The 230,686-nt window shown below is 39.0% G+C and carries 223 protein-coding genes, 1 tRNA gene, 2 other RNA genes, 1 riboswitch and 6 other annotated features (2 of these 233 only partly in view); of the genes, 36 read left to right on the top strand and 190 right to left on the bottom strand.

Features of this window, described 5'->3' with window-relative positions; genetic code table 11:
- The 5 genes from H0184_RS12930 to H0184_RS12910 all read right to left on the bottom strand — a co-directional run.
- Positions 1–685, bottom strand: the 5' portion of a protein-coding gene (locus H0184_RS12930) for a tRNA threonylcarbamoyladenosine dehydratase (protein WP_221825685.1). 83 nt of this gene lie to the left of the window's left edge; only the first 685 of its 768 coding nucleotides appear in the window; its start codon is at positions 683–685; the stop codon falls past the left edge of the window.
- 817 nt (positions 686–1,502) lie between these two features.
- Positions 1,503–1,697, bottom strand: a non-coding RNA gene (ssrS, locus tag H0184_RS12925) — 6S RNA.
- A 61-nt stretch (positions 1,698–1,758) separates the two neighbouring features.
- Positions 1,759–3,537 (bottom strand): aspartate--tRNA ligase, encoded by a 1,779-nt coding sequence (aspS, locus tag H0184_RS12920; RefSeq protein WP_221825683.1) that lies wholly within the window; start codon positions 3,535–3,537, stop codon positions 1,759–1,761.
- A 15-nt stretch (positions 3,538–3,552) separates the two neighbouring features.
- The gene (hisS, locus tag H0184_RS12915) at positions 3,553–4,824 is read right to left on the bottom strand and encodes a histidine--tRNA ligase (RefSeq protein WP_221825681.1); all 1,272 of its coding nucleotides are present in this window, start codon (positions 4,822–4,824) and stop codon (positions 3,553–3,555) included.
- Positions 4,825–4,904: 80 nt separating this feature from the next.
- Positions 4,905–5,175 (bottom strand) — a binding site (T-box leader).
- A 56-nt stretch (positions 5,176–5,231) separates the two neighbouring features.
- Positions 5,232–5,408 (bottom strand): hypothetical protein, encoded by a 177-nt coding sequence (locus H0184_RS12910; RefSeq protein WP_221825678.1) that lies wholly within the window; start codon positions 5,406–5,408, stop codon positions 5,232–5,234.
- A 166-nt stretch (positions 5,409–5,574) separates the two neighbouring features.
- Here H0184_RS12910 and H0184_RS12905 point away from each other — a divergent pair, with 166 nt between their 5' ends.
- Positions 5,575–7,317, top strand: coding sequence for an SH3 domain-containing protein (locus tag H0184_RS12905; RefSeq protein WP_221825651.1), 1,743 nt, complete (start codon positions 5,575–5,577; stop codon positions 7,315–7,317).
- 37 nt (positions 7,318–7,354) lie between these two features.
- On the opposite strand, the gene dtd is transcribed toward H0184_RS12905, so the two are convergent.
- The 6 genes from dtd to H0184_RS12875 all read right to left on the bottom strand — a co-directional run bounded on the left by dtd (position 7,355) and on the right by H0184_RS12875 (position 15,924).
- The gene (gene dtd / locus H0184_RS12900; protein WP_221825649.1) at positions 7,355–7,798 is read right to left on the bottom strand and encodes a D-aminoacyl-tRNA deacylase; all 444 of its coding nucleotides are present in this window, start codon (positions 7,796–7,798) and stop codon (positions 7,355–7,357) included.
- A gap of 11 nt (positions 7,799–7,809) precedes the next feature.
- A complete protein-coding gene (locus tag H0184_RS12895) occupies positions 7,810–10,005 on the bottom strand; it encodes a RelA/SpoT family protein (protein ID WP_221825642.1) in 2,196 nt (731 codons plus the stop codon).
- 225 nt (positions 10,006–10,230) lie between these two features.
- A complete protein-coding gene (locus H0184_RS12890; protein WP_221825641.1) occupies positions 10,231–10,743 on the bottom strand; it encodes an adenine phosphoribosyltransferase in 513 nt (170 codons plus the stop codon).
- Complete coding sequence (gene recJ, locus H0184_RS12885; RefSeq protein WP_221825630.1) at positions 10,743–13,097, bottom strand: single-stranded-DNA-specific exonuclease RecJ; 2,355 nt, start codon at positions 13,095–13,097, stop codon at positions 10,743–10,745. The genes H0184_RS12890 and recJ overlap by 1 nt, the downstream gene beginning before the upstream one ends.
- A gap of 112 nt (positions 13,098–13,209) precedes the next feature.
- A complete protein-coding gene (secDF, locus tag H0184_RS12880; protein WP_221825627.1) occupies positions 13,210–15,474 on the bottom strand; it encodes a protein translocase subunit SecDF in 2,265 nt (754 codons plus the stop codon).
- A gap of 153 nt (positions 15,475–15,627) precedes the next feature.
- Positions 15,628–15,924: a post-transcriptional regulator gene (locus tag H0184_RS12875; protein ID WP_221825624.1), complete on the bottom strand. Its 297-nt coding sequence runs from the start codon at positions 15,922–15,924 to the stop codon at positions 15,628–15,630.
- Between the two features lie 136 nt (positions 15,925–16,060).
- Between H0184_RS12875 and spoVB the strand changes: the two genes are divergently transcribed.
- The gene (gene spoVB / locus H0184_RS12870) at positions 16,061–17,614 is read left to right on the top strand and encodes a stage V sporulation protein B (RefSeq protein ID WP_221825621.1); all 1,554 of its coding nucleotides are present in this window, start codon (positions 16,061–16,063) and stop codon (positions 17,612–17,614) included.
- Positions 17,615–17,648: 34 nt separating this feature from the next.
- Here the strand turns inward: spoVB and H0184_RS12865 are convergent, their stop codons facing one another.
- Positions 17,649–18,311, bottom strand: a complete 663-nt coding sequence (locus H0184_RS12865; RefSeq protein WP_221825618.1) for a DUF421 domain-containing protein — start codon at positions 18,309–18,311, stop codon at positions 17,649–17,651.
- A gap of 126 nt (positions 18,312–18,437) precedes the next feature.
- Here H0184_RS12865 and H0184_RS12860 point away from each other — a divergent pair, with 126 nt between their 5' ends.
- On the top strand, positions 18,438–18,902 hold the full coding sequence (locus tag H0184_RS12860; RefSeq protein WP_221825615.1) for a TIGR04086 family membrane protein: 465 nt from the start codon (positions 18,438–18,440) through the stop codon (positions 18,900–18,902).
- A gap of 36 nt (positions 18,903–18,938) precedes the next feature.
- On the opposite strand, the gene yajC is transcribed toward H0184_RS12860, so the two are convergent.
- The 17 genes from yajC to nadB form a co-directional block, all read right to left on the bottom strand.
- Positions 18,939–19,238, bottom strand: a complete 300-nt coding sequence (yajC, locus tag H0184_RS12855) for a preprotein translocase subunit YajC (RefSeq protein WP_221825612.1) — start codon at positions 19,236–19,238, stop codon at positions 18,939–18,941.
- Between the two features lie 28 nt (positions 19,239–19,266).
- Positions 19,267–20,406 (bottom strand): tRNA guanosine(34) transglycosylase Tgt, encoded by a 1,140-nt coding sequence (gene tgt / locus H0184_RS12850; RefSeq protein ID WP_221825609.1) that lies wholly within the window; start codon positions 20,404–20,406, stop codon positions 19,267–19,269.
- Between the two features lie 28 nt (positions 20,407–20,434).
- Positions 20,435–21,463 (bottom strand): tRNA preQ1(34) S-adenosylmethionine ribosyltransferase-isomerase QueA, encoded by a 1,029-nt coding sequence (gene queA / locus H0184_RS12845; RefSeq protein ID WP_221825606.1) that lies wholly within the window; start codon positions 21,461–21,463, stop codon positions 20,435–20,437.
- A gap of 26 nt (positions 21,464–21,489) precedes the next feature.
- Entirely contained in the window at positions 21,490–22,491 is a 1,002-nt protein-coding gene (gene ruvB / locus H0184_RS12840) for a Holliday junction branch migration DNA helicase RuvB (RefSeq protein ID WP_221825603.1), read from the bottom strand.
- Positions 22,492–22,502: 11 nt separating this feature from the next.
- Positions 22,503–23,114, bottom strand: a complete 612-nt coding sequence (gene ruvA, locus H0184_RS12835) for a Holliday junction branch migration protein RuvA (RefSeq protein ID WP_221825602.1) — start codon at positions 23,112–23,114, stop codon at positions 22,503–22,505.
- Between the two features lie 133 nt (positions 23,115–23,247).
- On the bottom strand, positions 23,248–23,892 hold the full coding sequence (locus H0184_RS12830) for a response regulator (RefSeq protein ID WP_221825599.1): 645 nt from the start codon (positions 23,890–23,892) through the stop codon (positions 23,248–23,250).
- Between the two features lie 13 nt (positions 23,893–23,905).
- Positions 23,906–25,015, bottom strand: coding sequence for a GAF domain-containing sensor histidine kinase (locus tag H0184_RS12825; RefSeq protein ID WP_221825596.1), 1,110 nt, complete (start codon positions 25,013–25,015; stop codon positions 23,906–23,908).
- 88 nt (positions 25,016–25,103) lie between these two features.
- Positions 25,104–25,469, bottom strand: coding sequence for a VOC family protein (locus tag H0184_RS12820; RefSeq protein ID WP_221825592.1), 366 nt, complete (start codon positions 25,467–25,469; stop codon positions 25,104–25,106).
- Between the two features lie 13 nt (positions 25,470–25,482).
- Positions 25,483–26,514, bottom strand: a complete 1,032-nt coding sequence (locus tag H0184_RS12815) for an S-adenosylmethionine:tRNA ribosyltransferase-isomerase (protein ID WP_260631548.1) — start codon at positions 26,512–26,514, stop codon at positions 25,483–25,485.
- On the bottom strand, positions 26,511–27,233 hold the full coding sequence (locus H0184_RS12810; RefSeq protein WP_221825588.1) for an SDR family NAD(P)-dependent oxidoreductase: 723 nt from the start codon (positions 27,231–27,233) through the stop codon (positions 26,511–26,513). The genes H0184_RS12815 and H0184_RS12810 overlap by 4 nt, the downstream gene beginning before the upstream one ends.
- A 753-nt stretch (positions 27,234–27,986) precedes the next feature.
- The gene (locus tag H0184_RS12805) at positions 27,987–28,538 is read right to left on the bottom strand and encodes a BofC C-terminal domain-containing protein (RefSeq protein ID WP_221825586.1); all 552 of its coding nucleotides are present in this window, start codon (positions 28,536–28,538) and stop codon (positions 27,987–27,989) included.
- Positions 28,539–28,676: 138 nt separating this feature from the next.
- Positions 28,677–29,378, bottom strand: coding sequence for a YhcN/YlaJ family sporulation lipoprotein (locus H0184_RS12800; protein ID WP_221825584.1), 702 nt, complete (start codon positions 29,376–29,378; stop codon positions 28,677–28,679).
- A 103-nt stretch (positions 29,379–29,481) separates the two neighbouring features.
- Positions 29,482–30,462, bottom strand: coding sequence for an aminoglycoside phosphotransferase family protein (locus H0184_RS12795; RefSeq protein WP_260631547.1), 981 nt, complete (start codon positions 30,460–30,462; stop codon positions 29,482–29,484).
- Positions 30,446–32,506 carry a SafA/ExsA family spore coat assembly protein gene (safA, locus tag H0184_RS12790; protein ID WP_221825579.1) on the bottom strand — a complete coding sequence of 687 codons (2,061 nt, stop codon included), beginning with the start codon at positions 32,504–32,506 and terminating at the stop codon, positions 30,446–30,448. The genes H0184_RS12795 and safA overlap by 17 nt, the downstream gene beginning before the upstream one ends.
- A gap of 161 nt (positions 32,507–32,667) precedes the next feature.
- Complete coding sequence (gene nadA, locus H0184_RS12785; protein ID WP_221825572.1) at positions 32,668–33,765, bottom strand: quinolinate synthase NadA; 1,098 nt, start codon at positions 33,763–33,765, stop codon at positions 32,668–32,670.
- Between the two features lies 1 nt (position 33,766).
- On the bottom strand, positions 33,767–34,615 hold the full coding sequence (nadC, locus tag H0184_RS12780) for a carboxylating nicotinate-nucleotide diphosphorylase (RefSeq protein ID WP_221825570.1): 849 nt from the start codon (positions 34,613–34,615) through the stop codon (positions 33,767–33,769).
- Entirely contained in the window at positions 34,584–36,161 is a 1,578-nt protein-coding gene (nadB, locus tag H0184_RS12775; protein WP_221825562.1) for an L-aspartate oxidase, read from the bottom strand. The genes nadC and nadB overlap by 32 nt, the downstream gene beginning before the upstream one ends.
- A gap of 124 nt (positions 36,162–36,285) precedes the next feature.
- Between nadB and H0184_RS12770 the strand changes: the two genes are divergently transcribed.
- From H0184_RS12770 to H0184_RS12760, 3 genes are read left to right on the top strand one after another with little or no spacing between them, the layout of a single operon-like run.
- Entirely contained in the window at positions 36,286–37,416 is a 1,131-nt protein-coding gene (locus H0184_RS12770) for an IscS subfamily cysteine desulfurase (protein WP_221825559.1), read from the top strand.
- A gap of 41 nt (positions 37,417–37,457) precedes the next feature.
- Positions 37,458–37,997 (top strand): transcription repressor NadR, encoded by a 540-nt coding sequence (locus H0184_RS12765; protein WP_221825556.1) that lies wholly within the window; start codon positions 37,458–37,460, stop codon positions 37,995–37,997.
- A gap of 38 nt (positions 37,998–38,035) precedes the next feature.
- Positions 38,036–38,266 (top strand): hypothetical protein, encoded by a 231-nt coding sequence (locus tag H0184_RS12760; protein ID WP_221825543.1) that lies wholly within the window; start codon positions 38,036–38,038, stop codon positions 38,264–38,266.
- 146 nt (positions 38,267–38,412) lie between these two features.
- On the opposite strand, the gene pheA is transcribed toward H0184_RS12760, so the two are convergent.
- The 10 genes from pheA to H0184_RS12710 all read right to left on the bottom strand — a co-directional run bounded on the left by pheA (position 38,413) and on the right by H0184_RS12710 (position 46,184).
- On the bottom strand, positions 38,413–39,261 hold the full coding sequence (gene pheA / locus H0184_RS12755; RefSeq protein ID WP_221825541.1) for a prephenate dehydratase: 849 nt from the start codon (positions 39,259–39,261) through the stop codon (positions 38,413–38,415).
- A gap of 54 nt (positions 39,262–39,315) precedes the next feature.
- A complete protein-coding gene (locus tag H0184_RS12750; RefSeq protein ID WP_221825531.1) occupies positions 39,316–39,771 on the bottom strand; it encodes an ACT domain-containing protein in 456 nt (151 codons plus the stop codon).
- 82 nt (positions 39,772–39,853) lie between these two features.
- Positions 39,854–41,143: a GTPase ObgE gene (obgE, locus tag H0184_RS12745; RefSeq protein WP_221825529.1), complete on the bottom strand. Its 1,290-nt coding sequence runs from the start codon at positions 41,141–41,143 to the stop codon at positions 39,854–39,856.
- A gap of 44 nt (positions 41,144–41,187) precedes the next feature.
- Complete coding sequence (locus H0184_RS12740) at positions 41,188–41,718, bottom strand: Spo0B C-terminal domain-containing protein (protein WP_221825517.1); 531 nt, start codon at positions 41,716–41,718, stop codon at positions 41,188–41,190.
- A gap of 214 nt (positions 41,719–41,932) precedes the next feature.
- Positions 41,933–42,226, bottom strand: a complete 294-nt coding sequence (gene rpmA / locus H0184_RS12735; RefSeq protein ID WP_045523401.1) for a 50S ribosomal protein L27 — start codon at positions 42,224–42,226, stop codon at positions 41,933–41,935.
- A gap of 12 nt (positions 42,227–42,238) precedes the next feature.
- Positions 42,239–42,568 carry a ribosomal-processing cysteine protease Prp gene (locus tag H0184_RS12730; RefSeq protein WP_221825506.1) on the bottom strand — a complete coding sequence of 110 codons (330 nt, stop codon included), beginning with the start codon at positions 42,566–42,568 and terminating at the stop codon, positions 42,239–42,241.
- Between the two features lie 14 nt (positions 42,569–42,582).
- Positions 42,583–42,891, bottom strand: a complete 309-nt coding sequence (rplU, locus tag H0184_RS12725; protein WP_045523405.1) for a 50S ribosomal protein L21 — start codon at positions 42,889–42,891, stop codon at positions 42,583–42,585.
- Positions 42,892–42,903: 12 nt separating this feature from the next.
- Positions 42,904–42,985: a sequence feature (ribosomal protein L21 leader region), on the bottom strand.
- Between the two features lie 48 nt (positions 42,986–43,033).
- Entirely contained in the window at positions 43,034–44,494 is a 1,461-nt protein-coding gene (locus H0184_RS12720) for an Rne/Rng family ribonuclease (RefSeq protein ID WP_221825503.1), read from the bottom strand.
- Between the two features lie 45 nt (positions 44,495–44,539).
- Complete coding sequence (locus H0184_RS12715) at positions 44,540–45,406, bottom strand: M50 family metallopeptidase (protein WP_221825501.1); 867 nt, start codon at positions 45,404–45,406, stop codon at positions 44,540–44,542.
- Positions 45,399–46,184: a M23 family metallopeptidase gene (locus tag H0184_RS12710; protein ID WP_221825498.1), complete on the bottom strand. Its 786-nt coding sequence runs from the start codon at positions 46,182–46,184 to the stop codon at positions 45,399–45,401. The genes H0184_RS12715 and H0184_RS12710 overlap by 8 nt, the downstream gene beginning before the upstream one ends.
- A 222-nt stretch (positions 46,185–46,406) precedes the next feature.
- Here H0184_RS12710 and H0184_RS12705 point away from each other — a divergent pair, with 222 nt between their 5' ends.
- The 3 genes from H0184_RS12705 to H0184_RS12695 all read left to right on the top strand — a co-directional run bounded on the left by H0184_RS12705 (position 46,407) and on the right by H0184_RS12695 (position 49,230).
- Positions 46,407–48,212 (top strand): spermine/spermidine synthase domain-containing protein, encoded by a 1,806-nt coding sequence (locus H0184_RS12705; RefSeq protein WP_221825494.1) that lies wholly within the window; start codon positions 46,407–46,409, stop codon positions 48,210–48,212.
- Between the two features lie 161 nt (positions 48,213–48,373).
- On the top strand, positions 48,374–48,754 hold the full coding sequence (gene speD / locus H0184_RS12700; protein ID WP_221825491.1) for an adenosylmethionine decarboxylase: 381 nt from the start codon (positions 48,374–48,376) through the stop codon (positions 48,752–48,754).
- A gap of 29 nt (positions 48,755–48,783) precedes the next feature.
- Positions 48,784–49,230 carry a hypothetical protein gene (locus H0184_RS12695; protein ID WP_221825480.1) on the top strand — a complete coding sequence of 149 codons (447 nt, stop codon included), beginning with the start codon at positions 48,784–48,786 and terminating at the stop codon, positions 49,228–49,230.
- A 52-nt stretch (positions 49,231–49,282) separates the two neighbouring features.
- Here the strand turns inward: H0184_RS12695 and minD are convergent, their stop codons facing one another.
- The 18 genes from minD to H0184_RS12605 all read right to left on the bottom strand — a co-directional run bounded on the left by minD (position 49,283) and on the right by H0184_RS12605 (position 66,362).
- The gene (gene minD / locus H0184_RS12690; protein WP_221825478.1) at positions 49,283–50,086 is read right to left on the bottom strand and encodes a septum site-determining protein MinD; all 804 of its coding nucleotides are present in this window, start codon (positions 50,084–50,086) and stop codon (positions 49,283–49,285) included.
- 1 nt (position 50,087) lies between these two features.
- Positions 50,088–50,768: a septum site-determining protein MinC gene (gene minC, locus H0184_RS12685; protein ID WP_221825475.1), complete on the bottom strand. Its 681-nt coding sequence runs from the start codon at positions 50,766–50,768 to the stop codon at positions 50,088–50,090.
- Positions 50,769–50,903: 135 nt separating this feature from the next.
- Positions 50,904–51,422 (bottom strand): rod shape-determining protein MreD, encoded by a 519-nt coding sequence (mreD, locus tag H0184_RS12680; RefSeq protein ID WP_221825472.1) that lies wholly within the window; start codon positions 51,420–51,422, stop codon positions 50,904–50,906.
- Entirely contained in the window at positions 51,419–52,303 is an 885-nt protein-coding gene (gene mreC / locus H0184_RS12675; protein WP_221825470.1) for a rod shape-determining protein MreC, read from the bottom strand. Before mreC ends, mreD begins: the two co-directional genes overlap by 4 nt.
- 219 nt (positions 52,304–52,522) lie before the next feature.
- A complete protein-coding gene (locus H0184_RS12670; protein ID WP_221825466.1) occupies positions 52,523–53,545 on the bottom strand; it encodes a rod shape-determining protein in 1,023 nt (340 codons plus the stop codon).
- A 152-nt stretch (positions 53,546–53,697) separates the two neighbouring features.
- Complete coding sequence (gene radC / locus H0184_RS12665) at positions 53,698–54,387, bottom strand: RadC family protein (protein WP_221825464.1); 690 nt, start codon at positions 54,385–54,387, stop codon at positions 53,698–53,700.
- 46 nt (positions 54,388–54,433) lie between these two features.
- Positions 54,434–55,003 carry a Maf family protein gene (locus H0184_RS12660; protein WP_221825462.1) on the bottom strand — a complete coding sequence of 190 codons (570 nt, stop codon included), beginning with the start codon at positions 55,001–55,003 and terminating at the stop codon, positions 54,434–54,436.
- Positions 55,004–55,233: 230 nt separating this feature from the next.
- The gene (locus tag H0184_RS12655; protein ID WP_221825460.1) at positions 55,234–56,313 is read right to left on the bottom strand and encodes a hypothetical protein; all 1,080 of its coding nucleotides are present in this window, start codon (positions 56,311–56,313) and stop codon (positions 55,234–55,236) included.
- Positions 56,314–56,443: 130 nt separating this feature from the next.
- Positions 56,444–57,223: a pilus assembly protein PilO gene (locus H0184_RS12650; RefSeq protein ID WP_221825458.1), complete on the bottom strand. Its 780-nt coding sequence runs from the start codon at positions 57,221–57,223 to the stop codon at positions 56,444–56,446.
- On the bottom strand, positions 57,220–57,921 hold the full coding sequence (locus H0184_RS12645) for a PilN domain-containing protein (RefSeq protein ID WP_221825456.1): 702 nt from the start codon (positions 57,919–57,921) through the stop codon (positions 57,220–57,222). Before H0184_RS12645 ends, H0184_RS12650 begins: the two co-directional genes overlap by 4 nt.
- The gene (pilM, locus tag H0184_RS12640) at positions 57,921–58,913 is read right to left on the bottom strand and encodes a type IV pilus biogenesis protein PilM (protein ID WP_221825453.1); all 993 of its coding nucleotides are present in this window, start codon (positions 58,911–58,913) and stop codon (positions 57,921–57,923) included. Before pilM ends, H0184_RS12645 begins: the two co-directional genes overlap by 1 nt.
- 15 nt (positions 58,914–58,928) lie before the next feature.
- Positions 58,929–59,714, bottom strand: a complete 786-nt coding sequence (locus tag H0184_RS12635; protein WP_313771760.1) for a prepilin peptidase — start codon at positions 59,712–59,714, stop codon at positions 58,929–58,931.
- Positions 59,698–60,213 carry a prepilin-type N-terminal cleavage/methylation domain-containing protein gene (locus tag H0184_RS27990; RefSeq protein WP_221825450.1) on the bottom strand — a complete coding sequence of 172 codons (516 nt, stop codon included), beginning with the start codon at positions 60,211–60,213 and terminating at the stop codon, positions 59,698–59,700. Before H0184_RS27990 ends, H0184_RS12635 begins: the two co-directional genes overlap by 17 nt.
- A 135-nt stretch (positions 60,214–60,348) precedes the next feature.
- Positions 60,349–61,566 carry a type II secretion system F family protein gene (locus H0184_RS12625; RefSeq protein WP_221825448.1) on the bottom strand — a complete coding sequence of 406 codons (1,218 nt, stop codon included), beginning with the start codon at positions 61,564–61,566 and terminating at the stop codon, positions 60,349–60,351.
- A complete protein-coding gene (locus tag H0184_RS12620; protein ID WP_221825446.1) occupies positions 61,559–62,608 on the bottom strand; it encodes a type IV pilus twitching motility protein PilT in 1,050 nt (349 codons plus the stop codon). Before H0184_RS12620 ends, H0184_RS12625 begins: the two co-directional genes overlap by 8 nt.
- A gap of 10 nt (positions 62,609–62,618) precedes the next feature.
- Entirely contained in the window at positions 62,619–64,280 is a 1,662-nt protein-coding gene (locus H0184_RS12615; RefSeq protein ID WP_221825443.1) for a GspE/PulE family protein, read from the bottom strand.
- Positions 64,281–64,298: 18 nt separating this feature from the next.
- Positions 64,299–65,588 carry a G5 domain-containing protein gene (locus H0184_RS12610; RefSeq protein WP_221825427.1) on the bottom strand — a complete coding sequence of 430 codons (1,290 nt, stop codon included), beginning with the start codon at positions 65,586–65,588 and terminating at the stop codon, positions 64,299–64,301.
- A 15-nt stretch (positions 65,589–65,603) separates the two neighbouring features.
- Complete coding sequence (locus H0184_RS12605; RefSeq protein ID WP_221825413.1) at positions 65,604–66,362, bottom strand: hypothetical protein; 759 nt, start codon at positions 66,360–66,362, stop codon at positions 65,604–65,606.
- A 195-nt stretch (positions 66,363–66,557) separates the two neighbouring features.
- Between H0184_RS12605 and H0184_RS12600 the strand changes: the two genes are divergently transcribed.
- The 3 genes from H0184_RS12600 to H0184_RS12590 are packed head-to-tail and all read left to right on the top strand — an operon-like array spanning position 66,558 to position 68,816.
- The gene (locus tag H0184_RS12600; protein ID WP_221825410.1) at positions 66,558–67,031 is read left to right on the top strand and encodes a type IV pilus modification PilV family protein; all 474 of its coding nucleotides are present in this window, start codon (positions 66,558–66,560) and stop codon (positions 67,029–67,031) included.
- A gap of 15 nt (positions 67,032–67,046) precedes the next feature.
- Positions 67,047–67,502, top strand: a complete 456-nt coding sequence (locus H0184_RS12595) for a PulJ/GspJ family protein (protein WP_221825408.1) — start codon at positions 67,047–67,049, stop codon at positions 67,500–67,502.
- A gap of 12 nt (positions 67,503–67,514) precedes the next feature.
- Positions 67,515–68,816: a type II secretion system protein gene (locus H0184_RS12590; protein ID WP_221825407.1), complete on the top strand. Its 1,302-nt coding sequence runs from the start codon at positions 67,515–67,517 to the stop codon at positions 68,814–68,816.
- 36 nt (positions 68,817–68,852) lie between these two features.
- Here H0184_RS12590 and H0184_RS12585 read toward each other — a convergent pair whose 3' ends face one another.
- The 3 genes from H0184_RS12585 to H0184_RS12575 form a co-directional block, all read right to left on the bottom strand.
- Entirely contained in the window at positions 68,853–70,571 is a 1,719-nt protein-coding gene (locus tag H0184_RS12585) for a sensor domain-containing diguanylate cyclase (RefSeq protein WP_221825405.1), read from the bottom strand.
- 72 nt (positions 70,572–70,643) lie between these two features.
- Positions 70,644–71,966 (bottom strand): bifunctional folylpolyglutamate synthase/dihydrofolate synthase, encoded by a 1,323-nt coding sequence (locus H0184_RS12580; protein WP_221825403.1) that lies wholly within the window; start codon positions 71,964–71,966, stop codon positions 70,644–70,646.
- Positions 71,967–72,042: 76 nt separating this feature from the next.
- Positions 72,043–74,688: a valine--tRNA ligase gene (locus tag H0184_RS12575; protein WP_221825400.1), complete on the bottom strand. Its 2,646-nt coding sequence runs from the start codon at positions 74,686–74,688 to the stop codon at positions 72,043–72,045.
- A 71-nt stretch (positions 74,689–74,759) separates the two neighbouring features.
- Positions 74,760–74,994: a binding site (T-box leader), on the bottom strand.
- Between the two features lie 171 nt (positions 74,995–75,165).
- Here H0184_RS12575 and H0184_RS12570 point away from each other — a divergent pair.
- Entirely contained in the window at positions 75,166–75,363 is a 198-nt protein-coding gene (locus H0184_RS12570) for a hypothetical protein (protein ID WP_221825396.1), read from the top strand.
- 18 nt (positions 75,364–75,381) lie between these two features.
- Here the strand turns inward: H0184_RS12570 and ysxE are convergent, their stop codons facing one another.
- The 9 genes from ysxE to hemA all read right to left on the bottom strand — a co-directional run bounded on the left by ysxE (position 75,382) and on the right by hemA (position 84,742).
- On the bottom strand, positions 75,382–76,419 hold the full coding sequence (gene ysxE / locus H0184_RS12565; RefSeq protein WP_221825391.1) for a spore coat protein YsxE: 1,038 nt from the start codon (positions 76,417–76,419) through the stop codon (positions 75,382–75,384).
- An 84-nt stretch (positions 76,420–76,503) separates the two neighbouring features.
- Positions 76,504–77,631 carry a stage VI sporulation protein D gene (spoVID, locus tag H0184_RS12560; RefSeq protein WP_221825387.1) on the bottom strand — a complete coding sequence of 376 codons (1,128 nt, stop codon included), beginning with the start codon at positions 77,629–77,631 and terminating at the stop codon, positions 76,504–76,506.
- A gap of 261 nt (positions 77,632–77,892) precedes the next feature.
- Positions 77,893–78,015, bottom strand: a complete 123-nt coding sequence (locus H0184_RS27670) for a hypothetical protein (RefSeq protein ID WP_260631545.1) — start codon at positions 78,013–78,015, stop codon at positions 77,893–77,895.
- Between the two features lie 305 nt (positions 78,016–78,320).
- Entirely contained in the window at positions 78,321–79,607 is a 1,287-nt protein-coding gene (gene hemL, locus H0184_RS12555; protein WP_221825384.1) for a glutamate-1-semialdehyde 2,1-aminomutase, read from the bottom strand.
- A 26-nt stretch (positions 79,608–79,633) separates the two neighbouring features.
- Positions 79,634–80,614 carry a porphobilinogen synthase gene (gene hemB / locus H0184_RS12550; protein ID WP_221825381.1) on the bottom strand — a complete coding sequence of 327 codons (981 nt, stop codon included), beginning with the start codon at positions 80,612–80,614 and terminating at the stop codon, positions 79,634–79,636.
- 219 nt (positions 80,615–80,833) lie between these two features.
- Positions 80,834–81,607, bottom strand: a complete 774-nt coding sequence (locus H0184_RS12545) for a uroporphyrinogen-III synthase (RefSeq protein WP_221825378.1) — start codon at positions 81,605–81,607, stop codon at positions 80,834–80,836.
- On the bottom strand, positions 81,601–82,539 hold the full coding sequence (gene hemC, locus H0184_RS12540) for a hydroxymethylbilane synthase (protein ID WP_221825374.1): 939 nt from the start codon (positions 82,537–82,539) through the stop codon (positions 81,601–81,603). The genes H0184_RS12545 and hemC overlap by 7 nt, the downstream gene beginning before the upstream one ends.
- A 15-nt stretch (positions 82,540–82,554) precedes the next feature.
- The gene (locus tag H0184_RS12535; protein ID WP_221825371.1) at positions 82,555–83,388 is read right to left on the bottom strand and encodes a cytochrome C assembly family protein; all 834 of its coding nucleotides are present in this window, start codon (positions 83,386–83,388) and stop codon (positions 82,555–82,557) included.
- A 13-nt stretch (positions 83,389–83,401) separates the two neighbouring features.
- Positions 83,402–84,742 (bottom strand): glutamyl-tRNA reductase, encoded by a 1,341-nt coding sequence (hemA, locus tag H0184_RS12530; RefSeq protein ID WP_221825359.1) that lies wholly within the window; start codon positions 84,740–84,742, stop codon positions 83,402–83,404.
- A gap of 271 nt (positions 84,743–85,013) precedes the next feature.
- Here hemA and H0184_RS12525 point away from each other — a divergent pair, with 271 nt between their 5' ends.
- Complete coding sequence (locus tag H0184_RS12525; protein WP_221825356.1) at positions 85,014–85,502, top strand: LiaI-LiaF-like domain-containing protein; 489 nt, start codon at positions 85,014–85,016, stop codon at positions 85,500–85,502.
- Positions 85,503–85,756: 254 nt separating this feature from the next.
- Here the strand turns inward: H0184_RS12525 and yihA are convergent, their stop codons facing one another.
- The 6 genes from yihA to H0184_RS12495 all read right to left on the bottom strand — a co-directional run bounded on the left by yihA (position 85,757) and on the right by H0184_RS12495 (position 95,011).
- Positions 85,757–86,338, bottom strand: coding sequence for a ribosome biogenesis GTP-binding protein YihA/YsxC (gene yihA, locus H0184_RS12520; protein WP_221825354.1), 582 nt, complete (start codon positions 86,336–86,338; stop codon positions 85,757–85,759).
- Positions 86,335–88,662: an endopeptidase La gene (gene lon, locus H0184_RS12515; protein WP_221825343.1), complete on the bottom strand. Its 2,328-nt coding sequence runs from the start codon at positions 88,660–88,662 to the stop codon at positions 86,335–86,337. Before lon ends, yihA begins: the two co-directional genes overlap by 4 nt.
- 239 nt (positions 88,663–88,901) lie before the next feature.
- Complete coding sequence (lonB, locus tag H0184_RS12510) at positions 88,902–90,569, bottom strand: ATP-dependent protease LonB (RefSeq protein WP_221825340.1); 1,668 nt, start codon at positions 90,567–90,569, stop codon at positions 88,902–88,904.
- A gap of 161 nt (positions 90,570–90,730) precedes the next feature.
- The gene (gene clpX / locus H0184_RS12505) at positions 90,731–91,990 is read right to left on the bottom strand and encodes an ATP-dependent protease ATP-binding subunit ClpX (RefSeq protein ID WP_221825337.1); all 1,260 of its coding nucleotides are present in this window, start codon (positions 91,988–91,990) and stop codon (positions 90,731–90,733) included.
- A 540-nt stretch (positions 91,991–92,530) separates the two neighbouring features.
- Positions 92,531–93,808: a trigger factor gene (gene tig, locus H0184_RS12500; protein WP_221825334.1), complete on the bottom strand. Its 1,278-nt coding sequence runs from the start codon at positions 93,806–93,808 to the stop codon at positions 92,531–92,533.
- Between the two features lie 165 nt (positions 93,809–93,973).
- Entirely contained in the window at positions 93,974–95,011 is a 1,038-nt protein-coding gene (locus H0184_RS12495) for a tetratricopeptide repeat protein (protein WP_221825326.1), read from the bottom strand.
- Between the two features lie 225 nt (positions 95,012–95,236).
- On the opposite strand from H0184_RS12495, the gene H0184_RS12490 reads away from it, so the two are divergent.
- A complete protein-coding gene (locus H0184_RS12490; RefSeq protein WP_221825316.1) occupies positions 95,237–96,190 on the top strand; it encodes a phosphatidylinositol-specific phospholipase C/glycerophosphodiester phosphodiesterase family protein in 954 nt (317 codons plus the stop codon).
- Positions 96,191–96,449: 259 nt separating this feature from the next.
- Here H0184_RS12490 and H0184_RS12485 read toward each other — a convergent pair.
- From H0184_RS12485 to H0184_RS12425, 13 genes are all read right to left on the bottom strand, one after another.
- Positions 96,450–96,526, bottom strand: a tRNA-Arg gene (locus H0184_RS12485).
- A 565-nt stretch (positions 96,527–97,091) separates the two neighbouring features.
- The gene (locus tag H0184_RS12480; RefSeq protein ID WP_221825313.1) at positions 97,092–97,610 is read right to left on the bottom strand and encodes a metallophosphoesterase; all 519 of its coding nucleotides are present in this window, start codon (positions 97,608–97,610) and stop codon (positions 97,092–97,094) included.
- Between the two features lie 2 nt (positions 97,611–97,612).
- Positions 97,613–98,221, bottom strand: coding sequence for an XTP/dITP diphosphatase (locus H0184_RS12475; RefSeq protein WP_221825310.1), 609 nt, complete (start codon positions 98,219–98,221; stop codon positions 97,613–97,615).
- Between the two features lie 14 nt (positions 98,222–98,235).
- Complete coding sequence (gene rph, locus H0184_RS12470) at positions 98,236–98,988, bottom strand: ribonuclease PH (protein ID WP_221825308.1); 753 nt, start codon at positions 98,986–98,988, stop codon at positions 98,236–98,238.
- A 128-nt stretch (positions 98,989–99,116) separates the two neighbouring features.
- Positions 99,117–100,163, bottom strand: coding sequence for a GerMN domain-containing protein (locus H0184_RS12465; protein ID WP_221825305.1), 1,047 nt, complete (start codon positions 100,161–100,163; stop codon positions 99,117–99,119).
- A 136-nt stretch (positions 100,164–100,299) separates the two neighbouring features.
- The gene (gene racE / locus H0184_RS12460; RefSeq protein WP_221825301.1) at positions 100,300–101,094 is read right to left on the bottom strand and encodes a glutamate racemase; all 795 of its coding nucleotides are present in this window, start codon (positions 101,092–101,094) and stop codon (positions 100,300–100,302) included.
- A 17-nt stretch (positions 101,095–101,111) separates the two neighbouring features.
- Entirely contained in the window at positions 101,112–101,561 is a 450-nt protein-coding gene (locus H0184_RS12455) for a MarR family winged helix-turn-helix transcriptional regulator (protein WP_221825300.1), read from the bottom strand.
- A gap of 109 nt (positions 101,562–101,670) precedes the next feature.
- Positions 101,671–102,534 (bottom strand): aldose epimerase family protein, encoded by an 864-nt coding sequence (locus tag H0184_RS12450; RefSeq protein ID WP_221825297.1) that lies wholly within the window; start codon positions 102,532–102,534, stop codon positions 101,671–101,673.
- 123 nt (positions 102,535–102,657) lie between these two features.
- A complete protein-coding gene (gerE, locus tag H0184_RS12445) occupies positions 102,658–102,882 on the bottom strand; it encodes a spore germination transcription factor GerE (RefSeq protein ID WP_009796032.1) in 225 nt (74 codons plus the stop codon).
- 161 nt (positions 102,883–103,043) lie between these two features.
- A complete protein-coding gene (locus H0184_RS12440) occupies positions 103,044–103,628 on the bottom strand; it encodes a class D sortase (protein WP_313771759.1) in 585 nt (194 codons plus the stop codon).
- 284 nt (positions 103,629–103,912) lie between these two features.
- Entirely contained in the window at positions 103,913–104,674 is a 762-nt protein-coding gene (gene sdhB / locus H0184_RS12435) for a succinate dehydrogenase iron-sulfur subunit (protein WP_221825294.1), read from the bottom strand.
- A 6-nt stretch (positions 104,675–104,680) separates the two neighbouring features.
- Positions 104,681–106,438 carry a succinate dehydrogenase flavoprotein subunit gene (sdhA, locus tag H0184_RS12430; RefSeq protein ID WP_221825292.1) on the bottom strand — a complete coding sequence of 586 codons (1,758 nt, stop codon included), beginning with the start codon at positions 106,436–106,438 and terminating at the stop codon, positions 104,681–104,683.
- A gap of 63 nt (positions 106,439–106,501) precedes the next feature.
- Positions 106,502–107,110 carry a succinate dehydrogenase cytochrome b558 subunit gene (locus H0184_RS12425; RefSeq protein ID WP_221825289.1) on the bottom strand — a complete coding sequence of 203 codons (609 nt, stop codon included), beginning with the start codon at positions 107,108–107,110 and terminating at the stop codon, positions 106,502–106,504.
- A gap of 436 nt (positions 107,111–107,546) precedes the next feature.
- On the opposite strand from H0184_RS12425, the gene H0184_RS12420 reads away from it, so the two are divergent.
- A complete protein-coding gene (locus H0184_RS12420; protein WP_221825286.1) occupies positions 107,547–107,999 on the top strand; it encodes a YslB family protein in 453 nt (150 codons plus the stop codon).
- Positions 108,000–108,047: 48 nt separating this feature from the next.
- Here the strand turns inward: H0184_RS12420 and H0184_RS12415 are convergent, their stop codons facing one another.
- From H0184_RS12415 to zapA, 13 genes are all read right to left on the bottom strand, one after another.
- Positions 108,048–109,271, bottom strand: a complete 1,224-nt coding sequence (locus H0184_RS12415) for an aspartate kinase (RefSeq protein WP_221825283.1) — start codon at positions 109,269–109,271, stop codon at positions 108,048–108,050.
- Between the two features lie 404 nt (positions 109,272–109,675).
- Positions 109,676–109,855: riboswitch (Lysine riboswitch) on the bottom strand.
- A gap of 70 nt (positions 109,856–109,925) precedes the next feature.
- The gene (uvrC, locus tag H0184_RS12410; protein ID WP_221825280.1) at positions 109,926–111,698 is read right to left on the bottom strand and encodes an excinuclease ABC subunit UvrC; all 1,773 of its coding nucleotides are present in this window, start codon (positions 111,696–111,698) and stop codon (positions 109,926–109,928) included.
- Between the two features lie 383 nt (positions 111,699–112,081).
- Positions 112,082–112,396, bottom strand: coding sequence for a thioredoxin (gene trxA, locus H0184_RS12405; protein ID WP_221825277.1), 315 nt, complete (start codon positions 112,394–112,396; stop codon positions 112,082–112,084).
- A gap of 171 nt (positions 112,397–112,567) precedes the next feature.
- The gene (locus H0184_RS12400; RefSeq protein WP_221825274.1) at positions 112,568–113,545 is read right to left on the bottom strand and encodes an electron transfer flavoprotein subunit alpha/FixB family protein; all 978 of its coding nucleotides are present in this window, start codon (positions 113,543–113,545) and stop codon (positions 112,568–112,570) included.
- A 60-nt stretch (positions 113,546–113,605) separates the two neighbouring features.
- Entirely contained in the window at positions 113,606–114,379 is a 774-nt protein-coding gene (locus H0184_RS12395) for an electron transfer flavoprotein subunit beta/FixA family protein (protein WP_221825272.1), read from the bottom strand.
- An 88-nt stretch (positions 114,380–114,467) separates the two neighbouring features.
- Complete coding sequence (locus tag H0184_RS12390) at positions 114,468–115,241, bottom strand: enoyl-CoA hydratase (protein ID WP_221825265.1); 774 nt, start codon at positions 115,239–115,241, stop codon at positions 114,468–114,470.
- A 29-nt stretch (positions 115,242–115,270) separates the two neighbouring features.
- On the bottom strand, positions 115,271–115,855 hold the full coding sequence (locus tag H0184_RS12385) for a TetR/AcrR family transcriptional regulator (protein WP_221825262.1): 585 nt from the start codon (positions 115,853–115,855) through the stop codon (positions 115,271–115,273).
- 191 nt (positions 115,856–116,046) lie between these two features.
- Positions 116,047–117,750 carry a long-chain-fatty-acid--CoA ligase gene (locus H0184_RS12380; RefSeq protein ID WP_221825259.1) on the bottom strand — a complete coding sequence of 568 codons (1,704 nt, stop codon included), beginning with the start codon at positions 117,748–117,750 and terminating at the stop codon, positions 116,047–116,049.
- A 239-nt stretch (positions 117,751–117,989) separates the two neighbouring features.
- The gene (locus H0184_RS12375) at positions 117,990–118,397 is read right to left on the bottom strand and encodes a DUF350 domain-containing protein (RefSeq protein WP_221825256.1); all 408 of its coding nucleotides are present in this window, start codon (positions 118,395–118,397) and stop codon (positions 117,990–117,992) included.
- A 19-nt stretch (positions 118,398–118,416) separates the two neighbouring features.
- Complete coding sequence (locus H0184_RS12370; RefSeq protein WP_221825246.1) at positions 118,417–120,774, bottom strand: endonuclease MutS2; 2,358 nt, start codon at positions 120,772–120,774, stop codon at positions 118,417–118,419.
- Between the two features lie 13 nt (positions 120,775–120,787).
- Positions 120,788–122,509: a DNA polymerase/3'-5' exonuclease PolX gene (polX, locus tag H0184_RS12365; RefSeq protein ID WP_221825243.1), complete on the bottom strand. Its 1,722-nt coding sequence runs from the start codon at positions 122,507–122,509 to the stop codon at positions 120,788–120,790.
- 140 nt (positions 122,510–122,649) lie between these two features.
- Positions 122,650–123,204, bottom strand: coding sequence for a CvpA family protein (locus H0184_RS12360; RefSeq protein WP_221825240.1), 555 nt, complete (start codon positions 123,202–123,204; stop codon positions 122,650–122,652).
- A 7-nt stretch (positions 123,205–123,211) separates the two neighbouring features.
- Positions 123,212–123,472 carry a cell division protein ZapA gene (gene zapA / locus H0184_RS12355; protein ID WP_221825237.1) on the bottom strand — a complete coding sequence of 87 codons (261 nt, stop codon included), beginning with the start codon at positions 123,470–123,472 and terminating at the stop codon, positions 123,212–123,214.
- A gap of 134 nt (positions 123,473–123,606) precedes the next feature.
- Between zapA and rnhC the strand changes: the two genes are divergently transcribed.
- Positions 123,607–124,542: a ribonuclease HIII gene (gene rnhC / locus H0184_RS12350; protein ID WP_221825234.1), complete on the top strand. Its 936-nt coding sequence runs from the start codon at positions 123,607–123,609 to the stop codon at positions 124,540–124,542.
- Between the two features lie 848 nt (positions 124,543–125,390).
- On the opposite strand, the gene pheT is transcribed toward rnhC, so the two are convergent.
- From pheT to H0184_RS12335, 3 genes are all read right to left on the bottom strand, one after another.
- A complete protein-coding gene (gene pheT, locus H0184_RS12345) occupies positions 125,391–127,805 on the bottom strand; it encodes a phenylalanine--tRNA ligase subunit beta (protein WP_221825231.1) in 2,415 nt (804 codons plus the stop codon).
- Positions 127,806–127,817: 12 nt separating this feature from the next.
- A complete protein-coding gene (pheS, locus tag H0184_RS12340; RefSeq protein WP_221825227.1) occupies positions 127,818–128,855 on the bottom strand; it encodes a phenylalanine--tRNA ligase subunit alpha in 1,038 nt (345 codons plus the stop codon).
- A 71-nt stretch (positions 128,856–128,926) separates the two neighbouring features.
- Positions 128,927–129,169 (bottom strand) — a binding site (T-box leader).
- Positions 129,170–129,230: 61 nt separating this feature from the next.
- Complete coding sequence (locus tag H0184_RS12335; RefSeq protein ID WP_221825217.1) at positions 129,231–129,980, bottom strand: TrmH family RNA methyltransferase; 750 nt, start codon at positions 129,978–129,980, stop codon at positions 129,231–129,233.
- 112 nt (positions 129,981–130,092) lie between these two features.
- On the opposite strand from H0184_RS12335, the gene sspI reads away from it, so the two are divergent.
- The gene (gene sspI / locus H0184_RS12330) at positions 130,093–130,299 is read left to right on the top strand and encodes a small acid-soluble spore protein SspI (RefSeq protein WP_221825923.1); all 207 of its coding nucleotides are present in this window, start codon (positions 130,093–130,095) and stop codon (positions 130,297–130,299) included.
- 174 nt (positions 130,300–130,473) lie between these two features.
- Here the strand turns inward: sspI and H0184_RS12325 are convergent, their stop codons facing one another.
- From H0184_RS12325 to dut, 5 genes are all read right to left on the bottom strand, one after another.
- Positions 130,474–131,559, bottom strand: a complete 1,086-nt coding sequence (locus H0184_RS12325; RefSeq protein WP_221825213.1) for a M42 family metallopeptidase — start codon at positions 131,557–131,559, stop codon at positions 130,474–130,476.
- A 62-nt stretch (positions 131,560–131,621) separates the two neighbouring features.
- Positions 131,622–131,684: a hypothetical protein gene (locus H0184_RS28090; protein ID WP_396953596.1), complete on the bottom strand. Its 63-nt coding sequence runs from the start codon at positions 131,682–131,684 to the stop codon at positions 131,622–131,624.
- 12 nt (positions 131,685–131,696) lie between these two features.
- Entirely contained in the window at positions 131,697–131,981 is a 285-nt protein-coding gene (locus H0184_RS12320; RefSeq protein WP_221825211.1) for a hypothetical protein, read from the bottom strand.
- Positions 131,981–132,280 carry a DUF2089 family protein gene (locus H0184_RS12315; protein WP_221825209.1) on the bottom strand — a complete coding sequence of 100 codons (300 nt, stop codon included), beginning with the start codon at positions 132,278–132,280 and terminating at the stop codon, positions 131,981–131,983. Before H0184_RS12315 ends, H0184_RS12320 begins: the two co-directional genes overlap by 1 nt.
- 174 nt (positions 132,281–132,454) lie before the next feature.
- Positions 132,455–132,889, bottom strand: coding sequence for a dUTP diphosphatase (dut, locus tag H0184_RS12310; protein ID WP_221825207.1), 435 nt, complete (start codon positions 132,887–132,889; stop codon positions 132,455–132,457).
- A 177-nt stretch (positions 132,890–133,066) separates the two neighbouring features.
- Here dut and H0184_RS12305 point away from each other — a divergent pair, with 177 nt between their 5' ends.
- Positions 133,067–133,447, top strand: a complete 381-nt coding sequence (locus H0184_RS12305) for a sigma-w pathway protein ysdB (protein ID WP_221825205.1) — start codon at positions 133,067–133,069, stop codon at positions 133,445–133,447.
- 4 nt (positions 133,448–133,451) lie between these two features.
- On the opposite strand, the gene H0184_RS12300 is transcribed toward H0184_RS12305, so the two are convergent.
- From H0184_RS12300 to H0184_RS12235, 14 genes are all read right to left on the bottom strand, one after another.
- Entirely contained in the window at positions 133,452–134,039 is a 588-nt protein-coding gene (locus H0184_RS12300) for a TVP38/TMEM64 family protein (protein WP_221825202.1), read from the bottom strand.
- 111 nt (positions 134,040–134,150) lie between these two features.
- Positions 134,151–134,414 (bottom strand): DUF1294 domain-containing protein, encoded by a 264-nt coding sequence (locus H0184_RS12295; RefSeq protein ID WP_221825200.1) that lies wholly within the window; start codon positions 134,412–134,414, stop codon positions 134,151–134,153.
- A 60-nt stretch (positions 134,415–134,474) separates the two neighbouring features.
- The gene (gene rplT / locus H0184_RS12290; protein WP_221825197.1) at positions 134,475–134,834 is read right to left on the bottom strand and encodes a 50S ribosomal protein L20; all 360 of its coding nucleotides are present in this window, start codon (positions 134,832–134,834) and stop codon (positions 134,475–134,477) included.
- A gap of 31 nt (positions 134,835–134,865) precedes the next feature.
- The gene (gene rpmI, locus H0184_RS12285) at positions 134,866–135,066 is read right to left on the bottom strand and encodes a 50S ribosomal protein L35 (RefSeq protein ID WP_034676880.1); all 201 of its coding nucleotides are present in this window, start codon (positions 135,064–135,066) and stop codon (positions 134,866–134,868) included.
- Positions 135,067–135,084: 18 nt separating this feature from the next.
- Positions 135,085–135,588: a translation initiation factor IF-3 gene (infC, locus tag H0184_RS12280; RefSeq protein WP_034676878.1), complete on the bottom strand. Its 504-nt coding sequence runs from the start codon at positions 135,586–135,588 to the stop codon at positions 135,085–135,087.
- A 74-nt stretch (positions 135,589–135,662) separates the two neighbouring features.
- Complete coding sequence (locus tag H0184_RS12275) at positions 135,663–135,857, bottom strand: hypothetical protein (RefSeq protein WP_221825191.1); 195 nt, start codon at positions 135,855–135,857, stop codon at positions 135,663–135,665.
- Positions 135,724–135,856: a sequence feature (ribosomal protein L20 leader region), on the bottom strand. (Overlaps the previous gene by 133 nt.)
- Before the next feature lie 428 nt (positions 135,858–136,285).
- A complete protein-coding gene (gene thrS / locus H0184_RS12270; RefSeq protein ID WP_221825188.1) occupies positions 136,286–138,223 on the bottom strand; it encodes a threonine--tRNA ligase in 1,938 nt (645 codons plus the stop codon).
- A gap of 411 nt (positions 138,224–138,634) precedes the next feature.
- Entirely contained in the window at positions 138,635–139,507 is an 873-nt protein-coding gene (gene ytxC / locus H0184_RS12265) for a putative sporulation protein YtxC (protein ID WP_221825182.1), read from the bottom strand.
- Between the two features lie 150 nt (positions 139,508–139,657).
- Positions 139,658–140,587, bottom strand: a complete 930-nt coding sequence (gene dnaI / locus H0184_RS12260; protein ID WP_221825176.1) for a primosomal protein DnaI — start codon at positions 140,585–140,587, stop codon at positions 139,658–139,660.
- Positions 140,588–140,600: 13 nt separating this feature from the next.
- Positions 140,601–141,989 (bottom strand): replication initiation and membrane attachment family protein, encoded by a 1,389-nt coding sequence (locus tag H0184_RS12255; RefSeq protein WP_221825165.1) that lies wholly within the window; start codon positions 141,987–141,989, stop codon positions 140,601–140,603.
- A 51-nt stretch (positions 141,990–142,040) separates the two neighbouring features.
- Entirely contained in the window at positions 142,041–142,502 is a 462-nt protein-coding gene (nrdR, locus tag H0184_RS12250) for a transcriptional regulator NrdR (RefSeq protein WP_045523558.1), read from the bottom strand.
- An 85-nt stretch (positions 142,503–142,587) separates the two neighbouring features.
- Positions 142,588–142,986, bottom strand: a complete 399-nt coding sequence (locus tag H0184_RS12245) for a hypothetical protein (RefSeq protein WP_221825163.1) — start codon at positions 142,984–142,986, stop codon at positions 142,588–142,590.
- Positions 142,987–143,093: 107 nt separating this feature from the next.
- The gene (gene speD / locus H0184_RS12240) at positions 143,094–143,468 is read right to left on the bottom strand and encodes an adenosylmethionine decarboxylase (protein WP_221825921.1); all 375 of its coding nucleotides are present in this window, start codon (positions 143,466–143,468) and stop codon (positions 143,094–143,096) included.
- 331 nt (positions 143,469–143,799) lie between these two features.
- The gene (locus tag H0184_RS12235) at positions 143,800–144,837 is read right to left on the bottom strand and encodes a glyceraldehyde-3-phosphate dehydrogenase (RefSeq protein WP_221825161.1); all 1,038 of its coding nucleotides are present in this window, start codon (positions 144,835–144,837) and stop codon (positions 143,800–143,802) included.
- Between the two features lie 196 nt (positions 144,838–145,033).
- Between H0184_RS12235 and H0184_RS12230 the strand changes: the two genes are divergently transcribed.
- The gene (locus H0184_RS12230; RefSeq protein ID WP_221825158.1) at positions 145,034–145,933 is read left to right on the top strand and encodes a nuclease-related domain-containing protein; all 900 of its coding nucleotides are present in this window, start codon (positions 145,034–145,036) and stop codon (positions 145,931–145,933) included.
- 487 nt (positions 145,934–146,420) lie between these two features.
- Here H0184_RS12230 and coaE read toward each other — a convergent pair whose 3' ends face one another.
- The 11 genes from coaE to H0184_RS12175 all read right to left on the bottom strand — a co-directional run bounded on the left by coaE (position 146,421) and on the right by H0184_RS12175 (position 158,872).
- A complete protein-coding gene (coaE, locus tag H0184_RS12225) occupies positions 146,421–147,026 on the bottom strand; it encodes a dephospho-CoA kinase (protein WP_221825155.1) in 606 nt (201 codons plus the stop codon).
- Positions 147,027–147,045: 19 nt separating this feature from the next.
- The gene (gene ytaF, locus H0184_RS12220; protein ID WP_221825153.1) at positions 147,046–147,687 is read right to left on the bottom strand and encodes a sporulation membrane protein YtaF; all 642 of its coding nucleotides are present in this window, start codon (positions 147,685–147,687) and stop codon (positions 147,046–147,048) included.
- 89 nt (positions 147,688–147,776) lie between these two features.
- Positions 147,777–148,604: a DNA-formamidopyrimidine glycosylase gene (mutM, locus tag H0184_RS12215; RefSeq protein WP_221825151.1), complete on the bottom strand. Its 828-nt coding sequence runs from the start codon at positions 148,602–148,604 to the stop codon at positions 147,777–147,779.
- A gap of 45 nt (positions 148,605–148,649) precedes the next feature.
- Entirely contained in the window at positions 148,650–151,283 is a 2,634-nt protein-coding gene (polA, locus tag H0184_RS12210; protein WP_221825141.1) for a DNA polymerase I, read from the bottom strand.
- Between the two features lie 18 nt (positions 151,284–151,301).
- Positions 151,302–153,065 carry a two-component system histidine kinase PnpS gene (pnpS, locus tag H0184_RS12205; protein WP_221825139.1) on the bottom strand — a complete coding sequence of 588 codons (1,764 nt, stop codon included), beginning with the start codon at positions 153,063–153,065 and terminating at the stop codon, positions 151,302–151,304.
- Positions 153,062–153,778 (bottom strand): response regulator transcription factor, encoded by a 717-nt coding sequence (locus H0184_RS12200; protein ID WP_221825119.1) that lies wholly within the window; start codon positions 153,776–153,778, stop codon positions 153,062–153,064. Before H0184_RS12200 ends, pnpS begins: the two co-directional genes overlap by 4 nt.
- Before the next feature lie 131 nt (positions 153,779–153,909).
- Positions 153,910–154,386: a MaoC/PaaZ C-terminal domain-containing protein gene (locus H0184_RS12195; RefSeq protein WP_221825115.1), complete on the bottom strand. Its 477-nt coding sequence runs from the start codon at positions 154,384–154,386 to the stop codon at positions 153,910–153,912.
- 76 nt (positions 154,387–154,462) lie between these two features.
- The gene (gene mdh, locus H0184_RS12190; protein WP_221825112.1) at positions 154,463–155,401 is read right to left on the bottom strand and encodes a malate dehydrogenase; all 939 of its coding nucleotides are present in this window, start codon (positions 155,399–155,401) and stop codon (positions 154,463–154,465) included.
- A gap of 111 nt (positions 155,402–155,512) precedes the next feature.
- Complete coding sequence (gene icd, locus H0184_RS12185; protein WP_221825109.1) at positions 155,513–156,781, bottom strand: NADP-dependent isocitrate dehydrogenase; 1,269 nt, start codon at positions 156,779–156,781, stop codon at positions 155,513–155,515.
- A 143-nt stretch (positions 156,782–156,924) separates the two neighbouring features.
- Positions 156,925–158,043 (bottom strand): citrate synthase, encoded by a 1,119-nt coding sequence (gene citZ, locus H0184_RS12180; protein WP_221825106.1) that lies wholly within the window; start codon positions 158,041–158,043, stop codon positions 156,925–156,927.
- 367 nt (positions 158,044–158,410) lie between these two features.
- Positions 158,411–158,872, bottom strand: a complete 462-nt coding sequence (locus tag H0184_RS12175; protein ID WP_221825103.1) for a DUF441 domain-containing protein — start codon at positions 158,870–158,872, stop codon at positions 158,411–158,413.
- Positions 158,873–158,979: 107 nt separating this feature from the next.
- Between H0184_RS12175 and ytvI the strand changes: the two genes are divergently transcribed.
- Positions 158,980–160,095 carry a sporulation integral membrane protein YtvI gene (ytvI, locus tag H0184_RS12170; RefSeq protein WP_221825099.1) on the top strand — a complete coding sequence of 372 codons (1,116 nt, stop codon included), beginning with the start codon at positions 158,980–158,982 and terminating at the stop codon, positions 160,093–160,095.
- A gap of 37 nt (positions 160,096–160,132) precedes the next feature.
- Here ytvI and H0184_RS12165 read toward each other — a convergent pair whose 3' ends face one another.
- The 8 genes from H0184_RS12165 to dnaE all read right to left on the bottom strand — a co-directional run bounded on the left by H0184_RS12165 (position 160,133) and on the right by dnaE (position 171,086).
- The gene (locus H0184_RS12165; RefSeq protein WP_221825095.1) at positions 160,133–160,519 is read right to left on the bottom strand and encodes an FxsA family protein; all 387 of its coding nucleotides are present in this window, start codon (positions 160,517–160,519) and stop codon (positions 160,133–160,135) included.
- 104 nt (positions 160,520–160,623) lie between these two features.
- Complete coding sequence (pyk, locus tag H0184_RS12160) at positions 160,624–162,387, bottom strand: pyruvate kinase (RefSeq protein WP_221825081.1); 1,764 nt, start codon at positions 162,385–162,387, stop codon at positions 160,624–160,626.
- A 34-nt stretch (positions 162,388–162,421) separates the two neighbouring features.
- Positions 162,422–163,381, bottom strand: coding sequence for a 6-phosphofructokinase (pfkA, locus tag H0184_RS12155; protein ID WP_221825078.1), 960 nt, complete (start codon positions 163,379–163,381; stop codon positions 162,422–162,424).
- A gap of 300 nt (positions 163,382–163,681) precedes the next feature.
- Complete coding sequence (gene accA / locus H0184_RS12150) at positions 163,682–164,656, bottom strand: acetyl-CoA carboxylase carboxyl transferase subunit alpha (RefSeq protein ID WP_221825071.1); 975 nt, start codon at positions 164,654–164,656, stop codon at positions 163,682–163,684.
- Positions 164,641–165,525 (bottom strand): acetyl-CoA carboxylase, carboxyltransferase subunit beta, encoded by an 885-nt coding sequence (gene accD / locus H0184_RS12145; RefSeq protein ID WP_221825061.1) that lies wholly within the window; start codon positions 165,523–165,525, stop codon positions 164,641–164,643. Before accD ends, accA begins: the two co-directional genes overlap by 16 nt.
- A gap of 202 nt (positions 165,526–165,727) precedes the next feature.
- Complete coding sequence (locus H0184_RS12140; RefSeq protein WP_313771758.1) at positions 165,728–166,351, bottom strand: FadR/GntR family transcriptional regulator; 624 nt, start codon at positions 166,349–166,351, stop codon at positions 165,728–165,730.
- Between the two features lie 7 nt (positions 166,352–166,358).
- Entirely contained in the window at positions 166,359–167,597 is a 1,239-nt protein-coding gene (gene ystJ, locus H0184_RS12135; RefSeq protein ID WP_221825051.1) for an NADP-dependent malic enzyme, read from the bottom strand.
- 126 nt (positions 167,598–167,723) lie between these two features.
- On the bottom strand, positions 167,724–171,086 hold the full coding sequence (gene dnaE, locus H0184_RS12130) for a DNA polymerase III subunit alpha (protein ID WP_221825048.1): 3,363 nt from the start codon (positions 171,084–171,086) through the stop codon (positions 167,724–167,726).
- A 227-nt stretch (positions 171,087–171,313) separates the two neighbouring features.
- Between dnaE and ytrH the strand changes: the two genes are divergently transcribed.
- Both ytrH and ytrI read left to right on the top strand, forming a co-directional pair.
- Entirely contained in the window at positions 171,314–171,649 is a 336-nt protein-coding gene (gene ytrH / locus H0184_RS12125; protein ID WP_034676826.1) for a sporulation membrane protein YtrH, read from the top strand.
- Positions 171,646–172,149: a sporulation membrane protein YtrI gene (ytrI, locus tag H0184_RS12120; RefSeq protein WP_221825046.1), complete on the top strand. Its 504-nt coding sequence runs from the start codon at positions 171,646–171,648 to the stop codon at positions 172,147–172,149. The genes ytrH and ytrI overlap by 4 nt, the downstream gene beginning before the upstream one ends.
- Positions 172,150–172,180: 31 nt before the next feature.
- Here ytrI and H0184_RS12115 read toward each other — a convergent pair whose 3' ends face one another.
- A complete protein-coding gene (locus tag H0184_RS12115) occupies positions 172,181–173,125 on the bottom strand; it encodes a DHH family phosphoesterase (RefSeq protein WP_221825043.1) in 945 nt (314 codons plus the stop codon).
- A gap of 93 nt (positions 173,126–173,218) precedes the next feature.
- On the opposite strand from H0184_RS12115, the gene H0184_RS12110 reads away from it, so the two are divergent.
- Positions 173,219–173,527 carry a YtpI family protein gene (locus tag H0184_RS12110; RefSeq protein ID WP_221825039.1) on the top strand — a complete coding sequence of 103 codons (309 nt, stop codon included), beginning with the start codon at positions 173,219–173,221 and terminating at the stop codon, positions 173,525–173,527.
- Between the two features lie 36 nt (positions 173,528–173,563).
- On the opposite strand, the gene H0184_RS12105 is transcribed toward H0184_RS12110, so the two are convergent.
- The 3 genes from H0184_RS12105 to H0184_RS12095 all read right to left on the bottom strand — a co-directional run bounded on the left by H0184_RS12105 (position 173,564) and on the right by H0184_RS12095 (position 175,992).
- Complete coding sequence (locus H0184_RS12105) at positions 173,564–174,883, bottom strand: CBS domain-containing protein (protein ID WP_221825037.1); 1,320 nt, start codon at positions 174,881–174,883, stop codon at positions 173,564–173,566.
- Positions 174,884–175,008: 125 nt separating this feature from the next.
- Positions 175,009–175,245 (bottom strand): hypothetical protein, encoded by a 237-nt coding sequence (locus H0184_RS12100; protein ID WP_221825034.1) that lies wholly within the window; start codon positions 175,243–175,245, stop codon positions 175,009–175,011.
- Positions 175,246–175,311: 66 nt separating this feature from the next.
- Positions 175,312–175,992: a metal-dependent hydrolase gene (locus H0184_RS12095; protein WP_221825031.1), complete on the bottom strand. Its 681-nt coding sequence runs from the start codon at positions 175,990–175,992 to the stop codon at positions 175,312–175,314.
- 172 nt (positions 175,993–176,164) lie between these two features.
- On the opposite strand from H0184_RS12095, the gene H0184_RS12090 reads away from it, so the two are divergent.
- Positions 176,165–177,262, top strand: coding sequence for a M24 family metallopeptidase (locus H0184_RS12090; protein WP_221825028.1), 1,098 nt, complete (start codon positions 176,165–176,167; stop codon positions 177,260–177,262).
- Positions 177,263–177,318: 56 nt separating this feature from the next.
- Positions 177,319–177,515: non-coding RNA, 6S RNA (ssrS, locus tag H0184_RS12085), on the top strand.
- Positions 177,516–177,892: 377 nt separating this feature from the next.
- Here the strand turns inward: ssrS (H0184_RS12085) and ald are convergent.
- From ald to H0184_RS12070, 3 genes are all read right to left on the bottom strand, one after another.
- Positions 177,893–179,014 (bottom strand): alanine dehydrogenase, encoded by a 1,122-nt coding sequence (gene ald, locus H0184_RS12080; RefSeq protein ID WP_221825025.1) that lies wholly within the window; start codon positions 179,012–179,014, stop codon positions 177,893–177,895.
- A 205-nt stretch (positions 179,015–179,219) separates the two neighbouring features.
- A complete protein-coding gene (locus tag H0184_RS12075; protein ID WP_221825909.1) occupies positions 179,220–179,459 on the bottom strand; it encodes a spore coat protein in 240 nt (79 codons plus the stop codon).
- Positions 179,460–179,613: 154 nt separating this feature from the next.
- Positions 179,614–179,772 (bottom strand): hypothetical protein, encoded by a 159-nt coding sequence (locus H0184_RS12070; protein ID WP_221825012.1) that lies wholly within the window; start codon positions 179,770–179,772, stop codon positions 179,614–179,616.
- A gap of 104 nt (positions 179,773–179,876) precedes the next feature.
- Between H0184_RS12070 and H0184_RS12065 the strand changes: the two genes are divergently transcribed.
- Both H0184_RS12065 and H0184_RS12060 read left to right on the top strand, forming a co-directional pair.
- Positions 179,877–180,326, top strand: a complete 450-nt coding sequence (locus H0184_RS12065; protein WP_221825010.1) for a universal stress protein — start codon at positions 179,877–179,879, stop codon at positions 180,324–180,326.
- 76 nt (positions 180,327–180,402) lie between these two features.
- On the top strand, positions 180,403–180,717 hold the full coding sequence (locus H0184_RS12060) for a hypothetical protein (RefSeq protein ID WP_221825008.1): 315 nt from the start codon (positions 180,403–180,405) through the stop codon (positions 180,715–180,717).
- 35 nt (positions 180,718–180,752) lie between these two features.
- Here H0184_RS12060 and H0184_RS12055 read toward each other — a convergent pair whose 3' ends face one another.
- From H0184_RS12055 to sppA, 9 genes are all read right to left on the bottom strand, one after another.
- On the bottom strand, positions 180,753–181,265 hold the full coding sequence (locus H0184_RS12055) for a MogA/MoaB family molybdenum cofactor biosynthesis protein (protein WP_221825004.1): 513 nt from the start codon (positions 181,263–181,265) through the stop codon (positions 180,753–180,755).
- 1 nt (position 181,266) lies between these two features.
- A complete protein-coding gene (locus H0184_RS12050; protein WP_221825002.1) occupies positions 181,267–182,103 on the bottom strand; it encodes an EcsC family protein in 837 nt (278 codons plus the stop codon).
- Between the two features lie 113 nt (positions 182,104–182,216).
- Positions 182,217–183,404 (bottom strand): acetate kinase, encoded by a 1,188-nt coding sequence (locus H0184_RS12045; RefSeq protein ID WP_221825000.1) that lies wholly within the window; start codon positions 183,402–183,404, stop codon positions 182,217–182,219.
- Positions 183,405–183,648: 244 nt separating this feature from the next.
- Positions 183,649–184,632 carry a class I SAM-dependent methyltransferase gene (locus tag H0184_RS12040; RefSeq protein ID WP_221824997.1) on the bottom strand — a complete coding sequence of 328 codons (984 nt, stop codon included), beginning with the start codon at positions 184,630–184,632 and terminating at the stop codon, positions 183,649–183,651.
- 69 nt (positions 184,633–184,701) lie between these two features.
- Positions 184,702–185,202, bottom strand: a complete 501-nt coding sequence (tpx, locus tag H0184_RS12035; RefSeq protein ID WP_221824994.1) for a thiol peroxidase — start codon at positions 185,200–185,202, stop codon at positions 184,702–184,704.
- A 169-nt stretch (positions 185,203–185,371) separates the two neighbouring features.
- On the bottom strand, positions 185,372–185,842 hold the full coding sequence (gene ytfJ / locus H0184_RS12030; protein WP_221824991.1) for a GerW family sporulation protein: 471 nt from the start codon (positions 185,840–185,842) through the stop codon (positions 185,372–185,374).
- Positions 185,843–185,861: 19 nt separating this feature from the next.
- Positions 185,862–186,563, bottom strand: coding sequence for a DUF2953 domain-containing protein (locus H0184_RS12025; RefSeq protein WP_313771757.1), 702 nt, complete (start codon positions 186,561–186,563; stop codon positions 185,862–185,864).
- Positions 186,564–186,636: 73 nt separating this feature from the next.
- Positions 186,637–187,092 carry an RDD family protein gene (locus tag H0184_RS12020; RefSeq protein ID WP_260631555.1) on the bottom strand — a complete coding sequence of 152 codons (456 nt, stop codon included), beginning with the start codon at positions 187,090–187,092 and terminating at the stop codon, positions 186,637–186,639.
- A gap of 69 nt (positions 187,093–187,161) precedes the next feature.
- A complete protein-coding gene (gene sppA, locus H0184_RS12015) occupies positions 187,162–188,172 on the bottom strand; it encodes a signal peptide peptidase SppA (protein WP_221824984.1) in 1,011 nt (336 codons plus the stop codon).
- Between the two features lie 158 nt (positions 188,173–188,330).
- Here sppA and H0184_RS12010 point away from each other — a divergent pair, with 158 nt between their 5' ends.
- Positions 188,331–189,149 carry an NAD kinase gene (locus tag H0184_RS12010; protein WP_221824982.1) on the top strand — a complete coding sequence of 273 codons (819 nt, stop codon included), beginning with the start codon at positions 188,331–188,333 and terminating at the stop codon, positions 189,147–189,149.
- Between the two features lie 45 nt (positions 189,150–189,194).
- On the opposite strand, the gene mbcS is transcribed toward H0184_RS12010, so the two are convergent.
- The 6 genes from mbcS to refZ all read right to left on the bottom strand — a co-directional run bounded on the left by mbcS (position 189,195) and on the right by refZ (position 196,500).
- A complete protein-coding gene (gene mbcS / locus H0184_RS12005; RefSeq protein WP_221824979.1) occupies positions 189,195–190,778 on the bottom strand; it encodes an acyl-CoA synthetase MbcS in 1,584 nt (527 codons plus the stop codon).
- Positions 190,779–190,933: 155 nt separating this feature from the next.
- Entirely contained in the window at positions 190,934–191,140 is a 207-nt protein-coding gene (locus H0184_RS12000; RefSeq protein WP_221824976.1) for an alpha/beta-type small acid-soluble spore protein, read from the bottom strand.
- Positions 191,141–191,422: 282 nt separating this feature from the next.
- The gene (gene thiI / locus H0184_RS11995; protein ID WP_221824973.1) at positions 191,423–192,631 is read right to left on the bottom strand and encodes a tRNA uracil 4-sulfurtransferase ThiI; all 1,209 of its coding nucleotides are present in this window, start codon (positions 192,629–192,631) and stop codon (positions 191,423–191,425) included.
- Between the two features lies 1 nt (position 192,632).
- Positions 192,633–193,775 (bottom strand): cysteine desulfurase family protein, encoded by a 1,143-nt coding sequence (locus H0184_RS11990; RefSeq protein WP_221824956.1) that lies wholly within the window; start codon positions 193,773–193,775, stop codon positions 192,633–192,635.
- Positions 193,776–193,900: 125 nt separating this feature from the next.
- Positions 193,901–195,586, bottom strand: a complete 1,686-nt coding sequence (gene ezrA / locus H0184_RS11985) for a septation ring formation regulator EzrA (RefSeq protein ID WP_221824953.1) — start codon at positions 195,584–195,586, stop codon at positions 193,901–193,903.
- A gap of 284 nt (positions 195,587–195,870) precedes the next feature.
- Positions 195,871–196,500 (bottom strand): forespore capture DNA-binding protein RefZ, encoded by a 630-nt coding sequence (gene refZ, locus H0184_RS11980; protein WP_221824951.1) that lies wholly within the window; start codon positions 196,498–196,500, stop codon positions 195,871–195,873.
- A gap of 154 nt (positions 196,501–196,654) precedes the next feature.
- On the opposite strand from refZ, the gene H0184_RS11975 reads away from it, so the two are divergent.
- Positions 196,655–197,137 carry a GAF domain-containing protein gene (locus tag H0184_RS11975; RefSeq protein ID WP_221824941.1) on the top strand — a complete coding sequence of 161 codons (483 nt, stop codon included), beginning with the start codon at positions 196,655–196,657 and terminating at the stop codon, positions 197,135–197,137.
- A 25-nt stretch (positions 197,138–197,162) separates the two neighbouring features.
- Here the strand turns inward: H0184_RS11975 and megL are convergent, their stop codons facing one another.
- Entirely contained in the window at positions 197,163–198,350 is a 1,188-nt protein-coding gene (megL, locus tag H0184_RS11970) for a methionine gamma-lyase (RefSeq protein ID WP_221824939.1), read from the bottom strand.
- A gap of 318 nt (positions 198,351–198,668) precedes the next feature.
- On the opposite strand from megL, the gene rpsD reads away from it, so the two are divergent.
- Positions 198,669–199,271, top strand: coding sequence for a 30S ribosomal protein S4 (gene rpsD / locus H0184_RS11965; RefSeq protein ID WP_221824937.1), 603 nt, complete (start codon positions 198,669–198,671; stop codon positions 199,269–199,271).
- Between the two features lie 38 nt (positions 199,272–199,309).
- Here the strand turns inward: rpsD and H0184_RS11960 are convergent, their stop codons facing one another.
- Positions 199,310–199,498, bottom strand: a complete 189-nt coding sequence (locus tag H0184_RS11960; protein ID WP_221824923.1) for a DUF6954 family protein — start codon at positions 199,496–199,498, stop codon at positions 199,310–199,312.
- A gap of 302 nt (positions 199,499–199,800) precedes the next feature.
- The gene (tyrS, locus tag H0184_RS11955; RefSeq protein ID WP_221824920.1) at positions 199,801–201,057 is read right to left on the bottom strand and encodes a tyrosine--tRNA ligase; all 1,257 of its coding nucleotides are present in this window, start codon (positions 201,055–201,057) and stop codon (positions 199,801–199,803) included.
- 50 nt (positions 201,058–201,107) lie between these two features.
- Positions 201,108–201,323: a binding site (T-box leader), on the bottom strand.
- A 144-nt stretch (positions 201,324–201,467) separates the two neighbouring features.
- Between tyrS and H0184_RS11950 the strand changes: the two genes are divergently transcribed.
- Positions 201,468–204,242: a transglycosylase domain-containing protein gene (locus tag H0184_RS11950; protein ID WP_221824907.1), complete on the top strand. Its 2,775-nt coding sequence runs from the start codon at positions 201,468–201,470 to the stop codon at positions 204,240–204,242.
- 31 nt (positions 204,243–204,273) lie between these two features.
- Here the strand turns inward: H0184_RS11950 and H0184_RS11945 are convergent, their stop codons facing one another.
- Genes H0184_RS11945 through H0184_RS11935 form a run of 3 tightly spaced genes read right to left on the bottom strand, consistent with a single transcriptional unit; the run spans position 204,274 to position 206,776 of the window.
- Positions 204,274–205,449 carry an acetoin utilization protein AcuC gene (locus H0184_RS11945; RefSeq protein WP_221824892.1) on the bottom strand — a complete coding sequence of 392 codons (1,176 nt, stop codon included), beginning with the start codon at positions 205,447–205,449 and terminating at the stop codon, positions 204,274–204,276.
- Positions 205,446–206,093: an acetoin utilization AcuB family protein gene (locus H0184_RS11940; protein ID WP_221824889.1), complete on the bottom strand. Its 648-nt coding sequence runs from the start codon at positions 206,091–206,093 to the stop codon at positions 205,446–205,448. Before H0184_RS11940 ends, H0184_RS11945 begins: the two co-directional genes overlap by 4 nt.
- Before the next feature lie 50 nt (positions 206,094–206,143).
- A complete protein-coding gene (locus H0184_RS11935; protein WP_221824884.1) occupies positions 206,144–206,776 on the bottom strand; it encodes a GNAT family N-acetyltransferase in 633 nt (210 codons plus the stop codon).
- Positions 206,777–206,977: 201 nt separating this feature from the next.
- On the opposite strand from H0184_RS11935, the gene acsA reads away from it, so the two are divergent.
- Positions 206,978–208,696, top strand: coding sequence for an acetate--CoA ligase (gene acsA / locus H0184_RS11930; protein ID WP_221824881.1), 1,719 nt, complete (start codon positions 206,978–206,980; stop codon positions 208,694–208,696).
- Positions 208,697–208,778: 82 nt separating this feature from the next.
- On the opposite strand, the gene ccpA is transcribed toward acsA, so the two are convergent.
- From ccpA to H0184_RS11905, 5 genes are all read right to left on the bottom strand, one after another.
- Positions 208,779–209,777: a catabolite control protein A gene (gene ccpA / locus H0184_RS11925; RefSeq protein WP_221824877.1), complete on the bottom strand. Its 999-nt coding sequence runs from the start codon at positions 209,775–209,777 to the stop codon at positions 208,779–208,781.
- A 217-nt stretch (positions 209,778–209,994) separates the two neighbouring features.
- A complete protein-coding gene (locus H0184_RS11920) occupies positions 209,995–211,071 on the bottom strand; it encodes a bifunctional 3-deoxy-7-phosphoheptulonate synthase/chorismate mutase (RefSeq protein WP_221824863.1) in 1,077 nt (358 codons plus the stop codon).
- 222 nt (positions 211,072–211,293) lie between these two features.
- On the bottom strand, positions 211,294–211,626 hold the full coding sequence (ytxJ, locus tag H0184_RS11915) for a bacillithiol system redox-active protein YtxJ (RefSeq protein ID WP_221824860.1): 333 nt from the start codon (positions 211,624–211,626) through the stop codon (positions 211,294–211,296).
- Between the two features lie 87 nt (positions 211,627–211,713).
- A complete protein-coding gene (locus H0184_RS11910) occupies positions 211,714–212,082 on the bottom strand; it encodes a YtxH domain-containing protein (protein WP_221824857.1) in 369 nt (122 codons plus the stop codon).
- Between the two features lie 35 nt (positions 212,083–212,117).
- Positions 212,118–212,579 (bottom strand): DUF948 domain-containing protein, encoded by a 462-nt coding sequence (locus tag H0184_RS11905; RefSeq protein ID WP_221824854.1) that lies wholly within the window; start codon positions 212,577–212,579, stop codon positions 212,118–212,120.
- Between the two features lie 217 nt (positions 212,580–212,796).
- Here H0184_RS11905 and H0184_RS11900 point away from each other — a divergent pair, with 217 nt between their 5' ends.
- Positions 212,797–213,912, top strand: coding sequence for an aminopeptidase (locus H0184_RS11900; RefSeq protein ID WP_221824851.1), 1,116 nt, complete (start codon positions 212,797–212,799; stop codon positions 213,910–213,912).
- Positions 213,913–213,953: 41 nt separating this feature from the next.
- Here the strand turns inward: H0184_RS11900 and murC are convergent, their stop codons facing one another.
- From murC to H0184_RS11865, 7 genes are all read right to left on the bottom strand, one after another.
- Positions 213,954–215,255 (bottom strand): UDP-N-acetylmuramate--L-alanine ligase, encoded by a 1,302-nt coding sequence (gene murC, locus H0184_RS11895; protein WP_221824848.1) that lies wholly within the window; start codon positions 215,253–215,255, stop codon positions 213,954–213,956.
- 364 nt (positions 215,256–215,619) lie between these two features.
- Positions 215,620–218,193: a DNA translocase FtsK gene (locus H0184_RS11890; RefSeq protein ID WP_221824846.1), complete on the bottom strand. Its 2,574-nt coding sequence runs from the start codon at positions 218,191–218,193 to the stop codon at positions 215,620–215,622.
- 113 nt (positions 218,194–218,306) lie between these two features.
- A complete protein-coding gene (locus H0184_RS11885; protein ID WP_221825906.1) occupies positions 218,307–219,098 on the bottom strand; it encodes a DUF1444 domain-containing protein in 792 nt (263 codons plus the stop codon).
- A gap of 82 nt (positions 219,099–219,180) precedes the next feature.
- Positions 219,181–219,495: a thioredoxin family protein gene (locus tag H0184_RS11880; protein WP_221824844.1), complete on the bottom strand. Its 315-nt coding sequence runs from the start codon at positions 219,493–219,495 to the stop codon at positions 219,181–219,183.
- On the bottom strand, positions 219,492–220,025 hold the full coding sequence (locus H0184_RS11875; RefSeq protein WP_221824843.1) for a hypothetical protein: 534 nt from the start codon (positions 220,023–220,025) through the stop codon (positions 219,492–219,494). Before H0184_RS11875 ends, H0184_RS11880 begins: the two co-directional genes overlap by 4 nt.
- 128 nt (positions 220,026–220,153) lie before the next feature.
- Positions 220,154–220,672: a DUF84 family protein gene (locus H0184_RS11870; protein ID WP_221824841.1), complete on the bottom strand. Its 519-nt coding sequence runs from the start codon at positions 220,670–220,672 to the stop codon at positions 220,154–220,156.
- A 59-nt stretch (positions 220,673–220,731) separates the two neighbouring features.
- The gene (locus H0184_RS11865) at positions 220,732–221,805 is read right to left on the bottom strand and encodes a M42 family metallopeptidase (protein ID WP_221824839.1); all 1,074 of its coding nucleotides are present in this window, start codon (positions 221,803–221,805) and stop codon (positions 220,732–220,734) included.
- Positions 221,806–221,971: 166 nt separating this feature from the next.
- On the opposite strand from H0184_RS11865, the gene H0184_RS11860 reads away from it, so the two are divergent.
- The gene (locus tag H0184_RS11860; protein WP_221824748.1) at positions 221,972–222,298 is read left to right on the top strand and encodes a PepSY domain-containing protein; all 327 of its coding nucleotides are present in this window, start codon (positions 221,972–221,974) and stop codon (positions 222,296–222,298) included.
- A gap of 52 nt (positions 222,299–222,350) precedes the next feature.
- On the opposite strand, the gene H0184_RS11855 is transcribed toward H0184_RS11860, so the two are convergent.
- Together H0184_RS11855 and trmB are read right to left on the bottom strand one after the other, a co-directional pair.
- Entirely contained in the window at positions 222,351–223,190 is an 840-nt protein-coding gene (locus H0184_RS11855; RefSeq protein ID WP_221824747.1) for a YtnP family quorum-quenching lactonase, read from the bottom strand.
- A gap of 78 nt (positions 223,191–223,268) precedes the next feature.
- The gene (gene trmB / locus H0184_RS11850) at positions 223,269–223,910 is read right to left on the bottom strand and encodes a tRNA (guanosine(46)-N7)-methyltransferase TrmB (protein WP_221824742.1); all 642 of its coding nucleotides are present in this window, start codon (positions 223,908–223,910) and stop codon (positions 223,269–223,271) included.
- Between the two features lie 134 nt (positions 223,911–224,044).
- Between trmB and H0184_RS11845 the strand changes: the two genes are divergently transcribed.
- Positions 224,045–224,323: a YtzH-like family protein gene (locus tag H0184_RS11845; protein ID WP_221824741.1), complete on the top strand. Its 279-nt coding sequence runs from the start codon at positions 224,045–224,047 to the stop codon at positions 224,321–224,323.
- On the opposite strand, the gene H0184_RS11840 is transcribed toward H0184_RS11845, so the two are convergent.
- The 6 genes from H0184_RS11840 to pepV form a co-directional block, all read right to left on the bottom strand.
- On the bottom strand, positions 224,324–225,097 hold the full coding sequence (locus H0184_RS11840; protein WP_221824738.1) for a phosphotransferase family protein: 774 nt from the start codon (positions 225,095–225,097) through the stop codon (positions 224,324–224,326).
- Between the two features lie 185 nt (positions 225,098–225,282).
- Entirely contained in the window at positions 225,283–227,430 is a 2,148-nt protein-coding gene (gene pulA / locus H0184_RS11835) for a type I pullulanase (RefSeq protein ID WP_221824735.1), read from the bottom strand.
- Positions 227,417–228,400 (bottom strand): diacylglycerol/lipid kinase family protein, encoded by a 984-nt coding sequence (locus H0184_RS11830; protein ID WP_221824725.1) that lies wholly within the window; start codon positions 228,398–228,400, stop codon positions 227,417–227,419. The genes pulA and H0184_RS11830 overlap by 14 nt, the downstream gene beginning before the upstream one ends.
- A 30-nt stretch (positions 228,401–228,430) precedes the next feature.
- On the bottom strand, positions 228,431–228,997 hold the full coding sequence (gene thpR, locus H0184_RS11825; RefSeq protein ID WP_221824723.1) for an RNA 2',3'-cyclic phosphodiesterase: 567 nt from the start codon (positions 228,995–228,997) through the stop codon (positions 228,431–228,433).
- A gap of 122 nt (positions 228,998–229,119) precedes the next feature.
- Entirely contained in the window at positions 229,120–229,980 is an 861-nt protein-coding gene (dat, locus tag H0184_RS11820; RefSeq protein ID WP_221824721.1) for a D-amino-acid transaminase, read from the bottom strand.
- 24 nt (positions 229,981–230,004) lie between these two features.
- Positions 230,005–230,686, bottom strand: the 3' portion of a protein-coding gene (gene pepV / locus H0184_RS11815) for a dipeptidase PepV (protein ID WP_221824719.1). 737 nt of this gene lie beyond the right edge of the window; only the last 682 of its 1,419 coding nucleotides appear in the window; its start codon lies off the right edge, out of view; it ends in the stop codon at positions 230,005–230,007.

The raw sequence follows: 230,686 nt of genomic DNA, 5'->3' as shown, positions 1-230,686 counted from the left end.
CCGATGGAACGAAGGCATTTGAGGATGGAGGCATTTGTGCTTTACGAATTGGTGCGTTCGCATTTCCAACCTCTTTCTTAACATCTTCACGAATAACAATCGGGCTTTCATCCGAAAAAACCACTGGAATCCCTTTGTGAATTCTTTCCTTACGAAGCTTCGTGCGAATTACTTTAGCAATTGGGTCAGTATGTGTCTTTGAAATATCTGCAATTTTGAAGCGAGTAGGGTCCATTTTGTTCGCTGCACCCATGCTTGAGATAATTGGGATATTTCTTTTTAGACATTCTTTCATTAGATGAATTTTATAAATAATGGTATCAGAAGCGTCTACGACGAAATCCAAGCCATAACTAAAAAATTGCTCATAGGTTTCTTCCGTATAAAACATTTTTAATGCGATAACTTCACAATCAGGATTAATATCTTTAATCCTATCTTTCATTAGTTCAGCTTTTGGTTGCCCAACGGTTGATAACAGTGCGATGAGCTGACGGTTTACGTTCGTAATATCAACTGTGTCTTTATCGACTAATATCAAACGGCCAACACCAGAGCGTGCTAGTGCTTCAGCAGCAAATGAGCCGACACCGCCAATGCCCAGTACTGCAACCGTACTGTTCTTCATGATATCTAGGCCTTCTTTGCCAATGGCAAGTTCATTACGAGAAAATTGATGCAGCATGTGGATCCTCCAGAAATTAAAATTCGACTTATCTATATCTTTTACCCTAAAAAAATATAACATACTCCCCTATAAATTCAAGTATTTCTATAGGAATTTAAGATCAGATAAAGTGGCAATATAGGAGCGTGCACAAAATCCCTTAGCTTGGAAGTGTAAATTATTTTGTGAACAAGATTAATATGCCTTATGTGTCCCGTTTTTTCCAAAGAGTCGGGCTTTTGGGCTCATGAACGCTTTATGAGACCCGTTTTTCCTGATGACACTTATTTTTGAGCTTCATGAACGCTTCATGAGACCCATTTTTTCCGATGACACTCATTTTTGGGCTTCATGAACGCTTCATGAGACCCATTTTTTCCGATGACTCTTATTTTTGGGCTTCATGAACGCTTCATGAGACCCATTTTTTCTGGTGTCATTTATTTTTGGGCTTCATGATCGCTTTATGAGACCCATTTTTTTTAATGACACTTACTTTTGGGCTTCATGAACGCTCCATGAGACCCGTTTTTCTCAATGACACTTATTTTCGGGCTTCATGAACGCCTTATGAGACCCATTTTTCCGATGACATTTATTTTTGGGCTTCATGAACGCTTCATGAGACCCGTTTTTCCTGATGCTACTTATTTTTGAGCCTCATGAACTCTTCATGGACCCATTTTTTCTGATGACACTTATTTCTGGGCTTCATGAACTCTTTATGAGACCCGTTTTTCTAACACCCCTGACACTACATTTACGGGCACAATTCAATGGTCAACATCCAGCGCAAATAAAAATAGCCTCCTGCATAGCAGGAGACTATTTTTATAAGGGTCCCAATGGTGCCGTCGGTTTAGTTCCTTCTTTTGATCCCGCCACTCTAGCAGGTGGGTGTCTTATTCCAAGTTTTTGTAAGTCCCTTTAACCGTATAGGTTGAGGCTTTTACGCAACTTGAAAACCCAGACTCCCGAAGAAATAATGTTGGTCAAAAGTTAGGTAATTCAACGAACATTTCAGGACACTTATTTGATTGACTTTATAATATCATAGATTGAAAAACCATTCAAGGTTTTATGAAAGCGTTTCATTCGTTTTTATTGGTAACATTTAGTGACAAATGAAGTTCTTTTAATTGGGCTTCAGAAACAGCACCAGGTGCATCCGTTAACAAGTCGCTTGCACTTGCCGTTTTTGGAAATGCAATGGTGTCACGCAGATTCGTACTTCCTGCCAGTAACATGACCAAACGGTCCAAACCAAGTGCAATCCCGCCATGCGGCGGTGTACCGTATTCAAAAGCATTTAACAAGAAACCAAATTGTTCTTGAGATTCTTCTGGTGTAAATCCAAGAACTTTAAACATTTTCTCCTGAACTGAACGTTCAAAAATACGTAAAGATCCGCCGCCAAGCTCATACCCATTTAAAACAAGGTCATAGGCCTGTGCGCGAACTCTAGCAGGGTCAGTGTCTAAATAAGGCAGGTCTTCTCTAACTGGCATCGTGAATGGATGATGGGCAGCATAGTAGCGGCCTTCTTCTTCCCCATACTCGAGTAACGGCCAATCAGTAATCCATAAGAAATTGAACTTGCTTTGGTCGATTAACCCTAAGTCTTTTCCAAGCTTTGAACGCAGTGCACCTAATGCATCAGCCACGACATTTTTCTTATCAGCCACGAATAGAAGCAGGTCACCCTCATTAGCATTTAATACAGATCTTAAAGCCTGTGAGTCTTCCTCTGCAAAGAACTTAGCAATCGGACCTTTTAAACCTTCTCCATCAACTTTGAGCCATGCAAGACCTTTTGCACCATATACAGATACAAATTCAGTCAGGGCGTCAATATCCTTACGAGAATACTTCTCCGCACCGCCAGTTACGTTAATAGCCTTTACTTGACCGCCATTTGCAACGGCAGCTGCAAAGACTTTAAAACCTGAATCTTTAACTACCTCGGAGAGATCTACGAGCTCAAGACCAAAACGTGTATCAGGCTTATCTGAACCAAAGCGGCTCATTGCCTCATCATAAGTCATTCTCGGGAATGGAGCCGGAATATCTAGACCTTTTACTTCCTTCATCAGCCCAGTCATCATTTTTTCCATCATTTCTAAGATATCCTCTTGACCAAGGAAACTAGTTTCAATATCAATCTGAGTAAATTCTGGCTGACGGTCAGCACGTAAGTCTTCATCACGGAAACAGCGTGCGATTTGATAGTAACGCTCAATTCCACCAAGCATTAGCAGCTGTTTGAACAACTGTGGTGATTGTGGAAGTGCATAGAACTCACCAGGATGAACACGGCTTGGTACTAGATAGTCACGCGCTCCCTCAGGAGTACTTTTCGTTAAGATCGGTGTTTCGATATCTAAGAATCCTTCAGAATCAAGGAAATCTCTAATTTGCTTAGTTACTTGATGACGCATTTTTAATGTTTCAAAAATCACTGGACGACGGAAATCTAGATAACGAAATTTAAGACGAATATCTTCTGATGCGTCCGTTTTATCCGTAATTGTAAATGGAGGTGTTTTTGCCTCATTTATAATGGTTACACTTTCTGCCTGAACTTCAATTTTCCCAGTTTTTAAATTAGGATTTATTGTTCCATCCTCACGGGCAATAACTGTTCCTTGGATATCTAAAACATACTCACTTCGAATTTTCTCAGCCGTAGCAAGAGCTTCTTTCGATACATCCGGATTAAAAACAACCTGGACGATACCTGAGCGGTCACGCAAATCGATAAAAATTAATCCGCCTAGGTCCCGGCGCTTTGAAACCCAGCCTTTAAGATTTACTTTTTCACCAATGGCTGTCTCTGGTACATCGCCACAAAAATACGTTCTCCCATACATGAAGATCCTCTCCTCTTATCTCTCAAGTTCTTGAAAATACTCTACAAATCGTGTTAACTCAATTTCCATCTGCTCACCTGTAGCCATATTTTTTAGATTAATTTTATTATTAGTAAGTTCATCATCACCGAGAACGGCAACATATTTCGCATTCAATCGGTCAGCTGCTTTAAATTGTGCTTTAATTTTTCGATTAAGATAATCTCTCTCGGCAGAAACACCAGCAAGCCTTAACTTCTGCAGAAGTCCTACTGTATAATCCTTTGCTTCTTCACCAAGGGAGGCGATATAGCAATCAATGCCCTTATTGATTTCAAGTTCAATTCCCTCAGCAGTTAATGCTGCAATGAAGCGCTCAATACTCATCGCAAATCCAATTCCCGGAGTTTCCGGTCCGCCCATTTCTTCAGCAAGACCATTATAACGACCGCCGCCGCACAATGTGGTTATGGCACCAAAGCCTTCGGCGTCACTCATTATTTCAAATGCAGTGTGATTGTAATAATCCAAGCCGCGAACCAGGTTCGGATCCACTACAAACGGTATATCCAGCTGGGTTAAGTAGTTTTGTAATTTTTCAAAATATGCCTTAGAGTCATCGTTTAGATAATCAATAATTGATGGTGCAGATTTCATTAATTCGTGATTGTGATCCTGTTTGCAGTCAAGAATTCGCAATGGATTTTTCTCCAAACGGTTTTGACAATCGTGACAAAACTCTCCGATTCTTGGTTGAAAGTGATTAATTAATGCATTGCGGTGAGCGGTTCTGCTCTCCTTATCACCAAGACTATTGATGACGAGTTTTAGCTTCTTTAAGCCCATTTCCTTGTATAAATTCATAGCAAGAGAAATAACCTCTGCATCAATCGCTGGATCGTTGCTGCCCAATGCTTCAATACCAAATTGTACAAACTGACGGAAGCGTCCTGCTTGAGGGCGTTCGTAACGGAACATCGGTCCCATATAATAAAGCTTTACAGGCTGATTTGGATAGCCAAACATCTTTTTCTCAACAAATGACCTTACCACCGCTGCTGTACCTTCTGGTCTTAGCGTAAGGCTGCGGCCGCCGCGGTCATCAAATGTGTACATTTCTTTTTGGACAATATCAGTAGTATCGCCGACGCCCCTCGCGAAGAGATCTGTGTGTTCAAAAATTGGAGTCCGAATTTCTTGATATTGATATTTTTCGCAAAGCTCTCTTGCTTTTGCTTCAATCAGCTGCCATTTTTCTACCTCTCCAGGTAGAATATCCTGCGTGCCTCTTGGAATGCTAATCGACATAACAGTATTTCCTCCTTACGGTTACTTTTTTATGTAAAACAGTCTATAAAAACAAAAAACTCCCGTCCCTTGTAATAAATACAAGGGACGAGAGTTATATTCCCGCGGTGCCACCCTAGTTGAAGGCATAAACACTCTATGCACTTCCTCTTTTACAGTTAACGCCTGCATACGTTCTTCTCCTAGTAGAGGTGGACAGAAGTGGAATTATTCCAACTAAAGTATCCTTTTTCAGAGAGAAGCCTACGGAGTGTTCATTCATTAAGTACCATGTAGAAATGCTTTCAGCCCAGGGCATTTCCTCTCTTGCCATGCTTCACCTTAATTACTATGCTCCATCATTGGTTATAGCCATGTATTTTATTTATATAATATTACGGAGCATTGAATCCAATGTCAAGAAGGAATTATGATCTTTCTAAATGTTTTTTCAACTTTCTAACATCGCCGATCGTTAATCCAAATTCGGAGGCAAGCTCAAACGTCGTATTATGCTGTTCACTTTGAATAAAATCATGAAAATCAACACCGAAAAGCCTGCTGTCCATAGATTGGACGCTATTTCCTTTATCGCTCGATCTCATCACCCATCACCTCGTATCATACTCACTATAGTTCTTATTATTTCCATTGATCGCAAAAACTTACATGTGCTTGAAGATTTTTAAAATAGTAGATATTTTACATTTAAGGAATGATTTCCTTATCCTTTTACGATAAAATGAAAGATATTACGAAGGGAGAGAGAGGATGATTAGGAGAATCTTACTTCTGATAGTTTGTCTTACGCTGTATTTTGCCGTTTTTCCCCCTCAAAATAGCGGGGTGGCTGCAAACGATTCAGTTACCATCTCAGAGGATTCGGTAAACATCCGCAGTGGTCCAAGCTTAAGCTATCAGCTTGTAAAGCAAGTAAAAAAGGGCGAAAAATATAGCATAATTAAGGAAAAGGGAGATTGGATACAAATCCAGCTTTCAGCTGCGAAAACAGGCTGGGTGGCCAACTGGGTTGTCACGAGATCCTCTAGCGGATCAACTGCCAGCAAATCTAGCAATTCAAAAAAAATGACTGCCCAAGCCAATACTGATCAGTTACGAGTGCGTTCGGGGCCAGGAATAAGCTTCCGTATCATAGGTTCCTTAAATATGGGACAAGCCGTCTCTATTCTCGAGGAAAATGAAAACTGGCTGAAAATCTCTGCAGCAATTGGCGAAGGCTGGGTTGCACGAGAATATATTGATAGTAAAACTAGTAATAGCAATAATTCAATAAAAGAAGAAAATAATAGTAAATCCATCGGAAGCGGTATTGTCACAGATACTTTAAATATTCGAAAAGAACCATCCAACACAGGTTCTGTTATCGGAAAAATATCAAAAGGGACATCCATTACTGTTTTTTCAAAAAAGAATAATTGGCTGGAAATTAAGTACTCAGGTCAACGCGCATGGGTAAGCAGTGATTTTGTTCAAATGGGGTCTCAAAGTCAGCAAAGCAGCAAAGCTGAAAGTATTGGGACAGTGACAGCCAGCAATCTCAGCGTTCGTCAAAGTTCTTCCTTAAATTCTGAAATTATCGGTTCCGTCTCTAAGGGCCAAAAGTTCACCATTCTTGAAGAAGTGAACGATTGGGTTAAAATCGAATTTCAACCTGGAAATATAGGCTGGGCGGCCGGCTGGTATTTTAATAAGGATAATGTGAAATCGAGCCAAATTGCCAAAGATAGCAAGGTAACAATCTTACATAGCGGCACCAATATTAGAAAGGACCCTACTACCCAATCGAATGTTGTTCAAAGAGCAAAAGAAGGAGAGTCCTTTCCAATTATAAGTGTCGAAAATGATTGGTATGAAATAAAATTGTCAAACGGTACAAATGGATTTATTGCAGGCTGGCTTGTAACAACTAATGGCAAAGGGCCAGGTATTGAAAAACAAGGGGCAGCTGGTCATCTAAAATATAAGACCATTGTCATTGATCCTGGGCATGGAGGGATTGACAATGGCGCGACTGGCGCAAGTGGTACACTAGAAAAAGAACTTACGCTAAGAACGGCTCAGCTTTTATCTGATAAGCTAAAAGCTGCGGGGGCAAATGTACTTCTGACACGAAGTAATGATTCGTATCTTCCGCTTCCATCCAGGGTAAGGCTGGCCAGTGTTCATCAGTCTGATGCCTTTATCAGCTTACATTATGATAGTAACCTGGACCGAAGCATACGCGGGATGACAGGCTACTACTATCATTCATATCAAAAGAAACTTGCTGAGTATGTTTATAATGGAGCCAATTCTCAGACCAGGCTAAAAAGTCGTGGTGTCCGTTCTGGTGATTACCATGTCGTTCGTGAAAATCAAAGAGCGGCAGTACTTATGGAATTGGGCTACCTAAGTAATTCAGCCGAAGAAATGACATTAAATTCTGGGCAATTTCAAGAAAATGCAGCAAGTGGAATCTATAACGGATTAGCTAGATACTTTAAAGAACAATAAAAAAATGCTTGGCAGCTATTAAAGTGCCAAGCATTTTTCATCCTTTACTCTCTACAATTAATGTCACGGGGCCATCATTGATTAATTCAACATCCATCATCGCACCAAAGATCCCTGTTTCAACCTTGATATCTTTTTTACGTAATAAAGAATTAAATCTCTCATAAAGTTGATTGGCCTGCTCCGGTCTTGCGGCTTCCATGAAATTAGGTCTTCTCCCTTTGCGGCAATCACCATACAAGGTGAATTGAGAAACAGAAAGAATTTCACCGCCAACATCTAATAATGATAAATTCATCTTTCCAGCATCGTCTTCAAAAATCCGCAAATTTGCAATTTTATCAGCCAAGAAGACTGCGTCCTCTTCTTTATCATCATGTGTCACACCGACAAGAAGGACGAGTCCCTTAGAAATCTGGCCTGTAATTTCTCCGTTTACCGTTACCTTTGCATTCTTACTGCGCTGTACCACAACTCGCATATCAAAGCTCCTTAATTCATAATCCGGCGAACGGAATAGATATCTGGTATCTGTTTAATCCGTTCAACAACCCGCTGCAGGTGACTAACGTTGTGAATGGCAATTGACATAATAATCGTCGCCATTTTATTACGGTCAGATCGCCCAGAAACAGCTGAGATATTGGTCTTTGTCTCGTTTACAGCCTGAAGGACCTCATTCAGTAAACCTCGGCGGTCATAACCGCTAATCTCAATATCCACATTATACTCTTTCCGGTCATTTAAGGAGGATTCCCACTCAACAGGAATTAACCTGGTTTGGGCGTCATTAGAATCAATATTGGTACAATCAGCTCGGTGAACAGAAACACCGCGGCCTTTAGTAATGAAACCGACAATTTCGTCTCCTGGAACAGGGTTGCAGCATCTTGATAAGCGGATTAACAAATTATCAATTCCAGCAACACGAACACCAGACTCCCTCTTTTTCGTAGATGGGAAAGATTTCATATCTGAAATGGCGTTTGTAATGGTTGCTGATTGCTCCTGATCACGCTTTTTCCGCCATTTTTCGGTTAAACGATTAGCTACCTGCAGTGCGGTAACACCATTATAGCCGACCGCTGCATACATATCGTCTTCATTGGCAAAATTAAACTTTTCAGCTACCTTTTTCAGATTATCGGCAGTTAAGATTTCTTTTAAATCAAATTCCATTGCACGGATTTCTTTTTCGACAAGTTCCTTTCCTTTATCGACATTTTCATCTCGTCGCTGCTTCTTAAAGAATGCACGAATCTTATTTTTTGCCTGTGATGTTTGTGCAAGCTTTAACCAGTCTTGACTTGGTCCATAAGAATGCTTCGATGTAAGAATTTCGATAATGTCACCTGTCTTAAGTCGATAATCCAGCGTAACCATTTTCCCGTTCACTTTTGCCCCTATCGTTTTATTACCGATTTCTGAGTGAATTCGATAAGCAAAATCAATTGGTACAGAACCGGACGGTAATTCAATCACATCTCCTTTTGGAGTAAAAACAAATACCATATCAGAGAATAAGTCAATTTTTAATGATTCCATAAATTCTTCAGCGTTCGCAGTGTCATTTTGGAATTCAAGGATTTCTCTAAACCAAGTCAGCTTTTGCTCATAAGAAGTTGTATCACTAAGAGCTTTCCCTTCTTTATACGCCCAGTGTGCCGCAATCCCGAACTCTGCAATTCTGTGCATCTCAGAAGTCCGAATTTGAACCTCTAGCGGATCACCCTTAGGACCTATCACTGTTGTATGAAGAGACTGGTACATATTAGGCTTCGGCATCGCAATATAGTCCTTAAAACGCCCAGGCATTGGCTTCCAGCAGGTATGAATGATTCCTAATACAGCATAGCAATCCTTGATACTGTTTACGACAATTCGTACAGCTAGTAAATCATAAATCTCGCTGAACTGTTTATTCTGCTGAACCATTTTACGGTAAATGCTATAGATATGTTTAGGTCTTCCATTAAGCTCCGCATTAATGGACACTTCTTTCATTCTGTCACGGACCTCGTCCATTACATCGACTAAGTATTGCTCCCGTTCTGCACGTTTCTTTTTCATCAAGTTCACAATCCGGTAATATTGCTGTGGATTTAAGTATCTTAATGCAGTATCCTCCAACTCCCACTTAATCTTAGAAATACCAAGACGATGGGCCAAAGGTGCAAAGATTTCAAGTGTTTCATTTGAAATCCGGCGCTGTTTCTCAACAGGAAGGTGCTTAAGCGTCCTCATATTATGCAAACGATCAGCAAGCTTTATCAAAATAACGCGGATATCCTGAGCCATCGCCACAAACATTTTCCTGTGGTTTTCTGCCTGCTGTTCCTCGTGTGATTTATATTTAATTTTTCCTAATTTCGTAACCCCGTCGACAAGCATGGCCACTTCGTCATTAAATTCACTCTCGATGTCCATTAAGGTGACATCTGTGTCTTCAACAACATCATGGAGAAAACCAGCGGCAACCGTTTCAGGATCCATCTCCAAATCCGCTAGAATTCCAGCAACTTGAATAGGATGAATAATGTAAGGCTCCCCAGATTTTCTATATTGTTCACGATGAGAGTGTTTTGCGAATTCGTACGCTTTTTTTACAAATTCACAATGCTCCTCGTTTAAATAGACCCTCGTCTTGTCGATGACTTGTTCGGCGGTTAGCACTTGATCGTTCGCCATAAAATCACCTTATTTTTCATCTCATATTTTTATTTATTATTAAATGTTTCACTATCTAAACAAGTTACTAATGAATGTTACTATTATCGAAAAAAAAAGCTCGGATGTAAAGGGATTGATACTTATTTTACTGTATTTTAAGAAAAAAGTGTCGAAATATAATAAAAAATAGCAATTCTCTTCTTATAACAAGAGAGCACTCAGTTACGAGTGCCCTCCTCACTATTAATAGTTCATCAACGTCATGATGTCGTAGCCTTCAAGTTTCTTACGGCCTTCGAGGTAGGTTAATTCAACTAAGAAAGCAATTCCAGCAACCACACCGCCAAGCTGTTCAACTAATTGAATCGTTGCATCAATCGTTCCGCCTGTTGCTAACAAATCATCAGTTATAAGAACTCGCTGCCCTGGTTTGATTGCGTCCTTATGAATGGTTAAAACGTCGCTTCCATATTCCAATCCGTAGCTGACTTTAACGGTTTCACGAGGAAGCTTGCCTTCCTTACGAACAGGTGCAAAGCCAATTCCAAGCGCGTACGATACAGGGCAGCCAATAATAAAGCCTCTTGCTTCTGGACCAACAATTAAATCTATTTGTTTATCTTTCGCAAAAGCTACAATTTGGTCTGTTGCGTACTTATACGCTTCCCCATCGTTCATTAATGGAGTTATATCCTTAAAAGTGATTCCTGGTTTTGGGTAATCCGGTACGATTGCTATAAATTGCTTTAAGTCCATTACTTAATTGCCTCCTCAATATTAACTGATTGCTCAATAACCTGGTCAAACCAACTCTTTAATTGCCCAAAGGACGAAAATAATAAATCTCTTTCGAGCGCATATTGAGCCTGTTTTGTTTGGTAGGTCATCGAGTCAGTTAGGTCACGCTTTTGTGATTGTTTATTCAAAGTTATAAAGCCATTGTTTATTGTAACAAAATCTAGTTCAGAAAACACCTTTGACATAAAAGTTACAGTTTCCGAAGACCAGCCGCGGTGCTTTGCAATTTCATCTCCATGACGACCTAAATCAATCGGTCCTTTTTTCAATAAGAAACCATAAAACCATTTAAAATGATCTCTGGTCGGTATGGTACTAAAGAAATCACTGTTTTCCTTTTGGAAATAAGCATAGATTCGAGCTGGTTGTTTTCCATTAAACAAGTGACAAAGCAATTCTTTTGATGGCGGCAAATCCACAAGAACGATATTAGCGTTGTGAGTATCAAATGCCATTGCTTCTGCTTCATCTTGAACAAGAATTACCTCACTTGTAAAGTCTGAATTGATTTTATCCAGCTGATCTTTGTTAAAAACAATGTATTTTCGATTTTCCTTAGGAATCGTACTCATCATTGTATGAATACGTTTAACACCCCGATGATCGAATAATTGCCATGTTTCTACAGAAACATCATGGATAAAAATTTGTGGTTTACGGATATTATTCCACTCATTAATGGCTAATTCACCAATTATCGAAATTTTTGAAGCTGGTGAAATATGGTCAACTAACTGGCCAAGCCCAAACCCAATTCCATCTAAGTTAGTCCCGTTATCATTCACCATAACCTTCAAGTGATTTTGTTCAGAACCAATCTTTCTCATTGTAGATATTTGAACATTACGAATTAAAACCTTCGGCTTAGGATTGTCCATTCCAAATGGAGCAAGAAGATTTAATTCATCTAACGATGATAGATTGATTTCATCAACCTTTATTTGGTGATCAAGCAAGGTAATGGGAACAAAATTTTCTGGCGTCAGCTGCTCATTTGCCAATTGATTTAATCTTTGACGAAGCTCTGAAACATCTTCTAAATTCAGCGTCATCCCAGCGGCCATTGGATGTCCGCCAAAGTGAGGGAGAATGTCTCGGCATTCAGATAGATTCTTAAACAAATCAAAACCTTCAATACTGCGTGCTGAGCCTTTTGCCAAGCCTTTTTCCCGGTCAAAGCTAAGGACAATGGTAGGACGGTAAAACTTTTCGACCAATCTAGAGGCAACGATACCAATAACCCCTGCATTCCAACCCTCTTTACCGATCACTAGAACAGAATTCGAATCTATTGGAAAGTTATTTTCAACTTCTTCAATGGCTTCCAGTGTAATGGTGTTGACAATTGACTGCCTTGTTTTATTTAATTCATCTATTTCTAGAGCCATACTTTCAGCTTCATAGGGATCATCACTAAGCAATAGCTCAACCGCCATATCAGCATTTTCTAATCTGCCGACAGCGTTGATTCTAGGAGCCAGCGTAAAGCCAATTGTTTCTTCGTTAATATTAAGAGGATCCACACCTGCTACTTTTAAGATAGCTCTTAAGCCTTTATTTTTAGTGACTTTTAGTTTTTCCAAGCCTTTTTTGGCTATTAGGCGGTTTTCATCCTTTAATGAAACCAAATCCGCAATGGTACCAATAACAGCTATTTCCAACAAATGCTCTGGCAGTTCACCGTAGAGGGCATGAGCTAATTTAAAGGCCACACCAACCCCGGCGAGCTCGCGGAAAGGATAGATACTATCTGGCAATTTAGGATGAATAATGGCTAAGGCTTCCGGTAAAACTGGACCTGGTTCATGGTGATCCGTGATGATTAAGTCAAGGCCAAGTTCCTTTGCGATACCTGCTTCGTGTATAGCAGAAATACCTGTATCTACTGTAATAATTAATTTTACACCTGATTCAGCCGCACTTCGAAAGGCTGGTTCATTTGGTCCATAACCTTCCGTAAAACGGTTTGGAATATAAAATTGGACATTCGCACCCAAATCCTTAAGGGTAAGCATTAATAGTGTTGTACTGCTCACACCATCTGCGTCATAATCTCCAAATATTAATATAGGTTCTTGGTTTTCTATCGCCTGCCGTATTCTATGAACGGCTGTATCCATGCCTTTTAATAGAAAAGGGTCATGAAATTGCTCTTTTCCAAATAAAAAATACCGTGCAGAATCAACGGTATCTAATCCGCGGTTGATAAGCAGCGACGCCACAAGCGGCGTTATTTTCAATTCGTTTTCGAGAGTTTTTACTAGTTGTTGATCAGATTCACGAACAATCCATCTAGTTTTCGACTTTAACATGCGTTCACCCCTCAGACTTTACTATTATACAGGAGCGATGTTTAGCTTTCAATCATTGAAATTTACCACTTGAAATAAAATAAACCGCAGAGTATTCTGCGGTTTACTAGGATTACACTTGCGGCTCGTCTGAGTACTTTCTCTTTTCTTTCACAGTCTTGATAGTACCCTTCTTCTTAAGTTCTTTTGCTTTAAGAACTACCCAAAGATTAGTAGCGACAAAGATGGATGAGTATACCCCTGCAATTAATCCAACGAGCAATGCAATGTTGAAATTCAGGATAGATTCACTTCCAAAGATAATCATTGCCACAACAGTTATTAATACTGTAAAAACTGTATTTACAGAGCGAGTTAACGTTTGACGAACACTTATATTTACAACATCTGCTATATCTTCAAAGGTTTTAAGTCGTTTCTTCTTTGTTAAGTTTTCACGCATTCTGTCGAAGGTAACGATTGTATCATTAATAGAATAACCGATAATGGTTAGGACAGCTGCAATAAAGGTTAAATCCACTTCTAGGCGTACTATACTGAAAAAGGCAACCATGATGAATGCATCGTGAAGAAGAGAAGCAATTGCTGCAACTGCCATTGCAAACTCAAAACGGATGGTAACATAAATAATGATTCCGATTGATGCAATGATTAACGCGATAATTCCATCTTTCGCTAACTCCTTACCTACAGTCGGAGAAACCGTACTAACACTTGGGTCAGTACCAAATTCATCATGAAAAGCAGATTTCAACTCTGCAATTTCATCCTTCGATAAAACCCCCTTCATCCGCGCAGAAGCAACTTCATTGTTTTCGCCGGAAAGAGTAATATCATCTATTTCAAGATTTTGCTTCTCAAAAGCATCTTTAACCTGTTCCGTTGTTAAAGATTTGTCGGATAAAACTTCAATCCGCGTACCGCTTGAAAAATCAATGGAGAGATTCAGACGGAATACAAGAATTAGGACTAATCCAATAGCAATAATGACTCCAGATATCATGAAAAATAATTTTCTTACCTTAACAAAATCATATCGATCCCATCTGGTTGGAAGGTCAAGCGTATCAAAATTTTCTGCAATGTCCTTGATAGCAGATTTCTTTACACCAAACCAGCCTGCCTTTTTGTTTAAGAATCCACTATTAACCCATAAACCTAAGAATAGGCGGGAACCAAAAACTGCTGTAATGAAACTTAATAAGATACTCACCAAAAGCATGGTGGCAAATCCTTTAATCGAGCTTGTCCCGAAGTAGAATAGTACCGCAGCTGTTAAAATCGTCGTTAGGTTTGAGTCAAGAATGGAGGTAAAAGAACCCTTACTTCCAGCTTGGAAGGCTGATTTAATTGATTTACCAACCTTAATCTCTTCTCTTATCCGTTCATAGGTAATAATGTTAGCATCAACTGCCATCCCGACCCCTAATATAAGGGCGGCAATTCCCGGTAAGGTTAGAACCCCATTCATCCAATCAAAAACAAGTAAAACTAAATAGATATAAATGGATAAAGTGATGGTTGCAATAAATCCTGGAAAACGATAGTAAACCAACATGAAAATATAAATAATTGCTATCCCAATAATACCTGCTAGGATGGTTTCATTTAATGCCTGTTCACCAAACTTAGCTCCAACGGAAGTAGAGTATACTTCGGTTAACTTTACAGGAAGCGCTCCAGCATTTAAAAGTGATGCCAGCTCTTGTGCTTCCTCTGCTGTAAAGCTCCCTACGATTGATACGGTGTTTTGATTGAAAATTTCTTTTACCGTTGGTGCAGATAAAAATTTAGGGTCTTCTTTTGTAATTTCAGTTTTGAAGGAATCCTTTCCTTCCTCGAAATCAAGCCAAATAACCAAGTAATTATTCGGTGCCATTTTCACAATTTCTTCAGTAACTTTTTTGAATTTATCAGCACTCTTTAATTTCAATGAAACACTTGGTGCTCCATTCTCATCAAAGGTTTGGCTTGCACCATTCTCCGCCAAATCGGCTCCGTCCATCATAACCCGGTCATTGGCATCACGGAAAGTTAGGTTTGCCTGCGTTGATAAGATCTCACGAGCTTCATTTTGATCCGTTACTCCGGCAAGCTGAACACGAATCCGATTTTCTCCTTCAATTTGAATATTCGGTTCACTAACACCAAGAACATTAATCCGTCTATCTAATGCCTCAGCCGTACTAGCTAACGTTTCTTTGTTAATTTCCTGACCTTTTTTTGCTGGTGTAACTTCATACAAAACTTCGAAGCCGCCTTGAAGGTCCAAACCTAGTTTAATGTCCTTTAATATACCTTTTGATGTTACACCCATTGTACTTCCTAATAGTATAACTACTAATAGGAAAGCGATAATTCTACTGCGCTTAACCATTATGTATTGTTCCTCCTTAGGGCTTAACCAAAGCACTCAAAACGAAAAAGCCTTATGTAAAAATAAATAAAATCATTGCTTTCATTATGAAATAGTTTATAAATGCTGTCAATTTATTCTAGATAGGAGATTTACAAGAAAAATGAGGTGTATTTATTTTAATAGCTCCTTCATTTCATTTTCATCTTCTAGATTAAATTCATTGTTTCTATAAGCATCAATCGTGGTAAAGTTTATGTAATCACTGACCTTAACACATAGGACATCATCAATAATTTCATAAATTCTAATATCTTCTTTAACCTTCTTCCACTTTTTTCTTGTTAAAAAACCCCAAAGCCCACTTTCTGAAACCTCGTTATAACCTAGGAGACGAAACTCCTCCAGCTTGCTTACTAATGCTGGTTTTACCTCGGTGCGAAAATGGTTGTACGCATGGTTTTTCTCCATGATGCTGCCTCCTTGGAACATTTAAGTTCCTCTCTTTGTCTCTAAAATTAATAACACCTTGTCATGCTTTGTCCACCCTTATGCATATAGATTAATTGTATATGAATTCTTCTTTTTTGAGAAGGTGGGAAGTAGTATGTCGAAGTTTTTAAAAGGGACCTTTATCCTATTAATTGCAGGATTAATCACAAGGGTCCTTGGATTTATTAACAGAATTGTCATAGCTCGAAGTATTGGTGAAGAAGGTGTCGGCCTTTATATGATGGCCTTTCCCACTTTTATCCTTGTTGTGACACTAACACAAATGGGGCTGCCCGTAGCCATTTCAAAAAATATTGCCGAGGCTGAGGCAAAAGGTAACCATCAAGAAATAAAAAAGATTCTCGTCGTTTCTCTAGCCATAACTATTTCACTTTCACTTATTTTTACACCAGCATTAATTTTATTAGCACCGATTCTCTCTACCACTCTCTTTACTGATCCAAGAACGTTTTATCCTTTAATTGCGATAGCACCTGTAGTTCCCGTTATCGCTGTTTCTTCCGTTTTGAGAGGCTATTTTCAAGGGCGGCAGAATATGCGCCCTTCTGCGATCTCACAAATATTAGAACAGCTTGTTAGAATTACCTTAATTGCGGTCATGACGAGGGCTTTCCTTCCATATGGAATTGAATATGCAGCCGCTGCAGCTATGGTTGCTGCTATTGTTGGTGAGGTTGTATCGCTAATCTACTTAATGACAGCCTTCAAATTAAAGAAGCGTTTTAAGCTTCGAAAGAAATTCTTTCAATTTGTCCATTCTGGCAAGAAAACCTTCAAAGACTTAATGGAGATTGCCCTGCCAACAATGGGAAGCCGAATGATAGGTTCTGTATCATGGTTTTTTGAACCAATCGTGGTTGCCCATAGTTTAGCCATTGCTGGTGTAGTCGCAATTGAAGCTACTAAACAATACGGATCTCTGACTGGTTTTGCTATGCCGTTATTAATGCTTCCATCCTTCATCACATACTCATTAGCAACATCGCTTGTCCCTGCCATTAGTGAAGCCAACTCACAAAATAACCATCAATTAATTGAGCACCGGCTGCAGCAGGCATTACGTTTTGCTTTTTTAAGCGGCGGTTTGTCCGTCATTGTCCTTTATGTCCTGGCAGACCCATTGATGGAGCTCATGTATGGATCAACAAAAGGCTCTTACTTTATCCGCATCATGGCCCCATTCTTTTTATTTTATTATTACCAGGGCCCGCTTCAGGCAGTATTACAAGCACTTAACCTGGCTAGAGCTGCTATGATCAATAGTTTAATCGGAGCGGTTATCAAAACGGCGGTCATCTTCGTACTTGCTTCACAGCCTGCCTTCGGGATAACTGGAGTGGCCTTAGGGATTATTGTTGGATTCGTCTTAGTAACCATGCTTCATTTTGCCACTGTACTTAAGAAAATCTCTTTTAGCTTTCATGTCCGCGAATATCTTAAAGGTGCTGTAATTATGGGAATCTCCGCATGGATCGGCTATTGGTTGTTCAACCATATCCTTCTTGGTGAGCATTTAGCGATAAGAGTCATGTCAGCTGCTTCGGGTATGAGCTTCTTCTACATTTTCTTATTAATACTCGCTGGCCTGATTAAGAAAGAAGAACTCCAAAGAATACCGATTATCCGCAATTTAATACCTATTCGATAGAAAACGAGAAGACACGCATCTGCGCGTGTCTTCTTTATTCCTCGTCCATAATATCCACAAAAAACTTGCCGTTTTCAAAGCTGCAAAAGGAAATTTGTTTTACATCGCGATATCCCATTTTCTTTAACTCCTGCCTTAGCCATAGATTGGTTTTGTTGATTCGTGTTAAATTTTCTTCTTCGATATTGCCATCAATGATTAATGGAATGGTAATATCCCCATCCTTAGGCTGACCATCACTATTATTCATTCTTTCTATAACAGATAAACTTCCAGATGATTCCAAAATAGCAAACTCAACGTCAGCGATGCTTCTTATGTCTTTTTCTCTTAATTGAGTGAGTAAATCGTCAAAATTATATCGCTGTTTCCTCATTGCCTCTTCATCAATTTTCCCACGGTTTATGATAATCGTTGGCTTACCGTCAACAAGATCACGAAACCTTTTACTCTTTAAAGAAAACTTGGCCAGCGTTATTTGGATAAGCATTAATAAAACCATAGGAACAGCCACATGAATGGAAGATACCTTCGGATTTTCGATTGCGACAATAGCTAATTCACCAATCATGACAAAAACCACAAGATCTAGAATACTTAGTTCTCCAATTTCTCTTTTACCCATTACACGGAAAATAAAGAGTATAAGTATGTAAAACATTACTGTTCTTATTACAATCGTTATGTACATTTCCACTACTGTCGCCCCTTTTCTTGCAGTCTAGATTATTGTTAGCCTTTTAGCAGTAATCCATGAAGGAATAATCTCCCAATTGATTAAAAAACTGTTAAAGTTTTAATTCTACTTTGGAGAAAGACGAATATGCTTGTACTAGGAAAGAATCTGTTTATCTTAGGTTTGAAACTTAAGGTAAGGCATCTAAAGGGGGAGAGTATTATCGAATCAAAAAGCTTTGGTACAGCGATATTGTACGGGTTAATTTTTATCTTCTTATTCGTCATCGTCAGCAGCGTTATATTTGCATCCATTCTTAGATTCACTTCTGTACGAGAAGACTCACTTCAATACGTTATAACAGCTGTATCCTTTATAGCGCTGTTTGGAGGAGGATTCTTATCGGGAGGGAAGCGCAAGCAAAAGGGTTGGTTAATCGGCGGATTAACTGGCTTAATTTATAGCTTCATTGTCTTTTTATCCCAATATTTAGGGTATGATCGACTTTTTGATATTGAACAAGTCATTTACCATGTTTGTTATACGTTAATTGCCATGATGGGCGGAATTCTAGGAGTTAATATCTCAACAAATAACTCCAGAACTGCATAGAAAAAGGAAGCCAGTGTTTTGGCTTCCTTTTTCTTCTTATTTGTCTAAAGATACTTCTGCTGCTGGAGCAGTTTTTGCAGATTCAGTTACTTCACGAATTGCATTACGGTCATATGTTAGACGGCTGCCGTCTCCACATTTAATCACGACTTTGCTTTCATCGATTGAATCAACAAAACCATGTAAACCGCCAATCGTGACAATTTTATCACCTTTTTTCAATTCGTTTTGCATCTGTTGTACAGCTTTTGTACGTTTTTGCTGCGGACGAATCAGTAGGAAATAAAATAATACAAACATTAATATTAATGGAATGATTGAACCAAGTCCTTGCATTTGTTTCCCTCCTTTCAATAATCATCTATTAGAAATTTTTCGCGTTTGGTTTGTTAAAACCATAACGTTCAAAAAACTCTTCTCGGAAATCACCAAGTCTGTCCTCGCGGATAGCCTGTCTGACCTTCTCCATTAATCTTAACAGAAAATAGAGATTATGGTAACTAGTTAATCTTATTCCAAATGTTTCATCACATTTTATTAAGTGACGAATGTATGCCCTGCTGTAATTTCGGCAAGTGTAGCAATCACAATCCGGATCAAGCGGACCGAAATCCTTTGCAAACTTAGCATTTTTCACTACTAGGCGGCCCGTGCTTGTCATCAATGTACCATTTCTAGCAATTCTTGTTGGCAGAACGCAGTCAAACATATCAATTCCACGAATTGCTCCATCAATCAAGGAATCTGGCGATCCTACTCCCATTAAGTACCGTGGTTTGTCTGCAGGTAATAATGGTGTTGTGAACTCAAGAACTCGATTCATGACATCCTTTGGCTCACCAACAGAAAGGCCGCCAACTGCGTATCCAGGGAAGTCAAGTGATACTAAGTCTTTAGCACTCTGCTTACGAAGCTCCTCAAACTCTCCACCTTGGACAATTCCAAATAATCCTTGGTCATTCGGTCTTTGATGCGCATTTAAACAACGCTCTGCCCAGCGAGAAGTTCGTTCTACGGATTTTTGCATGTATTCGTAGGTTGCTGGAAACGGCGGGCATTCATCAAATGCCATCATAATATCAGAACCTAGATCATTTTGGATTTCCATTGCTTTTTCGGGTGATAAAAATAACTTTTCACCGCTCATATGATTACGGAAATGTACGCCCTCTTCTTCAATCTTACGAAATTCACTCAAGCTGAAAACCTGGAAACCGCCAGAATCAGTTAAAATGGCACGGTCCCAGTTCATGAATTTATGAAGACCGCCAGCTTCCCTGATAATTTCATTTCCTGGACGAAGCCATAAGTGATAGGTGTTACTAAGAATAATCCCAGCACCCATCTCTTTTAAATCCTCAGGAGACATCGTTTTTACAGTAGCAAGTGTTCCTACCGGCATAAATGCAGGCGTGTCAAAAGAACCATGCGGCGTATGTACACGTCCTAAACGGGCACCTGTTTGTTTACATGTTTTTATAAATTCATAGCGAATCGCAGTCAAATTCTCTTTCTCCTTCCGTTACGTTAACCTAGATGATGAGCATCGCATCGCCAAAGCTGAAAAAGCGATAACGCTCATTTACAGCGGTAGTATAGGCATGCAAAATATTTTCTCTTCCCGCTAACGCACTTACAAGCATAATCAAAGTTGATTTAGGCAAATGGAAATTCGTTATCATTCCATCGATGGCCTTAAATTCATATCCTGGATAAATAAAAATCTTAGTCCAGCCGCTGCTTTCAATAAAGGTACCATTTTGGTCAGAAGCGATGGTTTCAAGTGTCCGGGTTGACGTAGTTCCAACGGTTATAATCCTTCCGCCATTTTGACGCACTTCATTGAGCAAACGTGCTGTCCCTTCGGTAATCATATAATACTCTGAGTGCATATCATGCTCTAGGACATCATCAACACTTACTGGCCTGAACGTCCCGAGTCCAACATGAAGCGTAATGAACGCAACATGAACACCTTTCTCTCTCACCTCATTGAGCAGCTCTTCCGTAAAATGAAGACCTGCTGTTGGGGCAGCTGCCGAACCTGGTTCACGAGCATAAACGGTTTGATATCGATCTCTGTCATCTAACTGTTCCTTAATATAAGGAGGCAATGGCATTTCACCTAGTTCATTAAGAACCTCGTAAAAAATGCCCTCATAATGAAACTCCAAAACTCGTCCGCCATGCTCTGAGGTCCCTGTACAAACAGCAGTCAGGAGTCCGTCGCCAAACTCTATTTCTGTGCCTTCTTTAATACGCTTAGCAGGCTTTACTAGCGTTTCCCACCGGTCGCCTTCCAGCTGCTTAAGTAATAATACTTCAATCTTGGCACCTGTATCCTTTTTTACACCAAAAAGGCGTGCAGGAAGTACCTTTGTATCGTTCAAGACAAGGCAATCCCCTTCACGCAGATATTCACTAATATTTTTAAAAATATCATGCTTTAATTCGCCTGTTTCCTTATTCACTGCCATTAGCCTGCTGTCAGTCCGATTTTGCAGCGGAACTTGTGCAATCAGCTCTTCAGGCAAATGAAAATCAAATAAATCTACCTTCATAAAATACATCCCTACTTATCAAAAAATTACTGTTTTGGCGGCTCCATGCCAAAATGGCGATACACTAAATCTGTGACCATTCTTCCTCTTGGTGTTCTTTGTAAAAAGCCAATTTGCAGTAAATACGGTTCGTAAACATCTTCAATTGTTTCTGATTCTTCTCCTATAGATGCCGCAATCGTATCAAGGCCCACCGGTCCGCCGCGGAATCGTTCAATGATTCCTTTTAACAGCTTATGGTCAATATGATCAAGCCCAAGTTTATCTACCTGCAAGAGCTCTAAAGACTCCCTTGCTAAAGTGATATCAATTTCACCGTTCCCTTTTACCTGCGCAAAGTCTCTTACCCTGCGAAGTAAACGGTTGGCTATTCTTGGGGTTCCCCTTGCACGTCTGGCAATCTCAGCAGCAGATTGGTCGTCTATTTTAGTTTCAAATAAATCCGCTGTTCGCAGGACGATATTTTTCAATTGGTCTTCCTTATAATACTCGAGTCTGCTCAAAACTCCAAATCTGTCACGAAGCGGAGCGGATAATGAACCTGCCCGAGTTGTAGCGCCCACAAGCGTAAACGGCGGGAGGTCCAGGCGCACAGAACGTGCACTCGGTCCTTTGCCGATCACTATATCCAGACAAAAATCCTCCATGGCGGGATATAGTACCTCTTCAATTTGTCTTGGCAGCCGGTGGATTTCATCAATAAACAAAACGTCACCCGGTTCGAGTGCGGTAAGAATAGCTGCTAAATCACCTGGCCTTTCAATAGCAGGACCAGAGGTTGTCCGGATGTTCACACCCATTTCATTGGCAATAATAACAGCAAGCGTCGTCTTTCCTAACCCTGGCGGTCCATATAGAAGAACATGGTCCAATGTTTCCTTGCGGAGTCTCGCAGCCTCAATAAATATTTCAAGACTCTTTTTTACTTGATCTTGACCAATGTATTGTTTTAAGTTTTGCGGCCTGAGGCTTTGCTCTAAGGAGATTTCGCTCTGGTCTGCTTCACTAGAAATAATTCTCTCATCCATGAATAATCACCTTATTTTAAAAGCCGCTGCAGGGCTTTTTTAATATACTGGTCGGTTGACAGCTGTTCTTTTCTTAACTCAGGTGAAATCTTTTTCACTTCTTTGTCTGAATAGCCCAGCGCCTTTAAGGCAAGGATCGCCTCTTCAAAAGCAGTATTGGTCGATTGTGCTGCCATTGGTATTGTGTCACTGTTAAATAGATTAGGAAAATAATCCGGAACGATATCCTGTAATTTCCCTTTTAAATCGAGAATCATTTGTCTAGCTGTTTTCTTGCCGACTCCTGGGAACTTAATCAGGAAGCTTTCATCTTCATTTTCGATAGCTGAAACAACCTGCTGTACTTCACCGGAAGCCAAGATGGCCAGAGCCCCCTTAGGGCCAATCCCCGAAACATTTAATAACTTAGTAAACAGCTTTTTCTCTTCTCTAGACTCAAAACCATATAACGCCATTAAATCCTCACGGACGTAATGATAGGTATAAACAGTAACATTAGTATTTATTTTACTAGAATAAATAAACGGATTCGGAGTTGAAATTTGATAACCAATCCCATTATTTTCTATTACAATATATTCAGGACCAACAAACTCCACGGTTCCTTTAAAAAATTCGTACAATCACTTTCTCTCCCTCAGCGTTTCATGTATTCCATTCTACCATATAAATTTAAAGGATTAGAAAAAGATAGCTGTGCAGGTAAAGAATAAAAATTTTCTGTCAAAAGAAATAGCGGCCTCCTCCGGCCGCCATTTACTCTACAAGTTGATTCTTTACCGCAAAAAGAGCGGCCTGGGTACGGTCTGCTAATTCAAGCTTAGATAGCAGATTAGATACATGTGTTTTTACGGTTTTTTCAGTAATGAACAGTGCTGAAGCAATTTCCTTATTGCTTTTTCCTCTAGCGATTTCCTTTAGAACATCGAGCTCTCTTTTGGTTAACTCAGAGATTAGGCTTTTATCATCACTTTTATCTTTATTTGATAAATTAGCAAGCAAATGAGAAGTGGCTTTTGGATGGAGCTGATTTTCGCCATTCACTATTTTTTTAATACAATGAATTAACTCATCAGGCTCGATGTCTTTTAATTGATAGCCCGATGCCCCTGCTTCTAACGCAGGTATAACATGATCCTGGTCAGAAAAACTCGTCAGCATCATAATTTTTATTTCCGGCATTTCACTTTTTATTATTTTGGTTGCCTGTATTCCGTCCATTTCCGGCATCACAAGATCCATAAGAATAAGTTCAGGTTTCAATGTTCGTGCGAGTTCCACCGCTTCTTTACCATTACTCGCTTCCCCAATAATTTCAATATCTCGCTGCGTTTTTAGAAAAAAGGCCAGCCCCCGTCTTACGACATGATGATCATCTGCGATTAATATAGTAATCCCCATTGTTTCTCCCCCCCTAGATTGGAATTTGTATCACAATCTCTGTTCCGCTTCCTGGTTTGCTGTTTAATAGAAAAGTACCATTTAAAGCTTCAGCTCTAGCCTTCATATTTTTTAATCCGAACGACGGCAGTTCAAAACTTTCATCATAGTAGAAACCACATCCTAGGTCTTGAATCGTCATCGTAACGGAATCATTGTTTCTGTATAAAAATAGTGACACATTTGTTGTTTGTGAATGCTTTTTACAATTTCCAAGCGCTTCCTGCCCAATTCTCCACAGTGTTTCCTCCACTTTTTCCGGAAAGCTCGAAATCCCCGTAAGTTTTACCTCAATAGTTAAACCTAACATTTCAGCATAGCTGCTTAATGCACTAATGATTCCATTTTCCAGCCCTTGTGGCTTTAACTGCCAAATAAGCGCTCTCATCTCCCCGAGTGCGTCCTGGGCAAGATTTTGTATATAGGAGAAGGTTTGCTGGACCTCTTCGTTATCTGTCATTTCTCTGCCCGCTCTAGCAGTCAGGCTTAGTGAGAAAAGCAACTGATTCACAGAATCATGCAGATCTCTTGCAAGTCTATTTCTCTCAGAAATTAAAGCCGTCTCCTGCTCTCTTTGCGTTAATTTGATTCTCTTAAGTGCTGTTCCAATTTGAAAGGCTACCGCCTCAAGCAGTGCAAGTTCGTCTTTCTGAAAATGAGTCTTATTTGGTGAACCAACATTCAACAATCCAAATCGCTCGTTTCCAGCCCTTAACGGCACCGTGGCATGATGGGTCAAACCGCCTGTGTCACCTGCATTTTCAAGAATGACATTCTCGATACGCTGACATTCGATAATGTTGACCGCCTTGTTTAATTTACCGCTGTTGTATCGACTCACACACCAGCAATCACCTTTACACATTCTTTGGTTATCGTTATGAGCCAGTGCCTGCGGCAAAGCCTCTTTTGCAGCCAGTTGATGTGCACCCTTTTCATCTATTAAAAAAATCCAGCCTGTTTGCAGTCCGGTCAGGTGGAGAAGTTTTTTTAATACCCCCGCTAAAACGGTCTTGGAATCTGTTCCTTCATTCAAGAGTTCAGCAATTTCTTTTAAAATGCCAATTTCTTCATTCCTGGACATGTCCTCTCCTCCGCACAAAAACTCTGTATCTATTAAATAAATCATAGTCGTATCACCATCATTGTGGCAAGCAGGAAAAAGCTGACGATTAATGGCCAGCTTTCTGACTTACCTGTAAATATTCGATTATTTCATTGTCAGGTCCTTCATAAAAAACAGTTTCCCAGCCATTTTGCAGCTTATAAGGTCCTTCTGAAGCAAAGATTTTATCTTCTCTAAAGCTTTTCATTATTTCTTCAACAGAGTCGACTTCGAAACATATGTGCACACCTTGGGAGACCTTTTGCTGTCCTCCAGAAATTAGCTCAAGCCGAAATTCATTCCTTGCTAAAAAAACAATATTCTCTTTATTGAATTGCAGTCTAACTTCTTCATGGAGGCCCAGATACTTTTGATAGAAGGCTGTTGATGTCTCCAAGTCTTTTACCTCAATAGCAAAATGGTGAAAGTGCATACTAGGTTCCCCTTTATAAAATTAAATTCATATCGCCAAATTCGTGCCATAGGTACTGCTGGTCAATTGCTTTTTCATACGCTTTCCATAATTTTTCCTGAGTGATGAATGCAGTCAGCATATCGAGGTGGCTTGCCTTTGGCTCATGAAAACCTGTTATAATGCCGTCAACCATTTTTAGCGGGAAGTTTTGTTTAATATAAAGATTGGTCACACCATTTAACTCACCAGTGACTTCTGCACTCTCTAGTGCTCTAACTACTGTTGTCCCCACAGCTATTACCCTTCCACCTGCAGCTTTTGTTTTTTTGATTTTTTCAATCGTTGTTTCAGATAGATGATATTCTTCGTAATTATCAGTTGGTGATGGTTCATAGTCGTCATCTAATAGATAGCTAAGTCCGGTATGAAGCTGAATAAAATCAAGTTCTATTCCTTTCTTCTGTAGAATGAACAACAGCTCCCAGCTAAAGGCTCTACCCGCTGATGGCATTTCAACAGAGCCAGGGTGGCTTGCAAAAACCGTTTGATAATAGTCCAGCTCCCATTTGTGATGGATATATTCGTAGCGAACTGGTTCCCCGAGTGCGTAAATACTGTTAAATAGGTCTGTTCCTTTTTTGGAAAAAAGAATGGTCTTTAATGGTGACCCTTTTCTTATATCAATGACCACTGCTGTTAGATCTGGCGAGAAATGCAGGATATCCCCCAATCCCACGTCTTCTGTCACAATTAATACATCCCAGGTATCTTCATTTCGGCGTCTCGCAAGCCGAATTTCGACCTCTTGTTTTACTGTTTTTGTATTTCTTAACAATGTGGCTTGGAGGATCGCAGGGACCGTTCGACTGTTGTTCATAACGACTAAATCCCCTGGTTGAAGGTAATCTGCGAGCCGAAAGAATTTATCATGGCTGACTTGACCTGTTTTTTTGTCTAGAACCATCATCTTTACATGATCTCTTCTGATTCCACGTCTTTCGGGCGGATGGGACGCGTTTAACTCAGATGGTAAATAGAAATCAAAGGCAGTAGCTGTCATCATAATCCCTCCCCTGTAAACTCTTGAGCCTCAAAACGCTGACCTGTAATTCCAACTGACTTTTCGGATGCTAAATACAAGAACACGTTGATTACATCTTCAGGTTTTGCTAATGGATAATCACAGTCTGGAACTGCTAGTCTGTGCATGTCAGTATCCATTTCCCCAGGATCGACCATATTTACTCGAAGGTTCGTTTCGCTAAGCTCATCTGCCCACGTTTCTGTGAGACCTTCAACAGCAAATTTAGAGATTCCATATGCGCCCCAGCCTGCATATCCTACATGCCCCGCTTCAGAGGTAACATTAATGATTGAGCCATGATTGCGCTGCAGCATACCTGGAATCACTCTTCTAGTTACGAGAAATGGCGAAATGGAATTGACCCTCAGCACTTCTGCAAAATCTTCTTCCGGATAGTCGAGCAATAACGGCATTGGACTCGGCCCGAGAATCGAAGCATTGTTTATCAGAACATCAATTTGACCAAAAGCTTCCTCAGTCATCGCTACAAACCGTTCTACGTCTCTTGATAATGAAATATCCGCTGTAACTGCGAGCACCTCCGCACCTAATAACTCCGCTTCTTTCTTTACTTCTAGTAAGCCCTTTGATGTTCTAGAACAAATTGCCAACCGGGCGCCCTCCTTGGCAAATGCAAGTGTTAATGCCCTGCCCAACCCTTTAGATGCACCTGTAATCATAACTACTTTATTTTTCATTTGTAATCGCTCCTTTAAGTGTTTTACTTGATGTCTTTAGCTTAAAGGATTTTGGAAATTCCTCCCTCCGAAAAAAGCTTGAACTTTATCTACAACTTTAGGATGAGAAAAGTTGTAGATGTGGAGTTTTATGGAGCTCATAAAACCTTTTGAACATGTCAAAATAGGTCTCATGATAAGGTCATGAAACCCAAATTCTTTTCATCACGCAAAAAATGGGCCTCATGAAGGGTTCATGAAGCCCAAATTCTTTTCATATACGCAAAAATGAGCCTCATGAAGGGTTCATGAAGCCCAAATCCTTTCCATACTCGCTAAAATGAGCCTCATGAAGGGTTCATGAAGCCCAAATCCTTTTCTTACACGCAAAAATGGGCCTCATAAGCCAGTCATGAAGCCCAAATCCTTTCCATACTCGCTAAAATGAGCCTCAAGAACCGGTCATGAAGCCCAAATCCTTTTCATACTCGCTAAAACGAGCCTCATGAGCCAGTCATGAAGCCCAAATCCTTTTCATACTCGCTAAAACGAGCCTCATGAGCCAGTCATGAAGCCCAAATCCTTTTCACACACGCAAAAATTGGCCTCATGCAACGTTTATGAAGCCCAAATTCTTTTCCTACTCGCTTAAACGAGCCTCATGAGCCAGTCATGAAGCCCAAACCATTTCCATATTCGCCAAAATGAGCCTCATAAAGGAGTCATGAAGCCCAAATTCTTTTCATACCCGCTAAAACGAGCCTCATGCACCGGTCATTCCCGCTTCGAATAAGGTTTAAACGTTTCCAGTACTTCTACATACCGGTCTTTTGTTTTTATAGGAATGCCTTGTATGAGCTCTTCTTGTTTTTTGCTTTCAAGCTTTCTTACATCTATCTGAAAAAAGGATTGAATGATTCGTGAACGGTCTGGGCGGCCATTGAATATCGTTAACACGCCATCTTCAGTAATGCCAAAATAACCATTCGCTTTGAGTAATGGTGAAATATCATCCATTTGTTTTCGAAATACCATTGTTGTCTCATCCATATCAACCAATTGCCATTGATCATACTTTGCCCAGAAGTTTTCAATAGACCAATATGAATCGAGGACTACTTCCTCACTTATTTCTCCATCAAGATAGATTCTTTCCAAAATGACTGTCATTTGCTGAGGTTCCGACTTTTGCTGTTCTTGATGGTTTTCCATTTTTTCAGCAGAGCCAGTTAACAGCATTCCTGGCAGACTTCCGATAGACATGAAGAGAATAACCGCAACAAAGGCTAAACCAAGCCGATACTGTGCTACCCAATTGAACCTCATGCATAATCACCTCTTAGTATTAGAGATTTAATTCTTTTTCACTACTAGTTTAGCCTTTTTTTCCCTTTTTATCCTTTTAGAAAAAATCAAAAAGAGACAAAGCCATTTTTCGGCCTTGTCTCTTCAACTATTTATTAGTTAGTGTTTACGGCTATTCGGTTCTAACAGCTGGGAATCATTGTTTCTGTTACCTTCACGGCCAAGTGCACCATCATCAATCATAACTTGAACAGATCTCCCATTTGCATATGCCTTAACCGCATTTTGAATCGCTCTTTGTGTTTCCTTAGCTCTTTTATTATTTTCTAATTTAACGGATACCATAACAGAGTTACCGTAAGTAACGGAGCGGACTTCCTGCACATTTTCAACGTCAGCTACCTTACTTTTAATTCTTTCCGTTACTCGATCCTGAGATTCTGGTTTCGTGGTAGTACCTGTATTCCCAAGCCTTTGGTTTAAATGACCATGATAATTTGCATCACTGGTGCTGAATTGATTGTCTCTTTGGAAGAAATTATGGTCATGGTTTGCGAGCGGTTTTGTCGGGTTTGGCGGGTTCCCATTTCCATCTCTTTTACGAAGCTGCTTCCTGTGCTCTTCATTATTTATCTGGTTTTCCACTCCAAGGTTGTGATCCATTAATTCAGTAAACGGACCATCATTATCACCAGGCATTCCATTGGAGCCGTTTTTATGATTTTCATCCGAATAGTAACCCACAGGCTGCCCCATATTTTTGTGATCTTTGTCCATAGCAGCACGGTCATCATTTGCGCAGCCTGACAGCCCCACGGCTAATAGGGCGGACAGAGGAATCATCCACTGTTTCAAGTTCAAGCGAAAAACCCCCTCGCTAGGATCATGAGCATAGAAAATATATGCTCATCGTTAGGTTGTGACCTTTGAGGGGTTTTCATTCTGCCAGAATAGACCATAATAGTTATTTTGTCAGCAATTTTAAAGTATCAATGAATTTTTTTCGTGAGTAAAATTGTCCAATGGTTAAGTCCATAATCTGATTATACTTGCTTTGATCTCGATACGTTCCTTCACGAATCAGCCGATTCCATTCACGAAAAATATCTGCCGGAAAGGCTAAAGCATGTAGAAATGCCTTTTCATCCAATAAATTTTCGTATTGTGAATAGCGAGAAAGCTGATCAAATGACCAATCCAGACTTGGAAGAATTCGATTAGCATACTGTAAATAATCTAAGCATGCAGGACCAATACTAATTAAATCAAAATCAATGAGATGGAGTACTCCTTTTGTATCGCGCAAAAAATTATGATGGGCTACATCCCCATGAAGAATACAATAGGGTTCATTGATAAAAAGGGAGCGGTCGTTTTCCATCCCTGTAAGTGACCAGTTAGCCCAATTAGTCAGTTCTTCTAAAATTTTTTCATTAATAAAATATTTTAAAAATGACAAATTTGAGGAAAATATCTTTCCTCTGTCCTTCCACTTTTCAATGATTATCCCTTTGGGAATCAGTGTACGATAACGTGATTCGAAGGACGAGGTGGCCAGATGGAATTGCTCTAATAGCTCAAGACCCTCCTGCCGGTTTTTCTGTGATTTAAATGAAAATGAGTTTTTATTTGGCGGAATATATTCCATACATCCAAAATATGTTCCTTCAAAAAAAAGCGGTTCTTTTATGACTGGATGGACAAATAGATAAGTTTTTGAAAATCCTTCTTTCCTGAGTGTTGCTGTAAATGCCTCCTGAAGCTTAAGCCGTTTGTTAGTATGAAACCCTTTTAGCATATAGGTATTATTATCTGTTTTTATTAAGATAACACTTTTTCGAAACGGCACCATTTCAATAATGTTTTCTTTGAACTGGGAGCGTAAATAAGAGAGGAGACGAATGAAATAATCATCGTCTCCTTTTTGTTTAAAAGTCATACTCATTGCTTTCATCTTCGTATCGCATCATTCCATCCATAGGACCCATTCCATAAGGGTTCATATACGGAGGCTGTGCAACATTTGCTGGTCCTGTATATGGTGCGCTATAGATAGGAGGTGTCGGCGGCACAAATGGCTGCTGCGGCATTGCTAGTGGTTTTGGCCCGCCGCACCCACAGTCTCCACCGGAACTAGTTGGTAAGCCGCCTTGTGCAGGAAATTGCTGTTGCATTGATGGCATTTGACCGCCTCCAAAAGGCATTCCCATATCAGGTGACTCAAAGTCTTGTGCTCCCATTACTTGCTGAGATGGCCCCATTTGAGGGTAACCAAAAGGCATTTGACCATATGGTGCACCCATTCCCGGTTGGCCAAAGTCTGGTCCCATCTGTCCTCCCATTCCTGGCTGGCCAAATCCTGGTCCCATTGGTCCTCCCATTCCTGGCTGACCGAAGCCTGGTCCCATCTGTCCTCCCATTCCTGGTTGGCCAAATCCTGGTCCCATTGGTCCTCCCATTCCTGGTTGGCCAAATTCTGGTCCCATTGGTCCTCCCATTCCTGGCTGACCGAAGCCTGGTCCCATCTGTCCTCCCATTCCTGGCTGACCGAAGCCCGGATTCATCATTGGTGCACTCATTCCTTGCATACCCTGTGTCTGCGGATCGAACCATCCTTGACTTGTTGCTGCTGGTGAGCCAAATGGCACATCTTCTGGGCTTTCATCATCAAAATAAGGCATTTGATTTTGTTGTTCAAATTCTGCTGGCATTTGATCCATTCCTGGCATTTGTCCCATTCCTGGCATTTGGCTTCCCATCGGCATTTGGCCGCCCATTGGCATTTGACCGCCCATTGGCATCTGCCCGCCCATCGGCATTTGGCCGCCCATTGGCATTTGACCGCCCATTGGCATCTGCCCGCCCATTGGCATCTGCCCGCCCATTGGCATCTGGCCGCCCATTGGCATCTGGCCGCCCATCGGCATTTGGCCGCCCATTGGCATTTGACCGCCCATTGGCATTTGACCGCCCATTGGCATTTGGCCGCCCATTGGCATTTGACCGCCCATTGGCATCTGCCCGCCCATTGGCATTTGGCTTCCCATCGGTAATTGCGGCATAAAGGATGAAGACTCATCATCATAACCATGCATCATAAATTCCGCACCTGCCACACCTGGCATTGTTCCAGGTTGATTAGGCAGCATGTTTGACATAGGGTGCATTGCAGCTCCTTGAACCTGTGGAAATGGCATAAATCCTACAGGAGGACAAGGCGGCGGCGGGCACCATTTTGGCGGCGGCGGACAAAACCCTGATCCTGGCATGATTGGTGAAACTGGTACACAATAATCTTGCGGCATTTGCTGTTGTACAGGAAGCTGGTTAGAGATTGGTGCTTCTTGGACAGGCATAACTGGATTTTCTTTTATTGGTTCTTTTATCGGTTCTTTTATTTCAGGAAGTATATTGGTTGGTTTAGGCGGCAGCTGAGGCATTTTCACCTCCATATTGTTCATATAATAGTTGTTTATATCAATTTCTGGGATGATTTGCAGGGGCATTTTTGGAGTGTAGGGTGTTTTAGGTGTTTCCATAACTGGTTCTTTTATTGGTGTTTTTACAGGCACTTCTTTCAAAGGCACTTCTTTAACAGGGATCTCTTTTACAGGTTTTTCTTTAACTGGAACCGGGATTGGTACTGGAATTGGTACTGGCTTTGCTTTTGGAACCTCTTTAATTGGCGCTTCCTTTTTTGGAGCTGGTTTAATCGGCATTTCTTTTGGTTTCTCTTTGGTAATCGGTTGCTCAGCAATCGGCATTTCTTTCTTTGAGCCTAAGTTGATTGTGGCCCCCGGCTTTGTTCCCATAGGCGCTTCTTTTTTTATATTTCCACCTGTTGTTGGGACTTTTATTTTCATACCGGGCATAATCATATCAGGGTTGCTGAGCTGTGAATTCATCTTTTTCAGCTCTTCAAAATTCACGCCGTACTTCTTGGCGATTTTCCAAAGAGTATCCCCTTTCTGTACGATATGGATCTTCACTCTGATTTCCCTCCTATGCATAAGTCCATATATTCTATGTGATGATAGGCAAAGTGCTAACATTCTTCAGAAAAACTTATGCTTTTTTTCGGAGAATTATGAGTCCGACGTATGAAAATAAAAAATAGATGCAATTTCGAAAAATCGCATCTACACTATTTTTATGCGTTTTTTAACATACGTTCAAGTGCTAATTTCGCATTTTCTGCGATATCAGCAGGAACTTTAATAGTATTATTTGTATTTTCCAGTGTATCCAAGCTCCACACTAAGTGCGGAAGGTCGATTCGATTCATCGTCAGACAAGGACACATTTGCGGGTTTAATGAAATAATTTTTTTATCTGGGTTATCCTTTATTAAACGATTAACTAGATTCATTTCAGTTCCAATCGCCCACTCAGTACCAGGCGCCGCCTTTTCAATCGCATTAATAATATAACTTGTTGAACCAGCCATATCAGATAATTCCACGACTTCACGGCGGCACTCAGGGTGAACGATGATTGTCATATTAGGATATTGACTGCGTGTTTCATGGACATTCCCAACCGTAAAGTTCTCATGAACAGAGCAGTGACCTTTCCAAAGGATGACTTTTATTTTTAAAGGATCGCCTTCGTATTCAAGTTTGTTATTAATAGGGTTCCAAACTGCCATTTCATCTAAACCAATACCTAAGTCAAACGCCGTATTACGGCCTAAATGCTGATCTGGTAAAAACAAAATCCGTTCTTTCTGGGTGAATGCCCATTTTACCATGGTCTTTGCGTTGGAGGAGGTTACACTTGCACCGCCATTAGCACCCACAAAAGATTTAATCGCCGCAGTGGAGTTAACATAGGTTAACGGAAGAATGGTGTCACCAAAGATTTCCTGCAAAATTCCCCATGCCTTTTCAGTCTGGTCTAAGTCTGCCATATCTGCCATGGAGCAGCCTGCCCGCATGTCTGGGAGAATAACCTTTTGGTTCTCATTTGTGAGAATATCAGCTGTTTCCGCCATAAAGTGAACACCACAGAATACAATGTATTCTGCTTCAGTATTTTGAGCGGATAATTGTGCAAGTTGTAGAGAATCACCTGTTGCATCCGCAAACTGGACTACTTCATCTTTTTGGTAATGATGTCCAGGAATGAAAAGTTTAGAGCCTAATTTATTTTTCACTTCAATGACTCTAGCTTCTAACTCTTCCTTCGACATTTGTTTGTATTTTTCAGGAATCATCTTATTTTTTTGCATTGTCGCTAAAATACTCATCTTATTCCTCCCCTTTGCTCCATAGGACTTTGACGCTGATATCAAGTGCTTTATATGAATGTGTTAAGAATCCGAGTGAAATATAGTCAACACCGGTATCACGATAACCAGCTAAATTCGTCAATTGGATGCCGCCTGAGGCTTCTGTTATGAATCCTTTTGGAACTAATTTAATTAATTCTCTAATTTCATCTGGTGTCCGGTTATCAAACATAATAACATCGGCACCAGCGCTGACAGCTTCCTTCACCTGTTCTTGTGTTTCAACTTCTACTTCCACCTTCACCATATGACCAGCCTTTGCCCGTACCGTTTCAACAGCATGCGAAATAGAACCTGCAAATGAAATATGATTATCCTTAATCATGATTCCATCATATAAGCCGAAGCGATGATTGTAGCCTCCACCAGTGGTAACAGCATACTTTTCAAGCATTCTTAATCCTGGCGTTGTTTTTCGCGTATCGCAAATTTTGGTATGGCCGCTATCAAGCGTATCAACCGCTTTTCTAGTAAGGGTCGCAATCCCGCTCATTCTTTGAACTAAGTTCAGTACAACTCTTTCCCCTTTAAGCAAATCAGAGATTTTCCCCGAAGCCGTTGCAAGTTTTTGGCCATATTCAATCCTTTGACCGTCCTTCACAAAAACCCGCGTTTCTATGTCCTGATTTAAAAGCTTAAAACCCGTTTTAATAATTTCTTCGCCGGAGAAGATTCCATTATCCTTCGAGAGAAAGACAATTTCCCCTTTTGTATCATTTGGAAAAATTAAATCGGATGTAATATCCTGTTCCCCAATATCTTCTATAAAAAATTGCTCAAGTAGCAAGCGCAGTTTTAATGTGTTCATGGTTACTCTCCATTCCCTGGCTATTTTTATGAATAATGTTTTTATTTAACCAATGTTGATTATCTTCTACTGGGTAATCACTTCGATAATGACCGCCGCGGCTCTCGGTCCGTTTCAAAGCAGATTCAGTAATTAGATTTGCGGTAATTATCATAAAAATCTTTGTTAACTCTTCAAACGAATAAACGTCTAGGTTATAGGCTTGGTCGACATTAAATCTGTTTAACCAAGCTTTTTGCTTTTGAAGATTAACAGCATCGCGGACAATTCCAACGCGCTCCATCATACAATCCCGTATTTCTTGTATCTCTGGTAAGAACACTTTTTCTTGTGGAATAACCGGAATACGAATTTCATTCCCAGGTGTGTTATCATACGCAGCTTCATTTAACCACGAGGATAACCTTTCACCCATATATAAACCTTCTAATAAAGAATTGCTTGCCAACCGATTCGCTCCATGTAATCCTGTGCAGGCAGCTTCACCAATTGCATATAGTCCGTTTATCGAAGTCCGTCCTGTTAAGTCCGTTTTGATTCCTCCCATTAAAAAATGACTGCCGGGAGCAACAGGGATTCTCCCCTGGGAAAATTGCAGTCCATTTACCTCGCATATCGAGGTGATAGAAGGGAAACGATCCTGAAAGTTTTCTACATTACTAATATCTAAAAATACTTGAAAGCCATTTTTGAGATATTCATAGATTTTCTGTGAAACAACATGCCTTGGTGCGAGGTCCTTTTGTGGATGTACACCTTCCATAATAGGTTTTCCGTCTTCGGTAACTAGGATGGCACCTTCTCCGCGAACAGCTTCTGAAATTAACCCTTTTGTTTCACCATTTAGATATAAAAGGGTTGGATGGAATTGAATAAACTCCATATCAACAATCTCTGCTCCGGCCCGATATGCCATAGCGATTCCATCGCCGCTGACCGTCGGGGCATTGGAGGTATAGGTGAACAATTGGCCGCATCCGCCTGTTGCTATAATCGTATTTTTGCTGTAATAGTTCTTTATCGTTCCATCCTGCGCTTTTGCTTTTACACCAATGCAGTGCTTCTCGTTATTTAAAAGTAATTCATAGGCAAAAACATTTTCATCTATGGTGACATTTTCCTTCAGTGTGCTGATAAGAAACTCAATCATATTTTTTCCTGTTGCGTCTCCGCCGCCATGAACAATGCGCTTTTCACTATGTGCCCCTTCCATTCCTAAAAGCAATTCACCGTTTTGATTTTTATCAAAAACAGATCCTTGTTCAGAAATGAACTTAATTAACCCAGGTGCAGAGTGAATGATTTCCTTGACCGCTTCTAGATTATTGTGATATCTTCCCGCCTCAAGCGTATCCGCAATATGTTTACTTGGGTGATCCTCTTCACCAATTGCCGCCGCAATACCGCCTTGCGCTAAATAAGAATTGGCAGTTCTAATTTCCCCTTTTGTGAGTATTCTCACATTTAAATCCTTATTAATAAGCGTGGCTAACTGCAGTGCAGCAATCCCACTTCCTATAATTAATACATCATCATTTGTTGTCATATTGACTCCTCCTGGATTAACAGGTGTCTTGACATATATATTTACATAGATTTAAACTAAATACAAGAAAATTTTTTCATAGCTTGCTATCAATGTTCTGAAAATACTAGTATTGGAGATTACTATGATATATTTTGATTTTGCTGCTACCACGCCGTTAGATCCAGAAGCTGCAGAGGTGTTTGTCCAGGCTTCAACTGAGTATTTTGGGAACTCCAGCTCCCTCCATGATATTGGGGGACAGTCACAGGATTTACTTGAAAACTGCCGTGAAGAGCTGGCAAATCTTTTAGGTATTAATAAAAAGGGATTGTATTTTACAAGCGGAGGTTCCGAGGGAAATTTTTTAGCACTTGAAGCACTTTTATCTGCACCTAAAAAATCAGGAAAGCACATCATTGCTGGGGTGGCCGAGCATTCTTCTATCCATGGAGTTCTAAATCGTCTAGAGGGGTACAAAATTACTTTTTTACCTTTTAATTCTTTTGGTCTCATCGATGTAGTAGAGATGCAGCGTGCCATTACACCTGAGACGGTTTTAGTAACCGTACAGCATGTTAATTCTGAAATAGGTACCATTCAACACATTGAAGAAATAGCACGTATCTGTATGGAGCAAAACATTCATTTTCACAGCGATTTTGTTCAATCTTTTGGAAAAATTGATGTGCGAAATCTTACTCAACTTGTCAGCAGTTTTACTTTTTCCGGCCATAAAATTTATGGCCCAAAAGGGGTTGGCGGTGTTTATGTCAATCCTGCTATTTCGTGGAGACCATTTTTTCCAGGTGGTTCACATGAGAAAGGTTTTAGATTCGGAACTGTAAACGTCCCTGGTATTGCGGCAATGACTACGGCCGCTCAAAAAATAAATGACGAGTTGGAACAAAATTACGATAATTATAGAGAGCTTCGCGAAGCTTTTATGGAGTCGCTTGAGCCTATTAAGGAATTTGTACGAATCCACCAAGCGGGGTCAGTATCACAGTTACCTTCCATTATTGGGATGCGGATTTCCGGTATAGAAGGCCAATGGATGATGTTAGAATGTAACCGGTATGGATTCGCGATTTCAACCGGCAGCGCCTGTCAAATTGGCATGCAATCACCGGCAAAAGTGACACAGGCTTTAGGGTTAAACCCACATGAGGCAAAAGAATTTATCCGGATCTCGTTTGGAGCAACAACCAATAGGGAAGATGTAATAAGGCTTGGGGAAACTATTGTAGATATCGTAAATAAATTTAAATCATAACTATGCTAGAATATAGGAATAGGAACATCTAGGAGGTAACTATGGCTGAGCAAAAAAAGATATTAGGCGATGAGAGGAGAGCTCTGATTCTCCAGCTCCTTAAGGACAGCCCAGTACCGCTTACAGGAAGCGAGTTAGCATCACGAACGAATGTAAGCAGACAGGTCATTGTCGGGGATATCACGCTCCTTAAAGCACGGGATGAGCCGATCATCGCAACAAGCCAAGGCTATTTATATTTTAAGCAAAACACAGGAGCGCCCACATTTGAGCGGACAATTGCCTGCAGACACACACCGGATGACACGGTAAAAGAGTTGAATTTACTCGTGGATCATGGGGTCTTAGTAAAAGATGTAAAAGTTGAGCATGCCGTTTACGGCGATTTAACAGCGTCCATCATGGTATCCAACCGCCAAGAGGTCAAGCAGTTCATGGATAATATTCTTACTACTAAAGCGACTTTATTATCTGAATTAACAGGCGGCATCCATCTTCATACGATTGCTGCACCCACTGTGCAAACCTTAGACAAAGCCGAGGAAGCTTTAAAAGAAGCTGGCTTTTTGATTGAATATTAATCATACTTAATCCTCCCTATCTGTGGGGGGATATTTTTGTGTTGATAGACATTGTCACCGTGGGTCATGGTCATGCCGGAATCCGGGCACAATCATTGTTACCTAAAATTCAGGACAGCCAGGATTTCGTGCACAATCTTATCTTCATTGTGACCCAAAATCTTGGCCACCAAGGATTTGGGTCACAATCACACCCTCATTGTTACCCAAAGTCTAGACTTTCCGGCATTTGGGTAACAATCACGACCTTATTGTTACCGGAAATTTAGGATGCGAGGGATTTGGGTTACAATCACATCCTCAATGATCCAAAATCTAGACCACCCATGATTTGGGTCACAATCACCACTCCAGCACAGAAACACCTGCCACTTAAACGCAAAAAAGTACCGAAGCAGCAGCCCGGTACTTTCCTTTACTCGATCATTTTGGATGGATAGCTTCCCAGTAAAGTGACTCCGCACCCTAGTGCCTCAAGCTCAGCCATGGCGCCTGGAATCAAGACCTCATCCAGTTTCATTTCCAGATCTATGATGAAAAAGTAATTGCCAATTCCTGTTTTCATCGGTCTAGATTCAATCTTTGATAGATTTATTTTTCGCCAAGCAAAAGCAGATAGGACCATATGCAGCGTTCCTGCTTTATCCGTTGGAAGTGTGACCATCAACGTTGTTTTATAGTGGCTGGAACCGCTAATTTCCTCAAAATCCAGTTCCTTTTCTGATAACACGAAAAAGCGGGTGTGGTTATGATTGAAATCATGAATATCATGATGAACAATACTTAAACCATATTCTTCAGCTGCTAATTCATTTGCAATCGCAGCGATATTCAATTCTGGATGGTCCATGACCATCTTAGCAGCTGCAGCCGTGGAGCTGACATTTTCATAAGGAATCCCATGTAACTTAGTATGTAAGAATTTATGGCATTGGGCAATCGCATGGGAGTGACTGTACACCTTCTGAACATTCTGCCAATTTTCTCGATTATCAGGGTGAACCATTAGATGCTGCTTGATCGGAATGGTAATCTCACCGACAATCGGTAATTGGACCACGTGGGTTAAGTAATCTACTGTAATATTAACGGTTCCTTCGAGTGTATTTTCGATTGGAACAACTGCAAGTTCGACCTTTTCACTAACAACGGCATCCATGGATTCAGGAATGGTCCGGTAAGGCTCAAGCTCAAATCCCGGAAAAACCTTTTTTACCGCTAATTCGGTAAAGGTTGCCTTTGGTCCTAAAAAACCAATTTTCATGATTTCACACACTCCCTAACAAAAAATCTCTCTCTACTGCTAAAATGGGCAAATCTAAGCGCCTGTACCAAGCACTTCTACTTTTTCAACAAATTCAAGTTTGCGTAATTCTGAGAGTAGTTCATCTATATCTGTTGAAATCTCGGTGGTATTTAGCGAGAGTGTAACATTTGCCCTTCCCTGCAGAGGAATGGTTTGATGGATCGTTAACACATTACACCCGGAAGAGGCTACTACACCAAGAAGCTTTGACAATGTGCCAGAACGATCTTCTAGATGAAAAAAGAGTGTGACTAAGCGTTCCTTCACTATCGTGGAAAATGGGAAAATAGTATCCCTATATTTATAATAGGCACTTCTACTTAAATCGACCTTTTGAACCGCATCCCAAATAGACTCCGCCTTGCCCCTCTCAAGCATTTCTTTTACATCTAAAGTTTTCTTCATGGCTTCAGGCAAGACATCTTCTCTTATTAAATAAAATTTCTTATCGAATTTTTCATTTTTCATCTCTATCCCCACCTGATTAGAAAAAGCTAAAGGCGCCTAACTGGGGCGCCTCAGCTAAATTTCTCAAAGTCCCCTTTGTTCCCTACTCAACAAATTCAAATTCAAAATCTAATAATTTGACGGTATCCCCATCTTTTGCACCTTTTTGGCGTAATGCATCATCCACACCTAAACCACGAAGCTGTCTTGAAAAACGGCGAACAGATTCTTCAGTTTGGAAGTTGGTCATCTTAAACAGTTTTTCAACCTTTTCACCTGAAATCACAAATGAACCATCAGGATCTCTTGTAATATAGAAGGCTTCCGGATCTGCCTCATGTTTGTAGAGAACACGGTTAACTCCTGTTTCCTCTTCTTCATGCTCAAGAGGGAATTCAGGGGTTTGCTCAATTTTATCTGCAATCGCAAATAATAGCTCACGTAAACCTTTTCTTGATAAAGCAGAAATTGGGAAAATCGGGAAATCTTCTTCAAGTCGTTCTTTAAATTTCTCCAGATTTTCTTCCGCATCCGGCATGTCCATTTTATTAGCAACAATGATTTGCGGACGCTCTGTTAAGCGAAGATTATACTCTTCCAGCTCTTTATTGATTGTCAGATAATCCTCATAAGGATCGCGTCCTTCTGTTGCAGCCATATCAATGACATGCACGATAACCCGTGTTCGTTCAATATGTCGTAAAAATTGATGGCCAAGTCCTACACCTTCACTTGCACCCTCAATTAAACCTGGCAGGTCTGCCATAACAAAACTTCTGTTATCTTCAGTTTCAACCATCCCAAGGTTTGGAACAATCGTAGTAAAATGATATTCAGCAATCTTTGGTTTTGCTGAAGAAACGACTGATAATAATGTTGATTTCCCAACGCTTGGGAAACCGACAAGACCAACGTCTGCAAGAAGCTTTAATTCAAGGATAACATCACGCTCTTGACCTGGTTCACCATTTTCGGCTAACTCTGGCGCTGGATTGGATGGAGTAGCAAAACGGGAATTCCCTCTTCCTCCACGTCCCCCCTTAGCAATGACTGCACGCTGGCCATTCTCAACAAGGTCAGCAATCACTTCTTTCGTTTCTGCATCCATAACGACTGTGCCTGGTGGTACCTTAACAATCATATCCTTGGCGTTTTTGCCGTGTTGATTCTTGGACATGCCATGCTCACCGCGCGGAGCTTTCCAATGGCGCTGGTAACGGAAATCCATTAAGGTACGCAAGCCTTCATTTACTTCAAACACTACATCGGCACCTTTACCGCCGTCTCCGCCAGCAGGTCCACCCATTGGAACATATTTTTCACGGCGAAACGCGACCATTCCATTACCGCCGTCTCCGCCTTTTACGTATATCTTCGTTTGATCGACAAACATGTGAATCCTCCTGATTTGACTGATGGCAAATTAGAATCTTATCCTTATACAGCAGGCATAAAGATTTCTAATCCTAATTCGCTTTCTGAGAATTCCTTGACTGCACACTGTATTTCAGAGGAGTTCAGGAATTGTTCAATCAGTTCTTTTTTTATTATTATTCCGCTAAAATCAAAAAAGAAACGAACTCCATCTGATTGCGGTTGAATTGTTATTGAAAGATGATTTTCTTGAAAGGCTTCAATACCCTGATCTAAGCAAATAAAGAAGGATGTTGTCCAATTAGACAGAATTTCATCATTTATTTCCACTGCTTCTAAATCGCTAAGAACCTCATATTCAAGTTGAAATAAATGATTCTCCCAATTTGATTTATAAAGTAATGAGGCAAATATTGGCAAATGTAAGTTCGACAGCCTTGATTCATGCTGTGCTTCGATGACAATTTCATTTATATATGCTTTCGCCCGATCAATTCTATTTAAATCCAAGTTCCCTTTGATTAGCTGCAGCCTATTCAGCCAATCATGCCGTGAGTGCCGCAGCACTTCAACGATATCCCATTCTTTGTCCATAATCGCACTCCTAGCTTAAGTGTCGAAAAAACTATTTTCTGTTAGTATATCAAAAAAGTTCAGATGAGTAAGCAATTTTGCGCGAATGTTTTCCAATTGAGGTATTATGAGGCTAATTTGGGAGATCAAATTGGAGTTTTTTAATTGGATATTTTTTCCTTTCAAGTTAAAAAAGAAAACCCTAACCAATCAGGTTAGAGTTTTCACTGAAAGCTTACGCTTCTTGAGCTGTTGGATAAACGCTCACTTTTTTACGGTCACGACCAAAGCGTTCGAATTTAACAACACCGTCGATTTTTGCAAAAAGAGTGTCGTCTCCTCCACGGCCTACGTTTTCACCTGGATAAATCTTTGTACCGCGTTGACGGTAAAGGATTGAACCACCAGTTACGAATTGACCATCTGCACGCTTAGCACCAAGGCGCTTCGCGATAGAGTCACGTCCGTTCTTTGTAGAACCTACTCCCTTTTTAGATGCAAACAACTGAAGATCTAATTTTAATAACATGTATTCCACCTCCTACTTTTTGAAGGTTATTTTTATGTGTTCTCCGTACTCTTCTTCAATCGTCTGCAATGAGACAATCATACCTTCTAGAAGAAGCTGAACTTTCTCATTTATGTCTTCCGAAAGTTTATCTGGAATAACACAGCGGAGAAAGCCATCTCCCTGTTCAATTTCTGGTGTGACACCGGTTAAGGCATGTACACCATTGATTGCGCCAATGGATACTGCGGATGCGCCTGCACAGACGATATCCTTTCCCCTATCAGCGAAGAATGCATGACCACTTATTATAAATGATTGAATGAATTCGGACTCAGAACGATTAATTGTAATAGATATCATCTATTTCCAACACCTTACGCGTTGATCGCTTCGATCACAACTTTAGTGTATGGCTGACGATGACCTTGCTTTTTACGGTTGTTTTTCTTCGCTTTGTATTTGAAAACGATGATTTTCTTAGCGCGACCTTGTTTTTCAACTTTAGCTGTAACAGTAGCACCTGCCACTAATGGGCTTCCTACTTTTACATTTTCACCGCCAACGAAAAGAACCTTATCAAATGTAACTGTTTCTCCAGCTTCAGCGTTAAGCTTCTCGATGTAGATAGCTTGACCAGCTTCTACTTTGATTTGCTTACCACCTGTTTCGATAATTGCGTACATACTTGCACCTCCTTATAAACTCAGACTCGCCATAGACAGGCGCTTATGCAAAAGCATCAGACTTAATACCTGTTACGTGCGGTTGTAGCACGGGTGCTACAAACATAACATCGATAATTCTATCATGGCATAGGCAAAAGTGTCAATACGTTTCGCCAGCTTTTTGCGCTATCTCGCCATGATTTCCGAAATGTTTAATTACATAGTAATGATGAGCAGATGGCTGAATTAAAAAATACACTTTGAACTTGAGCCATTCTTCGACCATTCCAAGATGTGGTTCGATAGCCTCTCTTACTTCTATGGTAGTTTCAATTAGTACCGCTTCTGCATCAGAATTCCTATGTTCTAACAATTCCCGCTCCAGTCGGAATGCAATCGTCTCTGCACTTAAAATTCTTCCTGTCCCTTCGCAAACATGACATTTCTCCTGAAGGGCTTCTGAAAGCGAGACCTTTGTTTTCTTCCTTGTCAGCTGCAGAATTCCAAGTGAAGTAAAGCCGATGATTTTTGTTCTTGTTTTATCCTTCTGAAACTCTTTCTCTATTGTATCCTGTATGTACCGTCTGTCCTTATCATTTTTCATATCAATAAAGTCAATCAGGACAATCCCGCCAATATCACGAAGCTTCAATTGCCGAGCAATTTCGATAGCCGCTAAAGTATTGGTTTTCACCACAGTATCCTGGTAATCGTTTTTGCCTGAAAACTTTCCAGTATTGACGTCGATAATGGTTAGGGCCTCAGTCTCATCAAAGATCAAATAAGCTCCATTATCGAGCCAGACGATACGCTTAAGTGCTTTGTCAATCTCATGCTCAATTCGATGGTGCGCGAATATGTTTTCTTTCCCATTATAATAGGTAATATTTAGACTAGGATTTTTTGATTGTATTAATTTTTTTAAGGAAAGATCATCAATAATGACTTCCCCAGATGTCATTCCAGTGATGTAATCAAGAATTAATTGTGTAAATGTATCTTTTTGATAGAGAATCCCTGGCTTTTTAAGAGATGCAGCCTTTTCTAGTAATTCTGCATATTGGCTCCGTAAACTGTTAAGTTCATTCTCCATGTCCCCCTGGGTTGCGGAAGTACTTGATGTTCGAAAAATTAACCCTTCTTCTTCACTTTTCAGTTTCATGCCAGTACTGCGGAGAGTTTCCTTTTCTTCTACAATCTTTTTAGAGACTGCCACATAGCGGCCTTGCGGCATATAAATAAAGTTGTCTCCGGGGATCTCGATAATACCTGTCACTCTGGCACCTTTAACTCCTGTCGGGTCCTTATCGACTTGTACAACTAACTTCTCCCCCTGATGAACAAAGGACGATACACTTTTCTTCTCTTTATCAATATTCCGTTCAGGTGATAAAACATATGAAGCGAGCACATCGCGATGTAAATAGGCGTTTTTCTCCTCACCTATATCGATAAATGCCGCATTCATACCAGGCAAAACCTTAGTTACGGTCCCATAATAAATATTACCGACCAAAGATCGCTGCTCTGGCCGGTCAAAAATAATTTCTTCAACTGTATGATCACGAACAAAAGCAAATCTCTTTTCTCTTGATATTGCATTAACAATTAACTTTTCCAAACCAGCATCCTCACTTTTTTACTAATTGTTTATTATTATACCCTTTTAGTAAGAAAAGAGAAGGTCGCTGATTTTATCTGTTAACCTTTTTTCAGTAAAATACGCATGAAGTAGTTCGTTTTCGTCTAACATCCCTTTTTCTTTGCCGTCACTCTCTATGATAATCGGGTGCTTGCAGCCTCTTTGAAATTTTTCTAAGACGTCAATCAGCAGGTCCTGCTCGTTCGCCTGGATTGGTTTTAGGGCCTGGAGGTCGCTTTTTTTACCATAATAGCGCTCAAGCAGGAATCTCATAAAGATATAGCGTCGCTGCTTCCATTCGTGGTAAAGCGAAAATAATAAGAAACCAACGATAATCCAAACATTTATTTGCTGGGGAGCGGCTAGGAGTGTTATAAGCGAAAAGATTCCAACGCTGAAAAAAGAAATAATTAGTGTTAACCGGTGGGCTATGGGAAATGACTTTTTCAGGGATAGGAGCATAAAAATAAGCTTCCCGCCGTCAAGCGGCCAAACCGGAAACATATTGAAGATAAAGATCATGATGTTGTAGTTGAAAAATAATAGAAACAAATTCTCAGACATCAAATCAAAGGAAAATAGTGCGTAAGCTAATGCTACCATCCAGATGTGCTGGAGCGGGCCTGCAAGTACAACAATCGCCTCTTCTTTTAAGGGACGATTTCCGTGCTCCTCCATTTCAGCCACCCCTCCAAAGGGGAGGAGGGTGATTTTTTTAATTCTCCATGAAAAAAAAGAAGCCGCAGCAGCATGCCCCATTTCATGTACAAAAATGATGCCGATTAACAGGCAAAGCTCGAGGAAATGTGCTGTAGCAATTGATATTGCGATGACAATCCATAACAGAGGATGGATATATACATGTTGTAATAACTGTATGATTCTATTCAAAGCGTATCACCTGTATTGGGTCGATAAAATCATCGCCCTTTTTTATAGCAAAATAATAGGTGCCTTTAGTTTTGTCCTCGCCTGTTGATTCTAGGGCTGTACCTACGACTGTTTCAGTTTCGATAAATTGATATAAACTAACTTTTATTTCATCAAGATTCCCGTATGTGGACTGAGTTTGATCAGCATGCTGGATTATAACAGTCTTTCCTGTGTCTTCCTTCACACCTGCAAACATGACATTTCCTTCCTTCATCGCCTCAACGGCAGCACCCTTTGTTGTTTCAATCATGATGCCCTGTCCATTTTTCTCGAAATTTTCGAGGACTTTCCCTGAAAACACAGGTATATCATGGTCTTTTTCGACTACGGTTTTATCACTTTCTTTTCCTTCCTCTGAAAAAGGCAGTAGTGCTAATGGTTTACCGAATTGATCTTCATACCATTTGGATACTGTTGCAAACTTAAAATCCTGCTCCATTGTTTTCACCACAAAGTCCTTCGCTGGAGCAAATGTTGCTGTGTTTTCCCGAAACATTATAGCAATCACAAGAAACAAAAGAGCTGATGCTAAGATTTTGAAGATGAATACTTCCTTTTTAAATAAAGGATGAATGTCGTCATCCTTGCCCGGGTCATAGGATGAATAGTTGTTAAAACCATACTTTTCATCGTCCCCCGGCCAGTTTATTTCTCTTTCAGGCCTGTTTCCAGATGACCCCATTTCTTTTTTCCTCTTTGCGATTCGTCGCCGTATTTCTTCAGGAGTAGACCGCATTATACCCACCAACCTTTAGACAGCTTTTTGTACAAGTCTATGAGGTTGTCCTCAAGAGTATGACTCTTGGAATATTTATTTAGGTTTATAGAATTTCTTTTTTGAACATCTTACGTAGTCTTTTAACTAAGCAAAACCTCCATAGATTTGTGGAAAAGCCACACACTTTTAATGCTTATCCATATAATGCCTGTAAGTAAAAATAAACAGAGGTGAATAATTTTGTCTACCAGTGACAAACATGCTTCTTTTCGCGGAGATGTTTACGATTTAATTGAGTTAGAGCAATTATTAAAGGGTCCTCACCAAGTGCTTTTTGAGGGTAAGAGTCCATACCAGGACGTGCTCTTGTTAGAAACGAAGAATATTCGATTGTACCGGAATGATCAATTAGTATGGAATAGCTTGGATGAGCGAATTTATCATGAGGCACTTGTCCACCCTGCTTTTGTTTTATCAGAAGAGCACAACCGCGTGTTGATTATAGGGGATGAATGCGGATTGGCACTGCGAGAAGTCCTTAAATATCCAGATGTCAGCCACGTTAGTCATGTATCCTTATCCCCAGAATCCCTTATAGCAGCCCAGAAAACACTGGAGATTTCCGAAAGGAACGAGAATTCGTTTTTAGATAGCCGGGTTCAAATAGTCCAGAGCAACATATATGATTTCCTTCTAACAGATCAGCACCAGTTTGACGTCATAATCGCCAATTTTCCAGAACCGGAAACAAAACAAGTAAGCAAACTATACACAAAAGAATTCCTCAAAAAATTGTCCAACCTCTTAACATATGACGGAATATTGGTTACCAATTCTGCATCGCCTGAAGACACTCCGCTGGTATTCTGGAGTATCGATAAAACACTTCAAAGTGCTTCACTTCATACCCTTAACTATCATGTCAATGTTCCTTGGTTTGGAGAATGCGGCTTTCACCTGGCCGGGAAAAAACAACTACTATGGAATGGCGGGAAAAAAATAGATGTTTATACTTCTTCACTGCCAAAAAATCTTAAAGCTTGGTTTAGCTTTTCACAGCAGTGGCGGTCGGTCAAGAAGCAAGCGATTGTCAACTCCTTAAACTCCTTACGTCTATACAAATTTTATTCAGAGAATAGCGCTCCTTCAAAAAGATCTATTCCAAATAAAGTGCAAGAGCCAGAAGACTTGAAGGAACTTTATCATCTGCTCTCTAATTCCCACCAGGTACTATATGAAGGTGGAAACAAAGGGGATCATGTAAGAGTTTTAGAGACAAGTGATGTGCGTCTATATCTAGACAAGCAGCTTCAATTTAGTTCGTTAGATGAACAAATTTATCATGAGGCTCTGGTTCATCCGGCCCTTTCCATGGTTCAAAAACGCGAACGTGTTTTGATTGCCGGGGGCGGGGATGGGTTTGCCATACGTGAGGTCCTTAAATACCCTGACGTAAAGCATATTGACTTAGTGGACCTCGATCCTTTGATGATCCACATAGCCCGCAATATACCTAAAGTGGCTTCCTTAAACGGAAGAGCTCTCCATGATAAGCGAGTATCTGTTCATCAAAAAGATATTCAGGTTTTTCAAAAAGAACAGAGTGAACCCTATGATGTCATTATTGTAGACTTACCAGATCCGGGTGATGAGATTTTGAGCAGATTGTATACGGTAGAATTCTTTAGTAAATTATCAAATCTTCTAACAGAAGATGGCATTCTAGTCTGTCAATCTCATTCGCCGGAGTATGCTCCCTTTGTATACTGGAGCATCGGATTATCACTTAAAGGGACAGGGATGTATATCAGGAGTTACCATACCGAAGTTCCTTCGTTTGGGGATTGGGGGTTTCATCTGGCATCCAAGAAACAGCTGAACCTGCAGCACAGAAAAGTATACGTCCCTAATCAAACACTGCCAGAAGACCTATCCAGCTTATTTGTCTTCCCTTCTAAGTACCGGTCTGTTCGGGAGAACACACACATGAATACCTTATCTAACCTAAAATTACATGAAATTTATCAACAAGAACTGCGAAGGTAAGAGTTCATAATATTATTTATTCCAAATTGGCTCTACACAAATTGCAAGTAGAGCCCCTTTTGGATAGGAATACTTTATTTCTATAAAACAAGGACAACCGTACAATATATTTGTCCATAAATCCCATAAGATAAAGGAAAACGGAGGGGAATGACGAGACTTTGACTAAAGAAGGAAAGCATATAATAATTGACGCTTTTGAGTGCGAGTCTGCCCATTTAAATGACATCAATTTTTTAGAAGAAATGTGTAAAAAAGCCGCTCTTGATGCAAATATGGAGATTTTATACTCTTACTTCCATCAATTTGAGCCTCAAGGTGTAACAGGGGTACTGGTTTTATCCACTTCTCATTTATCCATTCATACATGGCCCGAAGAGAGGTATGTGTCACTAGATTTTTATACTTGCGGCACACTGGAGCTTACACCTCAAGTAGACTTTCTTATAAAAGAATTGTCATCAAAGCAAGCAAAGGTATACTCCATTTCTCGAGGCGTATCATATCCTCAACTGATTAGGTGTGAAGAATTAGGCAGTTGAAATTGCCTATTTAACCAAGGTGAAAATATATGAGAACCAAAAACGTAAAGCCATTTACCTATGGATCATTATATAAACAAGACACCCCTGATGATAAAATCATTCCGCTTAGTGCTGGGAACACAATAGATTTTACAATAGCAGGGCCCTATCAAAATACTAGACCAGACATTGCAGCAAATACAATTACCGTTTACAAGTCTGGTGTATATCAAATCACAGCAGATGTATCCGTTATTTTAGAAGAAGAACAATCAGTGGTGTTCAACATAAACCGTTTGCCAGATGGTTCAGACCCACTGATTGGATCTACCTTTGACGCAAACGGGATAAGTACCGTAACAGGGATTAATGTGCAGGCTTACTTGTATGCCGGGGATGCAATTGCTATTTTTATTGCTGATACCTTCGCTCCTAGAGGGAGGCTGCCGCGATATAATCGCGCGGCTCTCACACTACATTTACTGGAATATTAATAGCTCCTCACATAGGAAAAGCCTGTCCAAGTTTAATGGACAGGCTTCTTTACTATCTAACACCGAAGAATTGTTTAATCTTACCAAACACGCTTTTGTTTTTGTCTTCTAGCGGCTGTAATGGAATAGATTCTCCGAGAATACGTCTAGCGATATTTCGGTAAGCGATGGAAGCTTTACTATTTGGATTTAAAGCAATTGGTTCGCCGTGATTAGATGCTTTGATGACTTCCTCATCATCTGCAACGATTCCGATTAACTCAATTGATAAATGTGTTGTAATTTCATCTACATCAAGCATATCGCCGGTCTTCATCATATGATTTCGAATTCGGTTGATCACTAATTTTGGTGACTCAATGGTATTCGCTTTTTCAAGTAGACCAATGATTCGATCAGCATCGCGGACAGCCGAAACTTCAGGAGTTGTTACAACAATCGCTCGGTCTGCACCAGCAATGGCATTTTGGAATCCTTGCTCAATACCTGCAGGGCAATCAATTACAATATAGTCATAGTCTTGCTTAAGTTCATTAATTAGTTTGTGCATCTGTTCTGGCGTAACAGCTGACTTATCAACCGTTTGCGCTGCTGGAAGCAAATACAATAAATCTTCGAATCTCTTATCTTTTACGAGTGCTTGATGGATTTTACATCTTCCTTCCACCACATCCACAAGATCATAAATAATTCGATTTTCAAGCCCCATAACAACATCTAAATTTCGAAGGCCAATATCCGTATCCACCAAGCATACTTTTTTGCCTTGAAGGGCCAGCGCTGTACCAATATTAGCGGAAGTCGTAGTTTTTCCTACGCCGCCCTTACCGGATGTAATTACTATTGCCTCTCCCACATTAATGTCCCCCTTCGAATCTATTTAAATTAGGCCTTAATTGTATTAAAACTTGCAATCTATCTACGATGATTTGATGGTTTTCGTCGATATAAGCACATTCCATTTCACGTTTGTCATTATTTTGAGCGTTATCAGGCGCACGGTTTAGACAATCACTTATCCTTAACTGGGAGGGCTGCATACTAGATGCAGTAATAACCGCTTGATCATTACCAAATACACCTGCATGTGCAATCCCTTTCAATGAACCCATGATAAAAATATTACCGCCTGCAATTACCGTACCACCAGGATTCACATCTCCAATGAGCAACAGGTCTCCTGGAACTTCTAATACTTGTCCAGAACGAATGATACGGGAAACGGTAACAACTTCATTTTCCGCTTTAAGCTTATCTACTTCTGCTTTTGTGACGACATTTGATTCAATTTCGCCAACCACTAAGTTCTTTTTCTGGCGAATCAGATCTTTTATTTCTTCACGCTGAGCATCATTCAAATATCGATTGCCGACATCCACTTTAACAGGTGTTGATTGACGCTCAGCTTGAGTTCTTTGATTTTCCGATAGTTTTTCATCGAGCTCCTTTTTCAGCTCGTAATAGGAACAGCTATCATCAAGATGAAGGACAATTCCATCCTTCGTACCTTTAATCGTAACATTTTGCCGCTTTTTCATGGAGAAAACTCACCTCAAATAATAAGAAACACATGCGTGCCGTAGAAATCAATACTTTCCTGCCCAAAGACACACTTCTATTATACAATTCGACACGCTTTGTGTATTCTCCTTTTTTAAAAAGAAATACAAAAATCATTCATCTCGTAAGCTTTCCACAAAACTTTCAAAATGACGTTTTAAAGGATACCCAGCAATCAATAAAAAGACTGCATTGAGAATGAGGGTAGGATAAAAACGCATCGTAATAAAGCTCTTAAATTCAAGTGTGGTGATATGAATTAAAAAGTCCATTTCATAAACACCTAACTCAAGTAAGGCAATCCCCACTAATGACACCAAAAAGGCGACAATAATATTTGTCTGCAGCACATGCATAATTTTTGAGATAAGATACGCGATGAGTGGAAAAAGGAAAAAATAAATACCGATAATCTCAATCCAGACAATATCAAATAATAATCCAAAAATAGCACCATAGATGATTCCATATTTCCTGCCAGCGTAGATGGTTAATAACAATATTCCGCCGAATAGAAATCGAGGTGCCAATATATAATTCTGCCCGAAAACCTCAGGCGGGATATATTGAACGAAAATGCTTTCCAATAAGAAAAGGATTAGAAACAAAAGAGGAAGCAGGAATTTCTTCACAAATCCTCCTCCTCCTTCCCTTCGCCCATATCACCTAAATTAGGCTGGGCCATTGAACGTGTAATTACAATGATATTCTCCAAATCATAAAAGTTAGCACCTGGTTCAACTAAAGCTGTCTGATTCAATCCATACTGGTCTGGCTTAACATCGATTACTTTCCCAATTGGCAAACCTTGAGGGAAGACACCGCCGAGTCCAGAGGTGATGACATTTTGTCCTTTTTTAATTTCCACTCCTGATGGAATGGCTTTAATTAATAATGCTTTTTTCTCTTTATCATAGCCTTCTACAAGTCCAAAAACATTTGTTTCGCCTTGGACGATTGCAGAGATTCGATTCTTCGGATCCATTGCACTTAACAGTTGGACTGTCGAGCTAAATTGGTTTACTGTTTTTACTTTGCCAATCAAGCCATGAGCAGTGACAACTGCCATATTTTTTTTGATTCCATTTGTTTTCCCTTTATTGATAATAATCATTTCATGCCAACGATCAGGGTTTCTACCTATTACGGTTGCCTGTAAAGGTTCAAAATCTCTCAGGGTCTCTTCTTCACCGAGAATATCACGCAGCTCTTTATTGTCCTTTTTCAGCTCCTGTACCTGTGCTTCAAGGCTAACAAGTTTCTCCAACCGTGATTTTAGTTCTTTATTCTCTTCATATGTATTTTGTAAGTCCTGAAGATTTTCAAAAAAACCTGCAACTAAATGGGCAGGCTTTGAAACCAGGGATTGAACCAAGCCGGCAGTATCCTTTAAGAACTGCTCTGGCCAGGATAGTTTACTTCTCTCCCTTAACGAAAACCCAATCAATGCCACGAGAACAATAATGCTTACCAGCAAAACGATCAATCGTTTATTCAAAAAGAACTGTGGCATGATTATACACCTCTATTTTTTAACTGTGTTTGTACGTGTTTGATATGATTTCCACTCCAGGCACTTCGCTTTCCGCAGGCGTTGCGGTGAGCCTCCTCGGCGCCCAGCGCCTGTGGGGTCTCACCTGCTCCGTACTCCTGCAGGAGTCTCGTGCCTTCCGCTCCAATCAACAAGTTAGTACAAACACAACCATTTTTTAACTATAGTTATATTGTTTTGTTATCTTGATTCTTTTGCTTTGTTTTTAAACAGTTGGATGTGGTCTAGGGCTTTGCCTGTACCAATTGCTACGCAATCTAGCGGGTTTTCGGCAATAAGTACTGGCATGTTTGTTTCTTCACTTATTACCTTGTCCAGGTTTCGAAGCAGAGCGCCTCCGCCTGTTAGGACAATTCCTCTGTCCATAATATCTGCTGCAAGTTCTGGTGGTGTTTTTTCTAATGTGTTTTTTACAGCCTCTACAATTGAATAGACTGTATCTTTTAATGCAACGCCAATTTCTTTGGCTGTGATTTCAATGGTTTTTGGTAAACCAGTCAGTAAATCACGTCCGCGAATTTCCATATTCTCGATACCTTCAGCGTCACCAGCAGAACCGACTTCCATTTTAATTGCTTCGGCTGTACGTTCCCCAATCATGAGGTTATAGTTCTTCCGGATAAAAGAAACAATTGAATCGTCCATTTCATCACCAGCAACACGAATGGATATGCTTGTTACAATTCCGCCTAAAGATATAATTGCGACTTCCGTTGTACCGCCGCCGATATCAACTACCATACTGCCCGTTGGCTCCCATACTGGCAGGTTTGCACCGATAGCCGCTGCAAATGGTTCTTCAATCGTATATGCGTCTTTAGCGCCTGCTTGACGTGTTGCATCTATTACAGCTCGTTCCTCAACAGCCGTGATCCCTGATGGCACACAAACCATGACGTATGGCTTACCTGAGAAGATGCCATTACTTTTTGTAGCTAGGCGGATATGGTGTTTCATCATGGATGCCGTTATTTCAAAGTCGGCAATAACTCCATCCTTCATTGGTCGCATTGCAACCACATTTCCTGGAGTACGCCCAATCATGTTTTTCGCGTCATTACCAACCGCTACAATCGACTTTGTGTCTGTCTGCATAGCCACAACAGATGGCTCTCTTAATACAATTCCTTTACCTTTAACATAAACAAGGGTATTTGCAGTTCCCAAGTCAATACCAAGGTCTCTTGTCCCAATTCCAAACATAGTTGTATCTCCCTTTCTGATACGAAAATAGCAAAAGGTAAGTAAATATACCTTCTATTCATGTTTTTTCTAGTAATTTATATGAATAACACGAAAGATGTCCTAAAAATCATAAACATTATTATATCCCAACGTCAATTAAAATCATAGTATTAAAGGTACCCTTTTTCCTTTAGAGAAACAAATTTATTTTCTCCGATGATGAGATGGTCCAGAACATCGATCCCAATCATTTTACCGCATTCCACCAGCCTCTTCGTGACATCTATATCTTCACGGCTCGGGGCGGGATCCCCGGAAGGATGATTATGGAGGCAAATAATGGAAGCTGCAGACCGTTTTAAGGCCTCACGAAAAACCTCGCGAGGGTGGACTATTGAGGCGTTTAAGCTCCCGATAAAAATAGTTTGTTTATGGAGCACTTGATTCTTCGTATTGAGGTACAAACAGACGAAATGCTCTTGTGATAAAAAGCGCATGTCGTTCATCACATAATTGGCCCCATCTTCAGGGGAGCGAATTACATAGCGGTCGGTATAGTTTAAGTTCGCAATCCTTCTGCCAATCTCAACTGCTGCGAGAACTTGAATAGCCTTCGCCTGACCAATCCCCTTTATTTCGGTCATTTCTTCTAATGTTGCAGCCTTTAATAGCCGTAAGCCTTCAAAATTTGTCAGCAAACGATTGGATAATTGCAGGACACTTTCATCCTTTGTACCGGTTCTAAGTAAAATCGCAATGAGTTCATGGTTCGATAAACTTTCAGGACCATTTTGAATAAACCGCTCTCTTGGTCTTTCGTCTTGAGGAAAATCACGGATCATTAATGAATTAGTAGACATTCTATTTCCTCCCTATAGTGTGGGAGTTATTGAACTATCTAGGATGTTAGAACAACTGGTAGCCTAGCCTTTTTAATTCACGATAAGTTCTTGCGACAGGAAGGCCGACAACCGCATAATAGTCTCCATTAATTTTTTTGACAAGCATGCTTCCAAGCTGCTGAATACCATAAGCTCCTGCCTTATCAAGCGGTTCACCACTTTGTACATAGAAATTGATTTCTTCGTCCGTTAACTCCCAAAACCAAACTTCTGTTCTTTCATAAAAGCGCGTTTTTCCATTTGGAGACAAGATGGAAACACCTGTGTACACTTCATGCTTCTTACCAGATAGCTTTTTTAACATTTTTGTTGCCTCTGCATTATCACTTGGCTTACCTAACACTTGTCCATCTGCAACGACAATCGTATCGGAGCCTAGGACAAAAGCATTTGGGTTTTCTTTAAAAATAACCTGTGCTTTTCGCTCGGCAAGATCCATAACTACATCCTCTGGAGAAAGCGCTGGATCAAAGCTTTCATCTACTTCACTGCTTGAGATTGTGAATGTTAATCGGAGGTTTTCTAGAAGTTCTTTTCGCCGTGGAGAAGAAGAGGCTAATATGAGGTTCTGCATACAATCACCTTACCTTTTGCATCAATTAGGGAGATACATGTTAATCCTATCAGAATTTGTAGAATCTAACAATTTTTATATCATTAAAGTTCGAAGAAATCTGTCAGATTATGCAAAGTTTATATCTGTATATGTTATTGGAATATTTTGTTTTCACAACCAAAAGCCTGTCCTAATTAGACAGGCAGGTTTATGAGTATAATTTCCCGGAAAATATCAGCTTATGTCGACTAAAGTGAATTATAAATACCTAAAAAGTTTAATAAATGCTGTTGGGCTTCAATCAAACTATCTTCACTTTTCTTCTCTTGAAAATCTTTAACTTTTCCAAGTGCACTTGATAGTTCCACGTTCAGACTCTTTACCTTCTCGTTTTTCAGGTCTTCGGATTGTTTTAACTGATCACCTAAACTCGTTACTTCCTTACTAGCTTCTGATGATAAACTGCCCGAGACAATACCATTGGAAGTCACCTTTGAAAGCTGCTGAAAAATGGCTGGAGCAGCCTCTAAAAAGCCTTTTTCAGTTTCAGTTATACCTGATACGGTCTTTTCGGCAATTGGGATTTGCTTGGCAAAAACATCCTCATACCCATTAGCCTTATAAGTCACCCCTAATGCCTTAGCAGTTTCAATTGAATCAGCCAAACCTAAAAATAAGAAATTATTATCGTTCATAGTCAATGGCTCCGCAGGCAACCCTTTACCTTTCGCCTGGCTGGCTGCTTGAGACGCTGCGTCTTTGGTTTTAAAGGCTCCACCTTGGACGATAAAAGCAGTTTGTGCTCCTATAACAATAGAACTACTTCCCTTTCCTCCTGCAGTTTCAGAACCTTTATCAGACCCTTTACCTGCCACTACAGGTTCCGTTACTACTGGTTTACTAGTATCCGAAATCACTAATTTAAGCATGAGCGCACCAAAGCTCGTCCCAATTAAGATAGCAAAAACAGCTGTTACAATAATTGATTTGAAAGGACCGCCATTCCGCTTAGCTGAAAAAGTTGAAAAAGATACAGACTTCTTTTTCCCGCCTTTTTTCGGGTTCTGACTGCTGACAACTTTATATTCCTGAATGTCATTATCTGAAGATTCAGGAATAATCCAATCAAAACTTTCATCGACTGGCTCCTGTGCGGCAGCTGTTTCGAGAAAAACATCTTGTTCATGGAAATCATTCTCGATACTTATTACTTTAGTGAAAGAATCTTTACTAGATTCAGGATCTTTCTTAATAGGTTCTTCTGAGAACGGTTGGTTCTCTCCATTTAACTTAATTTTGATGGTATTGCCACGTTTCGGCTTGTCCACTAACTCGTACTCCTCCCTCTACCAATAGCAATTTCTACCATCCTATCACAAAGACAAAAAAAAATAACAAGACTTTTGTCGTCTTGTTATACAATGCTTTCGCCAAATTACATGCAACTTCGCGATAGTATTAATTAGCTTTTGTCGTATCAGAGAAAGAGCTTAAAGGATTTTTCTTTTTCGCCGGTGCAGGAGCATCTATTTTTGGAAGCTCGGCAACTAAATCATCTAATGTCGGCAGATAGTATGCAGCAATGGTGAGAGAATATGCCAACGGGTCCTTTTCTTGCTCTAGAGTCGTAATTTCTTCACCGCCCGAATAGCTAATGGACTCAACAACTACGATCCGCTCTAAAGATTCAAGTGTTTTTATAAACTTTTCCAGATCTTCATAGGTTGGTGATTCGACACTCAAGCTGACTGAAAGCTTCTTTAAGCCATTTGAAGCTGGTGGCGCGGCTGCTTGATCGGTTGCAGCTGGAGTCTCTTGAGTTGCTGGAGCTTCCTGACCAGTTGTAGTAGACTGGTCAGTTGTCGTATTTTCTGTCGTTGTCTCTGTAGTTACAATTGTAACGTCGGCATCTTTAGAAAAGCTCATCGATGAGATAACACTATTAGAAACAGTTTCAGCTTTTTCCAAGTCTAAAATAAATTGCTCCAGTAGCGGTTTAACAGGAACTTTCTTCTGTAACTCCCGTGTATCCTCTACAACCTTAGCAGTATCATCAACTTTGTTTTGCGTAACTACTTCCAAAAGTTTTTGTTCTGTCTCTAATGACTGCTGTCTCATACTTACATCTGATTTCAATGGTGTTAATTTAATGAACTGAGCAAACACAATGAGTAATACTAACAATAGTATACCGACCAACAAAATGATTTTGTCGATTTTGGAGAGACGGAGTTTCATGATGCTGTCACTCCTTCCTCATTGCTTTTGGTAGTCAGTTCTTTAATTTTCACTATATTTAACTTAATTTCAAACTGCCCTATATATCTAGGAAGATATTGGTCATTTGAATTATCGTTTTTATCAATTTCAGGTGCAGCCTCTTTGTTCTCTTTTTCTGCATTATCAGAACTATTTTCGTCAGTTGTTTCAGCTTCTGTTTTAGTTTCAACAACTTCTTCTTTTTCTTGAATGGTCAAAGAATTTAAGGTCGGTTCTCCTACCCATTCCGATTCACCTAAGTTATCTAAAAAGTATGCTGCCTCTCGTGCACTATCAAACTGAACCGTAAGTATCACTGTGCCTGCTTCTGCATAGGCAAAGGATTGAATAAACCCGCGTTCTGGTAAAAGAGATGTTAAGTGCTGCATAATCGGTATCGTTTCGATTGGATAGGTGTTTGCCCATTCTACTGCATTTTTTAATAAGCTAATAGACATTTGCGATTCATTCTTATCAGCATTTTGTTCTTCTTTTATGGCTATTTCTTTAGTCATAGAAATTTGTTTATCTAAACTTTGCAATTCACTTTTGGTGGCCTGAATCTGCCAGTAATAAATAGCTCCTGCGAGAATTATAAGTGCCAATAGCACGATCAAAATTATAATATTAAATTTCCTAGGTTCCTTTTGGGGAAGGAGGTTAATTTCAACTAACATTATTGCACCTCTTTCAAGGCAAGACCTAAGGGTATTAGTAAACTCGAAGGAACACTAGCTTTACCTTTTTCATCTGAAGTTAGTGCAAGCATTTCCACGGGGACTTCTAAGCGCTCTATCATTTCATCATAGATGGCTATTAACATTGGGTGATCACCATTTACTAGGAACTTGGTCACATCTAGTTTCTCATTGCTTAGTGAAAAACGATAATAATCTACTAATTTATTGATTTCTCTAAAAATATCTTCAAAATGTAAAACCAATTCTTCCGAGGCACCGATATAGGTAAATTCAACTAATCCTGATAATCCTTGGTTATATTCCCAGTCTTCAATATTGAAGGGTAAGGAAAAATGACGCATTACCATCGGCACGCTTCCTTCAAAAATACACAAGTTGACGCTGGTTAAATCAAACTGGACTGTGAATAGAATTTCTTTATCATTACTTTTCTCTAATTGGTGGTATAGACGATAAAGTGAGAGCGGCGAAATATCTGCTGCCACTGGATTTAACTTCAAACTAGTGAATAATTCCGCATATTCCATTACAAACTGCTCTGGGGCCGCAAATAATAGAATATCCTGTGTTTTCCCATTGTTTTTAAGGAGATGATAATCAAAAACTGGTTCTTCAAATGGTAAGTGGATAGTAGAACCCAGTTCTAAGTATAGGTATCCCTTTATTTCATCCTCCTGAATATCCGCTGGAATAGAGACTTTACGAATAATAACGAGCGGATCAGGTACAATGAAGCGAATAGAGCGCCTTTGAATTTTCCATTCCTCAATACATTGCTCTAAGATATTGGATAAGGAATCAATATCAACGATTTTACCGTCAACAATAATACCTGGTGGTAAAAAACGTTCTCTCCATTTTTGGGCAGTAGGGGGGGTACTTTGTTTTAATTCTAAAAACCGAATTGAGTGGTCATTTAGTACCAAGTTGATTATTCTGTTTTTTGTTGAAAAAAGGGAGAATCCCATATCTATTACCCCTTACTAAAATCCATTATATAGAATTTGTAAATATAAATTGATTAAGTCTGAACCCCAATAGTATGCAGTAAGTGTCCCAGCAGCAATAAACGGTCCAAACGGAATTGGCTGCTTTCTTTTTACAATTTTGAAAAGCAAGGCCAAACCACCAATTACTGCACCAAATAATGTTGAAAGAAAGAATGATAAAAGTACTAATTTAAAGCCAAGTACAAATCCAAGCAGGGCATAAAGTTTTATGTCACCGCCACCCATACCGCCTTTACTAACAATCGCAATAATAAGTAGGAATAAGAACCCAGAACCTGCACCGAGAAGACTGTCCCAGCTAGGATTTAATGGCCATATAATCCGTTCCAATAAAAAAATCCCTGCAAACCATAGTAAAATTTTATCAGGGATGAGCATATAGTTTATATCTGAAACGATGATAATCATGAACATCGAAATAAGTGTTAAGGCAACTACAAGCTCTCCTGACCACCCAATAACAAGTGGTGCTGTTGCAAATAATATTCCAGTAAGCAATTCAAAAATCGGATATACAGGAGAAATCCGCGACTGACAGCCGCGGCATTTCCCTTTTTGGAGTAAATAAGATAAAACTGGAATTAATTCATAGGCATTTAGTTGGTGCCCACATATTGTACAGGAAGAACGTGGTTTAACGATTGATTTTTTTATCGGAATTCTTAGACCCACTACGTTGAAAAATGAACCAAAAATTAAACCAAATAAAAATAAAATAACAAAAAGATTAATCATATAAATATTAAGGTGTAACGACAACACTGTCTCTATTAATATGATTTATTTTAAAGTCCTCAGCAGCTTTTGCCGGAGGTCCAGTTACAGCAGCCTTACCATGTTCGTCTAGTGTAACCTTAGTTGATTTTAGCATTACAGCAGTTACTTTACCTGCTACCACTTTAACATAAGAGCTATCAGGAGCTGTTGAACCGGTAACAAGGTCATTAGTAGAGTTTGTATATCCAACTCCATGTGGATCATCAAATTTATCTAAATACTTTTGAGTTTCTAAATAACCTAGTGTTAAGAAATGTGTATCCTTCTGCAAATTACTGTTTGAGGCTATTGCCATTTGGGCTGAACTTACCATTTGCTTAGCATTAGCAACGTGTGCGTCTTTTTTTGTGTTCTCAATTAAACCTAAAACAGATGGTACAGCAATGGCGGCAAGGATTCCTAAAATTACAATTACTGCTAATAATTCAATTAAAGTGAAACCCTTTTGATCTTTAAGCCTTAATTTTAACTTTTGTAGCATATTCCTACTCTCCCTTATGGTTCTATGAACCTAGTAATATTGTCTCTTGTAGTATACATTAATTTACAAGGTGAAGAAAAGTGTATTTTTTGGTATTTTGTCATTTTCCCACAAAATATTATACGTTTTAAAATATTATTGACTTTTTTGTTGAAATTGGTCGAACATACCAAACATCGGCACCATTATAGCCATTACTATAGTACCTACTAAGCTCGCCAAAACAACAATCATAACAGGTTCAATTAGTGATTTTAACCTATCTGTTCCTGTTTCAACCTCTTTTTCATAAAACTCAGCAATTTTACTAAGCATAGAGTCAAGTGCACCTGTTTCTTCTCCTATTGATATCATTTGTGTTACTAGTGGAGGGAAGGCCCAATGATTTTTCATTGGTTCAGTCATTGATTGTCCCTTTTCAAGAGAATCTCTAGAATCACGAATAACTCTGGCAATAACTTCATTTTCAACAACTTTCTCAACTATTGACATTGCTTGAAGAATTGGAACTGAACTAGAAAATAATGAACTTAGCGTTCTCATCATTCGTGCTAAAGCAGCCTTTTGTAGCATATTCCCAAAGATAGGTAACTTTAACAAAAAATAATCTAAATAAAATTTGGTCTTTTTATTTTTTTGCAAATATGAAATCATTCCAATTATAGAAAGTAAAATCAGTATAGTAAGCCACCAAAATGACTGCATAAAATCGCTGGAAGCAAGCACGACTCTTGTAATTGCGGGTAATTCACTACCCAAATCAGCAAACATTGATACAAAGGTTGGAACGACTGCAACTAGTAGAAAAATGACAACCGCAATAGCTACTACTCCTATTGCAAGAGGATATGTTAATGCCGAAACAATTTTCTGTCTTGTGTAATGCTGTTTTTCAAAATGCTCAGCCAACCGTTCAAGAGTTTCATCCATATTTCCGCTGACTTCTCCTGCTCTCACCATATTAACGAACATTGTGTTAAATATTTTTTTGTGTTTTGATACAGAATCTGAATATGGATTTCCTTCACGCAATTCTTGCTCTGTATCCAATAAGGCCTTTTTTAAACCTTTACTTTCAGTTTGTACTGCAAGAATTGAGGTGGCATCTACAACGGTTACGCCTGCTTTAAGCAATGTAGCAAACTGTCTCAAATAAATTACAAAGTGTTGCAATTTTACAGTATTTCCAAGTGATATATCCTTAGTCATCAAAGTCTCAGGAACTTCTGTCATCTCAATGACACGAATTCCTTCTTCCTTTAACTTTACCATGGCTTCCCGTCTTGAAGCTGCGTTTATCGTTCCTGCTTTTTTTCCACGCCGATCACGTCCTGAATATTTAAATCTAGCCATCCAGCATCATCTTTTCTTGTAGATATTTGGTTGCAGCTTCTTTTTGTATTAAGTTGCGGTCAATTAATTCTCTGATGCTCATTTCTAGGGTGTGCATTCCTTGAGCACGAGATGTTTGCATCGTGCTTTGAATTTGATGAATCTTTTCATTTCGAATTAAGTTCGCAATCGCGGGATTGTTCACTAGAATCTCTGTTGCTGCCTTTCTCCCTTTTTTATCAACAGTTGGGAAAAGACGCTGTGAAATAACTCCCACTAAAACAGATGCCAGCTGCACACGGATTTGTGGCTGTTGTGCCGGTGGAAATACGTCGATGATCCGGTTAATTGTTGACGGTGCACTCGATGTATGGAGTGTCCCTAGCACCAAGTGGCCTGTTTCTGCAGCTGTAATCGCAATTCCAATAGTCTCTAAGTCCCGCATTTCTCCTACAAGAATAATATCAGGATCTTGACGTAGTGCCCCCTTTAATCCATTTGCATACGATTGGGTATCAAAACCAACTTCTCGCTGATCAATAATAGAGTTTCCATGTCTATGCAAATATTCAATCGGATCTTCAAGCGTAACAATATGTTTTCGCATATTCCTGTTTACATAATCAATCATGGAGGCAAGAGTGGTTGATTTTCCACTTCCCGTTGGTCCTGTAACAAGAATTAACCCTTGAGGTTTCTCTACAAGTTCTGGAATAATTTTTGGTAAGTCTAATTCTTCAATCGTAGGAGTTTTGGAAGCTACCACCCTCAATGCCAATGAAACGCTTTTCCTTTGGTGATATGCATTGACACGGAACCGAGATACTCCTGGAAGACCATAGGAGTAATCAAGTTCTCCCTTTTCCTTGAACAAATCATACATATTTTCCGGGACTGTCAATTTGGCGATTTCTTCGGTATCGGGCGGCAGTAAAATATCTTTTCCATACCGCTTTATATCCCCGTTAATCCGGAAGATTGGCGGAACACCTACCGTGAAATGAATGTCGGATGCTTTAAATTCGAGTGCTGCCCGAAGTATATTCTCAAGTTTTTCTTTCATCGTTTATCTCCTACTCTAATATGGCTACTCGTAATACTTCTTCTGTCGTGGTAAACCCTTGTTTTACCTTCAAAAGACCATCATCAATTAAAAAGATTGTTTTATTTTTAATCGCAATTTCTTTTAAATTTTGAATAGAGTCGTCGTTCATGATTACTCTGCGCATTTCATCATTAATCACTAACACTTCATGAAGGGCAATTCTCCCCTTATACCCTGTCATATTACAAGAAGGGCAGCCTTTACCACGGTTGACTTTATCAATTTTCATTCCGCGTCTTGCGAATATTTCCACTTCCCGCTTTGTTGCCTCCTGCATCTCTCCACAATCGCGACAAACCTTTCTGACAAGACGTTGAGCAACGATCCCACTTAGGGAGGATGCAATTAAAAACGGTTCTACCCCCATATCAGTTAACCTAGTGATCGTTCCGATTGAATCATTCGTATGAACGGTACTTAATACTAAGTGACCTGTTAACGAGGCTCGAACCGCAATCTGTGCTGTCTCTTTATCTCGAATTTCTCCGACCATGATAATGTTCGGATCTTGGCGGAGAATGGATCGCAAACCTGCAGCAAAGGTCATTCCGACATTTGTGTTTACTTGAATCTGATTTATACCCTCCAACTGGTACTCGACGGGGTCCTCAATGGTAATGATATTAACTTGTTCGCTGTTAAGTTTATTAAGTGCCGCATAAAGGGTAGAGGACTTTCCAGATCCTGTGGGTCCCGTGATCAGCACAATCCCTGTCGGTTGTTCTATTAATTCAGAGAACCTCTTTAAATTGAGAGAATTAAAGCCTATTTTCCCCAGGTCATTTAAGGCTGCACCCATATCGAGTATCCGCATTACGATTTTCTCGCCATAGACTGTTGGCAATGTCGATACACGAAGATCAATTGGATGGAATTCGAGATTTATTTTTATTCGTCCATCCTGCGGTATCCTGTGCTCCGTAATATCGAGATTGGACATAATTTTCACCCGTGCCGTCAATACGCTTTGCATATGGCGCGGCAGAACACGTTCAACCCGCAATACCCCATCGACACGATACCTGACAACAACCTTCGTTTCATGTGGATCAATATGAATATCACTAGCCTTTTGGATAACCGCATTCGTCAGCAGCTGGTTTACCAAGCGGACAATTGGTGAATCTAGATCTGTTACATCCTCGTCTCTTCCACGCTCGTTGCCGCCAATATCGTCAAAAAGCTCTTCAAAATCCTGATCAACGTTGTAATACTTATTGATTGCCCTTAATATACCTTCTTTTGTCGCAATAACCGTTTCAATTTGGAAGCCTGTAGACAGCCTAAGATCGTCAATCACGATGAAATCCATCGGGTCCACCATGGCTACATAAAGTTTATTTCCCTCTCGTTTAAGGGGAATAATTAAATTACGTTTTGCCGTTTCTTTTGAAATGAGCGAAAAAAGATTGGTATCAAATGGATAGTGAAAGAGATTGACATGCGGTATCCCTAATTGTACTTCCAGCACTTCTGCTAACTGCTGATCGGTTATATACCCTCTTTGTAACAAAACATCTCCAATCTTCTGATTGGGTGCTTTTTCAGACAAAGCCGTTTGCAATTGCTCAGCTGTAATTAAGCCTTCCTCTATTAACAAATCTCCCAGTCTTTTTCGAGTTTGTTTCATATATGATCACTACTAACTTTATTTAGCTTGTTCATTCGGTTTCCCCCATAGGCCATTATCATCAGGATTTTCAGGTAAAGGCGGAGTTTGTGTTTCATTTGGAACTGGAGTTACAGCAGGTGTTGTTTCTGCTGGAGTAACAGTTTCTTTTTCTGTTCCCGTTAGAGCATGAATTTCAACACGATAAACTGGCGGATAATAATCCTCAGAGATTAATACACTTTCAACCAGTTTACTTCCTTCGTATTTATCCCGATATACCTTCACAATTTTCCCTTCAGCACCTTCTGTTTGTACCTTTATACTCCCTGAAGTGACTAAGGGACTATATTGCTTGATTGTTTTAGGTTTTAGCTGTTGTTCGTCTTTTTTATTGATTTCATAATCGTATAGGAGCTTTTCACCCTTTAACGTCACAATTAGGTTATTGCTATCTAACCTCAGTTCAAGTGAGTACAATGACTCGTTTGGATTAACAATAACAAAATCAGAGCCTTTTGCGAGGTTAACCTTTGCTTCCATCCCCAAAATCGCATAATCAGGGAGTGCACTGCCAATATTTCTCTCTCCAATGGTAAAATTGGTTGGCAAGATGGCTTGATAAATACCTGTTGCAAGGACACTAAGCACTGCTGAATTTTCTATTTTTTGCGTCTTAGCAAATTCTGTTAGTGAAAAGACAACTTTTTTGTCTAGGAGAATTTCAGGGTTTGCTTCAATGACTGACTGTAATTCACTTGAAACATCAGTTAGTTTTATTCTTGCTTCATTAATGACTGCATTTTTTGAGGCTGGATCTAGGATTTGGTAGTTTGTACTTAAATTAAAATGAAAGGTACCGTTGTTAAACTGTGATGCCGTATTGGATAAATCTGAAGTTAGTTTTGTAAGTTCAAGTTTACTTCGATCAAGCTGCGGAAAAAGAATCTGAATCTGCTCTTCTACCTGCAACATATCAATTGTAATAACTGCTTGATTTTGCTGACCGTCCAAGATAGCAGAGACACTTTGTGCTGAATCTAAATGGAACAGATTCGTATCAAGAGGGACGATCATTTCGCTGTATTGTAGTTCAAACTTGGTATTCTTCACCCAGTCAACGTACTTTTCTTCTATTAATGAAACGGCTTCGCTCTCTGATTTTCCGGACAAATCTATAGACCCGACTGTTGTCCCATCAGCATATTTCCCGCCAGCCCCTGTGAGATTCACAAAAGCTTTTGCACCAAAATGGGAAAAACTAAATATAAAAGCAGTACTAAAAAAAAGCACTACGAAAAGTTTTATGAAACGTTGATATTTACCCAACAGCTCGCCCCCTTTCTAGTTCTTAACTAATTCAATTTTTTTATTTGAACCCTTGTCTTCCGTCTCAACATTTGCCGCAGCAGCTGCTTCCTCGAAACCGAATAGTAATTCCAGCTCACCATCATCTAATTGGTTTTCTTCGTTACTTGTTTCTTTGTCTTCCTTCGCTTCAAGGTCTGCCAGTTCAGAAAGCCAGTCGTCTTCTGCAGAGTCTGCTATTTTGTCAGTCTCTTCTAGCAGCAAATTTTCAATCTCAGATAAGTAACCTGGTGCTACTTCCAAAGGAGTTTCTTTTACATCTATTGCTTCAAGATCACTCTCTTGAATAAAAATATCTTCACTATCATCATCCAAATTCTGAATTTGCTCTGATTCAGATGGAATTAAACTAGCAGTAACATTTATCTCAGAAGCAGGTGCTGCTTCTATCTCATCTAAATCTAGTAAATCATACTCAGATTTATTTTCTGTTTGCTGATTCGAAAAAGTAAGTTCAAATTCTTCAACTATCACTTCTTCACCTGAGGATGTATTATATAATGCTCGTCCTAATCGACTGTCCATAATATATGAAACAAAAAAGGTTAAAACGAACAATAGCAATAAAATTTGCCACAGCGCGACAAAATTAACAGCAAAAAGTCCACCTAGGGCGATGACAAAGGACAATAAAGCCACAGCAAGCTTTCCTTTTAAATTGAAACCAAGTGATAAAAAGGACATAACCAAAAGTGAAAGCAGCATAGCACCAAAGGCCCATATGATTGTTTGCATACATTAACTCCTCTTCTCTTTCTCTATTAAATTACATTTTTATTTAAAATATTACATTTTTAGTTCATTTCCATTAAAATTAGACATATTTCGCACACTAATTATTGTATAATACTATTAGGCATTTTGAAAGAAGGCGAAAAACTTTTTATCTAGGTAAATTTACCCTAGTAAACGAAGATGGCAGGTGATTATTTGTTCATTTTACTCAAAAATGAAAAAGGGGTAACGTTGATAGAATTATTAACCTCTATTGTTATTTTATCTATTATCCTATTAAGCTTTATGACGTTTTTTACAAACTCATTTCAATATAATGCAATCTCGTCCGACAAAATGAAAGCTACAAATATTGCCAGAGAAGTACAGGAAGATTTCAAAGTTAACGCAGATAAGAATTTGGAATTAAAAAACTTAATTACTTTTTCAAAGACTTCAATCGGTACTACAATTCCAAAAGCAAGCTACCCTAAACTTAATTTAACTGAGGATATAACAAAAAGCAGCGAAGTCCTGACATTAAAGTTAATGAGTCAGAACTTTCATGTTGAAGTGTTGGTGGATACTAAGAGTGATCCAAATCTACATTCCTCTCTTGCGAAAATACATGTAAAGGTAAAAAAAGGGACGAAAATCGTATCTGAAGCTTTTACGTACTTTGAAAATTAAGGGGGATTACAATACATGAATAAATCCCTTTCTAATGAAAATGGGATTACCCTAATAGAATTATTAGCTACCCTAGCCATTGTTTCGTTTGTTAGTATTCTTCTTTATGGTGTTCTGATGGATGGCTTTAACTATTCAAAGAAATCCAAGGAGAAAGTTTCTATCCAACAGGAAATGAATATTGTCGTTACCTCGATTACAAAATTCCATGAGTCCTATGGATCTTATGACATTAAGGTGGACGGTCCAAATTCCAGCAAAATACAATTAATTAGTACGGACAAAACAATCGAATTATCCAATCCTAGCTTTGAATACTCATTGATTGATTATAAAGGGGTAACAGAAACACCATTTTCCCCCACCACCACTGTGAGTACAACTCAGCCTTTGTATATAAAAATCATTATTAAGGATAAAAAGCAACCCAGCCAGACATATGAGGTTAAAACGATTATTTCCAGGTTATAGGGAGGAATTTATGTGAAGTACTTAAAAAACGAAAGAGGGATGACACTGGTTATTGTGCTGTTAACGATAACGGTGTTCTCCGTACTAGGTTTGGCTGTTATGGGGGCATCTGTCAACAATGTAAAACAGGTGAAAAAAGCAGAGACCGATATCCAAACTGTTGATGCAGCGGAAATGGGAGTTCAATACTACAATACGTTGTTGAAGGATTTCTTCCACCAACAAATTGCTCTAAAGAAAAGTGAAATTAAAACTTTGATTCAGAATGACTATGTAAACAAAGTACCGCTTACAGATGATAAAATTGAAGAATACGAGAAAAAGCTTGGTGAAAAACTGATACAGGCCTTTAATAGTTCTCCTCTTTTCCCAGCTTTCGGAACAGCCCTTAGTAAGGATATTGATACACCTACCAAAACTTACTTTAAAATAAAAAATCTTTCACCTTCACCATTATGTCCAACTTGCAATACTACAGCTAAGGAGACAGTCGAACAGATAGAATTCAGCTATGAAAGCTTTGGACATACGAATCAGCAGCCTGAAAAAAAGCTAACTGGAAAATTTGTCTTTACGTTTTCAATCGATAAATCCGAAATAAAAGAAAAATTAATCCCTGCTCAAAATCACGATTATACAACATTAATTCCAAAGCCAACAAATGTGTCTCCCTGTTCCTCAGAAGCATTTGGAAATGGAAACAATGGCAGAGATGTTTTTGATACAGTAAATTGTAGTTACAATCAGTTAATTAGCGTAGAAAAGCCTTCTGAAATAACAGATTCAATACTAGTTTTCGATAAGGGCGTTCAATTTATTAAACAATTAAACAAAGGGATTGAAGATTCAACCTTATATATTACCGGAGTGCCTGGCACTACTACTTTATTTAATAAACAAGTTAATGGAATTCATAATTCCAAAATTCTTGTAAAAGGAAATGCACAATTTGAAACAGTAAATCAGGGGATTCATAATTCAACCATTGTTGTTGTGGGCAACGCCAAATTTGGTGACGGACAAGATAAACTTAAGAAATTAGAGCATTCATCTATTTACGTTATCGGAAATGCAGATATGACTGATATTGATTTTACACAATTCTCGACAACCGCAAAAATATGCGTTAAAGGGACCATTACTGGAGATTCAAGTCTATATAATTATCCGATTTATTCCGAAAGCTATAATAAGGTTAAATTTGATGAAAAGTGTTCACTCGGAATTATTCAAGACGGCGACAAAACCATTGATATCTCTGACCAATTTATGGATTGGGCTGAAGAAATAAAGCCAATAGTATCCTATAACTAAGCCAAAAAGGTGTTCCGCGTCGGAACACCTTTTTTATTAACACGTCGAATATTCCGCAACCCGATTTCTCCCTGCCCGTTTCGCCCCAACATATAACGCCCTATCTGCATGTCGGACCAAAGCTAGTGGGTCTTCTGCATCCTCTGGTGCAGTTGCTACCCCAATGGAGGCAGTTATTTTCACCTGATGCTGATTAAAATCTAAAGATTGCTGTAAAATAAATGGCCAGTTGGCGATTGATTGCCTGATCATCTCTGCCATCTGGAAAGCTTCTTCCTTTTGTGCTTCAGGCAGGAGAACGACAAATTCCTCGCCGCCATATCGGGCGACTGTTCCTCTCGAACCTACAAGATTCGTTAATCTATTAGCTAATTCACATAGAATTTCGTTTCCGCTTTGGTGACCGTACGTGTCATTTACTGCTTTAAAATGGTCGATATCTAGGATAATTAATGATAAAACTTTTCTTTCAAATTGGAATAACTTATCAAATTCATCTGTCAGTAATTTTTCAAAGTATCGATAATTATATAATTTCGTTAATGCGCATCGTTCACTTTGTGTTTTTGTGAGTTCATAGTGCTTCGCATTTTCCATCGCCACTGCAAAATAGGAACAAAGAATATCAACAATCATTAACTGTGATTTTTCGTATGCTCTTTTCCGCTTTGAAGCGAGTATTAGTACCCCAATTACTTTTTTATTTCTGACAATTGGTACCGCTAAAACACTTTCTGCATCAACAGGGAGTAATCCCTTCGAAAAAGACTGCCAATCTTTTTTTGAATTATATAAGTAGCCTTTTTGTTTTTCCCAAACAAAACCGCTAATTCCCTCATTTTTTCTAACCTTTACTATATCGCTTGTTAACCATGAACCCCCTTCTATCCGCCTGGATAATTGAAGTTCTTCTTCATCATTTACCACTTCCATAATATAAGCATAGTCAACCGGGAGCATTTCACTTAGTTTTTGGATAAACAGGTCAATAACTCCATTAACCTCAAGACGTTCTGCCATCTGGTGGCCGATTTCAGCGGCTTTTTGTAAATACTCATTAATTTTTTCAGTGGAATAATACAAATTAAAAATGATGGATAAACTTGCAAACGGGAAAGCCACTATTAATAATGCGATTAATTCTAGTTGGTTATAGAACATATAGAGCACAAAGCCGAGAGGCAAGGTTAAAAATGTTGTAATGGTTTCAACGATGAAATCCTTCCCAAAGTAGGATTCCTTACTTTTATAGATAGCATAGAAATAAAACGAAATAATAACCTGATTAAGAAAGTAATTGACTACAGCATATAATGCTGCAAGCCATATGGCATTTGTGTCATGTAATAAACTAGGTCCTGTTTTTCCTCCTAGTGAATAGTAAACAAATCCACTAAATAACGATACCAAGAAAAACATGATTAAATTTAGCGGTATTCGAAAATATTGATCCTTTTGAACTCGAAGCCTTAGAAGAAGCACAATGACCGCTGCTTGAGCAAAGACCATTTCAATGAACAAACCAAAGCTTAAAAATGTAGCAAGCGATACCCATTGAATCAAAAAGATCGGAGTATTATTGATAACCATTGGCATAAATGCAACAACAGCCGTAAGTGTTAAAAAGGCGAACAGTTCTAACCATTGACCTGAGAAATGAGGAGGGTATTTTTGATAAGTAAAATACATTCCAGCTGGAACTAGCAATAACCACATAAGAAAAATTGTATTCTTTGTTTTTTGATCAACAGCCATTTCACTCCCCCTCCTCACCTGCATTATTTTGAAATCGAGATGGTTTCATTTTATCAAAAGTACTTTAGCCTGTCATAGTGAAATGGTATTGTTTTTCAAAAATTCACTTAAATACGGTTTAGCCTCAGAGATGAAGTATAAAGAGCCCGTAACAACGAGCACTGAATCTGGCTGAAGATTTTGGATACAATTTGCAAGATGGGCATTCCAATTCTCACCGAGTTTCTTATTGGTTGATTGACTTATGGAATACAAATCAATTGCCTCCGCTGCTCGAGGAAAATCGAATGATACAAAAGAGATTTCATCTGCAACTAAATCCAATTGAGCAATCATTTTATTCAGTTTCTTATCCTTTAATGCCGCAAACACAATATGAATGGTATGGTTAGCATACCGAGTGGAAAGTTCATGGACTAGGGCCGATATCCCCTCATCATTATGTGCACCGTCAATGATAACAAGTGGAGTATTAGAAAGAATCTCAAATCTTCCTGGCCAGTACGCTGTTTTTAGGCCAGTCCTTATATCATTTATAGAAATTGAAAATTCTTCATGCTGATCAATCCCTTGTGCAGCCATTATCGCTAATGATGCATTTTCTGTTTGATGTTGACCAATCATGTTAATTTCAACTTGTTCATATTTGCCTTCTGCATTTCTTAGAGTAAACTCTTCGCCATGTTCCTTCGGATTGTGAGCGGTAATGGAGAACTCCTGATTTAACCGATATAGAGGTGCATGCTTGATATCAGCCTGTTCCTCTATTACTTTCATCGCATTCTCATTTTTAACTGCTGTAAAAACAGGTGTGCCTTCTTTAATGATACCCGCTTTTTCAAAGGCAATTTCTTCGTATGAATGTCCAAGGATATTCGTATGATCAAGTCCAATGCTAGTTATGATTGAAGCGATTGGCTGAATGATATTTGTAGAATCAAACCTGCCGCCTAGTCCTACTTCATAGAGGACAATATCCACTTGATTCACATTGGCAAAGTAATAGAAGGACATTGCTGTGATTACTTCAAACTCCGTCGGTCCGCCAAGCTCTGTTTCTTCTAATTCATCCGCAAGCGGTGCAATCACATTGGTCAAATGCAGTATTTCCTCGTCAGAGATTGGCTTTCCATTTACAGAAATTCTTTCATTAAATTGTTCAATATATGGTGAGGTAAAGGTTCCTACAGAGTAGCCGGCTGCTTCGAGAATCGAACGCAAAAAGGTTACAGTCGAACCTTTTCCATTTGTGCCGCCAATATGGACGGTTTTCATTTTTAGTTCAGGATGGCTCAGTTTCTCCATCATCCATTCCATTCGGGTAAGACCTGGTTTAATTCCTAGTCTTAATCTCCCGTGTATCCAATCAAGGGCTTCTTTATAGGTTGTAAACATTTCTGGCACCCCAACTTTATTTTTTTCTAAAAGAAAACGAATCCTTACAGAAAGGACTCGTCTTCTTTTCTTCTTATTATAAACCTTTTAACTCATTTAAACGAGCTTCTACTAACGCTCTTTTTTCACGATAATCTTTTTCTTTTGCACGTTCTTCAGCAACAACACTCTCAGGCGCCTTCTTCATAAAGCCTTCGTTGTTAAGCTTCTTTTCTACTCTCTCTACTTCTTTTGTAAATTTATCATATTCCTTTGTCAGGCGGGCAATCTCTTCCTCAATGTTAATCAGTCCTTCTAGTGGAAGAATGATTTCCAAACCAGTGATCACCGCTGTCATAGCCTTTTCAGGTGTCTCAAGGTTGATACCCATTTGTAATTCTTCAGGGTTACAGAACTTTTCAATATAAGAACGATTCTTTTCAATCGCTGCTAAAACTGAATCATCCTTCGCCTTTACAAGCATTTTAATTTTCTTGCTCATTGGCGTGTTTACTTCAGCACGGATGTTTCTAACGGAACGAATCATTTCCATTAACATCTTCATTTCCTGTGATGCTTGTTCATCACTGTTTGCAGGATTTACTTCCGGCCATTTTGCAGTTGTGATTGATTCACCGCTGTGTGGCAGGTTCTGCCAGATTTCCTCGGTAATGAATGGCATGAATGGATGTAACAAACGCATTGTCTGATCCAAAACATGTGCAAGAATCGAACGCGTTGTTTTCTTCGCTGCTTCATCATCACCATATAATGGAAGCTTTGCCATTTCAATATACCAATCACAGAAATCATCCCAGATGAAGTTGTACAGAGCACGGCCAGCTTCTCCGAATTCATAGCGCTCTGAAAGCTTCGTAACGGTTTCAATGGTTTCATTTAATTGCGTTAGAATCCATTTATCTGCAACTGACTTTTCTCCGCTAAAATCAATCTCTTCATGTGTCATGCCATCCATGTTCATTAATGCAAAACGAGAGGCATTCCAAATTTTATTCGCAAAGTTCCAAGTCGATTCTACTTTTTCAAAGCTAAAGCGTAAATCTTGACCTGGCGCGCTTCCGGTTGAAAGGAAGTAACGTAAGGAATCGGCACCGTACTTGGCGATAACATCCATCGGGTCCACACCGTTACCAAGAGATTTACTCATTTTGCGTCCTTGTTCATCGCGAACTAAACCATGGATGAGAACATCTTTAAATGGTCTTTCACCTGTAAATTCAAGGCTTTGGAAAATCATACGTGATACCCAGAAGAAGATGATATCATAACCTGTTACAAGTACATCGGTTGGGAAGAAACGCTTAAAGTCTTCTGCCTCCACATTCGGCCAGCCCATTGTGGAGAACGGCCAAAGTGCAGAACTGAACCACGTATCCAATACATCTTTATCCTGTTCCCAATTCTCAATGTCGGCAGGAGCCTCATGACCAACAAATACTTCACCCGTTTGTTTGTGGTACCAAGCCGGAATTCGATGACCCCACCATAGCTGTCTGGAAATACACCAGTCACGGATATTTTCCATCCATCTTAGATAAGTATTTTCGAAGCGGTTAGGAACAAAGTTTACTTTATTTTCCTTGTTTTGAAGAGCAATCGCTTCATCCGCAAGCGGCTGCATTTTTACAAACCATTGTGTTGAAAGATAAGGCTCAACTACTGCGCCGCTGCGCTCGGAATGACCAACAGAGTGTAAATGCTCTTCAATTTTGAAAAGAACACCTTGTTCTTGAAGGTCTTTAACAATTTGTTTACGGCATTCAAAACGGTCCATGCCTTTATATTTTCCAGCTCTGTCATTCATCGTGCCGTCTTCGTTCATCACAAGAACACGCTCAAGATTGTGACGATTGCCGATTTCAAAATCGTTCGGGTCGTGTGCTGGTGTAATTTTAACTGCCCCAGAACCGAATTCCATATCTACATAGTCATCACCAACAATCTGAATTTCACGACCAACGATTGGAAGAATTACAGTTTTACCAATTAAATGCTTGTAGCGCTCATCCTCAGGATGAACAGCAACAGCTGTATCACCTAACATGGTTTCTGGACGAGTAGTGGCTACTTCAATATGTCCTGAACCGTCAGCTAACGGGTATTTCATATGATAGAAAGCACCTTGAACATCTTTGTAAATAACCTCGATGTCCGATAATGCTGTTTTTGTAGATGGATCCCAGTTGATAATGTATTCGCCGCGATAAATAAGTCCTTTGTTATAGAGTGTTACAAATACTTCGCGTACGGCTGCTGACAAGCCTTCATCCAATGTGAAACGTTCACGGCTGTAATCTAATCCTAAACCTAGCTTCGCCCATTGCTGACGGATATGTGAAGCGTATTCTTCCTTCCACTTCCAGGTTTCCTCAACGAACTTTTCGCGCCCTAAATCATAACGGCTCTTGCCTTCGCCGCGAAGCTTCTCTTCAACTTTTGCTTGAGTTGCGATCCCGGCGTGGTCCATTCCCGGAAGCCAGAGAACATCATAGCCCTGCATCCGCTTCATGCGTGTCAAGATATCCTGCAATGTTGTATCCCACGCATGCCCTAAGTGCAGCTTACCGGTAACGTTTGGCGGCGGGATAACGATTGTATATGGCTTCTTTCCTTCATCATTCTGCGCTTCAAAAAACTTTCCTTTAACCCACCAATCATAACGCCCTTGCTCAATCGACTGTGGATCATACTTCGTCGGCATGGTAATTTCTTTTGTTTCCATTTGACCATCTCCTTTATTTCTACTTCTGTCTTTTAAGAAAAACTTAGACATACAAAAAACCCCATTCGTCATAAAAGGACGAATGGAGTTTGCTTCGCGGTACCACCTTTTTTCCAATCAAAAGAAATTGATTGGCGCTTAAATAGATAACGGATTTGATCCGTCTTTAACTAGTAGGATGTGAAAATCCATTCGCTAAAGAAGCTCAAGGGCGACCTTCCGAGTGTCTGCTTAGGAACCTTTCAGCTAATGGCTCCCTCTCTTTTAGCAGGTGAACATCGTACTCTTCCCTGTCTGTGCCTATGTGTTTTTAATTATATTGTATATACTACCCAAAAAGTGTTCTCGACGTCAATAATGATAGCCAATTTTTTTATATTATATACCATTTTGAAAAAAACGTTAAGGAATTAGGAGAATTACCTATGTAGATAGAATATACATAAAAGAAATAGGTTTTTGGAGGGGAAGGTTGTTATGAAGAAGAGGAAATTCATCACCAAATACTCTTACACTCCCTGGTATCGAACCGTTAGGAGAGCATGCGAGCAGTTGATTTTGCCGTTTACGATCTTTCAATTAATCCGAACATTGTTTATACCTACCGTCTTTGATGTTTTGTTATTAAGCATTTTTGTTGCGATAGCCGTATCAATCTATTTTGAGATTGTTTAAGAGCCCATTTAGCATCTTTTACTGCTGCTGGGCTCCTTCTTTTGCCTGTCTTTCTCGTTCATCCATTTCAGTCATTCTCATCACAACATATTCGGAATTCTTCAAGTGCCAGTATTTGCGCTGTAGCATCCGCACAAATTTCAGCTCATTCTTTGGCTGTTCTTTTTTATAATACCGTTCGACCACCTGGATGATTGGAATAGGATAGGCTAGGTAACTATAGAAAAGAAGCTTTTCATCACTTTTAAAAGGAAAGAATTTAAAGTAATGGTTCACCCAATCAAGAGCTTCATCATTACGTTTTGGCTGTGTATTAAAGGAACGTGAAAGGTATGGCAATAAATCATGTATCGGTGAGCCATAACGGGCATTTTCAAAGTTTATAAAATATCCGTACCCCTTATCATCATAAAGAAAATGTTCAGAGGATAATTTCCCATGGGTAATCACCATTCTTGCTTTTTCTGCATCCTTTGTTTTTTCATACCACTCTTCAAATTTTGTTTTTGAAAAACGAAGTGCCTGACTTATTTCGTTATAGTACAAGCAGAATACAAGCTCAAAAGGAGACATATAGGTCTTTTTTTCACATTCATCAATAAATCCGTCCAGAAATTCTTGATTCTTGTCAAGGAGCTGGATGGTTTTCTCATAATGCTCTGTTCGTTCGTCTTTATTCACAGAGATGTCTTTGGCAGATAATGTGTGAAGCCTCGCCAATTCACGAAATAATTGCTGGTGTTTATGAGTCCGGTCTTCCTTAACTTCATTCGACATCCAAGGCATTAAGTAATAGAGTGCTTTATCATGGAGGACGGCGTATCTTCCGTCCATGGTAGGATAAATGGGCACAATGCGATTGAAGCCCTTTTGATACAGAAGATGAACATGACGAATAAAATCTGTTCCAGTAGTCGGAACAATTTTTTTCAAGGCAAATGTCCCTTTATTGGAATAGATTTTTTTTATATTGCCGTGTTCCTCAACGAAATATGGCTGTACCTGATAGTTATTTAATATCGGTAGCAGTGGTCCCAGCAAGTTCGCATCACTCATCAACAGTCAACTGCCTTTCACTCATGGAAAGTCCTTAAAAGGATGTGAGCAGGTTATGGAAACCCGCTCACCTTTTTTTGATCATTATTTTTTTGCAAATGCAACAGGCACATATAATACTTGGCCCTCATATACATCTTGATTGAGCTCAAGATTGTTATAACGTAAAAGATTAGGGACAGACACGTCATACCGATCAGCAAGACTATCGAGCGTATCGTCCTTTTGAACAATACAAACTTTTAATCTGGCTTGATCAGAGCTGTCTTCCTTACGTGCAAAGAACTCCGTGAGTGTCATACTCTTCTTTTTAGATGACTTCTTCTTTGCTTGTTTCGGCGGTGCCTCTGGTGACGAAGAACTTTCCTCAAAAACAGGTTCCTTCACGTCCTCAGCTTCTTCCACTTCTTCCGCAGCTGGCGGCGCTGGTGCCGGTGCTGGTGCCGGTGCTGGTGCTTCCTCGACGACTTCCTCTATTTCTTCAACAGGCTCACTTGCTTCACTTCTTGCATGCTCGAATACAACAGGTATCTGAGGCTCTTCCTCAGGCTCTTCGATTTCTTCAGGTTCTTCATACGTAAAGGTTGGGAATTTCGGGAATGCCTCCACCTTTTCCTCTTCTGGCTGCTTTCTAGCTTCAGCCTCAAACAAGAAAGTATCTTCAAATTGGTTCTCTTCTTGTTCTTCCTCTTCTGGCTCTTCCGCTCTTGGTACTTCTACCTGGTAGCGATGGAGCACCTCAAACTCTTCCTCCTGCTCAACCACCTCTTCTTCTTGCTGAGTTGAATCATACAGCCCGCTGATCGTTAGTTCAGCTGATAGCTTTAGGCAGCTGCGCTCCGGAAAGGAGTAATCAAAGGACTCCACAAGGACATCGATATCATAAATGCTCTGAATTCGATTGTTTGGAATGGTAATATCAACAGGAAAACGATGTGAAAATTCACAAAGCCCTTCCTCCTGGGCTTCCACTCTTTCTACGTACTTTTGGTTTGGTACATTTTCTTCCTCTTCCACTGCACTTTCAACATCATTTCTATATTCGCCTGTTAATTCCAGCGAACCTCGGATGGTTACATATTGATCATTTTCCTGGATGGTAATATCCGGGTCTAGAGAAATCGACACAAGTTCAGTTACTTCCTGTCCCTTTCTAAACCACAAAGACTCCTCCAAGGAAAATCGCAGGCACGATTGATTCTCCTGAGACAAAGCGACTCCTCCTTTCGTTTCCTTTACGTAAAATCACTATGTCACTTACACAATATGAACAAAGGCAAATAATTATGATAAAAAAGCCTTCTTATGCGAAAAAGTTTACGAGAGACCACTTACATTGACCGAAAGGCTTTCTCCTTCCATGCTTGAGTCACTCCAGACGGCTTGCATTGACCGAAACCCTTTCTCTTTCGATGCTTCGGTCACTCCAGACCGCTTGCATTGACCGAAACCCCTTCTAGTTCTTTGCTTCGGTCACTCCAGACCGCTTGCATTGACCGAAACCCTTTCTCTTTCCATGCTTCGGTCACTCCAGACTACCTGCATTGACCGAAACCTTTCTCTTTTCATCTTTCGGTCACTCCAGACCACTTCCATTGACCGAAACTCTTCCTAGTTCTAAGTTTCGGTCACTCCAGACCACTTCCATTGACCGAAACTCTTCCTAGTTCTATGTTTCGGTCACTCCAGACCACCTGCATTGACCGAAACCCATTCTCTTTCTATGATTCGGTCACTCCAGACCACTTGCATTAACCGAAACTCTTTCTAGCTCTATGCTTCGGTCACTCCAGACCACCTGCATTGACCGAAACCCATTCTATTTTCATCTCTCGTCACTCCATGCTTATGTATTTCAAAATAAAAGACACTCATCAGGTTGATAAGTGTCTAAAAAGGTATTATTTTAGTTTTGAGAAAGCAATTTCTGCTGCTTTGATTGTTTTTTCGATATCTTCATCGGTGTGTTCTGTTGATAAGAACAATCCTTCGAATTGAGATGGCGGCAGGAATACTCCTTGCTCAGCCATTTCACGATAGTAAGCAGCAAAATATTCTAGGTTAGAGGATTTTGCTGTTTCATAGTTAATAACCTCTTCATTGGTGAAGAAGAATCCAATCATGGAACCAGCACGGTTAAAGGTAACGGGAATGTCATACTTTTCTGCCGCTGCTTTAATTCCTTTTTCGAGTAAATCGCCTTTGCGTTTGAACTCTTCGTAATGTTCTGGTGTTAATTGACTTAAGGTCTCATAACCAGCGGTCATTGCAAGCGGATTTCCTGAAAGTGTTCCTGCTTGATAGATTGGTCCTGCAGGAGCGATTTGGCGCATGATTTCTGCTTTACCGCCGTAAGCGCCTACTGGCAGCCCGCCGCCGATTACCTTACCAAGACATGTGATATCAGGCAGGATATTGAAATGGCCTTGTGCACAATTATAGCCAACACGGAAGCCTGTCATTACTTCATCAAAAATCAACAATGCGCCATTTTCAGTTGTAATCTCACGAAGACCTTCTAAGAATCCAGGAAGAGGCGGTACAAGACCCATATTCCCTGCAACGGGTTCAACGATAATACAAGCAATATCATCTCCGAACTGTTCGAACGCGTATTTTACGCCTTCAAGGTCATTGTACGCCACTGTAATCGTGTTCTTCGCCACTCCTTCAGGAACACCAGGGCTGTCTGGCAATCCCAGTGTAGCGACACCAGAGCCGGCTTTAATCAATAGTGAATCACCATGTCCATGATAGCAGCCTTCAAATTTCAAAATCTTATTACGTCCAGTATATCCGCGTGCTAAGCGAAGTGCACTCATGGTCGCTTCTGTTCCGGAAGATACCATCCTTACCACTTCGATTGATGGTACACGTTCAATCACAAGCTTAGCCAGTTCATTTTCCATCAATGTTGGTGCGCCAAAGCTTGTACCAAGCTCCGCCACCTTTTTAATTCCTTCAACCACACGATCGTTTGTATGTCCAAGGATTAGCGGTCCCCAAGATAATACGTAATCGATATATTCATTGCCATCGATATCATAGACTTTTGACCCTTTTCCTCTTTCCATGAAAATCGGATCCATATTTACAGATTTAAACGCACGCACCGGGCTATTCACGCCGCCAGGCAGCATGGTTTGAGCTTCTTTAAATGCTTCTACTGATTTTGTATATGAGCGCATTATGAGTTCCTCTTTTCGAGTTGTAGTTATTGATCTTCCTTCAACCAGCGGCATGCATCTTTAGCAGCATACGTGATAATCAGGTCTGCACCTGCACGTTTGAATGCAATTAGCATTTCCATAACGGTTTGTTTTTCGTCAATCCAGCCGTTTGCTGCAGCTGCCTTAATCATTGAATATTCACCACTGACATTATACGCAACAACAGGAAGGTTAAAGTTATTTTTAACATCACGGATTATATCTAGGTAAGGCATACCCGGTTTTACGATTAAGAAATCCGCACCTTCTGCCACATCAGATTCTGCTTCTCTGAATGCTTCCATACGGTTCGCAGGATCCATTTGATAGGTTTTACGATCACCGAACTGCGGTGCGCCTTCTGCTGCCTCACGGAAAGGTCCGTAAAAGGCTGAAGCGTATTTTACTGCATAAGACATAATTGGAATTTCTGTAAAGCCAGCTTCATCTAATCCAGCACGGATCGCTGTTACGAAGCCGTCCATCATATTCGATGGAGCGATGATATCAGCACCAGCTTCAGCTTGAGCGATGGCTGTTTTTACAAGTAATTCTAGAGAAGGGTCATTTAGGATTTTATCGCCTTCCACCATTCCGCAATGGCCGTGGCTTGTGTACTCACATAAGCAAGTATCCGCAACCACAATCATTTCTGGGTAATGTTCTTTTATGTAACGTGTGGCAACCTGAATAATGCCGTGGTCATGGAATGCCTGTGTACCACACTCATCCTTCGTTGCTGGAATTCCAAATAATAAAACAGATTTGATGCCGTGTGCCACGATATCATCCATTTCAGCTTTTAAATTATCCATTGATACTTGGAAAACACCTGGCATGGACGATACTTCTCTGCGAATGTTTTCGCCTTCATAAATAAATAATGGATAGATGAAATCATCTGGTCTTAGGTGGTTTTCTCGGACAAGTGCACGCATGTTAACACTTGAACGTAATCGGCGATGACGTGAAAATTGAAGTTCCATTTATATTTACCCCCAAATTGTTATTTAGGCTGTTCAAAGTAGTCTGTTGATTTCCACTCCAGGCACTTCGCTTTCCGCGGGCGGTCCGGGGAGCCTCCTCGGCGCTGAAGCGCCTGTGGGGTCTCCCCGGACCCGTCCTCCCGCAGGAGTCTTCGTGCCTTCCGTTCCAATCAACAGAGTGCCAAAAATTTCAAACTTTAACACAGCCCAATTAAATTATCATTTTTCTAAGTATTCTATTGTGCTCTTAATCATCTCATTAACTGTGTATTCTTTTGGAGAGACATGTACTGGCAATCCAAATGCGTGTAATCTCTTTTCTGTTACTGGTCCGATGCAGCTGATGACACATCTGTTAAGATGGTTTTCAAGTTTATGCTCTTTTACCACACTCATAAAGTGAGTAACCGTGGAAGGGCTGGTAAACATCAAGATATCTAGTTCATCCTCAGCAATCATTTTAGCCAGCTTCTCCGTGCTCTCCTCTGGCATGTAGGTTTCATAAATAACGATTTCATCGACAACTACCCCATGATTACTGAGAGAAGTGGAAATATACTCCCGCGCAAGATTCCCCTTAGGAATCAACACCTTTGAACCACTAGGTACAAGCGGCAGAAATTCCTCTGTAAATACCTCTGTCACATAGGCAGACGGTACAAACTCTGCTTTGTATCCTCTTTCCTCTAGTACTTCTTCGGTTTTTCTGCCGATTACCGCAATTTTCGGAAAGAATGAATGATCTTCTTTTTTAAAAAAAGAAAAGAATGTTTCCACAGTGACATTGCTTGTAAAAATGACCCAGTCATATGTATCAATCTCATTCATAGCCTTTTGCAGCTCTTTTGTGAGTTCAGTAGGGCGAAATGCAATTAGAGGGATTTCGATTGAAATCCCTCCATACTTTTCGACAAGTTGTGAAAAGGATTTTGCCTGGCCAGCTCCGCGAGGAACAAGGACCTTTTTGTCTTTCAACCCTAATGGTTTTAGCATTGACCTTCGAGCTCCCGCTTAACCTTCTCAATCAGGTCCTTAGCTCCCTTTTCGATTAATAGGTCAGCTGCTTGAATACCAAGCTCCTCTGGGTCGGTTCCTCTTAGTTCTTCTTTGAAGATTTCCTGACCTTCAGGAGAAGCCACTAATACTGTAAGCATGATATCATCATTATCAGCTATTTGGGCAAAACCAGCTATTGGCACCTGGCAGCCGCCTTCCATTTTTTGAAGGAAAGCACGTTCAGCTCTAACGGCTCTTTCCGTTTTCTTACAAGTGAATTTTTCAAATAGTTCAAGAAGTTCCTTATCGTCCTCACGGCATTCGATGGATAAAGCCCCTTGGCCAACGGCTGGAACACAAATATCCGCATCAATAAATTCTGTTATTGTTTCCTTTGCCCAGCCAAGACGGGAAAGTCCTGCTGCAGCAAGGATAATAGCATCATATTCTTCATCTTTAAGCTTTTGTAATCTTGTATCAACATTGCCTCGAATCCATTTAATCTCTAAATCAGGACGCTGTGCTAAGATCTGAGCGCTGCGGCGAAGACTGCTAGTGCCGATAATCGCTCCCGGCTTCAAATCTTTTAATTTAACATGGTCTCTTGATATCAACGCATCACGATGGTCCTCACGGAAAGGAATACAGCCAATAGTAAGACCTTCTGGCAGGACAGCCGGCATATCTTTCATACTATGAACAGCCATGTCAATTTCTTTATCCATCATAGCTTGTTCGATTTCCTTCACAAACAAACCTTTTCCGCCTACTTTTGAAAGAGTAACATCAAGGATTTTATCTCCTTTTGTAACAATTTCTTTTACTTCAAATTCAAAAGGTCCTCCGAGCTTCTTAAGCTGTTCAATTACCCAATTAGTTTGTGTTAGTGCTAATTTGCTGCGTCTAGAACCTACGATAATTTTTCTCATGACTGCCTCCTACTATTATGAGTACCAAAAGTGAAATGATGATAATTGACCAAAAAGAAAGAAGTTAATTAATACAACTAAAAAAGATCCGGCATTCCAAAGGGCTAATTGCCTGCCTGACATATTTTTAACGATACGCAGGTACAAATAAATACTGTAGCCTGTCAACAAAAGAAATGAACCAATTATTTTCATATCGTACCAAGGCATACCCGGCACCTTTAAAATGGCCCACTGCAGCCCAAGGATTAAGCTTAATAACAGCATTGGAACCCCAATTACTACTAAAATATAAGAGGATCGCTCCAGCTTGCTTAAATCTGCTAGTCTCATAAGTCTTGGACCCCATTTTTTCCTTTTCAACAAATCATATTGAATCAGATAAAGAAGTGATAAGACAAAGGACAAAGAAAATGCCCCGTAAGATAGAATCGCCATTGTAATATGTATAAGCAAAAGCTCGGACATAAGCTGATTGCTTATGACATGCGAATCATATTTAACTGGAGCAAATGTATGAATCGCTATAACGATAAAGCCAAGAATATTAGTAAAGAAAACGATGAAATCAACCTTAAGCAATCGGTTGATTCCTAGCGATAGTGTTACTAAAACCCAGGCATAAAAATATAAACCCTCGAAGATTGTTAGCGCCGGAAATCTCCCTGTTTTTAACATATAAGAAGTTAAGAAAATCGTTTGTAAAACCCATACAAACGCAAGTAACCAGAAGGCGATACGGTTTGCCTTCCGGTTATGGTGAATGAAATCGAAAAAATATAACAACACACTGAAGGCATATAGGACAACTGTCAATTCGTGCAGCCGCGTCATATGGAAGTCAAACATATTTGTGTACCTCTTATGACTGAAAGGAAGCCTGCGGTACTGTAACCACTGCATTATTCGTTTCGGCTGCTTTCGTTTGTTTTTCTACAAGCTCTTCAATATTAAAGATTTTCATAAATAAATCCAATGCCTCTTCAGCGTCTGGACGAGCAGCCAATTCTTTTGCTTGTAAAATAGGATCCTTTAAAAGCTGGTTAATAATACTCTTTGTATGCTTATTTAAAACTTTTCTATCACGATCCGATAAATTCGGAAGCTTGCGTTCAATACTAACCATCGTTTCAGCTTGAATCGCAAGTGCCTTATCTCTAAGTGCTGAAATAACAGGAACCACACCAAGTAAGCCAAGCCATTGTTTGAAATCAACAATTTCCTTTTCAATCATCAGCATGATCACTTGAGCAGCCTTCTTACGCTCCTGAAGATTTGCCTCAACAATACCTTCTAAATCATCGATATCATATAAAAATACACTTTCAAGCTCAGCAATTTTCGGATCCAGGTCACGAGGAACGGCGATATCAACCATAAATAATGGCTTACCTTTACGCTGTTTCTCCACCTTTGCCATCATCTTTTTGGTGATGACAAAATCCTTAGCACCTGTTGAGCTAATAAGGATATCTGCATCCACCAGCGTCTTCTGAAGTTCATCCACTGTTTTGGCGTCTCCCGCAAAACGGTTAGCCAGCACAGCTGCCTTCTCATACGTACGGTTGATAACGGTAACCTTTCTCACACCATTGCCATGAAGATTTTGGGCAGCTAATTCACCCATTTTTCCGGCACCAAAAATTAAAACGTGCTTGTTTTCAAGCGAGCCGAAGATTTTCTTCGCCAGTTCAACAGCTGCATAGCTGACAGAGACTGCATTTGCGCCAATATCTGTTTCAGCATGACCACGCTTAGCAAGGGTAATCGCCTGCTTAAATAGCTGGTTGAAGACTGTACCAGTTGTTCCTTCTTCTTGAGCTAAAATAAAGCTCGTACGTACCTGCCCTAAAATTTGAGTTTCCCCTAAGACCATTGAATGAAGACCGCATGCTACCTTGAATAAATGCTCAATGGCACCATCTTCCTCATAAACAAATAGAAATGGTGAAAACTCTGATTGTTCAATCCCGAACCATTCAGATAAAAATTCTTTAATATAATACCGGCCAGTATGAAGCTGATCCACAACTGCATAAATTTCTGTACGGTTACATGTAGACACAATTATATTTTCTAGAATACTTTTTTTAGAATTTAATTTTTTTATCGCATCTCCAAGTTCGGAATCATTAAATGTTAACCGCTCACGGATTTCCACAGGGGCAGTTTTATAGTTTAGGCCGACCACTACAATATGCATTTCTTCAGAACCCCCCCACAAAGTAATACAATTACTACTAATACATTATTAACTAGTATGATTATAACACGAGCCTTTTTGACTTTTAGCCGAAAAATGTGAACAGATTACGAAACTATATGGTAATATAAAAAGCGGAAGCGCCTCTAGACGCTGAAGTTAACTTATTATATTAGGAAAAAAGTTCAGTTATAAATAATTTATCATCCTTATGTACAGTACCAAAAAAATGGACTAGATTCAAGTATACCTTACTGGAAGTGGTGTTAAAATGAAGAATCAACGCATTTTCCCTGGAATTATTCTTATAGGACTTGGAGCCTATCTTTTCTTGCAGCAGTCTGGGTTTACGGCTCTTCAGACATTATATTCGTGGCCAACTCTTCTTATTATTGTTGGGGTTGCTTTTTTAGGTCAGGGATATTCCGCAAACGATTATGAATCAATTCTGCCAGGCGTCATAATCGCAGGATTTGGTCTTCATCACCATTTTGCCGGCAAGATTATATTCTGGCCGAACAATACCATCGGAATGCTTGTATTGTTTATTTCTATTGGCTTCTTTCTCCGTTTTCAAAAAACAAATAATGGGTTGTTTCAAGCCTTTCTCTTTTTAGTATTATCATTATTGTTATTATTTTACGATAAAGTTGCGGAATATTTTGGTTTACTTCAAAATGGCCTAAGTTTAGCGTGGAAGTTCTGGCCAGCGGTCATTATTCTTATTGGAATCTACTTTCTTTTTAGAAAGAAAAAATAAGTTGTAAGAACGGTCTTTCATCATGGCTATTAGTGACCGCTAACTGCTTTATTTTATAAAAGAGGTCACTCATCATGGCTATGAATGACCGACAACTGCTTATTTTTATAAAAGCGGTCACTCATCATAGCAATGAGTGACCACTGGCTACTTATTATCGAAAGATCAGGCACTCATCAAGTAAAGAAAGCCCAAAACTAAAAATGGCGTGTTAAAGTGATTCACTTTAACACGCCATTTTTTTACTATAAAAGTTACATAAAACTTTGCAGAATCGACCATGCTTTATCTTTTCCTTCACCGGTTTCGGATGAGAAAAGAACGATTTGGTCATTTTCATCGAGATCGAGTGTTTCTTTTGTGACTTTCAGATACTTCTGCCACTTTCCTCTAGGAATTTTATCAGCCTTTGTCGCAATGACAATACACGGGATATCATAATGCTTGAGGAAATCATACATCATGACATCATCCTGTGTTGGCGGGTGACGTAGGTCCACAATTAAAACTACCGCTCTTAATTGCTCCCGAGACGTAATATAAGTTTCAATCATTTTCCCCCATGCTGCCCGCTCTGATTTGGAAACCTTCGCATAACCATAACCAGGGACATCAACAAAATGAAGAATTTCATTTATCAGATAAAAATTCAATGTTTGTGTTTTACCAGGCTTAGAAGAAATTCTCGCTAAGCCCTTTCGGTTAAGCATTTTATTAATGAAGGAAGACTTCCCTACATTTGAGCGTCCTGCCAGAGCAAATTCTGGCAAATCTGTTTCTGGGTACTGCGCTGGCCTTACGGCACTGATGACGATATCGGAACTAACTACTTTCATTGCAATCCACCTTCTACTAGTGCATGCCGTAGAACTTCATCGACATGCGATACAAGCACAAACTCTATTTCATTTCTAACACTTTCTGGGATGTCATCGATATCCATTTCGTTATCCTTCGGAAGGATGACTTTTGTTAATCCCGCTCTGTGTGCACTAAGTGTTTTTTCTTTTAAGCCGCCTATCGGAAGGACCCGGCCTCTTAATGTAATTTCTCCTGTCATCCCAACTTCGCGGCGAATTGGTTTGCCTGTCAGTGCAGACACCAGTGCCGTTGCCATTGTAATTCCTGCGGATGGACCATCTTTTGGTACAGCGCCTTCCGGAACATGGATGTGAACGTCATATTTTTCGTGAAAATCTTCTTCAATACCAAGCTCACTTGTTTTAGAACGAATGTAACTAAAAGCAGCCTGAGCTGATTCTTTCATAACGTCCCCTAATTTACCAGTTAACACCAGTCTTCCTTTACCCGGAGATAAAGAGACCTCGATTTGCAGTGTATCTCCACCGACTGTCGTATAAGCTAGACCCGTCGCAACCCCTACCTGGTCCTCTGTTTCAGCTTGACCGTAGCGGAATTTTGGCTTGCCGAGGAATTCCTCCACATTCTTTTCGGTAATGATGACTCTCTTTTTCTCACCTGAGACAACGATTTTAGCTGTCTTCCGGCAGATGGTCGCCATTTGACGTTCAAGGCTCCGGACACCTGCTTCACGCGTATAATATCTTACAGCCTTTAGAATTGCATCGTCACGTACTTGAAGAATTCCTTTTGTAAGGCCATTCTCTTTAATTTGCTTTGGCAGCAAATGATCTCTTGTGATATGAACCTTTTCGATTTCTGTGTATCCAGCAATCGTGATGATTTCCATCCTATCTAAAAGCGGACCCGGAATTGTCGACAAGTTATTAGCCGTTGCAATAAACATAACTTTTGATAAGTCGTATGTCTCTTCAATATAGTGATCGCTGAAGTTATGGTTTTGCTCTGGATCTAACACTTCAAGCATTGCCGACGATGGATCGCCCCGGAAGTCGCTCGACATTTTATCAATTTCATCTAATAAAAAGACGGGATTAATCGTGCCTGCTTTTTTCATCCCTTGGATAATCCGGCCTGGCATTGCTCCTACATAGGTTCTGCGATGACCGCGAATCTCAGATTCATCACGAACTCCGCCTAGTGATACACGGACAAAGTTACGATTTAATGAATTTGCAATCGAGCGTGCCAAACTTGTTTTACCTACTCCTGGAGGTCCTGCAAGACAAAGAATTGGTCCTTTTAAAGAATTCGTCAATTTTTGAACAGATAAAAATTCCAAGACACGTTCTTTTACTTTTTCAAGTCCAAAATGGTCCTGATTCAGAATTTTCTCAGCACGCAGAATATCAATATCATCATTCGTCTTCTTTGACCATGGAATGGTAATCAGCCATTCGATGTAGTTTCTGATAACAGCACTTTCAGCTGAGCTTGATGGTACTTTTTCATAGCGGTCTAGCTCTTTAAACGCAGTCTGCTCTACATGTTCAGGCATACCGGCATTTTTAATCTTCTCCGTGAGTTCGGCAATCTCGCCTGTCTTGCCTTCTTTATCGCCAAGTTCTTTCTGAATTGCCTTCATTTGCTCACGCAGGTAATATTCCTTTTGCGTTCTTTCCATGGAACGCTTCACGCGCTGCCCAATCTTCTTCTCAAGATTCAGCACTTCTTTTTCATTCTGAATGGTATCAATCACCATATTCATTCGCTGCTTTACATCAATGGTTTCAAGAATTTCTTGTTTTTCCTTCAGTTTGATTGGCAAATGAGAGGAAATAATATCAGCCATTCTTCCTGGTTCTTCAATATCTACAACGGAAGCATACGTTTCTGCTGAGACTTTTTTAGATAACTTTATGTATTGCTCGAAATATTCAAGCATTGTTCTCATTAACGCCTGATCTTCTACATCCTTTGTTGTAGATTCCTCATATGTCACAATGCTGACAGCATAATACTCTTCCTCATCATGAAACGATTGTATTTTTGCTCTATTTAGCCCCTCAACCAATACCCTAATCGTACCATTCGGAAGCTTTAGCATTTGTTTAACCTTCGTTAAGGTCCCAATTTGGTATAAATCCTCTTCGGATGGATCGTCTATCGCAATATCCTTTTGTGTTGTTAAAAAAATTAAATGGTCATCTACCATCGCTTTTTCAAGGGCCTCAACCGATCTTTCGCGCCCAACATCTAAATGAAGGACCATTGTCGGATATACCAGCAACCCCCGAAGCGGCAGGAGGGGGACGATCAATTCTCTATCTTTCGCCATTTAAATTGCACCTCCACATGCATAAATCAATCTTTCCCGCTAAAACGCAGAAATCGTCTTTGTACAATTCTATCTCATTTGCAAATTTGTGTCTAATATTACGAAAGTGACAGAAGTAAGTTTGTCAATATATTATTAATTTTCCCCAAGCATGATGATTTCTTTCATAAAGTCTTAGCTTTACGAAAACTACTCTCATGAAAAAACACTTCGGTTAGGAGAAACCGAAGTGTTAATGGTTAAATCGATTCTTTTTTAGATAATTCTATGGATGCTGTTATGACTTCATTGCGCGGGAGATTATTGACGAGTGCAATGTCAAAAACCTCACTTAAATGGGTAACAGGTACAATCCTGATTCCCTTAATTTCATTTAAGATTGACTGTACGTTTTCTTCAGGAATAATCACGGTTGTTGCACCCGCCTTTCGAGCTGCCTTTACCTTAGGGTATACGCCGCCGATTGGCTTCACATTTCCATGAATGCTTATTTCTCCTGTCATCGCAACTTTGTTATCAATTGGGATTTTGTAAATGGCAGAATAAATACCTGTTGCCATTGCAATTCCTGCAGATGGACCATCAATCGGAACACCGCCAGGGAAATTAACATGAATATCAAAATCATCCGCAGGAACACCCATTGAACGGAGAACAGTGATAACATTCTCAATTGATCCACGTGCCATACTTTTTCTGCGAATGGATTTTCCTTGACCGCCAATGCTTTCTTCATCAACAATACCGGTAATGTTAATCGAACCCTTATCCTTAGCTGGAATGACAGTAACTTCTATTTCAAGCAGAGCACCTGTATTCGGTCCATAGACAGCTAGTCCATTTACAAGACCAACCCGTGAATCGTCATTGATCTTTCGTTCCATTCTAGGTGAAAGTTGACTAGAATGAGCAACCCATTCTAGGTCTTCGTCTTTTATAAACTTACGGTCATCAGTAATGGCAAGCCCAGCAGAAATTTGAATCATATTTACGGCTTCCCGTCCATTTCTTGCATATGTAGATAAAATATCCAATCCAGCTTCACTAATGTCTAACTTCACTTTATCAGCCGCTTTTCTGCCAACTTGTATGATTTCTTCTTGCGTTAAATCTCTAAAGAATACTTCCATACAGCGTGATCTGATTGCGGGTGGTATCTCACTTGGAGTCCTTGTTGTTGCACCGATTAAGCGAAAATCTGCCGGCAGGCCATTTTTAAAAATATCATGGATATGGGTAGGAATTTGTGTATTTTCCTCGTGGTAATAGGCACTTTCCAGAAACACTTTTCGATCCTCAAGGACCTTCAATAGCTTGTTCATTTGAATCGGATGCAGTTCGCCAATTTCATCAATAAATAGGACTCCGCCGTGTGCATTTGTTACAGCACCTTGCTTTGGCTGTGGAATCCCTGCTTGTCCCATCGCACCTGCACCCTGATAAATAGGATCATGAACAGAGCCAATTAAAGGATCAGCAATCCCTCTTTCATCAAAACGAGCAGTGGTTGCGTCTAATTCAATAAAGACAGAGTTTTGTTTAAATGGTGATTTTTGTACCTTTTTTGCTTCCTCTAAAACTAAGCGGGCAGCAGCCGTTTTCCCTACTCCAGGCGGTCCATAAATAATAACATGCTGAGGATTTGGACCACATAATGCTGCCTTCAATGATTTGATTCCATCCTCTTGTCCAACAATATCATCGAAGCTTACAGGGCGTACTTTTTCAGATAATGGTTCTGTTAATGAAATCGATCTCATTTTTCGGAGCTGTTCCATTTCCTTACGGGATTCCCGATCAATGGAAACCTTTTGTGTCCGTTGGTTTCTTAATAAATTCCAAAAATACAGCCCAATGATTATTCCAAAAAACAGCTGTATAAATAGGGCAATCCCCGTCCAACTCATACATTTCCCTCCTGCTACAGTTAACTTGGCTAGATATTAATAAGTATTTCCTGCATGGAGATGGAATAAACCACAATTTGTAAGAAACTGTTTAAGATGGAAGGTTTAATTTATATAAAAAAGACCCAGCGATTTACGCCGGGTCTCTCGTTTAAATATTATTAAGCAGATTTTTCTTCTGCTACAACGGTTCCGTCTTCTAAGACAAGCTTTGGAAGACTGTTGTCGATCACCGTTTCTTTTGTAATGATACACTTCTGAATATCATCACGAGAAGGAAGATCAAACATTACGTCTAACATGATTCCTTCAATAATCGAACGTAATCCGCGGGCACCTGTTTTACGTTCAATCGCCTTTTTCGCAATTTCGTGAAGTGCACCTTCTTCGAATTCCAATTCGACTTCATCGATTTCAAGCATCTTTTGATATTGCTTAACTAACGCATTTTTTGGCTTCGTTAAGATTTCAATCAATGCTGACTCATCTAACTGCTCAAGACTAGCAATAACAGGCAGACGGCCGATGAATTCAGGAATTAAACCGAAGCGGAGTAAATCCTCAGGTAATACTTTAGAAAGAAGCTCTTTCTGAGAAATTTCCTGCTGCTTAACATCAGAACCAAACCCAATTACCTTTTGACCTAAACGGCGCTTAATTATTGGCTCAATACCATCAAACGCACCACCGCAAATAAATAGGATATTGGTTGTATCGATTTGAATAAATTCTTGGTGTGGATGTTTACGTCCGCCTTGAGGTGGAACACTCGCAACAGTACCTTCAAGAATTTTTAATAGTGCTTGCTGTACGCCTTCACCAGACACATCTCTTGTGATCGAAGGATTTTCTGATTTACGGGCAATTTTATCAATTTCATCAATATAAATAATACCCTTTTCAGCTTTTTCCACATCGTAATCAGCTGCTTGAATCAATTTTAATAGGATATTCTCAACATCTTCCCCAACATAACCTGCTTCAGTAAGTGATGTTGCATCTGCGATCGCAAACGGAACATTAAGAATACGTGCTAATGTCTGAGCTAATAATGTTTTACCACTACCAGTTGGTCCAATCATAGCGATATTACTTTTTGAAAGCTCAACATCATCAATCTTACTATTCGAATTGATTCGTTTGTAGTGATTATAAACCGCTACTGACAGCGATTTCTTTGCTTGGTCTTGACCAATGACATAATCATCAAGAATCTCACAAATTTCTTTCGGCTTAGGAACGTCTTTAAATTCTACTTCCTCTTCGGTTCCAAGCTCTTCTTCCACGATTTCTGTGCATAGCTCAATACACTCGTCACATATATAAACCCCTGGTCCAGCGACCAATTTACGTACTTGATCTTGTGTCTTTCCACAGAAGGAACACTTTAATTGTCCTTTTTCATCATTAAATTTAAACAATTCTTTCACCCCTTAAAACGTCTTATAACCCTATTTAAAGTTGTGTAACACAAACAAAAATCACTTTCTATTTCGAAACGATTCAGCGGTATGTATTGCATTGTAACACATGGATATAGCGTACTGGAAATAAAAAGCTTTACTCAACTATGTTTTTTATGAAAGCGCATTTTTGTTTTGACACACTTTAAATGTTTTCCTGTTTACCCATTAAGCTTAACCACTTTTTATAAAAATCAATCTTTCATAAAGCGTGTTTTACTTAATTCGATATGTAAATCTGTTTTTCCTGCATATGTTTTTTGTACTTCTTGCTTGTTAATAGAAAAGCGGAAGCGCCTTGTCCAGGGGCGACAGGCATAAGACGAGCCGGCAGAAAGGTTGCTCCTTAACCTTTTTGACGGATTGGCTTATGACCCCGAGCCCCTAGGCGCTGTAGCTAGACATTAAAAAGGTTTCCCTGTCTTTATTATAATATGTAATTGAAAAAATGTATAAAAACAGGCACGATAAAATCGTGCCATATTTTTACAATATTTATTATTTTTTATTTTCGATTAAGAATTCAACTGCTTTTTGCTTTTGTAGATCGCCTTTGATTCCATCTAAGCCGCCTAATGCTTGCTTAATGTTATCAACTGTCATGTTGTACATTCCAGCCATTTTTTCAAGCTCAGCATTTACTTCTTCGTCAGTTACTTCGATGTTTTCAGCTTTTACAATTGCTTCAAGAGTTAAAGCAACGCGAACGCGGTTAACAGCTTCTTCTTTCATTTGCTCACGTAAAGCATTTTCGTCTTGACCTGAGAATTGGAAGTAAAGCTCAAGGTTCATACCTTGCATTTGTAAACGCTGTTCGAATTCTTGAAGCATACGGTTTACTTCGCTCGTTACCATAACTTCAGGGATTTCTACTTGTGTATTTTCAGCAGCTTTTTCAACTAAAGAATCACGAACGTGGTGCTCAGCTTCGTGCTTCTTGCTGTCTTCTAAACGAGTTCTGATTTTTTCTTTTAATGCGTCTAATGTTTCAACTTCGTCATCAACATCTTTTGCAAACTCGTCATCTAATGCAGGAAGTTCTTTTCCTTTGATTTCATGAATAGTTACTTTGAATACTGCTGGCTTACCAGCAAGTTCTGCTGCATGGTACTCTTCAGGGAAAGTTACTTCAACTTCTTTAGATTCGCCAGTAGCTACTCCTACTAACTGCTCTTCAAATCCTGGAATGAATGAACCAGAACCTAATTCAAGTGAATGATTTTCGGCTTTTCCACCTTCGAATGCTTCACCATCAACGAATCCTTCAAAATCAAGAACAACAGTATCGCCAAGTACAGCAGTACCTTCTTCTTTTACAACAAGCTCAGCTTGACGGTTTTGAAGAGTTTCTAATTCTTTTGCTACATCTTCGTCTGTAACAGTTGTATCGACTTCTTCTACTTCTAATCCTTTGTACTCGCCTAATGTTACTTCAGGCTTCACTTGTACAGTTGCTTTGAAGATAAGTTCTTTTCCTTTTTCCATTTGCTCGATGTCGATTTCAGGACGATCGATTGGCTCGATGCCTGTTTCGTCAATTGCACTTCCGTATGCTTCTGGAAGAAGAATATCTAATGCATCTTGATAAAGAGATTCTACACCGAAACGCTTTTCAAACATTGGACGAGGCATTTTCCCTTTACGGAAGCCTGGTACATTAACTGTCTTAACAACTTTATTAAAAGCTGCAGTTAAGCCTTCATTTACTTTTTCAGCACTTACTTCTACAGTAAGGACGCCAGTGTTACCTTCTAATTTTTCCCATTTCACTGTCATACATTTCCCTCCAACAATCTATTATCATTTCATTCGTAACGAATATGGTAGGAATAAGTTCTTGTCCATTCAAGAAATATTCCACTTTTTTTATGTAAAATATAGGTTTTACACAATGCAACCCTTACATTATAACACAGAATTTTTTCCTTTCAACAGAGTTCCCTATATATTAGGATAAGAAATTTCTTCTAATTCTCTAATTTTTGCGAGTGCCTGCTCTATTTTTTCAGGAGAGATCTCGTATTCATTTGATAGAGCACTCAAATCAGAATGAGCTCCAAAATAATCTAGTACTAGTAAGTGAAAGGCCGCAGCCCATGCTGACGATTCTTCAGGCTTGAATTCAAAAGGGTAGGAGATAAAGAAAATCCGTTCTACCATTCCTTTAAGATTTTCAAATAATACAGGGTCATTATTTTCTAAATTTTTTTCTAGCAGGTTTTCTATTTCTATCATTCTTGGCTGTGATTGAATGTCTGGAAGTTCTGTTGGTACAATTCTATGATTTTCTTGAAATTTTTCAACCATAATTTCCTTGTCGTATTCCTGCTCTTTTAAAAGGGTCAGCAGCATTGTTTTTAGAAACGGATGGCCCGGCTCTAAGGTAAGATATTCTTTGATTTCCTCTATATAAGGCCGGATATTCTTTTCTGCCAACCTTGAAATAACAAGCATTTGCTCATTTATATTTTTAAGTGACGTTAAGTTGAGCTCTTTCGGATAGGATTGTTCTTGTGGAGCTTCAATCGGCTCTTCCTCTATGTCATTTATGTCGTTGTCCGCCATTCGTCGACTGAACTGCAGAATAGTTAAGAAATGATCATGCCGCTCAGGAGGAATTTCCTTTTCGTCAAATAAAGCTTCGATTGTGGAGACGATCTCCTGGTATTCATGAAGCTGGATTAATATTGTTAAATATAGGTCCACTAAATGAAAATAGTCGCCAATTCCCTTTAGCAGCATATCGTTAGCCAGTACTTTGGCTTTTTGATAGGCTCCCGCTTCAAAGTATCCAAGCACGAGACCTATTAAAATATCACTATTTTCAGGGTCATGCTCCCTTGCCTCCTCAAGCAAGGTGATGGCTTCTTGATACCTCTTATTTTGGAGGCTCTCAAGGCCCTTATCCGTTAATCTCTTTTCGAGTCCGGGAAGGAATATAATATTGTCTTTTCGTTTCGCTCGCTCCCGTTTTTTCATACTTTGTACCGTCCTCTGCTTCTGTATGGAAAATAGTGTAGCATGAATTTTAAGAAAATCAAAAAAACTCACCTTCTGTACGGGGGAGAACCACAGTGTTTCTGATAAAAAGGTTTTATAGTATTGAGGCAATTACAACATAATAATTTGTATATGTCTTTAATGAAGAATTTTCAACTGGTATTTTCAATAGAATTTGTGGTTTATACGGAGGTATCATGGATTATGAGGATTACAAGAAAAAGAAGAATAACAATACTGCTATTCAGTATCCTTTTAATCGGTATTTCTACTTTATTCAATGTGAGAATCGGACATGGAATGGTATTAGAAGCCAATGATATTAAGTTAAATCCTGAAGATTTTGGTAATATGAACGTCTCTAAACCTTATCTAAAGGATATTAAGTTAATCTCACATGCTATGGGAGAAATTGACGGACATTACTACACGAATAGTTTAGAGGCTTTCCTAAATTCTTATTATAGTAAAGGGAGCAGGGTTTTTGAGGTTGATTTTGAATTAACGTTAGAAGGTATTCTTGTAGCAAGACATGACTGGAGATTAACTTATGCCGAACATTTACGGCAAACTCCGGAGACCCCAATCGATAATAAACCATGGACATATGATTATTTCATGAGACAAAGCATTAATAAAAAATATACACCTTTAGATATAAATGGAATAATTCAGTTATTAATTTTTTATCCTGATATCACTATCGTAACAGATACCAAACATTTAGATCCTGCTAATATGAAAAAGCAATTTTCACAAATTATTAAATGTGCTCATTACGATCCAGCAATTCTAAATAGAATTATTCCACAAATTTATAACCAAGAGATGTTAACTACTGTAAATAATATTTATAAGTTTGAAAATATTATTTATACTTTATATTCATCACCTGATAATAATGAACAGGTTTTAAATTTTATAAAAGATAATGTAAAACAAATAAAAGCCGTCACGATACCTACTTCAAGAGTAAATAGAAATTTCATTGAGAAATTGCATAATTTAAATGTATATGTTTATACTCACCCAATATGGAACATTGAGAAATTGATTTATTTTTATGAAATGGGAGTAGACGGATTTTATTCTGCAACTATTAGTAAACAAGAAATGGATGGGATAGTTTCTCTTTTTACTAGATTTAAAAATAATTAAACACGTGAGGAGCAATTTTTGTAAATTACCTTCAGGGCTCCTCTTACAATATTCTTCACATATTGCAAGCAACCGTTTGATTGTAATGCTCTAATCCAACCTTTGTACTAAGTTTTGGCCTATCCAACCCATAAACCGCTCAAGTACTCCGCAATGCCTATATTCTCTTTTTTATCATAAAAATAGCCTTCTAGCATACGTCTAAATTTGATTAGGCGTCCTAGAAGGCTTATATATAGCGTTTTGGTATGTAGTTAAATGGCGTCCCAGGAGAGATTCGAACTCCCGACCGTACGCTTAGAAGGCGTATGCTCTATCCGGCTGAGCTACTGGGACGTATTTGTTTTTCAAAGACAAGATTTATTATATAAAGGATATATATAAAAGTCAACAGCTTTTGAAAAGTTTTTTATAATTTATTTAAAAATGTTTTATTGCCGAACAAAATCGCTATTAAATTAGGTTTGGAGTGACCTTAGATGTTTCAGAAAAACATTTGGGTCATTGCAGGCAGCCCGGAGTGACCTCAACCCTTCCAGAAAAAGCTTCTTGGGCATTCCAGATAGTCTGGAGTGACCCTAACCCTTTTAGAAAAAGCTTTTGGGGCATTGCAGGTATCCTGGAGTGACCCTAACCCTTTCAGAAAAAGCTTTTGGGGCATTGCAGGTATCCTGGAGTGACCCTAACCCTTTCAGAAAAAGCTTTTGGGGCATTGCAGGCACCCTGGAGTGACCCTAACCCTTTCAGAAAAAGCTTTTGGGGCATTGCAGGCACCCTGGAGTGACCCTAACCCTTCCAGAAAAAGCTTTTGGGGCATTGCAGATAGTCTGGAGTGACCGAAATCCCTTCTAAAAAAGTTTTCGGTCACTCCAGCTATTAATGAGGAAAGAGTGATCTTCCCTCACCGTTTTGGCAATGCAAATTCATATGCTAACTCTTTTATTTCCTTACCGCTGATATCAAATACAGACATTTTGATGGTTTCTTCCAGCAAATCTAAGATTACATAGGTTTTTTCAAAGCGTTCCCTTGGAAGACGTATGCTTCCTGGGTTCAAAAACAAAGTATTGCCAATAACTTCTGCTCCTAATACATGAGAGTGCCCGAAACAGGCAATATCCGCACCAACTTCGGCTGCTTTGTAGCTTAAATTCATTAAGGAAGACTTTACTGAATACCTGTGACCGTGGGTAATAAAGAACTTCCTTCCAGCAATCTCTGTTGTTGTTTCTAATGGATAGCTGCCAAAATCGCAATTTCCCTTTACAGTTAAATAGCCATTCATAACTTTATCGTCAGGCATCATTTCAGAATCTCCGCAATGAATCATTAAATCTACTTCGTTCAAATGCCGTTCCCTTAAGACCTCGAGCTCACCAGTAAGACCATGACTATCACTTAGAACAAGGACCTTGCTCATGATTATTCCGCACTTTCCACGATAGAATCTAACATATCATCAAGCTTTTTAAGTGCATTGGCTCGATGACTAATTTGATTCTTTTCGTCTGCAGTTAGTTCTGCCATAGCACGGTTTTTGTCTGGTACATAAAAGACTGGATCGTAGCCAAAGCCATTTGTTCCTCTTTGCTCCTCAAGAATTCGCCCTTCGCAGGTCCCAAACACAGTAATGGTCTTACTGCCTGGCAGTGCTACGGCAAGCGCACAATAAAATCTTGCTGTACGGTCCTCTTCAGAAACGCCCCTCAATTCGTCTAGAACCTTCTCAAGATTTTTCTGATCATCCTTAGGCTCCTCACCAGCATAACGGGCTGAATAGATTCCTGGTCTGCCTTCTAAGGCGTCTACGATTAATCCGGAATCATCGCCAATTACCATTTTATTTAATGCTTTTGAAACACCTTCTGCTTTCAAAATTGCATTTTCTTCAAAAGTTGACCCTGTTTCTTCAACATCCTCAATTTCAGGATAATCCAACAGTGTCTTAACAGCGATTCCTCTTGGGGCAAATATATGTTCAAATTCTCTAGCTTTACCTGGATTTTTAGTGGCAATAATTACTTCCTTCATAACTCCATATCCCCTTATTTCTTTCGTCTTGCTTCAATTTTCGCGGTGATTTCTTCTCCTAATGCCGTTTTTTGATGCTCGAACAGTTCCATTAGACCTTCTTGTGCTGCGCCTAACAGGTCCTGCAGCTGGTCATACGAAAATGTAGATTCTTCGCCAGTTCCCTGTAATTCTACGAATTCACCATTTCCTGTCATTACGATATTCATATCAACTAATGCTTTGGAATCCTCAGCATAATTCAAATCGAGTACGGTTTCGTTGTTTTTTAAAATTCCAACGCTCGTAGCTGCTAAGTAATCTGTTATTGGGAATTTGAATCCCTTTTTGTCTCCAAGACGATTGAGTGCAATCGCCATTGCGACAAATGCACCTGTAATCGATGCAGTCCTTGTACCGCCATCTGCTTGAATGACATCACAGTCTATCCAAACGGTTCTTTCACCTAGTGATGATAAATCAACAATCGCTCGTAATGCGCGTCCAATTAAACGCTGGATTTCCATTGTTCTGCCGGTAACCTTCCCTTTAGAAGATTCTCGAATATTTCTCGTCTCTGTTGCCCGAGGCAGCATAGAATATTCTGCGGTGATCCAGCCTTTTCCCTCTCCCCGCATAAAATGAGGCACTCTTTCCTCAATACTCGCTGTACATATTACCTTTGTATTCCCCACTGAAATAAGGACCGAGCCTTCTGGGTGCATTAAATAACCTGTTTCAATATGTATGGGTCTTAATTGCAGTCGTTCTCTACCATCAACACGCACAACTTTTTCCTCCTTATGGTGAGAATGCCTCTCCCACCTTTTTCGGCATTTCTAAATTCAAATAAAGAAGAGGAAGCCGAAGGCAACCTCTTTCGATTATCACTATATAGTATATCAAAAATATATTTTTAGAAACTACCTGTATTGACTTTTTCTGGACGAGTTACCGGCTCTGATAATTTTTCACCTTTATCGTTTACCAGCTCAGCCTTGCCATCTACTGTAACGGCAACACTTTCAATGTCCTTTTGTTCAGTTAATGAAAGAACAAGTGCATTTAATAAATGCTCAGAAACAATTTTTTCTTCAAAGCTTCCGTAAATAGATTCATTGAAGTTTAAGGTTACTTTTCCATCTTCAACTTTTGGTTTCTCTAAAAGCTCCACATCCGGCATAAACTCAGAAGCAAGATTAGATTTTGCATTCGGCCCCTTTACCAATTCATTTACGACCGCGACAACATTATCTTTTTCACTTGTATTTACCCTCTTCGTAACAGGTACATAATAGTACGAGTCTTCTTCACCGCCAATATAATAGACGGTAACCGGCTTTGTATTCGTGATATCAATAACCCCGGCAGTATCAATGTTAATTCCTGTGGCCCTTGATAGATTTTCACTGATTGGTGTCCCATTAACAGGCATTTCCGTTAATTCATGTCCATTCATTTGCAGCTTAACCTTATTCACAGAATCAAATTGTGTAAGTGTCCATGTGATGGATTCGAGAATCTTTCTTTCATCCTCTGGCTGGTAATTCTTAAACTCCTTCGAGAAGTCAACCACCGCGACACCATCTTTAATGTTCACTGAAATTTGCGTTTCTTCTGGCAGAACTGCTCGGAAATCATTTGGCAGCATGTCTGTAACAGGTCCATTAGCTACTAAGTGTTCTAGGGCCTGTTTCGCTACAGAGGTTGTTTTTGGCAGTGTTAATGTTTGTGGTACCACCAGTCCATCTTTATTAATTAAGTATAACTCTGTTTTCACTGTACCTTCGACTTCTTCACTCTTACCAGTGGTTTCCTTAGTTGGGGCTGTATCGGTTACTGTTACCTCTTTTGGCGGATCTACTTTTTTCTGAACTTCTTTTCCAAACAAACCGCACCCCGATAATAGTAGTGTTGAAGCAAAAACAGCTGTAACTAGCGGTTTCACTTTATTTTTTGACATATTTTTTCCCTCCTAAGACAGTTTGTACTATCATGTATACGAGCCTATCAAACTAATTAGACCGCCTTCGGAAAGAAAAATAGGACATTCTTTCATTTTTTTCAAAAAAAAATAAGCTCCTGTAAAGAGAGCTTAATTATAATTTAATTTTTTTAACATTATGAATGTGTTCTCCAAGCCACTGAGAAGCAATTTTTGAAAAAATATACCTTGAGCCTGTCGTATAAAATTCATGCTCTGACTTGTCCTCATTTGTTTCAAGGATTCCATTATATTGGAGAATCGCACTAATTTCCCTGGCCGTTTCATCCCCCGAACTGATGACATTTACATTTTCACCCATCACTTTTTGAATAAGGGGTTCAAGCAAAGGATAATGGGTACATCCGAGGATCAGTGTATCTAAATTTTGATTTTGCAGAGGCTTAAGTGCTTCAACGACAATTCGTTCCGCAATTTCCCCGTCATATTCCCCGCTCTCAACGAGAGGTACAAACTTTGGACATGCTTGTCCTGCAATATATAAACGGCTGTTTAATGCTTTTAATGCCTTTTCATAAGCACCGCTCTTGATTGTTCCTTCTGTTCCAATTATCCCTACGCGGTAGTTTTTAGTCGTTTTAATCGCCGCACGTGCTCCAGGGTAGATTACACCTATAACAGGGATACTTAGTTCGTTTCTTATTTCATCTAGGACTGCAGCCGTTGCAGTGTTACAGGCAATGACCAGCATTTTTATGTTCTTTTCTAATAAAAATGAAGTCAGCTCCCAGGTGAACCTTTTTACCTCCTTAAGAGGTCTTGGACCGTATGGACACCTTGCCGTATCTCCCAAATAAATAATTTTTTCATTTGGAAGCTGTCTCATAATCTCCTTAGCTACCGTTAATCCACCAACTCCGGAATCAATGACACCAATTGGTTGTTTCAAATTTCTTCGCCTCTTTACTAACGCATATCTTGATGCAGTTTCATCAGGTTGTTTTGAAGTTGTTGAATTTCTTCTAATGAGAAATTAGTTAAAACTTCCTCTAAGTAAACTTGACGTTTCTTTATTACTTCATCTATTATTCTTTCACCTTCTTCAAGTAAATGAATTCTAACGACGCGACGATCCTTAGGATCCTTTACACGAACAACCAGTTGATTTTTTTCCATCCGATCGACGAGATCAGTGGTTGTACTAAAGGCCAAATACATTTTAGTAGACAATTCCCCGATGGTCATATCACCATCTTCAAATAACCACTGCAGTGCTACAAATTGCGGTGGTGTTATTTTATAATGACTAAGCATTTCCCTTCCTTTTTGCTTAATAATTCCTGAAATATAGCGCAAATCCTTTTCTATTCTAGCGACAATCTCCTCGCCAACCTTTTGTGAATTTTCGACAGTCATCCTTAATACACTCCTATGTGAGGCATCCCTTTGCCTGAATTTCGCAGAATTCCCCGTTCTTAATCTGCTCTTATTTTCTACTTTTTTCGAAGAAATTTCAACCTCTTATTTACTCAACCGTAATACTCAGATATGTTTTTAAGGTATCGTTAGGCGCAATAAGGGTAAGTTCCTCCTTGGTGTTCAGTTCCTTTGTATTAGCCATCCACGGTTCCACACAGACAAAGTCTTGTCCCTCTTCACTCCATAGAATTACATATTTAAATTCATCTCCATATGTCAATCTAATTTTTCTTTTATTTTCCGGTAAGGTAAAGGATATTTCACTCTTCACTGGGTCTAATAAGCCAAAAGATTCTTTCTTCCCGGTAAGATCTAAGCCGTCACTGACTTTCTTAATAAGCATATCGTTATAGTCTAAATACGTATTTGCGTCAGTTTCGTACTGAAGGTTCTTACTGGAGGTTTTAAAGTATGGATGAAACCCAGCATAGATCGGCATGGGAGCGTCTGACTTATTACTGTACTCCTGTTGAATAGTTAACCTATTTCCTTTTAAGATATATGTAAAAATGACTTCAAAATCGAATGGATAGGATTTTTTCGTTTCCTCATTACTATAAAGCGCCATTTTTAACGCTGCTTCTTGGTTGTTGGATGTCTCGATAACTTCCCAGGGATTGTTTCTTGCTACCCCATGATTTTTCATCTGATATACTTTTCCTTCCCATTCATATTCCCCATTCTCAAGTTGTCCTGAAATAGGGAAAAGAATAGGGATTCCGCCTCTGATATTTGCCTCTTTATTGTAAAATGTTTCTTTATTTAGAAAGAGAATCTCTTCCCCTTGAACGCCAAATCCGATGATAATGCCCCCTCTTTCAGGTGCAGCCTTTACCCATGAATTTGTTGTCGAGTCGATAAGCTCATAGATTTGATAATCACCGTCAGCATACTGTTTAACCTGATACATCTCATTGCACCTCTTCGTCTAAATATCTTCAAAACATACATAAACAAGTCTATACCAAAGTAAAGGTTCTTCCAAATCTGAAATAAAAACATGAACCGGCCTCCCGAAGGATGCCGGTCATGATTAAAGTTCTAGCTCTCCCATACGAAGGAGCTCTACAACTGCTTGTGAACGCCCCTTTACACCAAGCTTTTGCATAGCATTGGAAATATGATTTCGAACCGTCTTCTCGCTTATAAATAATTCACCTGCGATTTCCTTAGTAGTTTTATCCTGTACTAAGAGTTCGAATACTTCTCTTTCACGTTTGGTGAGTAACGGCTTGTGAGTATATTCATTCTCCTTCAAGTATTGTGACCCTCCTTGCCTTCGCCAGTTATGAACCATCGGGTGGGTATCTAATTAGTCACGATATCTTATGTGAATGACACAACTAGAGTGACTAGAAATGCTATGAGGAGAATAATTTTTAAAAAAATATTAGAAAAAAAAGCCCTGCGTAAAGGACTTTAAATTGGTTTTGCATAGATGATGTATCTTTGAGGTGCGTTTCCAACAAAACGGAATGGATAACAGGTGATGACGATTAATTCTTCCTTCGTGTTTTGCAGCGTAATGATTGTCCGATCCTCTGCATCTACAATCTTCGTATTTGTTAATTCATATTTGAATTTCCCATTTTGCATTTGTACTTCAAAGATATCTCCAGGCTCAAGCTCACCTAATCGTCGAAATACAGTATCTCGATGCCCCGATAGAACAATCTGTCCATTTTCACCTGGGAAGTAAGATCCCTTATAATGCCCGACTCCTTTTTTTAAATCGTCTGGGTCGGTACCCTCAACAATCGCTAATTCTGATTTTATCCTTGGAATCGTCAACAAACCGACCGTTTCACCAAACTTTGGCGGTTCGATTTTTTGAGGATTTTTAAAAGGTTCGTCCTCATCATATTTTGACTCTGCCTTTGCCACTATTCTTTTCGCTTCTTTTAATGAAGCATCACTCATAAAATTAGTCTCAAGTATCTGCCAAACTCCGATTCCAATTACAACAAGTCCTGCCAATATTATTAGTAACGGTAGTTTTTTCACCCTTATAACCCATCCTTTTTCCCAACTTCGAAAGAATCTTACTATTAGTATAGCAAAATGCAGTTTAAAAGTCCTGCCCTTAAAATAGGAAAAACCTCCTTTTCATAATAGAAAAGAAGGTTTAAAGAATTAGATCCAGCTACAGCGCCTAGGGGCTCTCAGGTCTAAGCCAATCCGTCAGAAAGGTTAAAGAACAACCTTCCCGCCGGCTAGTCTTATGCCTGTCGCCCCTAGGAAAAATTGAACTTAATTTTTCCCTGGTCAAGGCGCTTCCGCTTTTCAATTTACACTTGGTCGCTTCCGAAGAAGTTTTTAAATGCTTGAATCGTTGTATCACGGTTTAAGGCAGCAATAGAAGTAGTTAATGGAATTCCTTTCGGACATGACTGAACACAGTTCTGTGAGTTACCACAGTTTGCTAGTCCACCATCACCCATAATCGCTTCTAGGCGTTCAGATCTATTCATTTCACCCGTTGGATGCGCATTGAATAGACGTACCTGTGAAAGCGGCTGAGGTCCAATAAAGTTTGAATTGCTGTTAACATTTGGGCAAGCCTCAAGGCAGACACCACAAGTCATACATTTTGAAAGCTCATAAGCCCATTGACGCTTTTTCTCTGGCATACGAGGACCAGGTCCCAAGTCGTACGTTCCATCGATTGGAATCCAAGCTTTTACTTTCTTTAATGCATCAAACATTCTGCTGCGGTCAACCTGAAGGTCACGTACAACCGGGAATGTTCTCATTGGCTCTAGACGAATTGGCTGCTCCAGTTGGTCAACTAGTGCCGAACATGATTGGCGCGGCTTGCCGTTAATCACCATTGAACATGCTCCACAAACTTCTTCTAGACAGTTACTATCCCAAGTAATTGGGGTAGTAGCTTGTCCTTTTGTATTGACAGGATTTCTACGAATTTCCATTAAAGCAGAAATTACGTTCATATTCGGACGATACGCTAGCTCAAACTCCTCTTCAAAAGGAGCAGAATCAGGGCTATCTTGACGTGTAACAATAAATTTTACTGTTTTATTTTCAGACATGTGTTCCTACTCCCCTTTCTTTTTTGCATAGTTGCGTTCACGAGGCTTAATTAAGGAAACATCAATTTCCTCGTAATGGAAAGCTGGTGCAGATGAGCCATCAACAAATTTTGCCATTGTTGTTTTTAAGAAGTTTTCATCATCACGATTCGGGAATTCAGGCTTATAATGTGCGCCGCGGCTTTCATTACGATTGTAAGCACCGATTGTGATAACGCGTGCCAATTGAAGCATGTTCTGTAATTGACGCGTAAAGGTTGCTCCCTGATTGCTCCATTTGCTTGTATCTTGAATGTTAATATTTTTATATCGTTCCATTAACTCTTGAATCTTTTCATCTGTTTTTAATAGTCTGTCATTTTGGCGTACAACTGTCACATTATCAGTCATCCATTCGCCAAGCTCTTTATGAAGAACGTACGCATTTTCCGTACCATTTAAAGACATAATGGAAGCCCACTTGTCTTCTTGTTCCTTCACATGACGATCAAATACAGTTGATGAAACCGCATCTGAACTCTTCTCAAGACCCTTGATATATCTAACCGCATTCGGTCCTACGACCATACCGCCATAGATAGCAGAGAGTAATGAATTCGCTCCTAAACGATTAGCACCGTGCTGTGAATAATCACACTCACCGGCAGCAAAAAGTCCAGGAATATTTGTCATCTGGTCATAATCAACCCATAGACCGCCCATTGAATAGTGAACAGCAGGGAAAATTTTCATTGGAACTTTACGTGGATCGTCACCCATGAATTTTTCATAGATTTCAATGATGCCGCCAAGTTTAATATCTAATTCTTTTGGATCCTTATGTGAAAGATCAAGGTATACCATGTTTTCGCCGTTAATCCCCAGCTTCTGATCCACACAGACAGAGAATATTTCACGCGTTGCAATATCACGTGGTACAAGGTTTCCGTAAGCAGGATATTTTTCCTCTAGGAAGTACCAAGGCTTTCCATCCTTATACGTCCAAACCCGTCCGCCTTCACCACGAGCAGATTCACTCATTAAACGAAGCTTATCATCTCCTGGGATAGCCGTTGGGTGAATTTGAATCATTTCACCATTTGCATAATAGGCACCTTGTTGATAAACGATCGATGCAGCAGAACCTGTATTAATTACAGAGTTGGTTGTTTTTCCGAAAATGATTCCAGGGCCGCCAGTTGCCATAATAACAGCATCCCCAGCGAAGGATTTAATCTCCATCGATGTTAAGTTTTGAGCAACAATTCCTCGGCAGACTCCATCGTCATCGACAACTGAGCCTAAAAATTCCCAGCCTTCGTATTTTGTTACTAATCCTGCAACTTCATGACGACGAACCTGCTCGTCCAATGCATAAAGGAGCTGTTGTCCTGTTGTCGCACCAGCAAATGCTGTTCTTGAATGCTGTGTACCTCCGAAACGGCGGAAGTCCAATAGTCCTTCTGGCGTACGGTTAAACATAACTCCCATACGGTCCATTAAGTGAATGATACCAGGTGCTGCCTCACACATTGCCTTTACCGGAGGCTGGTTGGCTAAAAAGTCTCCGCCATACACGGTATCATCAAAGTGAATCCATGGTGAATCACCTTCACCTTTTGTATTTACTGCTCCATTCATACCGCCTTGGGCACAAACGGAGTGGGAACGTTTAACTGGAACAAGTGAAAATAATTCTACTGGTGTTCCTGTTTCTGCAACTTTTATGGTCGCCATTAAGCCGGCTAAGCCGCCGCCAACTATGATCACCTTACCCTTACTCATTGTGACTCACTCCCTTAATCCAAAAATCCAATATTTTTCAACACAGAGTATGAAGTTAATTTTTTAAACGAAAGCTAAAAGTGTTCTTAATGCTACGATTGAAAGAACTACGAAAACACCAATTGTAAAATATGTAGTTATTACTTGAGAACGAGGGGAAACTGTAATACCCCAGCTAACCAAGAATGACCACAAACCGTTCGCAAAGTGGAAAATAGTTGAAATGACACCAATTAAATAGAAAACAAACATGAATGGTGAAGATAGGATATCAGCCATCATGTCATAGTTAACATGTGCTCCGAATGCTGCTGCTACGCGAGTCTGCCATACGTGCCATGTAATAAAGATTAACGTAATGACACCTGAAACACGCTGTAATAGGAACATCCAGTTTCTGAAATATCCATATTTTCCGGCATTGTTTTTTGCGGTAAAAGCAATATAAAGGCCATAGATTGCATGAAATAAAATTGGTAAATAGATAATCACTGTTTCTAGGACAATTCTAAAAGGAAGGTTCCCCATAAAATCCGCAGCTTTGTTAAAGGACTCAGCCCCTCCTGTAGCAAAATGATTGACTACTAAATGCTGCACAAGGAATAAACCTATTGGAATAACTCCTAGTAAAGAATGCAATCTTCGATTCAAAAACTCACGATTCCCCGCCATAATTAACCCCCCTTGAATTTTTAACATGATGTTAAGCCTTTTCTATGGTTCTTGTAAATTAACTTAGCACCACTGTGACAATTATGTGACATGTCCATTTTACTCCCATCAGGAATAAGCGTCAAGAAAACGGATACACAAAAGTTTGGTAAAAATGAAATTTTTTAAATATATTGATATTATATTAAATTATAAGATTCATTTCACTAAATTGGCATTATCTTGTATTAAACCCAGCAGAATTACAATAAATATTTATGTTTTTCCTATAGACCAAAATTAATTTTGGGGAACATAATTATGATGAAAGAAAGGCTATTATATTGCAAAATAACAATCCTTCACTGCTCTAAAGCTTTACATATATTCCTTAAAAAGTGTTCTTACTCTAAGTCATAATTGTATATAATAGAGTGGTAGAAAGAGGGGATGCAAAATGAACGAAAGCACTGCCGTCGAACTTAATGTACAATCTGATGAATCAAGAAATATTTCACTATTTGGTTATGAGTTGATTAGAGAATTCATATTGCCAGAGATTCTGGGAAAAGACACACCCGAGATTCTTTACTGGGCGGGGAAGAGTCTCGCCCGTAAACACCCATTAAACACTTTTGATGACATCGTTGATTTCTTTGTAAAGGCTTCATGGGGACATCTCGAAATAAAAAAAGAACGAAAAGATGAAATTGAATTTGAATTAGCAAGCCCGCTAATCATTTCACGGGTCAAATCAAAAGCTGAACACTACTTTCAAATCGAAGCAGGCTTCCTTGCACAACAAATACAACTCCAAAAACAAGTCATCGCCGAAACCTTCGAGCATCCAGTAAAAAAAGCAAACAAAGTCCAATTCACAGTTAAATGGGATCGAAAAGACACACTTTAGCATGTAGAAAAAGCATTCATCGGCTGACACGATGAATGCTTTTTCATATTATTCGTTTTCTGCAGAAAGACCAAATGCTTGGTGTAATACTTCTACGGCTTTTAGCATGTGTTTTTCTTCAACTACTGCTGATACTTTGATTTCTGAAGTGCTGACCATTTTAATTTGAATATCGTTAGCTGCCAGTACTTCAAACATTTTTGCAGCGACTCCTGGGTTTGAAATCATTCCAGAACCAACGATGGACACTTTTGCTAATTTATTTTCAGCATCAAGCTGCTCATAATTTAGAACATCCTTGTTATTTTCAAGAACATTTAACGTAGCTATAAGGTCATCTGTTTTAATAGAGAAAGCAAGATTTGATGTTTCTGCTTCTGTTGTGCTCTGAACAATGATATCTACGTTTAAATGATTCTCCGCTAATGTTGTAAAAATGGTTGATAAACTTGTTAAAGAATTGGCAAGACCTAACACGCTTACCTTTGTAATTTCATCTTCAAATGCCACTCCACGGACTACAAGGTTTTGTTCCATTGATGCTTCCTCCTCAATCACTGTTCCTTCTACTCTTTCCAAACTTGAACGCACTTCAAGCCGTACCTGATAGTTCTTCGCAAATTCTACTGCTCTTGGATGCAGAACACCGGCACCTAGATTGGCAAGTTCAAGCATTTCATCATAAGACACTGATTTTAATTTTCGGGCACTCTTTACATATCGAGGATCTGTGGTGAAAACCCCAGTCACATCAGTATATATATCGCATTTATCCGCCTTAAGTGCTGCTGCAAGTGCCACTGCTGTTGTATCGGATCCACCTCGACCGAGAGTTGTAATCTCGCCATTTTCAGTGATGCCTTGGAAACCTGCGACAATGACCACTTTGCCATCAGCAAGCTGATTCTTTACCGTTTCCGTATTTATCGTAGTAATACGGGCATTACCATGAACAGGCTCTGTAACAATTCCTGCCTGCCAGCCTGTAAACGATACTGCTGGAAGATTTTGCTCATTTAGAGCCATGGATAATAAGGAAATGGTTACCTGTTCTCCCGTGCTTAACAGCATATCCATATCCCGTTTATTTGGCTGTTTAGAAATTTCCTTTGCTAAATTGACAAGCTGATCCGTTGATTTCCCCATTGCAGAAACAACCACTACGACTTGATTTCCTAAGTCGGTTTCAGCTTTTACACGCTGTGCTACATTTAGTATTCTCTCTGCACTAGCTACCGAAGTGCCGCCAAACTTTTGAACAATTAAACCCATCTTTTCCCCTGCTTTCAGTTATAGGTTTAGCTATCATTGTATCTTTTTCCGCAAAGGCTCTGTTATTATTCATTGTTGATTTTTGTGTAGGGTTGAGAAATCATAGGCGGAGAATTTCCGGCTATTTTTTATAGAGCAACCTTTAGAAGCAATATAAGCGGAGATATTCCGCTTAACTGCTTTAAATATGACAAATTACAAGGATTTGGATACAATAAGCGGAAAAACTCCGCCTATTTTTAAGGGAATAATAGAATTTCCCAATTTAAGCGGAAATTCTCCGCTTATTTTCCAAACATAGTGATATCAACATTCAGTTTTAACAAGAGCCTCCGAAAAATAAATAAAAGCAATGAGAGGGCATCTCATTGCTTTACATACACAAAAAAATTCTTGCGTCGACAATGTAAGATAGCTCTCCAAGACATAAAGTCTTGACAATCTGGTATTTATTCAATACTCAGACCAGCAAAGAAAGAAATGAGACTTTCTTCACTTCGGCGAACATCCCCTTTCATGATTCTTCCTAGAAGCTCATCCTTCTCAGAATCATTACTATTGAATTTCGCACCTCTACCTTCACTTCAATATTAAAAAGTGCTAGTATTATAAATTTTCACTTATTATAGCATAGCGTAAAATCTCTGACAATCACTAAGATTGAAGTTTTTTCATTAATTCTTCTACTGCAGGAGCTGGAATCCCAATTGCTCTAAACTCTTCAAACGTTGCTTCCTTCATTTTCTTAACGGAACCAAATTCTTTTAACAGCTGTTTTTTTCGTTTTTCGCCGATACCTGGAATTTCATCGAGCAATGATTGAAATGCACTTTTCCCACGGGTTTGACGATGGAAGGTAATGGCAAAACGGTGAACTTCGTCTTGAATCCGTTGTAATAGATAAAACTCTTGGCTGTTTCTTCCAAGCGGGATAATTTCAAGCGGATTACCATATAGCAGGTTAGAAGTTTTATGCTTATCATCTTTCACTAATCCAGCCAATGGAATATCTAAGCCAAGCTCGTTTTCCAGGACATCTCTGACTGCTTCCACATGCCCTTTTCCTCCATCAATAATAATGAGGTCAGGAAGCGGCAATTCCTCTTTTAAAGCCCGTGAATATCTTCTCCTAGTCACTTCTCGCATAGATTCATAATCATCCGGACCCTTAACAGATTTTATCTTATACTTTCGATATTCACGCTTATTTGGCTTTCCATCGATAAATACAACCATAGCTGATACAGGGTCGGTTCCTTGAATATTAGAATTATCAAAGGATTCAATTCGGTGAGGGGTGTAAATACCCATAAGCTCTCCTAAGTTTTCAACTGCCTTAATGGTCCGAACTTCATCCTTTTCAATGAGTGAAAATTTCTCATTTAGTGCTATTTTGGCATTTTTAATCGCCATTTTTATAAGATCCTTTTTCTGACCACGTTGCGGCTTTAAGACTTTTATTTGTAAGAGCTGTTCCGCTAAGCTTAAGTCGATTTCATCCTGAATTAGAACTTCTTTTGGTTTAATATGATTGGATTTTTCGTAAAATCGGCCAAGGAAGGTAAGAATCTCTTCTTCTGGCTCATTGAAAATCGGGAACATGGAAACATCACGTTCAATCAGCTTTCCTTGGCGTACAAAGAAGACTTGAACACACATCCAGCCCTTATCGACAGCATAGCCAAACACATCACGATCCGTAAAATCTGTCATCGTAATTTTTTGCTTTTCCATAATGGTTTCTATATGAATAATCTTGTCGCGGAATTCCTTCGCACGTTCAAAATCTAATTCCTCAGAGGCACTGTTCATTTTTTCAGTTAATTCTTTTTTAATCTCATTATATCCGCCATTTAGGAAACGGGTAATTTCGTCTGTCATTTGTTTATATTGCTCTTCATGCACCTCATTGACACATGGTGCCAGGCACTGCCCTAAATGGTAATACAAACATACCCGATCTGGAAGGGTTGAACATTTTCGCAATGGGTAAATTCGGTCTAACAGTTTTTTGGTTTCATTTGCAGCCATGACGTTTGGATAGGGACCAAAGTATTTACCCTTATCCTTTTTAACTTTTCTTGTGATAATAAGTTTCGGATGTCTTTCCGCCGTCAGCTTAATAAACGGATATGTTTTATCATCCTTCAACATCACATTATATTTGGGATCATATTTTTTAATTAGGTTTAATTCAAGCAGCAATGCTTCAATATTGGAAGAAGTGACGATATATTCAAAATCCTCAATTTCATTCACAAGCCGGAACGTTTTTCCATCGTGTGACCCTGTAAAATAAGAGCGGACTCGATTTTTAAGTATTTTAGCTTTTCCTACATAAATGATCGTACCCTGACGGTCCTTCATCAAGTAGCAGCCAGGCTGATCAGGCAGCAGAGTTAATTTTTGTTTTATATTTTCATTCATTACAAGCTGCTCCTCTCCGTCTTTTTATCTTCCTTAAAATTTTAAAGGATAAAGCAGATAAATAAAAGCCTAATTCTTTTTCCATTATTTTTAAAGGGCTTTGTTTATAGTCTAATTTTTTTTGGCACCCTGTTGATTGGAACGGAAGGCACGAAGACTCCTGCGGGAGGACGGGGCAGGGGAGACCCCGCAGGCGAAAGCACTGAGGAGGCTCCCCGGACCGCCCGCGGAAAGCGAAGTGCCTCGTGACAGGTAAAAACCCACCTGTCACTGCGGTGATTATTCGCAGAAGCTTTCCTTAGTGGAGAGGAAATCAACAGGACTATTTTACATAGCAATAAAAAACCTTAGCTAGGACAATCCTAGCTAAGGTTATCTATCGCTTAAGCGTGCTTTTCAAGCACACTTGCTAAAGCATCTTTTGGCTGGAAGCCGACAACTTTGTCAACCACTTCGCCATCTTTGAAAACAAGAAGTGTAGGGATACTCATAACACCGTATTTAGCTGCAGTTTCTTGGTTATCGTCTACATCTAATTTAACGATCTTAACTTTTTCGCCCATTTCTGAATCAAGTTCTTCAAGAACTGGAGCAATCATTTTACAAGGTCCACACCATGGAGCCCAGAAATCTGCAAGTACAAGGCCGGAACCTGTTTCAGCAGAGAAATTTGCATCTGTTACGTTTGAAATAGCCATTTGTAAAGCCCTCCTAATGAATACTAAATACAACGAAAGTATAGCACTGTTTAAACCATCATGCTAATAATCTGTCTCGGAATAATTTCCCCTAAAATAGTTTTCGTATTCTTTCTAATTGTATGTAATAAGGCGAACAGTTTTTTACTGCCCGCCTTAGTATTATTGCCATTATGAATGAACTTTAAGCTTCTTAAACTCTTCAGTAAGTAAAGGTACAACCTCGAATAAGTCACCAACAATTCCGTAGTCTGCTACTTTAAAGATATTTGCTTCTGGGTCTTTGTTAATAGCAACAATTACCTTAGAGTTAGACATACCTGCTAAGTGCTGAATAGCTCCAGAGATTCCGCAGGCAATGTATAAATCAGGTGTTACAACCTTGCCTGTTTGACCAATCTGTAAAGAGTAGTCACAATAGTCAGCATCACAAGCTCCACGAGAGGCACCAACAGCACCGCCTAAAACATTTGCCAGCTCTTTTAGTGGTTCAAAGCCTCCTGCACTCTTGACACCGCGTCCTCCAGAAATGACAACTTTCGCTTCACTTAAATCTACACCTTCGCTTGCTTTTCTAACTACTTCTTTAATAATGGCACGAAGGTCTTTAATTTCAACGGATAATGAAGCAACCTCACCTGTTCTGCTTTCATCTTTTGTTAAAGGTGCTATATTATTTGGTCTGACAGTTGCAAAAACTAAGCCATCCGTCACGATTTTCTTTTCAAAGGCCTTACCAGAATAGATAGGGCGTGTAAAGACGACATTTCCGCCTGCCACCTCAACAGCTGTAGCGTCAGAAATTAATCCAGAAGCGAGCTTAGCAGCAATTCTCGGTGAAAGGTCTTTCCCTTGAGATGTATGTCCTAAAACTAAACCTTCTGGGCTTTCCTTTTCTAACACTGCTAACAATGCTTGTGCATAACCATCAGATGTATACTGGTTTAGCTTTGCATCTTCAACGACAACAACGCGGTCAGCACCATATTGAATTAACTCCGCTCCTAAAGCGCTAACATTTTCCCCAAGTAAAAAACCAACTACTTCTCCGCCCTCTGCTACTGTTTTTGCTGCAGCAATTGCTTCGAAAGAAACATTACGCAAAGAACCGTCACGCGTTTCTCCTAATACTAATACTTTTCTAGTCATTCCTTTACCCTCCTGCAGTTCATTTTTGGCTAATCAAAATTTATGTTTAAAAACTGACGTTTAAATTACTTTCGCTTCTGTATGAAGAAGGTGAACGAGTTCTTTTACCTGGTCATTTAACTCTCCAGATAAAACCTTTCCAGCTTCTTTTTTAGCCGGCAAATAAATTTCAATTGTTTTTGTTTTTGCTTCGACATCATCTTCTTCAAGATCAAGATCATCTAATTCTAATTCATCAAGCGGCTTTTTCTTGGCCTTCATAATACCTGGTAAAGATGGATATCGAGGCTCGTTTAAACCTTGCTGCGCCGTGACCAATAATGGCAGGCTAGTTTCGATTACTTCAGAATCACCTTCAACGTCACGGGTAACGGTTACATTTGTACCGTTAATTTCAAGCTTCGTAATTGTTGTCACATAAGGAATGTTCAGCAATTCCGCAACACGTGGACCTACTTGTCCAGAACCGCCATCAATTGCTACATTTCCACCAATAATAAGATCTGCATCCTTATCTTTTAGGTATTCAGCAATGATTTTTGATGTAGTGAATTGATCGCCGTTTTCCACATCATCTTCAGTATTAATTAGGACCGCTTTGTCTGCGCCCATAGCAAGTGCTGTACGTAATTGCTTTTCAGCTTCTTCAGTTCCAACTGAAATAACGGTTACTTCACCGCCATTAGCATCGCGGACTTGGATTGCTTCTTCCACTGCATATTCATCGTAAGGATTTATGATAAACTCCGCACCATCCTCATTGATTTTACCGCCAGAAATAGTAATCTTTTCTTCCGTATCAAACGTTCTTTTTAAAAGTACATAAATGTTCATGGTTTCCCTCCTATAATGCAAACATTTTTTCTGTTTCAAAGATTAAGAAAATTTAACATAAAAAAATATTTTAACTCCTATGTGGAAGTTATTCACCTTTAAAATGCGGCTCTCTTTTTTCAATAAACGCCTGGATTCCTTCTTTTGCATCATTCGATACAAATATTTCTCCAAACAACTCAGCTTCTTTAGCAGAGCCTTTATAAAACTCTTCATTCTTAGCATAATTTAATAATTCAATTGTCGCCTTCAGGGACCCTGTACTTTTCTTAGCAATTTTCCCCGACAGTTTAAGTGCTTGCTCCAGCACTTCTTCTTCAGGATAAGCATGATTCGCCAAGCCAAATTGAACCGCTTCCATTCCTGTGATTGGCTCAGATGTGAAAAGCATTTCTGCAGCCCGTGCAACACCAACATATTTAGGAAGACGCTGTGTTCCCGCAAATCCAGGAATTAATCCAAGCTGCAGTTCAGGAAGACCAAGCTTCGACTTCTCACCCACTAAACGGATATGACAAGCCATTGCAAGCTCCAAGCCGCCGCCAAGCGCTGCGCCATGAATCGCTGCAATAATTGGTTTAGGGAATTTCTCCATCCGGTCAAACAAATCCTGTCCGAATTTCCCAAGATTCGCAAAACCCTCTGAAGAAGAAACAGTTGTAAATTCTTTAATATCCGCACCTGCTGAGAAGAAACGCCCTTCACCGTGAATGACAATCACCTTAATCTCACTGTTTGGTTCGATTTCATCCAAAACAGCCGATAATTCTCGTAACAGTCCTTGTGAGAGGGCATTTGCCGGTGGACGCTGAATGGTAATCGTCGCAATCCTATCTTGATAAGACCATTTTAAGTATTCCAAAAGAATCCTCCTCCTCTATAACTCGAATCTTAATGATTTCCACAGCCCTTAATCAATAGCTGATGGACTGGTTTAGCGAGTGCTGTTAAATCATATTTTTCCTCATTCAAAACCCAAGTTGTCACGGTTTCATCCATCGTGCCGAAAATCATTTGCCGGGCAAGACGAACATCGAGGTCACTTGAAAACTCTCCCGTTTCTTTTCCTTCAATGATGATTTTATCTATCACTTGCAAATATCCTTTAAGAACATTATTTATTCTCATACGCAGCTCTTTATTTGATTGCCGTAATTCAAGCTGGGTGACGATTGCCATGTGATGATCATCGGAAAGATTACGAAAATGAGCTTCAATCATCATATATAACTTCTCCACCGCTGTCTCTTTTCCTGCTATCATTTCATCTATTTTTTCAATAAAGCTTCCCATTTTTTCTTCAAAGAGTGAGATGAGAATGTCTTCTTTGTTTTTAAAATAAAGATAAATGGTACCGTCTGCGACACCAGCCTGCTTTGCAATTTTCGAAACCTGTGCCTGATGATAACCAACTTCCGCAATTGCAATGACAGCAGCATCAATAATCTGCATGTATTTTGGTTTATTTTTTTTCATTGGTTCTCCCTCCTCTTGAAGAAAGTATTTTTTACAAAAAATAAAATATGAATGAATAATCATTCATATTTTTATAATAGATATTAGTTGTATTTCTGTCAAGAAATTCAAAGACATTTTTATATTACTTTATTGCCCGCATAGGTACAAGCTATATTATTCAAAAAAAAGAAGTGCATTTTGTACGGGAATTAAGCGTGTTTTTTGTTTTCTTCCTCTATTTTTCTCATTTCTTCTTCAACCAGGGTTCTTCTTAATATTTTCCCTACTGCTGTTTTCGGTAATTCATTTCTAAATTCATATAATCTAGGAGCCTTATAAGCAGCTAAATACTTTCTAGCATATTGATTCAACTCATCTGAAGTAAGCTTAGATCCTTCTTTTAACACAACATATGCCTTAACGGTTTCACCCCGATATGGATCCGGAATTCCTGCAGCAACAGCTTCCAAAACATCAGGATGTTCATATAAGACTTCTTCAATTTCTCTCGGATAGATATTATATCCACCAGCAATAATCATATCCTTCTTTCTATCTACTACATAGAAATATCCATCTTCATCCATATAGCCAAGGTCCCCCGTGTAAAGCCAACCGTCTTTAATTGTTTCCTCTGTTGCATCAGGACGATTCCAATAGCCTTTCATCACTTGTGGACCTTTAATGATAATTTCACCAATTTCCTTAACCGGCAAGATTTCGCCATTTTCCATTGAGACAATCCTAACCTCCGTATTTGGCCATGGTACACCAATACTTCCCTTTACCCGTGGTCGATCCCATAGGAAATTAGAATGCGTCACTGGAGATGATTCAGTTAAACCATATCCCTCTACAAGCTTTCCGCCTGTAACCTTCTCAAATTCCTCTTGCACTTCAATGGGTAGAGGTGCAGAGCCGCTGAGACAGGAATCAATGGATGATAGATCATATTTTTTAAGATCAGGATGATTTAATAGACCTATATAAATGGTTGGTGCACCTGGAAACAATGTAGGACGCTGTTTTTGGATTGTTTTCAAAGTCGTCAATGCATCAAACTTTGGTAAAATAATCATTTTATAAGCCTGCATGACTGATAAAATCATAATGATCGTCATTCCATAAACATGGAAAAACGGTACAATTCCAAGCACTGATTCCTCTCCTGGTTTAGATTTGTACAACCATGCCGTACACATCGAAGAGTTGGCAACGAGGTTTCTGTGTGTCAGCATAACTCCTTTAGGAGAACCTGTTGTGCCGCCAGTATATTGGAGCAGTGCTACATCCTCCTCGAAGTCGAAATCATATTCTACGAGTTTTTTAGGCTTCAATTTTACTATTTCTTTAAATAAGTGGTTATTGCCTTCATGTTTAACATTAACAACAATTCCATATTGCTTTTTCTGGATAAAAGGATAAACTAAATTTTTTGGGAATGGCAGGTAATCTTTGATAGCGGTTACAATAATGTGCTGCAAATCTGTCTGCGGCATCACCTTAGAAACACGAGGATAGAGGATGTCAAGTGTGATGATTGCCTTAGCTCCGGAGTCCTTCATTTGATATTCTAGTTCACGTTCGGTATATAATGGGTTAGTTTGAACAACAATTCCCCCAGCCATTAATATTCCAAAATAACTTATGACTGATTGTGGTGTATTGGCGAGCATAATGGCAACTCGGTCACCTTTTGCAATCCCCAGTTCCTGTAGATAACTGGCAAATGAAAGTGATTCATTGTAAAGCTCTTTATATGTCATCTCCTTTCCCATGAAGTGAATGGCAATTTTATCTGGATAACTCTTTGCCGCATCTACCAAATACTGCTGAACAGGTTCAGGTCGAAATTCTAGTTCCGCAGGTATCTCTTCAGGGTAAGAGGTGAGCCATGGTTTTGAATCATACATTAGTAACCCTCCTTTTTTACTATTTTAAATTTTTCCACTTCCCTTTCATTATAATATAGTCAGACTCTTTAAACAATTGGAACAACAACTATTGTTCATCATATCACGATAAAAAAATCACCGTCGATTACTCAACGATGATTTCCATTTAAAATATCATATACCCCAATCCAATTAGCAAAAACAAGGCGCATAACCCAAGAAGCACTTTCGCTAATGTTTCCACGCTTAATCTCCCCTTACGATATTCCCGCACCTATTACAAAGGATAAGCCGATTGACAAAATCATTGCAATGAAACCAACCGCGCGATTATCATTTTTTATTTCATCGTCAACGTTAAATTTAGGTGTTAAGAATTCAAAGATAAAATATCCAATCAGTAACAGCACAAAGCCAAATACTCCCCAGCCAATCATTGTTACCAATGAATCATTCTGTTCAATGGAATAGCGGAAAATATTAGCAATCCCAAAAATTTTCCCTCCAGTGGCCATCGCAACAGCAATATTGCCCTTTTGGATTTCTTCCCAATTTCTATATTTCGTTACTAATTCAAAAATGGCTAAAAATAAAACCACACATAGTATAACTACACTATAATTGGCAGCACTTTGAATATACACGTTATCCCAAAACTGGTTCATTCCTTATTCTCCCCGGTTATTATTTAAATTCGACCACGGTAACACCAGAGCCGCCCTCACCTGCTTCTCCAAAGCGGATTTTCTTAACAGAACGGTGATTTCGCAAATATTCCTGGACTCCCTGTCTTAATGCGCCCGTGCCTTTCCCGTGAATAATTGATACACGAGGATAGTTTGATAATAACGCATCATCTATATATTTTTCCACTCTTAAGAGTGCTGCTTCATATCTTTCTCCGCGCAAATCTAATTCTAGCTTTACATCTGCATCCCTGCCTTGAACAATCGCCATCGGTCTTGTTTCTACTGGCTTTGGTGTGCTGATATACTCTAAATCCTTTTCTTTCACCTTCATTTTCAGGATCCCGATTTGCACCTGCCATTCGTTATCAGAAACTTTTTCAAGAAGTGTACCCTTTTGACCAAAAGTCAGGACTTTCACTTCGTCACCAGGTGTGAAGGTATGCTTCTTCGTTTTATTATTGATTTGTTTGGCGGATTTCTTTATTTCAGGCGTTGCGGCCTCAAGACGCCGCTTTGCATCAATTAATTCGTGCTCCTTAATATCAGCATGTTTCTCGATTCTCATTTTACGAAGGTCACGTATAACCTTTTCTGCCTCACTCTTTGCCTCTTCAAGAATATCACCAGCTTGTTGTGCTGCCTTTTCTAGCATTGAGTCTTTATTCTCATAAAATTCAATCATCTGCTTCTGCATATCCTGATGGAGCTTTTCTGCCTGTCTTAAATAATCACGTGCTTCTTCCTGTTCAATTTCTGCCTGGCGCTTACTGCTTTCAAGTGAGGCAATCATCTTATCAATTTGATTGGTATCTTCACTAACATGGGATCTTGCTGCTTGAATCACAGTGTCGCTTAAGCCTAACCGTTTTGAAATTTCAAAGGCATTGCTTCGTCCTGGAACACCAAGGAGCAGCTTGTAAGTTGGACTCAAGGTTTCGACATCAAATTCCACACTCGCATTGAGAACACCTTCACGGTTATAGCCGTAGGCCTTTAATTCTGGATAATGAGTTGTGGCAATCACCCTCGCCCCTCGATTGTGCACTTCATCTAAAATGGAAATTGCAAGTGCTGCACCTTCCTGCGGGTCTGTACCTGCACCAAGCTCGTCGAAAAGGACAAGAGAATTAAAATCAACCTTCTTCAATATGTCCACGATATTTACCATGTGGGAAGAAAAAGTACTTAAGCTCTGCTCGATGGATTGTTCATCACCGATATCAGCATAGATGGCATCAAAGACAGCAAGCTCCGATCCGTCATAGGCAGGAACCTGCAGGCCTGATTGAGCCATTAACGAACATAATCCGAGCGTTTTTAAGGTAACGGTTTTACCACCCGTGTTTGGTCCTGTAATAACAATAGTCGTGTAATCTTTCCCGAGCAGAATATCATTGGCAACGACTTCATCAATCGGTATTAACGGATGTCTGGCTTTATATAAAGCAATTCGTCCCTCATTATTCATAAGAGGCATACTGGCTTTCATTTTACGTCCGTATCTTGCTTTTGCAAAAATAAAATCAAGATTGGCCAGCACCTCGACAATCACTTGCAGCTCTGACTCAAACTCAGCAGTTTTTGCAGACAGCTCCGTCAATATTCTTTCAATTTCAAGCTGCTCTTTCACTCTTATATCCTGCAGTTGATTGTTCAATTGTACAATGACCTGTGGTTCAATAAATAGAGTTTGACCCGATGAACTCTGATCATGAATAATACCGCCATAGTGGCCGCGATACTCCTGTTTAACAGGAATAACAAAACGATCGTTACGAATGGTGATAATTGAATCCGACAACATCTTTGCTGCATTTGAGGAGCGAATCATGCTCTCTAATTTCTCACGTACACGCGCTTCATTCGACCGGAGCTGGTGCCTTAACGTTCGCAGCAGGTCACTCGCACTATCAAGAACCTCCCCGCTCTCATCAATGGCATGTCTGATGGACTCCTCCAAATTAGCTAAAATCATAATCCGCTCAACTTGCTCCATTAAAATGGGGATTTCCGTTCTTTCTTCGGCAATATCCTCAATAAATCGCTTCATTTGCCTGCTTGCATGGATCGTACTAGCAATCTGTATTAACTCGTGAGAACTAAGGACACCCCCAATAACAGAGCGTTTAATATGGGCACGAATATCGTGAATTCCCGATAATGGGACATTTCCTTTTATCCTTAATACGGTTGAGGCCTCATCCGTTTCTGCCTGAAGCTTTACTACTTCTTCAAAATCTGTTGATGGGACCAATCGTTTTAACTTCTCTATTCCCAGTGAGGACGCGGCATGATCAATGAGCTGATCCCTCACTTTAGTAAATTCCAATACCTTTAACGTTCTTTCTTGCATGGAGTAAACCTCCTTAATTTCGATTATGCAAAAATTCTAGTAAGTCGTTCGGCTCTAATGCATTAATTACCGATGATTTCTTTATCCAGCCCTTTTTCGCTGTGGAAACGCCTACCCCCATATGGGAGAGCGTTTCTTTCTTATGGGCATCCGTATTTATAAATAGTTTAACCCCTGCATCCTGTGCTTTTCGCAGATACTCAGCTTTTAAATCTAATCGATTAGGATTAGCATTCAGCTCTAAGGCAGTATTTGTTTCTTTCGCGAGTTCAATCAGCATATCGATATCGACATCGTAGCCTTCACGGCGGCCAATTTTTCTGCCAGTCGGATGGGCAATTAAATCAACATGTGCATTTTTTAATGCTGTGGTTAAACGCTCCATTATTTTTTCTCTTGGCTGTGAAAAAGCTGAATGAATAGATGCGATGACAAAGTCCATTTGAGATAACAGATCGTCCTCATAATCCAATGTGCCATCAGGCAGAATATCCATTTCAACACCAGAGAGGATTAAAATATCATCATATTTCTCATTTAATTTTTTTATTTCTTCTTTTTGCTGCAACAACCGCTCACGTGTCAGTCCATTTGCGACTTTCAAATACTGAGAGTGGTCAGTGATTGCCATATATTTATAACCCTTTGCACGGCAGGCTTCCACCATTTCCTCAATTGAATGTGCCCCATCGCTCCAGGTTGAATGCATGTGAAGGTCGCCCTTAATATCACTTAGTTGGATTAATTCACCTTCATAAGCTGGAAACTCCTCAACCTCTTTGCCATCTTCTCTTACTTCCGGAGGAATAAATGGCAGGTCAAAATGCTTGTAAAATTCTTCTTCTGATGAAAAAGTAAGAATTTCACCTGTCTCTACATTCTCCACCCCATATTCGCTAATCTTTTCTCCACGTTCCTTTGCAAGCTGTCTCATTCTTACATTATGGTCCTTTGAACCGGTAAAATGATGGAGAGTAGTGATGAATTCCTCTGGTTTAACAATCCGAAAATCAACAGATACATCATAATCGTAACCAAACACAAGCGACACTTTTGTATCACCCGCACCGATAGTTTCTTTAATATTCGGTAATTCGAGCAGGAACTGTTTCACCTTTTCTGGATGTTCAGTCGCAATAATAAAGTCTAGATCTTTAACGGTTTCTCTCACTCTGCGTAAACTTCCAGCCCGTGAGGATAGGTGAATCTCAGGAGACTCAGAGAGCCTGGCTTCAATCTGCTCTGCAATTGGCAGCATGTAGGCAAGCGGCAGTCTGTCAGGTCTAGATCCTGCATTTGCAATGGCACTTAAGATTTTCTCTTCCGTCTTTTTCCCAAAACCTGCTAATGCTTGCACTTTTCCTGCTTTACATGCTTCTTCTAAGGTTGTGACATCTTCAATTCCTAGCTCTTTGTGAAGCTTTGCAATTTTCTTCCCGCCAAGACCAGGCAATTGTAATAACGGAATTAACCCTTTTGGAACTTCTTCCTTCAATTCTGTTAACACCGAGGAAGTACCCTCATTTATGTATTCTTCAATCACAGCAGCTGTACCTTTGCCGATTCCTGACAGCGAGGTAAAATCCTCAATTTCAGATAGAGTCCGGTCATCAAATTCTAGTGCAGATGCCGCTTTGCGAAAAGCTGATACCTTAAAGGGATTTTCACCTTTAAGCTCCATATATACCGCAATCGTCTCTAATAGTCGTATTAAATCCTTTTTATTTACCTCCATTACTTCCACCCGCCTTGCACTTATTTTAACCTTTTAATAGAAAAACTTCTCTCTTAGAGAGAAGTTAAGAGCAACTTCTCCCTCGAGAGAAGTTAAGAGCATCGTCTCCATACAGAGAAGTTAAAGAAGTCCTTCTCTCCTCAGAGAGAAGTTAAAGCAGCAGTATATTCAATCCAGATATTTTTTATTTGCTCCGAAAGGAATGGTGTATGATTGACAATTAAGTTCGCCATAATTGAATCATCCAAAGGTTTCTGCAAAACTTCCATTGGAACTAGCGCAGCAATATATAATAAAATGAAGATAAGTAAGTAGACCTCAGCAAAACCAAGGATCCCGCCTGCCCAAACATTTAATTGTTTTAGAATAGGCAAATGGGCAATAAAATCAAGCATCGATCCTATCACTTGCAGCAGGATTTTCACCGCAAAGAAAATAATGATAAAGGCAATCGCGCGGTAAAAGGCTTCTTCCATATTACCGTTCTCACTTAATAGTTTTAAAGGAGATGTAGTCCCAAGATTTGGATATGGAACCCACAGCGTGAGTCTAGGTGCCAAATCATCGTAGTATAAATTTGCCACTATGTATGCAATAATAAAACCTGTTAAATGGACTAACTGCAAAATGAAACCTCTTTTTAATCCAATAAAAAAACCAAAAACTAATAATAAAATAATTGCTAAATCCAACATGACTTATTCAGTCCTTTTCCTTTTGTAGTTCAGATTGCAGCCGCTCTAGTTGTTCCTTCATTTTGATATAATCATTGACCGCATTCACTGCAGTTAATACAGCGAGTTTATTCACATCAAGTAATGGATTCCTGGAACCTATTTCGCGCATTTTTTTGTCAACTAATGAAGCGACATGTCGAACATGGTTTTGGGATTCAGTACCTAAAATAACGTATTGAGTTCCGTATATATCAACGGTTGTTCTGGTTTTATCTGTATTTGACAAATTACTGCCTCCATTCGGTTCGAAGAAATCCCTATTTTATAATATAACACGAACGGATATGTGTCGAAAAGAGAAACGGATGAAACTGGAGCTTTTTTACTTTTTCTAGAAAATTGTCGAGGAGTGTTTTGGGAGTGGGAAATGTTGTATTAAATCTAACTTTGTCTGAAATTAATAAAATGAAAAGCTATTATGAAGGAAAATTGCTGGACAAAACTCCTCCAGGAAGTGTATTTGCAGCGAAGACATCTGGCTCAATGATTACTGCCTATAAGTCTGGGAAGGTTTTGTTTCAGGGGAATGGCAGTGAAGCAGAAGCGAGCAGATGGGGTGAGGCTGCTGCAAAAGCTCCCGCCAAATCAAAAGCTGCTAAAGGGAATCTGCCAGAAGGTTTTAGCAACTGGTCCGTTATAGGCTCGGATGAAGTAGGTACTGGTGATTTTTTTGGTCCAATAACGGTTGTGGCTTCTTATGTTAGGAAGGAAGATATTCCTTTGTTAAAAGAATTAGGTGTTAGAGATTCAAAGGATCTCAATGATGATAAAATCATTGCCATTGCAAAGGTAATTAAAGATATTGTTCCATTTAGTCTAATGACATTAAAAAATGAAAAGTATAATCAGCTGCAAAAGTCAGGTATGTCACAGGGCAAAATGAAGGCCATACTTCATAACCAAGCCATTCTGAAAGTGCTTGAGAAGATTTCTCCTGTGAAACCAGAAGGTATTCTTATCGACCAGTTTGTTCAAGAAAGTACCTATTTTCAACATGTTAAAAATCAAAAGGCTGTAGCGAGGGAAAATGTTTATTTTAGTACAAAGGCCGAGGGTATCCATCTTGCTGTAGCAGCAGCCTCAATTCTCGCGCGGTATGCCTTTGTTCAGTATTTTGACAAGCTGAGTGAATCGGCAGGATTTAAGATTCCAAAAGGCGCAGGTGCTCAGGTGGATGAAGCCGCAGCAAAGCTGATTTTGAAAAAAGGACGAGAAGTGCTGCCGCAATATGTAAAACTGCATTTTGCTAATACGGAGAAGGCAATGAATCTGGTGAAAAAAAGAAAAGGTAATTGATTGGCATTGAATTTTCTATGTGAACACTAGATGCGATCTTTTTTTGAGTCTCTAGCATTATAGGCTTCAGGAACCATTCATGAGGCCTCTTTTTGCTGAGACACTATTTTTTGGGCTTCATGAACCGTTCATGAGGCCTCTTTTTGCTGAGGCACTTTTATTTTAGGGCTTCATGAACCGTTCATGAGGCCTCTTTTTGTTGAGGCACTTTTATTTTGGGCTTCATGAACCGGTCATGAGGCCTATTTTTGCTGAGGCACTTTTATTTTGGGCTTCATGAACCGGTCATGAGACCACTTTTGGCTGAGGCTTTTTGGGCTTCATGAACCGTTCATGAGACCCCTTTTGGCTGAGGTACTTTTATTTTGGGCTTCATGAACCATTTATGAGACCACTTTTTGTTGAGGCACTTTTATTTTGGGCTTCATGAACCATTCATGAGACCCCTTTTAGCTGAGACACTCTAATTTTAGGCTTCATGAACCGGTCTGAGACCCCTTTTTGTTGAGGCACTTTTATTTTGGGCTTCATGAACCGGTCATGAGACCCCTTTTGGCTGAGGCACTTTTATTTTGGGCTTCCTGAACCGGTCATGAGACCCCTTTTGGCTGAGGCACTTTTATTTTGGGCTTCCTGAACCGTTCATGAGACCACTTTTTGCTGAAGCACTCTGATTTTGGGCTTCATGAACCGTTCATGAGACCACTTTTTGCTGAAGCACTCTGATTTTGGGCTTCATGAACCGTTCATGAGACCCCTTTTGGCTGAGGCACTTTTATTTTGGCTTCATGAACCATAACATAAAAAAATGACCTAGTTGAATTTTCACTAGGTCATTTCATTCTTTCTTACCCTCTTAATACCGCTCCAGCCTGATTCTTCAAGGCTTCTAGTACTTGGGTATGAACTTTTGTTACTTCCTCATCTGTTAATGTCCGTTCTGGATCCATATATTTCAATGAGTAGGCGATGGATTTTTTGCCTTCTTCCATGCGCTCTCCTTCGTATAGGTCAAAAACATTTACCTCTTTTAGAAGCTTTCCACCGGCTGTTTGGATAATATCCTTCAATACTCCAGCAACCGTTTCTTTATCCACAACAAGAGCGATGTCTCTTGTAATTGATGGGAACCGTGGGATTCCTAAGTATCTTAAAGGTGCTGTTGCTTCTTCTAAAATGGCCTTCAATGAAAGTTCAAACACGTATGTGTCTTTTAAATCCAGCTCTTTTTGCATGGTTGGATGTACTTGGCCGACAAATCCGATCCGCTCACCATTCAAGTGAATTTCAGCTGTACGTCCTGGATGCATATTATCTACCTTAGCCTGAACGTATGTCACACTCTCAGTAAGTCCCAGCTTGGCAAATAATCCTTCTAAAATACCTTTTAATACATAGAAGTCAACTGCCTTTTTCTCACCCTGCCATGAATGGCTATGCCATAGACCTGTAATAGCACCTGCTAAATGCTCTCGCTCTTCAGGTAATACTTCGTTTCCATTTGCTAAGAACACAGCACCTGTTTCATACACAGCGAGGCTGTCGTTTTGACGGGCACTGTTGTATTTTAAAACTTCCAACAGCTGCGGCATAATGCTTAAGCGAAGGATACTGCGGTCTTCACTCATCGGCATTGCCAGGCGTATGAAATCGCGTTTCTCCAGCGCAAACTGTGCCGCTTTTTCCTCACTTGTTAACGAATACGTAACCGCTTGGAAAAGACCAGCGCCTTCTAAATATTGGCGGACAATTCGGCGTTTTTCTTGATAGTCTGATAATTTGCCTGGTGTAGCTGAACCGATTGGCAATGTTTTCGGAATGTTATCGTAGCCGTAAAGACGTGCCACTTCTTCAATTAAATCTTCCTCAATTTTGATATCGCCACGGCGTGTAGGAGCTGTTACCGTGATATTTTCATCTTCACTCGTTACCGCGAATTGAAGGCGTTCAAAAATTGCCTCAACCTCGGCCACAGTCATGTTTGTGCCGATGACATTATTTATTTTTTCAAGAGTGATTGAAACGACTGCCGGCTCAACTGTTAGTGTATCAACCTCAGAAGCACCTTCTAATACTTCACCGCCAGCGTATTTCGCCATCAAGTATGCTGCACGTTCCCCGGCTGCACGCACACGGTTAGGGTCAACACCCTTCTCAAAACGAGCACTTGCTTCACTTCGTAAGCCGTGGTCTTTCGATGCTTTTCTAACAGTACCTCCTGTAAAATAAGCAGCCTCCAACAATACAGTTGTTGTATCTGAAGTAACCTCAGAATTAGCTCCGCCCATGACACCCGCTAATGCGATTGGTTCTGTTCCATTTGTAATCACTAAATGGTCAGAAGTTAATGTACGCTCAACATCATCTAATGTTGTGAATTTCTCACCATCATGTGCACGACGTACTAGGATTTCTTTTGAACCTAAGCGATCGTAGTCAAATGCATGCAGAGGCTGGCCATATTCTAATAAAATATAGTTGGTAATATCGACAACATTATTATGCGGACGAATTCCTGCAGACATTAGTCTTGTTTGCATCCATAGCGGCGAAGGACCGATTTTTACATTTTTAATAACTTTGGCAGCATATAGTGGATTATCCTCATTAGCGTCCACTTTTACCGTAATATAATCAGTTGCCTTTTCATTTACTGGCTGTTGATCGATTTCTGGAAGCTTCACATCTTTTCCAAGAATCGCTGCAACTTCATATGCTACACCAAGCATGCTCAAGCAATCCGCACGGTTTGGAGTTAAGCCAAGCTCAAGGACTTCATCATTACGGTTTAATAACGCGATGGCGTCTGTTCCAACTTCTGCGTCTTGAGGGAAAACAAAGATCCCTTCAGAATATTCCTTCGCTACAACCTTCGCTTCAATACCAAGCTCAGTTAGTGAGCAGATCATTCCATTTGATTCTTCACCGCGAAGCTTCGCACGCTTAATTTTAAAATTACCTGGTAATACCGCGCCAACCGTTGCCACTGCTACTTTTTGACCTTGTGCGACATTAGGTGCTCCGCAAATAATTTGAACAGGTTCGCCTTGACCAATATCAACCTGACATTTGCTTAATTTATCAGCATTTGGATGCTGAACACGTTCAACCACATGCCCAACTACTACTCCAGTAATTCCTTCATTAAGGACATCGACGCCCTCAACCTCGATCCCGCTTTTTGTAATTTTTTCAGCTAACTCACTAGCCGAAACTCCGGATAAGTCTACATAATCCTGGAGCCATTTATATGAAACGAACATATCGCTTACCTCCTATTCATGTTTAGAAAATTGTTTTAAGAACCGTACATCGTTTGTGTAGAAATGACGAATATCATCAACGCCGTATTTCAACATTGCGATGCGCTCTGGTCCCATACCAAACGCAAAACCAGTGTATTTTTTAGAATCATAGCCAGCCATTTCAAGAACGTTAGGATGGACCATTCCTGCTCCAAGAATTTCAATCCAGCCTGTTTTCTTACAAACATTACAACCATGTCCGCCGCAAATCATACAAGAAATGTCCATTTCAACGGATGGCTCAGTGAATGGAAAGAAACTTGGACGTAATCTAATCTCACGGTCCTCACCAAACATTTTCTTCGCGAAAATCTCTAATGTTCCATGAAGGTCGCTCATGCGGATGTTTTCACCAACGACAAGCCCTTCAATTTGCATGAACTGATGAGAGTGTGTCGCATCGTCATTATCGCGGCGGTATACTTTACCAGGACAGATAATTTTGATAGGACCTTTCCCTTGGTTCTTTTCCATTGTCCGCGCCTGCACTGGGGAAGTGTGAGTGCGAAGTAGAATTTCATCTGTAATATAGAAGGAATCCTGCATATCGCGAGCCGGATGACCCTTCGGTAAATTTAGAGCCTCAAAGTTATAATAATCCTGTTCTACTTCAGGACCTTCTGCCACTTGATAACCCATTCCAATAAATAAGTCTTCAATTTCTTCAATGATTCTTGTTAATGGGTGGTGGTTTCCAACCTTAACGGGTCTTCCAGGTAATGTTACATCAATTGATTCAGAAGCTAGCTTTTCTAAAACGGCTGCTTCTTCTAACTCTTTTTGTTTTGCTTCTAAAACGGTAGCAATAGCTTCACGAACTTCATTTGCGAGTGCTCCCATAATTGGACGTTCTTCTGCTGAAAGCTTACCCATCCCACGGAGCACTTCCGTAATGGGTCCTTTTTTACCTAAATAAGCAACACGGATGTCATTCAATTCTTTTAAGCTTTGTGACTGTTCAATTTTTTGAATAGCTTCCTGCTGCAATTCCTTTAATCGTTCTTGCATCATATTTCCTCCTTTTTAATCGCTAAATTTCGAGCGGTCTTATTTTAGCAAACAAAAAAACCCCATCCCTGGAAAGGGACGAGGTTTATAGTCGCGGTACCACCCTTGTAAACACGATATGTATAAAAACATTGTGTTCGCTTCATTGGGATAACGGCAAGTGCCGGTGCACCTTTACATTTCTATTTGAAATGGTCCCGGTGTCAACTCAGGAGGTGAACTTCACCTATCATTTCCATAAAAGTGCTTTCAGTCATGGCACTTTCTCCCTTAATGGTCTTTGATAAGTTACTTTTCTCCGTCAATGTCTTTGTTATTTTTCAATAATGTAAATTATTATATAATACTTTTCCAGTTGATTCAAACTAGTATCGGTCATTTTTTCAAAAAATATAACAGGATGCCTGTTGCTACGGCTACATTCAGTGATTCACTTTTACCGTAGATAGGTATATAAAGATTGGCAGTTGTTTTTTCGAGCAGGTCTTTATTGACCCCATTTCCCTCATTTCCAACGAGTAGTGCAAAGGATTTCTCTGTTGAAATATCAGTATATGCAGAAGCCCCTTCAAGTGCTGTACCGTACACTGAAATATTTTTTTCGTTAAGCTGTGCTACCCATTGATGGAGGTCTCCTCTAATTATGGGCAGGTGAAAATGACTGCCTTGGGCGGAGCGAAGAACCTTTGAATTGTATACGTCTACGCTTCCTTTTCCAACAATCACCGCGTCAATGCCTGCAGCATCAGCTGTACGAATCATTGTACCTAAATTTCCTGGATCCTGCACGGCATCGATTAATAGGTATGTCTTCGCGTCTGGTACTTCTATTTCAACCTGACGGCAAACGGCATATATTCCTTGCGGTGCCTCCGTGTCAGATAATGAGTTGGATATTTCTTCGGTTACAAGTGTCACAGGGGTTTCCCCAGAATCCCACCGTGGGGGGAGGCCTGTCTTATCGGAAACAATAATTTCAATAACACTCTCACCTTGTTTTAACGCTTCTTCTACCAAATGAAAGCCTTCGACTAAAAATGTGCCGGATTTATCTCGTTCCTTTTTTGTTAACAGTTTTTTCCACTGTTTTACTTTTGGATTTTGAATGGATTCAATATGCTTCAAGTTTGTACTCCTTCAGTGTTTTTTTCTCATTATATCCCAAAAAAAATACATAATAAAATTAAATATAGAAATCATATTAAAGAAATACAGGATTAAAAAGGAGTGTGTGATGATGAATTTAAATTTGCGAAATGCTATTATCCACAATGTTACTGGTAACTCTCAAGATGAATTAGAAGATACAATTGTTGATGCTATTCAAAATGGTGAAGAAAAAATGCTTCCAGGCCTAGGTGTTTTATTTGAAGTAATTTGGAAGAATTCCTCTGAGGAAGAAAAAAAGGAAATGCTTGCAACACTTGAAAATGGGTTAAAGTAATTTAGATGCTGCTGCCGACTCGAACTCGGCAGCTATTTTTTTGCTTACTAGCCAGCGTTTTTGGGCATCCGCCAGTATTTCTCCGCCATCCGCCAGTATTTCTCCGCCATCCGCCAGTATTTCCCCGCTATCCCCATAAAAAAATCCCCGATTTAGTATCGAGGATAACTAACTTTATTCATAAGTAATTTTATCAACTGTCTCACGGTCGAGACGCTTGATTACTTCGACGATTAGCTTCACTGCATTTTCATAGTCATCACGATGGAGCATTGCCGCATGTGAATGGATATAACGTGTGGCAATCGTAATGGCAATCGACGGAACTCCAGTGTGAGAAGTATGGATAGGACCGGCATCTGTCCCTCCCCCAGGAATAACATCGAATTGATAAGGGATATTCAACTCATCAGCAACGCTAATAATAAAATCACGCAAGCCTTTGTGGGCTACAAGAGTCGCATCGTATAAAATGATTTGTGGGCCTTTCCCCATTTTGCTCATTGCTTCTTTTTCAGTAATACCAGGTGTGTCCCCAGCAATACCAACGTCCACTGCAAACCCAATATCAGGGTTAATTTTCTCAGCAGAGGTTTTTGCACCGCGAGAGCCAATCTCCTCTTGAGTGGTTCCAAGGCCATAAACCTCGTTCGGATGATCCACGCCTTTTAATTGCTTCATTACATCAATGGCAATTGCACAGCCAATGCGGTTATCCCACGCTTTTGCTAAAAGCATTTTTTCATTATTCATAACGGTAAACTCGAAATATGGTACGATCATATCCCCTGGAAGAACACCCCACTCAAGAGCTTCCTCACGACTTGAGGCACCGATATCAATAAACATATCTTTTATTTCTACTGGTTTCTTACGAGCTTCCGCCGGTAAAATGTGCGGCGGCTTTGAGCCGATGACACCAATGATATCACCTTTATTGGTAACAACAGTGACACGCTGGGCAAGCATAACCTGTGACCACCAGCCCCCGACTGGTTGAAAACGAAGGAACCCTTTATCATCAATTTGAGTCACCATAAAGCCAACTTCGTCTAAGTGGCCAGCCACAATAATCCTTGGGCCGCCCTCTTTTCCTGCTTTTTTGGCAATTAGACTGCCAAGTCCGTCTGTTGTTACTTCATCGGCATATGGTGCTATGTATTTTGTCATGACTTCGCGAACTTCCCTCTCGTTGCCGGGAATCCCTTTGGCGTCCGTCAAGTCCTTTAACATTGTTAAAGTTTCATCTAAATTAGCCATTGTCTCGCCCCCTTCTATGTATGTTCGAATTTCATTATACAGATTATATTAATAATATTCAGCTAATAGCTATTCTGCTGTCTTTGATAATTTACTTCATTTTTCGGAAAATATGCTTTTTCCATTTCCACAATTCCCTACTTCATATCAAAGGCTTTCATTTTATCTAATTCTTTTCTTCTTTTTTCACGCAGATACTTTCTCCCGCCTATCCATTCTCCAAATAGGAAAAGTATCCCTAAAATTAGTGCAAGGATGAAGGCAAGTGCACTTTCAATTCGGTTGGTTACAAACATCCACGTTAAAAAAACAATATAAGATACTGGTATAAGCGCCCCCCAAAAACCACTATTTCTGGTTGAAAAAAAATATTGAATAGCCAATACACCTGCAGTTATTAAAACCCCATAAAGATTAGGCATTACTTCTCATCCCTTTCTTGTTTATATTTTTCAATAATCAATTTAGCATCTTCTAGGCTTATCCGATCATCTATCGAAAGCCTTTTAATAAACTTGATAAATTCCTCGTTATCTGCGACATCGTTTATTTTTATTTTCTCAATTAGTCGATCAAGTTTGATTCTCACTGTTGGATACGAGACTTCATAAATCTTTGCGATCTCTTTTAAAGAACCTGACTTTAGAACAAAGTTCTTAATAAATTCTAGATCCTCACTCTCCAAAGACAGAATCCAGCTTGGAACATTTTTAATCTCCACATCGGCCACCCCTTTCCTTAATTTAATATTAGTTTAACATAAATTTTAATAATGTAAAACAAAACTTTAATTTTATTAAAAATAATTCAAAACAGACTATAAATTTTATCAAAAAAACCCTATTCAAGAATAGGGTTTTCATTCCTTTTATGTATAACTACCATACTAGCTTATTTATTCACCTGATGATCCGAACCCGCCTTTATCTCTTTCTGTGTCGGATAAAACCTCCGTTTGTTCAAGTTTAACCTGTACTACTGGCGTAATAACCATCTGAGCAATTCTCATTTGTTTCTCTACCTTAAAATCTTCTTTCCCGTGGTTTATCAAAATTACCTTGATTTCACCTCTGTATCCCTCATCAATCGTTCCAGGGCTATTTAGCACAGTAATAGAATGCTTTAAAGCTAAACCACTTCTAGGTCTTATCTGCGCCTCAGTCCCTTTAGGCAGTTCCATTTTTATTCCTGTTCGTACTAATTCGGATTCTCCTGCTCGGATTATTTTCTCCTCTACAGAAAATAAATCCAGTCCAGCGTCACCTTCATTCGCACGATACGGTAATTTTGCTTCATCATTTATCAACTTAATTCTTACTTTATATTCCATTATAATCCCCCGTTTTTTGTTTTGTGCCAAACCTCATGTATGAAGAATAATACACTTTTTTTGTTTTTAATCGTAAATATAATATTCCCTTAGCAAAAATTATATCAAAGTGTGGAAAGAATGAAACTTTTCTCTTTCCATTTCGTATAGTAGTTAAAAGTAATAGGAGGCATAACCATGGTTTGGCTGCTGCGCTTAGTGTTGCTGTTCTTAATTATCTTCATCATTTTTGTTACGATTAGGTATTTCCTTAAACCAAGTCGTAAATTAGAAGCAGCACGAAAACACAAACGTTTCTTACTAATAGACAATAATGAGGTTGTGAAAAATTTCCGCCTGACCTACAACGGTGCTGTCTTTACGGGAGAAAAATACGTAGGAGCTTCAAATAACACAATAGACGTTGTATCCATTACTCTTTGGCCCGATCAACCTACATCTATTAAAGGAATGGCAAAGGAAGACTTTTATTTTATTGAAAAGAAGATACACGAAAAATATCCGGTTGCACAAATTAACTGGAGAAGTCCCATTCATGAATTTTTGCATCAAAAATAGCCGCCTATCCAGCGGCTTTTTCCTTTGTTCTTTTAAAAAATTCCTTCCACTTGATCACGTTTTGTTTCTCTCTTAAGAAGTAGACAAGTGCCGTTAAAACAAGAAGCGTGATAAAAATAACAGTAGGAGTAAAAGAGCTGATGTACTCCCCAAAAATGGTACAGAAAAAAGCGATTGGAATATTAGTAATGAAAGAGGCCTTAAGGTATTCTTTAAATTGAGGCTTTCTTTGTTTTAAGCAAAAGCTTAATAAATGGTAGTGTACAAATGGTATAAGTCTTAAAATGGCAATTTGGCCAACAGTCAGGTTTCGATATTCCCCAAACCAGCGATTTTTGATTTTTATTATGCGATTCTGTGTTTTCGGCATTCTATCTATAAAAGCATAGAAAAAGATACTAACCCCCATTAATCCAATAATTGAATAAATGGTCCCCCACACAGTTCCAAATAAAACGCCTCCAGCAATGATGACAACCGATACAGGAATAAATAAGAACGATCTAAGCAAATGAAATAAAATGAAAGCGATTGGAGCAAAGATCCCCCCGGCTTCCACCATGATTAACAGCAAAGACAAGTCCTCATTCATTTCGCATGCCCCCTGGGTGTTTATCGCTCTAGTTAATCTCCAGCTGCAGCGACAAGGCGCTTACGCTTTTTGTTGTTAATTAAACATATAGAATGGGCCATGCTGTTATGTCTACAAACTATAAATATAGACTAAAAGAATTATTTCGAGGAGCGCTAGTAAGGGAAAGCCTATTTTAAAGGATTGGTGTTTTGTTTTGTGCCTAAAAATCTGCATACCCGCTGTCGTCCCCACTGCTCCGCCGAAAAGCGCAATGAGCCACAACGTCTTTTCACTAATCCGATACTGGTGTTTTCTTGCACGTTCTTTGTCTATCTTCATCACCATCAGCCCAATAATATTCATGATGATATAGGCGCCTAATATGGTATTCATATCTCTATCTCCCTTATAGAAAAAGCCATCCTCATTAAGAGAATGGCATTTATTTTAAAATTATTTAGCTTGTTGTTGTTTTGCAACATTTGCTAATTCAGCAAATGCGTTTGCATCACTTACTGCTAATTCAGCAAGCATTTTGCGGTTTACTTCGATACCTGCAAGCTTTAAGCCATGCATTAAACGGCTGTAAGAAAGACCGTTCATACGAGCTGCTGCGTTGATACGAGTAATCCAAAGTTTACGGAAGTCGCGCTTCTTCTGGCGACGATCGCGGAATGCATACATTAAAGATTTCATAACCTGTTGGTTAGCTACTTTATATAATGTATGTTTTGAACCATAATAACCTTTTGCTAATTTAATAACTTTTTTACGACGCTTGCGCGTAACTGTACCGCCTTTTACACGTGGCATGAATTTTTCCTCCTATATCAATCGTTAACGATTATTTAAGATTTGTTAATAAGAAACGAATGCGTTTGAAATCGCCTTTAGAAACAAGAGACGCTTTGCGAAGCTTACGCTTAGCTTTTGTAGACTTGTTTGCAAATAAGTGGCTAGTATAAGCGTGAGAACGCTTCAGTTTACCAGAACCAGTTTTCTTGAAACGCTTTGCAGCGCCACGGTGAGTTTTCATTTTTGGCATTTGGGATAGTCCTCCTTATTACTTTTCAGTTTTAGGTGCTAGAACGAGGAACATGCTTCGTCCATCCATTTTTGGATGAGACTCGATGGTTGCAACTTCCTTGCACTCTGTAGCAAAACGGTCTAATACACGTTGACCGATTTCTTTATGGGTAATCGCCCGGCCCTTGAAGCGGATTGAAGCTTTTACCTTGTCGCCTTTTTCCAAAAACTTAATCGCATTGCGAAGTTTTGTATTAAAATCATGCTCATCAATTGTTGGGCTGAGACGAACTTCTTTTGTAACAATGATTTTTTGATTCTTTCGAGCTTCTTTTTCTTTCTTTTGATTCTCGAATTTAAATTTGCCATAGTCCATAATTCGGGCTACCGGAGGTTTCGCATTTGGTGCAACTAGTACCAAATCAAGATTCACTCGTCCGGCAATCTCCAGCGCTTCAAATTTGGTTTTAATCCCTAATTGTTCGCCGTTCTGATCAATTAGACGAACTTCGCGAGCGCGAATACCCTCATTTAACAACATGTCTTTGCTAATAATTAGCCACCTCCAAGGTTTTCACGAATACAACTTTCGGGTCAAGATAGTCAGCTGACTGACTACTGACGCTTTGCTGCTTCGGCAAGAAATGAACAACTTTTTTTAAATGCTTTGTTTTTTACAAATAAAAAAGTGCGGATGAATACACCCACACTTTTACGAAACAAAAGTAATAAACTAAAGAGTTCACGTAAAACCTGCCAACTGCCAATTGCGTCAATCAGGTGAGAAGCGGGTGCTTCTTCTTTTCCCAAAACTAGTATTCAATTTTCCTTAGTTACTATAACATAAGCAAAGACGTGATGTCAAACATGCATTTCGTATGACAACGAAATTCATTTTATCAAGAAACGCAGAATTATACAATAGAAATTTTTTCTTTTTTTTAGACACTGCTAAACATAGGTGTTAATTTCGGATGATTTGTTATAGATGGGGATTTAATTGCGGATGGATAGCATTAGTTGCGGATGGCACTATTTAGTTGCGGATAGCCACTATTTAGTTGCGGATGCCACAATTTAGTTGCGGATAACCTCATTTTAGTTGCGGATGCCGCAATTTAGTTGCGGATGGCATCAATTAGTTGCGGATAGCCACAATTTAGTTGCGGATGCCTCCATTAGTTAAAACATCATTAGCATTAAAAAGTAAAAAAGGGAGAAGAATCTCCCCCTCCTACTTATCCTCTTTTCACTTCAGCCTTTAGTGATTCAAGGTATTGTGCAAATGGTATTGTTTCTGATTTTTGTTCTCCGTATTTGCGGACGTTTACGGCGTTTTCTTCTACTTCTTTGTCGCCGACAACGAGCATGTATGGGATTTTTTGCATTTGGGCTTCGCGGATTTTGTAACCGATTTTTTCATTACGGCCATCTAATTCAACGCGGAAGCCTTCATTTTGAAGCTGTTCCTGTACCTGCTTGGCAAAATCAAAATGTGCTTCTGGTGAAACAGGAATTACTTGAACTTGGACTGGAGCTAACCAAGTTGGGAAGGCTCCTTTGTATTCTTCAATTAAGAATGCCACAAAGCGTTCCATTGTTGACACAACACCACGGTGGATTACAACTGGGCGGTGCTGCTTGCCGTCTTCTCCAACATAAGTTAAATCAAATCGTTCCGGCAGCAAGAAGTCTAATTGAACTGTAGATAGAGTTTCTTCCTTGCCTAATGCAGTTTTTACTTGAACATCAAGCTTAGGACCGTAGAAAGCTGCTTCTCCTTCAGCTTCATAATAATCAAGACCAAGGTCATCCATTGCTTCTTTAAGCATACTTTGCGCTTTTTCCCACATTGCATCATCATCAAAATACTTTTCAGTATCTTGAGGGTCACGGTAGGATAGACGGAAGGAATAATCATTAATGTTGAAATCTTTATATACTCCTAACACAAGATTAACAACACGCTTAAATTCATCTTTGATTTGGTCTGGTCGAACAAAAATATGAGCATCATTCAAAGTCATTCCGCGAACACGCTGTAATCCTGATAATGCACCAGACATTTCATAACGGTGCATAGTTCCTAGCTCAGCAATTCGAATTGGGAGTTCTCGATAGCTGTGAATCGCATTTTTGTATACCATCATATGATGCGGACAGTTCATTGGACGAAGAACCAATTGCTCGTTATCCATATCCATTATCGGGAACATATCTTCTTGGTAATGATCCCAGTGACCAGAAGTTTTGTATAGATCCACGCTTCCCATGATTGGAGTGTACACATGGTCATAGCCCAGACGCTGCTCTTTATCAACGATATATCTTTCAACAACACGTCGGATGGTTGCACCTTTTGGAAGCCATAATGGCAGCCCTTGACCAACTAATTGAGAGCTAGTAAACAGGTTTAACTCTTTTCCAATTTTACGATGGTCACGCTCTTTCGCTTCTTCAAGTAAGCGAAGATGCTCTTTCAGATCCTCTTTCTTGAAGAAAGCAGTCCCGTAAATACGCTGAAGCATTTTGTTTTTGCTGTCACCGCGCCAGTAAGCCCCGGCAATGCTCAACAATTTAAATTCTTTGATTTTACCAGTTGATGGTACATGGACACCACGGCAAAGGTCAGCAAAGTCGCCCTGCTCATAGATAGTTACTGTTTCATCATCTGGAATTGCTTCAATTAGTTCCAGCTTGTAAGGGTCACCCTCGGCTTTAAAGAACTGCACCGCTTCTGCACGGCTAACTTCTTTACGAACAATCTCGATGTTTTCATTAACGACTTTCGCCATTTCTTTTTCAATCTTAGGCAGGTCTTCTGGAGTAATCGATTCTTCAAGGTCGATATCATAATAAAATCCGCCTTCAATTACAGGCCCTACACCTAGGTTTACTTCTTTCCCATACAGCCTCTTAATCGCCTGCGCCATTAAGTGGGCAGTACTATGACGTAAAATTTCCAATGCATCCTTTGATTCTGGTACAACGATTTCTATGGATCCGTCATCAAGGATTGGACGGCGAAGATCATATAATTGACCATTCCATTTCCCGGCAATTGCTTTTTTCTTCAGTCCCGGGCTGATGGAAAACGCAATATCTTCCGTTGTTGTTCCACGAGGGAACTCCTTCACTGCTCCATCTGGAAACGAAATTTTAACAACGTCTGACATGGTAACTCCTCCTTTTGATTTGAGCGCGCGGGACTTAATTTTGTCCTAAAATAGCGCTTTAAAAATAAAAAAACCCGTCCCTGGAAAAGGGACGAGTTTAATAAACACGTGGTTCCACCCATTTTTTCATTTTTAAAAAACGTCTTTAAAAATGACTTTAGGACAGGGTAACGGGCTGTTTCCCGTCAGAGATTACTCACTTCTAAGAAGCGTTCACCGCTGAAGTTTAAAGGTGGTAAGCATTCAATCCGTGCTAGGAGGCTTTCAGCCGGGTCCTCCCTCTCTGGTAACCGTGAATAAATACTGTTGTCCTTATCATTACTTTTTGCTGCATATTTTACTATGTAGGTTATTATAATGATTAATTTTTGAAAAATCAATACACCAAACACACAATTTTTACAATATTTTTCAAGCGCCGTTTTCGTTTGCACTATTCTCCTGTTGAATCCATTCTTTTGTATGACGCAATCCTTTGAAAGACTTTATTACAACTCTCTCTTCAAAAATGTTCTTAATCGTCCTAACAAGCGGTTCCTCAGGGTTTTTCGTATAGAGAAGAATGTTTTTAGGCGCAATTGATAATAAAGGTGCAATCGAAGCAGAATCTACATAAACCGGATGGTTAAATAGAAGCTTCCGATCTATCATTTTCATCAACTCTCCCCTTTTTATCTCAGCAAAACTCTCATCATAGAAGGTAATTTCCTCATCAAACAAAAGATGCAAACTGTCCATTTTCGGTTCACGGCCAGCTAAAAAATCCCTTAGTGTTTGAATAAACATTTGATATTCTTGCTCCATTTTATATTCATCGATTGAAATTTCAACGTAACTCTCTAACATTTTTAAATAAGGACGCAAACGAAACTTTATAAAGGAATCAAACGAAAAAGAGACATGATCCTGGAAGATTTCCTCTACCGCATCTTTAATATTTGGTGCTTCTTCGTTTTCCCTGATTAGTACAGTCAGGTCTTCGCGCTGGCCCTCCAAGACAGAATAAATAATTTCCAATATGTGCTGCTGCTCTTCTAAATCTTCATAAAAGTAATGCTCTTGTAGAATCGTTCTAAACCAATCATCCGTTTTAATTTTTACGATAAATTCATAAAAAGCAGTTTTAACGTACTCAAGGTTAATCTTATTTTCTAAAATCTTTACTATATATCGATCTTCTAAAAGAAGAATATCTTGATTACCTGGATTAATGTGTAAACACTTCAGCAAGTGATCATAAAATCTCTTCGCATCCATCCTGCTTCGGAAGATGATTTCTGCCAACCAAATCCCCCCTCTGACCCATACTCTGTTTTACTATTTATATGGGGGACTTGGCCAAAATAGAAGTTAAGACAACACACTTGACCCCTATATTGTAAAAAAAAATAAAGGATTACCGAAAAATATATCGGTAACCCTCTATCTGTCTGCTTAATCACGTCGATTTCTGCCTTCAACCAAAACAGGCTCACTTAAACTTCGAATTCTTTCCATGATTCTTCGTGCTTTCATCTTTTCTTCTTCCCCGCGCTGACTGTAGGTTAAATGATGCTCAAGTCCCTGAAAGTCAAAATTCGAGGTAAAAAACGTCGGCAGCTTCTCAAGCATTCTGAACTGAAGGATTGGTCCCAAGACTTCGTCTCTTGTCCAGCTGGAAACAGCCTCAGCTCCAATGTCATCAAGCATTAGGATTGGTTCCTTCTTTAGTGCCTCGATTTTTTCATTTAAAGTATTATCACCAATTGCACTTTTCATCTCGCGCAGCAGCTCTGGTACATACACAATCATGGACGAAATTTGTTTCTTAGCAAGCTCGTTGGCAATAGCGCCAAGCAAATAGGATTTCCCCACTCCAAACTTGCCATAGAGATACAATCCCTTTGGCTTTTGGCCATCCTCATAATTCATTAAAAAGGTAGCAGCCTTATCTCCAGCATCAAGACGTCCTTCGTCACCTTCAAAGTCCTCAAAGGTAGCTTCTAGTATGTCTCTAGGCACGTATAAACTTTTAATAAGCTTTTGATTCTTCTTTTGTTCATCTGCCATGACTTTTCTAGGGCAGCGCTTATACACCACATCAATAGAGTTTCTGACTAATACCAAGTCAGGGTGATATCCCTTCATGAAATTAACACAGCCATCCAGACTCTCACAGCGATTGCATTCTTTACTTTGCTGGGTATACTCGTATAGTTTGCTCATGCTTTTTTCAATGGTTGCCTGTTGCAGTTCATTCTGGTGTTCTGCTAAAAAGGCATGTATATCAGGGTGATTAAGAACTTGCTGCCGCTGTTCTTCATATCGCTTTTGAAAGCTTTCATTTGAGGCTAAACGCTTAAGTGTACGATTTATTTTTTCCAATGATCCTCACCCCCTATTTACGAAAGGCTTTTAACTTTTCTTCTATTGCACGTTTTCTAGCTTCAATCTCTGAGTTATTTTCTTTTGTTGGCTCTTTAACACTTTCTTTTCCTTTATCATCAAACCAATCCGGCAATACTTCTGTCCGAATTGGTTTTTGTTTCGTAGCTTTCCCAGTTTTTTTACTTTCTTTAAAGCTGCGCTCTTCTTTTATAGCTGCTTCCATCGCTTCTTTCACTGTCTTTATTTTTAGACGAGCCCAATGACTAGCAATAGATTCAACAAAATTCTTTGTAAATTTCATGTCCGTTTTTCTGAGAACAACTTCAATTAACACATTTACAACACCTGGAGGAAGTTTATATTTTATCATAACTTCTTCTAAAATCTTTAAATTCGAAACTGAAGGCTCCACACCACCGGATAATTCTTTAAAAATAACAATAGGCGGAGTAGTTTCATAATAACGAATTAATTTTTCCTCTTGTGTTTTGGGTTCAGTTACTTGAACCTGGTGAACAGCAGGCTGCGTTCTATTAATAAGGCTTGGAAGTTGATCATAATTTTCAAATTGATACCAATCCCTAGCACCTTTCCTGAGGTCCTCAACATCAATTTCATCATTTTCATTAATGGCCCCTAAGATAAAGTTTTTCATTTCAAGCGGGGAGATCCCATAAAGAAATGCAAGATTACTAATAACCTCTTTCACCTTTTTCGTCAGTGCTTTTTGAGGAACCAGCGATTCATTGAGTCCAGCCATTAACATTTCAAAGTCAAAGGTTCTGGTATCAATTTGAATAGGCTTTTGATCCTGCCGCCCGATGAACTCTTTTGCAGGTTCCGCCTCCAAGTCCTCAGCATGCTCCTGCATATATTGAAGACTGCCAGGCGTTGCAGAAGCAAATACATCCTGAAATGCTCTTGTCACCTCAGAATAGTCGTCTTCCAATGGCTTTTTAGGGATGCTGAAAAAACGCTTCAGCCTTGAAAAATGGTTTTTTCCAATTTTACGATATAAATAAATATTTAACATTCCATCTAGAAAAAATTGCTCTGGACTTAATGGTGGATGCAATTCATAAATAAAAGACCGTCCACTATCATCTGTTTTTGCGTATGTTTTTAGTAAGCCGATTCCCTCAAGCTTCAACCTTGCCTCATAAATATCCTTTAAATTGACACTTAACAAATTCATCAATAAATGATGGGTGGAGGATTCAGACCACAATCTATTTTCTTCAAGCTCAGCCCATAGAGTCATATATAAGCTTAAACATGCTGAGCCGATAAGGGGCTGATACAAGAAGGTCAGTACTTTGCGATCGTATTCATGCAGCAATCCATTTGACGTAACAATGTAACGGTCAATCGGAATCAATTCCTGCCAATGCTGCGCCATTTCATTCACCCTTTAATAAAAGTAATAAAGAGCCAAAGACACTTTAGCTCCTTAGGATTTCTCCTTGTTTATCAATTCCTTTAATTCTTGAATAAAAACATTTATATCCTTAAATTGACGGTAAACCGAAGCAAATCGCACATATGCGACCTCATCAACATGCGCTAGCCTGTCCATCACCATTTCACCAATCAATTCACTTTTTATTTCTGATATCCCTTGACTGCGTAGTTCCTTTTCAACCCCTTGGGTAATATCCTCTAATTCTTTCAAAGCAACAGGGCGTTTTTCACAAGCTTTAATTAAGCCTCGTAAAATTTTATCACGGCTGAATTCTTCCCTTGTACCTTCCTTTTTGACGACAATAAGTGGAATTTCTTCGATCTTCTCGAATGTCGTAAAACGATAACCACATTCCTCACACTCACGCCTTCTACGGGTTGCACGACCCTCATCTACCGGCCGGGAATCAAGCACACGTGTACCATAATTTTGACATGAAGGGCACTTCATTTGATCAACTCCCAAATCAATCACTACATAGGTATAATTATCTACTATTTATCTTATTAAAAAGAAAACGGTAACACAAGAAGTATTATGAGCTTTTTCCAATTCCGACAAGAGTATGTAATTTATTAATTTTCTCGTAATACGAAATCAATCTTTTTCTTAAAATTGGGTACGTGCCCGTCGGCGAAAACCTTTCAGACGAAATATTAAAATCAACCGCAGTTTCCAGCCCCCTGACTGAAACAATCGTAACGATTAGAAAGCAAGGTATCGGTTTATCGATTTCCACAGCAATCTCACCATGATCTTTGGAAACCGTAATAATTTTGCAATCGGCATCCTGCCTAAATAACTCCTCAACAGACTTGAAAAGTTGATTGAATGTGGCTTTATAATAATGAGTACCTAATGAACTATCCTTATGATTGTCCGATGTTTCGATTTTTTTAGTGAAACGAGTAAAAACGTCGCGAATAATAGACATATGCAGCCTCCAGAAAATATACTTTACCCTTAGTTTACAATACTTTTGATAAAAAATAAAAAGAGGTGTACTAAAAATACACCCCTCGTTGTTTTTTATTTTATAAATTAAAGAGCTTTTGCCTGTTTTACTTGAACAGGACCCATACCACGTGGAATTTCAATATTTTCACGTGTTTGTGCATTTAAAGCTTCTGCAATATAATCTGCTGCTACATTGGGATTTAAATCTCCACATGTATACACATCAATACTTGCATATCCGTGCTCAGGGAAGCTGTGAATGGTTAAGTGAGATTCAGAAATAATTACAACACCGCTTACGCCTTGTGGTGCAAATTTATGAAAAGCTACCTCGCGAATCTCCGCACCTGATTTAAGAGCTGCCTCGACAAAAGTTTGTTCAATAAAATTCATATCATTCAATTTTTCAAAGTCGCATCCCCATAATTCAGAGATTACGTGACGTCCCATTGTTTCCATATTCATTTTTCCCCCTCTAAACATTTTCGCTTCATTCTTGAAATCCTATATTGACGGTAGCTGGTAATTACCACGGGGGAAAGTTAGTCCAAAGAGGTCCTAACCCTTTAAGTAATTAATCGTTACCTAATTTCAAGAAGTTCACGATGACTAGTATACTAAGTTTATATTTTTTTTGCAACCTATCACTCTAAGTTTTTTTACAACTTTTTAGTAATACAGTTTAAAGGGCTTATCTCCTCAGAAAAAAACAAATTTCAAACTATATTATGCAACAGTAAATGAAAAAGCCACAAAAAAAAACGCTGTCAAAAAGACAGCATTTTGGATTTTATCCAACTTTCACTGAATTCGAATTCGAATTTGCCATAAGATGTACGACATATAAAGTAAGATCTACCACGCGGGAAGAATAACCCCACTCGTTATCGTACCAAGCAAGTACTTTCACTTTCCTGTCACCCATCACCATGGTCGACAATCCATCAATGATCGCTGAGTTTGGATTTGTATTGAAATCAACAGATACAAGTGGTTCCATTGTAAAATCTAGTATTCCCTTCAACGGACCATTTTTTGCTTCAACAAACGCCTGATTTATATCATCAACCGTGACATCCTGTTTCAAGTCAACGACTAAATCTACTAGAGAAACATTTGGTGTAGGTACACGAAGTGACATCCCATGCAGTTTACCCTTAAGTTGAGGTAATACAAGTGACAGCGCTTTCGCAGCCCCTGTAGAAGTTGGGATGATAGATTGTCCACACGCTCTAGCTCTGCGTAAGTCTTTATGCGGATTGTCAATGTTACGCTGATCATTTGTATAGGAATGAATCGTTGTCATTAGTCCGTTTTCAATCCCAAACTTTTCATCTAGCACTTTGGCAACAGGTGCGAGACAGTTTGTGGTACAGGAAGCGTTTGAGATTACATCATGCTGAGTGATATCTAGTTTATCTTCATTCACTCCCATAACTATAGTGATATCTTCATCTTTCCCCGGTGCAGTAATGATTACCTTTTTCGCTCCCGCATCTAAGTGCAGACTTGCTTTATCACGTGAGTTAAATTTACCGGTGGCTTCGATAACGACGTCGATATTTAACTCTTTCCATGGAAGCTGTTCAGGATTTCGATTATTTAATAATTTTACTCGTTTCCCATTTACAATAAGCTCTTCGTCTAATGCAATGATATCGCCTTGAAATGCCCCATGGACCGTATCATATTTTATTAAATGAGCTAACGTTTCCGCTGGATAGCTCGCATTTATAGCAATTATATCAAGACTATTTTCAAGGATCGCTCTTCTAAAAACCATCCTTCCAATTCTCCCAAAACCGTTTATTGCAATTCTCGCCTTCATTACACGGCCCCTTCCGTTATATGTTATACTTATTAACTTGATTTGATGTAATTAGTATAACACATTTAACTGAATAAGTGATATATAAAGTGCGGAATTTTTTTAATGTTTTACAATATAGGCCATTTGTAACAAAACATCCATGTGTTTTAATTGGTTTATGAGATAGAATTAGAGGCAGGAAAGGAAGTGGGAGATGTTTAAAAAGACTCGTCCTATACCGTTTGAACTCATTATCTTAAGAATTTTGAGTAACCGATCAAATTTATCTGATAAGGAAAAGCTGCAGTTTTCAAATATCGAAAAGGGGTTCGAAGGAGAAGTGAAATTTGATGCATTAATTGAACATTTAGATACATTGGTTATCAATGACCTACTACTTGAAGCGGGTGACACACTATTTCAAATAGATACGTTGATTATCTTTTATGGGAAGATTTATCTTATTGATGTGAAAAATTATGAAGGAGAATATTGCTATGAATCTGACATGTTTAAAACTATAAGCGGCAGCGAAAAGAAAGATCCTATGCTTCAGTTGAATAGATGTCATTCCGCACTCCGTCAATTACTCCAAAAACATGGATACACTCTGCCTATTGATTCATTTCTAGTTTTTATTAACCCCGAATTTACCTTGTTTCAACCTTCTCACAATCCGCAGATCGTCTTACCTACACAAGTTAATTCCTATATTAAAAAGTTAAATAAAATGACTTCTAAACTAAGTGATAAGCACTTGAAAATTGCAGATTTGTTAGTGTCTTTGCATAAAACTGAAAATCCGTATGCTCGAATACCAAAATATGAGTATGACACATTGAGAAAAGGGCTGATCTGCCGGGGGTGTCACTCGTTTGATATCTCGGTATCTCGAACAAGGGTTACATGTAAAGCGTGTGGGTGTGAAGAGCGGGTGGAATCGGCTGTACTAAGGAATGTGGAGGAATTGAGGATTTTGTTTCCTGAGATTAGATTAACGACTAATCTTGTGTATGAGTGGTGTAAAGTGATTCCATCAAATAAAACGATTAGGAGGATCCTAAAGCATAACTTTAAAGCAGTTGGGAATACTAAAGAAAGCTATTATGAGTAGAAACAAAGAGTTGTTCGGTAACAATCCCTTGATTGTTACCGATTTTTAATTTAAGCCACTTTTTTGGGCACTATCCAGACCCGATTGTTACCCAATTTTGTCTCAGTTCACTTTTTCGAGCACAATCCTGACCTGATTGTTACCCAATTTTTCTTCTCATCCCACTTTCGGGCAAAATCCCGCCATGATTGTTACCCAAATTTTCATTCCCCCCTTTTTTCGGGCACAATCCCACCATGATTGTTACCCAAATTTTCTTCTCACCCCTTTTTCGAGCACAATCCCGCCATGATTGTTACCCAAATTTTCTTCTCACCCCTTTTTCGAGCACAATCCCGTCATGATTGTTACCCAAATTTTCTTCTCACCCCTTTTTCGGGCACAATCCCGCCATGATTGTTACCCAAATTTTCATTCCCCCCCTTTTTCGGGCACAATCCTAAAATATAAAAAAGAAGGGAGCTCCCCCCTTCTTTTTTCAAACCCACTATAAAGTTGTAATCCCCCACCCTATTAAAATCTCAATGAGCTGTTTTTTAGATTCAGTGATGGTTCCGTTATTATTAATGACAGCGTCAGCCAGTGGTACTTTATCTGAAAGAGGCATTTGTGATTTTATTCTGGCCTCGGCTTCTTCGAGTGATAGGTTATTTCGTTCCATCAGTCTTTTTAGCTGAATATCTCTATCTACATAGACAAGGATTGTCTTTTCTACCATATGTGTTAGTTTACTTTCAAACAGCAGCGGGATATCGAGGACGATGACTTGTTCCCCGCGTTCCTTGGCTGCTTCCACTTGACTGTTCATTCTTCTTCTGACCTCAGGATGAACAATGCCATTTAAGAGCTGTCGTTTTTCAGCGTTATGAAAAATGATTGAACCCAGTTTCACCCTATCGATATCTCCACTAGGAAGTACAATATCATCGCCAAATCCAGCAAGGATTTCTTGATAGGCTGGTTCTCCTTTTTCAACAGCGAGGCGGGCTTCTACGTCTGCATCAATGACTGTTACGGCCATTTCTTTCAGCATATTTGACACTGTACTTTTTCCACTGGCTATTCCGCCTGTTAAACCGATTACTAGTGACATACTCTTTTCCTCTCCAAAATCATAATTTCATAATGCCAATAATGATTAATAAAATCCCTGGTACAATGGTGAACTTCTGGACAAAATTAAATTTATGAAAAAAAGCACCGCTTTTTATTCCTAATAGGAGAAATAAAGAACTCATTACAGCAACACTGACAGCTAAATAAATGGGAGAGAATCCAAGCATGGCTGCCCCAATTCCAGCACCAAATGCATCGATTGATAAGGCAAAGCCCAGCATGAATGCCTCGATTCCAGTAATCGTACCCGAACGGTCAAAGTCCGCTGACATTGGTTTTCTCAAAATATTAATTGCGATTCCTAACGAGCGGATTTCAAAATTGATAATCAGCTTTTCATGTTCGAGCAGTTCAGCATCCTTTTCTTTCTCCGGCCTGAAGAATTGGTACAATACCCATGCTCCGAGAGCAATTAAGATAAATCCCCCAAGACTTGCCGTAATGCTGGGTGATAAGATATTTGCCAGGCCATGACCGATTGACACAGCAATCATTAATGAAATTGCTGAACAGGTTGCAATGATGAGAACTGATTTAAGCGGCAGTACCATTTTTCTTAGTCCATACGTAAACCCTACGCTAAAGCTATCAAGACTGAGAGCAAAAGCCAGCAGGAGAAGTGAGAACAATTGAAACATGATGTCTAGGGCTCCTTCCGTCAATCACTACGATAGTATATGGGAGGAGCCTATCCTTTGTTATTAAATTGTCAGCTCACTTCTAACGCTTAAATTTTTTGACAGCTAGGACAAAAATGAGTACCTCTGCCGCCTACAGTTGTTTTTTCCAAAGGGGTACCACACTTTTTACATGCTTCCCCTTTACGGCCATAAGCATATAGTTCAAGCTGAAACATACCAATTTCCCCTTGTGAGTTTACATAGGAGCGAATCGTACTTCCGCCTTTTTTAACAGCTTCTTCTAAAGTCTTTACAATCTCTTGATGAAGTAAGGTGATTTCAGCATCATTTAAAGAATTGGCGAGCCTTTCGGGATGGATTCCAGAACGGAATAAAGCCTCATCCACATATATGTTACCTAATCCAACAAAGACCTTTTGATCTAACAAGGCAGGTTTCAGCTTCCTATTTGTCTTCTTCAGCTTCGCAGATAAATACTCCTTTGTGAACTCATCGGAAAACGGCTCTGGCCCAAGGTCAATCAGCGGGGGTTTTAGAAATTCCTCCCCTTTTTTATACAGGTGCATCGTTCCAAATTTACGAACATCCCGATATCGCAATTCACTGCCATCGGTAAAATGAAAGATAACATGTGTATGCTTATCATAGGGTTCTTCTTTTGGATAAAGTCCATATTTACCTTCCATCCTTAAATGGGATACAAGGGCGAATGTATTTGTATAAATGATTAAAAACTTCCCTCTTCTGCCGACATCCTCAATGATTTCTCCTTTAAGGGCATCAATGAATTGTTCAACCTCTACTGGATTTTTAATAATTTTCGCCCAATGAACGGTTATGTTTTCAATTTGTTTATCCACCACAAGATTCTTTAACGTCTTTCTTACGGTTTCTACTTCTGGAAGCTCTGGCATACCGTCCTCCTTTGAATGCTAATCTCGTTGGAGCTTCTGGTTTTTCTACTTTGCGTCAAACCATGTTGGACCGTAGGAATAGTCTACTTTTAATGGCACTTTTAGTTCGAGAGCATTTTCCATTACATCTGGTACTAACTTCTTCAACGTTTCAATTTCTTCTTCTGGTGCTTCAAAAATGAGTTCATCGTGCACTTGAAGAAGAAGTCTTGTTTTCAATCCATAATCCTTCAATGCTTCAGCCATATCAATCATCGCTTTTTTGATTATATCGGCTGCACTACCTTGAATTGGGGTGTTCATCGCCGTTCTTTCCGCGAAGCTTCTAATATTAAAATTACGATGCGTAATCTCTGGAATATATCTTCTTCTTTGCAGAAGGGTTGTTACATAACCCTTTTGCTTGGCTGAATGAATGATGTCATCCATATAATCCTTTACCCCAGGATAGCTGGCAAGATAACGATCGATAAACAGCCCAGCTTCCTTACGGGTTATCCCCAGACTCTGAGAAAGTCCATAATCACTTATGCCATAGACAATCCCGAAGTTAACTGCCTTTGCCTGGCGTCTCATATTAGAGGTTACCTCTTCGGCACTCACGTGGAATACATCCATCGCTGTTTTTGTATGAATATCAAGGTCATCTTTAAAGGCCTGAATTAGTTTTTCATCACCGGCAATATCAGCCAATACCCGGAGCTCGATTTGTGAATAATCTGCCGCAAAAATAATCCAGCCAGGTTCAGATGGAACAAAGGCTTGACGGATTTTCCGGCCCTCTTCTAATCGAATCGGAATGTTTTGCAGGTTCGGATCAATCGAGCTTAATCTGCCTGTTGCGGTTAATGTCTGTTGATAGCGGGTATGAATTTTTCCTGTTTTAGGATTGATAACCTTGAGCAGTCCTTCAATATACGTTGACTGGAGCTTGCCCAGCTGGCGGTAATGAAGAATATGCTCAATGATTTCATGATCATTTGCCAGTTTCTCTAAAACATCAGCTGAAGTGGAATAACCTGTTTTCGTTTTCTTAAAAGTTGGCAGATTTAATTTTTCAAATAGAATCACACCTAATTGCTTGGTAGAGTTAATATTGAATTTTTCACCTGCTAAATCATAGATGATTCCTTCAATTTCAATAAGTCTATCGTAGAGTTCACTGCCCATTCTTTGCAGACGGTCTCTATCTACCTTAATTCCGCATGATTCCATATCAGCCAAAATGAGCGATAATGGCATTTCCAGCTCTTTAAATAATTCATATTGTTCGTTCGTTTTTAGCTCATCTTCAAGCTTTTGCTTTAAATCAAACATAGCCAGACTCTTTCGAACTAGGTGTTCAGCTAACAGAGGGGCCTCAGGTATCTTCCTTTTAGCACCTTTTCCATAAAAGGATTCGTCCGATTGAATAGACATTCCGTATTTTTTAGCAATGGTTGAAATATCATCAACTGTTTCTGAAGGATTGATAATGTATGAAGCCATCAATGTATCAAAATTGACTCCTTTAAGATGAATATCATGCCTTCGTAAAGAAACCTCGGAACGTTTTGCGTCATAGACAGTTTTCTTTTTCGTCTCATCTTCTGCCCATTTTTTAAAGCTCGGTGACTGTATGACTAGCTCTGTTGGTAAATAATAATATCCATTTTCATTTACAAGCGAGAAACCAATAATCTCGGCATAATGATAATTATCATCAAGCATTTCAACATAGAAATAATTATCATCAGCGAACAAATCGTCTGTGATCTCATCTGGCGTCACAAACTCAATCTCTTCAAGTTCAAGCTGTTCATCGGCAGCTGTGTCTCCACCTAACTTTTCTAATAAGGAATGAAAGCCAAGCTCTTTATATAAAGCAATAACATTTTCTCTTTCAAATCCCTCATAAAGAGCGTTTTCAACTGAAACTTCTACTGGGGCCTGCCTTTCAATCGTGGCAAGCTCCTTGCTCATCTTTGCTTGTTCCTTAAATTCTTCAAGCTTCTCTTTTAACTTGTTTCCTGCTACTTTATCAATTGATTCCAGTAGTGTTTCTAACGTTGAAAATTCCTTTAACAGCTTAATTGCTGTTTTCTCGCCGACACCTGGAACACCTGGAATATTATCTGAAGGGTCACCCATTAACCCCTTCATATCAATGATTTGTTCTGGAGTTAATCCGTACTTTTCCATAACATGTGCCGGAGTGTATTCCTCAATATCGGTAATCCCTTTACGAGTAATTCCTACTGTTGTATGTTCTGAGGATAGCTGCGTTAAGTCTTTATCTCCCGATATTACTTTGACTTCATAGCCCTCTTTTTCAGCAGACAATGAGAGAGTTCCGATAATGTCATCTGCCTCATAATTCTCCAGTTCATATCGCTGAATACCATATGCGTCAAGAAGCTCACGAATATATGGGAATTGCTCTGATAACTCAGGAGGTGTTTTTTGCCTTCCTCCCTTATATTCAACAAAGGTCTTATGGCGAAATGTGGTCTTCCCTGCGTCAAATGCCACCAATATATGGGATGGCTTTTCATCTTCAATGATTTTATTCAGCATCATTGTAAAGCCGTATACTGCATTTGTGTGTACACCTTTATCATTATTGAGCAGGGGCAGCGCAAAGAACGCACGGTAAGCGATACTATTCCCGTCGATTAATACTATTTTCTTCTTATCCATCCATTTACCCCTTCCAGGTTATTTAAAATATTTATGTAATTCGATGATAAATTCACTGCCTTTACCAAGCGTGCTTTTCACAGTGATATTCCCATGATGTGCTTCAACTAGATGTTTTACTATTGCTAAACCAAGACCTGTCCCACCCGAATCCCTGCTTCTTGCACGGTCCACACGATAAAATCGTTCAAAAATACGAGGAATTTCCTCTTGCTCAATTCCAACACCCGTATCCTTCACATGGATTTTCACTGTCCTTTCGTACTCAAACAATGATACTTTGACAGACCCTTGTGGCGGGGTATACAATATTGCGTTACTAATAATATTGATTAATACTTGCTTTAAGCGATCGTGGTCCCCTTGTATATATAATTCTTCCCTATTAAACTCAAGTTCAAGACCAATATCTTTAGATTTTGCTTTTTTGTTAAGCATGGTTATGACTTCTTTTATTAACTCATAGAGGTCGAAATCCTGAATGTTCAGCTTGAATTCCTGCTGCTCAATTTTAGAAAAATCGAGTAAATCCTGAATCAGTGACTGCATTCGATTGCTCTCTTTATTAATAATGGATAAAAATGCTTCTAGCGTGTCCTGATTATGCATGGCACCATCAATTAATGTTTCGGAAAAACCTTTAATTGAAGTAACGGGGGTTTTTAATTCATGTGACACGTTAGCTACAAAGTCTTTCCGCATTTGTTCCAGTTTCTTTATCTCAGTAATATCATGAAATACCAGCAGAACACCCTTCCAAGCATTATTGGTCCCTATGATTGGAATTCCGTAAACATCAAAATACCTTCTCTCAATTCCCCACGGAAGAAGAAGGTGCTTTCTTACTTTCTGTTCCGTTCGGAAAACCTCGGCTATGACATGAGAGATTTCTTCTTGATCAATTACCTCGTAATATAATTTATCTAAGAAGGCATTTGCGTCCACTCGAAAAATTTCAACATAACCCTTATTGATTAAATTAATGAATCCACGGCTATCGATTAAAAGCAGACCGGCACCCATGTTTTCAATTAGTGCACTTAAACGATCTTGCTGAATTTCTTGCGCTTTACTCATTTCTTGAAGATTTTGGGCCAGAACGTTTATAGATGTACTCAACATACTCGTTTCGTTCCGGTCATTACTTTCTACCCTTGCACGATAATTTCCATTTGCCAATTCTATGGCAGCCTTAGTAGCCGCTTCTATTGGCTTTGAGTATCTAGCTGTTATTCTATATCCAAGATAAATGAATACAATAAGCACCATTACTACGCTTATGGATAGAATCCACCAAATTTGAGAGTAAGCATCTTTCAGTTCATCTGTCTTGGTAATAATGAACAGATAGCCCTCTTTCTCTCCTGCCTTTAGAATGGGTTTCCATGAGTAGTGAATATCGTATTCTCCATGCTCAATCAGCTTGTTTTCAATATTCGATTTATCCTTTAACACTTCATTAATATTTTCTTTTATTCCGCTGATCGTAGATGGAGTCATTTTTCCGCTGTCAAAAAGGAGCACCCCTTGGGTGTTAGTAATTGCAATTCTCACATTTAGCATCTTACTTACTTTTAGTACTTCTTCATGGTTGACGGACTGCACGCCGCCGTTATTTTCGATATACATGCTAAGCAGGTTATTCTCTTTATTTAAGCGTTCATTATAGGTTTCAAGATAGTTGTTTTTAAATAACTGTCCCAACAAAATTTCTAAGCCAAGTAAGCCAATAATAATTAGGGTTACCAGAGCCACAAGGAGCTTTGTGTGGAATTTGCTCATTCACTCTTCGGCTCCTCGAGTTTATATCCTAGTCCACGGACTGTTTTAATATAAGCAGGCTTTTTTGTATCCTCCTCAATCTTTTCACGAAGATGTGAAATATGAACATCTACAATACGAGTATCGCCAGCAAATTCATAATTCCAAACCGCACTTAATAACTGGTCGCGTGTTAATACTCGATTTTTATTTTGAGCTAAATAATGAAGCAGTTCATATTCCTTTAACGTTAATTCCAATTGCTGATTTTTATAATAGGCTTCGTATTTTTCAGGGAAGATTTGAAGGTTTCCGATGACAATTATTGATCCATCACCTTGTACTGCATCTTGACTGTCAGTTTGCAACTGCACTCTTCTTAAAATCGCTTTAACTCGTGCAACCACTTCTCTTGGACTAAAAGGCTTAATCATATAATCGTCAGCACCAAGCTCTAAACCTAAAATTTTATCAAACTCATCATCCTTGGCTGTTAACATCAAAATAGGAATCATGATCTTCTGTTGACGCAGCTGTTTGCATACTTCAATTCCGTCCATCTTCGGCAGCATGAGATCTAATACAATAATATCAGGTGTTATCGTTTCAGCTAATTGCTTGCCTGTTAAACCATCCATTGCCGTGATTACGTCATAACCAGCCTGTTCCAAATTGTACTGCAACAAAGTTACAATTGACTGTTCATCGTCTACAACTAGTACCTTTTGCTTCATAAAAACCTCCGAGAGTTTTATCTATTTTTTCACCTCATTCCATTATAATATAGAAATAAAAAGATTACCCACTATCACCCTTGAGACAAAAAAAAGGAATGTGGATAATACCCTTACATTCCTTTTCCCTATTAAAAATTATCTAAAACGCCGGCATCCATTCCACCTAATCGGTAAGGAGGACATACCTTTAGCGTTCCACTAATCACCACTTCATCTTTTTCATTTGTTCCAACTACGGTAATGCGCACTGTGTGATCATCCTGATTCACTTCGACAACCTCTAACAATAACTGAACTGTTGCATAATGATAAACAGGTTTTGGAAATTGGATATCTTGGCTTAAGATGTGGCTGCCTGGACCTGGTAAGTACTTAGAAACAGCTGAGGTAATCATACCAGTCAACATAATAGATGGAACAATTGGTTTTTTGTGTGGTGTCTGGGAGGCGTAATCATGCTGAATATAGAGCGGGTTTGCATCATCCGTTAGTCCTAAATATAAAAGAATGTCCTTATCTTCAATTTTTTCGGTAAAGGCTAATTTTTCACCGACAGACATTTCTTTAATTTCTCTGCCTAACTTTCTTTTTTTGCCTAAAAGCATTACATCCACTCCTCTGTAAACGTTTTCATTTGTGGTAGAAAAAATTCGGGGAAGCTTTTCCCCGAATTTTTATTTCTTATGCTAAAACTTTCATTACATTTTGAACTGACTCAACTGATTTATCAAGAGCTGCTTTTTCTTCAGCAGTTAGTTCAAGCTCAATAACCTTTTCGATACCATTGGCACCAAGGATGGTTGGTACTCCGAGGTAGATACCTTCATAACCAAATTCTCCTTCAAGGTAAGCAATCGATGGAAGAACGCGGCGCTGGTCTTTTAAAATGGCTTCGCACATTTCAACAAGTGATGCTGCCGGTGCATAATAAGCACTGCCGTTTCCTAAAAGATTAACGATTTCTCCGCCGCCCTTTCTCGTACGCTCGACAATGGCTTCTATACGATCTTTAGGGATTAACGTTTCTAATGGAATACCGCCAGCATAGGAATAACGGACAAGCGGAACCATGTCATCACCGTGGCCGCCTAAAACAAAGCCGGTGATATCTTTAACAGAAAGATTTAATTCTTGTGCCACAAATGTACGGAAACGAGCTGTATCTAGTACACCAGACTGACCAATTACACGGTTTTTAGGGAATCCTGATTCTTTAAAAACTGTGTAAGTCATTGCGTCAACTGGATTTGTTAATACAAGGATTGTACAGTTTGGAGAGAATTTAACGATTTCCTGAGTAACACTCTTCATAACCTTTTGGTTGGTTTGAACTAAATCATCACGGCTCATGCCTGGTTTACGGGCAATTCCTGCAGTAATAACAACGATATCAGAATCGCGGGTATCTTCGTAATTTGAGGTACCCGTAATATTCGCATCAAAACCTTGAACAGGACTAGCTTCAAGCATATCTAATGCTTTACCTTTTGTCGGGTTCTCCATTTGTGGGATATCAACAAGAACGACATCGCCAAGTTCTTTCTGTGCAAGTAAGAATGCAGTTGTAGCACCAGTGAAACCTCCGCCAATTACGGAAACCTTTTTACGCTTTAAAGACATTTTAAACTCTCCCCTTTGAAAGTATTATTGTCGATATTCGAAAGGGCTGTTAAAAAAAACAGCCCTGATTACCTTGTCGCGCTTCATCTTCTAGGTGCTTTGCCTTCTTAATTACTCCATGTTCTTAATTAATTCATCTGCAAATTCAGATGTCTTAACTTCTGTTGCTCCGTCCATTAAACGAGCAAAGTCATATGTTACTACTTTAGAAGCAATGGTATTTTCCACTGATTTAATTACCATTTTCGCTGCTTCATTCCAGCCTAAGTGCTCAAGTAATAGCACACCAGATAAAATAACAGAAGATGGATTTACTTTATCAAGTCCTGCATATTTAGGTGCAGTACCATGTGTTGCTTCGAAAATAGCATGTCCAGTTTCGTAGTTAATGTTTGCTCCTGGTGCAATACCGATACCGCCAACCTGTGCAGCAAGTGCATCAGAAATATAGTCACCATTTAAGTTCATTGTTGCAACTACATCAAACTCACGAGGGCGAGTAAGGATTTGCTGTAAGAAGATATCCGCAATTGCATCTTTTACGATGATTTTGCCAGCTGCTTCTGCATCCGCTTGCGCTTTATTGGCTGCTTCTGTGCCTTGTTCTTCTTTAATGCGATCATATTGAGCCCAAGTAAATACTTTATCGCCGAATTCTTTTTCAGCAAGCTCATAACCCCAGTTTTTGAATGCACCTTCAGTAAACTTCATGATGTTACCTTTGTGCACTAACGTTAATGATTTGCGGCCTTCTTTAATTGCATAGTTAATAGCTGCACGTACTAGGCGGCTAGTTCCTTCTTCAGAAACAGGCTTGATCCCGATACCTGATGTTTCAGGGAATCTGATCTTATTAACACCCATTTCATTTTGTAAGAAATTGATTAATTTCTTTACATCTTCTGAGCCTTTTTGATATTCAATACCCGCATAAATATCTTCAGTATTTTCACGGAAAATAACCATATCAGTATCTTGCGGACGTTTAACAGGTGATGGTACCCCTTCGAACCATCTAACTGGACGTAAGCACACGAACAAATCTAGTTCTTGACGAAGTGCAACGTTCAAAGAACGAATCCCGCCGCCGATTGGTGTAGTTAATGGACCTTTGATTGCAATCAAATATTCGTTGATTACATCAAGAGTTTCTTTTGGAAGCCATTCACCTGTTTGGTTAAACGCCTTTTCTCCAGCAAGAACTTCTTTCCACACTAATTTACGCTCGCCTTTATAAGCTTTTTCAACAGCTGCGTTTAATACTCGCTCAGAAGCTGCCCAGATATCTGGTCCGATTCCGTCTCCCTCGATAAATGGGATAATTGGATTGTTTGGTACGTTTAATACTCCGTTTGTTACTGTGATTTTTTCGCCTTGCATAGTTGTTCTCCCTCCTAGGTATGTATCAATGGTAGTATGTCCCTTGTGTATTAAAGAGATTGCGTCCAAGGTTAAAGATTTGCCTCTTTAACCTTTTCCCACAATCCTATTAGAACAATTTTTTTGAAAAAAGTAAATATTTATTAACCTCTTTGATTAATTGGAACATAAGTCTGCATGCCAGGACCTGTATATTCAGCACGCGGACGAATCAATCGATTGTTATCATATTGTTCTAGAATGTGAGCAAGCCAGCCTGAAACCCTGCTTACTGCAAAGATTGGTGTAAATAAATCATGGTCAATGCCTAGGCTGTGGTACATGGAAGCTGAGTAGAAATCTACGTTTGGCGGTAATTTCTTTTCACCAGTAACGATGCTTTCAATTTTTTCAGACATTTCGTACCAGTGCGGCTCGCCTGTAAGCTCTGTTAATTTTTTGGACAACGCCCTTAAATGCTTAGCACGAGGATCGCCTGAGCGATAAACGCGGTGTCCGAATCCCATGATTTTTTCTTTCTTCTCAAGTTTTCCACGAACATAAGGCTCAACATTTTCAATTGTACCAATTTCTTTAAGCATATTCATTACTGCTTCATTTGCACCGCCGTGCAATGGTCCTTTAAGCGCTCCGATTGCAGCCGTTACACCAGAGTAAACATCCGATAAAGTTGCTACACAGACTCTTGCTGTAAAAGTAGAGGCATTAAGTTCATGATCAGCATGTAATACTAGAGCTTTATCCATAGCATTAACTGCAATTTCATCTGGCTTATTCCCTGTCAGCATGTAAAGGAAGTTCGCGGCAAAGCTTAAATCGGTTCTAGGTGCAATCGGTTCTAGACCTTTTCTAACGCGCGCAAAAGTAGTTACAATCGCAGGCATTTTTGCTTGTAGACGAACAGCCTTTTGATAGTTTGACTCTGGATCCATAGAGTCCGCTTCTTCATCATAGAGACCCAGTAAGGAAACAGCGGAACGCAGTGCAGCCATAGGATGCACTTTATCAATCGGATACATCTTAAAATGCTCAATCACTTCTTGTGGAAGTGCTGCATTTTCAGCCAGCTGTTGTTTTAGTTCTGCTAATTCAGGCTCAGTTGGTAATCTGCGGTGCCACAATAAGTAAATTACTTCTTCAAAGCTTGCATTCTCAGCTAAGTCATCGATACCATACCCAACATACGTTAACGTATCATCAATAATTGAGCTGATGGAAGAAGTTGTTGCCACTACCCCTTCAAGACCTCGAGTTACTGTCATAGAAAATCTCTCCTTCTCATTCTTATTTCCCCATTACCCATTTGTTAAAAGAAGTATTTTTATCAGCTGAAACGGTTCAAGGTCACAGCCATGTTGAAGAAAATCTTCATTTCAAACATTGTCTAAGAGTTTACTATATAGCGCGCCTTTTTTTAACCAAATATCTAGATTGAGCGCTTGCTCGGGTTATATCCGACAAGCTGAATAACTTTTTTTCAAAAAAAAAGTTATATTACAAGTAATCTAGCATACTTATGTGACTTATGTAAAAAAGGATGCGCTTTCAAGTCCTATTATAAACAATTATCAGATTTTTGTGAACGAAAAGGGGCCGAAAAGTTCAAAAAAATATTATTTCACAAAATTGCTACCTAAAAAAGTCTATCAATTTCATGGCTGTATATGCGATTCCGGCGCCTATTAGAGGGCCTACCGCCACCCCTTTGAAAATGGATACAGACAGAATTGTACCTAATACAAGCGCGGTTGTAATATGTGGATCATTCTCTAAGAGAGATACGCCGCCCTTTGCTAACAGAGCGACTATCATACCCGATATCAGAGCCACCCAAGCAAGCGGCGATTTAAATGCACTCGAGAGATCTTTAAAACCAATCTCACCTGAGGCAATTGGTGCTAAAACGGCAATTGTAATGACCGTTACTCCCCAATTAATCCCCTTACTCTGAATAAAAGAAAAAGTTTTTGAATCAAGTCCACTTAATTTTAATACGATTAGAACAATAATAGCAATCAACAAGGAGTTGTTTTTTACAATGAATCCAATGACCAATAGCAGTAATAAGAACAATAATGACTCATTAAACATAGGTCTCATCCACCTTTTCTTAAGGAGCTAATATGGAAAATCATGCAGGTTTGTACAGAAAATGTTAAACTAGAGCTAATAAAATAATCGACTAAGGAGGCATGTTATTGGAAAAAAGATACCTATTTCGAAGTATTAGGTTCATTTTGGTAATAGCCATCATCGTCCTCGCACTTTTATCTTTTTATTATTTGTCAAAAGTGACCTATCCATTTCTAATTGCCATAGTAATTGCTTTTTTTATCAATCCAATTGTTAACATTTTTGAAAAAAAACTGCGAATGCCCCGAGGATTAGCTGTTTTTGTTGCACTAATCATTATTTTCGCCTTTGCTGCAGGTTTAATTACTTTACTTGTAGCTGAAATTGTATCCGGAGCAAATTACCTCGCACGAGTGGTTCCTGAGCATCTTGATACTTTAATAAGCTACATCGAAGAATATATTACAGCGCAAATCATCCCTCTATATAATCAACTAACTAGCATGTTTAACCAATTAGAAGATGGACAGCAAAATACCATCATCTCAAATATTGAAAATGTTGGTACCACCATTGGCAGTACGGTTGGGGATTTTATTCAAAATTTATTTGGGAATATTCCTGTGATTCTTTCATGGTTTCCAAATGCCGCAACAGTATTGATTTTTTCCTTATTAGCAACATTTTTTATTAGTAAAGATTGGAACAGATTTACTCGACTTGGCAGCAAATTTTTACCTGAGAAAGCAAAAACGAGCGGCAAAACCGTTTTTGTGGATTTACAAAAGGCTTTATTTGGCTTTCTAAAGGCGCAGCTGACGCTCATTTCGATTACAACCGTTATTATATTAATAGGACTGCTTGTCCTCCGTGTTGATTATGCGATTACAATCGCATTAATAACTGGTATCGTTGATATTATTCCATACCTTGGAACTGGCGCTGTTTTTGTACCGTGGATTATTTATGAGGTTATAGCAGGGGATATAGGACTTGCAGTGGGGCTGGGAGTACTCTATCTTCTAGTCATCGTTCAAAGACAAGTTATGGAGCCAAAAATACTTTCATCCAATATCGGACTCGATCCACTTGCCACTCTCATCGCCTTATTTGTTGGATTTAAATTAATCGGCTTCCTTGGTTTAATTGTAGGTCCAGTTACGCTTGTGATTTTAAGTACGCTTTACCGTGCAAATGTTTTTCATGACTTATGGGATTATATAAAAGGAAAAGAAATTTAGCAAAAAAACGTCAACCTCCATTTGGAAGTTGACGTTTTTATCTTATTATTTTTATGTTTCCCTTTTCAATTCTTTTTCGCAGAGCATTAATCATCAGAAATTTAACCGGCTTGCGAGCTGGCGGGAATAATAATAAAAAGCCAAATAAATCCGTTACAAATCCAGGTGTTACTAACAGTACAGCCCCAATTAAGATACATATTCCATCAAGGACGGATTCACCAGGAATTTGACCATAAGCAAGCTGTTCCTGTGCTCTCTTAATCGTCTGAAGTCCTTCTCTTTTAGCCAAATAGGCTCCTGCCACACCTGTGAAAATAATAAAAGCAATCGTCGGAAAAAAGCCAATCGTTTTTCCTGATACCAACAGCAGTCCAATATCCATTATGGGAAGTACGATAATTAATAAAGCTAAATAGCGCATTTTTTCTATCTCCTTCAAACCAGCTTGTATCCATTATATAACGAATAGCTGAAATCATGCAGAAATAAAGAAAAAAAGAAGGGAATCCCCTTCTTTTTCATCCTTTAAAGGACACTAGCATGCCCGTTATAAATAACACCTCTAGCTGCATCTACAGTGATTTCTTGGCCATCTCTAAATAACTCTAACGCGTTTTCGACACCTACAATAACAGGGATTCCAAGGTTTAGCCCAACAACTGCCGCATGGCTGGTTAACCCGCCTTCCTGTGTAATCAAAGCAGCACACTTTTCAATAGCTGGTACCATATCACGGTCTGAGCCGAGAGTGACTAAAATAGAACCTGGCTTAACCTTTTCAATGGCATCTCCCGCATTTTGAGCGATAACCACTCTGCCAAATGCAGATTTACGGCCAATTCCTTGTGCTCTAGTAATGATATCACCGACAACATGAATTTTCATCATATTCGTGGTTCCTGCTTCACCAACTGGGACACCAGCAGTAATTACAACTAAATCACCATGTTTGACAAGACCGCTGTTTACACTATCTTCAACAGCACTATCCAGCATTTCATCAGTTGAGCTGCATATTCTTCCAAGCTGCGGATGAACACCCCATACAAGTGATAAACGGCGGCAAACATGATCGTTTGCTGTAACAGCCACAATTGGTGCTTTTGTACGGTATTTTGAGATCATTCTAGCCGTGTGACCACTCTCAGTTGGTGTAATAATGGCATTAACATCAAGATTCAAAGCAGTATGTGCAACAGACTGACCTATAGCATCTGTAAGATTGTGTTCCGAATCTTTACTGCGGGCAGATAAAATTTCTTTGTGATCTAAAGCTTGTTCGGCTCTAGAAGCGATATTATGCATAGTTTGTACTGCTTCAACCGGGTAAATACCAGCCGCTGTCTCACCAGACAACATAATAGCATCCGTACCATCAAAAATCGCATTGGCAACATCACTTGCTTCTGCACGTGTTGGACGTGGATTACGCTGCATAGAATCAAGCATTTGTGTAGCTGTAATAACAGGTTTACCTTGTGTATTACATTTCTTAATTAGCATTTTTTGTACAAGTGGTACTTCCTCTGCTGGGATTTCTACACCTAAATCTCCACGAGCAACCATTAAACCATCAGAAACCTCAAGAATTTCATCAATATTATCGACACCTTCTTGGTTTTCAATCTTAGGAATGATATGGATGTGTGTAGCTTGTTTTTCCTCTAAAAGCTGACGAATTTCCAATACATCGCTGGCACGGCGTACAAAGGAAGCAGCAATAAAATCAACACCTTGTTCAATTCCAAAAATGATATCATTTGTATCTTTTTCTGTAATCCCTGGAAGTTTTACCGATACACCTGGAACATTGACGCCTTTTTTGTTTTTCAGAGTTCCGCTGTTATGAATTTTTGTCAGAATTTCATTTTGTTCTTTATCAATATTCAGGACTTCAAGTCCGATTAGGCCGTCATCTAATAAGATTTTTGAGCCCACATGTACATCATCAATTAATCCTGGGTATGTAATTGAAAACTTTTCCTTGGTACCTTCTACTTCTGTCATCGAAATAGTGATGTTATCCCCTGATGTAAGTTCAATTGCTCCATTTACCATATTGTTTGTGCGGATTTCAGGACCTTTTGTATCAAGTAGAATTGCAACAGTCTTGCCAGTTAATTTCGACGCTTCACGGATATTTTGGATACGCTGACCATGCTCTTCAAAGTCACCATGTGAGAAATTTAAACGGGCAACATTCATACCCGCTTCGATTAACTGGGTTAATTTTTCTACACTTTCACTTGCAGGACCAATCGTACATACGATTTTCGTTTTACGTAACATTCTATTTTTCCTCCCTATAATTCAAAACTGTACTTTAGATAGATAATTCTTTTGAAAGTTTAACAAGGTCTAGGTCTAGTCTGTGCTTTCTTTCTAAAGCTTCGACGATATCATAATCAACAAGGGTATTTTTTTCAATCCCTACTGCTCGTCCGCCCTTGCCTTCGATTAATAATTCTACAGCTCTTGCTCCCAGACGGCTAGCCAATACTCGGTCAGATGCTGTAGGCGATCCGCCGCGTTGAATATGCCCAAGTACAGAAACTCTTGTATCAAAGTTTGTTGCTTCTTTAAGCTGCTTTGCAAAATCGTTGCCGCTGCAAACTCCTTCAGCCACAATAATGATACTATGCTTTTTCCCGCGTTCTTGTCCTTTGCGAAGTCTGTCAGCCACTTCAGCCATATCAAAGTCTTCTTCAGGGATAAGAATAGTTTCTGCACCGCCGGCTAGTCCAGCAAATAATGCTAAATCTCCTGCATCCCGGCCCATTACTTCAATAACAAAAGTTCTTTCGTGTGAAGTAGCGGTATCACGAATTTTATCAAGAGCATCAATAACTGTATTTAATGCTGTATCAAAACCAATCGTTACTTCGGTTCCTGGAATATCATTATCAATCGTTCCTGGTACACCAACACATGGATAACCCTGTTGTGTTAAAGCTCTGGCACCACGATAAGAACCATCGCCACCAATGACAACAAGCCCTTCGATTCCATGTGCTTTTAATTGCTCAATTCCTTTTTGCTGTCCTTCAGGTGTTTTAAATTCTGGGCAGCGTGCAGTATGGAGCATGGTACCTCCTCGATGAATAATGTCACCGACTGAGCCAAGCTCAAGTTTTTTTATATTTCCTGAAATTAGGCCGGTATATCCACCATAAATCCCATAAACCTCAACATTGTGAAATATGGCCTTACGTACGACAGCACGTATTGCTGGATTCATTCCTGGTGAATCTCCACCACTAGTTAGAACGCCAATTTTTTTCATTACTACCACCTCATAGATTTAGTAAAATAGTATGTATATTTTTATATGTTTTTTCGGATACGTGTACTGCATTTATTATTTACATAAAAGCCGGTAATATTTATAAAATAACATTAAAGAGACACCTATAACAACTCAATCACATTAGTAATTTTAATAGACGGAATAGTGCGTTAACTGTAAACGCTTAACCTAAAAATGCAAACGTCATCATTTACACTTACTGGATAATTTTTGACACATTTGTGAAGTGAGTAAAACTCCAATAAATTTAAAAACGTGCTCTTAGAGAGCACGTTTTTAAATGCTGATATAATCCTTCAAAAAGGAGTATTCACCTATACTTCTGAATTTATTATAGCGATCTGCAACTAATTCTTCTTCTGAGAGTTCTAGAAGTTCCTTTAAGGATTTCTTTAAGAAAGTATCAATTGCTTCAGCTTGCCCATTGACATCCTTGTGTGCGCCACCCTTAATTTCTGGGATAATGTCATCAATGATGCCAAGGTCCTTTAAGTTAGGGGCGGTAATTTTCATGGACTCCGCGGCCTGCTTCGCAAGAGCTGAATCTTTCCATAGAATAGCAGCAGCACCTTCAGGTGAAATGACTGAGTAAGTAGAATTTTCGAGCATGTACATCCGGTTGCCTACTCCTAAAGCAAGCGCACCGCCGCTTCCTCCCTCACCAATCACAATACAAATGACTGGAACCTTTAGTCCTGCCATTTCAAATAGGTTTCTTGCAATGGCTTCACTTTGTCCACGTTCTTCTGCTGCTTTCCCTGGATAGGCACCTTTCGTATCAATAAAGCAAATAATAGGACGTTTAAATTTATCGGCCTGCTTCATTAAGCGGAGTGCTTTTCTATAACCCTCAGGGTGAGGCATACCAAAATTACGGCGAATATTTTCTTTTGTATCTTTTCCTCTTTGATGGCCAATCACTGTAACTGGAAGCCCTCGAAATTTAGCAACTCCACCGACAATTGCCTCATCATCACCAAAGTTTCGGTCTCCATGACATTCAAAGAAACCTTCAAAGAGATTGGCGATATAGTCTAGAGTTGTCGGACGATTAGGATGTCGGGCAATTTGCACTCTGTCCCACGGTTTAATATTGTCATATATATCTTTTTCGAGCTTTTCAAGTCTTAATTCTAATTTTTCTATTTCCGAAGATAAATCGACATCTGCCGTTTTTGTAAATTCTTTTAGTTCAGCAATTTTATTTCTTAATTGCACGACTGGTCGTTCAAATTCTAATTCCCCTGCCAATCGAGGTCACCTCCTGGTTGATGAATTTCAAGTAAGTTTGTTATTTTCTCAACTAAATCAAGACGTGAAAGAATGGCATCAAGCTGACCATGCTTTAAAAGAAACTCTGCCGTTTGGAAGTCTTCAGGCAGTTCTTCACGAATAGATTGTTCAATTACCCTGCGTCCTGCAAAACCAATTAAAGCCCCTGGTTCTGCAAAATTGTAATCACCAAGTGACGCGAAACTTGCTGAAACACCGCCCGTAGTAGGGTGAGTCATAATCGAAATAATTAAACCGCCATTATCACTAAATCGCTTTAATGCAACGCTAGTTTTGGCCATTTGCATTAAGCTGAGGACTCCTTCTTGCATCCTCGCTCCGCCAGAGGCTGTAAAAATAATAAACGGTATAGAAAGCTCATCCGCTCTTTCAATCGCCCGAGTTATTTTTTCACCTACTACTGACCCCATGCTTCCCATTCTAAATGTAGAATCCATAATAGCTAAAGCAATTCTATTTCCATTAACACTGCCACAGCCGGTCACAACCGCTTCATTAATCTTTGTTTTTTGACGGTCTTTTTCTACTTTTTCTAGGTAATCTGGAAAGTTCAGCGGGTTTTCAGAAACCATGTTTTCATTTATCTCTTCGAAGCTTCCTTCATCTAAAAAGCTGATAATACGCTCCTTTGCATTCATTGCAAAGTGATAGCTGCACTGTAAACAAACCTTTAAATTTTTATTAAGCTCTTTCGTATACATAATCGTTTTACATGAAGGACATTTGGTCATAATACCTTCAGGTACATCACTTTTCGCCGCCTCGGTAGGAATCGTTGCGTATTTTTTCTTTTTATGAGTATTTTTTGTAAAAAGGTCTTTAAGCAATTTGTCCAAACCTCCCTCGTTGGAAAAAATCATGCCATACGGCAAATTCTTATCATTTTATATTAGAAGTCTTTCCTTAAGTAATGGCATTTCAAACCTAACCTTAAAAACTGGTCAGACCACTTAAACAGTAAAAATGCCCATATCAAATTGGGCTTGATTGCTTGTCTATCACTATATAGGAAAAATACTTCAAACTTTGTTAGTATTTGTCGGTAAAAATAGACAAATTTCTTAATTGCCGATAGGCAGAGAATGTCTTTTCCTCATCTTTTTCAACCAAGGCTTCGATTAACAGTAAAAGGCTATTCCGATTATATTCTGCTTTACTTAAATTGAGTGAGTTGTAATAGTCTTTTAATATTAACCAAATTCTAGAAAACAAATAATTGTCTGCCATTTCAACAAGTTGATTAAAGAATTGGTCATCATTCAGTTGATCAGCCTCAACCAAGCTCTTTAGCTTTAATAACTCTTTCTCATCTGCTCTGTCTAGAACTAATCGAAGAAAATCCATTTCTATTAGGTTTTTAGTCTCAATTACATCTAGCTTTGCTTTTTCATCTTGGAGAATAAACGTACCAAGGAGCTGAACAAGCTGATTCCCTCGAAAATCTCTGATAAACGTACCTTCACCACGTCTCGTTTCAATCAACCCGAGCAGCTCTAATGCTCTTAAAGCTTCTCGAACGGAAGAGCGCCCGACATTCAGGCGCTCAGACAATTCCCGTTCAGAAGGTATTTTATCTCCAGATTTCAGATCATCTGCAGATATCATTGCTCTTAGCTGTTTAACAATTTCTAAATATACTTTAGTATTCGTCACTTGCTAATCACTCACTTTTACCGATAATAGCGAGCCTCATTGTTTTTTCTTTCACATCTTCAGGGTCAACTTTTATGCGGGCAACACCTGTTTCCATAGCCGCTTTTGCAACTGCCGCAGCAACTGCTGGCGCAACCCTTGGATCAAAAGGTGCAGGGATGACATAGTCTTCATTTAGCTCTGATTCAGTTATCAAGCTGGCAATTGCTTCAACAGCAGCCACCTTCATTTCTTCATTTATGTGTGTTGCACGGACATCTAAGGCGCCGCGGAAAATTCCTGGGAAGGCGAGTACATTATTTACTTGGTTTGGAAAGTCAGATCTGCCTGTACCTACCACTCGTGCTCCTGCTTTTTTTGCAATATCTGGCATGATTTCTGGAGTAGGGTTAGCCATTGCAAAGATGATTGAGTCTTTATTCATGGAGGCAACCATTTCTTCTGTCAGTGCCCCTTCAACAGATACGCCAATAAAGACATCTGCACCTTTTATTACATCAGCAAGGCTGCCGGTAAGGTTATCACGGTTTGTAAACTTTGCTACTTCTGCCTTGACATTATTCATACCTTGAGGGCGGCCTTCATAGATGGCACCCTTTGTATCACACATAATAATATCTCTTACACCGTAGCTGTGTAATAATTTAATAATCGCAATCCCAGCAGCTCCAGCACCATTAGCAACTACTTTAATTTCAGAGATTTTCTTGCCAATCAACTTTAATGCATTAACAAGACCCGCAGCTGTAACAATCGCAGTCCCATGCTGATCATCATGGAAGACAGGAATATTTGCTTCTTTTTTCAATCTTTCTTCAATGACAAAGCAATTTGGTGCTGCAATATCTTCAAGATTCACTCCGCCAAAAGTTGGCTCGAGCAATTTAACCGTTTCAATGATTTTTTCGACGTCAGTTGTGTTTAAGCAAATTGGGAAGGCATCGACGCCAGCAAAGCTTTTAAATAATACTGCTTTTCCTTCCATTACTGGAAGTGCAGCTTCTGGTCCAATATTTCCAAGACCCAGGACCGCTGTACCGTCAGTGACGACAGCAACCATATTGCCTTTCATCGTGTATTCATAAACACTTTCTGGTTTCTCATAAATATCCTTACACGGTTCGGCAACGCCTGGAGAATACGCTAAACTTAAATCCTTTGCATTTCTAACAGGTACTTTAGATTTTGATTCAAGCTTTCCTTTGTTAATTCGATGCATGTGTAATGCTTCTTCCCGTAATGTCAAGATATGTCACCCCTTAAATTAGTACAAAAAGAAATCAATAATTACAATAACTAATAGTCTGTTTTTAGTGGTCAGACCACACCCATCTCATTTACACTATATCATATCTATAAGCGTTGTAAAGAATTATTCTTTCAAAACCACATTATTCGCACCTAGAAAATCACATAATAAATCCATTAATTTTTTGCTCGGGGAGACCATAAATTCATTACCCAGCCGGATGGTTTTCTTACTGCTTTCATAATGTAAAACCACTTTTGTCTTTCCATTATTGCCCTTAAATAACTGTTTTAATTGCTTTAACGACTCTTCATCTTGTTTTTGCTCAACGATTTTTAAGTATAATATGGAATCCTGCTTGTTCTTGGTATTTAACCATGTTTCAATGTCAGATACTTGTTGGATAATAAATTGCAGTTTTCCCTCTCGCTCTTCCACTTTTCCTTCAATCACAGCAAACTTTCCTTGGTCTAACAGGTGAGCGTATTTTTTGTAAACAACTGGAAATGCGACTGCTTCCATTTCACCGCTAGAATCACTTACATTTAAAAAGGACATTGAATCCCCTTTTTTTGTACGAATTTTTCTCGACGATGTAACATAAACACCTGCCGCTGCACGTTTATGATCTGCTGTTAATTCAAATAAGACAAGTGCTCCTGCTTGTTTAAGTCCTTTTTCAAAAATAGAAATTGGATGATCTGAGAGGTAGAAACCAAGTGCCTCTTTTTCAAAAAGAAGTTTATCCTCTAGTCTGATAGGGTCGACCTTAACGTATTTAGGCTTAAGCTGAAATTCATCATGAAATAATTCCACCTGGCTTGATTCGTCCACTTTAAATAACTGCGCGTGCTCGAGTGCGACATCTAAACTAGCTAACAAGACAGCACGGTCTTCCTTAAATTCATCAAAGCTTCCAGAGTGTACGAGAACCTCCAGCGTTTTTCGATTGACTGCTTTTGAAGATACTCTCGTGCAAAAATCAAACAAATCCTCAAACCTTTTATTTTTCCTTGCTGAAAAAATCTCTCTTAGTGCTGCTGCTCCAACGCTTTTTATGGCTGCCAGGCTATAGCGAATACCAGACTTCTCTACCTGAAAGGAATATCCACTGTAATTTATAGAAGGAGGAAGGATATCAAAATTCTTTTGTTTTGTTTCCAATATATATTGAGCAATTTTCGTCTCATTCCCGATGGCCGATGTTAATAAACCAGCCATAAAGTAGAGAGGATAATTTGCTTTTAAATAGGCAAGCTGGTAAGCAATCATACTGTAGGCAACTGCATGGCTGCGATTAAAACCATAATTTGCAAACCGAACAATTAAATCATAGATATCATTCGCTAGTACTTCGTTATACCCTTTCTTTAAAGCACCTTTAACAAAATGTGCCCGCTCTCTATCCAATACATCCTTTTGCTTCTTTCCAACTGCCCTTCGCAGAAGGTCCGCTTCGCCAAGGGAAAAGCCAGCCATGGTTGAGGCGATTTGCATGATTTGTTCCTGGTACACAATTACTCCATAAGTGTTTTCGAGAATGTGCTCCAAATCTTTATGCGGATACTCTACTGCCTGCCTTCCATGTTTGCGATCAATGAAGAGAGGGATATTTTCCATTGGCCCTGGACGATATAAGGCATTAACTGCAACAATATCCTCAAACCGCGAGGGTTTCAGACGAGATAATACCTTCCTCATCCCTTCTGATTCTAACTGGAATATCCCTGTTGTTTCTCCCCTTGCTAACAGCTCGAACGTTTTTTCATCATTTAACGGGATGTTCTTGATATCAACTTTTCTTCCTGTTTTTCTATGGATAGAAGATAAAATAGATTCTATTAACGATAAGTTCCGCAACCCAAGGAAGTCCATTTTCAGCAGCCCTATTTCTTCAAGATGTTCCATCGAATATTGAGTTAAATAGACATGATTGTGGCCTTGCTGAATGGGAATTAACTCAATGAGCTGCTTCTCGCTTATTACCACACCGGCTGCATGTGTTGAGGTATGACGAGGTAATCCCTCTAGCTTTAACGCAGTATCATAAAGCTTTCGATTCATTGGGCTTTCATCGATAAAACCTCTGAGGGGCTGTGATTCTTTATAAGCATCCTCAAGATTTATACCTAGACGGGAAGGGATTCGTCTTGACAGCAGTTCTAATTCTTTTGTATTCAGGCCAAAAGCCCTGCCAACATCTCTTATCGCTGCCTTGGCGGCCATAGTCCCGAACGTTACAATTTGTGCAACATGTAATTCGCCGTATTTTTTTGCCACATACTCTATTACCTCATCCCGGCGATGGTCCGGAAAATCAATATCAATATCGGGCATCGATATCCGCTCTGGATTTAGGAATCGCTCAAATAGTAATTGATGTGACAGCGGGTCAACATCCGTAATATACAACACGTAAGCAACCAGTGAACCTGCTGCAGATCCCCTGCCAGGTCCAGTTAAAATACCATTCTCACGCGCATATCTCATAAAATCCCAAACAATCAAAAAGTAGTTGCTAAATTTCATGGAATTAATGACCGATAATTCGTAACTCAATCGCTCATAATGCTCTTGAGTTGGAGCAGTAAAACGCTCCTGCAAACCTTTCTGACAGAGCCTCTCAAGATAGCTCTCCGCTGGTTCCCCATCAACAGTCGGAAATTCAGGTAAATAGGTTTTGTTCAACTCAATGTTTACCAAACATCTTTTTGCAATGGCAATAGTGTTTTCCAATGCTTCAGGTATCTCTGAAAAAGCTTCTAGCATTTCCGTTGCTGTTTTAAGGTAAAATTGATCACTTTCTAACCTTTCGCGGTGTTCATCCTGAAGTTTGTCTCCATTTTTAATCGCTAATAAACATTCATGAGCAAACATATCATCTTGTTCTAAGTAATGAACTCTATTTGTTGCGGCCAATGGAATCTTCAGTTCTTCGGATAAACTTTGGATTCTTCTTGTCAGGACGCTTTCCTTTTCTAATCCGTGGTTCTGAACAGCAAGGAAAAATGAGTCCTTTCCAAAGATGAACTGTAGTTTGTTAATAATTTCAATGGCTTGTTCTTGTTGGTCATGTAGCAGGTTTTGTTCAATTTCTCCTTCGATTCCAGGAGTAATAGCAATGAGACCTTCTGCATAATGCTTCAACCATTTAAAAGGGATGCCATTTGCTGCTTTTGTCTGGACTGCACTTGATATTTTTAATAGATTTTTAAAACCTTTTTCATTTTCTGCGAGTAAGACGAGCGGAAATGATTCTTCTTTTTCTATTTCACTTTCTACATCTACAGTTAACCCAATAATAGGCTGAATATTGTTCTTTAAACATAGCTTATAAAATTCAATGGTTCCATACATAACATTCCTGTCCGTTAATGCAATGGCTTTAAAACCTTTTTGCTTTGCATTATGGATTAATTCATGGACCGATGCTGTGCTTGTTAACAAGCTGTATGCACTATATACATGAAGGTGAATAAAAGACATTTTTGTCACCTCTTTCAATAAGAAATTCCTCTCTTCATTATAGAGCCAAACTGTAAAAAAGGAAAATATGTTCTTATTTTTGTTGGCTGTGTAACTTGGTCTGTTGATTTGTGCTCCAAAATTTAAATTTCCTTTTACACAGCCATTAAATGATTATTCATATTAAAGGTGGTTTGTCCATATAAATGGTACTAGGGTTTTGATCCTTTGTAAGGGCGGTTGAGGTTATGAAAGAAATTGGTTTTTTTCCTACTTTTATTGAAAGTTATTTTATTGCTTTAGGCGTTATATTAGGCGGTGCACTGATTGGTGGAATCGCGGCCTTTCTAACTGGACAACCACCGCTGACGGCTGTTTACCGGCTGTCTACAGACTTAAGAATATGGGCAATTGTTGCTGCTATCGGGGGAACCTTTGATGCCGTCTACACCTTTGAGAGAGGGATATTTAATGCTGAAACAAGGGACATATTTAAACAGCTCCTCATCATCTTGTCTGCTTTAGGCGGTGCTCAAACAGGTGCATTGATTATTAATTGGTTAACACAGGAGTATATATCGTGAGAATTCCTCCCTATTACCGAAGACCTTCATGGCAGCGTTTCTTTGCAGGGATGGTCATTGGCGGCGCAATCAGCTGGTGTATTTTCATTTATATATTTGGTGTATGGCAGGAGGAGCATACCGCTTTAATTGATAAACAAAGCGAAGAAATCATTGATTTACAAGAAGAAAAGAAGATATGGCAGGAAGAGTATAAGGAGATTAATAAGCGGACCATTGAGCAGCTAACAATACAAAAAATCAACGTCAAAATCACAAACTGGGAAAAATACAAGCTGGATATGCTAAGTGTTTCAGAGATTGAGGATTCCGTTAAAGATGATATTAGCATGATGATAGCAAAAGACATTGATACCGTTTATAAAAGCAAGGAATTAATCAAGAAAATCATTCAAAATAAACCTGTTAAAATAAATGACAAAAGGTATAAGCTGCAAGTTAAGGAAATGGTGATATTCACCACACTTTCCATTCAGCTTGAAATAGGTTTCGAAAATTAAAAAAACCGGCCCCTGGCATGGGGCCGATTTCCTATAATGAATAATTATCACATACTTCACTTAGTTCCTTCATTACATCTTCAACTTCATCCCATGAATAGATTGAGGCACCCGATGCAAGTGGATGTCCCCCTCCTTTAAACTTCCTGGCAACCCCATTAATGACAGGACCCTTTGAACGAAGACGCACCCTGATTTGATCTTCCTCTTCAATAAAAAAGACCCATGCCTTAATCCCTTTTACATCACCTAATGTTCCTACAAGTAAAGATGCCTCTGATGGAGCTGCATCAAACTCTTCCAACAGCTTCTTTGTAAGAAGAACAGAAGCTACTCCGTTACTCTGCATTTCAAAATTTTGCAGGATATAGCCATTTAATTTAATGATATTGAGATCACGCTCATACATTTTGTCAAAAAGTTCTGTACGGGAAAAATTATAATGTATTAGTTCACCAGCATAGGCAAAGGTTTTGTCTGTAGTGCTTGGAAACAGGAATCTGCCAGTATCACCGACAATACCGCCAAATAATAGACGTGCTGCTTCGTCGTTCAATTTTAAACCTCTGTCTTTACCAAACAAATAGAGCTCATAAATCATCTCACTGCATGAACTTGCAGTAGTATCGACCCACAATAAATCACCGTATGGATCCTCATTAGGGTGATGGTCTATTTTTATAAGCTTATCGCCTAATGAATATCGTTTGTCACAAATTCTTTCCTCGTTTGCGGTGTCGCAAACAATCACCAATGCACCTTTATAAACCTCGTCTTCTATGGAATCTAAACGCCGCATAAAATAGAGCGACTTTTCTTCTTTCCCAACTGCATAAACTTTTTTAGCAGGGTATGAAGCTTTTAGGATTTCAACTAATCCACATTGGGACCCGTATGCATCCGGATCTGGACGAACATGGCGATGGACGATAATGGTTTCATATTGCTCGATCATTTCTATAATTTTTTCATTCAATGTAATCACCTCTATTGTTTTTGAAGAAGGGTAGTATTTTGTTAAAATAATATGTACAATTAACAAGAGAATTTTTGACTTGGAGGAAATGTAATGTCTGCTCTAGTTTTTTTGATTGTCATTCTATTTGCTTTTTATTTATTCTATAAAACCAAGTATTTTAGAAGCAGCCGTCCTATTGAAAAGAAATGGCTTGCTGCCAAATCTAATATAGCACTAGGATTGTTTGTCGGCTTATTTGGTATCAACCATATATTCTTCATTTCACAAACGACTGTTACTTCAATTGTTTCAGTAATCTTTATTGTGTATGGAGCCGTATTTACCTGGGTAGGAGTAAAGAAATATAAACATTACCTGCCATTTGCTGCAGAAGAAGCTGAAAGCTACAATGCCCAATAATGAATGAAAGCCGCTTACCCTTTGGTAGCGGCTTTTTTAGTTTCTATCGATCAGCTGACACATCATCATTGCTTTTCCAACTAAGGTGCCATCATTAAAGACCTCGACATCGACCTTTCCAAACTTTCTGCCTACTTCAAGCACCTTCGGATAGATTTCTATAACACTTTCCATCTGAACAGGCTTGAGAAAATAAATAGTCATGTTTTCAACAACAAGATCACCTTTTTTATAGCTCCGAAGTATACGATTCGCCGCCTCAGTCACAATTGTCGTGAAAACTCCATAGGAAATGGTTCCAAGATGATTGGTCATTTGCGGGGTAACTTCAGAGGTGTAAACTTCTTCCCCTTTAGCTCTGCCGCGCATTAACACCATTTGGTTGGTGACAATATCGTCTAACGTTTCTCCTACCTGCGGCTGACGCTGGTTCATTTGCAGAGCTTTTAGAACATCCTGCCTGCTAATAATCCCTTCTAGGCGGTTAGCATCATCAACGACTGGAAGAACCTCAATTCCTTCCCAAACCATCATATGTGCAGTGGATGCAACACTTGTCTTACCAGAAACCGTCATCGGCTGTTTGGTCATAATCTTATCAATGGAGGTCTCGCCCTCCTGCCCCATAATATCCTTAGCTGTAACCATCCCTTGTATCTTCAGGTTCTGATCAACAACAGGATATCGGCTGTGAGTAGTTTCAAGATTAAGGTTATGCCACTTTGTAACTTTATCCGAAGTCTGAAGATAATAGGTATCTGAAAGAGGGGTTAAGATATCTTCAACAAGAATAATTTCCTTTTTTATTAACTGGTCATAGATAGCCCGGTTTATCATCGTTGCCACCGTAAAGGTATCATAACTAGTCGATATAATCGGCATTTCCAGACTATCTGCCAGTCTCTTAATATGATCCTCGGTATCAAACCCGCCAGTAATCAATACGGCTGCCCCTGCCTTCAATGCAAGCTCCTGCGCCTGTGTTCGGTTTCCGACTATTAACAAGTTATCTGGCCCTGTATAGCGCATCATCGCCTCTAACTTCATTGCACCGATAACAAATTTATTTAGTGTCTTATGTAAGCCAGTCTTCCCGCCTAAAACCTGACCCTCTACAATGTTTACAACTTCAGCAAAGGTAAGCTTCTCAATATTTTCTTTTTTCTTCCGTTCAATCCTAATTGTACCAACACGTTCAATCGTACTAACATACCCTTTATTTTCAGCTTCCTTAATTGCTCTGTACGCTGTACCTTCACTAACACCCATCGCCTTGGCGATTTGACGTACAGATATTTTCTCGCCAACTGGAAGTTCATCAATATATTGTAGAATCTGTTCATGCTTTGTAGCCAAGACCTTCACCCATTTCTATAACACTTAAATGATAAATTTAATCGATATATTATTTATACCATTATTTTGAATAATAAACCAACGCAAAAAGAGCTGTGGATACAGCTCCCTTTGTATTTTGGCAATTAATAATAAGATCGTGATTTTTTATTGATTCGGAGCTGTTGACGTTTTCTTGCTGCCTTTTTTGGACTATACAATATGGCCGTGAGGTTTCCTGCAATCACAATTAATGCAAATGCAAGCCATGACATTGCAAATATTCCCTCAAGACCCTCTGCTTGTATAGATAGTCTTGGAACAGCAAAATAAAGCATGAATCCACAAAGTAAAAGGCATAGTAAATATCTGTTTTTTTTCAACTTTTTTCGTCTCCCCTCAAAACTTACTGCTTGTATCACTTTATGCAGAGAAGGGATAAAAAAGTATTATAATTCGATAAATTCTCCAGGCTCCAGCACTTTCCCATTCTTATTTTCAAGCATTGCAATAAATTGTTCAGGATCCTGTTTAATCGGTGGGAAAGTATTATAGTGGATTGGGACAATGGTGTTAGCCCCTAACAATTTTGCGGCATAAGCTGCATCCTCCGGTCCCATTGTAAAATTATCACCGATTGGCAAGAAAGCTAAATCAATCGGGTGTCTTTCACCGATGAGCTTCATATCGGAAAATAAAGCTGTATCACCGGCATGATAAATTGTTTTTCCCTCTGCCATAAATAAAATACCAGCCGGCATACCACAATAAACAAGTTCATTATTCTCCGTTTCATAGCTAGAACCATGAAAAGCTTGTGTTAGTTTGACTTTGCCAAAATCAAATTGATACGCGCCGCCGATATGCATGCCATGAGTATTGACACCCTGCCAGCCTAAAAATGTTGAAATTTCATGATTAGCAATAACAAGTGCATTGTTTCTCTTGGCTAACTCCACTGTATCTCCAACATGATCATTGTGGCCATGTGTTAACAAAATTACATCTGGATTTACGTCGTCTACTTTTAAATCTGTTAACTGATTTCCTCGAATAAATGGATCAATTATGATTTTTTTGCCATTGACCTGTATTTGTACAACCGAATGTCCATGATAAGATACTTTCATCTGCCATCTCCTCCAAAACTTTTATTATATGTACTTCAATAAAAAAACCAAAATTCCTCCTCATTTATATCCATAAATGGTTTGTTTTAGCACATGCTAAAGTAAGATTGTTTACACAAGGATTTAAAATTGATACCCTCAAGGTGGATGTTTAATATAGGAGGCGTAATGTATGAACCAACGATTACAAAAACTTCAGGCATGGATGAAGGAAAATGGTATTGAAGTAAGCTTCATCACCTCTTCTGAAAATGTATTTTATTTAAGCGGATTTTTCTCAAATCCACATGAACGTTTGCTTGCACTAGCTGTGTTCCAAGAGGAAGAGCCCTTTCTCGTATGTCCTGGAATGGAGGTTCACGATGTCAAAAGCTCTGGCTGGAACCAAGAAATCATTGGCTATAGTGATATCGATAATCCGTGGGAATTAGTACATACATCGATTAATAAAAGACTAAACAGAGTGCAGAAAGTTGCGATTGAAAAGGAACATATGAATGTGGAACGCTATGAGCAGCTATCTGTTTTATTCCCTGGTGCTGTTTTTGTTTCCGCTGAAGAAAAATTAAGAAAGCTGCGTATGATTAAAGATGCAAAAGAATTAAAAATTATTGAAGAGGCTTGTGCCTTAGCTGATTACGCTATCGAAGTCGGCTGCAGTGAAATTAAAGAAGGCAGAACAGAATTAGAAGTTCTTAATGCAGTTGAGTATGCACTTAAGCAAAAGGGCGTAACAGAAATGTCATTTTCAACTATGGTGCTGACTGGTGCAAATGCGGCGTCCCCCCATGGTAATCCCGGCAGCACAAAAATTCAAAAGGGTGACTTAGTTTTATTCGATTTAGGTGTAGTAGTAGATCGCTATTGTTCAGATATAACAAGAACGGTTGCTTTTGGCGATATTAATGATAAACAAAAAGAAATATATGATACTGTCTTAAATGGACAATTAGCGGCTGTTGCGGCAAGTAAACCAGGTGTAAGTGCTGCTGAGGTAGACTTAACAGCGCGAAGAATTATTGCCGATGCAGGCTACGGTGAATACTTTCCACACCGCCTTGGCCATGGATTAGGAATCAGCGTACATGAGTACCCTTCGATGACAGAAACAAACCAATTAGTAATTGAAGAAGGAATGGTTTATACCATTGAACCAGGAATTTATGTACCTGGTGTAGCAGGGGTACGAATTGAGGATGATATTTATATTACTGCTGACGGAGCTAAAGTCTTAACAAAATTCCCTAAAGAACTACAAATCATTCGGTAAAAAAATTTAGTTTTTTTTACCATTGCAGAATGGAGAGAATTGCAGTAATATACTAATACAAGCTGCGTTGCTCGTAGTGATAATAAAGTTTTAACCTTTAAGCTGTAAAAGGGAGTTTTACTATCAAAGCTATAATGACAAGCCTCTGTCTATACGACATGGAGGACAAGCAGGAAGGCTTTTGCGAACACCCACTTTGAGGAGTGGTGGTTTAAAACTTTCTTATATGAGGTACGGCAAATGCGGCTCTATTATTTTCAAATTTAACTGCCAGCTTCGTTATGAAGCTGGCTTTATTTATTTACATAAAGGCTCTATTATTATTCATTGTTGTTTTCGTGCAGGGTTGAGAATTCATAGGCGGAGAATTTCCGGCTATTGTTTAAAGAGGAACCTTAAGAGCAGAAATAAGCGGAGATATTCCGCTTAACTGCTTTAAATAAGACAAATTACAAGGATTTGGATACAATAAGCGGAAAAACTCCGCCTATTTTTATGGAAATAATAAAATTTCTCAATTTAAACGGAAATTCTCCGCTTATTTTCCAAACACAGTGAAATCAACATTCAGTTTTAACAGAGCCTACGTAAAATAGAAGAGAATTAATCTCTTCTTTTCGTGAATATCTATTAAAGCTGCCCAAGTAATGTCTTTGTATCTGAGTAATGAAGGCCATGTGCTTCTGCCACTGCTTCATAGGTTACAAAGCCGCCTAGGGTATTGATCCCTTTTAGCAGCGCTTCATTTTTAAGGCATGCTTGTCGATAACCCTTATTTGCAATTTGGATGGCATATGGTACGGTTACGTTTGTTAAGCCAAGAGTTGAAGTTCTTGGAACAGCACCAGGCATATTGGCAACAGCATAATGAACCACACCATGTTTAATATATGTAGGGTTATCGTGTGTTGTAATACGATCAGTTGTTTCAAAGATACCACCCTGATCAATGGCAATATCTACTACGACACTTCCTGGTGTCATCGATTGAATCATTGTTTCGGAAACTAACTTAGGCGCTTTTGCACCTGGAATTAGTACCGCACCAATGACTAAATCAGATTCCTTAACAGCTTCAGCAATATTATAAGGATTAGACATTAATGTGGTGATGTCGGAACCAAAGATATCATCCAGTTGACGAAGACGGTCTGGATTTAGGTCAATAATCGTAACTTTTGCTCCAAGTCCAATAGCCATTTTAGCAGCATTTGTTCCTGCAACACCACCGCCAATGATGGTTACTGTTCCTCTTTGTACACCTGGTACTCCTGATAGAAGAATTCCTTTGCCCCCATGAACCTTTTCAAGGAATTGAGCTCCTATTTGTGCAGCCATTCTTCCTGCAACTTCACTCATTGGCGTCAATAATGGGAGTGAACCATTTGCCAGCTGCACAGTTTCATACGCAATTCCTACCACCTTATGATCAATTAAAGCTTTTGTAAGTTCTGGCTCTGGAGCTAAATGTAAGTATGTAAACAGGATTAAACCTTCACGAAAGTATTTGTATTCACCAGGAAGTGGTTCTTTTACCTTCATAACCATTTCCATCGACCAAGCTTCAGAAGCAGTTTCTACAATTTTTGCACCTGCAGCTGTATAATCTTCATCGGTAAAAGCAGAGCCAAGTCCCGCTCCTTTTTCGATATATACCTCATGACCAAATTTCAAAAGGTTAAAGACCCCTGCTGGTGTCATAGCAACACGATTTTCATTATTTTTTATCTCTTTTGGAACGCCGATACGCATGTACTAACCCCCAATTAATATTGTCAAAGCAAATGAACCAATGATGATTTTAATCTAACGATTACACTAAGTAAAGTTTTAACAATGAAAGCACTTTCATTTTATCAAAAAAACCAAGAAATCCCAACCTTTTATTCATAACATATTTTTGAGATACCATTATTAAGAGCTCTGCGATAGCAAAGCTCTTTACATCAATTATTATTTAATACCAAGGGTAGTACGGATACCCGTAATATGGGTACGGGTATGGCGGGTACGGATAATAGTATGGTCTTGGACTTAATGCTGCACCTAGTGCTAATCCCCCTAAGAATGGTAATCCAAATCCAAATCCGAATCCAAACCTGCGACGGCCAAAACCTCCAAAACCAAATCCTGGTCTGCCGAAACCAAAACCGAATCTTTGATCATTTGGGTTATATGACCCTATATAATTAGGCATTTCTTGCATTTTCCAGTTCCTCCTCCTTTGTAATACTTACACATTAAAAGAATATGCAGGTTTAAAAGGAGATTCTTGGGTAAATGCCCCGTCGAAAGAAATTTACTAGACGTATACATAGGAAAACCCGCCTGTTGGCGAGCCCTATAAATACTTATTCCGTTTTACTTTGTACTGCATTCTCATTAGTCGCTTCGAAATCCTGACCAATAAAGCCACTATTGTAGGAATCCATAATTTGTTCACTTACCTCATTAGCTCCATGCTCATTAAATTCAAATGTAAAGGACTTACTAGGATCTTGTTTAAACATTATATCTTACTCCCTTCGATGGATTTTCACTCTATTATTTTTCGAAAAATTGAAACATCTTACTCCTAGAAAATATTGTATAATTTAGGTAAGGAGGGATTACGATGGGAGTTCGATATGACCATATTTTAGTTGCGATTGATGGCTCAAAAGAATCAGAGTGGGCACTTGAAAAATCAATTGAAATTGCCAAAAGAAACAATGCAAAATTGTTTTTAGCACATATTATCGACACAAGGTCATTTATGTTAATTGATTCATATGATCCAGAGATTGCAGATCGTGCAAACAAACTAGCTATTGATATGCTGGAAAGATATCAAAGCCAGGCAAAGGCTGCAGGTGTTTCTGGTGTGAAGTATGAAATTGACTACGGCTCGCCCAAAGTAAAAATCCCAAAAGAAATGGCAAAAAAACATCAAATAGATTTAATTGTTTGCGGTGCTACAGGGATGAATGCAGTTGAGAGATTCTTGATTGGCAGTGTCTCTGAACACATTACCCGTTATGCACCTTGCGATGTCCTCATTGTACGTACACAAAAAAGCTCCTAAACTATAATCAATAAACCGTGAATGCTTTCAAGATGTGTTGTAAAATAAAAGAATAACTCGTCTTGGAGGCTATCACATGAAAGAATATTTTTCCTTCGATCATCGGCTGGGGATACACATACCAAATTTAGAAAAGGATTGGACAGAATATTGTGAGGAAACTCAGCAGGCAATCCTGTTTCATTGGGAAAAAATTAGAGGTTCCATTCCTGATCGAATCGCTGAACTTGAACAATCGATTAATCAAAAGCAAGCACAACTTTCTGATGAAAATAACTTTAAAAAATCATGTGAATTAAACAGTGAAATTGCTGAGCTTGCTTCCATCATTAATGATTTATGGCTATGGTATAGGGCTAATCAAACAATGGCAGATAAAATGCATCAATAAGAAGAGCTCCCCTGTTTAAGGGAGCTCTTCTTTCACTATAAATCTTTCTTTATTTCTCTTACTACATGGCCAATCTCTGGAAGTATCAACTTATTCATAGCAAGTTTTACTGCTCCCGTAGAACCTGGGGTAGAGAACACAGCTTTGTTCTTTACTACTCCTGCAATAGCACGTGAGAGGATGGCTGCGGAGCCAATGTCCTCTTGATAGCTTAACATTCTAAATAACTCCCCAAAGCCGACAATTTCTTTATCCAACAGCAATTGAACGGTCTCGATTGTCACATCGCGCTTAGCTATGCCAGTACCGCCATTTGTTAGAATGACATCTATATCTTCATGTTCACAGCCATTTAAAATTGCTTCTTTTATTGGAGCTGCTTCATCCTTGACGATTACATAATCAACAATGGTATGCCCAGCATGTTCCAGCATCTCTATCATTAACTTCCCACTTTTATCACTATCTTTATTTCGTGTATCACTTACGGTAATTACTTTACAATGAACTGACTTAACGGCTCCTTGCTTATGTTCAGTTATGCTCATCTTAAACTTCCTCTTTCTGATTAAGATATCTCAGTTTGTAATAGTTATGGGCGAATTCTGTAACTTTTCTAGTTAATTGGTAATTCGTCCCTGCACCGATAGCCATGCTCACAACTGGTATTCCTTGAATCAGTTTCTTGCGGAACATCGTAATGACCATTGCTTTAAATAATTGTTGGATTGGCTGTTCCAGCCAAGTTACATCCGTAATTTCTTCGTTACCCTCATAAAAATAATGCTCGTCATTTGATTTCATTTCACTCATCAAGCTGGACCAGCCTTCTTTTTGGAGACGAGGGGGCAGTGTAGCTGTATGAAAGACTTTTAAAGAACTCATCATCTCATAAGGTGTATTTACCTCAAAACCATATGTCATGGCAATTAGCTGTACCACCCTTAAATTGATAACCGCCATAGCTGGAATATCTGTACCTAAGAGAAGAGGTCCTCCTGTTCCCGCTAAACCACCCTGTGTAAATGAATATAGTCTATGTCTTGCTATTTGCTGCATGGCTATGTATTGTAGCTGATCAATGTTTAGTTTTCCTAAGTCCTCTATTTGGTGTAATTCCTTATTAAAAACTCGTCCCGAAGAAAGGATTCTTTCCTTTGCGTCCATCTGAATCTGAGAGCCTTGGATCATACCGTGCAAATGGAACAACCAGTTATCAATAACTGAAAAAAACTGTTGTTGAACTTTTTCAGGCAGTAATGAGAAAGAACGTTCTAAATACTTTTCATAGGTGAGCTGTAAATCATTTGCCTCATAGTTTAATAATTGGTTTTCCCATTCTCTTATTTCATTCAATACCTCTGTCTCTCGTTCAGTTAATGGCATAGGCAATACCCTCCTCACTTCTTACTTTTCCTTTCAGTATAACACAAAGAAATATACTTAAAAAATGCCAAAAGGCAAACCATCTCTTGGATAGTCTGCCTTTGTATCATTCATTATTGCGCTAAACGAACGACGTCGCGTGCAATCATGACTTCTTCATTTGTTGGAATGACAATTACTTTTACAGGTGAATGCGGATAATTAATAAATCTTTCTTCACCTCTGATTTTATTTAAAGCTGGATCCCAATAAACACCCATAAATTCTAAACCTTTTAATACTTTTTCACGGACTACATCACTGTTCTCACCGATACCAGCCGTAAAAATAATAGCATCCACTCCATACATACGTGAAGCATATGAACCAATATATTTATGAATTCGATTAGCAAAAACGTCTAGTGCAAGCTGAGCACGTTCATTGCCATTACGCGCTTCAATTTCAATGTCTCTTAAATCACTTGAGAAACCAGAAACGCCTAACATCCCGCTCTTCTTATTCAGGACATCGAGAACCTCTTCAGCGGTTTTATTTGTTTTTTCCATAATAAATGGAATTAATGCAGGGTCAATGTTACCTGAACGTGTTCCCATCGTAACACCTGCAAGTGGTGTAAAGCCCATTGATGTATCAATTGATTTTCCGCCTTCAATGGCAGCTATACTTGCTCCATTACCTAAATGGCATGATAAAAGGCGAAGCTGTTCAACTGGACGCCCCAAAAGTTCGGCAGCCCGCTGTGAAACATATTTATGACTAGTGCCGTGGAAGCCATATTTACGAATACCGTATTTCTCATAGTATTCATATGGAAGGCTGTAAAGATATGAACTTTCTGGCATAGTTTGATGGAACGCTGTATCGAAAACAGCTACAGCTGGAACATTAGGAAGTACAGCTTGAAAAGCTTTAATTCCTGTTGCGTTTGCAGGATTATGCAATGGAGCTAATTCCGATAATGCTTCAATCTTATTTAGAACCTCTTCTGTAATAAGAGCGGAATCATCAAACTCTTCTCCGCCATGAACCACACGATGACCAATTCCTTCAATTTCGTTTAAAGATTGAATTATACCTAAAGTGGTAAGCTTATCCAATAACATTTTTACCGCAACGTCATGGTCAGGAATATCTATAGTTTCTGTAATTTTTTCTCCATTTACCGAAATGGTGAAAATTGAATCGCTTATGCCAATTCTTTCAATTAGTCCTTTTGTAATAACTTCTTCAGCCGGCATTTCAAATAGTTGAAACTTCAAAGAAGAACTGCCGGCATTAATTGCAATTATTTTAGACATTTCGTTTACCGCTCCTTTTATAAAAACAACATCGGTTGGTGGAAGTCCAATACTGCGTACAAGGTTATTCTGCTCAAACGCGACGTTGTTTATTGCTTTCATCACCTCATTTAATCACTGTATATATTACATTTCAAGGAGGAAATTGGATGGAAACGGTTACCTTCAAAATGAAAATTTATTCACATAATTCTAATTGTTCTCAACTCGAAAAAAAGCGATAAAACCGATATTAAACCCGGTTTTACCGCTTATTATCTTGAAACCATTTATCAATTTTTCTTAAAATATTGTCCATCTCAACTACACTGGATAGGCTTGGAAGATTGGCAAGCAAGGCTTGTTTCGGCGCGGCAATCCCTTCGCCCTTTTTTTGCAGGATCAAAATACTTTTTGCTGCATTTTTATTATTAAACATACTGATAGGAAGTTGAAGTACTCCTTGAACAATGATTTCTTCCTTAAAATATTCACGAAGCTGTTGTGCCTGGTCACTTTCAAAAAGGCCATTTGGAATAATAAAAAATAAATAACCACCTGGTTTGGTATGAGAGACACTTTGCTCAATAAATAAATGATGAGCATAAGAATGACCTTCAGGGGCTTTTAATTTATATTCTGCGGCGCGAACATCATTAGGATAATACCCTACAGGTAAATCAGCTATAACTGCATCAACTGGATCGATAAATAAAGGCTCAAGACTATCCTGATTAAAAAGCTCAATCGGATGTTCTTGTAAGTTTGCATTCACATAGGCAAGTTTAATTAACAGATCATCTACTTCAATACCAATTGATTGGACATTTCTCTGCAGCTGATTTAATACAGTAGTTACCAAATTTCCTGTTCCAATCGCAGGATCTAACAAACGGAACGATGGCTGATCTATAAATTTATCTACTAGATAGCTCATTAACATCCCGACACTATCAGGAGTCATTTGATGGTTAGGCTGGACATTCTCTTTCATACCTTTTAAGATGACAAGCTGATAGGCTTTTCGAATATCTTCCTTTGTAAAACTGTTTAAATCTACCTCTTTGTATTGTTTATCAAGCCTTTTTTCAGTTAGTTCACTTACTTCATCCTGAAGAATGGATCCGTGAAATAAGTTCTCGCCTGTTTCTGCTAATGCTTCAAGATATGTACAAGATAGTTCTTCCTGTAAAACAAGAGCAGTTTCATTGAATAATGTGAAAAGCTGCTCGACTGGAGAAATTTTCATACTCTATACCTCCTACAATAAAGAAAAAGGCCTCATCCTTTGACGAGGCCTTCAAATCGTCATAAAAAATTACTTAGCATTTCTAGCCGCTTCAAGTACTGCTTCATAATTCGGGTGATTGGTTGCCTCACTTACATATTCCACATAAGTAACAGTATCTGAAGAGTCTACTACAAAGACTGCACGAGCTAACAATCTTAACTCTTGGATTGCAACACCGTAAGCTTCTCCAAAAGAAAGATCGCGGTGGTCTGATAATGTTTGGACATTTTCAATGCCGTTTGCACCGCACCAGCGCTTTTGTGCAAATGGTAAGTCTACGCTGACAGTTAGGATTTTAACATCTCCTAAGCTATTTGCTTCTTCATTAAAACGACGTGTTTCTGCATCACACACGCCAGTATCTAAAGAAGGAACGGCACTGATTAAACGAACCTGACCTTTAGTATTTTCTAGTGTTACAGGTGATAAATCATTTGCCAATACGCTAAAATTAGGAGCTTTGTCTCCTACCTTCACTTCGTTGCCTAGCAATGTTACTGGGTTCCCCTTAAAAGTTACGTTTGCCATTTAAACATCCTCCTTTTTCGTACGAACAAATGCGAAATAATTTTCGCGTTCATAACAATTATGTACAGTGTTAATATATCTTTTCAGAATTTTTTTTGCAATGATTTAAGCTCCTGCCTTCACGAAAAAAGTTAACCTTCCCTTTTAATTGGAAGATTAACTTTTTTCTCTATATATCAAATGCTTGCTTAGGAGTTTCGTTTTGTTTGGATTGGCCAGACTCTTGACCTGAGCTTTGCTGCTCATTTTTCTTCGAAAACATTTGCTGAATTTTATCTACAGCTTGAGGTGCCATTTCCAAAATCTTTTCATAAAGGTGAGTGCTTTCGTCTAGATGAAGCATTTTGACTCCCTGAGAATTAACAATTAAAAAAGCAATTGGAGTAATGGAAACTCCGCCGCCGCTACCGCCTCCGAATGGAAGCTTCTGTTGTCCTTGACCTTGTTCTTTCGATTGTGAGCCATCAAGTTTAAACTCACTTCCTCCTGCTGCAAACCCAAAGCCTACTTTTGAGACAGTAAGAATAACACTGCCATCTGGAGTTTCAACTGGATCACCAATAATCGTATTTACATCAATCATTTCTTTTAAGCTTTCCATTGCAGTTGTCATTAAACCTTGAATTGGATGTTCAGACATGGCTGTTTCCTCCTCTTTTTTAAACGGTTTTCGTTTTTTCCTTCGAATAGGCAGTATTCACTTTGAAATTTGGGCGTCCGCCCTTCCAGAATTTAATTAGTTTTAATCCTGCTAAAATAGCATGCCCGATACGAAACTGAAAAATACATGTTATACGAGTTTGAATGACGGCTAGTTGGAAATGAGGCGTAACCGATAATACTGGCATTTCCTTCAATCTAAAAAAATTACTCAGCATACCTACAACATTCCCTTTAATCATCCAAAGTGCCCCTGTAATAAGGCCTGTATGGGCAGCATCCCCTGCTCCGACTAACGAATGCCATTCAAATGTTTTAATAACTATTCTTTTCAAAAATTTACTGACGATAACATTCATACTTAAAACATGGTCGAGGATTTCTTTTGCGTTTGTCAATTTGGTCATAATCGTTTCTTTTGTAATTTGTTCTACATTCATTGAGGAATCATTATCATGTGAATCCCCCATCTGTGAATTTCCCTTTACGACAATACTCGGTGAATCATCGTCAATCTTTATAAGAGGGATATTCATCTTATACTTAATTAATCCAAACCAGATTCTAAATTCAATCTTCAATTCATCGTTATCATTGTGATGAAAGTAATTTAGAAGGATCGTTAATTTTGAAAAAATGATTAGTAGAAATAATAAAATAATAGCGATGAGAGCAATATACAGCCAAACCAAATTTTTCACTCCTTTCAGCCTATTAGTATCACCTTAAGAGTAAAAAATAAACCCGCTAACCTAAAAGTTAGCGGGTCTGATATTATCGTTCTACATGGATAACAGAAGTATCTGTAAAAAGATCGTGGAGACCTTGTTTTTTGGGTAAAAAAGCGACAATGATATAACCTATAACCACCGTTGCTGAGATAAAACGGCCAATCCATTCTCGAAATAGAATGGTTCCCCACGTTAATTTTTCATTCTTCAAATCAATTACTTTTATACCAAATACCATTTTTCCAAGGGTTTGATTAAAATATCTGGTCATCAAAACGAAATACAAATAAAATATGACTGCTGAAGCAATTGAAATTGGAGCAAACATGTTAAATTCTACTAACGGAATTTCCAATACACGAAATAGAGGATTTATAATTAAGCGCTCTATACTCCCTATAATAATCAAATCTAGCAGGTAGGCCCAGAACCGCATCCAAAACCCAGCATAGCGAAAGGAGCTGGGCTCAGGTTCATGAGTGGTCTTCAATTGTTCCATTTGATCTTCGTCTTGTTCTGTTTGATTTAAGCTTATCTGAATATCATTTTCCATTTATAGTTCCTCCCCCTACTCTGCATACAAATACATTAGACGTGGAGAATTGGGTCTTGATAACATTTCCATAAGTCCAGTCATCTCACTATCAGCACCAATAAACTTTTGCACCTTAAAATTCAACAATGAACCAAAGCCGATTGAATCAGTGTAACGTACAACCTTCGCATCCTTTAGCTTCTCCTGCTCCATCATCTGTTCGATCACATCATCTAAGTACCCAAATCCATCAATTAAGTTCAGCTCTTTCGCCTGTCTGCCATCATAGATTCTTCCATCCGCAATTTTCTTCACCTGATCTGGTGACATTTTTCTTCCTTCAGAAATTACCTTAACAAACCCCTCATAGGAATTATCGATCATTTTTTGGAGTATTTGTCGTTCTTCCTCCGTCATTTCCCTAGTTGGGCTCATAATATCTTTATATTGGCCGCTTTTAATGGTTACAAAATCCACTCCATACTTATCAGCTAATCCTTCATAGTTGATTCCTTGCATAATGACCCCTAGAGAACCTGTAAGCGTTTCTTCACTTGCATAAATCCTTTTAGCAGGAGCTGCGATATAATATCCGCCAGAAGCCGCCATGGAACCCATTGAGATATAAACTGGTTTCTTTGTTTCCTTTTGAATTTCAACTAACTTATCATGAATTTCAGCACTTTCAACAACACCGCCGCCTGGAGAGTTAACCTTTAGAATAATTCCTTTTACGGTATCATCATCTTTTATGTAATCTAATTTTTTCATAAATCCTTGATGATTGTATCCGGCTGCTTGAAATAGAGACTCTGCGTCACTTGTATCCTGTATAACTCCATCAACGTCAAGTACAGCAATCTTTTTCATCTCATTTCCTTCATGTATTATTTCCTCCGCAAAAGGAAGCTCACTAGCTGCCAACAGCTCACCAATGTCTGTTTCAACCCCTTTAAAAGCAAATGCAGATAAAAAATTAATCATGACCGATACAAAAAATAACGCAGCGGCAATTCCTAGGGCTGCCCATCGTTTCCCATTCATGTGAAAATTCCTCCTCGTTGATACTAAAAATTTTTCTTACATAATTTAATATTGTTTCAAAATAATGCTAAAATTAGTTTAGACTATTCTAGTTTATCAAAAATAAAAAGTTTAATGGGCCATTTTTACAAATTTACATCCAAATTATGGAGGTTACTATGGGACATAGACGTAATATTTACTTTTATCATCATTTAGATAAAGAAATGCTAGAAAAGATAGGAAATCTAGACGAGTCCGTGAGACAGTATGATTTAACGATTGTAAACGATCACCGTGACGCCAATATTATTGCAAGCATCGGCGATGATGGTACTTTCCTTCAAGCTGTAAGAAAGACTGGTTTTCGAGATGATGTCCTTTATTGTGGTATCACCACAAAAGATAGTTTAAGTATGTATTGTGATTTTAAAATTAATGAATCCTCAAAATTGGTTGAGGCTGTTTCTAAGGTTGAGACTGTTACCAATGAGGATTTAAAGGTACGGCGTTATCCTATCATCGAAGTCATGGTCGATGGTCAAGGCGTATTTCCATGCTTGAATGAGTTTAGTATTCGCTCCTCAATTATTAAAACACTTGAATTAGATGTTTTTATTGATGAACTGCACTTTGAAACCTTCCGAGGCGATGGATTAATCGTCGCTACACCAACAGGAAGTACTGCCTACAATAAATCTGTTAATGGCGCTGTAGTGGACCCTTTAATCCCCTGCATGCAAGTGAGTGAGGTTGCATCGATTAATAATAATAAATATCGAACTTTAGGTGCTCCATTCGTTATAGGAGGCAACCGCGCTCTCACACTTAAAATTATTTCTGAAGGCAATGAGCATCCTACCATAGGGCTGGATAATGAGGCATTAAGCATTCGCCATGTTGATAAAATTCAAATTCGACTCGGAGATAAAAAAATTAAAACACTAAAACTCAAAAATAATTCCTTCTGGGAAAAAGTTAAAAGAACTTTCTTATAAAGCAAAGGGGCTGTCGATTGGATATACCGACAGCCCTCTTTCTTTTTATTGTTTAATGGATTGCATTTCTTGCTGACGAAGTTCAATCCGGCGGATTTTCCCTGAAGTTGTTTTCGGCAGTTCAGACAAGTACTCGATTTTCCTTGGGTATTTATATGGTGCTGTAAGTGTTTTGACATGTTCTTGGAGATTTTTTGTTAATCCTGGATCATTTGCGTCAACATCTTCTTTTAATACCACAAATGCTTTTACAATAAAGCCGCGAATTTCATCAGGGCTTGCGACAACGGCACATTCTTTGACGAATGGATGTTTTACAAGGGCATCCTCTACTTCAAATGGTCCAATGGTGTAGCCGGAGCTAATAATGATATCGTCTCCGCGTCCCTCAAACCAAAAGTAACCATCCTCATCTCTCTTTGCCTTATCCCCAGTAATATAGTACTCACCGCGGAATTGCATTGCTGTTCTCTCTGGGTCTTTATAATAATTTTTAAATAATGCTGGTGTTTCGACGTGTACAGCGATATCCCCAACTTCACCCACTTGGCAGACTTCGCCTTCTTCATTAATGATTTCTACCCGATTTCCTGGTGTTGGTTTTCCCATAGACCCGGATTTTAACTCCATTCCTTTTGTTACACCAACCAATAAGGTATTTTCTGTTTGTCCATAACCGTCACGGACATCAACATTAAAGTGTCTCCCAAACGTTTCAATAACTTCACGATTAAGTGGTTCACCGGCAGAAACCGCACTATGAAGACTAGGCAGCTTGTATTCATTGAGATTTTCTACCTTCGCCATTAAACGATATTCGGTAGGTGTACAGCAGAGCACATTTACAGAATATTTTTCTAAAAGACTTAAATACTTTTGCGGCTCAAACTTTCCGTTATATACGAGCCCGGTACCGCCAGATCCAAGTACCGATAAAAACGGACTCCAAATCCACTTTTGCCATCCAGGTGCAGCAGTTGCCCAAACCGTATCACCATCTTCAATACAAAGCCATTTAGGTGCGGCTGTCTTTAAGTGTGCAAATGCCCATCCATGAGTATGGACAACCCCTTTTGGATTACCGGTTGTTCCTGAGGTATAGGATAAAAACGCCATATCATCACGTAGTGTATCAGCCAGTTCAAAGTCCTCTGATGCCGCTTTCATTTCCTCTTCCAAGTAAATCCAGCCATCTTGCTTTTCTCCTACTGAAACCTTCAAAAGCGGTTCTTCACTAGAAATATTTTCGAATTGATCAACATACGGATAATAACTAATGACACCTTTTACATCACCATGTGTAATGCGATACTGAAGGTCCTTTTCACGCAGCATTTCTGAGCTCGGAATAACAACTAGGCCAGCCTTTAAAGCAGCCAAGTAAACAACATAGGCTTCAATGAGTCTTGGGATTATTACTAGAACAACATCCCCTTTTTTCAGGCCATTTTGTGTTAAAACATTTCCCGCTCGGTTCACTTTTTTTAGTAATTCTTCATATGTAACCTGTTTCGTTTCCCCTGATTCATTTTCCCATTTTAATGCTAATCTTTGCGGATCCTTTGCAAAACGTTCAACTTCAGATACAAGATTATACTTTTCTGGTGCAATTAATTCTTCGCGGTTCATGTTTCTCCCCCTCACTCAAAATAAAAACACTATCACAAATCTTATTATACAAAATTATTTAAAAATTTAAAATTATTATACTAGAAATAGTTCTTTTGTACATAAAGAAAGAGAGTGGGAAAAATCCCACTCTCTGTAGCCATCTTATTCATTTATTATCGTGAAAATCCGCCGCCTAATTGAGACTCAGCCATTGCAACTAAACGCTTAGTGATTTCACCACCAACAGAACCGTTAGCACGTGAAGTAGTGTCTGCACCAAGATTTACGCCAAATTCAGAAGCAATTTCATATTTCATTTGTTGAAGAGCTTGTTCTACACCAGGTACAAGTAATTGATTTGAGTTGTTGTTACTAGCCATGTGATATCACCTCCTTGTGAGTATAGAATGTGTAGAATCACATGGCAGTATTCTTTTTTTGAATTGGTAATTGTTCACAAATATTTCACATATTAACAAGCCCTGTTCAAAAGTAATGTTGATTGGAACTCCAGGCACTTCGCTTTCCGCGGGCGACCGCCGAGCCTCCTCGACACTGCGTGTCTGTGGGGTCTCGCCTGTCTCGCTTCTCCCGCAGGAGTCTCGTGCCTTCCGTTCCAATCAACATTGTGCCAACTACTTTTTAAACCGTATCACAGATAGTTAAAATAAATCTTCGAATTCTTCGGTTATTTGTTTTGTGTCTGGTTTGATTGTTAGGGTTTCTGTTTTTTCTACTGCTTCTTGTATGATGGTGTCGAAGTCATGGAAGCTTTCGTAGTGCTGTACTTTTTCTCTTTTTGGTTTTGTTTTTGGTGAGGATGGTACGAAAATGGTACAGCAATCCTCAAATGGTCTTATTGAGATATCGTAGGTATCGATATCTTTGGCGATTTTTATAATATCATTTTTATCCATTGTCAGCAGAGGTCTTAGTATTGGCGTGTTTGTGACCTCATTGATGGCATACATACTTTCTAATGTTTGACTGGCAACCTGTCCTAAGTTATCACCGGTAATGATTGCAAGAGCTTCCTGTTTTTTTCTAATTTCATCGGTAATACGAAGCATAAATCTTCTGGTGGTTGTCATCGAATAGTTTTCAGGTATTTGTTCTTTTATGGTTTGCTGAATAGCAGTAAATGGAACAATATGAAGTTTCATTGAACCAAATATTTCAGCCAGTTTCTTTGCTAAGTCAATCACTTTTTCTTTAGATCTTTCACTGGTGTACGGCGGGCTGAAAAAATGCACAGCCTCGATTTCTACACCGCGTTTCATTGTCAAATAGCCTGCAACCGGACTATCAATTCCTCCCGATAACATCAGCATTGCCTTTCCACTAGAACCCACCGGCAGCCCTCCGGCTCCTAAAATGTTCTCACAAGACATGTAGATGGAATCGGTAAGCACTTCAATTTTTAAGTTAATATCTGGATTTTTTACATCTACCTTTATTCCTGGGATATTTTCAAGAATATGCCCGCCAAAGGTATGATTGATACCAGAAGTATCCAATTCAAATGTTTTATCAGATCGTTTTGGAGAGATTTTAAAGGTTTGTCCCTCTTTATACAGACTTCTCACCAAGGAAAGTGCAGCCTCTTTCATCTGTTCAAGGTCTCTTTCCACTCTAATAGCTGGGCTAAGGGATTGGATACCAAATATATTTTTCAATGAGTTGAGGACATCTTGAACGTTTTCCCCATTTAACAGAACATACATCCTGTCACGCTCAGCTCGTATTTTTATCTTCGGAAAGGGAGCCAATGCAATCCGAACACTCTTTCTTAACTTATCTACAAATTTCTTCCGATTTCTGCCTTTGGTAGAGATTTCTCCATAGCGAATCAGTATTCGATCATAATTCATATTATTTCATAACCTTCCTTAGTTGTTTGGCAGCTTCTTCAATTGCCACAATTACTTTTTTTGCCTCTTCTTCATTATTATCATACGATAAGCTTATTCTAAACGCACTGTCCGCCAAGTCGTCTGGAACCCCCATCGCTAATAGCGTCTGACTAGGTAATTGTTTCTTAGAAGAACAGGCACTTGTTGTCGATAAATAGATCCCTTTTTGTTCCAGCGTATGGATTAAAACTTCAGCTTTAACACCACTGATTGAAAAGTTAAGAATATGGGGTGCCGAGTTTTCCAGCGGAGTATTGATTGTAACCCCCTCTATCCTGCTTAAACCTTCTCTCAAAAGGGACTTAACCTTTGTCATATTTTCTAATCCTAATCCACTTTTCTCGATTGTCATCCTTAGTGCCTTTGCCATTGCGACAGCACCTGCTACATTTTCCGTACCACTTCTAATTTTCCATTCTTGGTTTCCGCCTGAAAGAAGCGGGTCTAATCTAACCCCTTCTCTTATAAAGAGCGCACCAGTCCCCTTTAACCCATGAAACTTATGTGCAGAAAATGAACATAAATCCACACCATTTTCATTTAAATTTAATGGAAACTTTCCGACAGCTTGTACAGCATCAACATGAAAAAGAATGGTCGGGTATTGCTCCAAAAGTTTACCAATTTCTGCTATTGGCTGGATCGTGCCGACCTCATTATTTACATGCATGATTGAAACCAGTATTGTATCCTTTCGAATAGAAGCTTGTACATCCTCTACATTCACTCTTCCATTTTGGTCAGAAGGTAAATAGGTTATATCAAATCCCAGTTTTTTCAGCTGCTCCATAGTGCCACGGACAGAGGGGTGCTCAACACTAGATAGAATCAAGTGTTTGCCCATATTTTTAGGTAACATTGCTGTCCCTTTAATTGCCAAATTATTACTCTCTGTACCACCAGAGGTAAAGTAAATTTCATTTTGTTTTACACCTAGAAGGCTTGCCACTTGCGATCTCGCTTGTGTAAGAAGTTTCTCAGCTTGAACACCTAAACCATGCAGTGAAGATGGATTGCCAAAAAACTCACTGGAGACCTTTACAAAAGAGTCTAAAACCTCTTTATATGGTCTGGTGGTAGCACTATTATCAAAATAAATCATTTCTATTACACCTACCTTTGCACGAGACTAAATCTTACCACAATCTTTATCAATTGAAAAAGGTTTGTGACTAGACAAATAAAAACCGATTCACCATTTAGATGAATCGGTTCAAGCTCTTTCCACTACTTTCCAACTGCGGCTTTAATTTTTTTCAAAGCACCCGGATCAATGGACTCAAGAGAAGCAGCTGCCTGCTCCAATGCTTCCTGGTACTCAAATTGTCTAAATGCATGCTCTGCATCATTTAGCCCCTTAGCAACCGAAGGATATTGACTGCGATATCTGTTTCCATATTGAATTGCCTTTTCAGCAAGTTGGACATTCTCAATCAGTTCAACTGTAGTATTTGATAATTTTTCAACCGTTAAGACTGCAATTTCCAAATATTGATTCAGTGCTGAAACATTAAGCGGCTTTTCTTGAAGCTGCAGTTTGACGTTTTGAAGGCTATCATTTGTGTCTTCGAATAAATATTTATATTCTTCCGGTAACCCAGGAACATTACTTTTGGATACTAAACGAATCGTTTCACCGACTTTTTTGGTCAGATCCCTTAGTGTCTCTCGTGCTTCGAACTCATCCTTACGCAGTGCTTGGAGCTTAATCCCAAAATTCTCCTGCTCTTCCTGAATCATTTCAATTTGAATTTTTATTTCTTTCAATTCTTCACAGAGCACTGTTAATGCTGTTTCGTTAATATTGATCTTTTCCATCAAGATTTCATAGTGCTTCATAACTGAGGCCAATTGTTTTTCTAGGTGTCTTTGTATCTCAAAGTCAATTTCTGTAAGATGATAGCTTTCTTGAACATGCTTTACTTCAGTTGATAGATGGTCATGTTCTTCCAGTACAGAAGTTAAAAGCCCTGTCATCCCTTTTTCATTTTGAAGGATAAAATGCTTAGCATTCACTTCTTTCTCCAACAAGTCAAAAAGGATGTCAATACGTTCTTTTACTTCGCCAATTCCCTCTAGTGCACTTTCAATTTTTGTCTCTTCAATAAGAGCTAAATACTCAACTAATTTTGCTCGTAAACTTTCGATTTCATCTTCCAACTGTATATGCCCTAAGAAATATCCTTTTTCAGTCATTTCACGATATCCGTCGATAATATCGGATAACTGTGCCGGAATAAGTGATTGACACTCTATTAATAGCTGAGGAATTAAATCCATATTATATTTTACTTTTTCCAGTTGTTCATGAATTAAAAGGACAAGTTCCCGTGCTTCAAGATAATTACCATTTTCAGTTTTTTCATCAAATTCATGAAACTTTTTCGTAACATCATCCAATTGGGCTTCTAAGTGTTTTTCAGATTTTCCAAAACTATGACGATGAGCCAGCAGCGTTTTTTTCGTTTCTCGATATAATTCCTTTAACTGCTCAATTTCCGTTCTGTTCTTCTCTTCGCTTCCAACAAGCTCATGCAGTTGCTCGACAATTTTATTAATCTCATTTTCAGTTGCCTGTAATTTATCATTAATATCCTGTTGAATACCTTTCGCTTTATTAAAGCGATAGCGGTCAATGTATTCTTCGGCATCAAATAGCAATTCTTCCAATTGTGGTAATTTAACGGTAATGATATCATCCCATTGATTACGCCAGCCCTCAAATAATTCTTCGGTTTGTCCGGTCATATTCAATTGTTTTACCTTCGACATTTCGTCCAAAATTGGCCGATTAAATAAATCAATTTTCCAGGCTTCTAACCTATCCATCTCTTTAAAATACTTTTTCTTTATAAAATACCCCAATACAAATAAGGCTAGTAGCAGGATGATAAATCCAATAAAATATTTCACATTCAAGCCTCCTGTTTCAAACACTTCATTAATCTTTAAAGCTAAATACTAATCTATAAAAAATTTATAAATGGATAAATTCAATGCCTCTATGATACCATGTAAACGACATTTTTTGACTATTATTTTCATTTTTTTTGAAAAAGAAATTTTATATTACTATTTTATGACAAAAACCTTTGGTATAGTAAGATTTATCAATAATTTCCAAATAAAAAAGCACTTGCTTGAAGGAACTTTGGTTTCCAAGCTAGTGCTTAATATATAAATTTCGATCCTTCCGATTACATGATTGCCTCTTTCTTTTCAATAATTTTTGCTGCTAATGTATTTTCAATCCAAAGGTTTATTTCCTTTAAGTACTTTTGTTCGAAGAATCTTTCATTTGGAAAAATATAAAGTACCTCACGTAAATAATGAGCATTAATAAACGGCATCATAAGTAAGCCCTTGTATTGAATGATCAGGTAGGCGATAGAATGTGGACGGAATTCTTTTCTTTCAAACCCTTTTTCAAAGATCTTTTGAAAATAGTATTTCTCCTTAAGGGCGTAAGTGGACATAATTTCTCTTACTACTTGAGAATCCATTGACATTTCTCGGTAGACAAAACTGGTAAGTTCAATATTTTCACATTGATAATGCAGCAAGTCAGCTGTTATTCTTTTTAGACAATCCTTTACGCCTGTATCCATAGAGGAGAACTTTTCTTCAATTATGCTAAGGTATTGCTCAAAAAAGTAAGTAAAGCAATATTCTAATAAGCCAAGTTTATTCTCAAAATGATAGGCAATGGTTGCCGAATTAACATTCGCTTCTTTGGCAATGTCACGTATTGATGTTCCAGCATATCCATTTGAATTAAAAAGTGATATGGCCGCTTTCACTATTTCTTCCTTAGAATCCTTTTTCATTTTACACCTCCTGCGTACTATTACTTTTATCCTTACTATAACTATTCTTTTCATAAGGGTTGAATCCTTTATAAAAATATCGACAAAGTATGCTCTTTTTCTTGTGAGTTTGATAAAATATATAAGTAATTTAAAAAGAGATGGGTGAAAAAACATGTTTAATGTCGAAATGTACAAAGGGAGCCGCCAAGAAAATTATCAATTGGTAAAAAAACAATTGCAGGCCCTTCTCCATGGCGAGAAAAATCAAATTGCAAATCTTAGTAATACTTCTGCTTTATTAAATCAGTTTCTTGACCGGATAAATTGGGTTGGCTTCTATTTATTAGATGACAACAACGAACTTGTATTGGGACCCTTTCAAGGACTTCCAGCCTGCGTTCGCATCCCGCTAGGCAAGGGTGTATGCGGAACATCTGCACAAAACAAGGAAACCCTTCGGGTGGAAGACGTTCATCAATTTCCAGGACACATCGCCTGTGATGCTGCTTCGAATTCTGAAATCGTTATTCCCCTTATTAAAGACGGAGAATTACTAGGCGTCTTAGATATTGACTCACCTGAAAAAAATCGCTTTGATGAATTGGACCAAGAGCAGTTGGAGGAACTTACTGCTATCCTGGTTGAATATTTGTAAAAAAACTCGCCGCGCGGCGAGTTTTTTATATTTTTTCAAGTGCCTGTTCTATGTCTTCTTTAATATCTTCCCAGGCTTCAAGTCCTACCGAAAGACGCAGTAATGTGTCCTCTATCCCCATTTTTCTCCGTTCCTCTTCTGGAACAACTGCATGTGTCATGGTGGCCGGGTGCTGTATCAAAGTTTCTGCATCACCTAGGCTCACCGCTATTTTTATCAATTTCAATTGATTCATAAGTAGTTGAGCAGTTTGTTTTGTTCCCTTGATTGAGAACGAAATCAAACCACCCGGTTTTTTCATTTGTTTATGCATGATTGAATTATCTTCTGTAAAATCGCTATTACCAGGAAAATAGATGGTCTCTACCTTTGGATGAGTTCTTAAAAATTCAAAAAGCATACTAGCATTTTCACAATGACGGTCCATCCTAACGGGCAATGTTTTCAATCCCCTTAGTAACAACCAAGCATCAAAAGGAGAAATAATACCACCGATATCTTTTTGGGTGGTTCTCGATACTTCCTTAATAAAATTACTGCTGCCAATAACAATTCCCGCAATGACGTCACCGTGGCCGCATATATATTTCGTTGCACTATGAAGAACAATATCACAGCCATGACTGATAGGGGTCTGTAAATAAGGAGAGCAAAATGTATTATCCACCACAACAGGTATACCACGTTGTTTTGCAGCGCTTGCAACTAACTCTAAATCAACTAGTTTCATGGTTGGATTGATTGGGGTTTCTATATAGATACAGGATGTATTAGGTTTAAGGTCGTTTTCAAGTATTTCTTTTGTAGACATAGCTGAGAAATCATGGCCAATGTTATATTTTTCTTTTAAAAATTGCAGTAACCCAAATGTACAACCGTATACACCTTGTGAACACAGGATATGGTCGCCTGTTTTCGTTAAAGCTGCCAAAACAGCAGATACGGCTGCCATGCCTGAGGAAAAGGCCAAGGCTGCTTCCCCTTGCTCAAGCTTTGCCATTCTCTCTTCGAGGATTTTAACGGTAGGATTAGCTAGTCTGGAATAAACATAGCCTTCTTCTTGCCCAGCAAATCTTCTTTCCCCTTGTTCAGCACTATCAAAGGTAAACGTGGAAGTTTGATACAAGGGAGGGACTAAGCTATCTTGGTGCTCCTTTGAACTGTAGCCGGCGTGAATTGCTTCTGTTTCAAACCGCAAATTATTCTTTTCCACTCTGACTCCTCCTAATTGAAAACGCTTACTTTATTTCTGTTTCTATATACTATTCAATAATGGTTAGGATTTTCCTGATATTAACTTGACACAATCATGAATAAAATTATATAATACTCCTTGTGTAAAATAACTGCAGCCTATGTGAACACTTGAACGGTCTCAGTTTGTTCCTCATAAGAGTCTATAATCTTATGAAGGTGTATCTTGTAACCCTCTGCTGCTAGGGCGAAGGTACATGAAAACAAAATGGCTATCATTGATGTTTCATAACGGTTTTTATTTTACCAAAATAAAAACACTAAGGAGGAGTCATTCATGGCTCGTTATACTGGCTCTAGCTGGAAAATTTCTCGTCGTCTTGGTATCTCACTAAGCGGCACAGGTAAAGAATTAGAAAAGCGTCCTTACGCTCCAGGACAACATGGTCCTAACCAACGTAAGAAGCTTTCTGAATACGGATTGCAATTACAAGAAAAGCAAAAACTTCGTCACATGTACGGAGTAACTGAGCGTCAATTCCGTAACCTTTTTGACAAAGCTGGCAAAATGGGCGGGGTTCACGGTGAAAACTTCATGATCTTGCTTGAATCACGTCTTGACAACGTAGTTTACCGTTTAGGTTTAGCTCGTACTCGTCGTGCAGCTCGTCAATTAGTTAACCACGGTCACATCATGGTTGATGGATCACGCGTAGATATCCCATCATACCGTTTAGCTGCTGGTCAAACTATCACTCTTCGTGAAAAGTCACGTAACCTTGTTGCTGTTAAAGAAGCAATCGAAGTTAATAACTTCGTTCCTGACTACTTAACATTTGATGCAGACAAGCTTGAAGGTACATTCACTCGCTTACCAGAGCGTTCTGAATTACCAGCTGAAATTAACGAAACTCTTATCGTCGAGTTCTACTCTCGTTAATATTTCAAAAAAACGTGCCAGCTTTGGCACGTTTTTTTTTATTTGTTTTTTAACCACTTATTCGCTCTTGAATATAGATAGGAAAGTATGATGTACAGTGCAACAACCACTGCTGCAGTCCATAGCCGTTCTTGTATAACACCATCTGCATATAATACGGGTCCTAGCCCAAAGAAAGTAAGTAGTAAAAAGAGAATGATAAAAAAAGCATGGACTAAAAACTTCATAGTATCACCCCAAAAGAATCTTCTTATTATATAAGACGTATTTCCTTATTGTCCTGTTACTAATTGTTAGTGTTCCCGGGGATTGTGACCCAAATTTCCCTCCACCCACTTTTTCGGTTACAATCACCCACTTATTGTGACCCAAATTTCTCTACCCCCACTTTTTCGGTCACAATCATCACCTTATTGTGATTATTGTGACCCAAATTTCACTCCCTCCACTTTTTCGGGCACAATCATGCTCTTTGCCATAAAAATAGAAAACCGGCCTCATTATATTCACGAGACCGGACCCATTAAGATTAGTATTTAATAAGTGAGTATTTCTTTTTACCTCTTCGAATAATGGTGAACTGCCCTTCTATTCGATCAGAGTCTTTTAATTCGTAAGAAGTATCGGTAATGCGTTCTCCGTTCACTGTAACGGCACCATTCGTGATGTCTTCTCGCGCCTGGCGCTTGGAAGGAGAAATTTTTGCAGCTACTAATAAGTCAACCAAGTTCCCCTCTGTATCACCAGCATTAAAAGATGGTACATCTTTGAAACCTTGTTCAATTTCTGCAGCAGATAAACTGCGAACATCTCCGCTGAATAACGCTTCCGTGATTTTAATAGCCTGCTGAAGGGATTCTTCACCATGAATTAGACGAGTCATTTCCTCAGCTAAAGCCTTTTGTGCCTTACGTAAATGTGGTTCTTCTTGAACAGACTTTTCAAGTGCTTCGATTTCCTCGTGGGACAAGAAAGTAAAGTATTTCAAGTATTTAACCACATCGGCATCCGCTGAGTTAATCCAGAATTGGTAGAATTCATAAGGAGTGGTTTTCTTAGCATCCAGCCAAACTGCTCCGCCTTCTGTTTTACCGAATTTTGTGCCATCTGCTTTTGTCACAAGCGGGATTGTTAATCCAAATGCCTTCGCACCTTCTGGCTGCATTTTACGAATTAGTTCTAAACCAGAAGTGATATTCCCCCATTGGTCACTTCCTCCAACCTGTAATTTACAGTTTAAATTCTCGTAAAGGTGATTAAAGTCCATAGCTTGCAGAATGGTGTAAGTGAACTCCGTAAAAGAGATTCCTGATTCAAGTCTTGACGCAATCGTATCCTTTGCCAGCATATAATTAACACCGATGTGCTTACCAATATCTCGTAAGAATGTAACAATGTCCATTGATCCAGCCCAGTCATAGTTATTTACCATGACAGCACCATTTTCACCATCGAAATTAAAAATTGCTGCTAATTGCTTTTGAATCCCCTCTACATTTTTCTGAACAGCCTCCAGAGTTTGCAGGTTACGCTCCTCACTTTTTCCACTTGGGTCGCCGATAAGTCCTGTCGCACCGCCTACTAAAACAATTGGCCGGTGACCATGCTGCTGAAATCTTCTAAGTGTTAAGAATGGTACCAAATGACCTATATGCAAACTGTCTGCAGTTGGGTCTGCTCCACAATATAGCGAGATACTCTCCTTACCAATTAAATCCTTCAGACCTTCTTCATCTGTCTGCTGGTAGATGAGACCACGCCAAGCTAAATCCTGTAATAAATCCATTTTTTCATCCTCCATTCTCAAAATAAACACAAAAAGCGCCCCTGCAAAATTGCAGGGACGCATAAACGCGCGGTACCACCCGGCTTGAGGAAAGATTCCTCCAACTCGAAAAATTAACGGTTTTTACCGTTCACCGCTACTTATCATTTCACGGAGAAAGCTCTGGGACGTAATTCACTCTTCTATATGTGTCAGCTTTCACCAGCCGCTGACTCTCTAAAAACAGGGATAGAAGACCTACAGTAGATTCCCTTCATAGCTTGATTATAATTTTTTAACTTATAGAATTTTTACCATAATTTATACCTGCTGTCAAACAAGAACTGGTAATATCAGAAAAATGTAGAAGTTTGTCATTTTTACAATGCTCATTATGCTATAATATATGTGATTTTAAAAGAGGTGATTCTATGAATGATAAACTTCAAGCGTGGATAGAGAAAGTAAAGTCCTTAACCAACTTGTTTACCCATAAAAAAACTGTAAAGAGTGCACGAATAACGTACCAGGTATTTTGGAACCTATTACTGCTGCTCCTAACTGTAGTTATACTTGGGGGAGCATTCGCAGGTGGTGTGGGAGCTGGTTATTTCGCCTCGCTTGTAAAAGACGAACCCGTTCGGTCTTACGACAGCATGAAGAAAGATATTTATAATTATACCGAAACATCGAACTTATATTTTTCTGACAATGTCTATCTTGGAAAGCTGCGTACTGATCTTGAACGTGAAGAAGTTAAAATTGACCAAGTATCAGATTATCTTGTAAAAGCGGTCATTGCAACAGAGGATGAGTATTTTTATACACACAAAGGAGTAGTGCCAAAAGCTGTTTTTCGTGCACTCTTTCAAGAAGTAACAAACTCTGCAGTTCAATCAGGCGGAAGTACATTAACACAGCAATTAATTAAAAACCAAATCTTAACAAACGAAGTCTCATTTGAAAGAAAAGCAAATGAAATCTTGCTTGCCCTTCGCTTAGAGAAGTTTTTTAGCAAGAAAGAAATTTTAGAAGCTTACTTAAATGTTTCTACATTTGGGCGGAACTCATCCGGACGGAATATCGGCGGTGTTCAAGCAGCAGCAAAAGGAATATTCGGAAAAACTGCCAGCGAATTAAACCTTCCACAAGCTGCCTTTATCGCTGGATTACCACAAAGTCCTTTTGGATATACTCCTTTTACCAGAGAAGGTACTGTGAAAAACAATTTAGAGCCTGGCCTCAGCCGAATGAAAACGGTATTAAAAAGAATGTATGATGGCGGTCACATCACTGAAACTGAGTACGCCGAAGCCTCAGCCTATGATATAACTAAGGATTTTATTCCTGCAGGAGACAACCCGCTTGAAAAATATCCATTCTTATCATTTGAAATTGAAAATCGAGCGGTTGAAGTACTGACCAATGTATTAGCGAAAAATGAAGGTTATGAAGAAAAGGATTTAAAGGAAGATGAAAATCTATATTATAAATACCGAACATTAGCCAAGCAAAATTTACGACAAAATGGATATGAAATTCACACAACCATTAACAAAGATATATATGATGTCTTCCAAGTTATAAAGAATAACTACCCTAACTACGGGCCTGATAAGCCTGAAGAAAAACTGGATCCGGAAACCGGGGAGACAATTACTGTCATGGAGCCGGTTGAAGTCGGCGCTATGCTAATCGAGAATAAAACAGGAAAAATCATTAGTTTTGTCGGTGGACGAGACCATAATAAGCAGGAGCTTAATCATGCGACTAGCGCTGTCCGCCAAAATGGTTCTACGATGAAGCCTCTTCTCGTTTATGCGCCAGCGATTGAATTGGGGAAAGCATCACCAGGCACTCCTTTACCGGACGTAGCTTTAAGGCTGGATCCAACCAATCCAAAACCTTGGCCGAATAACTATGACAGGCGATACAGCGGTATCACCTCAGCAAGACATGCATTAAAAAAATCTTATAACGTTCCTGCGGTTAAACTTTACAGAGATATTATTGACCAGCAGCCTGCGAAATATCTTGAAAAAATGGGCTTTACATCTCTAAGAAGCGAGGATTATACCAATCTCGCAACCTCTATAGGCTCCATGAAAAATGGCGTAACCGTTGAAGAAAACACCAACGCCTTCGGAACCTTTGCTAATGAAGGTAAATTTATTGATGCATACATGATTGATAAAATTGTCGACAACGATGGCAAAGTGATCTATCAGCATCAAGTGAAGCCAGTTGATGTGTTTAAACCACAAACAGCATTTTTAACGGTCGATATGATGCGGGATGTTATCAAAAGTGGTACGGCTTCAGGTATCAATAGTAAATTAAAGTTCAGAGCAGATTGGGCAGGTAAAACCGGAACAGGGCATGATTTCCATGACGCTTGGTTTGTTGCTACCAATCCTAGTGTAACGTTCGGAATCTGGACAGGCTACGATACACCTAAATCATTAAAAACAGGTGGAATGTCTTACTCTCAGAGAACCAACAACCTGTGGGCTGAATTAATAAATGCTGCCTATGATATTAAACCTGAGTTAATAAACCCTAACCAATCGTTTTCAGTACCAGCTGGAATCGTAAAGCGCTCGTTCTGCGCTGTTTCGGGGTTATTACCTTCAGATGCCTGTTCAAAAGCAGGTTTAGTCGAAAGTGATTACTTTAATGTTGAAAATGTACCGACTAAACGAGATGATAGCTTAATTGCAGGAAAATATGTACAAGTTGGTGATAAGAAATATCTAGCATTAGATTCTACACCAGCTGAATTTTCTCAGCAAGGTGTTATCTTAAATCCTGACTTTATTTCAAGAATGACAGGTGGTAATTTTAACAATTATAGCCAGCTTATCCCTAAAATGGCACGGTGGGGTAAAATCCTCGTTCCAAACGATAAAATTGTAGATAACGGGAAGCGGCCTGATGGCGTTAATCTGAAACTTTCAGGTAACAAGCTTTCCTGGTCAGCACCAGGGGATAATGATGTCGTTGGATATCGAGTTTATCAAAACGGATCAAAGGTCGGAAGTATTGTAAGTGGTTCTAGTCTTTCATTCACAGCTTCCAGCGGTTCATACCATGTTACTGCAGTAGACATCGCAGGGAAAGAATCACCACCATCTAATAAGGTTGAAGTTGGAAGTAAACCTGAACCTACTCCAACTCCACCAACTACACCTGCACCTGCATCTTAAAAAGTAATAGGGCTTGGATATCCAAGCCCTATTATTTTTTATATTCACTTTTTTGATGATTTCTAATTGGGTAAAGGGCTTTTTCGAGAGTAAGTAAATTTTTTTCGGTAATTTCTGCTTTTCTAGGAATTGGTTTATACATATCTTCTGGGTCATTCCAATTTATTGGCAGTGTCACGGGTGCTTTTTCCTGCCAGTACTCCAGCCAATCTTTTGGTAAACTTCCATAACAGTTTGAGTTTTCAATCATTTCCATCCATATCAGCGCCCATGCCCTTGGAACAACCCTCCAAATATCATAACCGCCGCCCCCCACTGCAATCCATTTTCCTCCACAATATTGATGGGCAATTTCATGTGCAAGTTTTGGGATTTCACGGTAGATTTTCATGGTAGCCGATAAATGTGTTAAAGGATCATAATAATGAGAGTCTGCCCCATTTTGTGTCAAAATAACGTCTGGTTTAAAAAATTCAGCAACTTCTTTCAGTGAATTAGTGTAAACCTCGAGCCAAGATTCATCCTCAGTAAATGCATCTACTGGAATATTAAAGGAATAACCATATCCCTTTCCTTGGCCTCTTTCATTAACATTACCGGTACCAGGGAACAAATATCTCCCTGTTTCATGTATGGATAAGGTACAAACATCAGGGTCGTCGTAAAAGGACCATTGAACACCATCGCCATGATGGGCATCGGTATCAACATAAAGAACTCTGGCATTATATTTATTTTGCAGATATTTAATCGCTACTGAACTATCATTATATATGCAAAATCCAGAAGCTTTTCCTCGAAATCCATGATGCAGTCCCCCGCCTAGATGTAGTGCATGGAGTGCTTTTCCTGTCATCACTTGATCGACAGCCGTCAGCGTACCTCCAACTAATAATGCACTTGCTTCATGCATATTCGGAAATATCGGAGTATCCTCCGTACCAATCCCATAGTTCTCAGCAATGTGCTGCGGCAGCTGCCCCTGCCCTGCCATCTTAACAGCATCAATATAGCTCGGATCGTGAATAAGGCTTAGTTCTTCATCTGTAGCCATTCTAGGAGGAATAACCTGATGATTTTCCAGGGCATTTAATCTATGTAATAAATCAACAGTAAGTTTAAGTCGATATTGATTAAAAGGATGGTTACTATTGAATTTATAATTCAACAGTTCTTCTGAGAATACAAATGAACATGAATCACTCATAGAGATACACCTGGCAGATTGGGCCATAACACATCATGACCAGATTGTTTTAAATCCTGAATGAGGACTGTTGGATTCATTGTTTGCAATCTAATGACAAGAATTTTGAATTGATCATCCTTTTTGTCAGGATATACAAGGACACTTAAAATATTCGCTTTTCGCTGTTTTATAATACTAGTAATCTCACTTAATTTTCCTGCAAGATTAGGCACCCTGATTTCAATTTGGGAACCGGGTTGATGAGCACCTGTCAACTCAACAAGTGTTCGAAGCAGATCCGTTTCGGTAACAATGCCAACAAGCTTTTGATCATTGGTTATCGGCAGGCAGCCTATTTTATGTTCATAAAATACGGCGGCAATTTCCTCTACAAAATCTAGTGGATGACCTGTAATAACATCTTTTTTCATGATTGAATTAACAGGTTTTTGCAGGTCTTCCACATGTTCATCAGCACGAAATATAGATGGAGCTGCATCCCGTATATCTGATAAAGTAACAATACCAACAAGCTGGTTATTTGCAGTTATAACAGGGATATGACGGATTTTTTTTAGTTCCATTAATCTCATAGTGTCAGCGATTGAAACCGTTGGAGTAACCGTAACAATCTCCGTTTTCATTATCTCTTCAACTATCATCTAAAATGCCCCCCTCAATTTTTCTTTAGTAAAATCTCAGGTGAATCAATTTAATACATAAATCTGTTCATAAATCGCAGGCGGTCAAACCGTTGGATGGTCTCTACATCCACCCTTTTTCCAATTTTCGCCATTAAACAGTTGGCAGGGTGTGAACATATTTCGGGGTCATCTGTTGCATACCATTGGAGGCCGCCGGCATTCATCATTTTCTCCATAATCTTTCGATATTCCCAAACATTTAATCCAGTACCCTTTAAATCCCAGTGCCAATAATATTCGGTTGTTATGATTAGGTAATCTTCCATGGCGTCATCCATCATAGAAACAGTGAGAAGATTTTTGCCGACAGCACACCCTCTAAATTTAGGAATTACCTCGATAGCACCTAGTTCAATCAAATTATCCATTTTGTCTTCAGACCAACGTTCAAGAGGATCTGGAAAAAGGTACGTTACGTAGCCAACAATCGTATGGTGATGCCTTGCGATAATAATCCTTCCCTCTTCTAGCTTTGCAATCCCAACTAGTGCCTGATGCTGCTGTTCTGGGGGACGAAAAGCAGTAAGATGTTCATGAAATTCATAGCCTGCAAGTTTATCTGAGGAGATTGGCCCTTCAATAATTAAGTTACCATGGGGAGTTTTCAATTCTTTCGCATTATACGTTTTTTTGTGTTCCATCCCTACACCACCTGAAAGATCATTCGTGTATCATTTCTATTATACATAAGTTTCTATCAACTTTTTGCTTCTTCACATAATTTTCTGTTTAGTTAGAAAAGTTTGTGACAATTACCCCATATATATAAAAGTTTTTAAAAAATTGAGAATAGTTACTATTTGTACTATAATTATCTCATACTAGCATAAGGGGGAAAAAGTATGAAAGTGGAAAAGCTGCCAGTTATGCAGGGAGAGCATAATTTAGTAAACTATGAAGATACGTATAAAAATTTCAGCTGGGAGGAAACCGAAAAGGAATTTTCCTGGCATGAAACTGGACTAGTGAATATGGCGTATGAAGCGATTGACCGCCATGCAGAAACATTTCGCAAAAATAAAGTAGCCCTTTATTACCGCGATAACACTAGAAATGAAAAGTATACGTTCAAAGAAATGAAAGAGCTTTCAAATAAAGCTGGTAATGTGCTAAAAACCTACGGAGATGTCGAAAAAGGAGATCGCGTATTTATTTTTATGCCGCGGTCACCTGAACTATATTTTACTGTATTAGGTGCTATCAAGCTTGGAGCGATTGTCGGTCCATTATTTGAAGCATTTATGGAGGGTGCCGTTCGCGATCGTTTGCAAGATAGTGAAGCCAAAGTTTTGGTTACAACTCCCGAATTATTAGATCGTGTACCTGTAGATGAGCTCCCAGCATTAAAACACATTTTCCTTGTTGGTCAAAATGTTGAGGAAAATGGGCAATATGTTAACTTTTTGGAAAAATTCGAGACTGCCAGCAGTCAGCTGAGAATTGAATGGGTAGACCGTACGGACGGGCTCATTCTTCACTATACTTCAGGTTCTACAGGTAAACCAAAGGGAGTCCTGCATGTACATAATGCAATGATCCAGCATTATCAAACAGCTAAATGGGTATTAGATTTAAAAGAAGAGGATGTATATTGGTGTACAGCTGACCCAGGATGGGTTACAGGGACCTCTTACGGTATTTTTGGACCATGGTTAACAGGAACTTCCAACGTCATTGTTGGCGGACGTTTTAGCCCTGATACCTGGTACAAAATGATTGAAGACTTTGGCGTTACCGTTTGGTATAGTGCTCCTACTGCTTTCCGTATGTTAATGGGGGCTGGAGATGAGATTGTTAAGAAATACAATCTCAGCAGCCTTCGTCATGTCTTGAGTGTTGGAGAGCCTTTAAATCCAGAAGTAGTAAAATGGGGCGTAAAAGTATTTAACAAAAGAATTCATGATAACTGGTGGATGACGGAAACAGGTGCACAGCTTATTAGTAATTACCCTTGTATGGAGATTAAACCAGGTTCAATGGGTAAGCCTATTCCAGGTGTCGTTGCTGCCATCGTTGATGACCAAGGCAATGAACTTCCTCCTTACCGAATGGGGAATCTTGCTATTAAGAAGGGCTGGCCTTCTATGATGTACACCATTTGGAATAATCGTGAAAAATACGAATCTTATTTCATGCCAAGCGGCTGGTATTTTTCTGGTGATTCCGCCTATATGGATGAAGATGGATACTTCTGGTTCCAAGGACGTGTAGACGATGTGATCATGACCTCTGGTGAACGAGTTGGCCCATTTGAAGTAGAAAGCAAACTTGTCGAACACCCTGCAATAGCAGAAGCTGGGGTAATCGGAAAACCTGATCCAGTGCGCGGCGAGATTATTAAAGCCTTTATCGCACTAAGAGACGGCTATACAGCTTCAGATGAACTTAAAGAAGAAATTAGACTTTTTGTTAAACAAGGTCTTGCAGCACACGCAGCACCTAGAGAGATTGATTTCCGAGATAAGCTGCCAAAAACAAGAAGTGGTAAAATTATGAGACGTGTCTTAAAAGCATGGGAACTTAACCTGCCAACAGGTGACTTATCGACAATGGAAGATTAAAAAGGAAAGGAAGCGCCTAAACAATATGCGCTTCCTTTCTTTTTTGTCCAGCTCCAGCGCCTAGGCGCTTCTGCTTTTCATATTATTTGGTTGATTGACGATGCTCAATGCGGTGTGGAAGAACAACGGTTTGTTCTTCTACCTCTTCTTTGTTCATTAATTTGGTAAGTAAACGCATAGCCACAGCTCCGATATCGTATAAAGGCTGAACGATTGTGGTCAGCTGCGGACGAACCATTAAAGAAAGCCTTGTATTATCTGATGTGGTAACTTCAAAGTCTTCAGGAATTTTATATCCTTTATCCTCAGCACCATGAACGACCCCAAGTGCCATTTCATCTGATCCAACTAGAATGGCAGTAGGTCTATTAGGAGCTTCTAATAATTTATCGAACGCTTCTAAGCCAGAGTCATAGGTGTAGTCACCTTCGACTATAAGTGACTCATCAAAATCTAATCCTCCATCAGCAAGTGCCCGCTGATATCCTTTTAGCTTTTTGTGAATATTTCTCGGCTCCTGTAATGGCCCAACTACAAATGCAATATGTTTATGACCTTTATCAATAAATTCTTTCACGCAGTCATAAACAGCTTGCTCATAATCGATGTTAACAGAAGGAATTTGTTCAGATTCTTCAATCGATCCAGCTAACACAATCGGAACTGGTGACTTACCAAATTCCACTACATGCTCTTCTGTAATATTTCCACTCATAAAAACAATACCATCCACTTGTTTTCCAAGCATTGTATTTAATAGGTGTAATTCTTTCTCTTTGTTTTGATCGGAATTACTTAAAATAATATTGTACTTATACATAGTTGCGATATCTTCAATCCCGCGTGCTAGTTCTGCGAAAAAGATATTTGAAATGTCAGGAATTACTACCCCGACAGTGGTTGTCTTTTTACTAGCCAAACCTCTCGCAACAGCATTAGGACGATAACCAAGTCTTTCAATGACTTCTAATACTTTTTTTCGAGTAACAGGCTTTACATTTGGATTTCCATTAACTACACGTGAAACGGTTGCCATTGAAACATTTGCTTCCCGGGCAACATCATAAATTGTTATATTCACGTTAACACTCTCCTTAAACACGATACGTATTTTCTTTATTTTACAACATTTTTCAACAATTTAGTCATTGTGAGAAAATATACAAACTTTTATATGTATTTAATCATACGATAAGTACCAGCAAGTCGCAATGATATTTGTTCTCATTTTCATATATTTTCACCAATTTCATAAAAAAGACCTTCTGCGAGTGAATGCAGAAGGATCTTGATTATCATTAAATTCTAACAAGATTAGATGCGAGCAGTTCATTGTAAAATGTATTAAACTGGTCAAGGTTCATTTGCTGTTGAGCGTCAGATAGGGCCACCGCTGGATCTGGGTGAACTTCAGCCATAACGCCATCAGCCCCAATCGCAAGAGCAGCTTTTGCAGCAGGCAGAAGTAAATCTCTTCGGCCAGTTGAGTGTGTTACATCTACCATTACTGGTAAATGAGTTTCTTGCTTTAAGATTGGTACAGCAGAAATATCAAGTGTATTTCTAGTTGCTCGTTCATACGTTCGAATTCCGCGTTCACATAGAATAATTTGACCATTTCCTTGTGCCATAATATATTCTGCAGCATTAATAAATTCTTCAATCGTAGCTGCAATCCCACGCTTCAAAAGAACCGGCTTATTTACTGCCCCTGCAGCTTTTAACAATTCGAAGTTTTGCATGTTGCGGGCACCAATTTGGATAACATCAATATAATCAATAGCCATCTCAATATCAGCAGGATTTACAATCTCACTAATAACAGCCATATCATACTCATCTGCTACACGCTTCAAGATTTTTAATCCTTCAACCCCTAGACCCTGGAAGTCATATGGAGATGTTCTTGGTTTATAAGCACCGCCGCGAAGCAGTTTTAAACCTTTTTCTTTCATCGCTTTTGCTACAGTAGCAACTTGTTCATATGACTCAACTGCACATGGTCCAAAAACAAAATGCTGCTTACCATCCCCGACAGTTTCACCTTTTAACGTAACAATTGTATTTTCTGGCTTCTTTTTTCTAGAGACAAGAAGGGCTTTTTGATGGTCATCTTTTTGCAAATCTAAACCAGCTTTAAAGATTTCCTTAAATAAATGGTCAATGGTTGCATTGTCAAATGGCCCATCATTATGCTCCTTAATAACATCAAGCATTTTTCTTTCACGAACAGGATCGTATTTGTAAACCCCTTGAGTTTCTTTAGCCTTCCCAATCTCTTGGACGAGTTGAGCCCTTTCATTGATTAGTTTCAATAATTCTAGGTTAAGATCATCAACACGTGTCCTTAGTAGTTCCAAATTACTCTTGCTCATGTTATTATGTCCCCGTCCTTTCAATAGCTTGACAGATCAATCCAAAAGCTGCCAGCTAGCTCCCTATTAATAAAATATTTTAATAATTCAATAATTAGGCTTTATTATAGCTGATTGAATCTTTTTTGTCACGTCTTTTTTCTTTAATGATTAAACGCTTTTAAGCACTAAAGTGTTTCGGTGTATAATAAGGCATACTATGCTCCGTGAAAATAAATGTTTCTATAAATTTTCACTTATTGCATTCGCTAAGGAACGATTTGTAATCTTCCAATGTGAAGCATTCCAAATTGCGTCACCATTCTTTATCAATATAGCTTGAGGAGATTCATGTTTGATTTCAAACTTCTCTGCAATTTCATTAGATAAAGGTCTTGCTTCTTGGACTGCTAAATAATATGCAGGTACACCTTCATTTTCTGTCGCATATTTCTCATATTCCTGATAAGCCGCATGACTAATCGGACATGTTAAACTATGTTTTAAAAGAAAAAATTTGTCTTCCTTTTTCAATAAATCTTCTAATTGTGATGATGAATCAATTTTTTTTAGCATATTCAATCCTCCAAATTATAAACGGTGAAGTCATTCTATCACTTCACCGTTTTTGATACAAATATTTAGATTAATAATCCCCAAATCTTAATGTGTTACTTTGTTTTCTTCCTCTTCAAACGCTTTTTTTGCTTCTTCCAATTTTTTTCTTATTGCTAGTTCATCAACAGTTTCTTCACCTTTTGTCTTTTGCACTCCGCCGATTGAAATGTAGTGTTCTTCGTCTTCTGCGTCAACCGGTGTTTTCGTTTTATTCATCAGCTGCACTGTTTTTTCTTTTAGAGTCCCCGCTTGATTGTTAAGTGTGCTCCTAATTTCTTTTCCAGATTTAGGGGCTAAGAAAATAGCAGCTGCAGCACCCACTAATCCGCCAATCAATGCTCCCAGTAAAAAACTGCTTGATGAGTCCTCACTTTTGTTTTGGTTTAGTTCCCGGCTCTCATATTCTTTAGCCATAATAGATTCCTCCTATATAAATAAATATATAAATACTATCTTGATCTAACTCTTTTTATCTCCCCAGCATTACTTTCGCTGTTTTCCTTCTTCTTAGCATTCCATTTATCTTTTAGTTCAAGGAAAACATTACTCCATTGCACAATTTGAGAGACTTTTTCTTTGTTTTCTTCTACTTGTATTTCAAAAGAATTTGATAGATTTTTTAGACTTCCATTGAACTTATTAACTGTTGTGCCAACGTCTTTTACTGCAGTAACTACACTGTTTAAACTCTTTGACTTCTCTTGAATATCATCAGCAAGAGCATTGGTTTTCTGTAACAGTTCTGTTGTTTCATGGGTCACTCCATCTAACTGTCTTTCTAAGCCAGCTAATGTTTTTGAAACGCTTCCCAGGGTTTCTTGGAGAGATTTAAGGGTTTTTGCTACGTAAATAACTAGTACTAAAAACGCAATTGCAACTAAAGCGACGCTTAAATATAAAATAATTTCCATTCGTTTTACCTCCGCTTTTATACCATTATGTATTACCCATCTATTGCTATATTAAACGCAGATAGGTATCTTATACTACTTCAAGATAATTGTCTCATTTTCCTGCAAAAGATTACAATACGTTTTACTATTAAGTTGAATTTTTATCACTTTCTAAATGAATTCGGTTACAATATAAACTGTATGATTACTTTTTCGTTGGAGGTATATGGAGAATATGAAAGATCCACGCATTGAAAAGTTAGCAAAAAATTTAATTAACTACTCTGTTGAGTTGAAAAAAGGTGAAAAGGTATTAATTGAAAACTTTGGCCTGCAGCGTGAGCTTGTAACTGCACTTGTTAAGGAAGCCTATCTTGCAGGAGGGTATCCGTTTGTACTTCTAAAAGATCAACAGGTTGACCGTGCTTTACTGCTCGGTGCCGAAGAAGAGCAATTTAACATGATGGCTGATTTTGAAGCAAATGTAATGAGCAAAATGGATGCATACATAGGTCTTCGTTCTGGCGATAACATCAATGAGCAAGCTGATGTCCCAGACGAAAAAGTAAAAATTCACGGAAGTACGATAGGTAAGAAAGTCCATCGCGACATCCGAGTTCCGAAAACAAAATGGGTTGTCCTTCGTTACCCAACATCTAACATGGCTCAGTTAGCAAAAATGAGCACAGAGGCATTTGAGGACTTCTATTTTGATGTTTGTAACTTGGATTATGGAAAAATGGATAAAGCCATGGACAGTCTAGTGGAATTAATGAATCGGACAGATAAAGTTCGCCTCACTGGCCCTGGAACAGACCTTAGCTTCTCAATAAAAGACATTCCTGCAATAAAGTGTGCAGGTCTTGCAAATATTCCTGATGGCGAAGTATATAGCGCACCAGTACGTGATTCAGTAAATGGAGTGATTTCTTATAATACTCCATCTCCTTACCAAGGTTTTACTTTTGAAAATGTAAAGTTAACATTTAAAGATGGTAAAATCGTTGAGGCTGTTGCCAACGATACGGAGCGAATTAATAAAATATTTGATACGGATGAAGGGGCACGTTATGTGGGAGAATTTGCTATCGGTGTAAATCCATATATCTTAACTCCAATGCAGGATATTTTATTCGATGAGAAAATCGCCGGCAGCTTCCACTTTACACCAGGTCAATGCTATGATGAGGCTTTTAACGGAAATCAATCTGATATTCACTGGGATATGGTTAACATTCAGCGACCTGAATACGGCGGAGGAGAAATCTATTTCGATGATGTGTTAATTCGAAAAGATGGACTTTTCGTTATTCCTGAACTTGAAGGGTTAAATCCTGAAAATCTTAAATAAATAAAAAAGGATGTCCGTTTGGTTACGGGCATCCTTTTTTGTTATAGAGTTAACTGATTTTCATAGGATTCCTGGAATTTCTGAATATCTCCTGCACCCATAAAAATAATGACACTATTTTGGTGTTTTTCCAGTAGTGAAGTATTCTCTTCTGACAGGATTTCAGCACCTTCGATTCTCTTTTGCAAGTCGTTAATGGTCAGTTTTCCATGGTTTTCTCTTGCAGAGCCAAAGATTTCACATAAATATGTTTTATCGGCAAGTCTCAAGCTTTTTGCAAAATCCTCTAGAAAAGCTTGTGTCCTAGAAAATGTATGCGGCTGAAATACTGCTACAATTTCCCTGTCTGGATATTTTTGATTGGCTGCATCGATTGTTGCCTTAATTTCTGTTGGGTGATGAGCATAATCATCAATTAAAATCTGTGATCCAATTCTTTTTTCGGAAAATCTTCTTTTCACACCTTCGAAGGAAATCAATTGTTCTTTCACAATTGATACATCAATTTCCTCGTAGTGGCACAAACCTATAACAGCAAGCGCATTTAAAACACTATGCTCACCGAAAGTAGGAATGGTAAATGTATCATAGAACGTATTCCGAATAAACACATCAAAGGTAGTTCCACTAGTAGCTTTCACAAGGTTTTTGGCTTGGTAATCATTTTCATCGCCAAAGCCATAGAACAATACAGGTACCTTTGCCTGAATCTTTTGAAGCTGTTCATCATCCCCGTGAGCAAATATCCCCTTCTTAACTTGAACGGCCATTTCCTGGAATGCTGAAAAGACATCATCAATATTAGCAAAATAATCCGGGTGATCGAAATCAATATTTGTCATAATTGCATAATCTGGAAAATAGGACAAAAAGTGTCTTCTGTATTCGCATGCTTCGAAAACAAAATATTTAGAGCCTTCTTCGCCCTTACCTGTACCGTCACCGATTAAAAACGAAGTCGGCTTTGCACCCTTAATAACATGGGCCAGCAATCCCGTCGTAGACGTTTTACCATGTGCACCTGTAATAGCTACACTCGTAAAGTTTTGCATAAAATCGCCTAAGAATCGGTGGTAACGAACAATTGGTAATCCGAGCTTCATAGCCTCTTGAATTTCCTCATGTGTATCAGGAAATGCATTACCAGCAATAATAGTCATCCCCGGTTTGATATTTTCTTTTTGAAAGGGGAGAATCTTTATTCCTGATTCTTCAAGGGCCAGTTGAGTAAAAAAGCGCTTTTCGACATCGGAGCCTTGTACATCGAATTTCATATCATGGAGAATTTGTGCTAATGCACTCATTCCTGACCCCTTTATACCTACAAAATGGTAAATAGTCATATAAAGAACCTCCAACCAACGTCTATCTGTAAAACAGTATATGATATCTTACTTGAAATGCTAATTCTTAACTTTAGCTTGGTAAAGAACAAAATCAATATTGTAATCACATTTAAGTATTATAACATTGTTCATCAATAAAAACTATTTGATACCTATTTTTTTGTTTCGCTATGTTAAATTGGCTGTTGATTTGTGCTCCAGGCGCTTCGCTTTCCGCAGGCGGTTCGGGAAGCCTCCTCGGCGCTAAAGCGCCTGCGGGGTCTCCCCTGTCCCGTCCTCCTGCAGGAGTCTCGCGCCTTCCGCACAAATCAACAGGTTCAAAATAAATATTTACCTTTTTAACACAGACAAGATTTTAAGATTAATTAATTGTACCAGTATCTTGCATGGACTCCAAGTCTGATTCTGTTATTAGCACTTCTCTTGGCTTACTTCCGTTTGCACTGGTGATAAAACCGTTGGATTCCAGCATATCCATTAGTCTTGCTGCACGGTTGTAGCCGATTTTAAATCTTCGCTGTAAGCTTGAGGTAGAAGCAAGCCCCTGTTCAATAATAAATTCACAGGCTTCGTAAAAAAGTTCATCCTCTTCTTCTGTTACCTGTGCCTTCTTTAACAGTTCCTCTTGTTCAAACAAGTAATCAGGCTCGCGCTGCTCTCTTACGTGCCCAACCACAAGATCAATTTCTTCATCAGAAACATAGGTTCCTTGCAAACGTACTGGCTTTGATGAGCCATTCTCTAAGAATAGCATATCTCCTCGGCCAAGTAATTTTTCAGCACCACTAATATCAATAATAGTACGGGAATCTACTTGTGAAGAAACAGAAAAAGCAATACGTGTTGGAATGTTAGCTTTAATTAATCCCGTAATAACATCCACTGAAGGTCTCTGCGTTGCTACAATTAAATGAATCCCACAAGCACGTGCTTTTTGAGCAATTCTGCAAATAGCTTCTTCAACATCCGCTGGTGACATCATCATTAAATCAGCTAATTCATCAATGATAATGACAATAAACGGAAGTTTGTCACTGAATTGTTTGTTCTTTATGGCAAGCTCGTTAAATCGATTGATATCGCGGACTCCAGTATGGGCAAAAAGCTCATACCGTCTTTCCATTTCCTCAACCGCCCATTTCAAGGATGCGGTGGCTGCCTTAACATCTGTAATAACCGGACTAACTAAATGAGGAATCCGGTTATATGGGGCTAGCTCTACCATTTTCGGGTCAATCAATAATAGCTTTAAATCTTCAGGACTAGCTTTAAATAATAAGCTTACTAGAATGGTGTTAATGCATACACTTTTACCAGACCCCGTTGCACCAGCTATTAGCCCATGGGGCATTTTTTTTAGGTCTGTAACGATCGGCTTACCAGAGATATCTAGTCCTAGTACTGCAGTTAATGGAGATTCTGATTCTCGAAATACTGGACTTTGTATAATTTCGTTGATTAACACAGGACGTGACTTTTGATTAGGTACCTCAATACCTATCGTATGCTTTCCTGGAATCGGTGCCTCAATTCGAATATCTCTGGCTGCGAGACTTAACTTTATATCATCACTTAAATTTGTAATCTTATTTACTTTTACCCCTGGCTCCGGCTGCACTTCAAATCGAGTAACAGCTGGACCTTGAGTTACATTCACAACACTTGCACCTACATTAAAATTCTGCAGTGTTTGGTTTAAAAGCTCTTCTTGGTACAATAACCATTCTGTATCGTCTTCTACAATAACAGGTGGATTTAACAGGTTCATTCTAGGAAATTCATATAAGCTTGAATCTGATGCCGCTGGGGGCTCTGCTAGTTGCACACTAATTTTAGGAGCTGCTTGCGCACCATCTCGAGTCTCGTTATTGGACTCTGCAACATTATTGTCATTCTGGATGATTGCTGGTTTTTCTACATGGACTTCTTCTTTTAATTCAATGTTATTTGAATCGTTATTAATCTCAATCGTTGTTTCTATAACCTTATCCGGTAATTCTTCAAGCGGCATTGTTCTTTTTCTTTTGTTTTCTTCCCATTTAATCCTATCCTGTTTTAGCATCATGACATTAAAAGGAAGGTGTGACCGTTTTCGGCTTGATATCTCACGAGAGTCCTCAAGCTTTTCTTCCACTCTCTCTTCTTCTGCTGCTTCTACTTCTTCAGTTCTCTCTAATACTTTAGCTATCGCAGCCGCAGTCTCAGAAGCAGCCAGTTCAACTTCAGTAAAAAGATCTTGCTTACTATCAACTTCCCTAATTGGCTCTTGCTCAATTTCTACTTCAGTAATTGACTCTTGCCTAAAATCAACTTCCAAAATTGACTCTGGCTTAATATCAACTTCTGTAAATGGCTTTTGCTCAATTTCACCTTCAGAAAGAGAATCTTGCTCTTTTCGCACGATCCTTATATCCAATTGTTTTTCAAAATCGTCATCTAAAAAATGGCTTAACTCATGCTCAACAATACTTTCTGATTTTCTTGCGGGTCTGCTAAATCCATAAATAGGTGAAGGAATTTCTGTTAACTGAAACGGTTTTTTATTAATCGGAGGTGAATTTTTTTTATTTTCCGTAACATACTGTTTAGAACTACTTGGCTCTTGAACTCTTGTTTCTGGTCTTCTTCTTTGTGTGCTTCTTTCGGCACTCCTTTTCTCTGTGCTTTTCTCTGTGCTCTTTTCTTCTGGGCGCAGCTCTAACCTATTCTGTCTGTTCACCTTTTCAAGCTTAACGATTGGATCCTCTGGCTTTGCCAGGAAGGATAATTTCCCTTTAGGATACTGATAGGAAATTTTTGTATCTAGATGATGACTACCCTCATTTAACTTCTGAGACAACGACCGACCCTGTTGCTTGTTATGTATGACATATTCAGCATATTCATCTTCATTGTCCTTTATAAACTTTTTTAAAAAGTTTTGGATCCAACTCAAAACTATCACTCTTTCCACTATTTCTATCACTCTATTTTAACAGGTATTATTATTTTTTCGACAAAAAATCGCAGAATAAGTAAAAAAGACCACTTACAGTGATCCTTTCCATCCTACTTTCTATTCTTTCCTAAGATAAAAATCGGCTCTAGTTCTCCATCCTCATATAAGAAAGATAATGCCGTTATCGGCACCCGTCCGCTCGCAAAGAAACTCATGGCCATTTGTGCCAAGACATCATATCCCGTATTGTTTTGAATATCAGCAATAATTAAAACATCCTGATGTGGAAGTGCAAGAACCATCGTCCCTGTAATTTTTCTCTGCATATCATTTAAAAAGCCTTTATTTAATATCCTGCTGGCATCATAACCATCGTTTGAATTTAGAAAATAAAAAGTGTTCCCCGCTACTTGATCTTCTTTTAGTGATGTCTTTAAAGACCTAACATTAAATAAGGCGATTTCTTTGATCCTACTAGCCTGCCAGCCTTCTTTTTCCATGATTCGTGAATCAATTAACCGGTACGTTGTCCCCATATCGTATGCATAATATATTTTCGTTTCGGCAGTGTGCTCCTCCGTTAAAAACGGAACACCTTCCTCCGCTTCAATCGGGAAAGACGTTGAGCGTATAACTGGGAAAATCTTTTTTTCATGGTCTGTTAATTGGACAGTGTCTGTCATTGCCCTTAGGCCCTCTTCTACATAATAAACCACTTCATCTATTGCCTTTTCTTTCTCAGAATGCCACTTAGCAACAATACCACCTAGAGAGATGGTTATTCCTTTACCAAGATCTTTATTTTCAATTCGCAGTTGATCCTTTTCTCGATCATATGTGATTAGCCTATCTGGCGCAGCTAAGCGTGATTCTAATTCTCTTTTCATTTTGATACTATCCATCTTCATAATAATCCCTCCAAACCACTTTCATTGTACATTAAAAATCCTCCATCTCAAAAGAAGATGGAGGAAGTTGAGATATTTATTTAAGATTACTAATAAATTCTTCAATTTCTTCTTGTGTTTTCCTATCTTTACTTACAAAACGACCAAGCTCTTTTCCGTTTTCAAATGCAATAAAGCTTGGAATACCGAATACGTCTAACTGTTGACATACCTCAATAAATTCATCTCTGTCAACATGAATAAAAGTGAACTCACTAAACTTTGCTTCTACTTCTGGAAGTATTGGTTCAATCACTCGGCAATCCGGACACCAGTCAGCTGAAAACATGAAGATTGTTTTTCCACCATCACGAAGTTGTTCAAACTGCTCCAAGGAAGTTAAATTTTTCATTTCTCATCATTTCCTTCTTTCTTTTCATTTTCAACTGATTTAACTATTTGCGTCATTACAGCAGCTTCATTCTTTAAGCTGCTAGTTTTTATCAGTGTAGTAATCTTTGTTCCGCCAACACCAATTGTCATTTCATTCATATCTTCTTCGAGTTTTTTTATAATTAAGTAACCAAACTGCTTATTACTCTTGAATTGTTCATTGACCTCCAGGTCTTTATGTTGTGCAACTGTTGATTTATAAACAACATCACTTACTTTATTTTCTTGCGGATTATTAAAGAGAATGTATTGTTTCGATCCATTTTTTAAAAGAATATTATTTTGAGATTCATCTTCAATTTCGTAGCCAAAGGGCAAATAAAAATTAATGTCCCCACTTTTATTATCTGCCTTTTTTGCCTTTTCATTTAGGGTCTCTTTTACAACATCAATGGTTTTTTTACTTTCTGTTTTGAAATTTGAATTTCCACATGCACTTAGCAGGAAGACAGATATGGTTATAATCAATATGGCATTAAAGAATTTCATTTTTCTTCGCCTCCTATATGCGACAATTGTCCTATCTCTATCATACCTTCCATAATATTGAAAAGACAAGTGTTTTGTCGATTTTTGTTGTCGAAATAGGAGTTATTTTCTATTGGAAATTGTGAATTTTACTTCTTTGAGGCCATTTGATAGTGAAATTGCCCAACTAAGAGATTCATGATGTGCGAAAACATCTCTGAACGATTTATCAAACCATTGGTGAAAATTCCAACGGCCCCTTCGTTTTTTCTTACATTTTTCTTTTTTGCGTAGTCCTCCATTACCGGTCCAAGTTCTTCCCCAGCCCTTAATCTTTCTGCAATCACATCAGGAAGGAGAAATCTGGCTCCTCCGGCAATAATCGGCGGCTTATCTTTTGAAGCTAGTGCACCCCAATTACATAATAATAAACCCTGGGTGGATTCCTGCACACCTCCCTCAAGCCCTATACCTATATCTCCATTCCCCATTTGCAATGCACCAACTGCACGGTTGATTGCTCCATTAATCGTTTCTTCGTCTGAAAAGGGCTGTTCACTAACCCCCGAAGCGATGTCTAACGAAAGAAACTCTGTTTGTTGATAATGAAATGCATTTTTTACCGCAGCCACTTTTGCTGGATTATTTGATCCAATAATTATCTTCATTACTTCCCACTCCTAATCCACATAAAAAGAAGGCATATCAATGCCTCCTCCTTGTAAACTTAACTGTTTGCCTTAATGGTATCTACTGTTGTTTGGTCGCAAGCTTTTACAAGTTTCACAATTAGTTCTTTTGCTGCAGCGTAGTCATCGATATGAATCATGGAAGCATGTGTATGGATATAACGAGAACAAATACCAATTACACCGCTTGGGACACCTTCATTGGATTGATGAACACGGCCCGCATCAGTTCCACCCTGTGAAACAAAGTATTGATATGGAATTTTATTTGTTTCGGCTGTATCTAAAATAAACTCTCTCATTCCACGATGAGTTACCATGGATCGATCTAGAATACGGAGCAGCGCTCCCTTGCCTAACTGACCAAATTCAGATTTACTTCCTGACATATCATTGGCAGGGCTCGCATCTAACGCAAAAAAGATATCTGGATTGATCATGTTAGCAGCTGTTTGTGCACCGCGAAGGCCAACTTCCTCTTGAACCGTTGCACCAGAATAAAGAATATTTGGCAGAGTTTCATCTTTTACTTCTTGAAGCAGTTCAATGGCAAGTCCGCAGCCATAGCGGTTATCCCATGCTTTAGCTAGTATTTTCTTTTCATTCGCCATTGGTGTAAAAGGACAAATAGGAAGGATTGCCTGCCCCGGTCTAATTCCGATGCTTTGTGCGTCTGCCCGATCATCTGCCCCAATATCAATTAGCATATTCTTCATTTCCATTGGCTTGTTTTTCTTCGCCTCATCTAATAAATGGGGAGGAATAGAGCCTACAACACCGATCACTGGCCCATTATCTGTCATTACCTGTACACGCTGAGCTAGTAAAACCTGACTCCACCAGCCGCCAAGCGGTTGAAATCTTAACATACCATTATCTGTAATCTGCGTGACCATAAAGCCAACTTCATCCATATGTCCAGCAACCATAATCGTTGGGCCTGTTTGATTCCCTTTTTTAACCCCAAAAATACTGCCTAATTTATCTTGAACAATTTCATCTGCATACTGAGCTAACTGCTCTCTCATAAAATTTCGAACTAAATGCTCATTACCAGGTGCTCCTGGGAGCTCTGTTAACGTTTTAAATAAATTTAATGTTTGTTCATTCAAAGTAAAATTCCCCCTCAATCTAAAAAAAATAATATGTATCTTTTTATATTACTGAAATCTGAGTTCCCTTACCAATAATTGATTTATCTAAAAGGATTTATTATGTTCTTCCTCTTAAATGAGATATACTGGAAATAAGAGCAAATTTGAAATTTGGAGGTGCCTTATGAACTGGAAATCATTTATCCTTGGAGCAGCCGTCGGAGTTGTCAGCGGCTATGCTGTTAAAGAAATCATTTCACAAAGAACATATGTATCACCTGAAAAAGTATTAGAGAATGTAAAAAAACAATTTAACCAAAATGGACCAATAAGCGGCTCATGGATACATATGGTAACCGAGCCTTTTGAAAAGCACCAAATTAAGTATCAAGTTTATAAGGGCGGGATTTCGAAAAATAATAATGGAGTTAGTGAGCAATTCGAATTTATTGCAGACGCAACGACCGGAACCCTTCTAGATGTCAAAACCTCAACAGAGCCTGCACTATAATGGACAGAGGCCGTATCCTAAAGGGTACGGCTCTTATTTTACTAACGTGACCTTATTTCCCTCTTCTTATACTGTCCAGTACCTGGCCATCGTTATCCCATTTTACGGCTCGATAAAAAGCATCATGGTAAAAGGTATGCCAGACATCTTTGTCTAAAACATATTTACCCCATTTTTCTTTTGCAGCAATTGAGTCCATTGGATAGTCGTCATAGGCCATTACCCATAGTGGATTTCTATGAGCATGTGTTGGCATTAAGTCTGCCATATGAATGGCCATCTCACCCTGATCCTCGATTAGAAGAATGGAATGTCCATTGCTATGACCGCCGGTATGAAACATACTAATGGCTCCTAAATTCCATTTTTCATCAAAAGGAATGACTTGTGTTTGAATAGCTTCCCAATTTTCTTTCCAATATGTACTTTTTGAGCGGATATTAGGATTCCTCATTTCATCCCATTCAATGGATGAGGTAATGATCTTCGCATTCGGGAAGGTGGATTTATATATCCCATTCTCAAGCTTCGTAAGGCCGCCAACATGATCATTATGCAAATGAGTCATTAAGACATAATCAATATCCTCAGCCGCTAACCCTAACTTCTCTAATGAGTTCTCCACTTCTGATTCTGCTGTTACACCAAAATTCCTAAGTTGCTTTTGTGTTAATTTTCCTTTTCCAAGTCCCGCTTCTAGCAGGATATTTTTGCCATCCATTTGGATTAGAATTGGATCTGTAGGAAGCTCGATTTGATTCTTTTCATTTGGCGGATATTTCTTTGACCATAACGGTTTGGGAACTACACCAAACATGGCGCCGCCATCTAAATTTGTTACACCGCCGGACAGCCAAGTCATTATAACTCTTCCAATTTTCAACGTCTCCATTTGCTTCCCCCTTGTCACATGTTATGTATATTTTACCATATACAAAAAAGACAGTCTCATGAATAGACTGTCTTACGGTTAGTTTTGATACTTAACTTCACAACGGTAAATACGGTTTCCCATTTCGGAAAACTTTTCCTCATATTCTGTCATGATGTTTCCTTCATATTCACTTTTATGAAGGTCAAGACTAAGGAAGGTTAATAGTAATCCATATTCAGAAAAACTCTTTAATGAGTATTCAAATAACCCCTGGTTATCCGTTTTAAAATGGATTTCACCTTTATCGACCAAAATGCCTTCATAAAGTTTTAGGAAATCCTTATACGTCAGTCTTCTTTTTTCATGACGTGATTTTGGCCAAGGATCAGAAAAATTCAGATAAACTCTGTCGACATCATTTTTCTCAAAGTATTTATTTAAATCACTGGCATTTACATTTAATAGCCTTAAATTTGGCAAATCCGCCTCAATTAATCGATCTAATGCTGCAACAATTACGGAATCGTAAATTTCTATTCCCATATAATTAATGTCTGGATGTGCCTTTGCCATTTCTGTAATAAAGCGCCCTTTTCCAGTCCCTACCTCGATATGAAGAGGCTGATCATTCTTAAATACCTCATTCCACTTTCCCTTATACATTTCTGGGTTTGCAACTATATATTGAGGATGGGCTTCTATATGTTCCCTTGCCCAAGGTTTATTTCTAAGTCTCATTATGCCACTCCTATAAATATTATTATTTTTTATTATTGGTAATAATGGGTTTTCCCATTAATGTATAAACAAAAAAAGAATTCACAACCTAACTGTGAATTCTTTTTTATTTTCACTTGAAAGGGTGTACCAACATGCCATTAAGTCATCAGGACCAGGTTTCATTACTAAAGGACATTTTAAATAATCACCAAACTGACTGCTGTGGGTCTGTTTCTGAATGTGAACAATTGGAACGATTAGTAAAATCTCTGATGGTTAACACACAAATTGATCAAAATGTTAAAAGCATTCTACAGGAGGTCTATAATTACAGTCAACATGGTGCCGAGACTGCTGATTTAGATGAGCATATTCTATCGAATCAAGGGAATTTATCTCAATGGGTCTCTGAAATTGATTCGTATTCCTGATTACAAAATCTCTTCTAAAAAAGTGATCCATTTATCCATTTCCTCTAGCCGGCCTTTGTTCTTGTAGAATTGAATGGAAGATAGTGTCTGCAGTGCCACATACCATCTCATTCTTAATTTTAAGTTGTCCGTTAAAGGTTTTCCGTACATGGCTAACCAGCTATTCCAATCGTCTTTAGGAATATACAAGTAAAGAAGCATTCCCAGGTCAATTGCCGGGTCTGCTATCATTGCACCATCCCAGTCAATTAAATACAACTGGTTGTCTTCCGTTAACAGCCAGTTGTTATGATTGACATCGCCATGACAAACTACCTTCTCGTTACATAGGACATTTGATGCTTCGTTTAATAGAAAACTTAGCGTCTCTTTAACAACGGGTAACGATAACACCTCTTCATCCAAGTCCACGACAACGGATTGAAAAATGGTTTCAGGCTGCAAAGGCTCTTTTTCAAGCCTGCTTAACATCCCTACCATCGGTTCAGAGCGGTGAATCTTCCGAAGCATCCTTGCAACATTTTCATGATTCATGTCATGCGGTTTTAATTCCCGTCCAGGCAGCCATTGCTGTGCTGTAATCACATCTCCGTTTTCCAATCGCTTTGTCCAAACAAGCTTTGGGACGATTCCTTCTGCAGATAATACTGCTAGAAAAGGAGAGGAATTGCGTTTTAGAAAAAGCCTTTGCTCCTTATAGCTAGCATAAAAGGCTTCTCCCGTTGCGCCCCCCGCAGGGACAATCTCCCATTCTTGTCCTAATATATGTTCCAAAATTGTTCACCTTCAATTTATGCCGTTCTCAAATGGGAGTACAATTTCCCATTTAGTAGTTATATAAGTAAAGTAGTAAGAGTCATGAATAAAAATAAAAAAAGCTATTGGACAATTACACACAATAGCCATCTTACTAAATTTTATCTCCAATTAGCTTAAGTCGTCAAGTAAATCTGAACAAACTATTTTTTTGCTATAATGGTTAAACAAACCGATTCTACAACTAATTCATTTCCCGCAACACTTTCTATGGAAGAAATTCCCGCTGCTTTTTCATTGGCTAGAACAATCCAATCGCCCTCAGGAATCGGAATAGATTGCTTCTTTCTCAAAGGATTAATCAGTAAAAGTACTTCACGGAAATCATGATTATGATTTTGCAGACTATAACCAATCAACGGACTTGGGAGCGGTAAAAGCTTAATTTGATTCCTTATATCATCCCCAGTTCTTAATCGGAAGCACGTTAACTGTTTTCTAATTTGGATTAACCCTTTAATATATTTTACATTATCGTAGAAAAGCTGCTTTCGATTCCAATCGAGCTGGTTAATATGGTCTGGTGATTTATAGCTGTTCCCGTCACCCCGCTTGGTACGGAAGAACTCCTGACCGCTGTGAAGAAAAGGAGTACCCTGAGATAAAATTACAAGCCCTGTTGCCAGCCTGTGGTATTTTATATGGAGTAATTCGTCCATATCGGGAAGACAGGAAAGGAGTTTATCCCACATTGTATGATTATCATGGCATTCAACATAGTTCACTGATTGCGAAGGATTTGTTAGAAGTCCGGTTTCTTTTTTATCCATCCCTACGCTTCCAATTATTACATCTTTTGCCCCTTCATAGTAATGCTCATTTCCGAGAACATAACCTTTATCATACAAGTAAAAAGTATTACCCTTTATCGAGTCACGAAATTTATCGTTAAATTGTCCAATATTGGGAAGCTTCGAATGATTACGAATGATCGCCTTTTTATCAATCGGAAGCGGGGTATTCAAATTCCAGCCCTCGCCAATAATCAGAGTGCCTTCTTGAATACTGTCACATGTCTTTCTAACTTCCAGCATCGTTTCAATATCCAATATCCCCATTAAGTCAAAGCGAAATGCATCGATATGATATTCTTCCATCCAAAAACGTACCGAGTCCAGAATAAACTTTCTCACCATCTTTCTCTCTGAGGCAATGTCATTACCGACCCCTGTTCCATTGGATGGAAAACCAAGTTCATTATGGCGGAAGTAATATCCTGGAACAACCTTCTCAAACGTTGATGTCTCCCTGATAAATACATGATTATAAACAACATCCATGATAACTCTTATTCCTTGACTGTGAATGGTATCAATCATTTGTTTGAGCTCAAGGATTCTGGCATAAGGGTCAGAAGGATTCGTCGAGTAAGAGCCTTCCGGAACATTAAAGTGAATGGGGTTATATCCCCAGTTATAGTCTTTGTCCGGCTCTAATTCATCCACACCTGCAAAATCATTGAAAGGCAGGAATTCAATATGAGTAATACCTAATTCCTTTACATAGGAGAGACCTGTGGACCCGCCGTCTTTCCCCTTTGTATTTAGCTCAGCAGCACCTAAATAAAGACCCTTATGCTTCACACCGCTATTAGGGTGGATGGTGAAGTCCCTAATATGTGTCTCATAAATAATAGCATCGACTGGATTTTCAATAGGAGGCAATACAGGTTTCTGCCTCCGCGTTTTCTCTAACTTTACAATAACCCCGAGCTCCCCATTGGCTGTGACAGCCACAGCATATGGATCAACAGATTCACGCCATTCTTTGTTAACGAGGATTAAAAAAGTATATTGATAAAGTTCTAAATCAGAATGGACCACCGTTGACCAAACACCTTTTTCCTCTCGTCTCATTTTGATGATCTCAGAAAAAGAGCTGTTAGGCTTACGTAATTTTAATTTTACTTGGGTAGCTGTGGGTGCCCATAGTTTAAATTGCGTTTGGTGATCATTAATACAAACACCCAGGTCACTTCCGTCATAGAAAAATCGGTCATCAAAAGGAGCTGTTCGAATGACGGCCCCTATTTGAAGATCGGTTTTTCCTCCATGCTCATCGACAACCCAATAAGGGTGACCAAATGTAAGCTCTTCAGCAAGTCGACAAATATATTTATTATTATTTTCGATATGCTGTTTTTTAATAATCTGCAAGGGTGTCATTTTCTGTGATTCATCCATAATCGAGAAAGTGGAAGACGAACCATGATGATAGGAAAGTGGAAGAAGAATCGTAATGATATCCATCTCATCTATATAAGCCAGAAAAATACGTTCATTGGAGTTCATTCGAGTCCCTCTCTTTCAGAACAGTTTCTCGCATACTTCTCCTTCTCGTTACTACTTTAAGTGTATTTGTTTGAACTTGAATATTCAGCGGAGTATATCCAATATCTTCACCGTCTGCGTGGACATACAATGGGGAAGAGGATTGAATACTTACCCTCCGGCCTTTAAATGTTTTTACTTCTTTAAAATGGACGTGCTTACCCCAAAATACACTTATAAAGACCAATAATAGCTTCAACCTTGACAATCTATGGGCAACCGTAATATCTAAAAATCCATCATCCGGGACTGCATCAGGCGCAATCATCATTCCTCCCCCATAATAGGGTTGATTGGAAACAGTTACAAACCATGTTTGTTCAAGTATATGCCTATTACCGTCAATTGATAAATCAATTGTTGTGCATTTATAAGAAAAGAGTTTTTTTAGTAAAAAATACACATATACCAATCGGCCAATAGATAGTTTATTTAGCCAAGCCTTTGTTTTTGAATGGTTTACTTCATGTGAAACCAGTGCGTCAAATCCTGCACCCATATTATTAATAAAATAATGCTCAGAATGATCCACCATGGTGATTTTTCCAATATCCACTAAGGGTGCTTCCTCTTTCATAAGTCGAAGAATCACCGTTAAAGCTTCTTCTGGTTTAGCTGGTATTTGAAAACCTCTTGAGAAATCATTACCAGAGCCGCCTGGAATAAAACCAAGTGTAATGTTGGAATATGAAGCCATTCCATTCATGACTTCACTTATTGTTCCGTCCCCTCCAACTGCAATTATGATTTTTTTATCATTATTCTTTTGTGCAATTTGTGCTGCCAGTTTGATTGCATGACCCTGGTATTCAGTAAAGAAGGCCAAATAAGGAATCTTATCATCCATTAGTCTCGATTCAACCTTTTTCCAAATCTTTAAACTGTAACCATTCCTAGCCTTTGGATTGATAATAAAATAGATTTGTTTCATACAACCAACCTTTGCCGCGTTAATTTTCTTTTATTCTAATTGGTATGTTTTTACTGCCTCGTATTTTGGTGTCTTATCAAGATGTGTTTGATATAAGACAACTTCATTCACTTTAAATGATAGTGGCTCTGGTTGAAGCTCGCGCCACACATCAAGGAGATTTTTGTGAAAAGGCTGATCTCCTGCCCACTTTCTTGCAAGTGTAATATGAGGTTTAAAAGGTCTGGTTTCAAGCTGAAATCCAGCACCTGTGCAGGCTGTAAACACTTTTGTCCTAACACCCTGCAATTCATTACTATCCTTTGTATCAACCCAAAAGATCCTAGGTGATTCTATCTTTCCGAAGATTCCCAGCTTGTTTATTTCCAGTTGAAATCCCTGTGATTGGCTTAATGCTTGACGAACATTGTCTATAGCAGTGGATAATTTCTCAGTTGGGGCATTGCCTAGAAAAGCTAAAGTAATATGCAAGTCTTCATGGTGGACCCAGCGGTTAAATAGAAGGATTTCTTTTAACATCTCTTCCTTTTGTTTTAAAATTAACTTTGTTTCTTGCGGAATTTTCACCGCAAAGAAAAAATGTGTTTGCTGATTCATTTTTATCATACCTTTCTTCATTTTAGACTATTTTTTACAACTTGTATGTATTTTAACGATTAAGACATAAGAAAACGTGCAGCAGACTTTTCATCTGCTGCACGTCGAACATTCTACATACTCTATCTAAGGAGTACCCCGCATTGATTCTCAATTTCTTTTTCAAATAATTCCTGCAACTTCCGGGTTGTGTGCCCTGGTACGCCTGACTGTACTTTTTTCCCGTTTATTTCTACAACCGGCATTACTTCAGCCGTTGTGCTTGAAAGGAACACTTCGTCAGCTTCCTCAAGTTCAGCCACTGAAAAAGTCCGTTCCTGAACAGGAATATTATTTATTACACAAATATCTAAAATAACATCTTTTGTAATCCCTTTTAAAATTAAGTGGTTCGATTCATGGGTGATTACAGTCCCATTTTTAACGATAAAGATATTAGATGAACTTCCTTCCGTGACATCATCCCCGCGATGTTGAATGGCTTCAAAACAGCCCTGTTCACTGGCTTTTTGTTTAGCCAAAAGATTACCAAGTAAATTCAAGCTTTTTATATCACAGCGAAGCCAGCGAATGTCCTCCGTTAAAATAGCCTTTACTCCTGATTTCAGACTTTCCAGCGGTCTTACTCCCTTTATCGTATAAGCCACAAGTGTCGGCATTATATCTCCACTTGGAAATAAATGATTTCGCGGTGCTGTTCCCCTCGTAACCTGCATATAGATATTCCCTGTTTCAAGATTGTTTTTCAGCAGGAGTTCATCTAACAACTCTTTTAATTGAAGACTCGTAAATGGGATAGAAATCCCTATACTCTCAGCGCTTTTCAAAAATCTGTTTAAATGTTCATCGATCGTAAACATTCTTCCATTGTAGATACGAATGACTTCGTACACGCCATCCCCAAATTGATAACCACGGTCTTCGATATCTATTTTGGCATCTGAACGCTTAATAATGTTTCCATTTAGTAAAGCAAACTCCATATTTACATTCCCCTTTTTCTTTTACTATTCTCCAGCCAATTCATAAATTGCCTGCGCATATATGGCGGTTGCTTTTAATAAGTCATCTATATCAATATATTCATCTTTTTGGTGGGCAATGTCAGGTCTGCCTGGAAATAAAGGACCAAATGCTACACCGCTTTTTAATGACCGTGCGTAAGTTCCCCCGCCAATTGATATTAAATATGCCTCTTCTCCTGTTTGTTCTTCGTATACCTTCTTCAAGGTTTGAATTAAGAATTCATTTTCATCTACATAATGTGGTTTCGTATCTTTAAATTTACCAATTACAAACCCTTTTTCCTGTAAAAGTTCATCCAGTTTTTCTCTTGTTTCATCCATATTATTGGTAACTGGATATCGGCAAGTCAGCCCAATGCTCCCGCCCGATTGAGGTGTATATGAAAGTTTCCCTGGATTAATGGTTAGTTCACCTGAAATATCATCTGAGTATGCTACTCCAAGACTCACTCCTCTAGAATCATTAAAGAAATAGCGGGAAACGAATTTGAAATAGTCTAAGGCTGTACGATTAAGATCTAGTTTTGAAAGAAATTCTGCTAGAAATAAACCTGCATTTATTCCATTCTTAGGCTCCAAACCATGTGCAGATACTCCCTTAACTTCTAATATTAGCTCTGCGTTTTCCACATGTGAGTGGTGTTCCAATCGATGCTCCTTCATA

The organism is Neobacillus niacini, from assembly GCF_019749295.1.
GTDB lineage: Bacteria > Bacillota > Bacilli > Bacillales > Cytobacillaceae > Neobacillus > Neobacillus niacini_D.
This window is presented reverse-complemented; position numbering and strand designations above follow the sequence as displayed.

Coding starts and splice junctions, on each gene's coding strand:
- H0184_RS12235 (WP_221825161.1), bottom strand. CDS start 144,837: ATGAAGGCGAGAATTGCAATAAACGGTTTTGGGAGAATTGGAAGGATG.
- H0184_RS12910 (WP_221825678.1), bottom strand. CDS start 5,408: ATGAGATCGAGCGATAAAGGAAATAGCGTCCAATCTATGGACAGCAGG.
- H0184_RS12585 (WP_221825405.1), bottom strand. CDS start 70,571: ATGGCTGTTGATCAAAAAACAAAGAATACAATTTTTCTTATGTGGTTA.
- pfkA (WP_221825078.1), bottom strand. CDS start 163,381: ATGAAAAAAATTGGCGTTCTAACTAGTGGTGGAGATTCACCAGGAATG.
- H0184_RS12525 (WP_221825356.1), top strand. CDS start 85,014: ATGAAGAATCAACGCATTTTCCCTGGAATTATTCTTATAGGACTTGGA.
- H0184_RS12650 (WP_221825458.1), bottom strand. CDS start 57,223: ATGAAACTCCGTCTCTCCAAAATCGACAAAATCATTTTGTTGGTCGGT.
- H0184_RS11945 (WP_221824892.1), bottom strand. CDS start 205,449: ATGAGTGATTCATGTTCATTTGTATTCTCAGAAGAACTGTTGAATTAT.
- H0184_RS11830 (WP_221824725.1), bottom strand. CDS start 228,400: ATGAAACAAATCTATTTTATTATCAATCCAAAGGCTAGGAATGGTTAC.
- H0184_RS12770 (WP_221825559.1), top strand. CDS start 36,286: ATGATATATTTTGATTTTGCTGCTACCACGCCGTTAGATCCAGAAGCT.
- rplT (WP_221825197.1), bottom strand. CDS start 134,834: ATGCCACGTGTAAAAGGCGGTACAGTTACGCGCAAGCGTCGTAAAAAA.
- H0184_RS11870 (WP_221824841.1), bottom strand. CDS start 220,672: ATGAAGATAATTATTGGATCAAATAATCCAGCAAAAGTGGCTGCGGTA.
- H0184_RS12095 (WP_221825031.1), bottom strand. CDS start 175,992: ATGAAAGTATCTTATCATGGACATTCGGTTGTACAAATACAGGTCAAT.
- H0184_RS12010 (WP_221824982.1), top strand. CDS start 188,331: ATGGGACATAGACGTAATATTTACTTTTATCATCATTTAGATAAAGAA.
- pulA (WP_221824735.1), bottom strand. CDS start 227,430: ATGAACTCCAATGAACGTATTTTTCTGGCTTATATAGATGAGATGGAT.
- H0184_RS12890 (WP_221825641.1), bottom strand. CDS start 10,743: ATGGACTTAAAGCAATTTATAGCAATCGTACCGGATTACCCAAAACCA.
- H0184_RS27670 (WP_260631545.1), bottom strand. CDS start 78,015: ATGGAAGTGGTCTGGAGTGACCGAAAGATGAAAAGAGAAAGGTTTCGG.
- tpx (WP_221824994.1), bottom strand. CDS start 185,202: ATGGCAAACGTAACTTTTAAGGGGAACCCAGTAACATTGCTAGGCAAC.
- dnaE (WP_221825048.1), bottom strand. CDS start 171,086: ATGTCTTTTATTCACCTTCATGTATATAGTGCATACAGCTTGTTAACA.
- trxA (WP_221825277.1), bottom strand. CDS start 112,396: ATGGCTATTTCAAACGTAACAGATGCAAATTTCTCTGCTGAAACAGGT.
- H0184_RS12000 (WP_221824976.1), bottom strand. CDS start 191,140: ATGGCTAGTAACAACAACTCAAATCAATTACTTGTACCTGGTGTAGAA.
- H0184_RS12230 (WP_221825158.1), top strand. CDS start 145,034: ATGTTTAAAAAGACTCGTCCTATACCGTTTGAACTCATTATCTTAAGA.
- H0184_RS11860 (WP_221824748.1), top strand. CDS start 221,972: ATGAACTGGAAATCATTTATCCTTGGAGCAGCCGTCGGAGTTGTCAGC.
- minC (WP_221825475.1), bottom strand. CDS start 50,768: ATGAAAAAGCGGCAAAATGTTACGATTAAAGGTACGAAGGATGGAATT.
- lonB (WP_221825340.1), bottom strand. CDS start 90,569: ATGAGTTGGACGGGGATTGCCCTATTTATACAGCTGTTTTTTGGAATA.
- H0184_RS12055 (WP_221825004.1), bottom strand. CDS start 181,265: ATGAGCATAACTGAACATAAGCAAGGAGCCGTTAAGTCAGTTCATTGT.
- H0184_RS12805 (WP_221825586.1), bottom strand. CDS start 28,538: ATGAGGTTCAATTGGGTAGCACAGTATCGGCTTGGTTTAGCCTTTGTT.
- H0184_RS12625 (WP_221825448.1), bottom strand. CDS start 61,566: ATGGCTAGATTTAAATATTCAGGACGTGATCGGCGTGGAAAAAAAGCA.
- H0184_RS12360 (WP_221825240.1), bottom strand. CDS start 123,204: ATGTTGGATTTAGCAATTATTTTATTATTAGTTTTTGGTTTTTTTATT.
- nrdR (WP_045523558.1), bottom strand. CDS start 142,502: ATGAAGTGCCCTTCATGTCAAAATTATGGTACACGTGTGCTTGATTCC.
- H0184_RS12110 (WP_221825039.1), top strand. CDS start 173,219: ATGTCTGCTCTAGTTTTTTTGATTGTCATTCTATTTGCTTTTTATTTA.
- pheA (WP_221825541.1), bottom strand. CDS start 39,261: ATGAAAATTGGTTTTTTAGGACCAAAGGCAACCTTTACCGAATTAGCG.
- citZ (WP_221825106.1), bottom strand. CDS start 158,043: ATGACAGTAACTCGAGGTCTTGAAGGGGTAGTGGCAACAACTTCTTCC.
- rpsD (WP_221824937.1), top strand. CDS start 198,669: ATGGCTCGTTATACTGGCTCTAGCTGGAAAATTTCTCGTCGTCTTGGT.
- H0184_RS12815 (WP_260631548.1), bottom strand. CDS start 26,514: ATGATGACAGCTACTGCCTTTGATTTCTATTTACCATCTGAGTTAAAC.
- obgE (WP_221825529.1), bottom strand. CDS start 41,143: ATGTTTGTCGATCAAACGAAGATATACGTAAAAGGCGGAGACGGCGGT.
- ytxJ (WP_221824860.1), bottom strand. CDS start 211,626: ATGCTAAAAAAAATTGATTCATCATCACAATTAGAAGATTTATTGAAA.
- icd (WP_221825109.1), bottom strand. CDS start 156,781: ATGCAAGGCGAAAAAATCACAGTAACAAACGGAGTATTAAACGTACCA.
- dtd (WP_221825649.1), bottom strand. CDS start 7,798: ATGCGAGTTGTGGTACAGCGCAGTAAGAATGCAAAGGTAACGGTAAAC.
- hisS (WP_221825681.1), bottom strand. CDS start 4,824: ATGTCGATTAGCATTCCAAGAGGCACGCAGGATATTCTACCTGGAGAG.
- H0184_RS12765 (WP_221825556.1), top strand. CDS start 37,458: ATGGCTGAGCAAAAAAAGATATTAGGCGATGAGAGGAGAGCTCTGATT.
- H0184_RS11875 (WP_221824843.1), bottom strand. CDS start 220,025: ATGAAATTCTTTAATGCCATATTGATTATAACCATATCTGTCTTCCTG.
- H0184_RS12420 (WP_221825286.1), top strand. CDS start 107,547: ATGAACGAAAGCACTGCCGTCGAACTTAATGTACAATCTGATGAATCA.
- mdh (WP_221825112.1), bottom strand. CDS start 155,401: ATGTCTTTAAAGCGTAAAAAGGTTTCCGTAATTGGCGGAGGTTTCACT.
- tig (WP_221825334.1), bottom strand. CDS start 93,808: ATGACAGTGAAATGGGAAAAATTAGAAGGTAACACTGGCGTCCTTACT.
- lon (WP_221825343.1), bottom strand. CDS start 88,662: ATGGCGAAAGATAGAGAATTGATCGTCCCCCTCCTGCCGCTTCGGGGG.
- thiI (WP_221824973.1), bottom strand. CDS start 192,631: ATGAATTATGATCGAATACTGATTCGCTATGGAGAAATCTCTACCAAA.
- H0184_RS12300 (WP_221825202.1), bottom strand. CDS start 134,039: ATGAATGAGGACTTGTCTTTGCTGTTAATCATGGTGGAAGCCGGGGGG.
- H0184_RS12040 (WP_221824997.1), bottom strand. CDS start 184,632: ATGAAAATTTCTCCAGTCGAGCAGCTTTTCACATTATTCAATGAAACT.
- ald (WP_221825025.1), bottom strand. CDS start 179,014: ATGCGTATCGGCGTTCCAAAAGAGATAAAAAATAATGAAAATCGTGTT.
- H0184_RS12645 (WP_221825456.1), bottom strand. CDS start 57,921: ATGTTAGTTGAAATTAACCTCCTTCCCCAAAAGGAACCTAGGAAATTT.
- nadA (WP_221825572.1), bottom strand. CDS start 33,765: ATGAGTATTTTAGCGACAATGCAAAAAAATAAGATGATTCCTGAAAAA.
- H0184_RS12605 (WP_221825413.1), bottom strand. CDS start 66,362: ATGCAAACAATCATATGGGCCTTTGGTGCTATGCTGCTTTCACTTTTG.
- H0184_RS12200 (WP_221825119.1), bottom strand. CDS start 153,778: ATGAAGCAAAAGGTACTAGTTGTAGACGATGAACAGTCAATTGTAACT.
- H0184_RS12375 (WP_221825256.1), bottom strand. CDS start 118,397: ATGAACCAGTTTTGGGATAACGTGTATATTCAAAGTGCTGCCAATTAT.
- H0184_RS12795 (WP_260631547.1), bottom strand. CDS start 30,462: ATGAGTATGACTTTTAAACAAAAAGGAGACGATGATTATTTCATTCGT.
- H0184_RS12060 (WP_221825008.1), top strand. CDS start 180,403: ATGAAAGAATATTTTTCCTTCGATCATCGGCTGGGGATACACATACCA.
- rpmI (WP_034676880.1), bottom strand. CDS start 135,066: ATGCCAAAAATGAAAACTCACCGTGGCGCTGCAAAGCGTTTCAAGAAA.
- sspI (WP_221825923.1), top strand. CDS start 130,093: ATGAATTTAAATTTGCGAAATGCTATTATCCACAATGTTACTGGTAAC.
- H0184_RS12545 (WP_221825378.1), bottom strand. CDS start 81,607: ATGCTAAAACCATTAGGGTTGAAAGACAAAAAGGTCCTTGTTCCTCGC.
- radC (WP_221825464.1), bottom strand. CDS start 54,387: ATGTCTACTAATTCATTAATGATCCGTGATTTTCCTCAAGACGAAAGA.
- H0184_RS12750 (WP_221825531.1), bottom strand. CDS start 39,771: ATGAAAAATGAAAAATTCGATAAGAAATTTTATTTAATAAGAGAAGAT.
- H0184_RS11940 (WP_221824889.1), bottom strand. CDS start 206,093: ATGATAGTTGAAGAGATAATGAAAACGGAGATTGTTACGGTTACTCCA.
- ysxE (WP_221825391.1), bottom strand. CDS start 76,419: ATGAGTGATGCGAACTTGCTGGGACCACTGCTACCGATATTAAATAAC.
- H0184_RS12090 (WP_221825028.1), top strand. CDS start 176,165: ATGAACCAACGATTACAAAAACTTCAGGCATGGATGAAGGAAAATGGT.
- H0184_RS12380 (WP_221825259.1), bottom strand. CDS start 117,750: ATGTATGATTCAAAACCATGGCTCACCTCTTACCCTGAAGAGATACCT.
- H0184_RS11845 (WP_221824741.1), top strand. CDS start 224,045: ATGCCATTAAGTCATCAGGACCAGGTTTCATTACTAAAGGACATTTTA.
- H0184_RS11885 (WP_221825906.1), bottom strand. CDS start 219,098: ATGGATAGTATCAAAATGAAAAGAGAATTAGAATCACGCTTAGCTGCG.
- H0184_RS11855 (WP_221824747.1), bottom strand. CDS start 223,190: ATGGAGACGTTGAAAATTGGAAGAGTTATAATGACTTGGCTGTCCGGC.
- yihA (WP_221825354.1), bottom strand. CDS start 86,338: ATGAAAGTAGTTAGTTCCGATATCGTCATCAGTGCCGTAAGGCCAGCG.
- trmB (WP_221824742.1), bottom strand. CDS start 223,910: ATGAGACTTAGAAATAAACCTTGGGCAAGGGAACATATAGAAGCCCAT.
- H0184_RS11920 (WP_221824863.1), bottom strand. CDS start 211,071: ATGAGCAAGAGTAATTTGGAACTACTAAGGACACGTGTTGATGATCTT.
- pheS (WP_221825227.1), bottom strand. CDS start 128,855: ATGCAAGAACGATTAAAGGAATTGCAGCAGGAAGCTATTCAAAAAATT.
- H0184_RS12875 (WP_221825624.1), bottom strand. CDS start 15,924: ATGGAGAAAAACCATGCGTACAACCATTTTCGCACCGAGGTAAAACCA.
- refZ (WP_221824951.1), bottom strand. CDS start 196,500: ATGAAAAAGGATTCTAAGGAAGAAATAGTGAAAGCGGCCATATCACTT.
- H0184_RS12860 (WP_221825615.1), top strand. CDS start 18,438: ATGCTTGTACTAGGAAAGAATCTGTTTATCTTAGGTTTGAAACTTAAG.
- H0184_RS12305 (WP_221825205.1), top strand. CDS start 133,067: ATGGTTTGGCTGCTGCGCTTAGTGTTGCTGTTCTTAATTATCTTCATC.
- polX (WP_221825243.1), bottom strand. CDS start 122,509: ATGGAGGTAAATAAAAAGGATTTAATACGACTATTAGAGACGATTGCG.
- H0184_RS12370 (WP_221825246.1), bottom strand. CDS start 120,774: ATGCAAGAAAGAACGTTAAAGGTATTGGAATTTACTAAAGTGAGGGAT.
- H0184_RS12695 (WP_221825480.1), top strand. CDS start 48,784: ATGAGAACCAAAAACGTAAAGCCATTTACCTATGGATCATTATATAAA.
- H0184_RS12325 (WP_221825213.1), bottom strand. CDS start 131,559: ATGGCTAATTTAGATGAAACTTTAACAATGTTAAAGGACTTGACGGAC.
- H0184_RS11910 (WP_221824857.1), bottom strand. CDS start 212,082: ATGGCTAAAGAATATGAGAGCCGGGAACTAAACCAAAACAAAAGTGAG.
- hemA (WP_221825359.1), bottom strand. CDS start 84,742: ATGCATATTGTAGTGGTCGGCCTAAACTATAAAACTGCCCCTGTGGAA.
- H0184_RS12490 (WP_221825316.1), top strand. CDS start 95,237: ATGAGGATTACAAGAAAAAGAAGAATAACAATACTGCTATTCAGTATC.
- ytfJ (WP_221824991.1), bottom strand. CDS start 185,842: ATGTCTGAACATCCAATTCAAGGTTTAATGACAACTGCAATGGAAAGC.
- H0184_RS12165 (WP_221825095.1), bottom strand. CDS start 160,519: ATGCGCTATTTAGCTTTATTAATTATCGTACTTCCCATAATGGATATT.
- nadC (WP_221825570.1), bottom strand. CDS start 34,615: ATGAACACATTAAAACTGCGCTTGCTACTTGAGCAATTTTTTATAGAA.
- pnpS (WP_221825139.1), bottom strand. CDS start 153,065: ATGAGCAAATTCCACACAAAGCTCCTTGTGGCTCTGGTAACCCTAATT.
- H0184_RS12050 (WP_221825002.1), bottom strand. CDS start 182,103: ATGCCATTAACTGAACGAGAGACAGAGGTATTGAATGAAATAAGAGAA.
- H0184_RS12175 (WP_221825103.1), bottom strand. CDS start 158,872: ATGTTTAATGAGTCATTATTGTTCTTATTACTGCTATTGGTCATTGGA.
- H0184_RS12195 (WP_221825115.1), bottom strand. CDS start 154,386: ATGCTTTTAGGCAAAAAAAGAAAGTTAGGCAGAGAAATTAAAGAAATG.
- ytrH (WP_034676826.1), top strand. CDS start 171,314: ATGAAAGAAATTGGTTTTTTTCCTACTTTTATTGAAAGTTATTTTATT.
- H0184_RS12495 (WP_221825326.1), bottom strand. CDS start 95,011: ATGAAAAAACGGGAGCGAGCGAAACGAAAAGACAATATTATATTCCTT.
- ruvB (WP_221825603.1), bottom strand. CDS start 22,491: ATGGATGAGAGAATTATTTCTAGTGAAGCAGACCAGAGCGAAATCTCC.
- H0184_RS11950 (WP_221824907.1), top strand. CDS start 201,468: ATGAATGATAAACTTCAAGCGTGGATAGAGAAAGTAAAGTCCTTAACC.
- rplU (WP_045523405.1), bottom strand. CDS start 42,891: ATGTACGCAATTATCGAAACAGGTGGTAAGCAAATCAAAGTAGAAGCT.
- murC (WP_221824848.1), bottom strand. CDS start 215,255: ATGACTATTTACCATTTTGTAGGTATAAAGGGGTCAGGAATGAGTGCA.
- H0184_RS12620 (WP_221825446.1), bottom strand. CDS start 62,608: ATGAAAGAAAAACTTGAGAATATACTTCGGGCAGCACTCGAATTTAAA.
- H0184_RS12075 (WP_221825909.1), bottom strand. CDS start 179,459: ATGCCTAATTATATAGGGTCATATAACCCAAATGATCAAAGATTCGGT.
- H0184_RS12575 (WP_221825400.1), bottom strand. CDS start 74,688: ATGGAAACAAAAGAAATTACCATGCCGACGAAGTATGATCCACAGTCG.
- ytaF (WP_221825153.1), bottom strand. CDS start 147,687: ATGTTTCAATTGTTCTCACTTCTCCTGCTGGCTTTTGCTCTCAGTCTT.
- H0184_RS12415 (WP_221825283.1), bottom strand. CDS start 109,271: ATGGGTTTAATTGTTCAAAAGTTTGGCGGCACTTCGGTAGCTAGTGCA.
- H0184_RS12385 (WP_221825262.1), bottom strand. CDS start 115,855: ATGAAAAAAAATAAACCAAAATACATGCAGATTATTGATGCTGCTGTC.
- H0184_RS12255 (WP_221825165.1), bottom strand. CDS start 141,989: ATGGCGCAGCATTGGCAGGAATTGATTCCGATTGACCGTTACATTGTT.
- dut (WP_221825207.1), bottom strand. CDS start 132,889: ATGGAATATAAAGTAAGAATTAAGTTGATAAATGATGAAGCAAAATTA.
- H0184_RS11905 (WP_221824854.1), bottom strand. CDS start 212,579: ATGGAAATTATTTTATATTTAAGCGTCGCTTTAGTTGCAATTGCGTTT.
- H0184_RS12065 (WP_221825010.1), top strand. CDS start 179,877: ATGGGAGTTCGATATGACCATATTTTAGTTGCGATTGATGGCTCAAAA.
- H0184_RS12830 (WP_221825599.1), bottom strand. CDS start 23,892: ATGGGGATTACTATATTAATCGCAGATGATCATCATGTCGTAAGACGG.
- aspS (WP_221825683.1), bottom strand. CDS start 3,537: ATGTATGGGAGAACGTATTTTTGTGGCGATGTACCAGAGACAGCCATT.
- H0184_RS12070 (WP_221825012.1), bottom strand. CDS start 179,772: ATGTTTAAACAAGATCCTAGTAAGTCCTTTACATTTGAATTTAATGAG.
- H0184_RS11935 (WP_221824884.1), bottom strand. CDS start 206,776: ATGGAACACAAAAAAACGTATAATGCGAAAGAATTGAAAACTCCCCAT.
- H0184_RS12045 (WP_221825000.1), bottom strand. CDS start 183,404: ATGTCTAAAATAATTGCAATTAATGCCGGCAGTTCTTCTTTGAAGTTT.
- pheT (WP_221825231.1), bottom strand. CDS start 127,805: ATGTTCGTTTCATATAAATGGCTCCAGGATTATGTAGACTTATCCGGA.
- H0184_RS11960 (WP_221824923.1), bottom strand. CDS start 199,498: ATGAAGTTTTTAGTCCATGCTTTTTTTATCATTCTCTTTTTACTACTT.
- pilM (WP_221825453.1), bottom strand. CDS start 58,913: ATGGGATTCTCCCTTTTTTCAACAAAAAACAGAATAATCAACTTGGTA.
- H0184_RS12455 (WP_221825300.1), bottom strand. CDS start 101,561: ATGACTGTCGAAAATTCACAAAAGGTTGGCGAGGAGATTGTCGCTAGA.
- H0184_RS12895 (WP_221825642.1), bottom strand. CDS start 10,005: ATGGCGAACGATCAAGTGCTAACCGCCGAACAAGTCATCGACAAGACG.
- H0184_RS11975 (WP_221824941.1), top strand. CDS start 196,655: ATGTTTAATGTCGAAATGTACAAAGGGAGCCGCCAAGAAAATTATCAA.
- H0184_RS12580 (WP_221825403.1), bottom strand. CDS start 71,966: ATGTTTACAACCTATAAAGAAGCCCTTGATTGGATACACGGGAGATTA.
- queA (WP_221825606.1), bottom strand. CDS start 21,463: ATGAAGGTAGATTTATTTGATTTTCATTTGCCTGAAGAGCTGATTGCA.
- rpmA (WP_045523401.1), bottom strand. CDS start 42,226: ATGTTATTAAAATTAGATCTTCAGTTGTTTGCATCTAAAAAGGGAGTA.
- thrS (WP_221825188.1), bottom strand. CDS start 138,223: ATGTCAGACGTTGTTAAAATTTCGTTTCCAGATGGAGCAGTGAAGGAG.
- H0184_RS11990 (WP_221824956.1), bottom strand. CDS start 193,775: ATGATTTATTTTGATAATAGTGCTACCACCAGACCATATAAAGAGGTT.
- H0184_RS12570 (WP_221825396.1), top strand. CDS start 75,166: ATGAAGAAGAGGAAATTCATCACCAAATACTCTTACACTCCCTGGTAT.
- tyrS (WP_221824920.1), bottom strand. CDS start 201,057: ATGGATTTATTACAGGATTTAGCTTGGCGTGGTCTCATCTACCAGCAG.
- H0184_RS12810 (WP_221825588.1), bottom strand. CDS start 27,233: ATGAAAAATAAAGTAGTTATGATTACAGGTGCATCTAAAGGGTTGGGC.
- H0184_RS12245 (WP_221825163.1), bottom strand. CDS start 142,986: ATGTCTATTATTCGCGACGTTTTTACTCGTTTCACTAAAAAAATCGAA.
- H0184_RS12480 (WP_221825313.1), bottom strand. CDS start 97,610: ATGAGCAAGGTCCTTGTTCTAAGTGATAGTCATGGTCTTACTGGTGAG.
- secDF (WP_221825627.1), bottom strand. CDS start 15,474: ATGGTTAAGCGCAGTAGAATTATCGCTTTCCTATTAGTAGTTATACTA.
- sdhB (WP_221825294.1), bottom strand. CDS start 104,674: ATGTCTGAAAATAAAACAGTAAAATTTATTGTTACACGTCAAGATAGC.
- H0184_RS12670 (WP_221825466.1), bottom strand. CDS start 53,545: ATGTTTGGAATTGGGACAAGAGACCTTGGTATTGACTTGGGAACTGCA.
- H0184_RS11880 (WP_221824844.1), bottom strand. CDS start 219,495: ATGAAAAATTTAACTTCCTTGGAGCAGTTTGAACAACTTCGTGATGGT.
- uvrC (WP_221825280.1), bottom strand. CDS start 111,698: ATGAATGAAAATATAAAACAAAAATTAACTCTGCTGCCTGATCAGCCT.
- H0184_RS12295 (WP_221825200.1), bottom strand. CDS start 134,414: ATGAATACCATATTAGGCGCCTATATCATCATGAATATTATTGGGCTG.
- H0184_RS12020 (WP_260631555.1), bottom strand. CDS start 187,092: ATGGAACAATTGAAGACCACTCATGAACCTGAGCCCAGCTCCTTTCGC.
- yajC (WP_221825612.1), bottom strand. CDS start 19,238: ATGCAAGGACTTGGTTCAATCATTCCATTAATATTAATGTTTGTATTA.
- mbcS (WP_221824979.1), bottom strand. CDS start 190,778: ATGAACCGCGAAGAATTAATTGCACCAGAAAAGTATAATCTTGTATCT.
- dat (WP_221824721.1), bottom strand. CDS start 229,980: ATGGAGTTTGCTTTACTAAATGGAAACATTATTAAGCGTTCAGATGCC.
- mreC (WP_221825470.1), bottom strand. CDS start 52,303: ATGCCACAGTTCTTTTTGAATAAACGATTGATCGTTTTGCTGGTAAGC.
- H0184_RS12320 (WP_221825211.1), bottom strand. CDS start 131,981: ATGCCTAATCTTTATGGGGTTTTAATAACTGCAGGTGTATTGGCTATT.
- speD (WP_221825921.1), bottom strand. CDS start 143,468: ATGGAAACAATGGGACGTCACGTAATCTCTGAATTATGGGGATGCGAC.
- H0184_RS11900 (WP_221824851.1), top strand. CDS start 212,797: ATGAAAGATCCACGCATTGAAAAGTTAGCAAAAAATTTAATTAACTAC.
- hemB (WP_221825381.1), bottom strand. CDS start 80,614: ATGGAACTTCAATTTTCACGTCATCGCCGATTACGTTCAAGTGTTAAC.
- H0184_RS12465 (WP_221825305.1), bottom strand. CDS start 100,163: ATGTCAAAAAATAAAGTGAAACCGCTAGTTACAGCTGTTTTTGCTTCA.
- H0184_RS12710 (WP_221825498.1), bottom strand. CDS start 46,184: ATGCGGTCTACTCCTGAAGAAATACGGCGACGAATCGCAAAGAGGAAA.
- H0184_RS12450 (WP_221825297.1), bottom strand. CDS start 102,534: ATGTATCAGGTTAAACAGTATGCTGACGGTGATTATCAAATCTATGAG.
- sdhA (WP_221825292.1), bottom strand. CDS start 106,438: ATGAGTAAGGGTAAGGTGATCATAGTTGGCGGCGGCTTAGCCGGCTTA.
- H0184_RS12595 (WP_221825408.1), top strand. CDS start 67,047: ATGAATAAATCCCTTTCTAATGAAAATGGGATTACCCTAATAGAATTA.
- hemL (WP_221825384.1), bottom strand. CDS start 79,607: ATGCGCTCATATACAAAATCAGTAGAAGCATTTAAAGAAGCTCAAACC.
- H0184_RS12400 (WP_221825274.1), bottom strand. CDS start 113,545: ATGACTAGAAAAGTATTAGTATTAGGAGAAACGCGTGACGGTTCTTTG.
- infC (WP_034676878.1), bottom strand. CDS start 135,588: ATGTTGTTAAATGAGGGTATTCGCGCTCGCGAAGTTCGTCTAATTGAT.
- mutM (WP_221825151.1), bottom strand. CDS start 148,604: ATGCCAGAGCTTCCAGAAGTAGAAACCGTAAGAAAGACGTTAAAGAAT.
- recJ (WP_221825630.1), bottom strand. CDS start 13,097: ATGTTAAAGTCGAAAACTAGATGGATTGTTCGTGAATCTGATCAACAA.
- H0184_RS12905 (WP_221825651.1), top strand. CDS start 5,575: ATGATTAGGAGAATCTTACTTCTGATAGTTTGTCTTACGCTGTATTTT.
- polA (WP_221825141.1), bottom strand. CDS start 151,283: ATGGATAAGAAGAAAATAGTATTAATCGACGGGAATAGTATCGCTTAC.
- nadB (WP_221825562.1), bottom strand. CDS start 36,161: ATGACAACAAATGATGATGTATTAATTATAGGAAGTGGGATTGCTGCA.
- sppA (WP_221824984.1), bottom strand. CDS start 188,172: ATGAATGGGAAACGATGGGCAGCCCTAGGAATTGCCGCTGCGTTATTT.
- coaE (WP_221825155.1), bottom strand. CDS start 147,026: ATGTCACTAGTAATCGGTTTAACAGGCGGAATAGCCAGTGGAAAAAGT.
- H0184_RS12395 (WP_221825272.1), bottom strand. CDS start 114,379: ATGAACATTTATGTACTTTTAAAAAGAACGTTTGATACGGAAGAAAAG.
- H0184_RS12475 (WP_221825310.1), bottom strand. CDS start 98,221: ATGAAGGAAGTAATTATTGCCACTAAAAATCCAGGTAAAGCTAGAGAA.
- acsA (WP_221824881.1), top strand. CDS start 206,978: ATGAAAGTGGAAAAGCTGCCAGTTATGCAGGGAGAGCATAATTTAGTA.
- H0184_RS12825 (WP_221825596.1), bottom strand. CDS start 25,015: ATGTCCAGGAATGAAGAAATTGGCATTTTAAAAGAAATTGCTGAACTC.
- spoVB (WP_221825621.1), top strand. CDS start 16,061: ATGTCGAAGTTTTTAAAAGGGACCTTTATCCTATTAATTGCAGGATTA.
- hemC (WP_221825374.1), bottom strand. CDS start 82,539: ATGAGAAAAATTATCGTAGGTTCTAGACGCAGCAAATTAGCACTAACA.
- H0184_RS12740 (WP_221825517.1), bottom strand. CDS start 41,718: ATGGACAAAGAATGGGATATCGTTGAAGTGCTGCGGCACTCACGGCAT.
- H0184_RS12730 (WP_221825506.1), bottom strand. CDS start 42,568: ATGATATCTATTACAATTAATCGTTCTGAGTCCGAATTCATTCAATCA.
- H0184_RS12425 (WP_221825289.1), bottom strand. CDS start 107,110: ATGGCGGGGAATCGTGAGTTTTTGAATCGAAGATTGCATTCTTTACTA.
- pyk (WP_221825081.1), bottom strand. CDS start 162,387: ATGTTACGTAAAACGAAAATCGTATGTACGATTGGTCCTGCAAGTGAA.
- H0184_RS12820 (WP_221825592.1), bottom strand. CDS start 25,469: ATGCACTTTCACCATTTTGCTATTGAGGTAAAAGACTTGGAGACATCA.
- H0184_RS12615 (WP_221825443.1), bottom strand. CDS start 64,280: ATGAAACAAACTCGAAAAAGACTGGGAGATTTGTTAATAGAGGAAGGC.
- thpR (WP_221824723.1), bottom strand. CDS start 228,997: ATGAATCAGCAAACACATTTTTTCTTTGCGGTGAAAATTCCGCAAGAA.
- H0184_RS12660 (WP_221825462.1), bottom strand. CDS start 55,003: ATGCAGAACCTCATATTAGCCTCTTCTTCTCCACGGCGAAAAGAACTT.
- H0184_RS12535 (WP_221825371.1), bottom strand. CDS start 83,388: ATGTTTGACTTCCATATGACGCGGCTGCACGAATTGACAGTTGTCCTA.
- H0184_RS27990 (WP_221825450.1), bottom strand. CDS start 60,213: ATGCTACAAAAGTTAAAATTAAGGCTTAAAGATCAAAAGGGTTTCACT.